The sequence below is a fragment of the Streptomyces sp. NPDC048734 genome (assembly GCF_043198675.1).
In the GTDB taxonomy this organism is placed as follows: domain Bacteria; phylum Actinomycetota; class Actinomycetes; order Streptomycetales; family Streptomycetaceae; genus Streptomyces.
The window spans coordinates 392,569-565,463 of sequence record NZ_JBICUZ010000004.1 but is presented as its reverse complement, the minus strand read 5'-3'; the positions used below and the strand labels follow the sequence as shown (position 1 = coordinate 565,463).

Here is a 172,895-nt window from a genome sequence, read left to right as displayed (position 1 = left end):
CATCTTCATCACCCACAACCCCCACCACGCCTACATGGTCGGCGACCACTTCAGCGTCCTGCGCCTGGGCACCCTCGAACTCTCCGCCTCCCGCAGCCGGGTCGGCCTCGAGGAACTCACCCACCACATGGCCGGCGGCACCGAACTCGCCACCCTCAAACACGAACTGGCCCAGGTCCGCGGCGTCGACGTCGACGAACTCCCCGAGGAGCAGGCCCTCACCCCGCCCGCGGCGGAGGACGGCGGGAAGAAGGTCTGAGGAGGCGTCACCTAGGCTGACGGTCATGGACGCCACGCACGACACCGGCCCGCGAGCCGTACGACTGGAGGCCGGCGCCACCGCGTCGGCGCCCGCACTCCTGCTGCGCCCGTGGCGCGCCGGGGACGCCGCCGGAGTGGCCGAGGCGTACCGGGACCCGGTGCTGCGCCGCTGGGCGGCCGTGACCGTGCGGGACGAGGCGGAGGCGCTGGACTGGCTGCGGGCGCAGCACGAGGGCTGGGAGACGGGGGCGCGCCTCGCCTTCGCCGTCCTGGAGGCCCGGCCCGACGGCGGCGAGGGGCGGCTGGCGGGGCACGTCGTCCTCAAAGCGCCGTACGGTCCGGAGCCGGAGGTGGGCTACTGGACCGCCGCTCCCGCACGCGGCAGGGGCGTGGCCCCGCGCGCGCTGGGCGCGCTCACGCACTGGGCCTTCAGCACCTTCCCCGAGGTGAACCGTCTGCGACTGCTGCACTCCGCTGCCAACACGGCCTCCTGCCGGGTCGCGGAGAAGGCCGGGTACGGCTTCGACGCCGAACTGCCTCCCACGCCACCGGAGTTCCTGGCCGACGGCCACCTCCACGTACGGGTGGTCAAAGGGCCAGCTCCCGCGTGAACACCACCCGTGACTGACCGGGCCCGTTGTACTCCTCCTCCAGCCGGACGGCGAAGCCGAGGCCGCGGTGGAACCCGACGGAATCCTCGTTGCCCGGCGTGGTGACGGCCTTGAGCCGGACGGCTCCCTGGGCGCGGGCCGCCCGCGTGAAGGCGTCGTACAGGGCGCGGCCGAGGCCCGTGCCGCGGGCGTCGTCGCGGGTGGCGACCAGGTGGACGTAGCCGGTGCGGTCCGGGGTGACGAAGCCGATGAGGTGGCCGAGAACGCCGTCCGCGGAACGGGCGGCCAGACACGTCGAGCCGAACTCGTGGACCAGCGGCAGGAGGTGCAGGGCGCGCAGGTCGCGCCCGCCCCAGTAGCGGTGGTGGTCGGCGAGGGCCTCCCGGATGTCGGTGACCCGGGCCGGAGCGATCTGCGCGGACATGCGCCGATCATCGCAGGGACCCGGCGGCCGGCCCCACCGCTGACGGGCGTGCCGGACCCCCGTCTCCGGCACGACCCGCCGGACAGGCTCTGGGGCCGGGTGCGGGCCGCCGCCAGGCGGCGGCCCGCACCCGCTCCTATCCTGGTGACGATGGGCCGCGCGGCCCGTGCCCCTGGTGCGGCTGTGGCCTGCGGCGGAGTCTTCTGGTGGGAGTGAGCCCATGACGCATCCGCATGTCCGTGCGCGCAGGGGGGCCGTGGCCGCCGCCGCGGTGACGGCTCTGGTACTGCCGCTCGCGGGCGGTACGGCGGGGGCGGCGCCCCTCGTCGGGGCCACCGTCGTCGCGGCACCCTCCCCGACCCCCTCCGGCGACGCCGTCCGCGACCTCACGCCCGACGTGAAACAGCAGCTCGACCGGGCCGTCCAGCAGGTCATGAAGCAGGCGGACATACCCGGTGTGTCCGTCGGCGTCTGGACGCCCGACAAGGGCGAGTACGTGAAGTCCTTCGGCGTCGCCGACAAGGGCACCGGCCGGAAGATGTCACCCGACCTCTTCATGCGGATCGGCAGCGAGACCAAGACGTTCACCGTCACGGCCGTGCTGGAGCTGGTCGACGACGGGAAGATCGGCCTGGACGACACCATCGGCACGTACGTCGACGGCGTACCGAACGGCGACGAGATCACCCTTCGGCAACTGGCCGGCATGCGCAGCGGACTGTTCAACTACTCGATGGACGAAGGCTTCTTCAAGGCGCTGACGTCCGACCCGGACCGGCCGTTCACGCCGCGGGAACTGCTCGACTACTCCTTCAAGCACCCGGTGCTGTTCCAGCCCGGCGCGGAGTTCGACTACTCCAACACCAACCTGATCCTGCTGGGCCGGGTCGTCGAGAAGATCAGCGGACAGACCCTCGCGGACTACATCCAGGAAAACGTCCTCGACCCGGCAGGCCTGGACGACACGAGCTTCCCCACCGGCAACGAGTTCCCGCAGCCGCACTCCCAGGGCTACACGAACCAGACCGCGACCGGCAAGGTCGAGGACGCGGCCGACTGGAACCCCTCCTGGGGCTGGGCCGCCGGCGCGATGATCTCCAAGCTGGAGGACCTGCGGGTCTGGGCGCGGACCGTGGCCACCGGCCGGTTCCCCGACGGGGAAAGGATGATCAGCCCCGCCACCCAGAAGCAGCGCCTGATCACGCCGTCCATGCCGGTCCCCGGTTCGGGTTACGGGCTCGGCATCTTCGACGTGCAGGGCTGGATCGGCCACAACGGCTCCCTGCCGGGCTACCAGTCCCTGACCGTCTACCTGCCGTCGGCGCAGGCCACCCTCGTCGTCGTGCTGAACACCGACATCAGCTACAAGAACGAGGAGCCCAGTACCCTCTTCGGCAACGCCATCACGAAGATCATCTCGCCGGACCACGTCTTCAACCTGCCGGCCCAGCCGGCCCCGAGGTGAGGGAGCCGTCCGGCCCCGAGGTGGGGGAGCCGTCCGGCGGCGAGGTGAGGAAGGTGTGCGGCGGCGAGCAGGGTACCCGCCGCCCGTACACCGGTCAGGCGGCGCGCACCTCCGCGATCGTCACCGGCCGGTGCTCGTGCAGCGACAGCGTGCACGCCTCCGCGATCCAGCCGGCCTCCAGGGCGTCCTCGACCGTGCACGGTGAGGGCCGGGTGCCGGCCACCACCTCGGTGAACGCGGTGAGTTCGGCCCGGTAGGCGGCGGTGAAGCGGTCCATGAAGAAGTCGTGCGGGACACCGGCCGGGAAGGTCACGCCCGGCTCCACCGAACGCAGCGGCAACTTGTCCTCCAGACCCACCGCGATGGAGTCCTGGAAGCCGTGGATCTCCATGCGGACGTCGTAACCGCGGGCGTTGTGACGGGAGTTGGAGACCACGGCGATCGTGCCGTCGTCCAGGGTGAGGACCGCGCCCGTGGTGTCGGCGTCGCCCGCCTCCCTGATGAAGTCCGCGCCCCGGTTCCCGCCGACCGCGTACACCTCGCGCACCTCGCGGCCGGTGACCCAGCGGATGATGTCGAAGTCGTGCACCGAGCAGTCCCGGAAGATGCCGCCCGACGCGGCGACGTACGCGGCCGGCGGCGGCGCCGGGTCCAGGGTGGTCGACCGCACGGTGTGCAGGGTGCCCAGCTCACCGGAGCGCACGGCGGCGCGCGCGGCGACGAACCCGGCGTCGAAGCGGCGGTTGTAGCCGATCTGGATCGGCACGTCCCTGCCCCGGACGGCCCGGAGCACCTCGACGCCCTCCCGCATGGTCCTCGCGACGGGCTTCTCGCAGAAGACGGGCACACCCGCGTCGACGGCGGCCAGGATCAGCGCCGGGTGGGCGTCGGTGGCGGCGGCCACGACGATGCCGTCCACCCCGGCCGCCAGCACGGCCTCCGGGGAGTCCGCGACCTCGGCACCGAACCGGTCGGCGGCGGACTTGGCGGCCTCGGCGAACGGGTCGGCGACGACGAGCGACTCGACGGCGTCGAGTCCGGACAGGGTCTCGGCGTGGAAGGCGCCGATGCGGCCGAGGCCGAGAATGCCGATACGCATGGGGGTGCAGCTCCTTGGAGGTCGTACAGGGGAGGTCGTGCAGGGGAGAGGAGAGCGGAGGAGAGGAGAGCGGAGGAGGGGCTAGTCGAGGCCGCCGAGTACGTTCTGGTCCCAGTCGATCACCGAACCGGTGACCACGCCGGACCGGTCGGACAGCAGGAACACCACGAAGTCGGCGATCTCGTCCGGTTGGCCGAGCCTGCCCATCGGCAGCCGGGCGGCCGCCCGCTCGCGCCAGTCGTCCCCGGCGCCGTGGAAGGCCCGCTGGGTCGCGTCCTCGCCCTCGGTCGCCGTCCAGCCGATGTTCAGGCCGTTGACGCGTACCCGGTCGAAGCGGTGGGCGTGCGCCGCATTGCGCGTGAGGCCCATCAGGCCCGCCTTGGCGGCGACGTACGGGGCGAGGAACGGCTGCCCGCCGTGCGCCGACGAGGTGATGATGTTGACGACGGTGCCGGGCGCGCCGCGGCCCACCATGTCCGCGACGGCGGCCTGCATGGCGAAGAACGGCGCCTTGAGGTTGATGGCGATGTGCTGGTCGAACAGCTCGGGCGTGGTGTCCAGCAGCGTGCCCCGTGAGGTGAGCCCGGCGGAGTTCACCAGGCAGTCCACCCGGCCGTACGCCTCGACCGTGCGGGCCACGGCGGCCTTGGCCTGGGCGGCGTCCGCGAGGTCCGCCCGGACGAACACCGCCGTGCCGCCGGCCGCGGCCAGCTCCGCGACCAGCGCCTCGCCCGGCTCCGGACGGCGGCCGGTGACGGCCACCACCGCGCCCTCGCGGACGGCGGCCCGCGCGATCGCGGCGCCCACACCCTGGCTGCCGCCGTTGACGAGCACGACCTTGTCGCGGAGGAGTCCCCCGGAGGGGGAGGGGTCGTCGGAGGGAAGGGGTCCCATGGAGGAAGGGTCCTTTCAGCTCGTGCGCCGCTCGGCGCCCGCCCGCAGCGCGTCCCGCAGGGTTTCGGGGGTCCAGGTCTCGCGCAGTGCCCGCCGCACGGTGTCCGCCTGAGACGGCGGGGCCAGGCCGTCGACCGGCGGGTCGCTGTCGAGGTTGGTGGGGAAGGGGTAGCCCTCGGCGCACACGGCGATCACCCGCTCCAGCCAGGCCGGGTCGGTGCCGTCCGCGGCGCGCTTCAGCAGCACCGGATAGACGGCGTCGGTCACCGCCGCCCGGTCCACCGTCTCCATGGCCCGGCCGAACGCGGAGGACACCTGGAGCAGGTTGGCCGTGCGGCGGACGCCGGCGGAGCGGTTGGTGCCGGCCGCGTGGAACAGCGCCGGGTTGAAGAAGACGGCGTCGCCCTTCGCCAGGGGCAGCTGGACGTGCCGCTCCTCGAAGTACGCGCGGAACTCCGGCAGCCGCCACGCGAGGTAGCCGGGCTCGTACGCCTGGGAGTACGGCAGGTACATCGTCGGGCCGGACTCCACGGGCATGTCGCAGTGGGCGACGGCGCCCTGGAGAGTGAGCACGGGGGAGAGGCGGTGGACGTGCGCCGGGTAGGCGGCCGCGGCCTCGTTCGAGAGGAACCCCAGGTGGTAGTCGCGGTGCGGACTCTGCGCGGCGCCGCCCGGATTGACGACGTTGACCTGCGAGGTGACCTGGTAGCCGGGGCCGAGCCAGGCCCGCGAGACCAGCGCCAGGACGTCGTTGGCGTAGTAGTCGGCGAACGCCTCCGGGTCGTGGCGGGCCGCCTTCTCCAGCGCGTTCCACACGCGGTCGTTGGCGCCGGGCTTCGCGAAGTGGTCGCCGGCTGCCCTGCCCGACGCCCGCTGCCCGGCGATCAGGGCGTCGAACACGTCGGTCAGCCGGTCCACGACGGCCGTCTCGGGGAAGGCGCCTTGGACGACCACGACGCCGGGCCCGTCGGTGAGGGCGCGGACCAGCTCGGCCCCGACGTCCGGGGCGCTGCCCCCGCGCAGCCGGTCGCCGTCGTACACGAGGACGTTCCGCTCCACGCGGGAGGCGTGCGGATGGTCGGCCGCGTCGGTGCCGCGTTCGACCAGCGCGCGGAAGGCGTCGAGGTCGCAGTCCCGCTCGGACAGCCAGGGGGTGAAGGACATCGTCGTCCTCTCGGTGACGAGGGTGGTTCGGGGATGAGAGCGGTTCGGTGACGAGGGGGGTTCGGTGCTGTCATTCTTGTCAGTACAAACCCCTCGAACAACCAGCAGGAAGCCATCAAAAACCCCTCAAGGAGCCGCCGACATGGGACATCCCTTCCCGATCCGCGAGATCGCCCGCCAGGCGGGGCTCAGCGAGGCCACCGTGGACCGGGTCCTGAACGCCAGGGGAGGGGTGCGCGAGAGCACCGCGCGGGAGGTCCGCCGGGCGATCGCCGACCTCGACCGGCAGCGCACCCAGGTCAGGCTGGTCGGCCGCACCTTCATGATCGACATCGTCATGCAGACGCCGGAACGGTTCTCCACCGCCGTGCGGGCCGCCCTGGAGGCCGAGCTGCCGTCGCTGCGCCCGGCGGTCGTCCGTTCCCGCTTCCACTTCCGGGAGACCGGGCCCGTCGCCGAGCTGGTCCGCACCCTGGACCGGATCGCCCGGCGCGGCTCGCAGGGCGTGGTCCTCAAGGCCCCGGACGTCCCCGAGGTCACCGCCGCCGTCGGCCGGCTCACCGAGGCCGGTGTCCCGGTGGTGACGCTCGTGACCGACCTGCCCGCCTCCGCCCGCCTCGCCTACGTCGGCATCGACAACCGGGCCGCCGGAGCCACCGCCGCCTACCTCATGGGCCAGTGGCTGGGCGAGCGGCCCGGCAACGTGCTCACCAGCCTCAGCAGCGGGTTCTTCCGCAACGAGGAGGAGCGCGAGATGGGCTTCCGCAGCGCCATGCGCGCCCGCCACCCGCACCGCGCGCTCGTCGAGATCGCCGAGGGCCAGGGCCTCGACGCCACCCAGTACGACCTGGTGCGCGCCGCCCTCGAACGCGACCCGGAGATCCGCGCCGTCTACTCCATCGGCGGCGGCAACATCGCCACCCTGCGCGCCTTCGCCGACCTCGGCCGCGCGTGCGCCGTGTTCGTCGCCCACGACCTCGACCACGACAACACCCGCCTGCTGCGCGAGCACCGGCTGTCCGCCGTGCTCCACCACGACCTGCGCCAGGACATGCGCGAGGCCTGCCACGCCGTGATGCGCGCCCACGGCGCGCTGCCGCCGGCCGGGCCCGTGCTGCCGTCGGCGATCCAGGTGGTGACGCCGTACAACCTGCCGCCGACCGCCATCGGGTGACGGTATACGGAATGCTGTCCACGGTCGTCGGGTGACGGCGTGCGCGATGCCGCCGACCGTCGTCCGATGGCGGCGTACAGCACGCCGTCGGCCGCCGTCGGACGACTCCGTGCGACCGCGGCCGCCCGCCACGGTGAGCACGGCACCGGCGCGCTATCCCGCGGGGACGTCCACCCAGCTCCCGCTCGCGGCCGAACGGGCCATCGCGTCCAGTACGGCCGCACTGCGCACGGCGTCCGTGAGGGTCGCCCCGTACGGGGTGTCCTCGGCGATCGAGCGGAGGAAGCGGTACGCCTCGATCACCTTCAGGTCGTCGTAGCCCATGGCGTTCGCCGCGCCCGGCTGGAAGGCGCCGAACTCACCCGCGCCGGGACCGACGTACACCGTGCTGACCGGCTGGTCCTGGTACGTGGTGCCGCGGCTGACCGCCAGCTCGTTCATCCGGCGGAAGTCCCAGGACACCGCGCCGCGCGTGCCGTGCACCTCGAAGCCGTAGGAGTTCTGCTCGCCGACCGAGACCCGGCAGGCCTCCAGGACACCGCGGGCTCCGGAGGCGAACCGGAGCAGGCAGCTGACGTAGTCCTCGTTCTCGACCGGCCCCCGTACGCCGCCCGTGGCGAGGGTGTGGCCTGCGGTGGTGCCGGTGGGGCGGGCCCGCTCGGGGACGAAGACGGCCGTGTCGGCGGTCAGCGAGGTGATCTCGCCGAGCAGGAGGCGGGCCAGGTCGGCGCCGTGCGAGGCCAGGTCGCCGAGGACTCCGCTGCCGCCGCGCTCACGCTCGTAGCGCCAGGTCAGGGCGCCGTCGGGGTGGGCGGCGTAGTCGCTGAAGAGACGGATGCGGACATGCGTGACCGCGCCGATGTCGCCGGCGGCGATCAGTTCGCGGGCCGCCTCGACGGCGGGCGCGTTGCGGTAGTTGAAGCCGACCGCACCCTGGACGCCGGCCTTCGTCACCGCGTCCGCGACCGCGCGGGCGTCGGCGGCGGTGAGGCCCACCGGCTTCTCGATCCACAGGTGCTTGCCCGCCTCCGCCATCGCCACACCGATCTCGCGGTGCAGGAAGTTCGGCGCGGTGATGCTGACCGCCGCCACCCGCGGGTCGGCGGCGACCTCCCGCCAGTCGCGCACCGCCGAGGCGAACCCGTACTGCCCGGCGGCCTCCTCGGCCAGGCCCGGCACCTCCTCGGCGACCGCGATCAGCTCGGGCCGCAGGGCGAGCCGTGGAAAATGGTGCGGCACGCGCGCGTACGCCCGCGTGTGCACACGGCCCATCCAGCCGAACCCGACGACGGCGACACCCAGCGGATCACTCACGGCAGCAGCCCCTTTTGGACCGGTCCACACTTTGTCCAGGTCACCCTGATCTCCCGTTTTCCGGGGTGTCAAGGCCTGCTACCACCGGGTGGCCCGTGGAGCGGCCCACCGCACGGTCGGGCGTCCCGCGACGGACGGCGCCGTCAGAGACTGATCGCGTACGCCTTGCGCAGGGTCTCGTGCACGGTCCACGTCGTCAGGTCGCCGGCCCGCAGGACGGCCATGTCGCCTGGCCCGACGCGCAGCGTGGGCCCGCCCTCGACCTCGACGGTGGCCGAGCCGCTGACCACCACGAACAGCTCGTCCGCCTCCGTGTCGGTGACGACGCCGGGCATGATCTGCCAGATCCCGCGGATCTGCCGCCCGTCCGGCGACTCCCACACCACCTTGCCGGTCACCTCGGGAGTCCCGGACACGATCTGCCCCGGGTCGAGCGGCTCGGGTTCGAGATCGGCGTCGGGGACGTGGAGAGCGAAGCTGGGTGTCATGGGGCGACCTTGACGAGGCGGTGCACCGGCGGGGGCCGACACTGTGTGCGGTATCGGACGGCGTCCCGGGACACATCGTCGCGCGGCGGCCTCGGGCCGCGTCTGCACGGCAGGCGTGACGGCAATAGGGCGAACAAAATTGTTGACAATGTTGTTTGGCTAGATTTAGGTTCGACAGGCACTCACTCAGGGAGGGCAACGATGCCGAAAGAAGCCCGTCCGAGCACCGGGGAGCAGGCCAGGCAACATGCGCTCGCGCAGTTGCGGCAGGCGATCCTGCACGGCGAGATGGCACCGGCGCAGCGGCTGGTGGAGAACGAGCTCGCCGAGCAGTTCGGTGTGACGCGGGCCAGCATCCGCGCCGCGCTCATCGATCTGGAGTCCCAGGGGCTCGTCGAACGGATCCGCAACCGCGGCTCGCGGGTGCGGGTGGTGAGCGTGGACGAGGCGGTCGCCATCACCGAGTGCCGGATGGTCCTCGAGGGGCTGTGCGCGGCGAAGGCGGCCGTCGCGGCCAGCGACGACCAACTGGACCGGCTGACCGACCTCGGCACCGCGATGAGCAAGGCCGTGGCCGCCGGCGAGCCGGTGACCTACTCCGAGCTGAACCACGAACTGCACGTCCGCATCCGGGAGTTCTCCGACCAGCGGACCGCGCAGGAACTGCTGGAGCGGCTCAACGCACAACTGGTCCGGCACCGCTTCCAGTTGGCGCTGAGGCCGGGGCGTCCGCAGCAATCCCTGAACGAGCACCTGACCATGATCGAAGCGATCAGGGCCAGGGACCCGCAGGCGGCCGAGGCGGCCGTCCGCGCCCACCTCACCAGCGTGATCGAGGCACTGCGCGACTGATCACGGCTGCGCGGGGCGGGCGCCCACCTGTCACCACGGCGACCGAGCCGAAGGGTGCGCGCCGGTGTCCGGAGCGCGAGCGTGCGTGGGGCCCACGGGGCCGACCGCACGCTCGTGGTCCTCCGCGGACACCGGCGGGAGCGCTCCAAAGGCGAGTCGCCCCACAAGGGAGATTGCAGCATGACCCAGGCCACAGCGCCCGCCCGCCCACCCCGATCGACCCTCGTCGTCACCGCGCACGCCGGTGACTTCGTGTGGCGGGCGGGCGGCGCCATCGCCCTGGCCGCCTCGCGCGGGGAGAAGGTCACCATCGCGTGCCTGACCTTCGGCGAGCGCGGCGAGTCCGCCAAGGCGTGGCGCGAGGGCAAGCAGCTGGACGAGATCAAGGCGATGCGCCGCGACGAGGCCGAACGCGCCGCCGCCACCCTCGGCGCCGAGGTGCGTTTCTTCGACGCGGGTGACTACCCGCTGGTCGCGACCGCGGAACTGACCGACAAACTGGTCGAGGTCTACCGTGAGACCCAGCCCGACGTCGTCCTCACCCACCCCGCCGAGGACCCGTACAACGGCGACCACCCGGCCGCCAACCGGATGGCCCTGGAGGCCCGTGTCCTCGCCCAGGCCATCGGCTATCCGGGCCCCGGCGAGATCATCGGCGCTCCGCCCGTCTTCTGCTTCGAGCCGCACCAGCCCGAGATGAGCGGCTTCCGGCCCGAGGTCCTCCTCGACATCACCGAGGTCTGGGAGACCAAGCGCAAGGCCATGGAGTGCCTCGGCGCCCAGCAGCACCTGTGGGACTACTACACCGACCTCGCCGTCCGCCGCGGCGTCCAGCTCAAGCGCAACGCGGGTCCCAACCTGGGCCTCGCGCACAAAACGATGGCCGAGGCCTACATGCGCCCCTACCCGCAGATCGCGAAGGAACTGGCATGAGCGGCGTGATCGTCACCGGCCCGCCGAAGGCGGATGCGCAGGACGTCGAGGCGCTGGCCGCCTTCGGGGTGGCCACCGTGAGCGAGGCGATGGGGCGAACGGGCCTGCTGGGCCCAAAGATCCGGCCCGTCCAGCAGGACGTACGGGTCGCGGGCACCGCCGTCACGGTGCTCAGCTGGCCCGGCGACAACCTGATGATCCACGCGGCCGTCGAGCAGTGCGGCGAGGGCGACGTCCTGGTCGTCACCACCACCTCGCCGTCCACCGACGGCATGTTCGGCGAACTGTTCGCCACCGCGCTGCGACAGCGGGGCGTGCGCGGCCTGGTCATCAACGCCGGCGTCCGCGACACCCGGGAACTGCGCGAGATGGACTTCCCGGCCTGGTCCCGTGCCGTGTGCGCACAGGGCACGGTGAAGGCCACCGGCGGCTCGGTGAACGTCCCCGTCGCCGTCGACGGCCAGGTGATCCGCCCCGGTGACGTGATCCTCGCCGACGACGACGGTGTCGTGGTCGTCCCGCGCGAACGTGCCCGCGCCGTCGCCGAGGCGTCCGAGGCCCGCGAGGCGAAGGAGGCGAAGTCCCGCGCCGCGTTCCTCGAGGGCGAACTCGGACTGGACCGGTACGGGTTGAGGGACACGCTCAAGCGGCTCGGCGTCGAGTACCGGACGTACGAGGAGTACGTGTCGGACGCGGGGGAGTCCTCGTGAGCGGTGTGCCCGGGGCGGGCGGTGGGCCCGGGGTGGGAGGCGCGCCCGAGGAGGTGCCGTGCCTGCTGATGCGGGGCGGCACGTCCAAGGGCGCCTACTTCCTCGCCGCCGACCTGCCGACCGAACCGGCCCTGCGGGACGACCTGTTGCTGCGGATCATGGGCAGTCCCGACGAGCGCCAGATCGACGGCCTGGGCGGCGCCCACCCGCTCACCAGCAAGGTGGCGGTGGTCTCGCCCTCCACCGGCCCGGACGCCGACGTCGACTACCTGTTCCTCCAGGTCGCGGTCGACCGTGCCGAAGTGACGGATCGTCAGAACTGCGGGAACGTCCTCGCCGGCGTCGGCCCGTTCGCCGTCGAGCGCGGACTGGTCCCGGCGGGCCCGGACGAGACCTCGGTCCGCATCCGCATGGTCAACAGCGGCGACCGGGCCACGGCGACCTTCCCCACCCCCGGTGGCCGGGTGGACTACACCGGCGAAGCGGAGATCTCCGGTGTGCCGGGTGCCGCGGCGCCCGTGCTGATCGAGTTCCCGCCGGGCCCGAACCCGCTCCTGCCCACCGGCAGCGTCCGCGAGGAGATCGACGGCGTCCAGGTGACCTGCGTGGACAACGGCATGCCGACGGTCCTGATCGCCGCGACCTCCCTGAAGGTCACCGGCTACGAGCCGCCCGCCGAGCTGGAGGCCGACCGGGACCTGGCCGACCGGCTGCACCGGATCCGGCTGGCGGCGGGCCGCCGGATGGGGCTCGGGGACGTGACGGACGCCACCGTGCCCAAGCTCACGCTGCTCGCCCCGCCCCGCGACGGCGGCGCCGTCACCACCCGCACCTTCATTCCGGTGCGCTGCCACCCCTCCATCGGAGTGCTCGGCGCGGCGGGTGTCGCGGCGGGCCTTCGCATCGAAGGCGGCGTCGGTGCCGATCTGGCGGACCTCGAGCCCGGCAGTGACCGGATTCGCATAGAACATCCCACCGGATTCCTGGACATCGAAAGTAGCCTCGGCGCCACCCCCGAAGGCCTGCCCTCCGCCCGCCGCACGGCCGTGGTCCGCACGGCCCGCAAGATCTTCGACGGCACCGTCTTCCCGCGGTCCGCCGGGACGGCACCGATCCACCCGCACCCCCTTGGAGGTCCACGATGACTCCGCCGCTCGGCGACATCGCGCACATCGGCCACGCCCAGCTGTTCACCCCGGACCTGGACGCCAGCGTCGGCTTCTTCACCGACTACCTGGGCCTCACCGTCAACGGTCAGGACGGCGACACGGTCTACCTGCGCACCTTCGACGACTACGAGCACCACAGCCTCGTCCTCACCGCCCGTGACACCCCCGGCCTCGGCCGGCTCGCCCTGCGCACCTCCAGCGAGGAGGCGCTCCGGCGCCGGGTCGAGGCGGTCGAGGCGGCGGGCGGCGCCGGCCACTGGGCCGAGGACGAACCCGGCCTCGGCAAGCTGTACGTCACCACCGACCCGGACGGCCACGAGCACGCCCTGTACTGGGAGAGCGAGCACCACCGGGCCCCCGACGAGCTGAAACCGGCGCTGAAGAACCAGCCGCAGGCCAAGCCCAACCGCGGTGTGGGCGTGCGACGGCTGGACCACGTCAACTTCCTCGCCGCCGACGTCCTCGCCAACGCCGAGTTCCAGCACCACGTCCTCGGCGCCCGGCCCACCGAGCAGATCCGGCTCGACAGCGGGAAGATCGCGGCGCGCTGGCTGACGTACACGAACAAGTCGTACGACGTCGTCTACACCTCGGACTGGACCGGCAGCGCCGGGCGGCTGCACCACGTCGCCTTCGCCACCGACACCCGAGAGGACATCCTGCGCGCCGCCGATCTCGCCATCGACAGCGGTGTGTTCATCGAGACGGGGCCGCACAAGCACGCCATCCAGCAGACGTTCTTCCTGTACGTCTACGAGCCCGGCGGCAACCGGATCGAACTGTGCAACCCGCTCACCCGCCTGGTGCTCGCGCCCGACTGGCCGCTGATCACCTGGACCGAGGAGGAGCGCAAGAAGGGCCAGGCCTGGGGCCTGAAGACCATCGAGTCGTTCCACACGCACGGCACCCCGCCGGTCGCGTAACACCCCTTCCGGGCGCCACGGACGACCCTTGGGGACTCCCCTGCCGGCTCTCCGGCGGCCTGTCGACGGCTCTTGCCGGGCCCCGCCGCCCCGACGCGGGACCGATCGCCGATGAGATTGTTGACAAAAGTGTTGACGAAAATCGCCGCAGGTCCTTAGCGTCGGGGCACCCCGCCCGTACGAGAGGAAACAAAGATGTCCTCCTCCCCCTCCCCCCTGTCCGCCCGCGGCAGCAGACTGGCCTTCCTGGCCGTCGGCCTCTGCTGGCTGGCCGTCCTCTTCGACGGCCTGGACATGTTCATCTACGGCTCGGTCCTCCCGCACCTGCTGGAGACCAGGACCTTCGGCCTCACCCCGGACCAGGCCGGCGACCTCGGCAGTTACGCCACCTTCGGCATGCTGATCGGCGCGCTCACCGCGGGCACGGTCGCCGACCGGATCGGCCGCAAGAAGCTGATGGTCGCCTGCGTGACCCTCTTCTCGCTGGCGTCGGGCCTGTGCGCCCTCGCCGACGGCGTCGCCGTCTTCGGCCTCGGCCGGACCCTCGCCGGCATCGGCCTCGGGGGACTGCTGCCGACCGCGATCAGCATGGTCTCCGACTACGCCCCGCGCGGCCGCGCCGCCATCGTCATCGGCCTGCTGATGACCGCCCACCACGCCGGCGGCATCCTCTCCGCCTACGTCGCCAAGTGGCTCATCGACCCCGTCGGCTGGCGCGCGGCGTTCTGGGTGTGCGTGCTGCCGCTGCTGTTCGCCCCGGTCCTCGCCCGGTTCCTGCCCGAGTCGCTGAGCTTCCTCGTCGCCAAGGGACGGACCGAGGAGGCCCGCGCGCTGGCCGCCCGCCACGACGTCGAACTGCCCGCCGCCAAGCCGGCCGAGGCGGGCGCGGGCGACCGCTGGACCAACCTGGTCGGCCTCTTCCGCGGCGGCGAGTGGACCCGGACCCTGCTGTACTGGCTGGCGTCCTTCGGCGGTCTGCTCCTGGTCTACGGCGTCGCCACCTGGCTGCCCACCCTCATGCGCGCCGAGGGGTACGAACTCGGCTCCGCGCTGTCCTTCGTGGTCGTCTTCAACCTCGGCGGCATCGTGGGCATGCTGGTCGCCGGCCGGGCCGCCGACCGTTTCGGCGCCCCGCGCATCTCGGCGATCTGGTTCGCGCTGACCGCCGCCGGCGTGTACCTGCTCAGCATGCACATGCCGATGACGGTCACGATGGTCGTCGTCTTCCTCACCGGCGTCTTCCTCAACAGCGCCCAGACGATGATCTACGCGACGGTCTCCATCCGCTCCGCCCCGGACACCCGCGCCACCGCGGTCGGCTGGACCTCGGGCATGGGCCGCTTCGGCGCCGTCTTCGGCCCGTGGCTAGGCGGTCAGCTCCTCGCCTCGGGCCGGGGCGACTGGGGGTTCACCGCCTTCGCGCTCGCCGGTGTCTCCTCCATGGTCTTCATCGGGATCGCGGCCCTGCGCACCCCGCGGACGGCCGCCCGGGACAGCCCGCGCGAGCAGCCGCTGGCCGCGCACTGACCGGCCGGGCAGCCGGTCAGGGGCTGCCCGGCCGTCGGAGGCGACGACGGACGCCGGCCACCGCACCGCAGAGGTGCCGGTGGCCGGCGTCCGGCGTACCGCAGAGGTGTGAGCCGCGGGGCGAGCCGCCCCCGTCCCTCAGTCGCGCCGCGCCACGATCCGGTAGGCGTTGGACAGGCCCAGCCGGTGCGACAGCGGCCGGACCGCGAACCGGTCGAGGAGGGTGCCCGCGACCAGCGCAGGGACACCGGCGAGGAACAGCGCGGCCCGCAGCGCGCGGCGTGCCCGGCCGGGCGGCTCGGGCAGCCAGGGCGCGTCCTCGCGCGGCGCCGCACGGTCCAGCGCCAGCCAGACGGCCGCCAGCAGGTCCACCGGGTCGTGCGCCTCGGCGTGCTGCTCCGCGACCACCGTGAACCCGAGGTCCGCCAGCCGCTCCCGCAGGTTGGCGACCGGCACGAAGTGCAGGTGCTGCGGCTGGAGCCACGGCAGCCACCACCGCCCGAGGAGGCGCGCGTACCGGCTTTCCGGGTCCGGGACCTCGATCAGCAGGTGCCCGCCGGGCCGGACGGCCTCCCGGGCCGCGCGCAGTTCCCGGTCGGGGTCGGTGCTGTGCTCCAGGTAGTGGAACATGCTCACCACGTCGTAACGGGCGGCCAGCTCGGGCGCGAGGTCGGGGAAGGCGCCCCGGTGGCCGTGCCGCACCCGGCCCTCGCGCTCGGCGATTTCGACGCCGTCGGTGAAGTCCAGTCCGTCGAACACCGTGCCCGGCAGCACCTGGGCGGCGACCGCGCAGAAGTGCCCGTGCCCGGTGCCGACGTCCAGCCACGTCTTCGGCCCGGCGTCGTGCGGCAGCATCGACTCGGCCCGTCCCCGGTACATCCTCGCGCGCCCGCCGAAGGTGTCGCCGAGCTTCTTCTCGCCGAGCCCGTCGTAGAAGTCCCGGTAGTAGAACTCCAGCCCCTCCGGGCCGAGCCGGGGGTTCTGGAAGGTGTGCCCGCAGTCCTCGCAGCGGTCCAGGACGAACCGGCCCGGCTTGTGCTGGAGCAGGTCCGTGGTCCGCAGCCGCGTGGTCAACCGGGCCGAGCCGCACCAGGGGCAGTCGGTGCGGCGCGGCTCGAAGAAGCGTTCCACGCCCGCCGCGAGATCGTCCCGGTAGCCGGGCCGCAGCGCCGCGATCCGCTCGGTCTGGTCGCTCATCGCATCTCCTCGGCGAGTTCCTCGAGACGGTCCGCCGCGGCGGACGCCCCGCCGGCGGCCCGGAAGGCGGCCCCGATCCGCTCGGCCGCCGCCCGGTGGCCGGGCGCGTCCAGTACGGCGTCCAGGGCCGCGCCCAGCCGTTGTGCGCCGACGCGGCCGAACCGCACCCGCACCCCGGCCCCCGCGTCCGCGACCTGCCCGGCCACCACCGGCTGGTCGTCGCGGATGGGGGCCACCACCAGCGGGATGCCGTGCCACAGCGCCTCACACACCGTGTTGTGCCCGGCATGGCAGACGACCGCGGCCACCCCCCGCTCCAACAGGGCGAGTTGGGGAACGGACGGGACGACCAGGACGTCCTTGTCACCGGTCGGCGGCGGCCGCAGGGTGCCGCCGGGATCGACGACCACCCCCTGCACGCGGTCCGCCCGTTCGCGCAGCGCCGCCACGCACACCTCGAGGAAGCGGCCGCCGACGTCGGTGTTGGCCGTGCCGAGCGTCACCAGCACGGCCCTGCGTCCGGCGTCGAGCCACTCCCAGGGGAAACCGGCCGCGGCGGGCCGGGCCGCGATCGAGGGGCCGACCCAGCGGACGCCCTCGGCGGGGCCGGCCAGCTCCGGCGCGCTGAAGGCGAGGACGAGGTGCGGCGAGAACCGCGGATCGGCGCCGCCGGCCGGGTTCCCGACCGAGGCCCGCAGCCGCCCGAGCCGTTCCTCCAACCACGCGCGGACCTTCGGCAGCCCCGCCAGCGGATCGGTGAACTCGGCGGAGGTGGTCGCCGAGGTCGCCCACGGCACGCCCAGGCGTTCCGCGACCAGGGCGCCCGCGAAGGCCTGCTGGTCGGCGACCACCACGTCCGGCCCGAACCGCTCCACGGCCGCCCGCACCCCCGGCGCCATCGCCTCGGCGAGCGGCAGCAGGTACCACTCCCACAGGAACCTCAGCGCCTCGGGTCCGCGCAGCTCGGGCGGCCGGCTCCCGGCCGGCGCCCCGGCACAGGCGAACACCTCGGCGCCCGGCCCCGCCAGCCGCCGGACCAGCGCGGGATCGGGGCACGCCCACGCCACCTCGTGCCCCCGGCCGGCGAGGGCGGCCGCCACGCCCACGGCCGGGTTGACGTGCCCGGTCAGCGGCGGCACCACGAACAGGTACCGGCTCACCGGACCTCGGCCCCCGCCCGCTCGGCCTCCCGCGCGGGGGCGCCTGCGCGGCCGCCCGGCCCCTCGGCCTCCCGCACCAGCGCCAGGACGTGGCCGCCCACCGTCGCGGCCGCCTCCACCAGCACCGAGTGCTCGTGTCCCGGGATCACCACGGTCCGGCAGTCCGGCAGCAACGCCTCGAGCCAGGGCGCCAGTTCGGCGAGATCGGAGTCGCCGCCGTAGACGCCGAGCACCGGGCAGCGCACCGCAGTGATCTGATCCTCCGTCAGTACCCGGCTGGCCGGGATGTCCCTGCCCAGCGTGGTGTCGCGGGCGAGGCGGGCCGCGCCCCTGGCCAGCCGGGCGGTGTTGTGGCCGCGGTGCGCGGTGATCCAGGCGATGGCGTCGGGCTCGTTGTGCGCGAGCTGCGTCATCACCCGGTCGAGGATGCCGCCCAGTTTCACCGCCCAGGCGGCGGTGGCCGGTTCGGACTCGACGAGGGTGACGCTCGCCGCCCGCTCCGGATGCCGGGCCGCGTAGCCGAACGCGACCGTCCCGCCGTAGGAGTTGCCGACCAGGTGCACCGGGCCGCGCACCGCGAGGCGGTCGAGGAGCGCCTCCAGGTCGTCGACGTTGTCGTCCAGGGTGTAGCCGTCGGCGGGGCGTTCGCTGCGGCCGTGGCCGCGCAGGTCGTACATGACCACGTCCAGGCCCGCGGCGGCGAACGCGGGGGCCACGGTGAAGTAGTGGCTGGCCAGGCTGTCGGTGAGCAGGCCGTGCACCAGCACCACGGTGGCGGTGGCCGGCCGGCCGTCGCGGGGGCCGAGCCGCTGCACGTGCAACCGGACGGTGCCGGTGTCGACCATGGCCATCGTCAGCTCGCCTCCGCGGTCTTCAGGCTCGCCACGACGTACTCGACGAGCCGTCCGACGGTCAGCTCGATGATCTCGTCGAACTCCATGCCGGCCAGGAACTCGGCGAAGTTGACCCGGTCGCCGTACCGCTCCTGGAGCAGCCCGGCCAGGGTGACCAGGTCGATGCTCTCCAGTTCCAGGTCCCGGTTGAAGGTGGTGTGCGGGCCGATCTCGACGTCGTCGAGGCCGTACTCGTCCGCCATGAGCCGGCCGAGCATCTCCGTGAGGTCGGCGAGGACGGCCGCCTCGTCGGCGGCGACGGGGGTGTGGGGGGTCATCGGTCGTACTCCTTCGCTTCGGTGGGGCCCGTCGTCCAGGCCACGACGTACGCGCGGTCCGGCAGGCGGGACGGGTTGGCGGCCGGTGCGCAGTGCACGGTGTAGGCGCGCTCCAGGCGGCCCGCGACGGTCAGCCGGTCGCCGGCCGGGGCGGCGTCGAGGACGGCGAAGTCCCGCGGCCGGCCTCGCAGCCCGGTGCCCTCCGCCTTGGCGACGGCCTCCTTCGCCGCCCAGAAACGCGTGAACCACCATGCCTCGGAGCCCTCGGAGCCCTCGGAGCCCTCGGAGCCCTCGGACGCCCCGTCGGACGTCAGCGCGCGCAGCAGCCGCAGCTCGTCCCGGCCGAGGACGGCGGCCAGGGTCTCGGGCGTCCGGTCCGTGACCTCCTCGATGTCGATGCCGGGACCCGGCCACGGCGTGTGGGGCCGCACGATCGCCACGCCCGCCTCCGCGCAGTGCGCCAGCGACACGTCCAGCGGCGGCAGGACCCGGCCGTGCGCACCGGTGACGTACGGCCGGCCCACCTCGTCGTTGTGCACCCGCAGCTCGGCCGGGAAGACCGGCCCCTCGCCCCGGTCCCACAACCACCGCCGTACGGCGTCCTTGACGGCGATCCGGCCCAGCAGCCACTGCCGGCGGCCCCGGGGGGCGTGCTCCGCGTACTGCGCGCGCTCCGGACCGGCCAGCGAGTTGCGCATGATCAGCTCGCGGGACGCCAGATCGGGCCAGCGTTCGTGGAGCAGCGACCAGCCGCCCGGACGGGCCTCGGAGAGCGTGTGGCGCTCCGGGAAGCGCTCGACGGGACGGGTCCTCGGGTCGTTGTCGAAGCGGCGGTCCTGCCAGCCGTGCAGCTGCGCCCACACCGTGCCGCCGACGGTCAGCTGGACGTCGGCCTCCAGGAAGGTGTCGGTGAGCGAGGTGATCCGCACCAGGCATCCCACCGGGGTCCCGGGCGCCGGATGCGGTCCGTGGAAACGCATCTCGCGCATGCCGACCGGGAAGACGACGGTGCGTTCCGTGCGGGTCGCCATGATCCAGTAGCCGAGGATCTGGCCCACGTTGTCCAGCAGGGCGCCGGGCGCGGACGGGGTGGTGATCACGCCCCGGACGTGCCGGTCGCCGATCGCGGTGAGCTCGGTGACGCCCTGGAACGCCGGACCGTGGAACATCCAGCGCTCGGCGTACAGCTGGCCGGCCGTGTGCTCGGGGGCCCGCTCGGCGGCGGTGCCGGCCGGCCAGGGGGCGGGCGGGGCCGGGTGGGCGGCGGCGAGTTCGACGGTGGCGCGGGCCCGCGGACCGAAGGAGACCGCCAACCGGTCGGTGCCCTCGGGGACCGCGGTGACGGGGACGTCGACGGCGGGGGTGGCGGTGAGCCACTCCTCGAACCGCGCCCCGTGCACGGCGACCGGCACCCGGCCGGGCGCGGCTTGCCGTGCCGTGTCCATGATGTGCTGCACGATCGTCGTCGCCGGAACCACCGGCCACCGGTCGGAGACGTCCGGCCAGCCGGGCCGCTGCGGGAAGAAGCAGTGGTCCAGGAGGTACGGCATCGTGTCGGGGGAGACCCGGACGGTCGTGCGGTACGGGGCGAGCGGCGGCGGGGTGAGCGGTCGCCCGGTGAGCGGCGGCCGGGTGAGCGACGGCGGTGCGGCGGGATGCCCGGCGCGGGCCGGTGCGGTCAGGAGGGCGGCCGCGGTGTCCGCCGTGTCCTGGAGCAGCGCGGACAGCTCGGCGGCGACCGGCGAGCCGGGCACGAGGGCGTCGAGGGAGCCGAGGGCGGCGGTCGCGGGGCTCGCCGTCCGCCCCAAACCGGCCCGCAAGGAGCCCAGTCGGTCGGGCGGGAGCGACACCAGGCCGCTGCCCAGGTCCAGTTCGACCGGCTGCTGCCGGGTCCGTACGGTCCCGGTGCGCGCCGCCGGTGCCGGCACCGGTGCCACCTCGGCGCCCGCCGCCCACAGCGCGGTGGCGACCCGGCGGAGCTGGGCGAGGCCGGTGCGGTGCGGGGAGTTGGCGGCGACGACGAGGTGGTCGTGGCCGCCGAGCGTGTCACCGACGAGGGAGCCGAGCTGCCCCGGCCCCACCTGGACGAACACCCGGTGGCCCGCCGTGTGCAGGGCCTCGGCGAGTTGCCGGAAGCGGACCGGTTCCAGCAGGTGCCGGACGAACAGCTCCCGCACCCCCGCCTCGTCCTCGGGGAAGGGCGCGGCGGTCGTCCCCGACCACACGGGGGTGTGCGGCGGGTGCAGCCGGAACCGTCCGGCGGCCTCCCTGATCGGGCCGAGGTGGGGTGCCAGCATCGGCGTGTGGAAACCGGAGCGGAACGGCAGCACCTGGCTCAGCACACCCCGGGCGCGGAAGTCCCGCACGAACTCCCCGACCGCCTCGTCCGGGCCGCACACCATCGACTGGCCGGGCGCGTTGTCGTGCGAGAGCACCAGACCGGCCCCGGCCCACCGCTCCTCCCGCAGCGCGGCCAGCACGCGCTCCGCGGGCGCGCCGACCGCCCCGAAGGCAAGGCCCGGCACGGTGAGGGCCCCGGGGTCGAAGTCCGCCATGAAGGCGTCGACCTCGTCCCCCGCGTACAGCCCGCCCGCCGCCATCGCCGTCCACTCGCCGAGGCTGTGCCCGGCGACCGAGTCCGGCACGATCCCGGCCCGGCGCAGCGCCGTGTCGAGGAGACGGCCGACGGCGACGACGCCCAGCCCGTACCGGCCGAGGTCGCGGGCGCCGTCCTCGGCGACCACGGGCACGGGCAGCCCGAAGTGGTCGGCGATGTCGTCCACCCGGGGGGTGAAGTCGCCCTCCAGGCCGGGGAAGAGGAAGGCCAGTTTGCCACCGCCCGCGCCCAGCAGGGGGCCGGGCCGGAACCAGACGTCGCTGCGGCCGTGCCAGGCACGCCCCTTGGTGACCGCGCGACGCGCCAGGGCGAGCCGCTTGTCCGTCGGGCCGACGATCCCCAGCCGGATCGGCCCGGCCTGCGGACCGGGACGGGCCGGATCGAGTCCGGCGGCGCGCACGGCACCGTCGTCGGCGTCGAGCAGGGCGGCCAGTCCCTCCGGCGAGTCGGCGGCCAGCAGGAGCACCGGCTCGGTTTCGGTGACCTGCGGCACCGGACGGTCGGCGACCGGGCCGCCGCGCCCCGACGCCGGGCGGGCGACTGCCTGGCCGCGGCCCTCCGGCACCGGGCGGGCGGCGACCGGGCCGCGGGCCCCCGGCGGCTCCTCCAGCACCACGTGCGCGTTGATCCCGCCGAACCCGAACGCGTTGACCGCGGCCCGCCGCACCGGCTGGTCCGGGGAGGTCTCCCAGGGGGCGGCCTTCTCCAGCGTGCGGAAGCGGGTGCGGGCCAGCGCCGGGTGCGGGTCCTCGCAGTGCAGGGTCGGCAGCAGCGTCGCGTGGTGGACCGCGAGGGCCGCCTTGACCAGTCCGGCGACGCCGGCGGCCGGCATGGCGTGCCCGATCATCGACTTGACCGAGCCGAGCACCGCCTCGCCGTCACCGGGTCCGAACACATCGGCCAGCGTGGCCAGTTCGGCCCCGTCACCGGCCGGGGTGGCAGTGCCGTGCGCCTCCAGCAGTCCGATCGCGCCGGACGCGGCCGGATCGAGCCCGGCCGCCCGCCACGCCTGCCGCACGGCCTGTGCCTGGCCGCCCGGATCGGGGTTGACGAGTCCGGCCGCCCGGCCGTCGCTCGCCACGCCGGTGCCCCGGACGACGGCGTAGACCCGGTCGCCGTCGCGTTCGGCGTCGGCGAGCCGCTTGAGGACGACCACGCCCGTGCCCTCGCCGATCAGGATGCCGTCGGCGTCCCGGTGGAAGGGCCGGATGCGCTGGCTGGGGGAGAGGGCGCGCAGCTGGGAGAACACGCTCCACAGCGTGATGTCGTGGCAGTGGTGGACGCCTCCCGCCAGCATCAGGTCGCAGCGGCCGCCGGCGAGTTCGCCCACCGCCTGGTCGACGGCGACCAGCGAGGAGGCGCAGGCCGCGTCCACCGTGTAGGCGGGACCGCGCAGGTCGAGCCGGTTGGCGATCCGGGAGGCGGCGAGGTTGGGCACCAGACCGATCGCCGACTCGGGGCTGTCGGACCCCAGCCGGTCCGTGAACGCCTGCCGCACCCGGTCGAGTTGGCCTTGCGACAGGTCCGGCAGCAACTCGCCCAGGGTGCGCACGAGCTGGCCCGCGGTCCGCACCCGCTGGTCCAGCCGGACCAGGCCCGGGGTGAGGTAGCCGCCCCGGCCCAGGACGACACCGGCCCGCCCCCGGTCCGCCAGGCGGTCCGCGCCACCCGCGTCGTCGAGGGCGGCGGCGGCCACGTGCAGCGCGATGAGCTGGTCGGGCTCGGTCCCGGCCACCGAGTTCGGCATGATCCCGAACCGGGTGACCTCGACCTGCGCGAGCCCGTCCACGAACCCGCCCCGCCGCGCGTACACCCGGTCCGCGACCGCCGGTTCGGAGGCGGTGCCGGGACGGTAGTAGTCCGCGTCCCAGCGGCCGTCCGGCACCTCCCCGACGGCGTCCACGCCGTCCCGCAGGTTCCGCCAGTAGGCGTCCAGGTCGGGGGCGCCCGGCAGCAGCACCGCCATCCCGACGATGGCGACCGGTACTTGACGGGTCGTCACGACGGCGGTCACCAGCCCGAGGCGGTGTGGACGACGGCCGTCGCGGACTCCTCGCCCCAGGCCAGCTCCCGCAGCAGCGCCGCGGTGCCCTCCTCCGGGTCGATCAGCCGGATGCCGCGCCGGGCGTACTCGCGGGCCAGCTCCGCGCCCACCATGCCGCCGTGCCCGGCGGCGGGCGCCCAGGGACCCCAGTGCACGGTCAGCGCGCGACGGCCGGTGCGGGCGGCGAAGGCGGTGCCGAGGGACTCCAGGGCGTCGTTGGCCGCCGCGTAGTCGGCCTGGCCGCGGTTGCCGAGGACGGCGGAGATGCTGCCGAACAGCACCGTGAACGCGGGCGCGGCGGGCAGTTCCTCCAACGCCGTGAGCAGTGCCCGGGCACCGCCGGCCTTCGTGCCGTAGACCCGGCGGAAGGACTCGGCGCTCTTCTCGGCGATGAGCCGGTCCTCGATCACCCCGGCCGCGTGGACCACGCCGTCGAGCCGGCCGTGCTCGGCGTGGATCTCCTTCACGGCCTGGCGGACGGCGTCCGGTTCGCGGAAGTCGACCGAGCGGTAGCGGGCCCGGCTGCCGAGCGCGGCGAGTTCCGCCAGGGTCGCCCTGATCTCCCTCTGGGCGAGCAGGAGTTCGGCGGCGCGGTTGATCTCGGCCGGCGTCGCCCCGCCACGCGCGGCGAGCGCGGCGCGCAGCTGCGCCGGGGTGCGGGCGGCCGCCGTGTCCGCGTCCTCCGGCCCGTCCGGCACGGGGGTGCGGCCGAGGAGTTCCAGACGGCAGCGGGCCGCACCGGCGAGCGCCGCGGCGAACTGCGCGGTGATGCCCCGCGCCCCGCCGGCCAGCACCACCACCGAGTCCCGGTCCAGGCCCAGCGCGACGGCCTCCGCCGCGCCGTCCCCGGCCGGTCCGGCGCCCGTGCCGGCGAGGGCGCCGAGCGGGGCCTCCACCAGCTCGAACCCGTGCCGCCCGGCCGCCGACCGCACCACGACCGGCACACGGTCCGGGGCGGCGGCCTCCAGCGCCACGGCCTCGGCGACCGCGGCGGGCGAGACGTCGTCGAGGTCGACGACCCGCGCCACCGTCTCCGGGTACTCCCGGGCCACGGTGCGGAACAGGCCGCGCAGCCCCGCCGACCGCGCGTCGTCGCCGGCCGGCCGGACGGCCAGCAGCCACCTGGGCCCGCCCGCCAGGGCCGCCTTCAGCACCGGGAACGCGTCCGGCAGCACGGACGTGCCGTCGTCCGCGAGCGCGCCGAGGTACAGCACCCCGTCCACCGGCCCGTCCCCGTCACCCGGCAGGTGGTCCCGGCCGCGTACGACGACCTCGGCGCCCGACGCCGCGATCGCGGCCGCCACGCCGGGAGCGTCACCGAGGACGAGCCAGCGGGTGCCGGGGAACAGGGCGTCGGGGTCGGCGCCGCCGGGGCCGTCCAGGAGCACCGGGCGCAGGACGTGCCGGCGGGGCGGCTCACCGGTCACGGCCTCCGCGGGCGCGGGCCCGTCCGCCACGGGAGCCGGCTCGTCCGGGGGCGCCGCCGTCTCCGGCACGGCGGGCGTGCCCAGCCGGGCCGTGAGCCAGCCGGTCACCGCCGCCGCCGTACGCGCCTTCGCCAGCTCCTCCAGTTCCGCGTCGGTCATCGCGGTGAGGTCCGCGCCGCTCCCGGCACCCAGCCGCCTGGCCAGCTCACCGGCGATCTCGGCCCGCTTGATGGAGTCGATGCTGAGGTCCGCCTCCAGATCGAGGTCGGGTTCGATCATGTCGACCGGGTAGCCGGTGCGTTCGCTGATGATCTCCAGGACCACCCGCTGGACGTCCACGGGCCCGGCGGTCTCCGGCGCGGGCTCCTGCAGCAGTTCCGGCTCCGGCTCCGGCGGCGCCGCCGCGGCCGGCAGGCCGGGCGCCTGCGGCACGGTCACCACCGCGGGCAGCGGCGCCTGCGGGGGGACGGGCGCGGCGGCCGGGGCCCCGGTCGCGCCGCCGAAGTAGGTGAGCAGCACGTCCCGTTGGGCGGCGATCATCTCCCGGCTGGTGCGCAGGAACTCGGCGACGAGCGCGTCCCGGTCGGACGGGAGGCCGTGCGGGGGTTCGGTCGTCACAGTCGTCTCCAGGGTGTCCGTGGTGTCCGCGACTCGTCGGGCCGGTGCGAGGGCACCGGGGAGCAGGGCGCCGGCGGCGGTGCGGACGAGCTGCCCGTCCACCGTCCAGCCGGGGACCCGGGGCGCGGGGGCGCGTACCGCGTCGACGGCGTCCCGGCCGCGCAGCAGCCGTCCGGTGCGCACCGGCAGTCCCGCGACGGCCAGCCGGGCGAGGGCGTCGAGCCAGTCGCGCAGGCCGCCGCCGGGGCGGGGCTCGCAGGCGACCGCGGTGTGCGGGCGCTCGCCGAGGATCTGCCCGACCAGCCGGGTCAGCACCGATCCGGGACCGGCCTCGACGAAGACGCGCGCGCCCGCCTCGTACATCGACTCGATCTGCTCGACGAAGGAGACGGGGGCGCCGATCTGCGCGGCGAGCTCGGCCCGGACCGCGTCCGCGCCGGCGGCGTACGGGGCGGCCGTGCGGTTGGACCACACCGGGAACTCGGGGGCGTGCACCGGGTGGGCCGCGAGCACCTCGGCGAAGCGGTCGCCGGCGCCGGCCACCAGCGGGCTGTGGAAGGCGCACGCCACCGGGATCCGCCGGGCGTCGAGACCGGCCTCGCGCAGCAGCCGTACGGCCTCGGCGACCGCGTCGGTCGGACCGGAGACGACCGTCTGACGAGGGGAGTTGCGGTTGGCGACGACGACGGTCTCCGGTGCGCCGGCCGCCTTGAGGGCCTGCTCCACCTCCTCGGCGTCGGCGGCGACCGCGGCCATGGTCCCCGGGTCCTCGCCGGCGGCCCCGAGGATCGCCGCCGCCCGCTCGCCGCTCAGCTCCAGCAGCGTCTCGGGGGCGAGGGCCCCGGCGGCGCACAGGGCGACCAGCTCGCCGTAGCTGTGGCCGGCGGCCATGTCCGGTTCCACGCCGGCGGCCGTGAGCAGCGCGTGCGCGGCGAGCCCGGCGACACCGAGGGCCGGTTGCGCCACCCTCGTGTCGGTGAGCGCGGCCCGCTGCCGGTCCCGGGTGGCGTCGTCGAACGCGGCCGGCGGGTACAGCGCGTCGGCGTGCGCCCGCCCCAGTTCCAGGTGCGGGCGCAACTCGGGCAGGGCGACGAACAGTTCGGCGAGCATGCCGGGGCGCTGGCTGCCCTGCCCGGGGAAGAGGAAGGCGACCTTGCCGCCGTCGGCCTCCCCGGCGCCGGCCAGGTGGATCCCGCGGGCGGCGGGGGCGGTGCCGGCCGGGGCGTCGAGCACGGCCCGCAGCTTCCCGGTCAGGTCGTCCACGTCGTTCGCCACGACCGCGATCCGCACCGGGTCGCTGCTCGCGTCCGAGCGCCGTGCCGCACCGAGCGCCAGGTCGCGCAGGCGCCACGGGCGGCCGTCCGTCCCGGCGGCCCGCAGCACCTCCTCGACCGCGTGCCGGGCCGACTTCTCGTCCCGGCCGCGGAACACGAACAACTCGGCCGGCCAGGCGTCCAGTCCCCGCGCCGGCGGCACTCCGTCGGCATGGGCGGCCAGCACCACATGGAAGTTGGTGCCGCCGAAGCCGAACGCGCTCACCCCGGCCAGGCGTTCGGCGGCGGGAGCGGCCCACGGCCGGGCCTCGGTGTGGAAGGCGAACGGGCTGCGGCCCGCGTCCCAGGCCGCGTTGGGCGCCTCGACGTGCAGCGTCGGCGGCCGGACGCCGGTGTACAGCGCGAGCACCGCCTTGATCAGGCCGGCCAGCCCGGCCGCACACTTGGTGTGCCCGATCTGCGACTTGACCGAGCCGATCACACAGCTGCCGGCCTCGGCGCCCGCCTCGCGGAACACCTCGTCCAGGACGGCGAGTTCGGTGCGGTCGCCGACCACCGTGCCGGTGCCGTGCGCCTCGACGAGACCGACCCGTGCCGCAGAGACGCCCGCGCTCGCGTAGGCCCGCTCCAACGCGGACCGCTGCCCTTCGGGGCGGGGTGCGGTCAGTCCGAGGGAGCGGCCGTCGCTGGAGGAGCCGAGGCCCTTGACGACGCCGTAGATCCGGTCGCCGTCGCGCTCGGCGTCCGCGAGCCGCTTGAGGACCACGCAGGCCACGCCCTCGCCGAGGGCGATGCCGTCGGCGGAGCCGTCGAAGGCACGGGAGCGGCCGGTGGGGGAGAGGGCGTGCACCGAGGAGAACAGGACGTAGTCGTTGATCCCGTTGTGCAGGTCGGCACCGCCGCACAGCACGACGTCACTGGTGCCGGCGAGGAGTTCCTTGCAGGCGGCGTCGACCGCGGCCAGCGAGGAGGCGCAGGCGGCGTCGACGGTGTAGTTGGCGCCGCCGAGGTCGAGCCGGTTGGCGATCCGGCCGGAGATGACGTTGGCGAGCATGCCCGGGAACGAGTCCTCGGTGAGCCGCGGCAGCTGCTCGTCCAGGCCCTGCGGCACCGTCCCGTAGTAGGAGGGCAGTACGGCCCGCAGGGTGGCCGCGTTGGAGAGGTCGCTGCCGGCCTCCGCGCCGAACACCACCGAGGTGCGGGAACGGTCGAACTCCCTTCCCCCGTCGCCGTATCCGGCGTCCTCCAGGGCTCGCCGGGCCGCTTCCAGGGACAGCAGCTGGACCGGCTCGATGTGGCCGAGGGAGGCGGGCGGGATGCCGTAGCGCAGCGGGTCGAAGGGGATCGGGGGCAGGAAGCCGCCCCACTTCGACGGGGTGGACGCGCCGTGGTGCACGGCCGGGTCCCAGCGGTCGGCCGGGACCTCGCCGACCGCGTCCACGCCGCCCACGACGTTCGCCCAGAACGTGGACAGGTCGGGTGCCTGCGGGAACATGCAGGCCATGCCGACGACGGCGATGTCGAGCGGCGCGGGCGCCGGGGGGCGCGGCGCCTCCCTGAAGCCGAGTTCGGCGGCCCGCCGGGACAGGAACGCGGCCGCTCCCGTCGTCACGGACGCGTGCAGCGCGGCGAGCGTCGTGGTCGCCGAGCGCAGTACGGCCACCTCGCCCGCCATGAACATCCCCTCGGCGAGCTGCCGTTGCTCGTCGACGGGCGCGAGGGCGCCGTCCGCCTCCCGCGTCACCCCCTTGCTGGCGAGGCGCAGCCGTCCGACGTTCAGCCGCTCCAGCTCCTCCCAGATCCGCCGGTCGGGGACGCCCTCGGCGCGCAGCCGGGCCTCCTGCGCGCGGTAGCCGGCGGCGAACGGGCTGGGCACGCAGCGCGTGGCGTGCCCAGGCGCCGACTCCAGCAGCGTGGTGCGGTCGGCGGCCAGCACCTGCCGCTGGAACAGCGGCCGGATCGCCCCGTGCGCCACCGCCTCCTCGGTGAACAGGTACGCCGTGCCCATCAGGACGCCGACGGCCGCCCCGCGCGCGGTCAGCGGCGCGGCGAGCGCGGCGACCATCGCGGCGGACCGCTCGTCGTGCACCCCGCCCGCGAAGAACACCTCGAGGTCACCGGCGTCGCCGCCGTCCTCCAAGTAGTCTTCCAAAACGGTGAGTTGAGCCTCCCACAGCGGGAAACTCGCCCGCGGTCCGACATGCCCGCCGCACTCCGAGCCCTCGAACACGAACCGGCGCGCACCGGCCTGGAGGAACTGCCGCAGCAACCCCGGCGACGGCACGTGCAGGAAGGTCCGGATCCCGTCCCGCTCCAGCGCCTGCGCCTGCGCGGGCCGCCCACCCGCGATGATCGCGTGCGTCGGCCGCACCTCGCGCACGGCCTCCAGTTGTGCGGCCCGTACGTCCTCCGGCGCGAAGCCGAGCACGCCGACCCCCCAGGGCCGGCCGGCCACCGCGTCCCGCGTCCCCGTCAGCATCGCCCGCGTCCGCTCACCGTCGGCCAGCGCCAGTGCCAGGAACGGCAGCGCCCCGTCCGCGGCGACCGTCGCCGCGAACCCCGCCTCGTCGCTGACCCGCGTCATCGGTCCCTGGGCGACCGGCAGCCGGGTGCCCAGCGCGCGGCTCATCGCGGACCCCGCCGCCGGTGCCCGCGTGGCCCCCTCGTCGCCCACGGCGTCGCGCACCGCGTCGCCCACGGCGTCGCGCACCGCGTCCCGCAGCGCCCGCACAGTCCGCCGTGCGTCCCCCCATCGGTCGGCGAACCGGGCGGCGAGGAAACCGTCCTGGCCCACCGGCAGCAGCCGGGTGCGCGGGTCCCGCCCGCCGAGCAGGGCCGCGACCTCCTCGGGTCCGGCGTCCCCGGGGAGGGGCGGGACATCGGCGCCGCGGCGCAGCAGCACCCGGTGCCCGGCCACGACTACGGTCTCCGAGCCGTCCAGGGGGCGCAGGGCGGCGGCCGTCGCCTCGGGCAACGAGGATTCGGCGAGCAGCGCGAGCTGTGCGTCGAGGACGACCCCGGCCGCCCCGCCGGCCACCGCGGCGGCGGCCGTGTGCGGGCCGATGCCCCCGCAGGCCCACACCGGCAGGTCCTGCTCCGGGGCGGAGAGCAGCTGTTGGAGCAGCACGAAGGTGCTCAGCGTGCCGGTCCGGCCGCCGCATTCGCCGCCCCGCGCGATCAGACCGTGCGCACCGGCGCGGGCGGCCTCCCGGGCGCCCGGGAGGTCGGTGACCTCGACGAGGACACGGTGCCGGGCGACGAGTTCGCCGAGCGGCCAGGCCGAGTCTGCGGCCAGCACCACCGTGTGCGGACCGTCGGTTCCGAGGTCGGCGGGGGACAGCCGGCAGCGCGTGCCGACCCTGACCCCGAAGCCGCCCGGCGCCGAGCGCCGCAATCGGGCCAGAGCCTCGCGCGATCTTCGGCCACCGTCGCCGAGATCGAGCACACCGAGGCCGCCGGCCCCGGCGATCGCCAGGGCGAGCCCGGCATCGGGTTCGCCGAATGGAGTGATGCCGATGATCATGTCCTCGCAGCGCACAGCGGACGTCATTGATTCTCCGAATCAAGGTGAAACCGCACGGTGGGGGGTTCGGGACAGCAAAGGCGTGCACCGGGATCCCGGCGGGAGAAGATCACCGCGGAATGCCGTGGAAAGCGCTTTTCGGAGCGCGTCGAAAGGTAGTGGGCTTATTACTCGCCAGTCAACGTTTGAACGACCGCTCGGTTTTTTGTCGCATTGATTCGGTCACCTTCGGAGAAAAGGCCACGGTGGAGGAAAACGGATCTATTGCTTTTCTCGTCGGCCCGGTTCATCCGGTCCACACATTGTTGAAACATGCACGAGCGACGGAAATGGGTTCTTTTGGAGTGCATGTCCGGAAAGCGGGGCCGAAAGGTCCGCCCGAACGTGGCCCGCGGGGAAAATCCGCGTGTCGCGTCCGAGTGACCGGGAAGGGACCGGATCCGCCCGTCCCGCGGCGCACCCTGCGGGGGTGCGCCGTTCGGCGCGCGGCGTGCCCCCCGTCCGGCGCGATGGCCGGGACGCGGTCGCGCGGCGCGTCGTCGGTGAAGGTGGTCGCCGTGATGCCGACGACCATGCGCGGCGGGTCGCCGAAGTCCGTGTCCTCGCGGGCCGCCCGGGCCGCCCGGGCCTCCCGGGTGGCGGACCGCCCGCCGGGCCCGGCGCCCCGTCCGGCCGGGAGCACGGCACCGGTACGCGTGCGGTAGTGTTTACCTGTGCGTTCCCACGGTTCACCGGCGCGGGACGCGGCGGGACGTGGCGCAGCTTGGTAGCGCACTTGACTGGGGGTCAAGGGGTCGCAGGTTCAAATCCTGTCGTCCCGACCAGCACGATGTGGTCGGAGGCCGTCTTCTCGGACGAGGAGGCGGCCTTCTCCGTGCCCGGGGTCCGGTCACGGGCCCTCGACGGCGGCTGCCGTCGAGGGCGGCAAACCATTGGACAGCTCCCGGACGCCGGACCATCGTGGAGCCCATGGAGCAGCAGCAGATCTGGGACGCCGACACCGCGGGCCGCTACGACACTCCCGGCACCGGCATGTTCGCCCCCGAGGTCCTCGGACCGGCCGTCGACCGGCTCGCCGAACTCGCTTCCGGTGGAAGGGCGCTGGAGTTCGCGATCGGGACCGGGCGGGTGGCGGTGCCGCTCGCCGCGCGGGGCGTGCCCGTCACCGGCGTGGAGCTGTCCCGCCCGATGGTCGGACAACTGCGCACCAAGGCGGACGAGTCGGCGATCCCGGTGGTCGTCGGAGACATGGCCACGGCCCGCGCACCGGGGGAGTACGCACTGGTCTACCTCGTCTACAACACGATCTCCAACCTCCTCACCCAGGCCGAGCAGGTCGCGTGCTTCCGCAACGCCGCCCGCCACCTGGGACCCGGCGGCCGGTTCGTCGTCGAGCTGTGGGTGCCCGAACTGCGCAGGCTCCCACCGGGACAGGAGGCGACCGTCTGGCACGCCGAGCCCGGTTACATCGGCCTGGACACCTACGACGTCCTGCACCAGCACGTCGTCTCCCACCACTTCAGGTTCGACGGGAGCGGCCGGCAGGCGCGGCTGGACCGCAGCCCGCACCGTTACGTCTGGCCCGCCGAACTCGACCTCATGGCCCAGTTGGCCGGTTTCGGGCTGGAGTCGCGGCACGCGGACTGGACCGGCTCCGAGTTCACCGCCGAGTCCCGGTCCCACGTGTCGGTGTACCGGCTGCCGGGCCCCGCGACCGCGGAGTGAACCGCGGGGCGGGCCCCGGCGCGAACCGCCCTGCGCGCCCCGGAGCCGACCCCGGGGCGGTCTCGGCGCGGTCCCCCTCCGCACGGACTCCCCCCTGAGCCGCCGTCGCGAAGACCGCCGGACGCGCCGGGTCCGACCCGCTGTTCCCCGCCGGAGGACTCCGGCCGGGCGGACAGGCGGCCGCGTCCACGCCCCACGGCCCCGGGGCCGTGCCGGGTGCGGCCGGCGCCCGTCTCCCTCCCCCGAAGGCGACGGACGCCGGCCCTTCCCCCCGGCGCCGGACCGTGGTCCCTGGGCGCGTACGGCGCCGTCCCGTGCCGTCACCAGCACATGACGGCGGTCTCTCCCGCGCCCCAGCCGCAGTACAGCCGGACACGGACGAAGTAGCGTCGGCCCTTGACGAGGCGGGCCCCGACGGTGGCGTTGTGCGGGGTGCCCCCGTCGTCCCGCCCGGCCAGGAAGCGGGGTTCGCCGTCCCGCTCCTCGAAGACCACCAAGACCGCGTCACCGTCCCCGAAGGTGCCGAAGGCGTACTCGCGGGTCTCCGGCGGCTCGATCGTGAAGTCGGCCTGCTCGCCCGCCGCCAGCGACAGCGGCACCGAGCGGAACGGCACCAGCGCGGGCGGCCGCGGCGCGGCCGGCGGCGGATACCAGCGGAGCACGAACTCCTTGTCCATCGGCGACAGCGAACCCGGCGGGTGCACGCCCCCGCGGAACTGCTCCGGCTCCAGGATCAGCCCCGCCGGGAACGGGTACTCCATCACGGACTGCGGGTCCCACACCGAGCCGTTGACCTCGGCCGGGTCCAGCTTGCGCAGCACGTTGAAGTAGGTGCGGTCCCGGCTCCAGTGGTTCGGCGGGCCCGCCAGGTCGGCGTACACGGCCTCGTCGTCCCAGTGGATGCCGGCGAACGGACTCTGGTGCTCGTGCTGCATGCCCAGCGCGTGCCCGATCTCGTGCAGGGCCGTCCCGCGCTCCCCGGGCACGGTCAGGTCCCAGCCGAAGTTCATGGTGCGCTCGTTCAGGCCCGCCCGCAGCGCGTCCCGGCCCACCGCGGACCAGGAGCCGTCGCCCTGCTGGAAGCCGATGCGCAACTCCGCCTCCGAGCGGTCGTCGACCTCGGCGAACGACACTCCGATGCCGAGATCCGCCCACGCGCGGAACGCGTCGCGCACCACCTCCCGCTGGGCCCCGTCCCCGACCCACGACACCCACCGGGTCCCCCCGGACCCCGGCACCGGGATGACCGACCCGTCGCTGTCGCCGTCGAGGAAGCAGTAGTGCAGCACGGTGCCGTTGACCCACATCCGGCGACCGCTCATCAGCGCACCGAGCCGCTCGGCGGCCAGCCCCGGAGCGAACGCGGGGGCCGGCTGCCGCGTGAGCGAGCAGTAACGGGCGGTCATGGTCACCAGATTGCCCCGGAGCGCCGTCCCGGGCCTGAGTCGGGGCCTACTCAAGTCGCCCTGTATCAGGCATGAGTATGTGGACTCCTGTTAGACGTGACGACCTCCGTACATGACACAAGGACCCTTCGGCCGCTCTCCTCGCCGCCGTGGCCGTTCGCCGGCCGCGAGGACGAACTGGAGCTGCTGCGAAGTGCGTTGGGCGCCGGACGGCCGGGCGTCGTGGTGACCGGGCCGCCCGGCGTCGGCCGCAGCCGGCTGGCCGCGGAGGCGGTGCGCGCAACGGAGTGCGTGCGGGTGGCCGGTACGCCCGAGACCCGCGGCACCGCCTTCGCCGCCTTCGCCCACCTCCTGCCCGAGGGCGTCACCCTGCACCGCGCGGTCCACCTGCTGTCCGGTGTGCGGCTGCTGCTGGTCGACGACGCCCAGCTGCTGGACGACGACTCCGCCGCAGTCGTCCACCAGCTGGCCGTGCGGGGACGCACCCGGCTGCTGGTCCTCGTCGCGGACGGCGTACCGGCGCCGGATGCCGTGGCCCGCCTCCGTTCGGGTGACCTCCTGCCGCGGCTGGCGCTGGAGCCCCTGCACCGTGCGGACGTCGCCCAGCTGCTGGCCGCCGTGACCGGAGCCGCTCCGGAGCCGCTCACCGTCAACCGGCTGCACCGGCTGGCCGGGGGTGACCTCGGTCTGCTGCGTGACCTGCTGGACGCGCTGCGGGACCGGGCGCCGCTCGACCGTGGAGCGGACGGTCGGGGCCCGGACGGTCGGGAGTGGAGGTGGCGGGGGCCGGTCCCGGTGACGCCCGCCCTGCGCGAGCGGGCCGCCGCCGTGCTCGGCCGGTCCCGCCCCGAGGAGCGGGAGGTCCTCGACCGGCTCGCCTTCGCGGAGCCGCTGTCACTGGCCGCGGCGGTGGCGGGGCCGGACCTGGACGTTCTCGAACGGCTGGAGGCCGACGGGCTGGTCCGGGCCGACGACGACGCGACGGTTCGACTTGCCCGTCCGCTGCACGGTCCGCTGCTGCGGGCGGCCGCGGGGCGGTTGAAGGCCCGGCGGCTGGCGGCCGGCCGGCCACCGTGCGGGGCGGCGCTGGAGGCGGAGGCGGCGGAGTTGCTGCGGCGCATCGACGCGGCGGACGTGCGGTCGGGGGCGGCGCCGGTGGGGGACTGGCTGGTGGGGGAGGGGGAACCGGTTCCGGCCGGGTACGCGGCTGTGCGGGCGCGGTTCACCCGGCTGCGGGGGGAGCTGCGGGAGGCGGTGGCCTGGGCGCGCGAGGGGTTGGCGGGGACGCCGGGGGACGCGGGGTGCCTGTCCGAACTGGGTTTGGCCGCAGCACAGTCGGGGGAGTCCGCCCCCGCCGTCCCTTCCCGGCCCGACCCTGGGGGCCGCCGCCCCCCGACCCCCGTTTTCGGCCCTGGAAGGGCCTCGTCCTCACACTCCCCCGGAGGGGGGATTCACGGACGGGCCGGATACGGCCCACCGGACCGGACGGGTGGGCAGGGGGCGCCCACCGGAACGCCGGACCGGGCGAGCGCCGGTGACGCCGTACGGCCGGCCGCTCCCGAAGGCGGCGTCTTCGCGCGGCACGCCGAAGTCCTGGCCCGCGGGGACGGGCCCGGACTCGACGGGGTCGCCGCCGAGCTGGAGGAGCGGGGGTTCCTGCTGTTCGCGGCCGAGGCGCACGCACAGGCCGCGCGACTGCACCGGGACCCGCGCGCGGCCCGCACCGCCCGCACCCGCGCCGTCGCCCTGGCCCGCCGGTGCCAGGGCGCCCGTACCCCCGCCCTGGCGGGACTGGTGCTGGGCGAACTCACCGCCCGGCAGCGCCAGATCGTCACGCTCGCGGCGACCGGCCTCAGCAACCGGCAGATCGCCGAGCGGCTGACCCTGTCCGTCCGCACCGTAGGCAACCACCTGTACGGCGCGTACACCCGCCTCGGCGCGAGCGACCGCGCGGCGCTGCCGTGGCTGGTGGACCTGCCCGGCGCCCGGACGGCCTGATCCACCGGGCGGCCGGGGTTCGCTTCCGGCGGGCGGCGGGTGCTCGCATCCGGTGGGTGTCCGGCGTTCGCATCCGCGGGGCCACGGAGGTCCCGTCCGTCGGACCACGGGGGTGCCCGTCCGCCGGGCGGCGGGCGTTCACGCGGCTCCGAAGGCGGTGAACGCCCACCCCGTCGCCTGGTGCAGCGCGTCCCCCGGCAGGGCGGCGCGGGCGTCGCGCAGCGCCTCCGCCAGGGACAGGCCGGCGCTGACCCCCTTGTGCAGGGCCAGCATCAGCGCGACCACCGCCTCGTCGTTGACCGGTGCGCTGCTCGCCACCACCCCGGCCGTGCCGAGCGGCAGCAACGCCGTCACCAGGCCGAGGAGTTCGTCGGCGCCCACCGAGGCGAGGCGGGCGGTGTCGCAGCTGGAGAGGATGATCCGGTACGGACTGCGGGCCAGGCGCTCGAAGTCGTGCACGATCAGCGGGCCGTCGGCCATGCGCAGGGACGAGAACATGGGACTGTCCGCCCGGAAGGTGCCGTGGGCGGCGATGTGCGCCAGCGCGGCCCCGTCCAGTGCCTCCAGCACCCGCGGCACCCGCGCGTCCGCGTGCTCCAGCACCGTCGGTCCGCCGTACCGGCCCGCCACCTCCGGCACCTCGGCACCCCCGGACGCCAGGCCCGGCCCCCGCACCAGCACGTGCCGCCCGTCCGGCACGGGGTCGGTCTCCCGGGCCCGCAGCCAACTGCTCGCCGACGGCGACACGCTGAGCACCCGCTCTCGCAGGGCCGGCAGCAACGCCCACGGCACCTGGTGCAGCCGGGCCGGGGGGACGATCACGACCGGGCCGGGCCCCAACCGCGCGGCGGCCTCGCCCAGCAGCAGGTTCTCCAGTCGCCGGCCGGCCGCCTCCACCACCGGCAGCCGCGCGTCCGCGCCGGGGTGCGCCAGCCGCCGCAGCCCGGCCTGCACGTGCTCGGCCTCCCGCTCCGCCTCGGCCACCGGCCCGCCCGCGAACCTGCGCACCCGTCCGCCCCCGCACAGCAGCACCTGCACCCGTCCGTCCAGTACGGCGATCTCCACCAGCCGCCCGTCGCCGAGCCGTTCCAGCAGCCGGCCCGCGTCGAACCGGTCGCCGTCCCCGGGGGAATCGCCCCGGATGTGCAGGGTGCGGGAGCGGATCTCCCGCTCCAGACGGCGCTGTTCGCGCTCCAGCGTCGGCACCGGGCGGCCGTCCATCCGCGCGCCCTCCGCGCGGGCGGCGATCTCGCGGTAGGCGGTCAGTCCGCTGAGCAGCGCGGGATCGGCGGGCGGCCGGGTGGGCGGCGCCGACAGGACGGTGGCCCGCCAGCGCTCGCTCCACACCAGCAGTCGCCGCGGGCCGCCCCGTTCCAGGCTCACCTGCTGGGCGAGCGCGGCGAGTTCGGCTCCCTGGGCGGTGGCGCGGGCCCGCAGCTCGGAGGCGCCCAGCGTGGTGCGGTGGTCGTCGAGGACGTCGAGGCCGCGCCGGCAGGCCTCCAGGACGCCCCGCCGCGAACCGGTCGCCCGCGCCCACAGCGCCTGCGCCGCCCAGCCCGTCATCCGGGCCAGCGGCGGCCCGCTGCGCCGGCTGCGCGCGGCGACCGCCAGATAGCGTTCGGCGTCCTCGGTCCAGTGCAGGTCCAGCGCGATCCGGCCCGCCAGCAGCCAGCCTTCCGGCGCGGCGGGCGCCCCGAAGGAGGACAGCCGTTCCGCCACCCGCACCGCGTCCGCGACCAGCCGCCCCGAACTCCGCCCGGTCGCCACCCGCGCCTCGATCAGCACGAGTCGGGCGTGCGCCTCCCACCAGGTGCGGCGCTGACCGGCGAACAGCCGCACGGCCAGCGCCGCCCGCGCGGTCGCCGTGCCCGGATCGCCCGCCAGCCGGGCCGCCTTCGCCGCGGCCAGCAGCAGTTCCGCCTTGCGGGTGGACTGCCCGCCGATCCCGTCGAGGACCGTGATCGCCGCGTCCGCCTCGGCCAGCGCCTCGGGCGCCAGCCCGGCCGCCATCAGCACCTCGCAGCGACGGATGTCGAGCATGAAGGTGGGCGTGCCCAGCTTTGCGTACCGCTCCTCGGCCTCGTCCAGCAGCCGCAGTGCCGCCGGGACGTCCCCCGAGCGGAACGCGGCGAGCCCCCTGCTCTCCACCGCGTCGGCCTTGTCGTGCTCCTGGCCGGTGGTGTCCCACAGTGCCTCGGCCGCCGTGAAGTCGGCGTCGGCCCGCTCCACCGCGCCGAGCGCCAGGTGCACGGTGGCGCGCAGGGTGAGGGCGCGCGCCGTCCAGATGACGTCGTCCGCCTGCCGCAGCACGGTGATCGCCCGGCGCAGGTCGTCCAGCGCCTCGCGGTGATGGCCCAGCACCCACCAGGAGTACGCCCGCCGGTACCGCACGCGCGCGCGGGTGTGCCCCGTACCGCGCTCGATGCCCCGCTCGAACGCCGCCAGGCCCTGCCGGGTGCGGCCCGCGTGGACCAGGGCCACGCCGAGGGTGGCCAGGACGTCCGCCTCCCGCTCCGCGGAGTCGGCGCGCGCCGCCAGCGTGCGGGCGCGCCGCAGGTGGTCCAGGGCGAGACGCAGGTCGCCCCAGTCCCGCTGCCAGATGCCGATCACCTGGTGGGCGACCGAGGCGTGCAGGGGCGGGGGATCGGTGCGCAGCACTCCCTCCGCCCCTGCCAGGGCGTCGTTGGGGGCGGCGAACACCAGGGGCAGCAGTTCGAGCACCGTGTCGTTTCCCGCTGTCACCCCACGGATGGTAGTGCTCCGGTCGCATCGCACACAGGGCTGAGGTCATTTCGGGTTGTACTTGTGAGACGCCACGTCAACGGGACGCGCACACCGCCCGTCCCGCGTCCCCCGAAGCGTGGCCGCGCACCGCCCGCCGTGCGCCTCTCGAAGCGTGGCCGCGCACCGCCGGGCGCCGCCGCGTACGCCGAGGGCGTGCGGCCGCAACCGCGCCCCTCCCCGCTGTCGTCGCACCACCTGTATCAGACAGGGGTTCCGCGGGTCTGATAGACGACCATCGGGTTCAGGGGAGGACGGGTCATGGCACCACGGAGATTCCACGAGCAGTTCGGTCAGATCCAACGCGCGCTGCCGGGAGTGCCGTTGGCGATGGGCCCGGACGACTCCGCCGAGTTCATCTACGAGAAGGGCGTCGTCCTCGCGCGCGACGGCGAGGAGGCCCAGGTCGTCGAGGACGCCGTCCGCACCCACTTCACCGCGGTCCCCGACCTCACCCCCGACCACGTGCGCCGGGCCGGACCGCAGGCCAACCGCTCCGGCATCACCCGCATCCAGGTCGCCGACCCCGGCCAGGGCGTGCCCGGCACCGACCGTGCCGTCGCGGGCGCCCTGCGCGCCCTGCGGGGCACCGAGGACCGCGTGGGCCGCCGGCTGGTCAGCCGCAACCACGTGGTGTCCATCGCGGTCAACGCCTGCCCCGGCGACGAGCCGGTGCCCGTCGGCCACGACGCGCCGCCCAACCCGGCCGCGGCCCGGACCGCCCACGACCCGGACGGCGCCGTCGGCGTGCTCGTCGTCGACACCGGCCTGATGCACGACCACCGCTCCTACTCCCTCCTCGCCCACACCGAGGGCGACGCGCAGCTCCGGGAGACCGACGACGACGGCGTCCTCCAGCAGTACGTCGGCCACGGCACGTTCATCGCCGGGCTCGTCGCGGCCGTCGCCCCCAACACCGACATCACCGTGCGCAACACCCTCAACGACGCCGGCGCGATCCTCGAGTACGACTTCGGCGACAAGCTGTTCGAGGCCGTCGAGCAGGGCGGCTGGCCCGACATCCTCAGCCTCTCCGCCGGCACCTCCAACGGCCGCGTCGACGGCCTGCTCGGCGTGGCCGCCTTCATGGAGGAACTCCGCGCACAGCGAACCCTGTTGGTGGCCGCCGCCGGCAACAACGCCAGTGCCACGCCCTTCTGGCCCGCCGCCTACGCCGCCCTGCCCGAGTACGCGGACGCGGTGCTGTCGGTCGGCGCGCTGCGCGGCGACGGGGAGTTCGGCGCCTGCTTCAGCAACCACGGCCCCTGGGTACGGGTCTACGCCCCCGGCGAGCGCCTCACCAGCGCCCTCACCGGATTCGGCAGCCCCGTCCCGTACGTGTACCAGCACTCCACCTACGACGCCTGCCGCTACGGCTTCGCCTACGCCTGCACCTGCCAGTCGCCGCGCCACACCGGGGTGTTGAGCGAGGATCCGGCGGCCGGCGCGGGCAAGCCCGACCAGGTCATGTTCGAAGGACTGGCCTCCTGGAGCGGCACCTCCTTCGCGACGCCCGTCGTCGCCGGCCTCGTCGCCGCGCACATGACGGCCGACGGTCTGACCGACCCGCGCGCCGCCGCCCGCGAACTGCTCGCCGCGCACGCCGAATCGGCCGAGGTGCGCGGAGCCCACGTGCCGGCGCTGCTGCCGGCCACCTGGACACCGGTGCCCGTCGGGCAGCCGGCCGTGCCGGCGTGAGGGCGTCATGAGGTCCGGGCCCGGCCCCGTCACGGCGTACGATGACGTGCCGTACACGAGGGGTGGGACCGTGGACCGTAGTGAAGTCGGCGCGCTCGTCCAGTCCGCCGTCGACGGTGACACGGCGGCCTGGAAGGCGATCGTGGAAGGGCTGAGCCCGCTGGTGTGGTCCGTCGTGCGCGCGCACCGGCTCTCCGACGCCGACGGGCACGAGGTGTACCAGACCGTGTGGTTCCGGTTCGCCCAGCACCTCGGGCGGATCCGCGAACCCGACAAGGCGGGTTCCTGGCTGGCGAGCACCACGCGCAACGAGTGCCTGAAAGTGATCAAGAGTCTGCGCCGGCTCACCCCGACGGACGATCCCCAGCTGCTCGACCGGATCAGCGAGGACCGCACGCCGGAGCAGGCGGTGCTGGACTCGGAGGAGGCGGCCGCGCAGAGTGAGCGCGTCCGCCACCTCTGGCAGGAGTTCGAGGCGCTCGGCGAGCGCTGCCGGCAGTTGCTGCGGGTGCTGATCTCCTCGCCGCCGCCCAGCTACCAGGAGGTCTCGGCCGCCCTGGGCATCGCCGTGGGCAGCATCGGACCGATGCGCCAGCGATGCCTGCGCCGCCTGCGGGCCCGACTCGACGCACGGGGAGCCTTGTGAGCCACATGGACGACGACATGGACGACAACGCCTTCGACGACGCCTTCGACGACACCCGCCACGACGCGCGGTTCGACCACGCGGGCCTGGAGGCGGAACTCCGCGAGGCCGCCGCGATCCTCGACCCGGTACCGGCCGAGCTGCGCCGGCTCGCCGTCGAGGCCTACGCGCTGCACGACATCGACGCGCAGATCGCCGAGCTGACCTTCGACTCGCTGGTCGACGCCATCCCGGTCAGGGGAGCGGTGGACGTCCCGCGGATGCTCACCTTCCACACCGGCGGACTCACCGTCGACATCGAGGTGACCTCCCGGGGCATCATGGGCCAGCTGCTGCCCCCGCAGTCCGCCTCCGTCGAGGTCCTCGACGGCCCCCGCGCCGGAGCGGCCCTGACCGCCGACGACATGGGCCGCTTCACCAGCGAGGCCCGGCCCGCCGGCCCGTTCGCCCTGCGCCTGCGCACCGGCGGCGAGGTGGTGGTCACCGAGTGGATGCGCGCCTGACACCGTCCGCCACGTGACTGCGGCCGTCCCGGCGGGCGGGGCGGGGACCGGCCCGCCACGGAGCGGAGGCGACCCGCCCGCGCCGGGCTCCGCGCCCCGCCCCCCGCCCCGCGCCCCGCGCCCCGCCCCGCGCCCCGCCCCGCGCCCCCCGCCCCGCGCCCCGCGCCCCGCGCCCCGCGCCCCGCGCCGCGCCCCGCGCCCCGCGCCCCGCGCCCCGCGCCGGGCCCCGCGCCCCGTGTCCGCGCCGGGCCCCGCGTCCCCGCCGGGCCCGCGCCCGTCAGCCGGGGACCGCGTCGACCAGTTCCGCCGGTGCCGCGGCGAGCCGGGGCAGCCCCGGACCCGCCGGACCGCCCGGCGTGCGCCTCCGCCCCGACACCTGCGCCCGCCCCTACCCGTGACCGCGCCCGGACGTGCCTCCGCCCCGGCCGGCGGTGTGCCGGTCGGGGCGGAGGTCCGGCGGGCGGGCGTCAGCTCAGGGAGGCGAGCAGCTCGTTCCAGGTGGCCGACGGACGCATGACCGCCGCCGCCTTCGCCGGGTCGGGCTGGTAGTAGCCGCCGATGTCGGCAGGCTCGCCCTGGACGGCGTTCAGCTCCTCGACGATCTTCTGCTCGTTCGCCGCGAGGGTCTCGGCGAGCGGGGCGAAGGCCTTCGCGAGGTCGGCGTCCTCGGTCTGCCGCGCCAGCTCCTGCGCCCAGTACAGGGACAGGTAGAAGTGGCTGCCGCGGTTGTCGATGCCGCCGACGCGACGGGTCGGGGACTTGTCCTCGTTGAGGAAGGTCGCCGTGGCGCGGTCGAGGGCGTCGGCGAGGACCTTCGCGCGGGAGTTGCCGGTGAAGTCGGCGTACTGCTCCAGCGACGGGACCAGCGCGAAGAACTCGCCGAGGGAGTCCCAGCGCAGGTAGTTCTCCTTGACCAGCTGCTGGACGTGCTTCGGCGCGCTGCCGCCGGCGCCCGTCTCGAACAGGCCGCCGCCCGCCATCAGCGGGACCACCGACAGCATCTTGGCGCTGGTGCCCAGCTCCAGGATCGGGAACAGGTCGGTGAGGTAGTCGCGCAGGACGTTGCCCGTGACCGAGATGGTGTCCTCGCCTCGGCGGATGCGCTCCACCGACAGCTTGGTGGCCTCGACCGGGGCGAGGATCCGGATGTCCAGGCCCTCGGTGTCGTGCTCCGCCAGGTAGGCCTGGACCTTGGCGATGAGCTGCGCGTCGTGGGCGCGGGTCTCGTCCAGCCAGAACACGGCCGGGGCGCCGGTGGCGCGGGCACGGGTGACGGCCAGCTTGACCCAGTCGCGGATCGGGGCGTCCTTGGTCTGGCAGGCGCGGAAGATGTCGCCCGCGGCGACCGGCTGCTCCAGGACCACGTTGCCGGCCTGGTCGACCAGGCGGACCGTGCCGGCGGCCTTGACCTCGAAGGTCTTGTCGTGGGAGCCGTACTCCTCGGCCTTCTGCGCCATGAGGCCGACGTTGGGGACCGAGCCCATGGTCGACGGGTCGAAGGCGCCGTGGGCGCGGCAGTCGTCGAGGACGGCCTGGTAGACACCCGAGTAGGAGGAGTCCGGCAGCACCGCGAGGGTGTCGGCCTCCTCGCCGTCCGGGCCCCACATGTGGCCGGAGGTGCGGATCATGGCCGGCATCGAGGCGTCGACGATGACGTCGGACGGCACGTGCAGGTTGGTGATGCCCTTGTCGGAGTCGACCATCGCCAGGGCCGGGCCCTCGGCCAGCTCGGCCTCGAAGGAGGCCTTGATCGCGTCGCCCTCGGACAGGGCCTCCAGGCCCTTGAGGATGCCGCCGAGACCGTCGTTCGGGGTCAGGCCGGCGGCGGCCAGGGCCGCGCCGTACCGCTCGAAGGTCTTCGGGAAGAAGGCGCGCACCACGTGGCCGAAGATGATCGGGTCGGAGACCTTCATCATCGTGGCCTTGAGGTGCACCGAGAACAGCACGTCGTCGGCCTTGGCGCGGGCGATCTGCGCGGTCAGGAACTCGCGCAGCGCGGCCACGTGCAGGACGGAGGCGTCGACGACCTCGCCCTCCAGGACGGGGACGGACTCGCGCAGGACGGTGGTGGTGCCGTCCTCGCCGACCAGCTCGACGCGCAGCGCGCCGGCCTCGGAGATCACGGCGGACTTCTCGGTGGAGCGGAAGTCGTTCTCGCCCATGGTCGCCACGTTGGTCTTGGAATCCGCCGACCAGGCGCCCATGCGGTGCGGGTGGGTCTTGGCGTAGTTCTTGACCGACGCGGGGGCGCGGCGGTCGGAGTTGCCCTCGCGCAGGACCGGGTTCACGGCCGAGCCCTTGACCTTGTCGTAGCGGGCCTGGACGTCCCGCTCCTCGTCGGTCTGCGGGTCGTCCGGGTAGGCCGGCAGCGCGTAGCCCTGCGCCTGGAGCTCTGCGATCGCGGCCTTGAGCTGCGGGATCGACGCCGAGATGTTCGGCAGCTTGATGATGTTCGCCTCGGGCGTCTTCGCCAGCTCGCCCAGTTCGTGCAGGGCGTCCGGGATCCGCTGGTCCTCGGTCAGGTACTCCGGGAACACGGCGATGATGCGTCCGGCCAGCGAGATGTCCCGCGTCTCCACGGAGACACCGGCCTGCGAGGCGTACGCCTGGACCACCGGCAGGAAGGAATACGTCGCCAGGGCCGGGGCCTCGTCAGTGTGCGTATAGATGATGGTCGAGTCAGTCACCGGTGCTCCGCTCCACGTCTGCAACATTGCTCGACATCAAGATATCTCGTGACCGACCCGGACTCGACAGGACCCCACGGCGGCCGGCCCTTTCCGGACCGGCCGCCGCACCCCGGAGCCGTCCGGCCGCCGCACCTTGGAGCCGTCCGGCCGCCGCACCCCGGAGCCGTCCGGCCGCCGCACCTTGGAGCCGTCCGGCCGCCGCGCCCTGGAGCCCTCCGGCCACCGCGCCCCGGAGCCGTCCGGCCACCGGGGCCCGGAGCCGTCCGGGGCGTTCGGGGTGTCCGGGCCCGCCGGGGTGTCCGGCCCGGACGGCCCGGACGGCGGGATCAGTCGTGCAGGGCCGCGGGCGGCACCAGGTCGTCGCCCGTGCGCTGCTGCGGGATGACCACCGTGCCCTGCTGGAGCGCCACGGTACGGGTGGGCGCCGGGATGCGGATGCCCTCGGCGCGGTAGCGGCGGTGCAGGCGCTTGATGAACTCGTGCTTGATCCGGAACTGGTCGCTGAACTCGCCGACGCCGAGGATCACCGTGAAACCGATCCGGGAGTCGCCGAAGGTGTGGAAGCGCACCAGCGGCTCGTGGTCGGGCACCGCGCCGGTGATCTCGGTCATCACCTCGGTGACCACCTCGCAGGTGACCCGCTCGACGTGCTCCAGGTCGCTGTCGTAGGCGACCCCCGCCTGCACCAGGATGGTCAGCTGCTGCTCGGGGCGCATGAAGTTGGTCATGTTCGACTTGGCGAGCTGCCCGTTGGGGATGACCACCAGGTTGTTGGAGAGGGCGCGCACGGTCGTCTGCCGCCAGTTGATGTCCTCGACGTAGCCCTCCTCGCCGCTGCTGAGCCGGATGTAGTCGCCGCGCTGCACGGTCTTGGAGGCGAGGATGTGGATGCCCGCGAAGAGGTTCGCGAGGGTGTCCTGGAGGGCCAGCGCGACGGCCAGGCCGCCGACGCCGAGGGCGGTCAGCATCGGCGCTATCGAGATGCCGAGGCTCTGGAGCGCGACCAGGAAGCCGAGCGCCAGGACCAGCACCCGCGTGATGTTCACGAAGATGGTGGCGGATCCGGCCACACCGGAGCGGGCGTGGGTGACGCTCTGCACCAGCCCGGCGACCACCCGGGCCGCCGACACCGTCACCGCGAAGATCAGCAGGACGGTCAGACTCTGGTTGACGGTGTGCTGGACGGACTTGGTCAGCGGCAGTACGGCCGCCGCGGCCGCCCCGCCGCCCACCAGCGCCGCCCACGGCACGACCGTGCGCAGCGCGTCCACGACGACGTCGTCGCCGCTCCACTTGGTGCGCTTGGCGTGCTTGGCCAGCCAGCGCAGCAGCGTCCGCGACGCGAACGCCACCAACAGGCCCGCGGCCAGGGCTATTCCGGCGAGGACGGCGTCGTCGAGGGTCAGCGCGCGGTTCACCGGTCGCCTCCGGAGGGACGGTTCGCGGCGAAGGGGGTTGCCGACGGCCGGATGTGATGTGTCGTCACTTGGGTCACCTGCTCGGTTCCGGGAAGTGCGAAGTGCGGTCGCGCCCGTCCCGTGCACGGACGCGACCGCTCATCCTGCCGTATGCGCGACGGCGGTTCGTACCCGGTGACCGGCTCGGACGACGGGCTCGGACGACCGGCTCAGACGATGCCTTCGGCCAGCTCCGCCTGCTCCTTGTCCGAGCCGTACGCCGCCGTCGTGGGCGTGCCGTAGGAACGGCGGGCCACGAACCACCACACCGTGGCGAGGGCCAGGACGACGACGAGGGCGAGGGACGCGTAGTTCATGGTGTCCGCCGTCACCGGCGAGGACTGCGGCAGGCAGAACAGCACGGTCACGCAGGCCACCCACACCACGGCGATCCAGCCGATCGGCCTGCTCCAGCGGCCCAGGTTCCAGGGACCCGGCCGGAAACGGTCCCCGGCGCGCAGACGCAGCAGGACGGGAATGGCGTACGCGGGCGTGATGCCGATGACGTTGATCGCGGTGACCGCCCCGTAGGCGGTCGCGGAGTACAGCGACGGCAGGGCCAGGACGCAGGCGACGCCGACCGACAGCCACACCGCGGCGACCGGGGTCTGGGTGCGGGCGCTGACCTTGCGCCACAGGTGCGAGCCCGGCAGGGCGCCGTCCCGGCTGAACGCGAACACCATCCGGCTGGCCGCGGCGACCTCGGCGTTGCCGCAGAACAGCTGGGCGACGATCACCACGAGCAGCAGCGCGCTCGCCCCGTCCGTGCCGAGCCCGTCCAGGAGGATCTGCGCGGGCGGCACGCCGGTCGCGGTGGCGCGCGTGGCGTCGTAGTCCTGGATGGCGAAGGTGAGGCCCGCCAGGAGGGCGAAACCCGCCGCCCAGGACACCCAGATCGAGCGGACGATGCCGCGCGCCGCGGACACCGACGCGTTGGCGGTCTCCTCCGACAGGTGCGCCGAGGCGTCGTAGCCGGAGAACGTGTACTGGGCGAGGAGCAGGCCGATCGCCGCCACGTACACCGGGTTCTCCCAGCCGGTGTCGTTGACGAACTCACCGAAGACGAAGGAGGGGGAGCGGTGGTGGTCGGGGACGACGGCCAGCGCGCCCACGATGAGCGCCACCCCTGCCAGGTGCCACCACACGGAGACCGAGTTCAGGACGCTGACCAGGCGGACCCCGAACAGGTTCAGCACGGCGTGCAGCAGCAGGATCGCCATGAAGATCAGCATCGTCTTCTCCGGCGTCGGCTCGAAGCCCCACTGGAGGTTGGCGAACGCCCCCGCGAACAGGGCGGCGCCGTAGTCGATGCCGGCGATCGCGCCGAGCAGCCCGAGCAGGTTCAGCCAGCCCGTGTACCAGCCCCAGCGGCGCCCGCCGAGCCGGTCCGCCATGTAGTACAGGGCGCCGGACGTGGGATACGCGCTGGTGACCTCGGCCAGCGCGAGCCCCACGCAGAGCACGAACAGCCCCACCCCGGCCCAGCCCCACAGCATCACCGCGGGACCGCCCGCGCCCATGCCGAAGCCGTACAGGGTCATGCAGCCGGAGAGGACCGAGATGACGGAGAAGCTGATAGCGAAGTTGCCGAAGCCGCCCATGCGGCGGGCCAGCACGGGCCGGTAGCCCAGTTCGCGCAACCGCTGCTCCTCGTCGGGCCGCGGGACGGGCGTGGCGAGCGGTGGTTCGGTAGTGCCGGACATGCCAAATCCTCCGAAGGGTGGTCGGACGGGGACGTAAGGGGGGGCGAGCGGGTGCGTGATGACGGTCCGTCAGTCGGACACGGGCGGCGCGGCCCGGTGACTGCGGGTGCGGGCCTGGAGGAACACCTGCGCGGCCCGGCCGTGATCGCCGGGCACCTCGGTGCGGTACGCCCAGGGCAGGGGTGTGCAGTAGGGGCCGATCGCGTCGAACACCCGTGCCGCGTCGGCGAATCGGTGCGCACCCCACAGCGCGTGGGCGAGATGGTTCAGGTCGAGCGGGGAGCGCTCGGCGGCGTTGCTGTGCCCGAACCACGCGGTGTGCGCGTGCAGCGCCTCACGGGCGGCGTCGTCGGCCACCCAGTGCAGGTCGAGGGCGGCCTCCCGCCCGCCGCCGCGCCGGTAGCGCTCGACCCGGACGTACAGCGGCAGGACGTGCAGCGCCGAGCCCGGCGGGGCGCTCCGGGCGGCCAGTTGGGCGAATCCGGCCGCCTCCGCCAGCCGCCCGGACGCCGCACGCGCGTAGAGGAACTGGAGCATGCGGTGGTGGGCCTCCCGGTTGTGCGGGTCGCGCTCGACGGCCGCCTCCAGCAGCCCCCACGGGCCGGGCGGCAGGGTCGGGTCCGGCGGCGGCGCCCGGTGCTCCTCCCACGACTGCTCACGGTCCAGCTGGGCCAGGGCCAGCAGGCACACCCACGGCACCGGGTCGGCCGGCGCGGCACGGGCGGCGCTCTGGCTCACGTCCCAGGCCTCGATCCACAGTTCGTGCGTACGGCGGTGCCGCTCGCGGTGCGCGCGCAGCGCCCGCTCGACGGCGACCCGCGCCGCCATCACGGCGGCCGGCACGCTGTCCGGCTCCTCGGCCAGCCAGGCCCGGACCACATCGGTCCCGGCCGCCCCCGCGGCGAGCACCTGGGTGCGCTGGGTCCACTGCCACCACCGCGTCGTGCGCTCCAGCAGGGTCCGCATCGACAGCCAGCGGCCGGCGCGCACCTCCTGCAGGGCCGCCCGCAGTTCGCCGTCGTGGCCCGCGGGATCGTAGGCGGGGCGTGCTCCGTCTCTGGCCATCAGCCGCTCGCCCCCGGTCGGGGATGGGGCGGGACGGCAGGGTGGAGTAACAACAGCCCTCCTCGGGGCGGCAGATGAGGAGATCGCCTGGGACGGCGGTCACTATAGGGCCCGGCCCGCACCCCTCACACCCGTTTCCGGATCGATCCGACCAGGCTTGGTGATACTGCAACTGAGCGGTGATCAGGCGGCGTTGGAGTGGCCGGATCGATGCAGGTGGGGACGGCCGGCGCCTCTTGACGGGGCGGGCCGCCCGGCGGCAGGCTGAGGCCGCCGATCACCGACGGGGCCAAGGCCGCCGATCACCTGGAAAGGGGCGTGATGACGGGTCCGGTACTCGCCGTCGACCAGGGCACGTCCGGCACCAAGGCCCTGGTCGTCTGCCCCGAACGCGGCGTCCTGGGAACCGGCTTCGCGGCCGTACGCCCCCGCCACCTGCCCGGCGGCCTCGTCGAGGTGGACCCGGCCGAGCTGTACGCCTCGGTGCTGGACGCCGGCCGGCGCGCGCTGGCCGAGGCCGGTGAGCCCGTCATCGCGCTCGGCCTCGCCAACCAGGGCGAGACCGTCCTCGCCTGGGACCCGGCGACGGGCCGCCCGCTCACCGACGCCCTCGTCTGGCAGGACCGCCGCGCGGCCGCACTGTGTGCTGAACTCGCCCCGCACGCAGAAGAGTTACGGCGGCTGACCGGTCTGCCCGTCGACCCGTACTTCGCCGCCCCCAAGATGGCCTGGATCCGCCGCCACCTGACCACCGGGGGAGTCGTCACCACCAGCGACGCCTGGCTCACGCACCGCCTCACCGGCGCCTTCGTCACCGACGCGGCGACCGCCGGCCGCACCCAGCTCCTCGACCTCGACCGGGTCACCTGGTCCCCCCGCGCCCTCGGCCTCCACGGGCTGGACGGGGAGCGGCTACCGGAGATCGTCGACAACGCCCAAGCTGTAGGGACCACCAGCGAGTTCGGGTACGACATCCCGCTCACCGGCCTCGCCGTCGACCAGCAGGCCGCCCTCCTCGCCCAGCGCGTCACCGCACCCGGCACCGCCAAGTGCACCTACGGCACGGGGGCGTTCCTCCTCACCCCGACCGGCGGCACCCCCCGACGAGGCACCTCGGGCCTGGTCAGCTGCGTCGCCTGGCGGCTCGCCGGACGCGCCGACTACTGCCTCGACGGCCAGGTGTACACCGCCGCCTCCGCCGTGCGCTGGCTCACCGACCTCGGCGTCATCGCGGGCGCCGCCGACCTCGACACCGTCGGCGCGGCCGTACCCGACAGCGGCGGCGTCACCTTCGTCCCGGCGCTCGCCGGACTCGCCGCCCCCTGGTGGCGCGGCGACCTGCGCGGCTCCCTGACCGGACTCGGCCTGGACACCACCTCCGGACACCTGGTGCGCGCCCTGTGCGAGGGCCTGGCCGCCCAGGTCGTCGAGCTGGCCGAGGCCGCGGCGGCCGACCTCGGCACCCCCCTGACCCTGCTGCGCGTCGACGGCGGCCTGACCCGTTCCGCGCTGCTCATGCAGACCCAGGCCGACCTGCTGCAACGCCCGGTCGAGGTGTCCGCCCTGCCCGACGCGACCGCCCTCGGCGTGGGCGCCCTGGCCCGCCTCGGAGCCACCGACGGCACGACCCTCGCCGAAGCGCTCCCCGAGACCGAGCCGTCGGCGGTGTACGAGCCCCGTGTCACGGCCGACGAGGCGGCGGACCGCCTGGGCCGCTTCCGCGCTGCGGTGACGGCCCTGCTGGACGGTGCCCCGGCGTGACGATGACTACGGAAGGCCTGCGGGGTGGTGGTCTGGTGGTGATGTCGGCCGCCGAGGGTCCGCGGGGCGGTGCCTCCGGGGTGATATGGGCCGCGGACGGTCCGCGGGGCGGTGCCCCTGAGGTGACGGCGGCTGCCGAAGGTCCGTGGGGCGGTGCCTCCGGCACGGCGGCGGACGCGGACGGTCCGTGGGGCGGTGCCTCCGGGGTGACGGCGGCCGCCGAGGGTCCGCGGGGCGGTGCCTCCGGGGTGATGTGGGCCGCGGACGGTCCGCGGGGCGGTGCCCCTGAGGTGACGGCGGCTGCCGAAGGTCCCTGGGGCGGTGCCTCCGGCACGGCGGCGGACGCGGACGGTCCGTGGGGCGGTGCCTCCGGGGTGACGGCGGCTGCCGAAGGTCCGCGGGGCGGTGCCTCCGGCACGGCGGCGGACGCGGACGCTCTGCCGGACGGTGCCCCGGCGTGACGGTGACCGTCGAAGGACCGCTGCCCACGGACCCGTACGACGTCGTGATCGTCGGCGCCGGGGTCGTCGGCTGCGCCGTCGCCCGCGAACTGGCCCGCCGGCCCCGCCTGAAGGTCGCGCTCGTCGAGGCCCAGGACGACATCGGGCAGGGCACCTCCAAGGCCAACACCGCGATCCTGCACACCGGGTTCGACGCGGTGCCCGGCTCCCTGGAGGCACGGCTCGTCCGCGAGGGCGCGCGCCTGCTCACCGCGTACGCCGCCGAGTCCGGCATCCCCGTCGACCCGGTCGGCGCGCTCCTGGTGGCCTGGGACGACGAACAGCTCGCCGCCCTGCCGCGCCTCGCCGAGAAGGCCGAACGCAACGAGTACCGCGACGCCCGCCTCCTCGGACCGGCCGAACTCCACGCACGCGAACCCCACTTGGGACCCGGCGCGCTCGGCGCCCTGCACGTGCCCGGCGAGAGCGTCGTCTGCCCGTGGACGACCCCGCTGGCGTACGCCACCCAGGCGGTCCGGCACGGAGTGGACCTCCACCTCAACTCACCGGTGACGCACGTGAGCCGACAGGGCGGCGTCCACGCACTCGGCACCGCCCGGGGCACCCTGCGCGCCCGCCGCCTCGTCAACGCGGCCGGGCTGCACGCCGACACCCTGGACACCCTCCTCGGCCACGACGACTTCACCGTCACCCCGCGCCGCGGCCAGCTCATCGTCTTCGACACCCTCGCCCGCGGTCTCGTCCGCCACATCCTGCTGCCCGTCCCCACCGCCCTCGGCAAAGGCGTCCTCGTCGCCCCCACCGTGTACGGCAACGTCCTGCTCGGCCCCACCGCCGAGGACCTCGACGACAAGCGGGCCACCGGATCCACCGCCGAGGGCCTCGCCGCCCTGCGCGCCCAGGGCGCCCGCATCCTGCCCGCCCTCCTCGACGAGGAGGTCACCGCCGTCTACGCCGGCCTGCGCGCCGCCACCGAGCACGAGGACTACCGCATCACCGCCCACCCCGACGCCGGACACGTCACCGTCGGCGGCATCCGCTCCACCGGCCTCACCGCGTCCCTCGCCATCGCCGCCCACGTCACCGCCCTGCTGGCCGACGAGACCGGCCTCGACCTCGGCCCCGCCCGGCCCCTGGAGCCGGTGCGCATGCGCGACCCGCGCCCGGCAGCCGCCCGCATCGCCGCCGACCCTGAGTACGGCACCCTCGTCTGCCACTGCGAGCACGTCTCCCGCGGCGACATCCGCGACGCCCTCGCCGGTCCGATCCCGCCCCGCACCCTCGAGGGCCTGCGCCGCCGCACCCGCGCCCGCGCGGGCCGCTGCCAGGGCACGCACTGCGGCCCCGAGGTCCGCGCCCTCCTGGCGCAGGCGACGGCCCTGGCGGCCCCGCCGGTGAAGACGAGGCCGGCATGACGGCCGCACGCGGGTTCCACGTCGTGGGGCCCGGCGCGGGGTACGGCCGGCTTGGCGTGGGGTACGGCCGGTCTGGTGCGGGGTACGGCCGGCTTGGCGTGGGGTACGGCCGGTCTGGTGCGGGCTACGGCCGGCTTGGCGTGGGGTACGGCCGGTCTGGTGCGGGGTACGGCCGGCTTGGCGCGGGGTACGGCCGGTCTGGTGCGGGGTACGGCCGGCTTGGCGTGGGGTACGGCCGGTCTGGTGCGGGGTACGGCCGGTCCGGCGCGGGCCATGACCGGTCCGGCGCCTCCCGCAGCCCCGGCCGCGGTACCTACGGCGGTGCTTCTGCCCGGTCCCTGCCTGCGCAGGCGCCTGCGGTGCCGCCCCGGCCGGGGGAGGCGAGGCCGGCGTGACGGCCGCACGCGACGTGGACGTCCTGATCGTCGGCGCGGGCCCCGCCGGACTCGCGGCCGCCGCCCGCCTCGCCGCGGCGGGAGCCGGCCGCGTCGAGGTCCTGGACCGCGAACGACGGCCCGGCGGCACACCCCGCCACTGCGCGCACGGCGGCTACGGCACCCTCCTGCACCCCCTGAGCGGCCCGGCGTACGCCCGCCTGCTGGTCACCGCCGCCGGGCGGGCCGGCGCCACCGTCCGCCCCGGCGTCACCGCCCTCGACTGGGCCGGCCCGCTGTCCCTGCACACCGTGAGTCCCGACGGCCCCGAGACGCTCACCGCACGCGCGGTCGTCCTCGCCACCGGCGCCCACGAACGCCCGCGCGCCGCCCGCCTGGTGCCCGGCACCCGCCCGGCAGGCGTCCACACCACGGGTGAACTCCAGCGCGCCGTCCACCTCCACGGGCAGCGCATCGGGACACGGGCCGTGGTCGTCGGCGCCGAGGACGTCTCCTACGCGGCGGCCGACACCGTACGGGCCGCGGGCGCCACCGTGGTGGCGATGCTCACCGAGCACGCCCGCCCGCAGACCGCCGCGGCCCGTGCCGCCGACTCCCGCCTGCGCCACGGCGTCCCCCTCCTCACCCACACCACCGTCGCCGAACTGCTGGGCCACGGCCGCCTGTCGGGCGTGCGCGTCCGGCACCACGACGGCCGGACGGCCGTACTGCCCTGCGACACCGTCGTGTTCACCGGCGACTTCGTCCCCGACCACGAACTGGCCCGCCGTGCGGGCCTGTCGCTCGACCCCGGCACCCGCGGCCCCGCCGTCGACGGCGCCCTGCGCACCTCGCGGCCGGGCGTCTTCGCCGCCGGCAGCCTGCTGCATCCCGTGGAGAGCGCGGCGACCGCGGCCCGCGACGGCGCCCACGCGGCGGGCGCCGTCCTGGACCACCTCACCCTCACCGGTGCCGGTGCCGGTGCCGGTGCCGGTGCCGACACCCGCACCGGACGCCGCCCTGCCGGCACCGGACACCCGTCCGCCGTCCCCCTGACCGTGGCCCCGCCCCTGCGCTGGATCGCCCCGAACCGCGTCACCCCGGCCGACCGGCTCCCGTACGTCCTGCGCACGGCGACGGAACTCACCCGGCCGGTCCTGCACGTCACCCAGAACGGCCGGGTCCTGCACCGCGAACGGCTGCGCACCGCACTGCCGAACCGCACCCTGCGCCTGCCCGCCGACTGGACCCACCGCGTCGACCCCGACGCCGGTCCGGTCCGGGTGACGGTCTCCCCGCACGGTGTCTTCCCGGACGGCGTCTTCCCGGACGGTGTTTCCCCGCCCGGCGTTTCCCTGCCGCCGGGTTGACCTCAACTCCGGTCGAGGTCCTACGGTCCCCCCATGAGCATGGAGACCACCGCCTGGACGCAGCTGTACAGCGTCATGCACGCCCGGCACGAACGCCGCCCCTTCAACCGCGTCACGCTGCGCCGCATCGGCGCCTTCGCCCGCCCGCACCGCCGCCGTATCGCCGCCTTCGTCCTCATCGGGGTGGTGACCGCGCTGTTCGCCGTGGCCACGCCCGTCCTCGCGGGCCGCGTCGTGAACACGATCGTGTCGCACGGCGAGGCCGCGACCGTCGTCCGGCTGGCGCTGCTCATCGCGCTGATCGCCGTGCTGGAGGCGGCGTTCGGCATCCTGGGCCGCAGGCTCTCGGCGGCCCTGGGGGAGGGGCTCATCCTCGATCTGCGCACCACGGTCTTCGACCACGTGCAGCGGATGCCGGTGGCCTTCTTCACCCGCACCCGCACCGGCGCGCTCGTCTCCCGCCTCAACAACGACGTCATCGGCGCCCAGCGGGCCTTCAGCAACACGCTGTCCGGAGTGGTCAGCAACCTGGTCACCCTGGTCCTCACCCTCGTCGTCATGCTCACCCTGTCCTGGCAGGTCACCCTGCTCGCGCTGGTCCTGCTGCCGGTGTTCGTGGTGCCGGCCCGGCGCATGGGCCGCCGGATGGCCGAGATGCAGCGCGAGGCGGCCGCGCTGAACGCGGTGATGGGCACCCGCATGACGGAACGCTTCTCCGCGCCCGGCGCCACCCTCGTGAAACTCTTCGGCCGTCCCGAGCAGGAGTCCGCCGAGTTCGCCGAGCGCGCCGCCCGGGTCCGTGACATCGGCGTCCGCACGGCCACCGCCCAGTCGGTGTTCATCACCGCCCTCACCCTGGTGTCGGCCCTGGCCCTCGCCCTCGTCTACGGCCTCGGCGGCCGGCTCGCGCTGGACGGCACCCTCGACCCCGGCGCCGTCGTCGCCCTCGCCCTGCTGCTGACCCGCCTGTACGCCCCCCTCACCGCGCTCGCCGGGGCACGCGTCGAGGTGATGAGCGCGCTGGTCAGCTTCGAGCGCGTCTTCGAGGTGCTCGACCTGAAGCCGCTCATCGAGGAGAAGCCCGAGGCCCGCGAGGTGCCCGAGGGCCCGGTCGCCGTCGAGTTCGACGACGTCCGCTTCGGCTATCCCTCCGCCGACAAGGTCTCCCTCGCCTCCCTGGAGGAGGTCGCCGCCCTCGACACCCGCGACGGCGCCGAGGTCCTGCACGGCGTCTCCTTCCGCGCCGAACCCGGCCAGACCGTCGCCCTCGTCGGCTCCTCCGGCGCCGGGAAGTCGACGATCGCGCAACTGCTCCCGCGCCTGTACGACGTCGACGAGGGCGCCGTCCGCATCGGCGGGACCGACGTCCGCGACCTGAGCGCCCGTTCCCTGCGGGCGACGCTCGGCATGGTCACCCAGGACGGCCACCTCTTCCACGACACCGTCCGCGCCAACCTCCTCCTCGCCCGGCCCGAGGCCCCCGAGGACGACCTGTGGGACGCCCTGCGCCGCGCCCGCCTCGACGACCTGGTCCGCTCCCTGCCCGACGGCCTGGACACGGTCGTCGGCGAGCGCGGCTACCGCCTCTCCGGCGGCGAACGCCAGCGCATGACCATCGCCCGCCTGCTGCTGGCCCGCCAGCGGGTCGTCATCCTCGACGAGGCCACCGCCCACCTCGACAACACCTCCGAGGCGGCCGTCCAGGAGGCGCTCACCGAAGCCCTCCAGGGCCGTACCGCCGTCGTCATCGCCCACCGCCTGTCCACCGTGCGCTCCGCCGACCTGATCCTGGTCGTGGAGTCCGGCCGGATCGTGGAACGCGGCACGCACGAGGCCCTGCTGGCGGCGGACGGCCGGTACGCCCAGCTGTACCGCACCCAGTTCGAGAAGCCGGGGACGGCGACGGCGGGGACGGCGGTGGCGACGACGGCGTGAGGCGGGCCCACCGGTACGAGGAGGTGCCCGCCGGTACGCGGGTGCCCGCCGGTACGGGACGCCCGGCGCGGTCGACCGGGGCGTGGCCGACGCCGGTCGGTCCCGCCACACCGACGCCGTGCCCGGCCCGTCGGGGCCGGGAGGCCGAGTCCTCCGGCTCAGTCCTCCGGCTCAGTCCTCTGGCTCAGTCCTCCAGCCGGACCGGCATCAGGACCGACAGTGAGCCCTCGTCGTCGGGCCGGCGGATCGTGATCGGCGCCGTGGGAGCGTCGACCTGCAGCACCAGCCGCTCCCGGGCCCCGGCGGTGAGCGCCTCCAGCAGGAACGCACGGTTGACGGCGACCCGGTCCGGGCGCTCGTCACCGTCCGCGCAGACGGTCACGGTGCCGTCGTCCTCCACCCGGAGCAGGCTGAGGTCCGCGCCGGTCTCCTCGGCGGAACGGACGGGGCCGGTCTCCAGCGCCGTACGGAAGGCGGCCACGTCCACGAGGGCCGTGCGCCCGCCGGCCGGGGGGAGGAGCCGGCGGTACTCGGGGAAGTCGTGGTCGAGGCACTGACCGGCCGCCTGCCGGTCCCCCGCCTCCAGCGTCACCCGGCCGCCGTCGACCGAGAGCGTCACCCGGCCGTCGTCGTCCGAGAGCCGTACCGGCCCGTCGTCGAGCAGTGCCCGCATCGCGTCCGCGAGCGGGGCGGGCACGACGGCCTGCACACGGCTCCCCTCGTGGCCGGTGCCGTCGGCCCGGGCGACGGCCAGGCGGTACCGGTCGGTCGCCACGACCTGGAGCCGCCCTGCCTCGATGTCGAACAGGACACCGCCCAGCATCGGCAGCTCCGGGTCGGTACTCACCGCGAAGCGGACGGCGTCCAGCGCGGCGGCCAACTCGGGTGCCGCGACGGACAGTCGGGCGGTGGCGGTACGAACTGAGGTCATGGGGTTCTCCCGGTGATCGAGGACTGCTCGGAGTGCGGAGAACTCGCCGCGGGCGTCGGACAGCCCCTGGGCGAGCCGGCGCAGATGCGCGTCGAGGAGTTTGCTGACGAGGCCGGTGTCCGCGCCGGACCAGCCGGCCAGCACCAGCCGCACGTCGGCCAGCGGCATCCCGGCCCGCCGCAGCCGCGCCAGCAACCGGGCCTCGCCGAGCTGTCCGGACCCGTACCAGCGGTAGCCGCTGACCGGATCCACCCAGGCCGGCACCAGCACCCCGGCCCGGTCGTAGAACCGCAGGGCACTGACCCCGAGCCCACTGTCGCGGGCCATCTCCCCGATACTGCGCATCTCGCTCTCCACACCCGGGACTGTGCTCCCTCGACCAGGTCGAGGGTCAACCCGGCCCCGGCCCCGGCCGTTCCGGCGGCGCTGCGCGAATGCCGAGGAGAAGTCCGGCTTCCGGATCGTTCGGATACACGTCGCACCTTGGGGCCTATTGTTAACGGCGTCAACAAAAGCATGCATTGGACGGCGGGACCCGCCCGTGTACGGTTGCCGGTATGACGGAAACCCCTGCCCCCAAGGCCGGCCCGTTGGTCACCGGTTCGGAGATCGCCAGGCTCGCGGGCGTCACGCGCGCCGCCGTCTCGAACTGGCGGCGACGTTACGAGGACTTCCCCGCACCGTCCGGCGGGGGTGTCAACAGTCCGCTGTTCGACCTGGCCGAGGTGCAGGCCTGGCTGGACCGGCAGCGCAAGGGGCAGGACGTCTCGGTGGAGGTGCAGCTGTGGCAGGCGCTGCGCGGGGTCTACGGCGACGACCTGGTCGGCGGCCTCGTGGATGTCGCCCGCCTGCTCGCCGGGGGAGAAGCTTCCGAACGGCTTCACCCGGACGTCGTCCGGCTCGCGCGCGGCCTGGCCGACAGCGGTGGCGTGGCGGAGGCGGTGAGCGCCCTCGCGGAGCGCTTCATCGACTCCGTGCGCCGTGCCGGATCGGACCAGATCACCTCGCCGCGCGTCGTCCGTGCCATAAGCCACTTCGCCGGTGAGGTCGCGCCGGACGCGACCCTGTTCGACCCGGCCTGCGGCATCGGTTCCCTCCTGCTCGCCGTGGGCCCGGAGCAAGGCCCCAGGCGCTGCGGACAGGAGTCCGAGGCGCGACGGGCCCAGTTCGCGCAGCTGAGGGCCGACCTCACCGGGCGCGTCGACGTCGGCATCGTCCCGGGGGACTCCCTGCGCGGCGACCGGTGGACGGACCTCAAGGCCGACCTGGTCGTCTGCGACCCCCCGGTCGGTGAACCCGACTGGGGCCGCGAGGACCTGCTGCTCGACCCACGCTGGGAGTTCGGCACCCCCTCGCGTGCCGAGGGCGAACTCGCCTGGCTGCAGCACGCCTACGCGCACACCGCGCCCGGCGGCCGGGTCCTCATGGTCCTGCCGGCCTCGGTCGCCTACCGCAAGGCGGGCCGTCGTATCCGCGCGGAGCTCGTACGACGGGGCGTCCTCATCCAGGTGACCGCCCTGCCGTCCGGTACGGCGGCCTCGCACGCTCTTCCGGTCCACCTCTGGCACCTGCGCCGCCCGCGGACCCCGGAGGACGCCGTCACCGCTGTCCGCATGGTCGATCTGACGGCGGTCGATCCGGACGGCTCACTGGAACCGGGCCCCGAACAGGTGGCGGACGTGCCCCTCATCGATCTGCTCGACGACGTCGTCGACCTCACGCCCGGCCGCCACGTCGACGATCTCCGGCGCGACTACGCGGCGGAGTACCGGACGTTGCGAGAAGAGCTGACCGAACAGGTGCGGCTGCTCGCGGAGTTACTGCCGGCACTGATCGAGGGGGACGGCCCCGGCTCTTCGGACGGACCCACCGTGAGCGTCGCGGACCTCGCGCGCGCGGGGCTGGTCGAGTACGGCGATCCGGAACCGGTGTCGATCAGCGACCAGTTGGACACCGACTACCTGCAGGGCTTCCTGCGCAGCACGGCGAACACCCGGCGCTCCACGAGCGCCAGCGGAACGTTCCGCCTCGACGGCAAGGGCGCCCGCATCCCGCAGATGGACATCACCGAGCAGCGGCGGTACGGGGCGGCCTTCCGCGCGCTCCAGGAGTTCGAGGAGCGGGCGCGGAGAGTGATGGAGCTGAGCCGGGACGCGGCGGCCCTGGCGAGGGACGGCCTCGGCAACGGCGCGCTCACCCCGGAAAGGTGACGGGAACCGTCAGACCGCCTGGCCCGTGAGCTGACGCGACCGGGGCACGAACGAGCTGGCCGACCCGCTCCAGGTCACCGCCAGCGCCTCCCGGGCGCGCGTGCACGCGACGAACAGCAGGCACCGCTCCCGCAGCAGATCCGACTCGCGCTGCAGCGCGTCCACGGAGGCCGGGGTCACCTCGCGGGCGAACGGCACCGCGCTCGCCGTCACGCCCAGGACGGCGACACAGCGGAACTCCAGCCCCTTCATGGCGTGCATGGTGGCCAGCCGCACCCCGTCCTGGTCGGGCCCCGGGTTGTCCCTGACCCGGACCACTGGGACCCTGGCCGCGGCCAGCTTGTCGTACGCCTTGTCGAGCAGCACGTTGAACCGCGCGCACACCCCGATCTCCGACGGCCGGATGCCCTGGGCGATCCAGCCCTCGACGCGCTCGACGAGCGCGGCGACCTCCGCCTGCTCGGAGCCGTACCCGTCCACGTGCGGCCTGCGCCCGTGCAGCAGGGAGCGGTAGCCGGCCAGGGTGTCACTGCCCTCGCCGCCCAGGTCGTCGACCGAGACCGGGCTGAGGATGCCCGTCGACCAGATCAGGATCTCCTCCGTCGAGCGGTAGTTGATCCGCAGCCGGTGCGTCCGGCCGGCCACCGAGATGCCCAGGGAACCGAGCGACACCTTCGAGTCGTAGATGCGCTGGTGCGGGTCGCCCGTGATGAACAGGTCGTCGCCGCCGGGCGCCACCGCGCCGCGCAGGACACGCCACTGCGCGGGATGCAGGTCCTGCGCCTCGTCGACCACGACGTGGTCGTGCGTGGGCCCCGAACCGGCCAGGAGGTCGGCCGCACGCGCGCACACCTTGAGATGCGTGGTGGCCCTCTGGACCCGCAGCATCGACTCGAACAGCTCGACGCCCGACCACAGGTGATCGCGTCGCGCCGACGGCAGCGCGCTGCCGCGACCGCGCCGCAGGGCCGCGCGGTAGGCGTCGGCGGTGCGCAGGTCCTGGGCAAGGACGACGTGCCGGTACTCCTGGGCCAGGAACTGCTCCGTCCACGGCAGACCCAGCTGCCTGACGGCCCGCTGCCACAGCTGCCGCTCCTCCCGGTCGTTCACGGGGGAGGGGGACCTGCCGTCGAGCCGGGTCACGACGCCGTGCGCGTAGGCGTCGACCGTGGTCACGTCGACGCGGCCGAGCAGCGCCTCGTCCCCGTCCAGCAGCAGCGACAGGTTCTCGCGCAGTGAGCCCGCCAGGGCGTTCGTGTAGGTGGTCAGCAGGATGCGGGTGCCGGGCGAGCGGGAGAGGAGGTGCTTGACGCGGTGCAGCGCCGCGACCGTCTTGCCCGTGCCGGGACCGCCGGTGATCTGGACCGGGCCGCCGTACGACATCCGGTAGGCGACCCGGCGCTGCGAGGGGTGCAGGAACACCCGCCAGGCCGCGAACGGCTTCTCCAGGATGTCCGCCAGCTCTTCGGGGCCGCTGACCAGGGTGATGCGACTCCTGGTGTTGGCGATGGCGACGGCGAGGCTCTCGTCGGGGTCGGGGCCCGCGTCGACCGGACGGCGGACGGCGACCACGTCCCGGTACACCTCGTCGGGACCGAACCCTTCGGCGAGGTACTGGAGCACCTCGCACTGGTCCTCGGGCAGCAGCGTCTCGAACGCCTTGAGCTGCGCCTTGTCGACGATGGTCCGCACCGCGCGCAGCACCTGGTCGTCGATGCCCAGTTCGCGCAGCACGCCGTCCGAGTACTTCGCGAAGAGCAGGGAGTCGGCGGCGGCGGCCGCCTTCTCCAGCGCCGGGGTCAGCTGTTCGAGCGCGACCACGTTGCGGACCTCGAGCGCGCGCGTCGCGGAGTTCGTCGTGTACAGCCTCTTGGCCGCCCAGGTGTACGCGTCGTCGTGCCGTACGACGTTGACGAGCAGGAACACGTCACTGCCGTCGTCCGGGGCCAGGACGACCCCGCGCCAGAAGTCGTTGACGCGGATGGTCCGCATGCGGGTGTCCTGCGCGTTCTGCACGGACTCCAGGTGGAGCCCCTTGTCCGCGTGCAGCTCGGGCACGGAGAGCAGCTGGAACTTCTGCATCGCCTTGCGCACGCCGGCCTTGACGGGCTTCTCCAGGGAGTCGTAGCTCTCCCAGAAACTGTTGGCGAACGCGAGCTGCGGCACGAGGTGAACTCCCCACCCTGGACGGACACTCCGCAGTCGATCATACGCGCGGGGTGTTCACCAGCCGCTGGGCCACCTCCGCGATGTCCGCGAGCAGTCCGGGGGGATCCTGGTCCAGGTCGAGAGCGTGCTGATGGATGGCGATGCCCGCGTGACGCACCCGGTGGGCGGCGTGCGGGGCATTGCCTCTCGCGTACACGAGGTGACCCTCGCGCAGGCCGAGGGCCGTGCAGTACGCCAGCATCTGGTACAGGTCGGCGTCCGGGTAGCCGTCCCGTTTCTCCGCCTTGTACTTGGCGTCCACGACCGCGCACGGCATGCCGTCCGGCCCGTACAGCACGAGGTCCGGCTTCATGCGGATCGCGGCGGCCTCGTCGAGGTGGTGCGGGTCCTGGAACCGGACGGTGTGCCCCGGACCCACGGCCTGGAAGGCCTCCCGCAGGGCGACCGTCACGAAGTCCTCGAAGAGCCTGTTCATGTCGAACAGGAACCCGTCGATGCGCAACCCGCCGGGAGCGTGCTCGGCGGAGACGCCGTCCAGGACCGCGCGGGCGAGGTGCAGGGCGTGGTGGTACCGGGCGTTGAGGCGGGTGGGCAGCCAGTCGGGGATCGGCTGCCCGCGCACGATCGCGGTCACGTCGGCCAGCCGGGCGCGCTGGTGCGACAGCCTGCGGCGCACGTCGCGCGGCACCCCGGGCAGCCGGAGGAGACGTTCGACGGCCGCACGCAGGACGCGGTTCTCCGCGATGTCGGTGGTGAACTCGTCGTACGCCACCTCCACCGGCGGCATCGCCCCGAAGCGCCGCCGGATCTGTTCGGCCTCCCTGATCCGGCCGCGGACGACGAGCGCGGATTCCTCGGTCGCCCGGTAACCCTGCAAGAGCCCTTGCCGCAGTGCCCGGTCCACCTGCCGCTCCACGGCGTGGGCGAGCGCCGGCAGCAGATCGCGGTGCTCGGCGACCTCGACCTCCCCGTCCCGCCGGCCCTGCCGCGGATCGAGCGTGTAGCCGAACAGGAAGAAGAGCCGGGCGATGGGCACCTTGGGGGTGACACGGACGGTGACCGTGGCCCCGCCGTCCGGTGCCGTGACGGCCACGGCCCCGACCCTGCTCCCGGCCCGCAGGGACCAGAACCCGGGCGTGTACGGGTCGGGGACCGCGTCCACGACGTCGGAAGCGGCGAGGGCCCGGCCGACGGCGTCCGGCAGGGCGAGACGGGTCGCCGGCCCGTGCTCGACGAGTTCGACGGACCGCACGGCCTCCACTGCGTCCACGGCCTCCACGGCGTCCACTGAGGACGTCACCCCAGCGACTCCCGCAGCGCGGCCAGCCCGTACCGCTTCTCGACGTCCACGCCCTCCCCGTAGTGGTGCTCCTCCAGCAGGGGCAGGATCTTCGTCCGCCAGGTCCGCTCCAGGCCGCCCTCCCGGTAGACACCCTTCTTCATCAGGTAGGAGGGCCCGATGCGGAAATCGGCCTCGTCGACGCGCGAGTTGAGCGCGTCGAGCAGGTCGGCGGGCTCCGCGTCCCTGCCCTCCCTGGCCAGCCAGCGGCGCAGCAGACCGCGCGTGGGCTCCGTACGCGGCGACAGCTCGACGAAGGCGAAGCGGCGGCGCATCGCCGCGTCCACGAGGGCGATGGACCGGTCGGCGGTGTTCATCGTGCCGATGACGAACAGGTTCGGCGGCAGCGCGAAGTCGTCACCGGAGTAGGTGAGCCGCACCGACTTGTTGCGGTACTCCAGCAGGAAGTACAGCTCGCCGAACACCTTCGCCAGGTTGGCCCGGTTGATCTCGTCGATGATCAGGAAGTGCGGGACGCGCCGGTTGCCCTCGCGGGAGGCCAGGTCGGCGAGTTCGCGCAGCGGGCCCGCGGTGAGCCGGAAGGCGACCTCCCTGGTCTGCGGGTCCTCCTGGGGCCGGAACCCCTCGAAGAAGTCCTCGTAGGCGTACGACGGGTGGAACTGCACGAGCTTGACCTGCTCGGGCCCGCCGCCGAGGAACTCGGCGAGCTTGAGGGCGAGGTAGGTCTTGCCGGTGCCGGGCGGCCCGTACAGCACCAGCTGACGGTCGTCCCAGAGTAGATCGCGCACCTCGCGCAGCCACCGGGCGTCGTGCACGAGGAGTTCACCGGCCAGTTCGTCGGTCGGCTCGGGCAGTTCGAGCTCGCGGCGGGCGGTGATCGCCGGGATCTCCGTGCTGGGGTCCCGCTCTATGGCCTCCGCCTCCTCGGCCAGTTCCTGGTCGGACCGGCCCAGTCCTTCGATGTGCGCCTGTACGGAGGTGAGGTCGACGACGTCGTGCTGGACGGACAGCTTCTGCTGCAGTTCCTCCGGCAGGTCGTCGTACGGATAGCCGGCAGCCTCCCACTCGACCGGTCGCCGCAGGTTGCTCCGCCCGTCCTCCGACGCGACCTGTTCGACCTCACCCGCGATCTCCCCGGCGTACAGCCGACCGCCGGAGATGGTGCACACGGTGTCTCCGGGTTTCATACGGGAGAGGAAGGCGTGCAGGTCCTCGACGAGCTGCTGCTTCTGGCTGTAGGTGGCGGTGGCCTCGTAGTCCTCCTGGACCAGGGTCCGCAGCTCGTCCTTGCTGACGCCCTGCCCGACGCCCTGCCGGAGACGGGAGGCGGCCAGCGTGACGCGGCCTTCGGGGAGCCACATCCTCTGGACCAGGTCCAGCCCGGTCACGTTCGACCCGCGTACCAGCCAGGGACGGTTCGGTCCGTGCCACACCGCCGCCATGAAGTCGGACAACGGCGCGCCGTCCTCCGTCCGCCATTCCTTCCACCCGTTGCGCGGGGCGCCGACCAGGAGGACGGCGGCGAACGAGGGCGAACCGACGACCACGTCCTCGGTCAGCTCCAGCCAGCCGGGCCACCGGGTCGAGAGTACGAGCACGCCCCGGGCCTTCAGTTCCTCCCGGTGCTTGAACGGGGCTTTGAAGTGTGTGGAGAGCGACGGCGTCACATGATCCCGGGCCGGGGACCCGGCCCGGATCAGGAACCTCCGGCTTCCGTTGGTGCCCGTCTCGTCCAGCAGCGCACCGCGTGCCCGGCCGATGCCGTCGCCGTTGGGCAGACGCAGATGGAACTCCGGATACGTCGCGGACTCGGCCACGGACATCACTCCCCACTCGGACACCGTCTGACGAGAACGATAGGTGCGACCACCGACAGATCGGTCCCGGGCCGGGACGCGGGTGCCGTTTGCGTGGAGCGCCGCAGGGCGGCAGCGCCTCCGTCGCGCGAGTCCCCCGCGCCGAGCCGGACCGTCCGCCGGTCCGGCCGGAACAGGCAGGCCCGGTCGTACGACCGGCACGCGATGTGCCCGGTCAGGAGCCCGCCGTCGGCCTGACCGCGGCCGTGCCGGTTCCGGGCCGCAGGGCCGGCAGAAGGCCGGTGACCTCCAGCAGGCGGGTGCGGATCTCGGCGGGGGAGGGCGGCAGTTCACCGGTGCGGTAGTGACAGGCCGAGCTCAGCGCCGACCAGGTCGTACGGCACCTGCGGGCGGTGTCGTGGCCCGCGTACCACTCCAGGCAGAGCATGCGGTGCTTGCCGACCCGTGTCATCGACGGGGTGACGCCGAGCCAGTAGGCGTCCAGGGCCTGGTCGAGGGCCATGCGGAGCAGGATCGCGGCGGCGCGGGCGCGCAGGCCGGGCGTCAGCGTGCCGGCCGTCCCGGGGCCGGGGGACAGCAGACGGCCCGCGGCGGTCACGAGGGTCTCCGGGGACACGGTCACCGGGCACCTCCGGCACTCTGGACTCCCGCGCCCTGGACTCCCGCGCCCCGTCGGACGGCCGTGACGAGCGCCTTCGTGCGGCGTACGAGATCCCTGCGGCTGTCGAGGGTCGGCAGGGGCGTGTGCGCGCCGGAGTTGAACGCCGTGATCAGTGCCCAGCCGCCGGGGCAGATCCGTTCGACGGCCTCGCGGGCGTGCTGCCGCTCGTCGCCCAGCAGGGCGAGGGCCACGTACGTCTTGGTGCGGTCCAGCGAGCCGATCCGCTCCTCCACCTCGCGGATGCCGAGGCCGTCCTCGTCGCGCAGCCTGCGACGCGCGGTCTCCAGACAGGCCGCCTCCAGGGCCCTGCGGCACATCGCGGGCAGCACGTGATCGGCCACGTCCTGCGGTACGCCCGGGTCCAGGGACACGGCGCGGGCCTCCGTCAGCGCCTGTTCCACGGGGTCGCTCGCGGTCTCGACGCCGACCACCGAGTCGTTCCCGCGGGTGACGTGCAGGACGGTCGCCCGGATGCCGAGGTGGTCGACGGCCTGCGCGAGACGGGTGTCGTGGGTGAACACGATCACCTGCCGGTCCCGGGCGCAGGCGTCGAGGACCCGGGCCAGCCCCTCGACCTTCTCGGGGTCCATCGACTGCACGGGGTCGTCGATGACGAGGAACCCGAACGGGCTGTCCGCGTGCGTCGCGCGCGGCAGGAACAGGGAGAGCGCGAGGGAGTGCAGCTCCCCCTGGCTCATCACGCTGTACGCCGGGGCCGCCATGTCGTCCACGGAGACGTCGAGAACGACCCTGCCGCGCCCGGGAGTTCCCGCGAGGGTGACGGACCCGAGGCTCACGCTGCTGTGCTCGCACAGCCGCTGCCACACCTCCTGGGACCGCAGGGCGAAGGGCCGCAGCCGTTCGTTGCGCAGCTCGTCGATGATCGGCCGCAGCCAGGCGCGGGCCTTGCGCGCGTGCGGGAGGCGGACGCGGGCCGCCTCGGCCGCCTCCGCCACGCCCAGCCACTCGGCGAGCCGCACCGCCACCGGCTGCCACGCCTCGTCGTGGTCGGAGAGCCGCCTGGTGTGGTCCTCCCGCACCTGCCGGCACGCGTCGTCCAGGACCGCCGCCGCGCGCTCGGCCCGGTCCGCCAGCTCCCGCGGATGGGTGATGTCGCGGCACAGCGTCCAGTCCCGCCAGACCGGCACGAGCGGAGTGTCCTCGTCGCGCAGCCACACCGGAACCGGCTGTACGAGGTCGTGGACCGCCCGCAGAGTGGTCGCCACGGCCTTCCGGGCGGCCTCGGCGGCGACCGCCTCCGCCTGGAGCCGCTCCACGTCGGCCCGCGCCTGTTCCGCCCATGCCCGGTCGAGCCGGTTCTCACTGCCGCAGACCGGACAGTCCGTGCTCCCGGAGCGGTGGCGGTGGTCCAGCGCCGCCTCCAGCAGCCGGGCCAGGCGACGGGCGTCCTCGGCGCTGCCGTACCGGGCTTCCTCGGCGTCGGCCGCGGCCTCCCGCAGCCGCGCGACGGCTCCGCCGACCTCCCGCAGGTCCGGCCCGGCGAGGCTCGCGTACCGCCGCAGCCTGGAGAGTTCGGCCTCGGCCGCCGGGGAACGACTCTCCAGCAGGGCCCGCACCCGTACGAGGTCCGGCGTGGTCCCGGACAGCGCCGAGGCGGCCTCACGGGCCTTGGGGCCGTCGATCCGGGAGAGGTCGCCGAGGAGCTTCGCCGTGAGGGCCTTCCCCGCCTTGTCCGCCTTGTCGTACTCGCTTACCGCGTCCTTGACCCGCGTGTCGAACTCGGCGAGCAGTTCGAGCCCGAGGAGCCTGAAGAAGGCGTCGTGCAGGTTGCCGAGCGTGCCGTTGATCATGGAACCGAGTTCGCTGTACGGCAGGAACGGCCTGGCGAGCTCCAGCGCCCCGGTGTCGAGAACCTCCTCCAGCTTCCGCTCCGAGCCGTCCCGCCCCTCGACCCGCGTCCGCGCCTCGTCGACCTTGTCGCCGTGCCAGGTCCGACGCACGGTGACGGCCTCGGCCCCCTCGCCCACGGACAGTTCGACGCAGACCTCGGGGGTGACGTCGGGACTGTGGAGGTTGCGCCAGCCCTTCTGCCAGTCCCCGGCCCGCCGCCCCTCCCAGCGGGAGTTGCGTCCCGTGATCGCGGTTTCGGCGGCCTCGGCGAAGCTCGACTTGCCGGACCCGTTGGGCCCCGCGACGACCACCAGGCCGGGCCCGGGCGGCAGTTCGAGGGTGGCCCGCGGCCCGATACCGCGCCAGCCGGCCGCGGTGATGGACCGGAGCTGGACGGGACCGGCCCGCCCACCGCTGTTCCCGACCTCCTCCTCCGGGAGCAGTTCGATCAGCAGGTCCCGCGCGGCCGGGGTCAGGCCGGGGCCGGCGAGGCGGCCGAGAAGGAGCTCGCGAAGGGAGCCGGAGGCGGCGGGAGGGGGCTCGGGGGGCTGGTGACTCATGTGCGGTTCCTTGGTGCCTGGCACGACGAAGGTGTGCGGCGCGGACTGATGGGGTGTCATGTTGCCGCGAACGAGCATGGCAAGGTCGCGTTAGCAGTGTCAACACAGTTGTGAAACTAGTGGAGTTCGAATTTGTGTACGCCTTTCGAACGTGTGGCCATCGAGGCGTGAGCTGTGCGGAAGGGAGGTCGCCGCGACGTCGGGACCGGCGGCGTTTCACCTCGGTGAGGGGCACTGCACCGGCAACTCTGTCCGTATTCCGCGCTGTTGATGACGTGGCACGGGAGTCGGTGATCGGAACGGGGAGACGATGACGTTCGGCGACTGGTCCCTGGCCGTCGGCAGCGGCATGACGAACACGACGGGTACGGTCACGGTCGTGCCGGGTGAGAACGGCGAACCCAGGATCGGTCTCGACTACCAGGTGAACGTGTGGGACCGGTGCAACTGGGACCCGGGGCGCGACGGGACACGCACCGATCCGGGTCGGAACGGGGACGCCCGATGACGCGGACACCCCACGACTCCCGAGTGAAGCGCGTCGTCCTCGCCGCCGACGCGGTGGCCGCGCTCTGTCTGACCGGCCCGGCCCTCGCCGCCTGCTCGGCCACGGCCGAGTCCCGTGCGGCCGACAGCACCGGCGAAGTGCCCGGCTGGGACGACGAGGCCACCCCTGCGACGGTCAGCCGGCAGATGAACATCGGCCTTCCGTCCAAGGCCGCCGACACACGTGCGGCACGTCAGAACGGATTCCAGGACGACGGGCTGCTGCTGGCCTTCACCCTCCCCACCTCCGGCGTGAACGGCTTCGTGGAACAGCTCCGACCCGAAAGGGAGTTGAGGCAGCGTGACGAGCCCCGCGAGAGCGTCGCGAAGCTCATGACTTCCTTCTCCCACCTCGGACTCCCCGAACCCGAGTCGTTGCCGGACGTACGGGAAGGGCAGGTCTGTGCCCCCTGCGGCGGAGACTTGAACTCCCTGGCGATCGCGGTGCACAGGCTGGACGACAGCGAGAGCCGGATCTACCTCAGGGCAGTCGACTGACGAGAATGTTTCGGCGGTCGGCGGTCGGCGGTCGGCGGTCGGTGGCTCTGCCCGGGACTCCTGCTTCACACCGACCACCCGGTCATTTTCCGGAGGGTGGGGAGAGGACTAAACGTTGAGCCGAGTGACCACCGTAGTTCCGGCACCGAAGGGGAAGCGCCGGCGACGCCGTACCAGGACGCGGGTACCGTTCGCGCGGATCGCCTCCCACGCCTGACCCGGCGTCACCGCCCGGTCGCCATTCGTGGAACGACCGTACGGCGCACCTGGGCCCGAGGGGGGTGCGATCCACGAAGTCGACCCGCCTTGCGCGGTGCCGACACACGTGACGGTGGTGGGGCTAACCGCCCACGGCCCATCGCACTCCCGCGACCACGCCCAGCAGCAGGGCCGGAAGTATCCACCACCACGAAATAGTCCTGCGCACCGAAGGCGCCAGCCACAGCGCCGCCGCGGTTCCGGCGGCCGCGAGGGTGACGACGCACGACAGGACGATTCCGGCGTACGCGTCGTCGTCCCAGGTGCCTGACGGAGTGATGGTCAGTGCCGTCCAGCAGAAGTACGCGGCGATGAGGGTGAGCAGGGTGAGCGGCACGGCTAGGACCGCGCGGAGGCAGCCGCGGTCGTCGTCCACGGGGGAGGGGGCGTTCATCAGCGCAGTGCGTTCCTTGCCTCGTCCAGATTGTTCGCGAACCCACGCCCGTAGGCCTGGGCGTCGTCGGTCTGCCAGTACGGCCCGCCGTTGTACCGCGCGGCGAGTTCCTGGTACTGGGCCGGTGTCATCTCCTCGGCCGGCACGTCGGCGAACTCGCTCTCCGCCTTCAGCTGGGCCAGATACTCCGAGGCGATGAACATGTTCTGCGCGGGGTCCTGCAGGGCTGCTTCCACCGTGCCGCGCTGCTGGTCGGTGAGGTGCTCGGGGTCGTAACCGAGAACCTCGGCACCACGTCGCACCTGGATGGCGATGGGGCCCATGGACGTGTTGTCGGGGTCACCGCCGAGGCGCCACGGCAGGCTCTCGGGAGCGATCGGGCTCAAGGGAGAGTCCGCCTGCTCGCGGATGGTGTCGGTCATGTCGTCCAGGATGCCGGGCTGCCCGCCGATCTCCTGCCACGCGATACCGGCGACCATGTCCGGCGGCAGCCCCGAATTCCGTGCCGCGGCCTTGATGATCTCCTTGTTCGCCGCGATCCAGTCGGCCCGCTCCTGTGCGTTGGACGGCGGGCTCCAGTAACTGTCCGTCGCGCCGGGAAGGTTGGCGATCCGGAGGCGGATGTCCCGCAGGGTCGGGGAGACGATGTCGTCGCCGGCGACGGGATAGTAGTCCTGCTTGGGGCCGCTGCCGGGCAGCCGCGTCAGCGGGTTCGTGCTCGCCTCGGCCGCCTCGCGCCGCAGCTCCGAGATCGCCGAGACGATGTCGACACGTTGGACGAAACCCATCCGGAAGTCCGGCAGCAGGTCGTAGGCCTGCTTGAGCTCGTGCACGCAGATCTCCCGCGCCTCGTGCTCCGTGGTCCTCGCCAGGTGGAAGTCCCCACCGGCGGCGCCGTGCAGCCGGTCCGCGTCCTCGCGGATGTCGTCGACGTCCATGGTCAGCTCGGCGAAGAAGTCCATGACACCGGTGGTGGCCCGCATGTCCTCCCACTGGCGCATCGGCTCCGCCTCCTGGGCCTCACGGGTGATCGCCGTGCCCTTGGTGTGGATCAGTTCCGCGAGGGCCTGCTCGCTGGCCTTGCCGTTGGAGTAGTGGGCCTTGGCGACCTCCAGCGCGAACGCGTAGCCACGCAGAGCGCCGGCGGCCTTGGCATAGCCCTCCGCGAGCTGCGCGATCAGCTTGCGCCCCTCGGTGAGACGGGCTTCGTAGTGCTGACTGCCCTCGCTCTTCCACTGCGTGTGCTTCTCGGCGCGCTCGGCGGAGGGGTCGACCGACACGAGCATGTCGTGCAGGCGCTTGAACTCGTCCGCGTTCCGCTCCACGAGGGGCGGGTTGCAGTCCTCCAGGAACTCGACGTCCTTGCGGTGACTGATGCCGCTGCTCATCGCGCCTCCGGGGCGACGTACTGGCCGTATTCCAGGACGGTGTCCAGGAAGTGCTGGGCAGTGTCGTCCTCGATCTTCACGAAGCCGCTGCCGGTCGTCCTGAGGCGGGTGGACAACGCCGCGAACAGGGCGACCGCGTCCAGGTACTGGTCATCGGCGAATCCGGCGAACCGCGCCACCTGCCTGGCCACGTCCTCGGGCGTCCGGGGTTCCCGGGCCATGGTGGTCAGTTCAGCATCGGGCCTGCCCTCATGGAGGAAGCCCGCGATCTCGATCAGCAGATTCGCGTTCCCGTTGATCGACTCCGCCTTGGCGACCAGGGAACCGGCAGCCGGGGCGACGGCCCCGCCGCCTCCGTCCGCCGGCAACTGGTCGATCTGCATCCCGGTCCGCTGACGCGCCAGTGCGTCGGCCTTCAACTGGGCCCATTCCTCTTCGAAAGACAACCTGTTCCCCCTCCAGCCCGTCACCTCGAACAACCAATCGATCATGCCATTGGAGGGAGGTGCACCGAAACCTCGCCGCTCCGCCCGGGGGTTGGTTCACACACGGTCTTGACCAGCCGCGCACAACGAGGGGTGTCTGCGGGGCGATGGCAGGGCCCCGGCGTTCGCCTCGGATGTCCGGTCGATCATGTGATGCCGTAGAGGGCGAGGACGTGGTGGCGTTCGGTGCGGGCTCGGCGTCCGGCAGTGTCGACGTACCCGGCGGGCGTGAGTGCGCCGCGGACCACGGCGGGTAGGCCGGTGTACTGCGGGCCCTGACCTGGGACTTGTCCTCACCGAAGACGGCATTGTGTACCCAGTGGACGGTGTTCTCCACGGTTCAGTACCCGCGGACCCGGACGGCGATCCCGCCCGCGAGGGTGCGAGGCATGAGCTGGGCAGGGAAAGGACGAAACGTTGAGCCGACCATCCCCTGGGGACCTCACCGTCCATGGCTGCTGTCGCCGAGCGGGCGGCGCGTGTTGGTCAGCGAAGCACTGAGCCGATCCACGTTGCCGCCTGCTCTGGTGTAGCGCGGGTGTCGACACCGAGGACGCGGATGTTGCCCAACGGGCCTTTGGGCCCCCGCACCTTGAGCGTCCGCTGGGTGTTACAGCCTTGCTGGGGGTGGACGATGACGGAGACCGGGACGTCGGCGGGTGCGTAGCCGCCGCTGTAGGTGAGGAGTTGGTGGACGTCGGCCGCGCTCACGCCGTGGCGGTCGTAGCGCTTGTACTTGGCGTCCACGGGCAGCAGCGTGCGATGTGCCGGGTCGGGCCCGGGAAGGCTGAGAAGGAGGTCGGGCCGGAAGGTCGAGGCGTTGCCCAGGTCTCCGCGGACGGTGATGCCGGCGCCGCTTCCGCCGGGTACGGCGTGGCCGCCGCGCGGGCCGGCTGCCTCGGTGCCGAGACGGCGGACGACGGCCTCCCAGAGCGCGGGCATGGCGAGCAGGAGACCGTCCGCCGTGGTGCCGTGGTCGGTGAGCAGATCGGTCACGCCTCCTCCGCGCAGCAGCAGGCGGGCCCACGTGTGGGCGGGGCGGTAGCGGGCGTTCAGGCGGGTGTAGTGGGTGCGGTCCAGAGCGCGGAGCGCCGCGGCCGGGGTCGGCGCCTGGGGGAAGGCGCCGGCGATGTCGTGCAGGGCGCGCCCCAGGCCGGGACCGGTGGTCAGACCGAGCGTCGCCTTCAGTGCGCTCCCCAGAACGCGGTTGTCCCAGATGTCCGCCTCCCGGTCGAAGGTGCGGACATGTAGCTGGTCCAGTTGTCCGTAGCGACGGGTGGCCTGGGCGGCGAAGTCCAGGCGCCCCCGGAGCACCGGCTCGACACTCCGGCGGCGTACGTAGTCCCGGCGCAGTCCCTCCCGCAGCAGCCGCTCGCACTGTTCGAGCAGGGCGGCGGCGACCAGGTCGGCGTAACCGTCGGGGCCGGTGGCCCAGCGCCTCGCCGTCGCCGGGACGGGCGTACCGAGGGCGTAGGCGAGCCAGCTCATGAGCTGCTCTCCCGGAATGGCGAACTTGGGGGTGATGACCACGCGGACACGGTCCAGGACCAGGACCCCGACGGTCGCGTCGGCCTTGAGGCGCCAGCCGGTGCGCTCCCTGGTCAGGGTGAGGCAGCCCCGCGCCTGGAGGGCGTGCAGACGGTCGACGTCCCGCTCGGTGAGTTGACCGGGCTCCAGCGGGGCGGACTCGTACTCACCGAGCTGGACCGGGGTGCGGTCAGGCATCCTGGCCGGTGACGCCGCTGGTGAACTCGGTCGCCAGCGCGTCCGCCAGGTCCTGCGGGGACATGAGGCGCGCACGCCCGGTGTCGGCGTCGACCAGGTCGCCGAGGATGCGGTGCAGCAGTTCCGCCCGGCCGAGGCAGTAGTCCTCCAGGAGCGGGATCACCTCGTGGTGGAAGGCCGCGGCCAGGTCCTCCTCGGTGGCGATGGGCTCACCGTCGCGCAGCAGGTAGGCGTGCCCGATCTGGTGGTCGGCGTCGAGATGGCGGGCGATACGGCTGTTGAGGGACTCGAAGAACGCCGCCAGGTCCAGAGGGCCGACGGTCCCGGAAACCGCGTCCGGGTCCGGGCCCACGGGCAGGAACGCGAAACGGCGGCGGACCGCGGCGTCCAGGTGGCTGATGCTGCGGTCCGCGGTGTTCATCGTGCCGATGACCCGGACGTTCGGCGGGACGGAGAAGCGGCGCTTGCTGACGGGCAGGGCGACCGGCAGATTCCGCTTGTCGAGTTCGAGGAGCGTGATCAACTCGCCGAAGATCCGCGGCAGGTCACCGCGGTTGATCTCGTCGACGATCAGCAGGAACGTCTGGTCGGGATGGGCTGCGGCCCGGCTGCACAGACTGTGGAACAGGCCGTCCGTGAGCGCGAGGGTGAGTCCCGGGCCGGTGGCGCTCAGGTCCGGCTTGAAGCCCTCGACGAAGTCCTCGTATCCGTAGGAGGGATGGAAGGTGACCAGGCGGACCCGGTCGCCGTGCAGCATCTCGGCCTGCGCCGCGGCACGTTGGGCGGCGTCGGCACCGAGCACGTCCGCGCGGCCGTCCAGGGCGAGGGCGACGCCGAGCGCGAGCCGCGTCTTTCCCGTACCGGGCGGCCCGTGCAGGATCACCTGCCCCTTGCGCTCAAGCGCGTCCAGTACGGCCTGTACGTCCTCGGGCAGCACGACCGGCGTGGCCTGCGGTGTGTGGTTCACGTCCCCACCGGAAGCGACCTGGGGCGCGGTGAGCTTCGCGAAAAGAGCCGGGTCGACCTTGGCGAAGGTGGACCGCCACTGCTTCGGTTCCGACAGCCTCCGCGCGTACGACAGGTCCCAGTCCACCGGGACGACGTGCTGGAACTCGGGCCGCTCCACTTCGAACCGGTAACCGCCACTGACCGTGCCGATGGCCAGGACCTCGTCCACTCCCCGGTTGGCCACGATCCGGTCGCCCTCCTCCAGGTCGCGGAAGGCCAGCAGCCGACGGGCGAGCGTCAGGCTGCCCCCGCTCCTGCGGGGCCAGTTCGCGTCCAGGGCCTGCTTGAGATCCGTGTCGCTCTGGTACAGGCCGAGGTCTCCGAGCTGGTCCCACCCGACCCGGATGACTCCGTCCGCCCGGCACTCCTCCCACAGACGGCCGCGCTCGCCCGGGGCGATCTTCCAGATGGTGCGCTGCCTGGGCCGCGGGTCGAAGTGCTCGTACAGGAAGTGCATCACCTCGTGCCGGGTCCAGCCCGCGAACTCCTCACGCGAGCGGACCAGTTCCAGCAGGCGACGATTGCTTCCCCAGGCCGGCGCATCGCCTTGCGTCGAGCCGCCCAGCAGAGTGACGAACCGGCGCAGGTGCTCTCCCGCGTAGATGGGCAGGAAGTGCTGCGGGAAGTAGGTCGCCAGCGACTTCGTCACCAACGTCGTTCCGTACCGCAGCACTTCGAGGTCGTCCAGCGCCTCGAAGTCCCCTGCCCCGACGGCGTCGAAGGCCTGGACGAACTGTCCGCGCAGTTCCGCCCAGGCGTCCTGCGGGTCCATGCCGCGCAGGGGAGCGGCCATTCGCCATTCGCCGGAGTTGTGGTGGTACATGATGTGCTTCGCGGCACTGCCGCCCTTGATGCTGCCCAGGTGGGGAGTGCCGAACTCCATGAGTCGGCAGTACGTCGGCCCCGACCCGGGCGGCGCGCCCTGCCCGAGGGCGTAGCGCTCCAGCGGCAGCTCCGTCCACTCCTCCAGCGGAAACTGGGACAGCACCTGCTTGCGCTCGTCCTCGGCAGCCGACTCGGCGTCCGCCACGGCGGTCCGGTCGAACCCGGCCGCCGCCGTGCGCACATCCACCCCGTTCGTCATGGAGGCCATGATGCCGGAGCGCGGGGTGGTGGTTCCCTGTATGCGGCGAGGTCGGCCGACTTCCTGCGCGCGGGTCGGGCGGCTGGCACGATGCTCAGCACGGCGAGGCAAGTTCCTCTGCGGCGGGCGACACGGTGACGGGAGAGATCGTGCAGGACTGGATCTACATCCTCAATCCGAACAAGGACACTTTCGACGGAGAGCCCTCCGACAAGGAGACCGTGCGTCGCCTCGCTCACGAGGATCCCGAACTCGACCTCTGGCTCAGTCGGCGCAACCGCATGAACTCGGGCGACCGACTGTGGTTCTTCTTCAGCCGTCCGGAGTCGGCGGTGGCGGCGGTGGCCGAGGTCGACGGCGAACCGCGCGAGGACCCCGACGACCCGAAGTTCGGCTATCGGGTCGAGGCGACCTTACTGCCCGAACCCACCGACGCCCTGTACGGCAGCCCGGTGGGCCGGGACGAGCTGGAACTGGGCCAGGTGCGGTCCGTGCAGAAGGTCAAGCCGGGGGCGCTGAAGATCCTGCTGGCGCGGGCCGACCTGTGACGCGGCTGTCGCGAGCAGGACGGCTACCAGGGTTCCAGCCCTTGCTCGGCCGGGTTCGTGTGGGGCAGGAGTGCTTCCTGAGCACGTGAGTTCAGGGCTACGAGTTTGTCCGCTGTGGGGTCGACGAAGAAGACGAACGCCTTGGCGGTGTCGGCGAAGGCCGCTGCTGGGCGGCTGATACCGGATGTCGTGATCACGATGAGCCGCTTGGGCACGTCCTCACCGGCCGCCGCGGCCAGGCCGTTCAGCCGCTGCACCTCGGAAGTGGACAGGTCCCTGGACCGGTTGCGCCACTCGATGTGGAACGCATCGGACCGGATGGGGACTTCGGCGTCCCCTTCCTCGATGTCCCCGAAGCCGAATGCCGTCAGCTGTTCGAGAACCGTGTCGGTGATGTGCCGGGGGCTGGGCGAGCGCCGCGAGGTCCTCGGCCCGGCTTCCTCGTCGAGCTGGTCGATGTCGAGGTCGACGTGCCCCAGCCACTCGGACGGAGCGGCTTCATCTGCGAAGAGGGACTCCTGCCACTCGGACCGGTGCCCGGTGGGAGCCGGTTCCCCACGATCGGCCGGCTCGCACGACACCTCCACGTCCCAAGCCGTCAGACCCTTGCCGAGCACGTCGGCGATGTCCGTCACCGAGGCGTCCGCACGGGGTATCCCCGGCGCGGGCCGCGTGCTGCGCCATAGGTTCCAGGCCAGATCGACACGGCCCCAAGCCCCGCATTCCGCGAGGTACACATCCACCAGCCAGCCGAGAGCGGGTTTGAGTGAGACGCGGACGAACGCGTCGGGGAACTCGGCCTCGACGAAGCTGCCGTCGCGCCCGCCCACGATGTCGAGTTTCGGCGAGTGGCGGGGACCATACGGGAAGTAGCCGTTTCCCGCCGCCACGCGTCGCACTCGGACACCCTGGGCGTCCAGGAGATCGGCCAGCTGGGTCATGTCGGACGGCTCGCTCTCGTTCCAGCGCCACGGTGAGGCAACCGGTACGTCCGCGAGATGCGCCGACGCCACGGCGTGCAGGGCGTCGACGAGCACCTCGTCGGGTGTGTCCAGCGGCCAGAGCGACGGCTCACTGTTGAGTACCGGATCGATCACCGCCCAGACGATCGAGTACCCCATGCGTACCTGCGCCAGCCCGACCGAGCGTCCGCCGGACAGCGTGACCTTCAGATGCATCAGGCGGTTCACGTCGTCGAAGTGCACCCGGTCGGCCAGCTCGGGATGACGTTCGCACAGAGCCTGTTCCAGGCTCTTGAAGTGCAGGTGTCTGCCGAAGGCGGCGACCATGTCACCGGGCGGGAAAGGCAAGGGACACACTCCTGTTGAATAGTGGCGCGGCATGGCCGTGGACGCCGTGATCCGTTGACGGAGCGTAGGTCGGCCGGATGCCGTTGCTCAAAGCGTTCGGCCGTCCTCAATGGCATTGGCCGCGGGATTGACCGGAAATCGCCCTCGGCCCCTCGCCGTGCTGGCCGATCTCCGCCCAGACGGTCTTGCCGGAGGGCGGGCGGGGCTCCGTGCCCCAGCGGTCGGCCAGGGCGTCGACCAGGAGCAGTCCGCGGCCCGACTCGTGGTCCGGGCCCCGCTCCGGGGGGATCGCGGGACGGTACTCGCCCCGCGTGTCGCTCACCGCGATCCGCAGGGTGCCGGCCGCGTCGTCCAGCGTCAGCATCAGCAGGAAGTCGTGCCCCTGGACGCGGCCGTGCAGCACCGCGTTCGCCGCCAGCTCCGCGACGACGTGTTCCGCCCGCTCGATGACTGCGGGTGACATCTCCCAGGCGGTCAGCTGTTCCACCGCCAGCAGCCGGGCGAGCCGGGCACCGCGGCGGGTGGAGGACAGCCGCTGCGCGAACGTGCTTACGGTAGTGCAGATCTGGGGCGTGGAGGCGTGCATGGGGAAACCCTGACGGGCGCGCGGGAGCGCGTTCCAGTAGCGCGGCCCGTACGGTGCGTCAGCGTACGGGCACATTCTGTGGACGGTACGGCGATCTTGCCGTCACGCTGGGTGCTGTCGATCGCGGAGAAACCGCGGAGGACGTACGCACCTGGAGGTGGCCGCGCATGACGGACGGCAGCGACGTGACGGTTTGCGAGGGGGAGCGTGAGCCCGATCCTTCCGACAGTCTGCGGACCTTCGGGGCGGTCGTCCAGGCCCTGCGTGAGCACGCCCAGCTCAGCCGGGTCGAGTTCGCGGCGCTCGTACGGTTCTCCAGGCACACGGTGGAGTCGGTGGAGTTGGGGCGCCGGATGCCCGACGTGTCGTTCGTGGAGCGGGCCGAGGAGGCGCTGGGGAACACGGGCGCGCTGCGGAAGGCGGCCGGGCACCTGACGCGGGGCGAGGCGGGGCTGGCGGCCTGGTTCCGGCGGTGGGCCCGGCTGGAGAAGGTGGCGGTGAGCCTGTGCACGTACGAGTGTCGGCTGGTGCCGGGGTTGTTGCAGTCGGAGGGGTACATGCGCGCCCTCTGTGAAGAGGACATCCCACCCCTGTCGGACGACGCCCTTGAGACCACGGTGCGGGCCCGTATCGAGCGTCAACTGCTTCTGAGGGAGGGGCCCAACACCACCTTCGACTTCATCGTGGAAGAGGCCGTGTTCATGCGTCGTCTGGGAGGGGCGGAGGTTACCCGTGACCTGGTCGACCACGTCTTGGAGGCGATTGCTCCGAGGAACGTCACCCTGCAGATCATGCCGGCGAACTCCGAGCACCACGCATGCATGGCAGGGCCCATCCAGTTACTGGAGACCCCTGAGGGGAGTTGGCGCGGTTACTCGGAAGGGCAGGAGAACGGCCGTTTGATCGCTGACCCGAAACAGGTCAGCCGACTGCACATGCGCTATGCGAGACTGCGCTCGCAGGCCCTCTCCCCGAAGGACTCCGTGGGTCTGCTGGAGCGGATTCGAGGAGCGCTATGAGTACGTCCGAACTCGACTGGTTCAAGTCCAGCTACAGCAGCGCGCAGGGAGACAGCTGTGTTGAGGTCGCCGTCACTGAACAGGTCATCCACGTAAGGGACTCCAAGGAGGTGACGCGCCCACACTTCGCCGTCGGGCGTAAGGGGTGGTCGCAGTTCGTGGGCTTCGCGGCGCGCTCCTGAGCTGAGTCGTCCCGGCAGTGGCGTAGTCACGTTCACCGCCGGGACACCGGCCCGCCGGGTCAGTCGGCGGCAGGCCTGACAAGCTTCTCGGCCTCGTCGCGGAGGCTCTTGATCTCTCCCAACGCTGTCTCACGCTCAGCGCTGATCTCGGCACCCTGCTTCGTGAGACCGCTGAGCGACTGTTCCACCTCGGCGATCCACTCGCTCAGGTGCCGCCCACCGGCGTCAGTGAGACCGGTCCGCTGTCTGTGTGCTTCCTTGTCGAAGTGATCCCTGATCATCTTCCGGTGCTTGTTGATCGCCATCCACTTGCTCTGGTCCTGCGCGACGCTCGTCAGGTCCATCAACGGTCCCATGACCACCAGCGCCATCTGTACCTTGCCGGCCGTACTGGCGACCTTGCTGGCCGCCTTGCCCTTACCCCACGGCTTGAACTTGCCCACGCCGTTGGTGATCTTCCCACTGGCGTCGAGCACCTTCTGGCCCACTTGATGCTTGTTGAGCCAGTTCGCGATGTCGGAGGCCGTGCTTCCCTGCTCGCTACCGCCGGCTGCGACCTTCCCGATCCACTCGTGCATCTTCTTGGCGCCCGTCTTCGCGGCCTTCTCCGCGGCTTCCCTGACCGCACGCGCCAGCGGTGATTCGTCATCCGGGGACGTGTCGATCGTCGGCTCGGGTGAGTCGAGGTCGTTCACCCAGTCTTCAGGCTCAGGCACATCGGTTCCGTACTCGGCGACCAGCGCATCGAACGCTGTCCTCACCGATGAGGAGAAATTGGCGTCGAACTCGGTGCTCGCACGCACCAGTTCCTCACTGACGGCGCGAGCGACGTCGACGGGGACGACGCCGTCCTTCTCCGATATGCCGGCGGCGGCCTTGCCTCCCGCCGTTTTGATCTTGGAAGCGACGACCTCGCTCTCCCTCTCCAGGGCGCTCAGCACACTCTCCTTCGCCTGGGAGATCGACTCCTTGACCTCCTTCGCGGTCTCCGCGGCGCCGAGTTCCTCGCCGTCCAGTTCCCACCTCTGTTCGGCGTCCGCCAGAACCCGGAGGAGTTCGAATGCCTGCGCTCTGGGCCGGACGCCGTCGACACCTGGTGCGATGATGCTCCGCAACTCGGCTGTAAGAGCGTCGACACCGCTCTCCGTGACAAGCATCTCACGCTGAGCGACCGTGAGGTCGGGGTCATTGACTGCGTCGACGTAGTCGCGCGCGTCGGTCGGGACGATCGGGACACGGTCGGCGAAGGGACCGAGTCGCTTGCGAATCTCGTTGAGGATGACGTCGCGATCACTGTTCTCGGCGTTCATCTTGTTGACGACGACCACACTTCGGTCAGCGAACCCGTCGGCATCGAGCGCCTGCAGAATCGCCCTGGTCTCCGCCTCGCCCGGTAGTTCGCTCGTTGTCACGATCATCAGCGCGTCCGCATTACGCACGCCGTGCCGCGCCGCACCGGAATGGCCGTCGTTGCCTGAAAGTGTCCCCGGCAGGTCGACGAGCGTCACGTCGTTCCACGGGTACGGCGTCGGCTCGTGCGTCTTGGGCGCCGCGTCGACGAGTTCATCGACGGCGGCCGGCGGGAGCCGGAGGAGTGCCGCGATGAGCATCGACTTCCCCGCACTGTACGGACCCAGGAGCGCGATCCGCAGCGGGCTCGCGTCGGCATGGGGCAGGCTCGCTGTCAGGCCCCGAGTACGAGGGTGAGTGTTCAGGGTGCTCTCAGCCCGTGCGATCAGCGCGGGTACGAGGGCGTTCAGACCCTCGTTGCTCTCCGACGCGTCAACCGAATTGCCGTCAGTCATCTGCCTTCCCTTCGCTCGCTCCGCGGGTGCCGACGCTCCCGGATTCCGAACAGATCTCGATCCGCTCGGTGAGGACATCGACGAACTGGTCCTTGAAACACGCCCGCACTTTCGCGATGCGGGACGCGTCGGTCCAGACGCGAAGTTCGACGCCCGGCGTACGGCGTGCCCGACGGATTGCCCCCGGGTCCCCGCCCGCAAGGGCCAGGAGCCGGCGCGCCAGGACGAGGTCGATGGCATCAAGGGCGGACCGCACGGACGACCGCAGCCGACGGACCCGCTCGAACCGTTTCCGTGTGCTCCTGATGTCCGCGGACTGTGCTTCGAACTGGTCATCGACTTGCATCTTCGCGTCATGCACGATTCGAGCCAACTGTGCCTCGACACTGTTGAACAGCTCGTCGAGCCCGGCCTCGGCCGCGGCCGTGGTATCGGCCGTCCACTTGTCCTTGGCCTGCCGCAGACGATCAACCTCACTGCTCACCGCTTTTGCCGCTCCGACCAGCGGGTCCAGCGCATAGCTCACTGCCACCACAGCAGGGTTGGCCGTACTGGCACCCGTAGCGAGTTTCTTGGCGATCCCATGGGCGGCGAGTGAATTAAAGAGGGCTGTCGCCGCCCCTTTGGCAGCCGCTGCGCTCAGGTTCCCGATCGATGCGTCAGGAGAGGGTTGTACACGCAGGTGCTTGTCGTCCTGCCGCTCCGCGGTGCTTGCCTGCGCGCGCAGAACCCTCTCCCGTCTCCGCATCTCCTGCTCGAACTCGCTCTCAAGACTCGAGACAAGTTCCTCCAGGTCCAGACCGGTGAGGAAGTCGCTCCATCGCTGCGCGTGATCCACGCCGCCCAGTTCCCGAACCACATCCGGCAACCGTTCTTTGGCACGGTGACGCTCGGCTTCGAGTCGGTCGCGCGTCTTCTGACCCGCGATCCGGAAAGCTTCGAGCAACGCGTCCCGCTGACTCGGCGCCGAGCGTTCGAGTTCGCCGAGCGCGAGGCCGATCTGAGGTAGTTCCTCAACCGCCCGGTCGTGGAACGCGGCGAGCGGCGCCCGCACGCTGTCGGCCAGCCGAACGGCACGAAGCGGAATCGCGCGCTCGGCCAGGAGCCGGGCGAGGGACTGCTCCAGCTCGGGCAGCCTGCTTGCCTGCAGGGCCCTGTCTCCCAGCTCGCGATCTCCCGTGGACAACGCTTCGTGCGCGGCACCGGAGTGGACGGCGAGAACGACGGGCGGTGCGACTCCGACCGCTCGGGAGACCTGCTCGATCCGCACGGCGTGACCCGGCGCCGACGCGAATGCCCTCTCCGGGCGCTGGGCGAAGAGGTGAAGGCGGTCCGGTGAGTTGACGCGTTCCTTCACGTTGACGACAGTGAGCAGAGGCTTTCCCGAGAGGAGGAGTCGTTGGAGTTCGGACGACTCCTCGTCGCGAAGGGTGTCGGCGTAGTTCCATATGACCACGTCGGCGATGTCGCATGCGGCCCGAGCGTGTTGGGCGTCGAAGTCGTCGTCCTTCGCGGCGACGCCGGGCGTATCGAGGTAGGTCACGGAGCCGAGCTCGAACGCGGAGGTCTTCCGTGTGGTGCGGTGCGCACCTCGCCCGATCCCGGTTCGGTCCGCGTCACGGGTGAGGGCTTTGCGGAGCGTGGTCTTCCCGGACTTGGTTCTTCCGGCGATGGCCACGAGAAGCCTGCCTCTCACCGCGGGCATGGTCCGCACGGCATCACGCAGTTCGCGTTCGAGCACCCCGATGTGGCTGATGGCCCCGACGAGATCCTCGCTCTCGATTGCATGCGCTGAGTACGACGTCTGCTGAAGACGTGCCTCGACCTCGGCCCGGAGGGTGGACTGGATATCGCGGTAGGCCGAACGACTCGCGTCCACCGCACCGGACGGAAGCGCGAGCTCGCCGACCAGGGACTCAAGGGCCTCGCGGAGATCTGGTTCGGTTCGCCGCGAGTCCATGGCCGCCGCCACGCGGTCGAACAACTCGATGTTTTTTGTGTACCACGACTCGAACGCTCGTAGCTCGCTGATGTCGGTCCGAGCGACGACCGCCGGCAGTCCCGCCACGAGCCGTGCGGCCGAACTCGTGGCAGGCGCGGCCAGGGACGCGGTCGTGCTCAGGGGCGCCGTCGCGAGCCCGTGCTCGATCACCGCCCGCACGCTGTCGTCCGCGAGCATGTCCAGAGCGCTCCCCGAAACGGCGCCGGTGTCGCGAGCCTTGATCGCCCACACCAGGGCGTCACACCGATCCGATCTGAACCCCGACCGCCCGTCCGGCCCGAGCCAGCGCCACCACTGCGGTCGCACGGACAGGACCGCCTCGTACGACTTCTCCGCGGCGACGAAGTCCCGCACCTTCTCCAGCCGCGCCACCAGATCCCGGTTCCGCAGATCGCGAGCTGCCGAGACACTGTGTCTGAGCACTAGCTCACGCGTGTCTGCCGCCTGCCGGGTTCCTCGGCGACGACTCAGGGCGGTCAACGCGAGTTCGACGTCGATCTCACGGATCGTACGCCAGATCTCCTTGGGCCATTCCTGTTCCGCACGACGACACGGCTCAAGGGCTCCAGGCAGTAGCCGTTCCGCGATCGCCACATCTGCGAGGTCCGCCCGAAGCGCTTCCACCGGCACGCCCTCAAGCGCCTGGAGATGGGACCGTACTCCTTCGAGCCGCATCAACTCCCGGAGGAATCCGGCCCCGTCGGGCGTCAGAGTCCGGCCCAGAGTTGTTGCCAGGCGGACCAGTTCCTGTTCCTCGACGCACGCCGCCGCGGCTTCGGCCACCCGCCGAAGAGTGCTCCCGGAGGGCGGCAGACCGGCACACCCACGCGCTTGGGCGACCGCCTCCACGTCCTTGGCGAGCCTCTCGAGTGAGGCCGGCCCGGCCATGGCGTCGATACCCAACGGCTCCAGCAGGAGGGCCAACACCTCGGCTCTGAGACTCGCCGTGTCATTCACTGCCATGCCATTCACCCCTACTCCTCGTGGGGGCGGTGGTATCTGAACTCGGGAAGGGGACCGGGGCTCGGGGGAATCAAGGCCCGGGACTGCTGAGGTACCTCCGCTCGTACGATCCGGTGGCGAGGCGACGGCACGCAGGTGCGCGGTGTGAAAACCCACCTCCCTTGCGACAAGGTGACCCCGAGCACTCGTTCCTTGTTCCGCAGCCAGGGGTATCTGTTCTGCAACTCGGCATAGTTGTCGTTGGTGACGACGGTTCCGCCGGTGTCCTCCGCGATCGCTGTGACAAGCGCATCGCCCTTGCCCTCGGTTCCGGCCGGAGGCTGGATGAGATCGCCTTTGCTGAGCGCCGAATCCACTGCCGCACGTTCTTCTTCTGCGACCTCGTACCTGAAAGTGGCGTCGACGACCACGTGGAGCACGGCGTCGGGATACCGCGATGTCAGGGCGTCGCGTGCGGACAGCAGTTGGGCGTAGGACGGTCGGTCGTCGCTGCCGTACGTACCGGGTTCCCGCGGCGACCTGCCGATCCACGCCAAGTTGGAACCGTCCACCACGAGCGCCGTAGGCGCCGAACCCGTGGTTCGCTTCTGTACCTGTGTCGGTAGCGGCCTGGTGATCACGTTGCCGGCGAGCAGATCCTCAAGTTCCCTGCGTACTGCCGGCGTCGGGCCACCAGAGCTGAAACTCTTGATCTCCTCGTTCAGCACTTCCTCGCCGGTACGTTCAAGGATCGCCTTGACGTGCAGAAGCCCGTTCGTGTCGTACGTGTACTCCAGCAGGAACCGGGAGTCCTCACGAGCCCGAGGATCCTGATAGGTGAGCCGGAGTTCTGTCAACTGCACATTGTCGGGGTGATCCAGAGGTCGCTCCGGGGCACCCTCCCAGATCTCCACGGGGAGACTGCGGGCGTTGTCCCGGCCCGGCGTGTAGCTCTTGCGCTCCTTCCACGGCAGCGGTGAGTTGCGCGGAATGATCTCACTGAACTTCCGCCGGCCGGTGTCGTCCGTGACGACCGTGCCCAGGGCATGGCTCGTCGCCACCTGGATCACGCCGTCGACCTCCCCCGACAGCACAGCTGCCGCGATGGAGGCACCGCGGGCGACCGCCGTCATGGGATCGCACACTCCGACCTCGACAGGCTGCTGCTGCATGACCTCGGCGACCGCCATCCGGACGCTCGGGATCTGACTGGTGCCGCCGATCATCAGCACCGCGTCCACGTCCAGTGGTGCCATATGCAGGTCGGTGAGGCACTGCTGGACCGGTGCGAGGGCGCGGTCCACGAGGTCGGTGATGGCGTCCTCCAGTTCCTCCTGCCACACCTCGACGGTGTCACCGTCCGGAGTCCTGACGGTGACGGAGTCCTCGGAGGACAGGCGGATCTTGCTGCGTTCCACGTCCAGCCCGAACTGCCGCTCCTGCGCGGGCGTCCACGCCGATCGCGCCGGAGCCCGTTCGAGGACGAGGTCACGCAGACGGCGGTCGATCTCCAGACCGCCCAGCTCGGTCACACCCCGTGATGCGAGCTCCTCGAAGAACCCGTCCTGGTAGTCGAGCACGGTGACGTCGATCGTGCCGCCGCCCCAGTCGAAGACCAGGATGGTGCGGGCCTCTTGCAGCTCGTGCACGTACGAGATCGCGGCTGCCGTCGGTTCGTTGAGCAGCGCCAGGACGTCGATGCCGGCGAACTGCGCGGCGGCGCGGGTGCGATAGCGCGCGGCACCCGTGGCGTTGGCGGGCACGGTGATCACGGCCTGGTCGATGGCGGTGAGATTGTGTTCCGCGCCCTTCCGCATGGCCTGGAAGACACCGGCGGCCACCGTCGTGGCCGCGAACCTGCGGCCGTGGATCGTGACGTACTCGTCGCTCTTGAGAAGTCGCTTGCAGGCCTCGGCCGCCTCCTCGGAGCGGAGCTTGGCCTCCCAGCCGAACAACGCCCCCCGGCGCAGCGAACTCATGCCCACCACCGATGGGAAGAGGTGTTCGAAGCCGGGGTGGCGCCAGTCGGCGTCGATGTGGTGGGCGTCCAGCAGCAGCACGTCGGCATCGTTGCCCAGCCACTGGGCCACCACGGAGTTGGTGGTGCCGAAATCGATCCCGGTGGCGGTCACACGCCCTCCCCGTTCGGCGCCACGTCGTCCGCGGCGGAGTGGTCTCCTCCGTCGGGCCCGGGCAGGCGGCGCAGTTGTCCGGAGAGCACCAGTTTGCCGGTGGCCTGGTCCACGTAGGCCGGGCGCAGCACCTCGAATGCCTCACCATCGCCTTCCACCACCACGAAGAGTTCGCTCTCGCCGTCGGGCGAGTCCACGCATCGCACGCCTTGGTCCAGCAAGGCGGTACGGATGCCCTTCCGAAGCGAACTGGCACTCTGGTTGGGGGCCCCGGCGAGCAGATCGACCTCGACCATCCGGGCCACGTACTCCTCCCTGGAGCGAAACGCCTCCAGTACGGCCTGGCGCAAGGCAGCCGTCACAGCGGCCTGTGTGGGGCGCTCCTCTTCCGGGAGGGCGATCAGGAGGTCGGTCGCCCGCTCGGTGAAACGGGAGAGCAGCATGTGAGGGCTGAGTAGTTCCTCGGGGCGGTAGGTGCGCGGGGAGTCCTTGGGGACATCTGCTGCCGCCTGCCGCTTCTCCCGACGATGTTTGAGGCCGTTGTTCCCCTTGGGGGTAACGCGCTTGAGGGCTCCTGTGGTCTTCCGCTGGCTGCGGGGCACCTTTTTCACTGTGTGTGCATCCTTGCGTTGCGATCGGGGCGCCGGGGGGCGCTGAGCAGGTGGGGCAGCAGATCCGCCACCGCTCGCTGCCGCACGAGCCCGAGGTCTTCGGGAAAGTGAGGGATCGTTCGCCTGGTCAGCGGGGCCAGGGGCGGGACCAGCGTGATCGGCACCTCGTCCGGAAGCTCGAACACGTCCGCGTCGAGCGGTAGTACGAAGAAGCCGGACGAGTCCTCGTCGCGTTCGGCGTCTCTGATGCGTTTCATCGCGCTGTTGAGCCGCGCGCTGATGTCCACGTCGTGCACATGCTCCCGGCGGAGGTCCCGGTACCGGGTCTCCCAGTTCGGTGCGCCGTGCGGCAGCCCGAGGTCCAGGTAGGGGTTGGACGCTGCCGGTCTGTCGTTACGGGGAACGGTCCGACGCTGCTCGATCATTCGGAGATTGGACTCGGCCGACTCGCGCGATCCGCTGATCCCCTTCAGGGCGGCGGCCGCCTCGTCCAGTTCCTCCCGGAGCAACAGCGTGTACGCATGGAAGTTGAGGGCTTCGGCTCGGTAGGCCGGGGCAGCGGTCTCGAACGACACCAGCTTGTCTATCTGAGACGACGCATGGGGCAGGTCGTTCAGGCACAGCAGGTCGTAGGCCTGACGCAGTGCCATGAGCGCGTGCAGGGGCGACCGTGACGGGTTGACGGCAGCCTTGGGCTCCCACAGAGAGAAAATGAGCCGCCACAGCCCCCTGTCCTCCCAGATGTCCCGGTCCCAGTTGCCGACATCGACCCCGCCGAGAAGCCGGCGCAGTCGGATCACCAGATCGCGGGGCAACTCCCTTTCGAGCTCCTTCACCACCGAAGCGTCGCCGTCGGCAACTCGCTCCAAGAGGTCGTAGACGTCGCCGACCGAGGGCAGCGGCTCACCCCCGGCGAGGAACGCGTTCCGCCGCTGCCGGGCCGTCCACTCCAGCGCGGTTGCCTGCTCGGCGGATACCTGATCGGGAACCAGCCGGGCTTTGAGGTAAGCGTGCTCCGGCTCATCGGCCCGGTACTGCCAGGGCTGATGCTCGGGACCGACCGCTCCGGCGTCGATGAGGTCGTCGAGGACGCTCGGTGGTATCCAAGGAAGCACACGCGGCAGCATCCGAGGCGGGAAGGCGGCCGTACCCTCCGTCGCGAACGCGGTGAGGAGGGCGAAGGCTCCGGAGGGATCCTCGCTCGCGGAGACGGCGAGCGTGTCGTCGCCCGCTGTCAGGGCGGTGAGCCGTTGCTCCCCGACCTCGGTCAGCCACAGGAAGCCGCCCGCGTGGACCGCCGTAAGTATCGCGGCGACCGTGGCTGGGTCGGCTCGTTCGAGGACGGTCCGCACGGCAGGCAGCAGCCGGTCGTCCGGTTCGTCGCGCAGGGCATCGGCCAGGGTGTCGTGCGTCGCGTCCTGTGCGAGGGACGCGAGTTGTCGGAGCAGAGCATGGGCCTGCAGTACCGCCGGGGCTCCGAACACCCCCACCTTCCGCCACCTGCGTACGGTGAACCCGTCGACCCCCGTGTCCGCACTCTGGGCGTCCCGGCGCTCCCTGAGCGCCCTCAGCCGCTCCCGCTCCCGTGCGACCGCCTCGGCCCGCGTCCCAGACACCGGCTGCCCCGTCCCGTTGGCCGACGGCGGACTCGTCACTCCCCGGCTCCTTCATGTCGATTGCCGCTCCGCTCATCGTTGCAGAGCGGGAGCACGGTGTCCGCAACCGTACACGAATTGACGTAGGCGCAGGAGATTTTCAGTCTGTTGACATCGTCAACGTGTCGCTATACGTTCTGTGAGGTCATCGGGGAGGGGGTGGGCGGTGTGAGGCATCGGTCTGTCGGAGGGTGTGGCGCGCCAGGTCGCGCGGCGGGACAGGAGTCCGGCGGGGCGGCCGGGGATGCGGCGCAGCGGGCCCGGTCGAGTGGTGAGCCCGGACTGAAGGCCGCGCTGGCAGGGCTGCTCACCCGCCTGCGTGAGGCGGCGGTGGGCGGCGCCGTGCCGGAATCCGTGTTCGTGGAGCAGGTCCGCGCGCTGGGGCTCGGTGAGGTCGAGCGGGAGCGGCTTCGAGCGGAGCTGGCCGGGCTGGGGCTGCCCGTCCTGAGGGCGGTGGCGCATGCAGACGGTGACGGTCCGGATGCGGAAAAGGTTGCACGGATTCGTGAAGAAAATGTGTTCAGGTCTGCCTTTCCTTCAAGTGACGTGGTGCGCGCCCTGCTGAGGCGCTATGCCGACCCCGAGGGGTACGTGACGTCGCGCGCCCTGGACGGTGTGGCCCGGCTGGCCGGACTGAACCCGCGGGACGCGGCAGCCCTGAGGGCCGGGGCGCGGGTGCGGGGAGCGGCCGCCGCGACCGTCGAGGCGGCCGCGGATGCGGCGACCGGTGGTGAGGCGGTTCGGGACGAGGCGGCCGCCCCGGTGGCCGAGGCCGCGGGAACCGGTCCCACCGCTCTCGTCGACACCAAGGAACACGAACTGGAGGACGTGCCGGAGGGCGAGCCCTTTCTGCTTCCGGACGCGGCGACCGCAGGCGACCTCGGCGACCTCGCACCCGCCGTCGCCGCCGCGCTGACCGTCCTGGAGGACGACCGCTTCCGGCGGCGTCCGGAGACGCGCCTGCTGAGCGCCGAGGCCGAAGTCGGACTCGCCGTACTGGTGCGGGGCGGACCGGACCACGTGGCGGAGGAACCCCACGGCGACACCCTGAGCGGCCTGCCCTCCGACGACCTCCGGATCCGCGCCCGCGACTGTCTCGTCCTGCACAACCAGCGACTCGTGCACAAGATGGTGCCCCGGTACCTGGAACAGGGGCTGGACTACGACGACCTGTTCCAGCACGGCGCGTTGGGCCTGATGCGGGCGGCGCGCAAGTTCGACCCCTCCAAGGGCTTCAAGTTCTCGACGTACGCGACCTGGTGGATCCGCCAGTCGATCAGCCGGGGCATCGCGGACGAGGGCGCCGTCATCCGCATCCCGGTCCACATGCACGAACAGGTGCGCAAGGTGGCGCTGGCGGAGCGCAACCTGGCCCTGCAGGGCCGGCCCGCCGGAGTCGCCGACGTGGCCGTGTACTGCGACATGACCCTGCAGAAGGTCGAGGAGGCCCGGAGGCTGAGCCGGCGCACCGACTCCCTCGACCGGGTCGTCGGGGACGGGGTCACCCTCGGCGACTTCATCGGGCGGACGAATCCCCTGCCACCGGTGGACAGGGTCGTCCTCGGCGCGATGCTGCTGGAGCAGATCATGGAGGTGGTCGACACGTTCCCCGAACGTGAGGCCCACATCCTCGTCCGGCGCCTCGGCCTGGACGGCGATGAACCTTCGACACTCGAGGAGTTGGGGCAGCACATCGGCCGGACCCGTGAGCGCGTCCGGCAGATCGAGTCGAAGGCCAAGAAGGAGTTCCGGGACCGGCTGGTGGCGGCCGGGCTCACCGCCGCGTACCAGGACGACGGCGGCCTCGGAGAGGAACCCGACAGGGCAGGGGAGCCGGCCGGCGTACGGCGACCCGGCAGCCGGGCGGGAGCTCCGAAGGAGCTCTCCGGGGCCGGGCGGATGCCCGACACCCCGCCCGGCCCCGCGCCGCAGCAGGCTCAGCCGGAAGTGCCGCCCCGGCCCGCCGGAGCGGGGGAGACGCCGGACGGCGGACATTCCACGGAGACCGGGGCGGCAGTCGCCCCCGGCGACCGCACCGCACGCGGCGAAGCGTCGGCGGGCTCCCCGCAGGACGTGCCGCCGGACGCTCTCGGCGCACCCGCGGCTGAGCCGGAGGAACAGGCCGGCCGTCGGTCCGCGGAGCCCTCGGACGACCTCCGGCCGGTGCCGCGGCAGGAGCCCGGGCACGTGGCCGACACGCCCGGTGCCGGGTCGGGTGCCGGCCCGGTCCCGAAGCCGGGCACGGGGCACATGCCGCAGACCGCGCAGGAGAGCACCCCTTCGGCGCCGGCCGTCGTCCCCGAGGCGGGCGGGCTGCCGGTCTCCGGGCCGGCGGCCCGCGAACCCGCGCGGTTCGCGGCGGACTGGCAGAAGGCGCTGCGCATGCCGACCGATTTCGGCGGGGGAGTGGCCTGGCTCGCCGAGTACGCGCTGCTCGCCGTGGGACATGTGCAGCTCACGGTGCTCCTCGGCCCGTCCTCGGCCGACGCCGTCGTACGCGCCGTGCGGGACAGGGGGATGCTCGACCGGCCTGTGGTCACGGCCCTGGAGGTGCTGCGGCGCGTGTTCGACGCCGTGAAGGAGGCCGGGTTGCGGCCGGAGGACTTCTTCGAAAGGCCGGCCGAGGCACTGCTCGGCGTGACTCCGCGCGCGTATCTCGCGGCCAAGCCCCTGGTGCTGGGTGAGTCGCGCCTCGCGCTGCGTGACTCGTTGCGGGAGTTCGTCGCCGAGCTCCCGCAACGTGCCGGCCGGGCGGCGGCGCGGACCGGCGGTTCGCCGGGCGGTCCCGCGGCAGGGCGGCATGCGGAGGCGATTCCAGGGCCCGAAGACAGCGCGCGGACGCGCGCGGCAGCAGGAGAGGCACCGGGTGGGCGCATGACGGCCTCGGCCGACGGCCCGCGGGGTGAAGCGGACGGCCCCACACCGGAGTCGCCCCCGTCGCCGGGCGAAGTCCGGCCCGACGTGACTCGCGCGGAGGGGGCCACCGACGTCGAACATGACCAGGCGAGCCCGGAGGCCGGCACGGTCCCGGACGGTGAACGGCCCCGGGACGACACGGCCGGGCCCCGGGCCATGCCGCACGGAGCGGGGGACCCGAGGACCGGTCACGGCCGAGCCGACACGTCGACCGTCGCCGGGCAGCCCGCTTCTCCGCTCGGGGACGGGCTCGCGTCCGTGTCGCCCCGTACCTCCGAGGAGGTGTCCCGGGCCGGTGCCGCGGCTCGCGGCACCGGACAGGGCGGGGCCGGGCCCGACGCCGAACGGCGCCTGACCGAGCTGCGCCATGCGCACGAGGCCGAGCTGACGCGCCTGCGGGACGAAGCGCAGCGGCGACTCACCGAGGAACGGCGGGCCGCGGACGACCGGCACAGCGCTGCCCTTGCGGACGCCGAACAGCAGCTCGACGCCTTGGAGGAGACGCTGCTGCGGCGAGCGGACAGGGCCGTGCTCCGCCGGGAGCGGCACCTGCGCGCACAGGCGGACGAGCGGATCGCGCACATCGAGGAGGTGCACCGCGAGGCACGGCAGACCCTGGTCGAGCGCGCCGAACACGCCGAGCAGCGGGAGCGTGCGGCACGGACGGCCCTGGCCGCAGCCGGTGAGCGCGCCGTCCGGGCGGAACGGCGCGCCAAGGATGCCGAGCAGGCCGTCCGTACGGCCGAGGAGCGCGCGAACGACGCGGAACGGAGGGCGAGCACGGCCGAAGAACGGGCAGCGGTGCTCTACCAGCGCGCGAACGACGCGCAGCGGCGGGCGGAGGAAACCGGCCAGCGGTTGCGGCGCCACCACGAGGAAGGGGAGGCCCGCGTCGCGGCCCTGGAGCAGCGGCTGCGGCAGGCAGAAGCCCTGCTCGCCGAACGCGACATGGCTCTGCGGGCTGCCCAGCAGCAGGCCTCGGCCCAGGTGGCGGCGGCCGAACAGCGGGCCGCGGCGCGGATCACCCAGACCGAGCACGACGCCTGGGCCCGTATCACCGAACTGCAGCAACAGCTCGCCGCCGAACGCGAAGCAGCCGCCGAACGCTCCGCACCCCGCAGTCGCTGGCGCTGGTCCTGACGGCGGACTTCCGGCCCCGCGCACTCCACATCCGACACGCACCCGGCACATCACACCCGCCACGCCACACCCGGCACCCGCAGCCCGCACCACCCGTACCGCTTCAGGAGCACGTCCATGGACCCCAGACAGGAACTCGTCTCCTCCCTGCGCCGCCGGCTCGTCGGCCCGGCCTTCGGGGAACACGAGCTGCTCGAAGCGCCGCCCGACCGCGAGTACCTCATGGGCACGCTGTATCCGCAGGAAGCCGACCTGCAAAGGCAGTTGGACCTGGCCGCCGAGGAGCTCGAGGGGACCGGCACGGAGGGCGGCGCCGAGGACACGGCGCCCGCGGCGGACCCCGTGCCCGAGTCCAACTCCTGGCTGCCGTCCTCGCTCGGCCTCAGCTTCTACACCGACGCCACGACCATCGACGTCCGCTGCGCCGGAGCCCGCTACAAGACCCTCGCCGCCACCGGTGAGCAGGGCCGCCGTTGGGAACGCGTCCCCCTGCCCGAGGAGACCCACGCACTCGGACCCGACCGGAACCACGTGCCCGTACTCGACGGACGCGCCGAGATCCGCGTCCGAAGGCGCGCCTTCGGCTCCGGACAGCTCGTCACCGTCGCCCTGGTCAACACCGCCCACCACGAGCAGGCGCTCGGCAAGGCCGCCCAATGGGACCGGATGCTCTTCCAGGTGGAACTGGAGGCGAGGCCCGCGGACGGCGACGTCCTGCCCTACCCGAGCGTGCGGCTGGCCAGCCGCGACCCGGAGGAACAGGAACTGCGTCTTCAGTACCGGCACGTCCGCACCCACGCCGTCGGCCACGGCTGCGCGGTCGAGGAACGGTACGCCGAGCACCGTGGGGCCGACGAGCGCGGCGAGCCGACGGTCGTGGCCCTCAAGGCCGCCGTCATGCCCGAGGCCGAGGTCAGCGGTGTCCGGGCGGCCGGCTTCACCGGATCCCCCGTCCTGAACGTGCTCCACCTCGCCGACCCCGCCGTACCCCATGCCCAACTCCGGGAGGAGCTGGCGGAATTCGCCGCCGACTACCGAGCCTGGTACGTGGGACAGCTGAACGCCGAGGTCCCCGCCTGGGGCCGCGAGGCCGCCGACCGTGTCCTGGAGCGCGTCAGCGCCGCCGTCACCCGGATCGAGTCCGGCGTCCGTACCCTCTGCGACCCGGCACGCCCCGAACTGCTGCACGCCTTCCGCACCGCGAACCGTGCGATGGCCCTCCAGATGCGGCACTCCGCCCGCGATCAGGCAGGGGAACGCCGTGACCGCCGCGACCCGGTGCTCCTCGAGCCGGAACCGAGCCCGGATGCCGTATGGCGGCCCTTCCAACTCGCGTTCTTCCTGCTCGCCCTGGACGGCGTGACGGACCCCCGGCACCGCGACCGCGAGACCACCGACCTCATCTGGTTCCCGACCGGCGGCGGCAAGACGGAGGCCTACCTGCTGCTGGCCGCCTTCTCCATGGTGCTCCGCCGCGGTGAGGAGGGCGGCGGGGGCACGGCGGTCCTCAGCCGCTACACCCTGAGTCTGCTCACCACCCAGCAGTTCCAGCGCGCGGCCACCACCATCTGCGCCCTGGAGACGCTGCGCCGCGCCGACCCGGCCCACTACGGGGACGAGCCCTTCTCCATCGGCCTGTGGGTGGGCGAGGCCACCTCCCCCAACTCGTACGAGAAGGCCCGCGCCGTCTTCGACGACGTGCGCGGCGCCGCCCGGCCCGACGACGTCTTCATCCTCGACCGCTGCCCCTGGTGCGGCACCCGCATCATGCCCGCCCACAAGTCGCCGGACATCGGGGACTACGGCGTACGCGCCACCGCCGGCTCCTTCGCGTTCTTCTGCCCGCGCGACGAGTGCGCCTTCCACGACGAACTGCCCGTCGCCGTCGTCGACGAGCAGCTGTACGACCGGCCGCCCACCTTCGTCCTCGGGACGGTGGACAAGTTCGCCCGGCTCGCGTGGGAACCGCGCTCGGGACGGCTGTTCGGCGCGGGCACCGGGAACCGGCCGCCGTCCCTCGTCATCCAGGACGAGCTGCACCTGCTCACCGGTCCGCTCGGCACCACCGTCGGCCTGTACGAGGCGGCCGTGCTCGGGCTGTGCACCGACCGCGACGGCACCGGACCCAAGGTCGTCGCGTCCACGGCGACGATCCGCCGCTCCGGCGAGCAGATCCGCGCCCTCTACGGCAGCGGCGCCCAGCTCTTCCCACCCGCCGGGCTCGACGCCCGCCACTCCTACTTCGCCGAACCCGACACGTCCCGGCCCGGCCGTCGTTACCTCGGCGTCATGGCCCAGGGACACACCGCGGGCCGCGCCGCCGTCGCCACGGCCGCCGCGATGCTCCAGGGTGCCCACGAACTTCCCGAGGAGCACCGGGACGCCTACTGGACGCTGGTCGCCTACCACCACAGCCTCCGCGAGCTCGGCCGTACGGTCACGGCCGCGGCCGACGACATCCCCGCCCAGCTCACGGGGCTGGAGTCGGGCTCGGGGGTCAGACAACTGCCCGACCACCAGGTGCAGGAGCTCACCAGCAACCTGCCGCGTGCCGAACAGCCCGTTCTCCTCGACCGGCTGGAGAAGCCCTGGAACGACCCGCAGTCGGTGTCGTTCCTGCCCTGCACCAACATGCTGTCCGTCGGCATCGACGTGAAGCGGCTGGCGCTGATGCTCATGCAGGGGCAGCCCAAGACGACGGCCGAGTACATCCAGGCCACCAGCCGGGTCGGCCGGCACACCGTGCCCGGTCTCGTCGTCACCTTCTTCAACGCCACCCGCCCCAGGGACCGTTCGCACTACGAGACCTTCGACGTGTACCACCGCTCCCTCTACCGGCACGTCGAACCCACCAGCGTCACCCCCTGGTCCGTCCCCTCACGCCGGCGCGCCCTGCACGCCGCGCTCGTCATCCTCGTACGTCACCGCCTCGGCCTCGCCGCCGAGAACCGGGCCGGGCACATCCTCGACCGGCTGCCCGAAGCGGAAGCCCTCGTCGAGGAACTGGCGGCACGGGCCGCCGCCGGTGAGCCGTACGCCGCCGACGCCGTACGCGAGGAACTCACCGGACTCCTCGCCGACTGGGAGGACGCCGCGCGCGAGGCCCGCAAGGACGGCCGCGAGCTCTACTACCGCAGCCAGGGCAAGGGACAGTCCAACCTGATCAAGAGCTTCGAACAGCGCTACGGCCTCTGGGAGACACCGAACTCCATGCGCAACGTCGACCGGGAATGCCAGGTGACGGTGAAGGGAGCCGACCTGTGAACCGCACACTCCGCGTACGCCAGTCGCAGACCGTTCTGCCGTTCGGGGTCGGAGCCGTCTTCGACATCCAGGGCGAGTCCTTCGTCGCCACCGGCATCGGCGACTGGCCGCTGAAGGCCAGGCAACGAGTCGAGTCGCCCCGCCTCGCCGGCAGGCTCGGCGTCACCGGCTTCTACGCCGCGCCCCCCACGGCCAACGACCGCTTCGACACTCCCGACGCCCCCGGCGCCCCCTACATCCGCTTCCCCTCCTGGCTGTTCTGCGGCGCCTGCCGCCGCATGAAGCGGTGGCGCATCGCCGACGAGAAGCCGGGACAGCCGCCCCGCTGCCCGTCCTGCTCACCCGGCCGGACCCTCGCCCCCATGCGGTTCGTCCAGATCTGCGCGGCCGGCCACCTGGGCGACGTCGACTGGTGGTTCTGGGCCCACTCGCGTCGAGAGGCCGGCGAACGGCGCCGGTGCGGCGAGCGCGAGAGGCTCCGCTTCCTCGTGTCCGAGCGCGCCTCCGGTCTCGAAGCGCTCTCCGTCACCTGCACGGCCAAGGGATGCGGGGCCTCCCGCGACCTGCTCGACATCCTCGGTACGCACGGCACGCGCTGCACGGGACGCAACCCCTGGCAGCGGGCCGGCGAGGCCACGGAGTGCGTGATGCCCGTCCAGATCGTGCAGCGTACCGCGGGCAACCTGTACTACCCGGTCGTGCACTCGGCGCTCGACATCCCCGAGTCGGACGCCCCCGCGTCGCACGCAGACGAAGAGCTCGCCGGACGCGTACGCGCCCACGACCTGTGGGTGTCGCTCTGCCGGGTCGCCGGCACCCCGCGCGCCGACGTCTTCCGCACGATGATCCAGGAGGACACCGGCGCCGACGACCAACTCCTCGACGCCCTGCTCGCGGAGGAGACCGGGCAGCCGCTGCCCGCCCCTTCGTCCGACCCGGCCGCGGCTTTGGCCCGCCCCGACCTCAGTCGCGAGGAATGGACCGCCTTCACCTCGCCCGCCATGCCCGCCACCCGCGACTTCGCACTGCGCGAGACCACCCTCGGACTCGGGCAGGAGACCGCCGAACCCTGGGCCGGCCTGCACCGCCGCATCGGCCGGGTCGTCCTCGCCGACCGGCTGCGCGAGGTCCGCGCGCTCTCCGGCTTCAGCCGGGTCTCCCCGGACGCGACCGTCGTCCCCGCCGACACCGCCCGGCGCCTCAAATGGCTCCCGGCCGTCGAAGTGTTCGGTGAAGGCGTCCTCCTCACCCTCGACAAGAACGAACTCACCGCATGGGAAGGAGACACGGAGGTGTGCCGGCGCGTCGCGGGCATGCGCGCGGACTTCGACCGGTCCTTCCAGAAGGACCGGCTCCAGGCCCTGACCGGGGAAGAACTCTCCCCGCGCTTCGTCCTCCTGCACACCCTCGCCCACCTGCTGATCCGCCAGCTCTCCTTCGAATCCGGCTACACGACGGCCAGCCTGCGCGAACGCGTCTACGCCCGCCCCGAGCACGACCAGTACGGCATCCTCGTCTACACGGCCGCGGGAGACGCCGAAGGCACTCTCGGCGGGCTCGTGCAGCAGGGCGAACCTCCGCGCCTGGCCGAGACCCTCCTGCGGACCATCGAAGCCGCCGCCTGGTGCTCCGCCGACCCCCTCTGCGCCGAGCACACCGGCCAGGGCTTCGGCAACCTCAACCGCGCGGCCTGCCACGCCTGCGCCCTCCTGCCCGAGACGAGCTGCGAGACCGGCAACACCCTTCTCGACCGCGCTCTCGTCATCGGCGGCGAACAGGTACCCGGCTACCTGGAGTCGATCGTCACGGCCGCCCGGAGTGCCGCGGTGGACGCCCTGGAGGAAATGTGACCCTCACCTACCTCGACCTCGTACCGGAACAGCGCGCCTGCCTCGAGAGCCTTCCCTTCGACGGCAACCACCTGATCAGCGGCCCGCCCGGCAGCGGCAAGAGCCTCCTGGCGGCCCAGCGGGCCGTCATGCTCGCCCTGACCGGAACCCCGGCGGTCCTGCTGACCCGGTCCAACCTGCTCCGCCAGTCACTGGCCGCGACCGTACACGCGCTCGGACCGGCGGACCGCGGCGTGCGCGTGGCGACCGCACACGCGTGGCTCACCGAGTGGTACGGCGGACAGCCCCCTCGCGGCACCGACGGCTGGTTCGACTGGCCCGCCCTCTACGCGCGCGCCGCGGAGACCGGTCCCGTGCCCGGACTCACCCTGGTCGTCGACGAAGGTCAGGACCTGCCACCGGAGTTCTACCGCCTCTGCCGGCTGCTCGGGAGCCGGACGACGGTGTTCGCGGACGAGTGCCAGCGGCTGACCGACACCAACTCCACGCTCGCCGAGATCGCCGAGCGGCTGGATCGCTGCACCCGTCTCGAACTCGACGGCAACCACCGCAACACACGCCAGATCGCGTCCTTCGCCGCCCACTTCCACACGGGCGCCGGTCTGCCCGTCCTCCCCGAACACGACGGGCCGCCCCCGAGACTGCACCGCCTCCCGCACCGCGGCGCGGCAGACCTGCTGATCCTGCTGGCGCAGCGCAACCCGCAGCACAGCATCGGCGTGATCGTGAACTCCACCCACACCCAGTTCTCCCTGCTCGGCAGTCTGGAGCGCAGGGCACCGCGGCTGAAGCCACAGCTGTACACCTCCCAGGCCCGTCCGGGACAAGGCCGTTACCGCACGCTGGACCTCGGTCGTCCCGGAATCGTGCTCGTCCACCGGGCAAGCGCCAAAGGGCTGGGATTCGACACCGTCGTCATCCCCGACACGCACACGGACGCGGCGGTCGATCCCACCTCGGCCGCCCTGCGCATGACGTACTACGTCATGGCGACCCGGGCCCGTCGTGAACTCCACCTCGCGTACGAGGGAGAGACGGAGCCGCCTCTGTGCGCGCAGGTGGGGCCCGGTGATCTGCTGCGCGGCTGACCGAAGCCCTCATCGGCTCCGCCCGCGCGAGGCGCACCGGTGCGGCCCCGCCCGGGTCAGCGGTTCATCCGGTCGACGGCCTCCTTGGCCTCGCGGAGGCCTGCACCGGTGATCTCCCGGTACTTCCGGATCGCGGCGACGTCCTTCCCGGCGCGTGCCAGAGCCACCACTTCGGCCGGTGCGGCATTCCCGGCCTCCAGGTCCCAGTGGTCGAGCAGCACGTCGAGTCTGCGTTCCAGGCCCCGGATCCGCTTGTCGAGCCGACTGGCCCTGCTCTCCACCGTCACGATCGTGGTGACGCCGGTCATGACGACGAGGAGGAGAACGAGAACGTCCACTGGTGCTGTCCGATCGATCGATTACTTGGGGAAGGTGCGACGGCCCGGGGAAGTCCCCTTCCCCGGGCAGGAGTTCGGCGTACTGGTCCAGAATGCCGGGTCGGTGGAGCCGTTTCTGCGGCAGGGCTTTCCGAACGCGTCCGCCCGGCCGCAGGACGGCAGGCCGGGTCGGCGGGTGGACGTCCGGTCGGCCGTCCGGGAGGCGTCGAAGGGCCCCTGGAGCGCGGCCGGGCCGCTGCCGTACAGGTCCGTGACGAGTCGTCGCACGGCGGCGTCGGGCGCGTCCGGCGTCGTCGTGGGCGGTCGGGTGCTTCGTCGCGACGGTGTCCCCGCCGGCGAAGCCGAGCCGCCGCAGGGCCCCGACGGTTGTCGGCCCGGATACCTACCCCTAGCCCTGCCGCTACCCCTGCCGCTGCCCGCGCCTGCGGGGGGCGCGTGGCGCCGGGTGCGCTGTCGGCCCCGGCGCCGGCCCCGGCCCGGTCCGTGGTTCACGGCCTCCCCGCCGTGCCCGGGGTCACGAGCCCGCAGTCGTAGGCGAGGACCACCGCCTGGATCCGGTCGCGCAGACCGTACTTGGCCAGGATGTGCGCCACATGGGTCTTGACGGTCGTGTCCCCGATGCCCAGGGCCTGGGCGATCTCCGCGTTCGACAGACCCCTGCTCAGGGCACGCAGGACGTCGAGCTCCCGGGAGGTCAGCGCGTCCAGGCGCGCCGGCACCGCCGACTCGGCTTCCGGAGACATCGCGGCGAACCGCGTCAGCAGCCGTCGGGTGACCCGGGGGGCGAGCACGGCGTCGCCCACCGCCACCGTACGGATGGCGCCCACCAGCGAATCGGCCGGGCCGTCCTTGACCAGGAAACCGCTCGCGCCCGCCCGCAACGCGTCCACGACGTGCGCGTCGAGGTCGAACGTGGTCAGGACGATGACCCGGCTGGGTGACCCCGACTCCGACAGCAGCCGTGTGGCCTCCACACCGTCCATGTGCGGCATCCGGATGTCCATGAGCACGATGTCGGGGGACAGCCGACGGGCCTCCTCGACGGCGCCGCGGCCGTCGGAGGCCTCTCCGAGGACGGTGATGTCGGGCTCCGCCTCGAGGATGAGCCGGAACCCCGTCCGGATCATGGGCTGGTCGTCGACCAGCAGAACGCTAATGGGCTGCATACCGTGGGCTTTCCTCGTGCTGTGCGGTGGTCTCGTCCGGCTCGGGCAGGGGCAGCGTGGCGTGCACGCAGTAGCCGCCTCCCGGCCGCGCGCCCGTGTACAGGGTGCCGCCGACCGCGGAGACGCGCTCACGCATCCCCAGCAGGCCGTGACCGGTGCCGGTCGGCGCCGTCGGCGGCCGGTGCGGACGGGCGTCGTCGCGGGGGCCGTCGTCGCAGACCCGCACGACGAGCCGGCCACCGTCCCCGTCCCCGTCCCCGTCCCAGGCGAGGCTCACACCGGTGCGGGTGGGGCCGGCGTGCTTGAGGGTGTTGGTCAGCGCCTCCTGGACCACCCGGTACACCGTGAGGTGCGCGCCCGCCGGCAGGGCGACCGGGGTTCCGGTGATGCGGTGGTCGACGTCCAGGCCGGTGGCGCGGACCGAGTCGATCAGCTCGGGAAGGGCGTCGACGGTCGGCTGGGGCGGTTGGCGCGTGGGGTCGTCGTCGGCTTCCTCGTCGGTGCGCAGCACACTCAGCAGCCGGCGCAGCTCGGTGACGGTGTCCCGCCCCGTCTGCTCGATCGTCGCGTGCAGTTCGTGGGCCTTTCCGGGGGAGCGGTCCTGGACCCGGTCGGCCGCGATGGTCTGGACGACCATCAGGCTGACGTTGTGCGCCACGATGTCGTGCATCTCCCTGGCGATGCGGGCCCGTTCCGCCATCACGGCCGCGCGTGCGTTGGCCGTCTGCTCCCGTTCCAGGGCGGCGGCGCGTTCCACCGCCTCGTTGCGCATCGCCGTCCGGGCCCGCACCAGAAGCCCCAGGGCCCACGCCGCCAGCAGGAGCAGGACGTCCGTCAGGAAGGTGGCGACGCGGTTCCCGGCGGAGGCGAGCAGCGCTTCGGCGAACGCGTGCACCGGAATGAGCAGGGCCGCCGGCGTCGTGATCCGCGGCTCGCACCGTACGGAGGTGAGGAAGACGGCCACGGCCACGCCGAGGTAGGCCGGGCCGATCGAGGTGCCTTCCGGTCCGGAGAGGTCGGGAATGTACGACAGTCCCTGAAGGGTGCTGGCGGCGGCCGCCACGACCGGCGGACTCGCCCACGGGAAGCGGTGGTGCAGGGCGATGGGCAGGGTCAGGAGCAGGATGAGCGCGAACCCCCGGGCGTCCGGGCCGTGCAACTCCGGTCCGTCCGGGGGAATCAGGCCGGGCAGGGCCAGACAGCCCGCGGCCACCAGTGCCGCCAGACTCGTGTCGGTCAGGGCGGCAGGCAGGCGGAGCCCCGCGAACGAGTCCATCAGTTTCATGACCCCACCGTAAACGGGCCCTCGTGGGCCGCGGCTCTGCCCCGAGGCGGATGTGCCCCGGCGGACCTCCTCCCCGACGCCTCCTCCGCAAGGAGGAGACCGGCGCGCGGCGGTGCCGTGATGCCGCCGCGCCCGCTCGCCCGCTCGTCCGGACGCAGGACCTCTCCGACCGTCTCGCCCGGGCGGAGGAGCGCGGACTTCGCCGCGGGGGAGGAGGCCACGGGCCCGCCTCTCGGCTGAAGTGGAGTTCCCACACCCCGTCGACCCGCGAGGACTCCATGGTCAGGCTGCACAGCCGCGACGAACCGGCCGCCGTCCCGGTCACCACCACGAGCGCCGTACGACTGACACAGGTCACCAAGTACTACGGGAGCGCGGCCTCCGGCGTGGCGGCTCTGGACCGGGTCAGCGTCGGCATCATGCCCGGGACCTTCACGTCCGTCATGGGGCCGTCCGGCTCGGGCAAGAGCACGTTCCTGCACTGCGCCGCCGGTCTCGACCGGCCCACGTCCGGCACGGTGCACCTGGGCGGGCAGGACCTGACCCGGCTCGACGAGACACGGCTGACGGAACTGCGCCGGACCCGCATCGGGTTCGTCTTCCAGGCGTTCAACCTGCTGCCGTCCCTCACCGCGGCCGAGAACATCACCCTCCCTCTCAGGCTGGCGGGCACGCGCGCGGCCGACGGCTGGGTGCGTGACGTCACCGAGAGGGTGGGGCTGTCCGGGCTGCTCGAGCGCAGGCCCGCGGAACTGTCGGGAGGGCAGCAGCAGCGCGTGGCCGTCGCACGGGCCCTGGTCACCCGGCCGGAGGTGCTGTTCGCGGACGAGCCGACCGGGGCCCTTGACCCCGACACCGCCCTGGAGATCCTGTCGCTCCTGCGGCAGGCGGTCACCGACCTGCACCAGACGGTCGTCATGGTCACCCACGATCCCGTGGCGGCGGAGCACGGCGACCACGTGCTGTTCCTGCGGGAGGGACGTGTCGTGCGGCACCTGGACCGGCCGACCGCGGAGCAGGTCAGGCACATCATGTCCGGACTGCGGAGGACCTCGTGATGCTGCGCCTGGGACTGTCGAGCCTGCGGGCGCGTCGGGGAGCGTTCGCCGCCACCTTCCTCGCCCTGTTCCTGGGCGCCACGGTGATCAGTGCCTGCGGCGTGCTCCTGGAATCCGGACTCCGCTCCACCCCGCCGCCCGAACGGTACGAGAAGGCCGCGGTCGTCGTCTCCGGCGAGCAGAAGGTCGCGCTCGACGTGAGGTCCGCCGACGGATCGACCCACGAGAGCGGGCAGCCGCTGTCCGAGCGAGCCCTGCTGCCCCGGTCGACAGCGGAACGGATAGCCGCCGTCGACGGGGTCGGGTCGGTCGTCGCGGACCGCGGGGCCACGGTCCGCGTGCTCGCCGGCGGACACGCCGTCACGGGCCGCAACGGTCGCGCGCCCCAGGCGCACACCTGGGCCGGCCTCGCGCTGGGCGGCTTCCACCTCACCGAGGGACGCGCGCCGCGAGGCGGCCGGGAGGTCGTGCTGGACACCGACCTCGCCGCCAGAGCCGGCGTCCGGTCCGGCGGCACCGTCAAGCTCATGACCTCCTCCACCCCGCGCACGTACGGCGTCGCCGGGCTGGTCGCGCTCGGCGACGGACGCACCCCCCGCCAGTCGGTGCTGTTCGTCACCGACGCCGCCATGGACCGCCTCGACGGCAGCGCCTCCGACGGTGTCCGCGCCTTCGGGGTCCTGACCTCGCCGGGCGCTTCCCCGGAGCAGGTGGCCTCGGCCGTCGAGAAGGCTCTCGCCGCACAGCCGGCCGTCGTCGAGACCGGCGCGGGGCGCGGCAGGGCGGAGTTCGACGACGTCGCCGTCGGCGCCGCCAACCTCGTCGAACTCGCCATCGCGATCGGCGGCAACGTACTGCTCGTGGCGGTCCTCGTCCTGTACGCCACCATCTCGCTGGCGATCCTGCACCGGCGCCGGGAACTGGCGCTCCTGCGGGCCGTCGGCACCACCCCGCGTCAGCTGCGCCGCATGGTCGTCGCCGAAACGGTCACGGTCGCCCTGGCCGCGGGAGTCGCCGGGTGCCCGGCCGGTGCCGGAGCGGTCCACTGGCTCGGCGCCCGGTTCGCCGGGCACGGCATCGTCCCTCCCGACTTCCGGCCGGCACTGGGGCCGCTGCCGTTCCTCGCGGCGATCGCCGTGACCGTGCTGACCGCGCTGACAGCGGTGTTCTTCGCCTCACGCCGCACCACCCGCATCCGTCCGACGGAAGCCCTCGGCGAGGCCGCGGCCGAGCCCACGCGCCTGGCACGCGGACGCACCGTCACCGGCTGCGCGCTGCTGGCCCTGGCGGCCGCCGTCACCGGCCTCGGTCTCGGCACGCGCACCGACTTCCTCACCCTCGTCGGACTGGCCAACTCCCTGGTCCTCGTGCTCGTGATCGCGGTGGCGGTACTCGGCCCGGCCCTCACCCGCACGGCGATCCGGGTCCTGGCCCCCGCCCTGCGCGGGACCGGTGTCACCGGTTGGCTGGCCACGGCGAACGCGCGCAGTCAGGCCACCCGCACCGCGGGGGCCGTCACCCCTCTCGTGCTGGTCGTCGCCTTCGCGGCCACGGTGGTCTTCACCCAGACCACGCAGCTGAAGGAGTCCGCCGACCAGATCCACGCCGGTACCGTCGCCGACCACGTCCTGACCGCACCGTCCGGCGTTTCACCCGAACTGGCAAAGCGGGCGGGCAACTTGCCGGGCGTGCGCGCGGCCACGGGGATCGTGCGCTCCAAGGTGGTGGGAGTGGGCTCCCTGCTCGGGGAGGAGGAGGCGGTCTCCCTGAGCGCGCAGGGCGTCGAACCGCGGGCCGCGGCCGCCACCATGGACCTGGGCGTGACGCGGGGCGACCTGGCGGAGCTGTCCCCCGGCACGGTGGCCGTCAGCACGACCACCGCCTCCTGGCTGGGCATCGGCGTCGGAGACCGGGCACGGCTGCGTCTCGGGGACGGTACGGCCTTCACCGGCCGGGTGATCGCCGTCTACGAGCGGGGATTCGGCTTCGCGGACGTCACCTTCGACCACGACCTGCTGCTGGCGCACACCACCGACCGCCTCGACCGGTCCGTGCTGGTCCGGTCGGCGTCCGCGGGGCCGGACCCGGCCGGAGCGCTCTCGGCGCTCGCCGCCGACTACCCCGGCACCTCACTGAACGACGGACCGGCGACCGACGCGCAGGTGGCCGAGCAGCGCGCGACGGCCTGGGTCAACTACCTCGTCGTCGCCGTGATCATCGCCTACACCGCGATCACGGTGGTCAACACCCAGGCCATGAACACCGCCACCAGGCGCCGTGAGTTCGCCCTGTTGCGGCTGAGCGGAACCACCCGCCGTCAGGTGATGGCCATGATGCGCCGCGAGAGCCTCACGGTGGCAGTGGTGGGGGTCCTGCTCGGAACCGCTCTGTCGGCCTTCCCCCTGGCGCTGGTCGCGACGGCCGTGAACGGAACGGTGTGGCCGTCCGTCTCCGTGCCCGCATACCTGGCGATCGTCGGCCTGACCGCCGCGCTGGCCGCGGCCGGCGCGATGGTGCCCGCGCGCCTGCTGCTGAGGGCCCGTCCGGTGGAGGCCGTCGGGACGAAGGAGTGACGGCGAGGTCGGCGTGGCCGGCACCGGGGACGCCGAACAACTCCTCGGGCTCGGCTCGGTGGCCCGGCTGCGGGCGCCCTCGCTCCGGAGGCTCCCCGGAAGGTGGCGAACTCGCCCGGCACGACATCGAGCGTGATGGCGTCGAGCACGAGTCGATGTCCGCCGGGCGTGCCCGGCACGGGGAAGGACGTCGGGACGTGCTCGATCCTGACGGCACGGGTCACCGCGGCCGAGTCCCCGGCGGCCATGCCGGGCATGGCCGCCGGGGACGTCACCCTCCGGGACTCATCGGTCCTCCCGCCGTTACCGGGCGCCCAGGCCGGCGTCGTCGACCTCGCTCCCGCCCTCGGCCTTCAGGACCTTGTTGAGCAACGCGAGGTCGTAGATGCCCTTCAGGTCGGGCTTCTCCAGCAGACCGGCCTTCACCGCGTGCTCCGCCTCCGTGTCGAGGGTCGAGGCCAGCGGGTCGTCGAGGAAGGTGATGGACTTCCACGCCGGGTCGATGACGTCGGCGGGCAGCGCCTTTCCGGACAGCTCCGCCAGTGCCGCGTTGGCGGACGCCTTGGCCTTGCCCGGGTTGGCGTTGATCCACTTGTTGGTCTTCACCGAGCCGCGCAGTACGGCCTCGACGACGTCCGGGTGCTGCTCGAGGAACTTCTGCGACACGATGATGTTCGTGATCACGAACTTCTTGTCGGGCCACAGGTCGGACTCGTCCAGCAGCACCTTCGCGCCCTCGGCGACCAGCTTGGACGCGGTCGGCTCGGGCACCCAGGCGCCGTCGATGGAACCGGACTCGTAGGCGTCCGGGGTGACCTTGTTGTCGGTGCGGACGACGGAGACGTCGCCCTTGCCGCTCTCGGCGTCGACCTTCCAGCCTTGCTCGGATATCCAGTTGAGGAACGCGACGTCCTGGGTGTTGCCGAGCTGCGGGGTCGCGATCTTCTTGCCCTTGACGTCCTTCAGGGACTTGATCTTCTTCGGGTCGACGACGAGCTTCACCCCGCCGGAGGCGGAACCGCCGATGATGCGCAGGTTCTTGCCGCCGGACTTGGTGTAGCCGTTGATGGCGGGGGAGGGGCCGATCCAGCCGATGTCGATCGAGCCGGCGTTGAGCGCCTCGATCTCGGAGGGGCCGGCGTTGAAGGTCGAGGCCTTGATCGTGGTGCCGCCGAGCTCCTTCTGGAGCAGCCCCTCCTGGACGCCCACGAGAGCGGTGGCGTGCGTGAGGTTGGGGAAGTAGCCGATCTTCACCTCGTCGGCGGAGAGCTTCTCGGCGTCGGCCGCGACCGCGGTCTTCTTGCCGTCGTCGGTCGACTCGGATCCGTACCCGCAGGCGGTCAGCAGGACGGGGAGCGCCGTCACGACGGCGATGGCGCGCAGGATGGTGAGCGGTCTTGCGGCAGACACGGAGGTGTCCTCTCGGGAAATGGGTGATCAGGGAGGTACGCGAAGGTGAGGGCTGAGGCCCATGGGCGTGCACCGGCACTCCACTCGCCCACCCTCGTCGGCAGGCATGCCGTCTCGGGGAGGAGCGGATCGCGGGCGGAGGAGGAGGGAGGTCGCGCCTCCGGCGTCGTCGTGCCCTGCCTGAAGCGTGGGGGCGGGACGGCGCGAGGGCGCTATCGGACGGGCCGACAGACGGCGCTGTACACGCGGCCGAAGTCGATGTGACGGCGCGAGGTCAGGCGGGGCAGCGACCGGACGCCGCGGTCGAGCGTTCCCATGGCCACACCCCCGCTGTTCCCTAGTTTTCCTACCTGAGTGCTAGGGATCGTGGCAGAAGAAGGCGCCTGCCCCAATAGGGTGTTCGCGATACGGACCGGCCTGTACCGAATGGTGAGACGGGCGAACCGTCGGGAGGGTCAGGGGTTGATCCAGGCGCCCGGGGCCTCCGCCAGTGCGGACACGTCCGCGGGGAGCCGGGCGGACGCGACGTCGGCGAGCGACACGCCGTCGAGGATCTCGCGCACGTTGGACCGCAGCGCGATCCACAGGGGGAGCAGCGACTCGGCGGGGCCGGTGTAGGACAGCTCCGGGGGGCGGACCCCGCGCACGGAGACCAGCGGACCGTCCACCACGCGGATGACGTCGGCGATGCTGATGGACTCGGCGGGCTTGGCCAGGCGGTAGCCGCCGTTGCCGCCGCGCTGGCTGAGCACGAGACCGCCCCGGCGCATGTCGTTCAGGATGCTCTCGAGGAACTTGTGCGGGATGTCCTGGGCGGCGGCGATGGCCTCGGCCTTCAGCGGCCCGTCGTCCCGTGACGCGGCGAGTTGCAGCGCGGCACGTACCGCGTAGTCCGCCCTGGCTGAGATCCGCATGCACCCATTATCCCGTACGGCCGTGGCCGGTATCCGCTGCGGGAGGGCCGCCGGGCGGGGGAGAGGTCCCTCCTCCGCCCGGCGGCCGGTGGGCTCAGGCCGGGGCGCAGGCGTCGTGGCCGGTGGCCGGTGGGCTCAGGCCGCGGCGGAGGCGCGGTGGGAGGCGTCGTCGCGCTCGGGGACGTGGCTGAGGGTGCCGTCGGGACCGGCGGGGACGCGGACGGCCGGGTGGGCGGTGCGGTACCTCCGGGAGGCGAACCTCTTGCGGTGCTCGGCCGACTTCCCGGTCCTGAAGGGGCGGCACAGTCGTGGTCGTCGGTGTGCACCGCCCACAGTTCGTCGGCCGGCTCCCGCGGCGGTCCGGCGGGGCGCGGTACGCGGCTGCCGCGTCGGCGATCAGGGCGCCCGCGGGGCCGCGCTCGTACGGTCAGACGGGCAGGACGAACGGAGGGTGCTCACCGTTGAGGAAGTAGTCGCCGACTTCGCGGATCCGGTGGGTGACCGGCTCGTAGAGGGTGTGGGTCCGGGCGTTGCGCCAGAAGCGGTCGAAGCCCAGCCGTGAGGAGGCGGAGCGGGTGCCGACGATGTCGAGGGCGCGCGCGGCGGACTCCTGCGCGGCCCGGGAGGCGGCGGCCTCGGCCAGAGCCACGAGGACCGAGATCTCCGCGCACTCGTCGAAGGTCAGGTCTTCCCCGCGCGCCAGCCCGTCGTGCACGGCCTGCAGCGCCTGATCGGCGAGCGCGGAGGCCGAGCGCGTGAGGACGGTGAGTTCTCCGTAGACGGACAGCACGTGGGGGTCCCGGGGGGAGCCGGCCGGCCAGGCGGTCTGCCAGGCGGAGTGTGCCGTTCGGCTGTACTCACGGGCCTCGGCGAGCACTCCCTCGGCCATGCCGAGACGGAGCTGGACGGACAGCAACCGTCCGACCGGTGACACCAGAGCGGTCGGGGGTGACAGGACGTCCTCGTCCGCGGACAGGGAACCGAGCACGTCGTCGGCGGCGACGCGTACGGCGTCGAACTCGACACTCCCGCCGGCCGCGAGCCGTTGGCCGAAGGCGTCGGCGCCGCCGTCGATCCCCACGCCGTGCCGGGTCGGGTCGACGACGACGGCGAGCGGTTCGCCGGTGCCGGCCCGCACGGCCCGCACGGCGAGGCGGTCGGCGACCAGGACCCCGGTGGCGTAGCTCTGGCGGCCGTCGAGCACGTGGCCGCCACCTCTCGCGGTCAGCGTCAACGGGTGCTCCTGACGGGCGAGACCGCCGCCCCAGCACCACTGCTCCGCCGCGGACCGCCGCTCGAGCCGGTCGGCGGAGGAGGGCTGGGTGAAGAACCGCGCGCTCCACGACAGGAAGTAGTGACAGCCGAGCAGTTGGCCGATCGCACCGTCGGCCGCGGCGATCTCCCGGATCACGGCGTGGGCCGTGGGCCAGTCCGCGCCGCCTCCTCCGGACCCGGCCGGTACGAGGAGGGCCAGCAGTCCCGCCTCGCGCAGCCGGGACACCTCGTCGAACGGCGCCTTGCCCGCCTGCTCCCGGGCCGCCGCGTCCGTGGCCAGGTCGTCCGCCGTCTCCCGGGCCACGCGCAGCCAGTGCGCCCGGCCGGGCCCGGTCCGGTCGCATTCCGGAGCGGGGTCGGCCGGAGCGGGGGCAATGCCCATGGAAGCGGTCTCCTCTAAGGTCGATGGCACGGTGCGGTGGCGGTGTCGTCCTGCCGGACGGGTACGTACTTGTAACCCACCCGCCGGACGGTGACGACGCGTTGCCGGTGTGCCGCGCCGAGCTTGCGGCGCAGACGCGCGATGTGCACGTCGACGGTGCGCCCGTCGCCGATGTGGTCGTAGCCCCAGATGCCGGCCATCAGCCGCTCGCGCGAGTGCACCTGGTGGGGTTGCTGGACCAGGTGGGCCAGCAGCGCGAACTCCAGGTAGGTGAGGTCGAGTTCGGCTCCGTCCACCGTCGCGACACGACGTGCGGGATCGATGCGGACGGCGTCGTCTCCCGTCTGCCGGACGGTGGGTGGGTCCGGGTGGGCGACCGGTCGGATCTCCGGTCGTGCCACGCCCTCGGCGAAGAGCCGGGCGGGATCGGTGCCTTCGGGGACGAGCAGGAGGTAGCCGACGAGCGGAGCGGAACCGTGTCCCCCGTCGCCGTCCTGCGCGATGCCGCCCACGAGGCGGAGACGACGCGTGTCGGCAAGGGGTGAACCGGACGGGGTGGCCTGGGCCGGAAGTGCCGTGGTCATGGCAGTCGTCCTTCAGGAGGGTGTCGTGTCGTCAGGCGCGGCGGGAGGGACGCGCCTGAGCACCTGGGGTGGGGGAGAAGGAGCGGCGTGGCACGCGCGGAGTGCGGGGCGCGTGCTTCACACGCGACAGCAGGCGGCGCTGACGACGTGACCAAAGTCGACATGCCGACGACGAACGAGTCGTTGCTGCGTGGGGGACATGTGCATCATCCTGCGCACCCGCCGGGTGGTCGGTCAATACTTCCCCAGTAAATCGATAGGAAATGTAGGGAACGCAACGCCGGGTGCGGCCTCACACGCACCGCGGGCGACTGCATGATGCCCTGCGTGTCCCGCTCGCGCTCCGACCGCCTGGTCCTGGACCTCTGAGCGTTCTGAACCGGCAGCCGGCCTCGGCCACGCGCTGCCGGACTTCCGAGCAGACGTGCCTCGAACCCCTTCGCCCGAGCCGCTTTTCGTGGAGCCGCCATGACCGAGACAGCAGCCGTTCCCGCGTCGCCGCCGATCAGTGACGCCGACCCGTTCGCCGCCGGGCACCTGGCACACCCCGAGCCACTGCACCGGCAGTTGCGCGAAGCCGGCCCCGTCGTCCGCCTGTCCCGTTACGGCGTACACGCCCTGGCCCGTCACCGGGAGGTGCACGCCGCGCTCGTCGACTGGCAGACCTTCCAGTCCGGTGCCGGAGTCGGACTGGCCAACTTCCGCCACGAGGAGCCGTGGCGCCCGCCGAGCCTGCTGCTGGAGGCCGACCCGCCCCACCACGACGCGCCGCGCCGCGTGCTGCGCGAGATCCTCGCCCCGCTCGCCCTGCGCAGGCTGCGCGAGACGTGGCAGGCGGTCGCCGAGGAACTCGTCGAGACGGTACTGACCGAGCAGGGGAGGGAGTTCGACGCCTTCGAGGTCCTGGCGAAGGCGTTCCCCCTGCGCGTCTTCCCCGACGCCGTCGGTCTCGGCCCGCACGGGCGGGAGAACCTGCTGCCCTACGGCAACACGGCCTTCAACGCCTTCGGACCGCGCAACGCCCTTGTCGAGGCCGACGCGCACCGCGTCGGGGAGCTGTCGGCGTGGGTGAACGCCCAGTGCGCCCGCGAGGCGCTGAGCGAGGACGGCTTCGGCGCCCGGATCTGGGCCGCCGCCGACCGCGGCGACCTCACCCACGCGCAGGCGCCCCTGGTGGTGCGTTCGCTGCTCACCGCCGGCGTCGACACCACCGTGCACGGCCTGGCCGCCGCGCTGTACGCCTTCGCCACGCATCCGGAGGAATGGCAGCGGCTGCGCGAGCGCCCGGAGCCGGCGCGGGTGGCGTTCGACGAGGCGGTGCGCTGGCAGTCCCCGGTGCAGACGTTCTTCCGCACCGCCACCACCGACGTCGACATCGCCGGTACCCGCATACCCGAGGGCGGCAAGATCCTCATGTTCCTGGGCGCCGCCAACCGGGACCCGGACCGCTGGCCGGACCCCGACCGCTTCGACCTCACCCGTGACCCCTCCGGGCACGTCGGTTTCGGCATGGGCATCCACCAGTGCGTCGGCCAGCACGTCGCCCGCCTGGAGGCCGAAGCCCTGCTCACCGCGCTCGCGCGCCGCGTCGGACACCTCGAACTCGCCGGCGAGCCGAGGCGGCACCTCAACAACACCCTGCGCTCCTGGGCCTCGCTTCCCGTGCGCATCCGGCCGGCGAGTTGACCACCGGTCCCGGTCCCGGTCCTGGTCCCGGTCACCGGTCCCTGCCCCGTCCACACGCGTCACCCCACCGGAAGGACCTGCTTCCATGCCCCAGCACGTACGTACCGGGCACGGCGCGCACACCACCACCGGTGACGATGCGCCACCACCGGTGACGATGCGCCACCACCGGCGACGATGCGCCGCACCTCGCGACATGGATCGCACGAGGCCACTGGGCCGGAAGGCACACCCCCTCGGCTCCCGGCCGGTGCCCGCCCCACCGGCGGGGGCCTCAGGCGCGACGCGCCGGGGCCGCCCTGGTGGACCGGCGGACGACCAGCTCCGGTCGGAGAACGACGTGCGCGTGCTCATGGCCGGTGCCGCGCGGGGCCGTGTCCTCGATGAGCAGACGGCCCGCCTGCCACCCCATCGCGACGGCGGGCCGTCGCACCGAGGTCAACGGCACGACGGCGGACGCCGCGAAGTCGATGTCGTCGTAACCGACGACCGCGATGTCGTCGGGCACGCGCAGTCCGGCCTCGTACAGTGCCTGCAGCACGCCCAGGGCGAGCAGGTCGTTGGCGCAGAAGACGGCGGTGGGGCGGTCGGGCAGGCCGAGGACGCGGTGTCCGGCGTCCCGGCCGGCCTGCGCCGTCATCGCGGGACAGGGCAGTTCCCGCAGTGCCGCCGCCGCGAGGCCCGACTCGCTCAGAGCGCCGAGGGCTCCCCTGCGGCGGTCCCGGACCTGCTGCCGGCCGACGACGTCAGCACCCCGGAGCACCAGAGCCTCGCCCACGAAGCCGCGGTCGCCTCCACGGTGTTGCTCCACAACCGCTCCGCGGCACTGCCGCTGCCCGCGTCGCTGACGTCGCTGGCGGTCATCGGCCCTGCCGGCGCCGACGTCCTTCCCGGCGTGTCCGGATCCACGTACGTCGACCCCGGCGCCTGGACCACTCCGCTGCGGGCGATCCGTGCTCGCGCCGGCGGTTCCGTCGAGGTCACGCACGCGCAGGGCACCAAGGGCGACGTCCCCCTCACCACGGTCCCCTCGGCAGTCCTGCGCACGAGCGCCGGGACGGCCGGTCTGACCGGAACCTATTACGCGGGCGCCGACGCCACCGGCACACCCCTCACCACCCGCACCGACGCGGAGGTCGACTTCACCACCGCCCCCGCCGACGGCCTGCCCGACGTCTGGTCCGCGAAGTGGACCGGCACCCTCACCCCGGCCGCCACGGGCCTGCACCGTTTCTCCCTGCTGCCCGCCGGAACCACCACACTCAAGATCAACGGCACGACGGTCGTCTCCGGCACCCGGCAGATGCGCCGCTTCTTCCTCGGCCCCTACGACTATCCCCTCCAGGGCACCGCCGAACTGACCGCCGGCCGGCCCGTCACCGTGGAACTGACCTACACCAACGCCACCGCCGAACCCGGCACCTGCGGCCTCACCCTCGGCTGGCAGCCCGACTCGCTCATCCCCGCAGCCGTGGCCGCGGCCCGCGCCGCCGACACCGCGGTCGTCTTCGCCAACCGGGTCGCCGGTGAGGCCATGGACCACGAGCGACTCGAACTACCCGGTGACCAGAACCAGTTGATCTCCGCCGTCGCGGCCGCCAACCCCCGCACGATCGTCGTCCTCAACACCGACGGCCCTGTCGCCACCCCCTGGCTGGACGACGTGGAAGCCGTGATCCAGGCGTGGTACGGAGGCCGCGGCATGGGCACCGCCCTCGCCGCCGTCCTCTTCGGCGACAGCGACCCCTCCGGCCGCCTCCCCGTCACCTTCCCCGCACACGCCGGCCAGGGACCGGGCACCACGACCGCCACCTACCCCGGCACGAACGGCACCGTCTCCTACGACGAGGGCATCGCCGTCGGCTACCGCCACTACGACGCCAAGGGCCAGCAGCCCCGCTTCCCCTTCGGCCACGGCCTGTCGTACACCACCTTCGCCCACGGCTCCCTCGAAGCCGCCTGGGACCGGACGGCCAAGCACGTCACCCTCAGCGTCACGGTCACCAACACGGGCCGACGCCAGGGCACCGACGTCGTCCAGGTCTACGCCACCCTGCCGGCGGCGGCGGAGGCCGAACCGCGCCGCCTCGTCGCCTTCCGGAAGGTCGTCCTCCCCGCTGCGGGGTCCAAGCGGCTCACCCTCACCATCCCCGCGCAGGACCTCACCGTGTGGAAGGCGGGCGCCTGGACGCTCGTACCCGGCCCCTACACCTTCGCGACCGCACGCTCGTCCCGCGGCCTGACGGCACAGCGGACCCTGACCGTCAGCTGACCTCGGCTCGATCCCCGCGCTCGTGCCTCCGACCGCCCGGGGGCGTGAGCGCGGCAGTCCCGTACCCCTCGGCTCACGCCGGTGGTGAGCCCCGCCCTCTCTTCCGGAGCCCGTCCGTGGACGGACCGTACCGCCTCGATGCGCTCCAGCCACCGCGGATCGGCGCCACCACCCGCTGCGAAACCCGGCAGCCAGGCAGGCGGTGCACTGCGGATGTCCCCGGAGGCGAGCGTGCTCCCCGAAACGTACTTCCCGGTCAGCAGCCCCATCGCGAGCGGGCTGCGGTTGATGCTCGCGAGGTCGGACGCCTCACACAAGGCGAGCATTTCGGGCGCGTCCTGGAGGACGTTGCAGCGGTGCTGCACGGCCGCGCAGTGCGGGCCCGCGGCGAAGAGGGCCGCGTGCCCCGGGTCGTCAGTGCTCCATGCGTACGCGCGGATGAGCCCTTCCCGTACGAGATCCTCGCAGCCGTCCCGCAGGAGAGCGGCCCGTTCGGGGTCCGCGTCCGACAGGTGAAGCTGGTAAAGGTCCACGTAGTCGGTGCCGAGCCTGCCGAGCGAATCCGTCAGCGCACGTCGTACGTACGCCGGTGAGTCGTCGCTGCCTGTGAGGACTTTGCTCTTCTCGTCGAAGAGGTTGCCCCACTTGGTGGCCACGACGACGTCCGCCCTGTGCCTGCCGAGGGCCTGTCCCAGTACACGCTCGCTGTGCCCGGTCCCATAGACGTCGGCGGTGTCGAAGAAGGTCACACCGAGGTCCAGCACACGGCGCACGGCACGCACGGACTCCTCCGCGGTTCGCTCTCCGCGGGCTTTCATCCGGTGTCTTCGGCCTCACCGGATCCCGGCTCGGCCATCCTCCGGTGCGCCTGGGCCTTGACCGCATCGGGCAGCACCTTGTCGGCCAGCGCCTGTGCCTTGGTGCAACCTGATCTGGATCTCCTCCGCCCGGTCCGGCCGCTCCAGCGAGATCACCACCGCCCGCCACGACAAGATCACCGCGCGTCTCCGCGAGGCCGGCCTCGGCACCCTGGCCGACCTCGGCTTCGTCGGCCTGGACGGCCGGCCCGACGACGACCCCGTGATCATCACCGGCCGCAAGGCCACCCGGAACCACCGACTCACCGATGCCGAGAAGGAAGCGAACCGGCTGATCAGCCGCGAACGCGCCGCCGTCGAGCACGGGTTCGCCCACCTCAAGTCCTGGCGCATCCTGACCAAGGTCCGCATGAACGCCCGCCACGCGACCACCCTCCTGCGGGCCCTCCTCGTCCTCGCGAACACCGGGTCCAGAGGTGACCGACGATCACCCCCGCAGTGATCATGATGCTGACCGGCAGGAGTCCGTCACCCCCGGACCACACCAGCCCCGCGAGCTGCGGAACCAGGATGAAACGATCCCACTGGTCGTTCGCGGTGTTCGCCGTACCTATCCAGTACCTGAGCGGCGAGCGTCGTCCAGGACGTCACGCAGTGCCCAGTAGGCGGGTTTCACCTCGTACGTCGCGTCCCAGGGAAGAGCGTTTCCCGGACTCGGGGGATAGTGTCGCAGGTCAGCCGTGGAACCGTACTTGTCGGTGAAACCCCAGGTCGAGAACGAGGTGCAGTTGGGTTCTTCGCCGCAGACTGCGAGTTTCCCCGCCAACTGGCGGGCCTGGATGTCCTCTTCGTCCTCGTCGACGAGGACGTCCGCCTCCGAGACCCGGGCCTTCAGGCCGAGCCCGGCCAAAGCCCGGACCTTGCGTCGGAAGACCTCGGGGTCGGTACGGTCGCCGACGGCGTATTCGTGGTCCTGGAAACCGACGCCGTCGATCGGAACGCCCCGCTCCTTCAACCGGATCAGCAGCGCGTAGAGGGCATCCCAGCGTGGACCGTCCTCCTCCACCCCGTACTCGTTGAGGTACAGCACCGCGTGCGGGTCGGCCTCGCGGGCAGCGTGGAAGGCGATGTCGATGTACTGCTCACCCATCGCTTCGAACCACAACTGTGGCCGCACGCCCCGGTTGCCGTTGGAGTAGTCCTCATCCTCGTCGGACATGGGCTCGTTCACCACGTCCCATTCCGCCACCTTCCCCCGGAAGTGGCCCGCTACCGCGCGTATGTGCTCCACCATGACGCGCCTGCGTTGCTCGTGCGTCATCTCGGCACGCATCCATGCGGGCAGGGCTTCGAACCAGACGAGGGTGTGGCCGTGCACCTTCATCCTGTTGGCCTCCGCGAAGTCCACCAAGGTATCGCCTTCCGCGAACGCGAACACGCCACGTCGAGGCTGGACGAACTGCGGCTTGAAGTCGTTCTCCGGCGTAAGCATGGAGAACTCCTCACCCGCCGTCCGGCGGTAGGCGCTGTCAGTCAGCAAGGGGCCCGCGGCCAGGGCGGTTCCCATACGGATCGGGCGTGGGAGAACCGCCGCCAGATCACGCATCGCATCGCTGGACCGGGGCACTCGCAGGCCAGGCGCGTCCACGACGGACATCCGGCCCCGTCCCAGTGACCGCGCGTGGAGATCGCTGAGGGTCCAGCCCTTCCCGCGGGCTCCCGCATCCGCGCCGAACCAGATGCGGCCACTGCCGAAGACGTCCCGCGCGGGAACGGTTCCCACGACCCTGCCGTCGGCCTCCAGCACAAGCCTGTTTGCGCGGACTTCGACGGCGAGGCGGACTCCGAGCCCCAGGCCGCTCCCGAAGGTCCGGGTCATCGCAGGTCTGTCGGAGTCTCCGTCCCAGCGGTCGATCCGGAGTCTCCCGCCGACCACGCCGATGCGCACGCCGCGCCGTTCGTAGCGCCATTCGTCGTAGATGACCGGCGTCTCACCGTACAGATGCAGGTAGGCATCCGTGTCATCCGTGCGCCGCAGGCCGGCTTCGATCCGGACGTCCCCTCGGAACACCATGTGGGGACCGCGCAGGTTCACCGGTGGGTTCGGCTGTCCGCCGGTACCGTCCTGGCGTGTGATGCGCCGGTCGAGGGGTGTGACCCGTACTCCTGTGTGCGTGGGCTTCCCGCCGGCGAAGTGAGCCCAGTCCCTGCCGTTCAGGAGGTCCTCCACAGGTCCCCCCGCGGGCGCGGAGGTGCCGGCACGGTCCCCCGAGACACCAGCGACCAAGGCACACACCACCGCGATGACAGCGCTCTTTCGAAACCGCATGAACAGCAGCACTCCGTATCCTCAGCCCGTCTTCCGACGGCATCGCCGCCCTCAGCCACACCGTCGCCGAGCACCGTCCTCCCCGGCCGCGGCAAGAACGGTGCGCAACCGATCGCGCCGCCCCGCTGTGACTGATCGCCATTGTTTCAGGTGCGAGTGAGGGACCGTCGGCCGAGGACCGTTCGGGAACGACAGCCGGAGAGCGGTCGGTACGGTCGGCGGTGGGATCGTTTCATCCTGGTTCCGCAGCTCGCGGGGCTGGTGTGGTCCGGGGGTGACGGACTCCTGCCGGTCAGCATCATGATCACTGCGGGGGTGATCGTCGGTCACCTCTGGACCCGGTGTTCGCGAGGACGAGGAGGGCCCGCAGGCCCGTCACCGACCCACGGGATCACCGTCGGCGCCGTCGTTCCGGACACGCAGTGTCAGGTGGCCGCCGTGGTGCAGCGGTGTGCTCAGCCGCGAACGCGCCGCCTCGTGGCCGGTCTCCGCGTCGACGATGTGCACCTCGCCGTGGCCGCCCCGGGTGACGGCGATCCAGTCGGAGCCCGGTGAGGCGGCCACCGCGCGGCGTTGGACGCCCTCCCAGGGGGTGCCGCCGCGACGTGGAGCACCATCCATACCGGGCAGGGGGAAGCGGCGGGCGGCGCCGTCGGCGCCGAGCAGGATCAGCTCGTCGCCGTCGGGATGGACACGGGTGAAGGCGGTGTGGCGCCGAGCCAGGGCCAGCCGGAAGACGAGCCCGGGACCGAGGTCCGTGAGCAGCGTGCGGCCGGTTCCCAGCTCGTGGTGCCATGCCTGGTTGGTCCACTCCGGCCAGCGCAGCGGGTCCGGGTCGCCGCCGCGCAGCGTGGTCCACAGTGCCTGACACCGGGTGTCGAGCCGGAGGTACCAGCCCCGGGCCGGCGATGCCCACGGAATGACCGCCTCGGCAACGAGGATGTCGCCCTTTCTGCGGGCACGGTGCACTCCCTGGCTCGTGGCCGCGAACACCTGCTCCGAGCCGGGTGCCTGGGCGTCCCCGTGCCCGTCGTCCGGCAGCGGCAGGAGCGCGTGAGGGGTGACCAGGGGGCAACCAGGCGGAGCCTCGAGGAGGTCCGCGAACCGGTGGACTGCCAGCGCACCGGGTTCCCGGTGCCGCAGTACGACCAGAGGGTCGATCCCGCCCAGCACGGTCACGCCCGGTTCGCCGATGCGCGTCCGCACCCGTGCGGCCTCTCCGGTGGCCAGGTCGAGGACCGTCAGCAGGTCCGACCACGGTTCGCTGTTCTTGCCGAGGCCGGTGGTGACGACCAGTCGGCGGCCGGACGGGTCGCAGGCGAGGTGCTCGGCCGGCACGGCGACCGGAACCGCGCGCTCCACGAGTTCCTCGGCGTAGGGGTCGAGCACCAGCAGTTCCCCGCGGCGGTCGTCGACGCAGGCCACCCGCCCGCCCGGCAGCGCCAGGAACCCGGCGTGCTCCGAAAGGTGACGGCCGGTGAGGCGTCCTGCTACGGCACCGTCGGGCACGGTCAACAGGTGTACGGCTCCGGCCACATGGTCGGAGACGAGCAGGACGGGTGTGGCAGCGGGCATGAGTCCTCCAGAGACCGGTCTGGTGAAAACGATTATCATGTATCTTCAGTGCGTTCCCGGTACCTGAAAAGAAGCGAGGGCATCGATGCTGCGCTCACCGTCGAGATTCGTCCGCAGTTGGCTCACCGCAGCGGCGGTGGGTTCGCTCCTGGTCGGCTGCGGCTCGTCCTCCGATGAAGCCACGAACGACAAGGCCAAGCCCGCGGCGAAGACGGAGGTGACGGTCGAACCCATCAAGGCGTCGACGGAGTTGACCGACACCAACGGCGTCAAGATCTCCTTGAAGAAGGAGCCCGCGCGGATCGTCTGCCTGTTCGCCCTGTGTGACGACATCCTGACGGAACTGGGCATCGTGCCGGCGGCCACCAGCAGCGCGTTGCTCGCCCACCCGGACTTCCTGGGGGAGGAGAAGGCCAAGGAGGTGGACATCATCCCCGGCGGATTCATCGCCCCGGAGGTGGAGGCGATCCTCTCCCACAAGCCCGATCTCGTGATCGGCCTCGGGGACACCCACGGCAAGCTCGCCCCGGCGCTCAAGGGAGCGGCCACGTTCTGGGCCATGCAGCCCGAGACGTGGCAGGACAGCGTGGGCTACCTGCGCGACACCGCCGCGCTCACCGGCCGCACCGCCCAGGGGGAGAAGGCGGAGAGGATCTTCCGGACGAAGCTCGCCGCCGCCGAGAAGGCCCCGAGCGACAAGACCGCGCTCATCATCTACGGCAGTGACGAGAACTTCGGCGTCGCGACGCCCGAAGGTGACGTGGCCGCCAGCCTGTTCCCCAAGATCGCCGACTACCCGTGGAAGTCCCGCGGTGTGGAGGGCAGTTACAGTCTCGAAGAGATCCTCGCCAAGGACGTCGACGTGCTGTTCGTCGAGACGCTGAGCTTCGGCGACGCAGAGGGCGAACTGTCCGAGAAGCTTGCCGGGAACCCGCTCTGGGGCAAGATTCCGGCAGTGGGGAACGGCGACGTCCACGAGGTGAACTCAGAGGTGTGGGCCAAGGGGCGCGGCACCCGTTCGCTGGGCATCGTGCTCGACGAGGCCACGGCCGCGCTGCGGTGAGGACGTCCCTTCCAGTGCCCGCCGTAGCCGATCGCGCCGCGGCGGGCGGAGAGCGGCCGTTGCGCGGTGCGCGGAGGTGGCAACCGCTTCTGGTGGTCGTGTTGCTGGCCGTCTTCTCGGTCTGCGCGCTCAGCCTCGGTACCCCCTACGTCCCCCCGTACCGGCTGGTCGCCGCTGTGCTGGAGGGGGACACCACCCTCGCCGGGATCGTCGTGAGTGAACTCCGCGTGCCCCGGCTGCTGCTGGCGTTGGTCGCCGGAGCCTGTCTGGGGGCGGCCGGGCTGGTGCTCCAGGAGGCGCTGCGCAATCCGCTGGCGGTGCCGGAGATGCTGGGTGTGTCGTCCGGGGCCGCGCTGGGGGTGGCCGCGCCGCTGGTGCTGGCCTTCTCGCTGCCCGCCGCCGTCCAGCCTCTGCTGGCCATCGGCGGGGCAGCCCTGGGTGGCGGGCTCACGTTGCTTGTCGCCGGGATCGGCCGCAGTCCGTCCGCCGTGCTGCTGACCGGTGCGGCGGTGGCGGCCGCGTTGCAGGCCGCGCTGCTCGTGCTGATGGTCATGGCCGACCAGTTGGACCTCCAGCTGATCTACCGCTACCTGCTCGGCTCCCTCTCCGCCCGGACGTGGGACGACGTGACGGGCCTGTGGCCGTGGCTGCTCGTCGCGGTGCCCGCACTCGTGCTGTGCGCGCCGGTGCTGTCCGTGCTGCGGCTGGGCGACGAGGACGCGGAGGCGCTTGGTGTGCGAGCTCAGCGCGCCCGGCTGGCAGCGCTGGCCATCGCCGTGGTGCTGATCGCTCCGGTGACGGCCGTGTGCGGGCCCGTCGCCTGGGTGGGTTTCCTCGCCCCGCACCTGAGCCGCTGGTTCGATCCCGCGGCGGGAGCGGTGCGCTGGCTCCCCTGGTCCGCGGCTTGGGGCGCTGTCGTCGTGGTGGTCGCCGATGTCCCGGCCCGGCTGGCGTTGGCACCCGTGGAGACGCCTGCCGGCGCGTGGACGGCCCTGCTGGGGGTGCCGGCCGGCGTCGCGCTGATGCGGTCGGGTGGCCGTCGCCGGGCGGCGGACCGGCGCGGACCGGCCGCTTCGGCCGGGGTGCGCGAGCAGCTGTCCGGGCCGCGGAAGACGGCTTCGGGTGTGGCGGACGAAGTACCTCCCGCCGGGGCATCGCATCACGCTCACCGGGGCGATCCCGGGCCCGGCGGTCCGACCTCGCCGCCTCTCGGGACGATTGGAACGGAGGACGTACGGTGACCCGGCGTTTCACGGCCCTCGCGGCACTGGCCGCCGTGTGCGCCGCAGTGGAGGTGGTGGCCGGGCGCGGCATGTCCCCGGGGGCGGTCTGGGACGTCCTCAACGGTGGCGGTGACGTGACGGAGCGCCATATCTTGTTCCAACTGCGTCTGCCGAGGCTGCTGGTGGCCCTCGGCGCGGGTGCCTGTCTGGCCGTGGCGGGACTGGTCCTGCAGTCCGCCCTGCGTAATCCCCTGGCCGGGCCGGAGGTGACGGGCGTGACCCCGGGGGCGGTCCTCGGCGCCGTCACCGCGACCGCCCTGGGGCTCGCCGGGTGGGATTCGCCCCTGGCCGTGATCCTCGCCGCCTGCGCGGGCGGGTGCGCCGGAGCAGTGCTGCTGTGGCTGCTCGCCGGCCGCGGGCGCGGTGATCCCGCGCAGACCGCCGTGCACGGGGTGCTGGTGTCGGCGGTGCTCGGCGGGCTCACCGCCATGGTGCTGCTCGTGGAACCGGGTGAGCTCGGCAGCGTCGTGCAGTGGCTGGTGGGCACCACGGAGGGCCGGGTGTGGGAGCACTGGCACCTGCTGTGGCCGTGGGCGCTCGTCTGGGGGGGTGCTGCCTGGCTGCTGGCGGGGCCGTTGACCCTGCTGCGCTGCGGGGACGACATCGCCCTCGCCGCCGGTCTCTCCGCCCGCCGGGCCCGGACCCTGGCCCTGATGTGCGCGGTGGCCCTGACCGCCGGCGCCGTGGCCGCCGTCGGCGCGCTGGGCTTCATCGGGTTGCTCGTCCCGCATCTGGCCGTGGCCGTCTTCGGTGCGGACCTGCGCCGGAGCCTTCCCGGCGCCGCACTGACAGGCGCGGTCGTGGTGTGCGGGGCCGACGCAGCCGCGCAGTTGTCCTCGCGGCTGCTGGCGACGGCGCTGGACTCCGGACGGCTCACGCTGCCGGTCGGGGCGCTCACCGCCTGCCTCGGCGCCGCGCTGCTGCTGCTCGTCTTGCGCCGCACGCCGAGCCGTATGTTCTGACGTCGAATTGAGGACAGTGCATGATCGAGTCCGTGGGGATCCACGTCGAGGGGGTCCACTTCGGCTACCCCGGACGGCCCGTGCTGCGGGGCGTCGACCTGACCGTCCGGCCGGGCGAACTGACCGCCCTGATCGGCCTGAACGGCTGCGGCAAGTCGACCCTGCTGCGGCTGGCCGCCGGGCTGCTGCACCCCGACGAAGGGCGCGTGCTGCTCGGCGAGGACGACGTCACGCGGCTTTCAAGACGCGCCACGGCCCGGAGGGTGGCCTTGCTGCACCAGTCGGCTCCGGCCGTGCCGGGCATGTCGGTGCGTCACCTCGTCCGTCAGGGGCGGTACGCGGCACGTGGCCCGCTGGGCATGCTGCGCGAGGGCGACGACCCCGTCGTGCGCCGGGCGCTGCGTGACGTCGGGGTGGAGGACTGGGCCGACCGTGACGTCGACGCCCTGTCCGGCGGCGAGCGGCAACGTGTCCGGCTCGCGATGGCGCTCGCTCAGGACACCCGGGTCCTGCTGCTCGACGAGCCGACCACGTACCTGGATCTGCACCACCAGCTCGACGTACTGCAGACCGTGGTGCGTCTGCGCGAGGAACGCGGGCTCACGGTGGTGATGGTGCTGCATGACCTGGCCCACGCGGCCCGGTTCGCCGAGCGGATCGTCGCCCTGCGGGAGGGCCGTGTGGTGGCCGACGGAGCGCCGAAGCAGGTCGTCACGCCGGGGTTGCTGGCGGAGGTGCTGCAGGTGGCGGGCCGGGTCGGTGAGGATCCGGAAGGGGGGTGGCCTGTGTGTTACCCAGATCACCCCATCGCAGCTCTAGAATATGAAAATCAGATTCATTAGATTGGGGTCACGGTGCTCATCCGAACGCCGTATCTCCCTGCTGATGAAGGAGAGTTCATGGAAAACGAGCAGGTCTTCGCGCCGATCGCCGACCCGGGTCAGCTGGCTCACGACTCGGCCTCCCACTCCAACGCGCTCGTCGAGAACCTCTTCGAGGACACCGAGGAGTAAGCGAGGGCCTAGCCACCCTCGACCGTGGGCCCGCCCGATGCCTTCCGGGCGGGCCCACGCCCGTCCCCGCTCCCGTCGACAGGAGGAACACCGTGTCCCGTAGCCGACTCGTCCCCGGTGTCGAGGTCGTCGCCGTGCCCGGACGAGGGCTTGCCGTCCGCACCCCCGCAGGGGAGTTCTTCAGTGTCAGGACAGGAGACGCCGACGAGGACGCCTTGCTCTCCCTGCTCACCGGGGGGACCACAGCCCCGGTGGACGAGGGGACGGATCGCGTGATCCGGGCGTTCGAAGAAGCCGGATATCTGGCGGAAGGGCCGTGGGGCCCGGAGTGGCCCGCCGCTCGCCAGGATGTCAGGGTCCTCGGCGACCCGGTCCTGACCGAACCGCTCGCCGTACAACTGGCCGCCCTGGGCGCGCGGCCCCGTACGACTCCGGCCGTGACCGCCTCCGGCAGCCCGCCCGTGGGCATCGAGGACCTGCTCGACGGAAACCCCTCCGCGGTCGTCTGGTGCCTCGACGGACCCGTGCCGGACGGCTTGTGGGACGCCGCCGACCGGCTGCCCGAGCACGGTGTCGCGTGGCTGCGCTGCCACCGCGAGGGCTGGCAGGCGTACGTCGAGCCGGTGGCCGCCGCTCCCGGGGACGTCACCTCGGCGCACGTCCGCTCCCGCCGGCTCGCCGCCACACCCGCTCACCGCGAACTGGCCGCGTACTGGAGCGGACCGCGTACCTCCGGCGCGCCGGTCCGGCTCGCCGTGCCCGCCGCCACGCTGCTCGCGGCGCTGCTCGCGGACGATCTCGGCCGGTGGGCCACCGGAGCCTCCGACCCGGGGGGACTCCCGGTGCGGCGCCGACTGCGACGGGTGGACCTGCGCACGCTGACCGTCACCGAGCACCCCGTGCTGCCGGTGCCCGACGTCGCGCCGATGCCGAAGAAGGACGGATGACGGCGTTCAGCACGGCTGTGGGGGAACTCGCCACCGACGTCCTGCTCCCGGCCGGTCACGGCCCCTTCCCGACCGTCCTGGTGCGCACCCCCTACGACCGGACCTGGCACGAGGCCGAGGCGCGTGGCTGGGCCCGCTGCGGGTTCGCCGCCGTCGTCCAGGACGTGCGGGGGCGGTTCGCGTCGCCGGGGGAGTGGCACCCGTACGCGTACGAGACCGCGGACGGAACAGCGGCCGTCCGCTGGATCCGACGGCAGCCGTGGAGCGACGGGCGGCTGGTGGCCGCCGGCGCCTCCTACGCCGCCCACTGCGCCCTCGTCCTCGCCCTCGACGCGCCCGGGGACGCCCGGCCGGACGCCGTCATCGCGGCCGTGCCCGCCCTCGGCCTGGCGGAGACAGCCCGCGAGGCGTCCGGCGTGGAACGGCTGTTCTCCCGCGCCGGATGGTGGGCCGCCCACGGCGACCGGCGCGACTCCGACGAAAGCGCGCTGAACAAGGCCCTCGCCGAGGACCCCGGCCTGCTCGCCCACCTGCCGTTGACCGCCCTGCCCGAGCGGCTGGGACGCGCCCTGCCCTCGTGGGCGGGGTTGTGGCGCCGGCCCGACCGCGGGCACCTCGTGGCGCGGGCGGCGCACGCCGGGCCGCCCCTGCTCGCGGTGGGCGGCCACCACGACCACTTCACCGAGGAGACCGTCGCTCTGTGGCGCGCCTGGGGCGGATCCTCGGCGCGTCTGCTGCTCGGCCCCTGGGGGCACCCGCTGACCGCTGCTCCGGGGCCGGACGCGGGACCCGCCCACCGGCTGAACCTCGGCGAGCTGTACGTGCGCTGGGCCCGCCGCGCCCTGGCCGGCGACCTCGCCCCCGGGCACCACGGCGCACTGGCGCTCGGCGGCGCCGGCCTATGGCTGCCCGCCGACGCCGAGGGAGAACCGCGTGCCCACCGCACGCGCCTGCTGCACGGCTCCGCCTTCACCGCCGACCCCGCCCGACCCGTTCGCTCCGACGACCTGACCGTCCCCGCGGACGGCCCGCCCGACCGCTGCCTGCTGGTCACACCGCCGTCGCCGCGTCCGCTCGACCTCGTCGGCCCCGTCAGTGTGCGGCTGCGGGCCACCGCCCACACACCGTCCGCCGACTGGGCCGCCAGGCTCGTCGCGCTCCCACCGGACGGGACCGCCGAGCGGCTCGCCGTCGGTATCGTCCGGCGTGCCGAACCGGCCGGCCGGGAAGCGGCGTTCACCGTCGGACTCGGCCGGCTCGCACGTCGGCTCCGGGCCGGTACCCGGCTGCGCCTGGAGATCGCCGGACACCACTTCCCGGCCCACGCCCGCAACCCCCACACCGGGGACGACCCGATGACGGCCGCACAGCTGCTCGCCTCCCGGCGGGAGGTCGACCCGGACAGCGTGGTGCTGAACCTGCCCGTCCTCCCGTCCCGTCCCGCCCCCACCGACCCCGCCGAGGAGATCCTGCGATGACGGCTCTGCCGCTGGAAGCGCTCGTCGACCCCGTCTGCGGAATCGTCCGCAAAGTCAAGCCCGTCGAGCACCCCGCGGGCGCCCCGCCCCGCTACACCGCGCTCACGGCCGAGGTGTCCGACGCCCGCAGACACGGCCTGTGGCCCGCCGACCGGGTCTCCCTCGGCACCACCTTCGGCGACCCCGAGCAGGCCCGCGTCGCTGCGATAGCCGAGGGGATGGAGCGCTACTGCGGCAACCGTGTGCCGCCGCCCGGCCACCCGGACGCACCCCTACGCGCCACCGCCGCCGAACTGGCGGACAAGGGCCTGCGCCTGTACGGCCCGGCCGATCTGCCCGCCTACGCACCCTGGCAGCACGCCCGCGCGAAGTTCCCCTACCGCCCGCTCACCGCCGACACCCCCGCGCTGTGGACACGAGGAACCGAACGACTGCCCGACGGGACCGCCGCCGAGGTCTGGGCACCCGTCTCGCTCACCCACCTCAACTGGCGCCAAGGCGGCCTGCGCGAGCTGCCCCGCACCCACCACCTCAACTACGCCGGGATCGCCACCGGACAGGGCCTCGACGACGCTGTCGAGCGCGGCCTGCTGGAGATCGTCGAACGCGACGCCCTGGAACTGTGGTGGCACCTGGACGGCCCGACCCGGGGCATCGACCCGGCGAGCGTGCCCGGCCTCGCCGACGACCTCGCCGGCTCCGCGCTCGACGTCCACATCGTCGAGATGCCCTCGGAGTTCGCCCCCTGCATGGCCGCGCTCATCCACGACCCGCGCCTCGGCCTGTACGCCGCCGGGTTCGCCTGCAAGTACGATCCGGCCGAAGCCGCCCGCAAGGCTGTCCTCGAAGCCGTTCACACCTGGGTCTTCACCCAGGGGCTGACCGGCCCCGACGGCTGGGTGTTCCAGGCCGTCGAGGTCGGGCTGCTCGCCCGCGGGCTCTACCTGGACCACCGGGCCGACGGCCGCTACCTCGACGTGTGCGGCGAGCAGTTCGAGCACGTGCGGGACCTGGGAGCACACGTGCAGGTGTGGCTGGACGAGCGGATGGCGGTCGAGGCCCGGAGGTTCACCGAGCCTGCGCTCGGGACGGTATCCGTCGCAGAGGTCGAGCCGGGCAGCCGGGAGCGGCTGGAGAGCACGCTGCGCGGGGGCAGTCACCGTGTCATGACCTTCGACCTCACCACCGAGGACGTGGCGGAGACCCCGCTGCGCGTCGCCCGGGTCCTCGTCTCCGGACTGCTGCCCAACGCGCCCGCCGCCTTCGGCTACTTCGGCTGCCCGCGCCTTGCCGAGGCCGCCGTCGCGCGCGGATGGCGCGCGACCGCGCCGAGCGCGCCGGAGGATTTCACGCTGGCACCTCCGCCGCACATGTGAGGGCCGCTGTGGAAGACCACCGCGAGGACCCGCCGACGGGCCTCGTCGCCGCCCTCGTCCGGGCCCGCTCTCCGGAGCGCCCCGGCCCCGACACGCCCGCCGGAGCACCCGTCCGGGCCTGGGCGGGCCCGCCACGCCCGATCCCGGAGGCCGGCCCCGCGGACCTCGACCTGCGGACTCTGCTGCGTCTTTCCCTGGCGGCCTCGGACACCTCCGGACGCCTCAGGCCCACCCCCTCCGCCGGTGCACTGCACCCGGTGGACACCGAACTGGTCGTGGGCACCGGCTGCTCCCTGCCGCCCGGCCGCTACGGCTACGACCCGCTGCGCCACCGCGTCCATCACGTCGGCCCGCCCGTCGACGGCACGCCGCCGGGCGTGACCGCCGCACTCTCCGTCACCGCACAGCGCACGGTGTCCCACTACGGCCACCGGGCCTGGCCCCTCCTGCTGCTGGACACCGGGCACGCGGCCGCGGCGTTGCTCCTGGCGGCCCGCGTCCTGGGCGCGGGCGAATCCGACGTACGGATGGACGGACGCACCGAGAACCCCCTGGCCGTCGTACGCATCCCACCGTCCGACGGGCGGAGCCCGAGGCGCCCTGCAGAGACTGAGGACCCGCCCACCCCGGCCGACCTGCTGGCGCGCCGCAGTACCCCGCCACCGTTGCCGGGCCTCCCACCCCGCGATGCGCTGCGGGCAGTCCTGGCCACCGCCGAACGAGCCGGGAGCGGTGGCCTGTTGCGCTGGAGCGCCGCGGTCGGCCCGCCTCGGCCCGGCCTCATGGAACTGGCGCCCGAGGGCACGACCCTGCGGCGCCACGCGTCTGGCGAGGCCCGTCCGACGCTCGCGGCCTGGGCCGCGGGCCAGGCGTGGCTCGCGGACGCCGGCGCCGTACTGCTCGCCCACGGCTGCCCCACGGACGCCGACACCGCGCACATCCGCCGCGCCCACCTGCGAGCCGGCTTCGCCGTCCATCTGGCCCATGTCACAGCCCTGCGCCACGGGCTGGCGGCCCGGCCCGTCGGCTCCTGGCAGCAGGCGGATCTCGGCGCCGCCCTCGGCGCCGCGCCGGGCCGTGACTGGGTCGTGCACGCCCTGGCCCTCGGCACCCGCCACGCCGACGAGGAGAACTCCACATGATCGTCCACCCCGAGCTGCGCCGCGCCGCACGGCGCGCACGGCGTCCCCTGCTCGCGGCCGCCCTCTTGCAGGGAGCCGTCACCCTCACCCACCTGACGCAGGCCGTGCTGCTGGCCCTCGCGCTCGCCGGCCTGGCCCGTGGTGACACCGGCCAACTCCCGTGGCTGCTGGCCGCGGTGCTCGCCGTCGTCACCGCCCGCGCCGGGCTCACCCTGTGGCAGCGGCGCACCGCCACCCGCGCCGGGGCCCGGGTCAGGGTGGCACTGCGCGACGAACTCCTCGCCCACCTGGGCCGGCTGGGGCCCGCGTACCTGACCACAGCGCGGGCGGGAGCCGTCCGCACCACCCTGGTCGAGGGGGTGGAGGGCGTCGACGCCTACGTCTCCCGCTACCTGCCCCAGCTCCTGGTCACCCTCGCGGTACCACCCCTGGTCCTCGCCGTCCTCGCCGTGGTCGAACCCCGCGCCCTCCTCGGCCTCGTCCCCGCCCTGCTCCTGGCCCTGCTGGGCCCGCGCGCCTGGGACCGGCTCCTCGCCACCCGCGGAAAGGAGCACTGGGACACCTACGAAGGACTGGGCGCCGACTACCTGGAGGCCCTCCAGGGCATGCCCACCCTGCGCGCCGCGGGTGCCGTCGGCCGCACCCGCGTACGCCTGGAGGAGCGGTCCGCGGCCCTGCACCGCGCGACCGTCGCCAAACTGCGCGTGTCCCTGGTCGACACCGGCATCACCGACCTCGCCATCCAGGGCGGCACCGCCGCCGCAGCGCTCCTGGCGTGCTGGTCGGCCGTCACCGGATCCACCACCGCGGCCGGCACCTATCTGGTGCTGCTGCTGGCCTCCGAGTGCTTCCGCCCGGTCCGCGACCTCGCCCGGGAATGGCACGCCGGCTACCTGGGGGTGTCGGCCGCCGACGGGCTGGCGGCCCTGCGCACGGCCGAGCCGGCGGTCCCCGACACCGCAACGGCGCCCGCGCACGGGCACACTCCGCCCGAACTCCGTTTTCACAACGTCCGGTTCACCTACGACGGTGCTTCCGCACCCGCCCTGGACGGTGTCTCCTTCACCGCACGAGCGGGACGGACCACCGCGATCGTCGGGCCGTCCGGCGCGGGCAAGTCGACCCTGCTGGCCCTGCTCCTGCGCCATCACGACCCGAAGGAAGGGCGGATCACCCTCGACGGGCGCCCCACGACCGAGTGCGCGCTCGACTCGCTGCGGCAGGGCATCGCCGTGGTCTCGCAGGAGACGTACCTGTTCCATGCCACCATCGCCGACAACCTGCGTCTTGCGCGGCCCAGCGCCACTGACGACGAGCTCACCCGGGCGGCGCGCGCCGCCGGGATCCACGACGAGATCGCCGCCCTCCCGGACGGCTACGCCACAGTCCTCGGCGAACGGGGGGCCACGCTCTCCGGCGGCCAGCGACAGCGGCTCGCCCTCGCCCGGGCCCTGCTGTCCGACGCCCCGGTCCTCGTTCTCGACGAGGCCACCAGCGCGGTCGACGAGCGACGCGAGGCGGACATCGTCCGGGAGCTGCTGAAGGCGGTCGGCGGGCGGACCGTCCTGGTGGTCGCCCACCGGCTCGCGGCCGTCCGGCACGCCGACCAGATCGTCGTCCTCGACGCGGGACAGGTGGACGCCGTCGGCGACCACACCGGCCTGGTCGAGGCCGGCGGCGTCTACACCCGGCTCGTCGAGGCCGGCCGCGCCCACCGAGGGGAACTCGCCGCATGAGCACCGTCACCGGTCCCGCCGCCCCCGGGGCGGACGGCCCCGCGCGGGGCGCGCTGCGGGCCCTCCTGCCCGCCCTCGCGGCACACCGCGCCATGACGGCCCGCACCTGTGCCGCCGCGCTCCTCGAACAGGGATCCCTCGTCGCGCTGGTGACCCTGGCCGCGCACACCGTGGGCACCGCCGTCATCGAAGGGCGCGCACTCACGGCCGGCACCGTCTCCGCGCTCGTCGCCCTCGTTCTCGTACGGGCCCTGACGACCTGGCGGGAGATGGACCTCTCGCACGACCTGGCCTACCGGGTGCTGGCCGCACTGCGGGTCCGTGTTTTCGACGGACTGGCCCGCAGCGCGCCCGCCCGGGTCGCCGGCCGGCGCAGCGGCGACCTCGCCGCCACCGCCATGGCCGACGTGGAGGCGCTGGAGTTCTTCTACGCCCACACCACCGCCCAGCTGCTCGCGGCGGGAACGGTCTTCACCGGCGGATCGGTACTTCTGGCCCTGGTGGAGCCGTGGCTGCTGGTGGCCGTGCTGCCGGTCGCGGCCCTGCTTGCCGCGGCGCCCTTCGCCGACGCCCGCGCACGCACGGTACGCGGCGGCCGCACCCGCACGGCCGTGGCCGCGTTGTCGGCCGACACGGTGGAGACCGTCGACGGGCTGCGCGAACTGCTTGCCTTCGGCGCTCTGGCCGGACGCCGCCGCAAGCTGGCGGAGCGGGGGCGGCAGGTGGGCGACGCCCAGCGCGCAGAGGCCACCTGGGAGGCCGTCGCCGCCGCCGTCCGCGACCTCCTCATCGTGGTCGCGGTCCTCGGCGTGGTCGCCGCGGCGGCACAGTCCGTGACCTCCGGACGGCTGCACGGTGCCTGGGCCCCGGCCGCGATGGCGCTGGCCCTGTCCGTCCTCGGCCCGGTCGCGGAGTCCGCCCGCGCCCTGAGCCAGGCCGTGGCCCTGCGCGCCGCCGCCGCTCGCGTCGACGCGGCCGTCAAGGCCCCCGCCCTCGCACCGCCGCCCACCGCACCACGCCCCCTGCCTCCCGGACCACTGGGCGTCCGGCTGCACCGAGTGAGGTTCGACTACGGCGGCGGGCCCGTGCTGGACGGCGTCGACCTCACCGTCCACCCCGGCCGGACACTCGCCCTCGTCGGCGCTTCCGGCGCCGGCAAGTCCACCTGCGCCCACCTGCTGGCTCGCTTCTGGGACCCGTCCGCCGGTGAGGTCCAGTTGCTGCCCGCCGACGGCGATCCCGTGGACGTGAGGGAGGTGAACGACGCGGAACTGCGGCGGGCGGTGGTGCTGGTGGGACAGGGCACCCCCCTCTTCCACGGTACCCTCGCCGAGAACCTGCGGCTCGCCGCGCCCGAGGCCGACGACCGGACGCTGGCCGAGGCGGCACGACTGTGCGGCGTCGACCGGATCGCCCCCCTGGACACCCTCGTCGGCGAGCGGGGCGCCACGCTCTCCGGCGGTCAGCGGGCCCGCATCGCCCTGGCCCGCGCGCTGCTGGCCGGACCGCGCGTCCTCGTGCTCGACGAGTCCACCGCCCACCTGGACAACACCGGCGACGCCGAACTCGCCACCGTGCTGCGGGAGGAGAGCCGCACGACGATCTTCATCGCCCACCGCCCGGCCACCATCCGCCGCGCCGACCGCATCGCAGTCCTGGAGGACGGCCTCATCACGGAAGAGGGAACCTGGGAGGAACTCACAAGCCGCCCCGGCAGCGCGCTCAACCGCATCCTCAGCACCACCCCCTCCTGAGTACGGGACTTCGCCCCGGGAACCGGAGCAGTGACGCTTAGGGGCGGGTGTACCGGGAAACGACTACTCCCGAACGATCGTCGCGTCGGCGGTCGACCGGTACCGGGAGGGGTCTCACGTGGATGCGCCCTTGTATCTGAGGCCGAGGGTGGATCCGCCGCTCGCCGCACTGCTGACGGACCGGCCCTTCCTGCACTCGCTCGTCGACGCGCTGGGGTCGCCGCTCAACGTGCTGCTCCCCGAGGCCGTGGCCGAGAACGCCGCCCGCTTCCGTGCCGTCTACCGCCGCCACCATCTCACCGGGCGGGTGTACTTCGCGCACAAGGCGAACCGGTCCAGCGCCCTGCTGCGGAGACTGGCGGCGGAGGACCCGGCCACCGTCGGCGTCGACGTCGCCTCCACGGAGGAGCTGAGGCACGCACTGGGTTGTGGGTTCACCGGCGACCGCATCATGGCCACCGGACCCAAGGACGCCGCGTTCCTCTGGCTGGCCGCGCGCGTCGGAGCCACGGTCAACCTGGACTCGCCCGGGGAACTGGAACGTCTCTCCGGACTGGTGCGCGCGCACGGGCTCGGCCGCGTCGCCGTGCTGGTACGCCTGTCGGGGTTCGAGCACGCCACCGGCCACGGGGGAGCGGGCACCCGGCTGCTCTCCCGGCGCAGCCGCTTCGGCACCCCGGTGCGGGACTCGGAGGCGCTGCTGTCGGCGCTCGAACGCAACGCGGACGCCGTGGAGTTCGCTGGCGCCGCCTACCACCTGGACACCACCGGCGTGGAGGAGAAGGCGCGGGCGCTGGAGCAGTGCGTGCTGTTCATGGACGAATGCCGGGCGCGGGGACTCGCGCCGCGCGCCCTCGACATCGGGGGCGGATTCGGTGTCGGCTACGTCGCCGAGGCGGAGGAATGGGAGCGGTGGACCACCGCGCTGACCGAGGCGGTGCTCGGCGTCCGTCCGCCGTTGACCTGGCGCGGTCACGGATACGGGCTGCGCAACGAGGGCGGCACGGTGCGCGGTGCCGCCGCGCTGTACTCCGCGTACCGCCCCACCGCCGGACCCGGTTACCTCGACGAGCTCCTCTCCCTGCCTGCGCCGGTGCTGGGCCACCCGCCCGCCACCCTCCTGCTGGAGCACCTCCACGACCTGTACATCGAACCCGGCCGCTCCCTGGTCGACCAGTGCGGACTGTCGCTCGCCAGCGTGCTGGACGTACGGCCCGCGGACATGGACGCCGGGCAGTACCTGGTGCGTCTCGCCATGAACGCGGGTGACATGAGCCTGGAGGAACACGGGGTCCTGGTGGACCCCGTCCTGCTGCCGCGTGGCGAAGCGGCGTCGGGCGACGGGGAGCCGGTCGGCGTCTACCTCACCGGCAATCTGTGCCTGGAAGGTGATCTCATCACCCGCCGCCTGGTCTTCCTGCCCCGGCTGCCGCGGGCGGGGGATCTGCTGGCCTTCGCCAACACCGCCGGATACGCCATGGACTTCCACGCCCACCACGCGCAGCACCAGCCCGTCGCGCGGACGGTGGCGGTGGAGCGGCGGGGCGACTCCTGGCACTGGTGCCCGGACGAGGACTACTGGCCGATCACACCCATGGGGGGAACAGTCGGATGAGGTACGACAGCATCACCGAGGCCATAGGCAACACACCTCTGGTGCGCATCGATCCCGCCGTACACGGTCTGCGCAACATCGACCTCTATGCCAAGCTGGAGATGCTCAACCCGTTCGGGTCCGTCAAGGACCGGCCCGCCTGGCACATGGCCCGGCCCCACCTGGAGGCTGACACCGACCGTGACGGGACGGTCGTGGAGCTCTCCAGCGGCAACACGGCCAAGGCACTGGCCCTGCTGGCCGGTATGCACGGAGCGAGGTTCAAGAGCGTCACCAACCGCATGCGGGTACCCGAGATCAAGGAACTCCTGCTGCTCATCGGCGCCGAGATCGAGGAACTTCCCGGGCGCAGCGAGTGCCTCGACCCGACCGACACGGACGACCCGCTGACGCACTTCCACCGGGCGCTCTCCGACCCGGGGAGCACGTACCTGCACACCGACCAGTACTTCAACCCACGCAACGTCGAGGCCCACGCGGAGGGTACCGGTCCCGAGATAGTGAAGGACCTGGACGGCCGGGTGCCGGACTGGTTCATCGCCTGCGTGGGCACGGCGGGTTCGTCGACCGGTGTCGCCAGGGTCCTGCGCGAGCACGACCCGCGCGTGAGGGTCCTCGGCCTGGTCGCCCACAAGTCGGACTTCATACCGGGCATCCGCACCATCGACGAGGTCCACCAGGTCGGCCTGTTCGACCCGGCGACGTACGACACCATCGAGTCGGTGACCTCGGACGAGGCCATCGACGGGATGATCACCCTGATCCGCCGCTGCGGAATGCTGAGCGGACCGACCGGCGGCGCCGCCTACCAGGGGGCGGTGCGGCAGCTGCGGTACGCCGACGCCGAGCTGGACGGGACGGGGCAGCGCCGGACGGCGGTGTTCATCGTGTGCGACCGGGCCGAGAGCTACCTCAGCTATGTGCGTCAGCGACGCCCCCAGCTCCTGGGCCGGACCGACCGCGGGCACTCCGCGGCGGCCGTCACCGACGCCGAGGCCCGCGCGGAGGCCCGCGCCATCGACGTGGACGACGCCCGGCGCTGGTCTGCCGAGGGTGACCCCCGGCCCCTCGTCGTCGACCTGCGCAGCCCGCACGCCTACGCCGCCCTGCACATCGAGGGCTCGGTCAACATCGTCGACGAGGTGTTCGAGGACCTGCTCCGCGGCGGGCTCCCCTTCAGCAAACGCACACCCGTGCTGCTGGCCTGTCCCGTCGGCGAGAAGTCACTGCGCTATGCTGCCGCGCTGTCCCGGATGGGCCACCCGGACGTCCGCAGTCTGGCCGGCGGGATCGTCGCCTGGCGGGACGCGGGCGCACCGCTGGTACGCGAATGAGCCCGGCGCGCCCGCTTCCCGCCGTGGAGCCCGAAAACCCGCTCTGGCAGCAGGAGGTGAGGGAACAGTTCCCCATCGTCACCGCGCATCCGGAGCTGGCATACCTCGACAGCGCGGCCACGTCACAGAAGCCACGTGCCGTACTGGAGGCCGTCCGGACGTACCTCACGACGTCGAACGCCAACGCCGGCCGCGGCACCTACCCCTGGGCCAACCGGACCACGGAACTCGTGGAATCGACTCGGGAGCGGGTCAAGGAGTTCCTCCACGACCCCGAACCGGGCCGCTCCGGCGTCCACTTCACCAGCGGCACCACCGAGGGCCTGCGTACCGTCGCCCGTGACTGGCTCGTGTCGTACCTCAGGGACGGGGACGAGATCCTCGTGCCGTACGCCGACCACCGGGCCAATCTCGACCCCTGGCTCGAGGCCCGCCGGCTGCTGGCCGAGCACGGTGTCGAGGTCCGCGTACGGGCGCTGCCGTACCAGGCGGTCTCCGGCGACTACGACCACCGGGCCCTGGCCGAGGCCATCGGCCGGCGGACCCGCTTCGTGGCCGCCACCCACGTCCACCACGTCTACGGCGGCGACATGAACGTGCACCGCATCCGCGAAGCGGTCGGCCCGGACGTACCGATCTGCCTGGACGCGGCACAGAGCGTCGGTCATCTGCCCGTGCACCTCGACGATCCGTCGCTGGACGTGGACTTCGTGGTCTTCTCCGGGCACAAGGCGATGGCCCTGCCCGGATCAGGCGCGGTCTGGGCGCGCAACGCGCGGGGGCCCGTGTTCCGTCCGGGCGGCTGGCAGGGCACGCCCAACACGGTGGGCATCGTGTCGCTGCGGGCCGCGCTCGACTGGCTCGACGCGGTCGGCGTCGAGCGGATCGCGCGCTGGACGACCACGCTCACCACCAGGCTGACGGACCGGCTCGGACAACTCGGCCCGTACGAGGTCCTCGGCTGCCCGGCGAGCCTGGCCGCCGACTCCCCACTGCCCGCGGCCCAGCGCCGCCACGGCATCGTCACCTTCCGCCACCGCGACATCCCGTCCGACGATCTCGGGTTCATCCTCTTCAGCCACGGTTTCATGGTGCGCGCCGACAGCCTCTGCCAGGCCGGCACCGACGAGCGGGACGGATCCGTACGGGTGAGCCTGCATGCCTACAACACGACAGAGGAGATCGACCGCCTGCTGACCGTCCTCGCGTCGTTGACGTGAACGGCAACTGATAACCGTTTCCACCTGTAGATTCGTCCGTGCCCACGGATGGACGAGAGATGGATGAGGTGGCGCGAGCGATGGGCGTGAGCATGGGGACGGCCAGGGCCTGGGTGGAGCGCTGGGAAAGGCAGCAGGAACGGTACGCGGTGGACCGCGAGGAGCGGTTCACCGTGATCGCGGACGTCGTCGAGCACATCACCGCCGGCCGTGCCCACCCTCTCCTGCTCGACCTGGGATGCGGTCCCGGTTCCCTGGCCGCCAGGCTCGCCGCCCGTTTCCCGCACGCGGAGATCATCGCCGCCGACATGGACCCCCTGCTGCTGGAGCTGGGGCGCACCCACCACGCCGACGCCGCCCGCTACGTCGACACCGTCATCGGCGAGGAGGGCTGGACCCGGGCCCTCGGACTGCGACGTCCCCTGGACGCCGTCCTCTCGACGACCGCGCTGCACTACCTGCCCGAGCAGACGCTGCTGCGCACGTACCGCTCCCTCGCGTCCCTGCTCCGCCCCGGCGGCGTCCTCGTCAACGGAGACCACTTCCCGCCGGGCGCGGCACAGTGCGCGGACCTCACCGCCCATGTGGGCCGTCGCAGGTCCGAGCGTACGGGCGGCCGCGCACAGGAGGACTGGCGGTCCTGGTGGGACGCCGCGGCCCGGGACCCCGAACTGGCCGACCTGCTCGACGAACGCAGTCGGCGCCAGGCGGCCCGGGCCGGGAGCGGAGGCGACGAGCAGGTCACGGTGAGCCGCCACACCGAACTGCTGCGCCGGGCCGGCTTCGCCCACGTCACGCCGGTCTGGCAGTTCGGCGACAGCACCGTCCTGGTGGCGATCATGGGCGACACGCGCGGACTCCCCGCTCCCGTCAGGACCTGAGGCCGGCAGCGGGGAAAGCCGCTTGGGACCGTTGCGGGGAACGGATAGGCCAAGGCATTTCACAGAGCCAGACTCATCAGGATCTCGTCCCGGTCGTCACCGGGCGCCACCCGCAACGCGCCCGGCCACCTGCCGACCTCCGTCCAGCCCGCCTTGCGGTAGAACTCTTCCAGCCCCAGACCGGACCGTACGGCGAGCTGCAGCCGTTCCAGCCCCATCTCGGCACGCCCCACGCGCTGGGCGTGCCGCATCAGTGCGATTCCGACACCCATGCCACGGAAGTGCACATGTGTCTGGACGTGGTTCACCACGCCGCAGTGCGCCACGAGAGGATGCGGCTCGCGGCGAAGCAGCAGCCAGCCCGCGAGCGCGCCGTCCATGGTCGCCAGGAGGAGCCTGCTGTGCTCAGGGGACAGTCCACGGGTGATTCTCCCGACCGCCGGACGGAGCGCCGCCTCGGTCACCGGCGGGAGCGGGCAGTCCATGGGGACGACGGCCCCTCCGGCGTTGACGACTGCCGTCCAGCACGCGGTGAGGTCCCGTCGGACGGCTGCGGTGGCGTCATGGGGCCGGCTGAGTTGTGCGATCACGGGAGTAGGTGACACCTCAGGCGCTGTCATACCCGGTAGCTTGCCAGGCGTGCGATTCCGAGTGCGCCGTCCGCTGCCCCTGTCAGCGTTCCTCGTACGGGTCCGACGGCTCCGCGACCCGTACGACGGTCGTGGCGTCCAGCACCGGGGGCCAGGCCGAGGGGGAACCCAGTTCGCCCTCGGGACGCCACGTGCCCGTCGCGGTCACCCATGTGCCGGTCTCCGCGGCGCCCGCGACGGGTACGGCGAGGGCTTGGCTGCGCGGCAACAGCCGGGTGAAGACGCGCTCGGGCACGAAGGCACCGATGGCCGCTGAGACCAGCGTGCCGAGCAGGAGGAACGGGATGCCCTGGACGACGACGGCGGTGAACACCGTCCACCGGGCAGCGACGGGCGGAGTGCAGAGGTCGAGGTCGAGCGCGAGTGCGGGGCCGAGGAGACCGGCGACCGTGACGACGGTGACGAGTGCAGATCCGCCGAGGACGACATGCACGACCGTCCGCGCGACGAGGCGTACGGCACCGGTGAGCCCGCCTCACACCAACGCGTGATTCCTGGTGCTCACACCACTCGACCTCACCGCATGATCACCCGAACGCACCGCCCACAGGAAGTTGCAGGCGGCTACCACGCGGCGCCCGCCCGGAGCAGCTTGGCGAGACACGGGCATGGTGCCGGAGCGGCCTCCGCACGGTGGGGGCTGGGCGAGCGCGATGGACGGGGACCCACGCCGCAGGCCGGACGTGAAACGCCGCTCAGGCGTCCTGCCCGGCCGGGTTCCGCGCGGTCGGGCCGACGCGGCAGCGGTCGCAGACGCCGGTCAGTTCAATGGTGTGTTCCACCTCGGTGAACCCCATGGTCTCGGCCAGGTTGTCCGCCCAGCGTTCCACGGGGGCCGCGTCGACCGCCGTGCTGGAGCCGCAGTCGCGGCAGACGAGGTAGTGACGGTGCCCGTCGGCGGGCCGCGGGCGATAGAGACGTCCCCCGGTCCTGTCCCGCACGACATCGACCTGCCCTGAGCGGTTCAGGGCGTGCAGGGTCCGGTAGACCGTGGTCAGGCCGACGGTGATGCCCTGGGCTTCGAGGGCCTCGTGCAGTTCCTGTGTGGAGGTGAAGCCGGCGCGCTCGTACAGGGCGCTCAGCACGGCCATCCGCTGCCGTGTCGGGCGTCAGGGGGCTGGTGACTGCGTTGCCGGTGCGTCGCGCAGGACGCCCACCTCCCGACGTGGGGGTCGGTCTCGACGACGGAACGTCCTCGCGTGGACCGGGCGTCTCTGGTGGCGCAGCGAGGTACCGCACATGGTAATCATTTCCAATATAGAGTCAAAGAGGTTGCGGTCCTGGGGGGTTGGTGCTGTTCGGCCGCTTCGTCGACCCATGCGCACGGAGAGGACCGCGGCCACGTGGCAGTCCCCCACGGTGATCACGTCGACTACGTGCACGATGGGCATCTGCACCGTGAGCACGACGGCCACGCGGATGAGTGCGAGGCGGGCGGGCACCGTGAGCACGCCGAACACGCCCACGCGCACGGTGAGGGCTGTGGGCACGTGGCGGTCCCCCACGGTGACCACATGGACTACGTGCACGACGGCCACCGTCGCGCGGCTCACGAGGGCCACTGGGACGACCACTGACTGTTTCACGGACACCCCTCCCGGAAATGCAGAATGCACCCCTGCTCCTAGGGGTGCATTCTGTGCGCTTTCGAATTTCCTGCAGAAAGGCTTGCGCAGGGAGCGAGTGGTTGCTTCTCACCGGCTCGAGTACGGAAGGAGCGCCATCTCGCGGGCGTTCTTGATCGCCGCGGCGGTCTGTCGTTGCTGCTGGGCCGTGACGCGGGTGACACGGCGGCTGCGAATCTTGCCGCGGTCGGAGATGAACTTCCGCAGCAGATCGGTGTCCTTGTAGTCGATGTAGGTGACCCCGGCCGCGTCCAGCGGGTTGGGACGGGACTTCAGCGGCTTGCGGGGATTTTGACGGGGCGCCATGGTGCTCCTTCTGCGGTGGGGTGGATGGGGCCCGTTCTACGCAACGGGGTCGAGCAGAGAGTCGAACGCGGCCGGGAGTTGTTTCCACGCTTCGGGTCCCGCGGCGTACTCGGCGTCGGTGAGCAGGCAGGAATCCAGCACCCGTGCGAGTCCGTCACGGTCCAGGCCGGGTGAGGTGAAGACGAGGTGCTGGCAGCGGTCCCCGTGTTCGGGGTGCCAGTCCAGTGCGGCGGCCGCTCGGCGTACGGGCGGGACCATTTCCCAGGCGGCGTCCGGCAGGGAGGCGAGCCACGGGCCGGCGCTCTCCACGCACAGGGCTCCGCCCGCGGCGTCCCAGGCGAGCAGGGTGTCGGGGCGGTCGGCGAGCCAGAACCGACCGCGGCTGCGGGCCGCGGCGCAGCAGAGGTCTTCCAGCGCCTGGTAGAGGCGTTCGGGGTGGAAGGGGCGGTGCCGACGCCAGACGAAGGTGGTGACGCCTGCCTCGTCGGCTTCCTGGGGGAGCAGGGCGCAGGCAGGGTGCTGGGCCGCGGCGGCCGCTTCGGCGTCGAAGCCGGCGAAGGCCAGCCGGGCGAGCTCCGGAGAGTCGGCGCTCACCTGACGGGCGACGGGGTGCAGTTGGCTGAGGAGTGCCCGGTCCTCCTCGTCGGCGTCCTCGCTGTCCACGACGGCGAGGACGGGGGCGTACTCCACTTGCCTGGCCCAGGTGTCGCCGACCGTGCGCTGGTCGCCGGCTGCGACCGCGAGGCCCGCCTCGGCCAGGTCGTCGCCGTTGCCGAGGCAGGGGAGTACGAGAGCCGGGTCCACCGCCGTGATCACGTTGGTGAGCCGGACCGCGTCGGCGCCGTGGTGGACGACGACCTCGGCCATCCCCTTGGGTTCGACGGAGTCCCACAGTTCGACGACGGCGAGCCGGGTGAGGCCGGCGTCGGCGAGCTGTTCCAGCTCGGGGATCAGGTCCTCGCGCAGCGCGCAGCACGCGCAGTCGTTGACCAACGGGGCCTTGTCCCGTGCCAGTTCACCCGAAGCATCGCGCATCTGGCGCAGGACGGTGCCGTCGGCCGCTGTGGACAGGTCGTGATGGAGGGCGACGCTGGCGGGTACGAGCCGCAGCAGGTGGTCCACTACCGTCCGGCGTGCCTCGGAGTGGAGCCCGGCGACGATGACGACGGGCAGTCCGGCCTCGTCCCGCATCAGTTGGCTCCGCGTCGGCCGTACCGGCGCTCGAAGCGCTCGACTCGCCCGGCGGTGTCCAGGACCCGGGCGGTCCCCGTGTAGAAGGGGTGGCTGACGTGCGAGATCTCGACGTCGACCACCGGGTAGGTGTTGCCGTCCTGCCACTCGATCGTCTTGTCACTGGTCATGGTGCAGCGGGTGAGGAACGCGTAGTTCGCGGCCCGGTCGCGGAAGACGACGGGGCCGTAAGCGGGGTGGATTCCGGGCTTCATGGGGCGTCCTTGAGTTCGGCGGGCGGTGGCGGAGTGGCGGGAGGTCACCGTTCCTCGCGGAAGTCGACGTGCCGTCGGGCGATCGGGTCGTACTTGCGCAGCACCATGCGGTCGGGGTCGTTACGGCGGTTCTTGCGAGTGACGTACGTGTAGCCGGTTCCCGCCGTGGAGCGGAGCTTGATGATCGGGCGTACCTCGTTGCGTGCCATGAGGTTAGTATATGGGAATGATTTCCATTACCAAGAACTAGTCGTCCGACGAGAGGCAGGTAAGACCTTGTCCGCCCACTGCCAACTGACCGGCGCCCAGCCGGGCTTCGGCAACACCATCTCCCACTCGCATCGGCGCACCTCGCGCCGCTTCGATCCCAACATCCAGCGCAAGCGCTACTGGCTCCCCAGCGAGGGGCGGTACGTCCGGCTGACGCTCAGCGCGAAGGCGATCAAGACCGTCGACAGCATCGGCATCGAGGCCGCCGTGGCCCGCATCCGCGCCCGAGGGGGGAAGGTCTGATGGCCAAGAAGAGCAAGATCGCGCAGAACGAGAAGCGCAAGGCGACCGTCGAGCGGTACGCGGCCCGCCGTGCGGAGCTGAAGGAGGTCATCCGCCGGCCATCCTCCACCGACGCCGAACGCCGGGCCGCAGTGGAAGAACTACGGCGCCAGCCCCGCAACGCGAGCGCCACCCGGGTGCGCAACCGGGACAGCGTGGACGGGCGGCCGCGCGGTCACCTCCGGAAGTTCGGACTGTCGCGGGTCCGCGTGCGTGAGCAGGCCCACGCCGGCTTCCTGCCCGGGGTCACCAAGTCCTCCTGGTAGCCGCGCCGCTCGCACGACGGGCCCCGCGTCCGGCCATGACTCGGCGGAGTCATGGCCGGACCTCCCGCTGAGCGTGCCTGCGGATATCAGGGCAGGCGCAGGAGGTTGAGCCGGTAGACCTCGGCCTGGGGGAGCCGCTGCGCGGCCATGGCGGACACCATCTGCTGGTAGGGGAGTGGCGACTGGGCTACCAGGTCCTCGGGCAGGCTGGTGAGGGTGTGTGACGCCAGTACTCGTGCCCCCGGCCACCAGTCGGCCAGTTGGGCGGGGGCGGGGCAGTACCAGTGCATGCGGGCCGTGACCTTGCTGAGGACGTCGTGCTGTTCCTGAGTGTCGAAGAAACCGAGGCCGGCGGTGCCCAGGGCCAGCAGGGCGCCCGGGAAGTGGTCGACGAGGAGGTCGATGACCTCGCGCACGTCGGGTTCGTGCAGGCAGGACAGTACGGCCTCCGCGACGAACAGGTACGGCCCGATGGCGTGCGAGGCCACCTCCGCGGCCCACGCCTCGTCCATCATCGAGGCCGCGATCATCGTCCGTCGGGGACTGTCCGTGAAGAAGTTCCGGCGCGGGCCGATCCCATCGGGCAGGTCGAGGTCGAACCACCGGGCGCGGCCGTTGCCGACACGTTCGCGGCGTGTGTTGAGTCCGGTGCCGATCGCGACCACGGTGGCGTCGGGGTGCGCGGACAGGGAGTCCGCCACCCACCAGTCGAAGAGGAGGGTGCGCGGCAGCGCGCCGGTGAGGCTCGGGAGATCGCCGAAGCGTCCGAAGTCGTAGTCGATCGAGGCGACGATCTCTTCGGCCCGTGCGTCCCTCAGAAGTGCGTGTTCCTCGCGGTTCTCACAGCGCGGGCATACAGCGGTGTGAGGAGGGTCTCCTGCACCGTCCCCAGGCGCGGCTTCTTCCTGTCGTCCATGAGCGGCCTCTCCGACACAGGTGTGTACCGGGCCGGACGGTGCCGTGGCTGCGACCACCGCCCGGCCCGGAGTTTCAGTGCCCCGTCACGGTGGTGAGGGGTCGTGCTCGTGCGCGCAGCTCTCGTCGAAGCCGTAGGTGTCCCAGGCGGGGAAGGGGTCGGAAGCGGGCAAAGCTTCGCCGTCCTGCATGAGGCAGCCGGTCAGGGCAGCCCGCAGCGGCTCCGCGTCCAGCTGCGTTCCGATGAAGACGAGTTCCTGCGCGTAAGGGCTGTCGGTGTCACGAGCAGAGGAAGGCTCGAAACGCGCCACCGAACCGGCCTGCGACCACAGCCCTGTCACACGGGGTCGGCTGGCGAGGGTGAAGAAGCCTTTGGACCTGAGGACCTGCCCGTAGGCGCCGCTGTCCAGTGCCTCCGTCACAAACGTCCACAACCGCCCGGAGTGGAAGGGCGTTCCGGAGCGGAAGACGGTCGAGGAGATGCCGTACTCCTCCGTCTCGGGAACGTGGTCGCCGTTGAGTTCTCTGACCCACCCCGGGGCCTGCTGCGCGCGCTCCAGGTCGAAGCGGCCGGTACCCAGGACCTCGCCGACCGGTACGCGGCCACGCACGGCCGGCACCACGCGGGCGGCGGGGTTGAGCCGTGCCAAGGTGGCCCGGAGCCGGTCGGCGGACACGGCATCGACGAGGTCGAGCTTGTTGAGGACGATGACGTCGGCGAACTCGATCTGGTCCATCAGCAGGTCGCTGACCGTGCGTTCGTCGTCCTCGTACTGGTCCAGGCCCCGTTCGGTCAGTTCGTCGCCGCAGGCCAGCTCGGGCAGGAAGTTGGCGGCGTCCACGACCGTGACCATCGTGTCCAGTCGGGCCACATCGCCGAGGATCGCGCCGTCGTCGCGGGCGAAGGCGAAGGTGGCGGCCACCGGCATGGGCTCGGAGATGCCGGAGGACTCGATGAGGAGGTAGTCGAAGCGCCCCTCGCGCGCCAGCCGGTCAACTTCCTCCAGCAGGTCGTCGCGCAGGGTGCAGCAGATGCACCCGTTGGTCATCTCGACCAGGCGTTCCTCGGTGCGGGACAAAGCGGCCTCGCCGCCGCGCACGAGGGCGGCGTCGATGTTGACCTCGCTCATGTCGTTGACGATGACGGCGACACGCAGACCCTCGCGGTTGCCGAGGACATGGTTGAGCAGAGTGGTCTTTCCGGCACCGAGGAATCCCGACAAAACGGTGACGGGAAGGCGCGCCGAGGGGGCGTAGGACATGTTGGGTCAGCCTTCGGGGCGGAGCAGGCCGCGCTCGTACGCCTTGGCCAGCCGCTGGGGAACGAGGTACGGGACCCCGTCCACCGTGACCGGCACCAGCTGCGGCGTCGTGGCCTTCCACTGCGCGCGACGGTGCCGGGTGTTGCTGCGCGACATCTTGCGTTTGGGTACGGCCATGAGGACCTCCGGGTGCGATCGGTGAGCGAGGCAGACGATACATGAAAATGGATGTCATTACGATCTGCGCTGTCGTGATCTGCCCGGACTCACTGGGGTCCTCGGTGTGACGAAGGAGGGTAAATGGTACGGAGGTGGCGGGTCGCGTGAGTCAGGGGTGTGCTGGTCGACCCTGATCCTTCATCTCGCTGCCGCTGCCCGGTTCTCCACTTGCGTCGGAAAGTTCGGTGCATGACGCCACATCAGGTAAGTCAGCATCTGATCAGCATTGAACAGGGACAGTCTTCTGCCCGTACATCCGGTCGACGGCTTGGCGGTAGTCTCCTCGCGCAGATTGCGCAGGTGAGGAGGCTACTCGCCGCGGTGCATGATGTTGTGCGGAGTCTTCGAGTTGCAGGCATGCCGATGTACAGTGAGCAACGCCCCTGACCTGCAGAAAGCAGGCAGGGAGCCGTCTTCCGGGAGTCCAAAGTGCTGCGTACTCTGTTCAAGTCCAAGATCTAGCGTTTGGGTGTTTCCGCAGGTCAGAGCCCTGATCGCGGCCTCCAGGTCAGCAAACGGTCAGCATCGGACCGGACGGTGTCCGGCTTGCTGACCTGCGTCTACGGCAGGGGCCTTCTGCGCCGCCCATCGCCCTGCTCGGAAGGCTTGATGCGTGGCTCGACAGCTCGCTCGTGGGATGGGGTCCTTCTTCAAGGAGTGCGGTTGTTCCAGGCCGACCCGTTGCCCGCACCCGTACACGATTCGATTCAGGGACGCTCTCGGTAAGCAGCGTGAAGAGGCTGGTTTCGGCACGCAGGACGACGCGATCGAGCGACTGACGCAGATCTACGCGGAGAAAAAGAAGACAGCGCCATCCGTTGCTGAGGCCCGCCGTGAACTCGGTCAGCAGACGGTCGCGGAATACGCGAAGCAGTGGCGGCCCCGGCAGCGGAGGATGACGGAGTACTCCACAGGGTGGCACGTGGACAGCTCCATCAACGTGCACATCATCCCCCGTCTCGGATCAAGAAAGCTGAACTCGGTCACGCCGATCGTGGTCGAGCGTTTCCTGGACGAGTTGGAGGCCGAGGGGGTGGGCCGCGGAAACCAGGTGAACATCTTCCGCACTCTGAAGGCCATCCTGCGGGACGCTTATGGCAAGGGGGCCATGGCGGATGATCCTGTGAAGGGGGTCCAGGAGCCGGAGTACGTCCGTCAGAAGGTGGTCATCCCGTCCCTCGCCTACGTGAAGAAGGTGCTGACTGCCGTTGACGAAGATCTCGCGCTGGAGATCGTCATGATGGTGGGCTGCGGTTTGCGAAACGGGGGAGCCCGGGCAGTGAACGTCAACAACGTTGTGGCGGATGACGTCTACCGGGTGCATGAGCAGATCCACTCCAACACGCACAGGCCGGCGAAGCTGAAGCACCGCAAGGCGGGGGAGTTCCGGGAGGTCCCTCTGCCGCGCTCGGTGCGGGAAGCTATCGAGCGGTACGAGGAGAAGTACGGCACCGCGCAGGAGGGCTATCTTCTGCGTGGTCCGAGCGGCTATTACACGGAGCCGATGGAACGCCGCCGTGTGCAGAAGCTCTTCAAGGACCTGCCTGCAAAGGACGGTGTCGGCATGTACGGCTTCCGACACTACTTCGCCTCGAACGCGCTCGGGAACGGGATACCGATCACCGACGTGGCGGAATGGATGGGCCACAAGTCGATCGAGGAGACGTATCGCACCTACCGGCATCTGATGCCGGGCAGCATCACCAAGGCCGCCCGCATCCTGGATGCCGGTCTGTGGGAAGCCGCCTGAAGGGACTACGGCTGACAGCAGGTGGTGGTACACGGCTCGGGTGTAGTTTGACCAGCGAAAACAGCTCCGATGGCCGCAAACTGCGGACGGCTGGTCCGGATATGGTCCGGACCTTGGTTCGAAGTGTTCGTGGTGATGAGCGCTGCTCGCATGTTGCGCTTGTACGACGACGACGGCCTCGACACTGCTTCGAGACGCGACGACGGGCCGCAGAAGACTGTCCTGACCGGGCTGCACCAAGGCTGGATCCGGCGCCGGCGGAGGCCAGCGGCGGGTTGTTTCTTCGACCCGGCCCTACAACCGTGGCGCTGTCCTCGCAGGACCGCGACGACACCGCGTTGAGAATCGTCCCGTGGGGGCTCGGTTGGCCAAGGCGTCGCGGCGGCGGGTTGATCAGTGCCTCCCGGCCCTGCGACGTCCCCGGGCCGTGGTCGCAGAACCACGGTTCGAAGGGGCGGCTCCGGCGCACTATGGTTGTGAGTGCGCTTCCGCTGCTTTTCGCCATTCGTCGGCAGAGATCCGCTTGGCGTGACCGGGGCTGTTTCCGCAGGTGAGAAACGGACGGTCACGTGCCGTGTGAGGGCTGCCATGGTGAACCGATTGGGATCTGAGAAGGGCATTCGCCCAGCTGAGCTGCCTCAGGCTCGCTGCCCGTGAATTGACCTGGCGGTGTGGGCCCTCCTGGCCTGATGGCGACTCGACCAGGACGCAGCGCCGTGATGACCTATCAGCTGCTGATGCCCCTATTGCCTGTCAAGCGGCTTGGAGCCAGTTGCGGTAGGCGTTGGCGAGGTGGTCGTCTCGGCGGATCCCGCGTTCGAGGGTGGAGATGGTGGCGGGCCAGACTCCGAGGTGCTGGGCCGGCGCCGATGTCATGCTGATGGTGCCTTCCTTGCCGGAGGTGGGCACCGGCCGGGTGGCGCAGACAGGACATTGAAGGGGCTTCTGACCAAGCTCCTACCAGGTCATGTTCCGCCCGGCCGGATCCATGAGAACAGGTCCCGGCGGCCGGACAGAACAGCCGCAGGACAGCCCAGCAGAGCGTCAGTCAGTGCCCGAGTCACGACCACCGGAACCTGAGTATCAGCATCAATGTCAGTGCCCATTGCTACACCCTTTTGTTGGGATGAGCAGCGCTCCGCGGCCCACCGACGGGAGGGGGAAAAGGGGCCTTGACCCAAGCCCGGGAAGTTAGCCTGTTTGTGCTGGTGGCAAGGGCGTTGAGGCTCAGGTCGTGGCTGCGTAGAGGCTGGGTCCGACGAGTATGCAAAGGTTCTCGAAGGGCTGGGCCTTCGCCGGTCGAACCGGAATCTGTTTCGATAACACCATGGCGGAATCGTTCTTCGGGGCATTGAAGAACGAACGTGTATCGCGGGTAACGTACTTGATCTGCGAGGCCGCCCGGCATGACATTACCCGGCACATCGAATTCTGGTACAATCGCGAACGCCTTCACTCGGCCGTCGGCTATCGCCCTCCGCGAGAAGTCCACGTCGAACACGTGAAGTTGCGAGCCGTCGCGTGAAATAGACAGTCAGATCCCTATCCGAAGAACGCGAGGCCCCTCACATCGCCGTTTGCCGAGGAGGCCCTGCTCGTAGACCTCTCCGTTCGAACCGATGCCCTCGACCCCGCCGGGCGACGACGACGCCCCGCCGACCCACGACCCTGACGGCCACCTCGCCCGCACTGGTTTCGACGCTCCATTCGAAATCATCGTCACGGTCGGCGGGGCAGCCTTGACGTGGTGAATACGCAGGCGGGGGACAGACCGGAGCTGCCAGGCACAACGGCTCCGCCCCTCGGGAGGGACGGAGCCGTTCACTGGGGGCTCAGCCGATGGTCATCTTGTTGATCCAGCCCCCTCCGCTCTTGCTCACGATCTCCGTGCCGGAGCCGGACAACTCACTTCGGGAGCCGGCGTAGAAGCGAACCGCGCCGTCGGTGCGGACTGTCCAAATGTCCGGGATGTTGTCGCCGTTGGCGTCGGGTGTGCCGAACAGGAAGCGGATGCTACTGCTGCCCCACCCTGAGGCCCCGTACTGGTCGTCCGTCCCGGTCGCGGAGTTGACGGCCGCTGCGAGGGAGTTGAGGTCGACTCCGCCGCCCGAAGCGGCCGGCTTGCCGGTGCGCAGCAAGAGTCGGCCGGAGACGTCCGTGCGGTAGACCATGTCGGTGATCCCATCGCCGGTCACGTCCTGGACGGTGACGATGTCACGCTCGCTCCACGGCGAGCTGGAGAGCCGGACGGCCTGCTCGATGCTGGCGCCGTTGTAGCCGGTGAAGGCCCAGATTGCGTCGCCGACGGTGAGGAAGAAATCGGTCTTCCCGTCCCCGGTGGCGTCTCCGGCCGCCACGATCTGGGTGATCGTGGAGGGCGCGGGCGCATTCGACGGCAGCAGCACCCGCTGGCGTTTGTCGATGTTGACGGCGCCGTAGCCATCGCCCGGATAGGCCCACAGCGCGTTCTCGCGGACGGCCACGAGATCCTGGAGCCCGTCACCACTGTAGAAGTCACCGAGGTGTGTGATCAAAGTGCTTTTCCAGTACCCGGAGGGTGCGGCGGTGTAAGCGGGAAGGCCGTCGTCGCCGTTGGGGTCCTTGGCGGGGTTGCCCCGGTAGGCGCCCGACATGGAGTAGTCGAGGTCGCCGGTGCCCTTGGCCAGGTCCGTCGTGGACTCGGACGGGTAGAGGCGCAGATTGCCGTTGGCGTCGACCACCATCAGGTCGGGCCGCCGGTCACCGGTGAAGTCGCCCGGTGCGTCGGCCTTGTCCCGCGGGGTCACGTAGAAGAAATACTTGAGCGGCTGTGACACGTTCCCGGCGTCGTCCACCGCCCGCACGTACAGCACGTTCGGTCCGGCGAGCGGCGGCTTCACGTTCGACACGGAGGTCGTCGTGCTGGTTGCGGCACCGTTGGTGCGGTTTGCCGAGAAGGGGTACGACGCCTGATTGAAACCGTACTCGTAGCGGACCACGTCCGTCTGCCGGGCCCGGAAGCCGAAGGTGCCTGCCGTGCCGAAGGCGACCGTGCTCCACTTCGAGTCTTCGGGTGCGTTCCCGAATCCGTTGTCGGCCGCGTCGGCGTCCGGGAACTGCGTCGAAGACGCGAGCGGCGGCGACGGCTTGGAGGTGTCGTACACGAAGCGGCACGGGATCTTGCTGTGCGAGTAGGCGGAGGCGGCGCCATATTTGTCGACCGCCTTGGCACGCCACGAGTACGTCGTGCCGTTGACCAACTTCAGGCCGGTGCTGCCCGTCGAGAACGGATCGGTGTGCACGCGCGCGGAACTGTTCTGGCTGCCGACCGACACTTTGCCCTTGCCGCCGAGCAGATTGGCCGTGCTGCCGCCCGTCTGCCACAGCTCGAAGTTCACGGAGGCGAGGTTGCCGTCCTTGTCGGAGCTGTTGGCCCAGAAGGTCAGCGATGACGCCCCGACATTGATGTACGGCGACGTGGTGTCACAGCTTAGGTCCGGGTCGAGGTCAAGGCTGCTCGGGGTGGCAGGCGGCCGGTTGTACGACAGGTCGACGTACGGATCGTTGCCGCCGTTGGCCTGGAACTTCTTCCACGAGTACTGAGAGTTCTCGTCGGAGGCGCGCATTCCGATCGTCATCGTCTTCCAGCCGCCCGCGACGGCCTTCGCCGCGCTCGTCTTGACGTCGAAGACGACGTACTCGTCCGGACACGAACTGGACTTCCAGCCGTGCGCGAAACTGCCTCCGCCGATCTTGTTTCCGCTGTTCATCGCCGGGGCGTTCTTCCAGTTCGTCTTCGAACTGATCGTTCCGGTGAGATGGACGGTCATGGCGCGGGCGCTGCACGACCAGGAGTACGTCTCCAGGGCACGCAGCTTGGCGCTGTGCACCGTGGAGCCCTTGAGGTCTGGGTCCCAGTCGATGCTGAAGAAGGACCGCGAGGTTCCCCACGTGTCCGATTCGAATCCGACACGTGCCTCGTCGGTACCGCCCCGGTTGAAATTCTTGCCGTTGTAGAAGGTGGCGTTGGGGTGGCGGCTGTAGGCGGTCGTCCAGTCATTGGTGTGCTTTTTGATCGACGGATCGACGAAGACGGGGTACACGGTTGTCGGATCGGCGAGAAACGCCTGGTCCGGGCTGAACACCCAGGTGCCAGCCTCCAGGTCGACGTCCACGAGCGAGCCGTGGGAGTCGGGCTGCGGGCCGTTGACGCCGGACAGCGAGAGCGTGGCGGCGGCACCGGTCTGGGAGGGCAGCGGGCTCGGCTCAGGCGGTACGGGCGGTGAGGTGCCCTCCATCTCTGCAACGACCGAGGGATCGGCTGCCTCGTCGGTCGCCGTCGGCAGCGTCTCAGGAGTGAGGTCCTCCTGATCGGTGTCGGCCATCTCGTCGGTCGGCTCGGGCGACTCGGACGGCTCCTCCTCCGGACTGCCGGTGACGTTCGGCTCGGAAGGGATGACCTCGGGGGCGGTCGGTGAGGCGCTGCTGCCCGCCTGGCCGTCGGTGAGGGCCGGGGTGCCGGCACTGTCCCACATCAGCGGTGTCGGCGCTTCCGCTATGTCGGCGCCGTTCGTGTCGGTGGCCGAGACGATGCCGGTGGCCGGGTCGAGCGCGAAGTCCAGGTCGGAGGAGCTGAGACCGTACGCCAGGCGTGCCACGCGCGGGTCGGTCGCGGCCTGACGGTTCTTGACGACGAGGAGCTGTGCGAACCCGCCGTCGGCCGCCGTCAGGACGAGGTCGGCACCGGGCAGGATCTCCGGGTACAGGGCGCGCGGTCCGTCTATGACAGGGGCCGGCACGGCGTCAGGCCAGGTCAGCATGATGTCATGACCGTCCACCGTGAGCGTCACCAGCGGGTTCGCGGCGGCACTGGTGGTGGAAGCGTTCACGGCGCTACCGGGCAGTGGGACCCGGCGGAGAGCGGAGCGGTCAGCGTGCTGGTCGGCGGACCCACTCGCACCGGCGTCCGAGCCCGTGGACCTGTTGGCGTACGAAGCAACCTGGGCGCTCCTTGAGCCCGACGGCTTGCCCGCACCGCCCGAGAAGACCATGCCCACGTTGGTCGCCCTGGGTGCCCAACCGCCGTCCACGCGGCGCAGATCCGTGCTGATGGCCTTCCAGACCCCATCCACTTCCGCCCGAATCGGGCTCGCGTGGATCCGGCGCTGGAGCAGTCCGTCCGGGCGCGCCCAGGTCGTCGCGTATGCGGTGCGCAGCGCGGTTGCCTCGACGGCCTTCCTGGTCTTCTTGGCGCGTGCGGCGGCGCCCGTCTCCGTCAGCGGCGCCGCCTGGTGGGCGTCGGCGGGACGGCGCGGCGGATCCTCCTGGTCAGTCCCGCTCAGCGCGAAGACCGTGAGGCCGGACGCTGTGATGACAGCGGCGGTGACGGCCGCGACCGGTCGGCGCGCGGGCGAGCGGCGCCATCGGCTCCATCGGCTCGGCATGAGAATTCCCTTTCCCCCTGTGAAACAGCTGCGACGACAGCCGACAGATCATGGCTCAGCTCCGGGAGGGCGTCACCTGGCGTTGTGGCGCGTACGGAGTCGGGCGGCGTGCGGAGTCAAGCGCCGTTCACGGCCCGGAAACGGACCGCTCCGCCTGTCCGAGGGGCGCACAGATACCCATTCGGTGCACAACAGGACACGTGCAGAGGGTATTTGGGAAGGACGGTGAGTGAGTACGTGACACGTCCTGAAGGTAAAGAAGATGGTCACAAGGGCGATTAGCGGCATGGGTGGTCTTTGGCATAACTGGCGTTACAGTAGGCCGGTTTACTTCGGTGATGATCATCACGTGATTGCAGGTTGCCTGTTTTTTCTTCACAAGTGCCCCACAGAATCAAGCCGTTCGCTGGCCGCACCTGCGCACTATCAGGGTGCGGCCTTTTGCCGCCCCGGGGGGACCTCGTCCGTGTCTGTTTTCCTGTCCGCGCGCCGCGCTCGCCGTGCTCCCCTGCGCTCCGCGATGGTGCCCGTCGTCGGGGCGGCCCTGCTCGTCGGGCTGATGCCGTTGACGGCCTCGGCCCAGCCGCCAAATCCCGAGTCGGCCGAAGTCGCGCGCGAGGACGTGTCGTTGGAGGAGATCCCGGCCGAGCAGCGGGTCGCTGGCAGCACGCACGACGCCGGACTCGACAGCATCGGGGCCGCCCCGCCCGCCGACCTGGAGCAGGCTCCGGCCGGCACCGTCACCCCGCCCACGGGTGGTACCGACTCGGTCACCTTCGGTGCCGCGGGCACACAACAGGTCAGCGCGCGGGCCGCCACCGGTACCGCCGCCCTCGAACCCGTCGGCACCCTGCCCGTGAAGCTCGGCCAGGCACCCGGCGCCGCTCTGCCCACCGGGACCTGGCAGGTCGGCGTCTCCCCACGCACCGCCCCCGAGGCCGACGGCATCGACGGTGTGCTTGTCACGGTCACCGCCCCCGCCACCGGCTCGGTTCCCGTCTCGGTGCAGCTCGACTACAAGGCGTACCAGAACCTCTACGGCGCCGACTGGGCCTCCCGGCTCGTCTTCGTGCAGTTCCCCGAGTGCTACCGCACGACCCCCGACGTCGAGGAGTGCCGGGCTTACGAGGAGCTGGAGACGGTCAATGACACCAGCGCCAAGATCCTGACCGCCACCGTCGACACCGCCGCCGACGGGACGGTGACGCCCGCCTCGGCGACCGCGTCCCCGGTATCCGGCACCGGCGCCGTCCAGGCCGCTTACCGCACCGGCGCCAGGCAAGCGGCGGCCGGCGGTGACAATGCCGTGATCGGCGCGGTCGACTCCGGCGCAGGCGAGGGCGGCTCCTTCAGGGCGACGCCGCTGGAGTCCAACGGCAAATGGTCGGCGGGCGGCTCGTCCGGTGCCTTCACCTGGTCCTACCCCATCGAGGTTCCGCCCACGCCCGCGGGTCCCGCGCCGGAGATCTCGTTCGACTACAACTCGCAGGGCGTGGACGCGAAGACGTCCACGTCCTCGCCGCAGGCGTCGTGGATCGGCGAGGGCTGGGACTACAATCCGGGTTACATCGAGCGCCGCTACCGCACCTGCAAGGACGACCGCGAGGGCACCACCGCAGGCACCCCTAACAACACGGCGAAGAAGGCCAAGACCTCCGACCTGTGCTGGGTCTCCTACAACGCGGTGATGTCGCTCGGCGGCGCTACGACCGAGCTTGTCCGCATCGGCGAGACCGACCTCTACCGCCCGCAGCACGACGACGGCACCCGCGTCGAGCTGAAGACCGGCGCCACCAACGGCGACAACAACGGAGAGTACTGGGTCGTCACCAAGCGGGACGGCACCGTGTACACCTACGGTCTCAACAAGATCGGCGGCGGTCACGCGGACACGCAGTCCGTCTTCACGGTCCCCGTTTTCGGCAACCACCCCGGCGAGCCCTGCCACGCGGTCGCCTTCGCCGACTCACGCTGCCAGGGCGACACCACCAAGCAGCAGGCATGGCATTGGGGGCTGGACAAGGTCACCGACGTCAACGGCAACGTCATGGTCGTCAACTGGCAGCAGTCGACGAACTACTACGCCGTCAACAAGAAGTTCAAGACGCCTGAGACCTATGTCCGCGGCGGTCTGCCCGACTCCATCGAGTACGGGCTTCGCGAGGGCGCCCTCGGTGCCACCCCGGCCGCAAAGGTCGACTTCCTGCTCCAGCAGCGCTGCCTCCAGGACGCCACCGTCTGCGACTCGGCGAAGTTCGAAGACACCAAGGACCCCGCCTCCTACCGCCCCTGGTGGGACAGCCCCGGCAACCTCAACTGCAAGAGCGACTCCAAGCTGTGCCCAGCCTTTCCGTCCTTCTGGAACCGGTTGCGGCTCGGAGGTATCACCACCTACGCCCAGCGCCCCGGCGTCGCGGGTCTGTCCCAGGTCGACACCTATCTGCTCAACCAGTCCTTCCCGCGCGACTGGTACGACACCTCGCCCGGCCTGTGGCTCAACTCCATCCAGCACTACGGCTTCCGCCCCGGTGACACCAGCGGCACCCTGCTCACCAAATCCGGCGTCAGCTTCCAGCCATACGTGGTCGGCACCGGCTCCGCGCACCCCCTCAGCACGTATCTGAAGGACCAGCAGCTGCCCAACCTGGTAGCCCGCAGTTCCTCCGACCCGCGCCCCGGCTTCACCCGGCCGCGCATCGGCGCCGTCGCCACCGAACACGGCGCCGACATCGAGGTCACGTACAAGGGCGGCTGCCGTGTGCAGCCCGACGTAGTGCCCGAGGACAATCACAGCACCTGCTTCCCCGTCCGCTGGTCGCCCGACGCCGAGGTCGAGAAACCCGCGTTGGCCTGGTTCAACAAGTACGTCGTCCACACTGTGACCGAGACCGACCGGATCACCGGCGTCTCCGCCCGGATGTCGACGCGCTATGACTACTCGGGCGCCGCTTGGGGCAAGAGCGACGACGAATTCAGCAAGCCCGCCCTGCGCACCTACAGCGAGTGGCGCGGTTACCAGCAGGTGGCCACGTCGAAGGGCAACAAGATTTCGGCGGCCCCCGGCCGTCCGCAGACCCAGTCGTACTCGGTCACCCGCTACTTCCGCGGTACGGGCGGCCCGGTCAAGGACTCCACCGGCACCGTCACCCTGGCCGCCGACGACATCGCCCCCTACGCGGGCATGACCGCCGAGACCATCGCGTACACCGGAACCGGCGGCAAGATCGCCAGCCGGGTCCTGAACCGGCCCTGGGCCAAGCAGACCGCCTCCCGCGCGCGCGACGGCGGGCTCGCTCCGCTCACCGCGTACCGCAGCGGCTTCGGACGCAGCGACACCCTGCAGACCCTCGGCAGCAGCTGGCAGGGCGTGCGCACCACCACCGTCGTCGACGACACCTACGGCCTGCCACAACAGGTCGAGTCGGCCATGGTCAAGCCCGACGGCAGCGGCGGTGAAACCCTCAGCGGCCAGAGCTGTGCCAAGACGCTCTACGTGGTCAACGAGGCGGCCAACATCGTCGGCCTGCCCAAGGAGATCCGCACCACCTCCACTTCCTGCGCCGATCACGCCACCGCCGACCCGGCCACTCAGGTGATGAGCGCCGTCCGTACCAGCTACGACGGTGGAGCATGGGGTGCGGCGCCGACCAAGGGCCTGGCCACCACCACGGCGACGCTCAATGACGACGGCTCCGCCTACTCGATCGTCTCCACCACCACCTTCGACCCGCTGGGCCGGGTACGGAAGATCATCGACCCGCTCAAGGGCGTCGCGGAGACCCAGTACACGCCTGGCGACGCCAGCGGCCCGGTCACCGCCATCAAGAAGATCAACCCGAAGGGGCACGCCTCCACCACCACCCTCGATCCCGGCCGCGGCCTGGCCCTGTCGGTGACCGATGTCAACGGGCACGTCTCGCGCATGGAATACGATGCGTTCGGCCGCCTGGTGAAGGGCTGGTCTGCCGACGCCGCGACGCCCGATGTCCTCATCGACTACCAGATGGCGACTGCGACCCCGACCGTCACACAACCCACGGCCGTCACCGTCCGTTCCCTCAAGGACGACGGCGGCTACAGCCGCCAGGTGACCGTCTACGACGGCCTGATGCGCCCCGTGCAGACGCAGGACGAGGCCCACGGTCCCGGCCGGATCGTCCAGGACACCCGTTACGACGACCACGGGCTCGTCTCCGAGCAGACGGGCTCCTATCTCGCCAAGGGCGAGCCGGAGACCGGCCAGTTCAAGCGGGTCAGTGACACCCTGGTGCCCAACCTGGTGCGCAACACGTACGACGGCCTCGGCCGCACGGTGCGCAAGACCACCGTGCACGGCGGCAGCGCCGTCTGGTCCGACACCGTCGAGTACGGCGACAACTGGACCATCTCCCGCCCGGCGGGCGGCGCCTCACCCGCCGTACGCGCCTACTCCGACGCGCACGGCCGGATCACCCGCGTCGACCACTCCACCAACCGCGCCCAGGACGAGTGGCGCACCACCCGCTACTCCTTCGACGCCCGGGGCAACCGCACCCGGATCGAGGACCACGCGGGCAACTTCTGGACGTATACCTACAACACCCGAGGTCTGCTGACCTCCGCCACCGACCCCGACATCGGCAATGCCTCCTTCACCTACGACGCGCTCGGTCGGCAGGCCAGCGCCACCGACTCGCTCCAGCGCACCACGTACACCGAGTACGACGCGATCGGGCGTGTCCTGAACGTCCGTCAGGGCTCCGCGACCGCCGATCCGGTCAAGTCCTTCACGTACGACCTGCCGGGGGCGCTCGGCAAGGCGGCGAGCTCCACCCGGCACGAGGCCGGCGCCGACTGGATCGACCGGATCACTGCCTACGACGACAAATACCGTCCGACCACCCGCGAGATCGTCGTCCCGTCCCAGGCCGGGCCCAAGCTCGCCGGCACCTACACCTACCGCTACGCGTACACCCAAAGCGGCAAGCAGCTCTCGGTCAGCGTGCCCGCGATCGGTGGTCTGGCCGCTGAGAAGGTCATCACCCGCTACAACGAGGACGGTCTGGCCGAGTCCACCTCCGGTTTGAGCTGGTACACCTCCGACGTCACCTACTCCGCATACGGCGAGCCCCTGCGGACCGTGAGCGGGCCGCAGCCCTACCGGGTGTGGACCACCAACTTCATCGACCAGGAGACGGGCCGCCTCCAGCGGACCGTCTGGGATCGTGAGACCGCTTCTTCGCACCGTATCTCCGACTCCTACTACTCCTGGGACCGCGCTGGCAACCTCACATCGGCGGCCCGTAGGCAGACTGACGGCACTACGTCCACCTGGGACAACCAGTGCTTCACCTACGACTACCTCGGTGAGCTGGTCCACGCCTGGACCTCCGGTCTCGCCGTGACCGCCGCCACCGGCTGCAAGTCCGCCTCCGGCACCGCCTGGGGTTACCGCAGCGATGGCCAGAGCAGCTCCGGACCCATCGCCGAGGCACCCGCCGCCGCGCCCGACGCCGAGATGCAGGAGTCCCTCGACGCCGCGGCCCCCGCCACCGGGTCGGTCGCTGGCGCCGCCGGTTCCTACTACCAGTCCTTCACCTTCGACGCCGTCGGCAACCGGACATCTCTCACCGACCACGACCCGGCGAATTCTGCCCTGGACGTCCGTACCGGCTACGGCTACGGCAAGACCGTGGCGGGCAACGGTACGAGCGCCCCCACCCTCACCCAGCCGCACCTGCTCAGCAAGGTCGACCTGCCCACCGGCACCGACCCCGGGTACGTCAACGACGCCACCGGCAACACCACCGAGCGTCACCTCACCGGCGGCGACCAGATCCTGGACTGGAACGCCGAGAACAAGCTCGCCTCGGTCACCGGTACGGGCGATGGCGCCGGACCGATCACCGGCCTGAACGGCAAGTGCATCGACCTCCAGAGCAACGCCCTCACGGACGGCACCCCGCTCCAGCTCCACGGCTGCAACAGCACGTCCGCGCAGGCGTGGCAGACCACCGGTGACACCCTGCGTATCCGCGGCAAGTGCGCCACCGTCAACGGCACCCTCGTCCAGCTCGCCGCCTGCAACGGCAGCACCACCCAGAAGTTCACGCTGCGCACCACCGACAAGGCTTTCGTGCACGCGGCGACCGGCAAGTGCCTGGCCGTGCCCGGCGGAACAGACACCGACGGCACCGACCTCCAGGTCGCCACCTGCGCCACCGGCGCCGCTCAGCAGTGGGCGCTCGCCGACCGCACCACATACGTCTACGACGCGGGCGGCAACCGCATCCTCCAGAAGTCCGCGGCCGGTACCACCCTGTTCCTGGGCGAGACCGAGGTCACCACGGACCCCAAGGGCAATCCGATCAAGGCCAGCCGGATCTACCAGCATCCCGGCGCCCCCTCCGTCGTCCGGGTCAGCAAGAACGGTGGCTCCGACCACGTCCTGAGCGTGCTGCTCAACGACACCGTCGGCACGGCCACCACCTCTGTGGAGCAGAGCACCGGCCAGCCCGTCACCCGCCGCGCCTTCAAGCCGTACGGCGAGGTGCGCGGCACCCGGCCCGAGACCTGGCCCAACGCACGCAGCTACCTCAGCACCGGCATCGACGACACCTACTCCGGACTCACCCACATCGGCGCCCGCGAGTACGACCAGTCGAGCGGACGCTTCCTTTCCGCCGACCCCGTGGTCGACTTCGCGGACCCGCTCCAGATCAACGGCTACGCCTATGCCAACAACAACCCGATCACCAAGAGCGACCCCGACGGGCTCCAGCCCGCCGAGTGCTGGGAAGGCACTGCCGTCTGCCGCGGCGGACGCATCATCAGGCTCAAGAACGACGACGTGAAGCCAGCCAACGCGCTCACGGAGACGACGGTCTCCAAGGGAGGCAAGAGCTATCGCGTCATCTACGACGACCGAGGCGTCCCGCATACGGTCGGCTCACCCGGGAAGATCAAATCGGAGCGCGTCGCGATCGAGTTCATGAACGATGACCTGCGCTCGTCGCTCAACCTGTATGACCCGAAGACCGGTAACGGCAGTGAGTACCTCTGGCAGGACGACAACGGAGTGCTCCCCAAGAAGGGCTTGGTCCACGACGCGAACGGTAACCACCGGGTGGCCGGCACCACTGCCGACTTCATCAAGGTCACCTGGAAGAACGGCAAGATCGTGGACGTGGAGACTTGGGACTCTAACGAGTCCACGCGCGCCGTCAGCGCGGAGTCCGTCGACTCCATCCAGAAAACCATCAACAACAAGCTCGACATCGAAGGCAAGAAACAGAGCCAGAAAGTCGTCTTCGTCGCCCACAGCATGGAACAGGCCAGGGCCGTCGCGGACAAGTTCGTCGGCAACGCCAATGTCCGAGTGATCTTCGCTGGTGACGGCAAGCCGGGGTCTACGATGTTCGACACCCATATGTCGGGCGGTCTGCGCGGCGGGAACATCTCGGGGACCCCTAAGTCGGGAGGCGGGGGCGAGAGCGGCGGGGGCAAGCGAGGCGGCGGTCTCGGCGGCAAGCTGATGAACGGTGCCGGCATCCTCGGCGACCTGACGTTCATCTGGGAGGGCTTGAAGACACTGGAACGCGGCTGCGACGACGTCGTCGTCTCCTGCGGCCCCCCGCCGACCGCCTGACCGGCGTGGCCTGTCAAGGTGGGCCGAGCAACGCATCACCTGCACCGAGCACGGACTGCACCACAGGAGGGAACACCATGGGCAAACAGCGCATCACCGTCTGTCTGCCGCCTGTCGGCCCTGACGGGCTGAAAGAGGCGATCGGGCAGGCCATGGCCCCCTTCTGGTACGACCGTGAGGACCGTCCCCATCCGGACTGGGTGGGGGAGTGGAGCTACTGGTTCGTCTCCGGGGCGGGCTGTCTCTTCGACGTGCTGCCCGGCCATGAGGACGACCCCCGGCTCGTGCGGTACGACGACTGGACCGACCCCCCCGAGGACCTGCCACCCTCCCGCTGCCACGGCGGCCCGCGCGGCATACTCGACCTCGACACGCCCCGCGCTGCCGAGACCCGTCGCGCCGGTGACACCTGGACGGCGTACCACGCCTTTGCCGACCGTTACCCGCCCGCGCTGCCCTTCCACCACTTCGCCGAGCGGGCCGCCACTTCCCAGGCGCCCGAACAGGCCAGGGAGGCGGCCGTGGCCGCCTTCCGCGAACAGCCTCTGATCAGGGCGATCGAGGCTGACCCCGCCCTGGAGGAGCGGTTCACCTCGGACCCCGCCCTCCACTTCGACGAGGACCTAGAGACGTACGTGGCCTGCCATGTAGCTGCCGTGCTACCCACCCCCGCCTTGCTCACCCTCGACGGGCGGTGGGTGGAAGGCGGCGGACCCGACTACAAACGGATGTTCAACGCCTACCTGGACGGCCTGCCCGCCGACACAATGGTCGTGCGGGTGCTCTACCACTCGTGACCGAGCAAGGTCATGGGCGGTACGGCGCGAGTCGGCATGGCGGGCAGGGGGGAGTACCGGCTCCTCCGTGCCCTGCGGCTCCTGTGCCTGCCCGATCCGTGTAATTTACCCGTGGGCGGGGGCAGGCCATCTTCGCACCGGAGTACGGGCTGGTTGGCGTCGATCGAATGGCCGCAGGCCGCGGGCAGGTTCTTCGTCTGCTGGTGGTACACCTGCCCACACGACTCTGACCGGCACGAACAGGTGGTTGAAAGTCCAGACTCAGAGCCACTGGCCCGTGTATGGTCCGGATCTTGGTCTTGGGGCGCCCTCCGCGAGCTGCGCTAGTAGGACTCCGTTAGGTCTGTCTCGGTCTTGATGTCGTGTGTGGCCTGCTGGGCAGGGGCTGGTGGCAGGTGGTGCAGATGCCGGTCCAGCACCTCAGGATGCCCTGGAGGGCGTCGAGGGTCTGGTAGAGGGTGAGTCCGGTGTGGGTGCTTTTGGGGCCAGCCGCTGTTCGGTGAGAAATGCGTGGGCGGCGGTCACGAGGGTGACGTGGTGGTGCCAGCCGGGCCAGGAGCGGCCTTCGAAGTGGTCCAGGCCCAGGCCGTGTTTGAGTTCGCGGTAGTCGTGCTCGATGCGCCAGCGGACCTTGGCCAGGCGGACCAGGTCCGTGATCGGGGTGTCGGCGGGCAGGTTGGACAGCCAGTAGTCGGTGGGCGCCTCGGCGTCCTCGGGCCACTCGATCAGCAGCCAGCATTCGGGCAGCACCCCGTCCCACGAGCCCTGTGCGGCCGAGGCGGCGGCCCGGATGGGACGCTCGACGGCCTTGCCGGCCGGGCGGACGCGCACGGCGGCGAAGCGGGACCGTAACTCTCCTCGCGAGCCCTGCCGCCAGGTGAGGGAGGTGAACGCTTCCTGTCCGAGTTCGGCGGCCAGGGCCGCCACCGAGGGGGCCCGGTGGCGGTAGCGGGGCTGGGGCCGGCAGCCGACCGGGCCCTTGCGCTCCGGGGCCGCGGGCTTCACGTCGAACGGATGGGCGCTCACGTCCGCGCGGACGGCCAGCACATAGTCGATCCCCCGCTCTGCGAGGCCGGCCCGCAGGTTGGCATTGGCGCCGTAGGCGGCATCGGCCACCACGGCCGGCGGGCGCATGCCCCAGTCCGCCAGTGTGTCGAGCATGTCCAGAGCCAGCCGCCACTTCTCGCGGTGCCCGACCTCGGACGGAACCCGGGCAAGGGCTCGGCGGTCGGTGTCCGCGGCCCACTCCTTGGGCAGGAACAGTCGCCACTGCAGCGGGCAGGAGGCGGTGTCGCTGGCGGCGTGGACGCTGACCGCGACCTGACAGTTGGCGCGTTTGCCCAGGGCCCCGCAGTACTGCGGGGCCACCCCGGCCGACATCCGGCCGTCCTTGGGCACCGACACGTCGTCGATCACCCAGGCCGTCGAACTGATCAGCGCCAGCATGCGCTCGCAGATTCGCCGCTGCACCGGCACCGGATCCCAGGTGGACTGGTTCACGAACTGCTGCAGGTTCTGTTCGTTGCCGTCCGCCATCCTCGAGGCCATCGCCTGGATCGACTTGCGGCGGCCGTCCAGCATCAGTCCCCGCAGGTAGCAGTCGCCCTTGGCCCGCTGGTCCTTGCGCGGCACCGAGGCGAACACATCAGCCACGTACAACGCCAACTTCGCCCGGACACGGTTCACTTCATGTGCGTCCATCCATCCAACATGCCTGAGAACAGGCCGAACCCGAAGACCTAACGGAGTCCTAGTAGGCGAGGTTGCGCTAAGCGCCCACTGGGTGAGATTTCCGAGAAGGGCGGGTGGCCGCCCGACCCGTATGTACGGCAGGGGACCCGTATCCGCCATGCCGCCGCCTCCCAGCAGCGATACTGGATGCATGGACTCGACGATCACCGCCCCCCGCGCCGAAGTACTGCGGGACCGCTACCGCAGCCGACTGCCCGAGCGCTTGCAGGAGCTGGCCGGCCCCGTCGAGGGCGACGTGGACCTGCCGCTCCACATCGTCTGGTCCGGGCGGACCAGCTACAGCCTGGACCGTCCGAAGTCCCGCATGACGCTCTACCGGACCGTCCTCGCCGAAGGACTCCGTGAGGACCTGGTGGCACTCCTGCACCACCGGCTGCTCATCGACCAGTGGCCCGTGCTGCGGCGCTTGATCAGCCCCTACATCCGCGAGGTCTGGGAGGACGCCTTCCCCGAGCTGCTCCGCACCGCTCCGGCCGACACGACCGCCGCGTGAAGCTCACTCCGCTCCACGAGCGTCTCCTCGCCGACATCCTCGACATCGGCTCCCCCTACCCTCTGGTCCTCACCGGCGGATACGCCGTGCAGGCCCACGGTCTGGTCGAACGCTTCAGCCGCGACCTCGACGTCGCCACCGAGAACCCCGCTCCGATGCAGGAGATCGTCGCCTCCCTCACAGCAGGCCTCAGCGCGCGCGGATGGCGGACCACGCACGTCCAGACCGATCCGCTCAGCGGCCGTTTCCTCGTCACCGATCCGGACACCGGCGAGGAGTGCGAGGTCGACGTCCTCAAGGAGGCGTTCTGGGCCCCTCCCGCTCAGACCCCCTACGGCCCTGTTCTTTCCCTCGATGACGTGATCGGCACCAAGGTCCGTGCCCTCGCCGACCGCGGCACCGTCCGCGACCTCATCGACGTCCAGGCTGCCTCCCGCCACCGCTCCACCGCCGACCTCGAAACTCTGGGCCGCCGTCGCGCCCACGACGAGTTCAGCCTTGAAGACCTCCGGGACAGGCTCATCGGCGCGGAGTGGTACGAGGATGAGGACTACACCGCGTACGGGCTCACCTCCCGCCAGATCGACGAACTCAAGGCGTGGGCACTGGAGTGGGCGGAGGATCTGGGTGCGCGGATCCATGACGAGAACGCCTGATAGACGGTCATTGAGTCCGACCCTGCTACTGCCCTTGGAACGGATGTGGTGTAGGCCATCAGGTTCCAACCCGTAGCCGTCCACGGTGGGCGGCTGCCCTACACGGCGGATGTGCAGGGCAGCCGCACGATACCCCGCAGTGGGGACTCACGGCGAAGCCGGGATGCGGTAACGGCGGCTGGATCCACTGACTACCGGCGCTGAATCGGCACGGGACCGGTGCTGTTCCGTCGGTAGACATCTGCCAGCAGAAGCGACGCCATCCGGCCGTGGTGGTGCAGCAACCCGGGGGTGAGCCCTGGGAAGTGGCGTACGGGTTCCCGCCTGACCCGGGCGTCTGGCCCGGCGTCGGAGTGAGTGTCTGGATGTGAGAACGGCCACCGGTTGATCTCTGAGACGCCGAAACCAGCGCTGCCGCACCCACTGAAGTCGTAAGGAATCAACCTGTTGCTTCAGCGGCGATGGCTCGTTGATCTGGTATGGCGATCACCGAGGCAACGCTGTCCCGACTCCCCTGCTTTTTCTCGGTGTTGTTGCCTCATCTGGACGAGCGGCAACGGCGTCTGGCGGTGGCGGCCGAGGCGAGGCTGCTTGGTCACGGCGGGGTGCGAGCCGCCGCCAGGGCGGCCGGGATGAGCGAGACCACCGTGCGCCGGGGTGTCGGGGAACTGGAGTCCGGCGCCGGACCGCTGCCCGGCGGGCGGACTCGCGTCGCGGGCGGAGGCCGCAAGCAGGCCGAAACGGTCGCTCCGGGCCTGATTGATGCGCTGATGACTCTGGTCGAGCCTGATGAACGCGGCGATCCGGAATCCCCGCTGCGTTGGACGACGAAGTCGCTGCGGCACTTGGCCGAGGAACTGGGCAGGCAGGGCTATCCGGTCTCCGCGCCGACGGTGGGGCGACTGCTGAAGGGCCGCAGTGGACGACTGCGCGTCAACTACCGCTCCACCGAGGAGATCCTGCGCTGGTCCCGCTCCCTCCTCGACAGCGAACCCGTTGCCGACCTGACCGGTGACGGCCACGACACCCTCACCGGCTACCGCTCCCTGCTGCATAGCGCCCACCCGGTGTGCGAGGGGCACGGGACGGAGAACGAGGAGGCCGACGCCGTCGTCCGGCAGGTGCGCGACGGCGAACCCGACAGCGCGGTCGGGGTGCGGGTGTCGACCCTGCACAGCATGAAGGGACTGGAATACCAGTGCGTCGCCGTCGCCGGGGCCACCGCGAGTGCCTTCCCGTTCCCTCCGGCCGTCACCCCCGCTGACGTGGACGGCCTCCAGAACGCCACCGACCTGGCGGCCGAACGCTGCCTGCTCTTCGTGGCCTGCACCCGGGCCCGGGAGGCGCTGTACGTGTCGTCCAGCGGGCGGCCCAGTGAATTCCTGCCGAGGTGAGGGTGCGACGCGGAATTCGAGGCGGCTCAGCGCGGGTTGCCGTGGTACTTGTCGGCCTCGATCCGGTGACGCCGAGGCGTGGCCGCGATCTCACGGCCTTCGTGCAGGACCCGGAACCACCTGTCTTCCAGCAGGACGGTGACGATCTTCCCGGAGAACTCCGCGAGGGTACCGATCGTCTGCCCGTCCACCCTGATCTGCCCCATGAAGTTGACTTTTCGGTGCGTATGAGGGGGGTCGGAGCAGAGCGCGGATGGACACGCCAGAATGTCGGCCGACGGTGGCGAAGCCTTGACGGGGGCAGTCGGAAAGCGGAACCGGGCTGTTGCGGGCTTGGGCGTCGGAGGCGCGGCGGATGCGGTCTCCGGGCGTAGTGCTCGTATCGTCAGGGCTGCCAGGTCCAGTCGACTGTCCGGGGTCAGCGCGATGCTGAAGCGCGGACCGGGCGTTTTCTGGACCGGTACGGCGGTGAGTGGCCCCACGACGGTGGGTGCCTCGCTCGGACGCGGTGCGGGAGTCGGATGGTCCGGCCGGGACGGTGCCACCGGACCACCGGCCGGGATACCGAACAAGGCTTCCACGGAGGCGGGGAGCGCGACCCCCTCCCGAGCGGCCCGGCCCAGCACCTCGACGAGCGCGTCCCTGTCCGCACCGACCAGCAGTCGACGCAGGGCAACCAGCGTCAGGGTCCTCTCAGGCCCCGCCGCCGTCAGAAGTTCGGTGTACAGCGCGGCGGACGCTCCGGCCTTGACGTCTGGCGTCATCGACGTACCCCCATGGGCTGAACAGCAGTGCAACGAACACTCTCGTATTGGACCACTCGCCACTGACAACGTGACAGCCGGAGCCGCACGCGGAGTCTGTGCGGCTTTGACGTGAAGGAATGGTAAAAAGATAAACATCAGCTGGTCCAGACTGCGAGGAAGTACGGCCCGGTCGGGGAGGGAAACATGCTGGTGGATCCCGCGCAGCTGCTGGACGACTGCGAACGGGCGTGGCGCGAGGCTGGGGAGCCGTCGGCCGTCGGCCCCGCCGAATCCGTCGTGTGGCGGACCACGCTTGTCCTGGAGGCGCTCGTGGCTTACACGCTGTTCGCCCAGCGGTCCGGTCGGCGAAGGACAACCGTGTTCGCGCGCTGGCCGGCCTGTACGGTCCACGCCGTGGCACTCGGCGCGTGGAGGGAAGTCCCCGATCTTGCGCAACTGTTGTCCGAAGCGCGGGAGCGTGTCATCGAGGCCCGTCCCGAACTGGGCCGCCGTCGCGCCGACCCGAAAGCAGCGACGACCACCGAGGTCTGGATCACGGCAGCCCAGGAGGCGGCTCGTTCACTGGGCTGGACGTGGCGCCCGCCAGCCACCGCGCACCTTGCGGACATTCCTCCGCCCGCCCTCGCCGCCCGGGGAGCCACGGTCCCTCCGGAACTCCGCCTCGGCCCCGGCGCGGGCAGCGTCCTGCTGACCCTGCCCGGCAGCCCGGATACGGCCACCTGGCAGCTGGCTGCCGACGGTGAGTCGTTCGCCGTGTCACCGCCACACTGGGTTCTGCCCGGCCCCGTGCGCCGCGTCGAGGCCACCGACCCGGCCGGCACCGTCCACGCGTCGGCCGTCGTCGACCCGGACACCGTCCTGCTGGCCTTCGCCGCCGACGGTCATCGCATCCCCCTCGACGAGCCGCTGCCCGCCACCGAGGTCCACCTGCTGCACGTGGGCACCCTGGAGACGGAGGGCACGCAGGCCGCGGTCGTCGAACTGCCCACCCCGTACGGCTGGAGCGGGTGGACCCTGAGCCAGGTGTCCCTGGCCGACGTGACCCGGCTCCGTACCTCCGAAGCCGCGCCGGGCAGGTGGCTGGAGGTGGCCGTCGGGCGGTCGTTCGGCTGGGAAGGGGGCGCGATGCTGCCCTGGCTCGCCGGTGAGGACGGAGCGCCGGTGTGGAACCGGCCGCCCGTGCTGCGGCTCCGGCGCCGGCCGGGGGAGCCGGGGGCACAGCACTGGCAGGTGGAGGTGCGCCGCCTCGGCCACGAGGCGATCCTGGCCTGCCGCACCGGTGCGCCCGGCGCCCTCCTCGACCCCTGGGAGCACGTTCCCGGCCCACTGCTCGGCCCGTACGAGATCCTCGTTCACCGCCCTGGGCGGCAGCGGGGCCGACGCCGTCTCACCGCTTTCCTGGCTGAAGGCGTCGAGGCCACGCCCTCGGCCGAGTGGCGCCTGTTGGCCCCACAGGGCGGACTGGTGCCGACGCGACTGGACCTCCGTAGCGGTGGACCGGTCGCCGTCTCCAGGAGCGCGGTCGAGTTCGCCCCGTACGAGACCACCAGGGACCTCGTCCTGCGCGACGGTACAAGCGGGTTCCGAGTCCAGGCGCTCGTCCCGTACTCCGAGGTCCGCCTGGAACTCGACGGCAGTCCTCTTCCCTGGTCGATCCGGCCGCTCGACATCGACGCGGCCGACCTGGTGCGGGACAGCGCCCTGACCGTGCGCCTGCCCGAGCAGGCGGTGGCCGTGACCCCCGAACTGGTGCTTGTGGTCGAGGGAACGACCCTGGTCAGCCTGCGGCCGGAACGGCGCACCCGGACCCGCAAGGGCGACCTGCGCTACTCCCTGGCCGCCCTGACGGACACCGTCCGCGACTGCACAAAGGCCGAACTGCGGCTGCTGGTCGCGGGGCAGGACGTCCACGTCGGCACCGTCCGCACCCAGCCCATCGCGGAGGACGTCGTACCGGACGGCACCGGACTGCTGCTGCGCGGGCTGCGCCACACCGGCGAGCTGACCGCTCGGCTCTACCAGGTCCTTGCCCCGTGGCAGCAGCCGCTGAGCGTGCCGGTCGACGGCAGCGGTCGTATCCCGCTGTCCGCCGCCTGGCGGTCGGCCGGCCCGCTCGTCGTCGGCCTGCATGCTGGGGCCCACATGGCCGACGCCGCACCGGCCTGGCCCCACCTGCGTGACCGCGACACCCTGGTGCTGCGCCGTTCCCCCTGGACGTCCTCGGTCGTCGACGGCACGGCCGCGGCCCGGACCACGGAGTACCTGGGCGGGCGGGGAACACTGCCGCGAGGCACCGACGCCGTTCCGTACCAGTGGATCGTGGCCGCTCGCGGCCGGGACCTGCAGGCATGTGGGGCGAGGGAGACCGCACCGGCAGAGTGCCTGCTGGCGCTGGGGGAGGCCGGGCCCGATGCCCTCCTGGGAGCGGCCGACAGCTCCCTGCGCTCCGGCGAGCTGGCCGCCGCGCTGGTGGGCAGTGGCCTGGCCGCCCTGCGCATCCGGGAGGTGACGGATCCGGCCGCGGTCCGCCCCGTCTGGCGGCGAGCGCCCCTGTGCGCGCTGCTGCTCACGGCACCGCTGCTGCCCTACCTGTCCGGCGACCCGGCCTACGGGATCGACGAGCTGTATCCGGAGGAGAAGGAACTCCTGGACGAGGTGGGAGAGTTCCTGGGAAGCGCCGGTACGGCAATCCTGTCCGGGCAGGGCGACCCCAGCCGCGCGGTGGGTCGGTTCGACGCCCACGCACGAGCCCTGAACGAGCTTTCCGAGATCCAGCAGCAGGCCGTGTGGCGCACGGCGGGTGTCGTACCGCGCGGACTTCTGGACATCGACACCCGGACCGCAGCCGCCTGGCAGGCGTTCCGTGACCGGCGCACCCTTCAGTACCACGCCGTGCGTGAGGAGTGCGGGGAATGGCTGACGGCCGTCGAGAACTTCCTCGGCGACGGACACCCCCTCCTGGTCACGGCGTTCCGCGACCGGGGGCCGGGTTCGCTGCGCGACCCCGGTGAAGCGTGGATGCGGGTGCCCCAGTTCTCGCTGGGATGCACGCTGATCGCCCGACTCGCCGCAGCGGGAAACCCTCGGGCCGTCAAACTGGAGCGGGGGCTGCGGTCGTTGTGGGCGTCCGTGGCCGTCCACACGCCCGACCTCACCGCCGTCGACCTGGCCCTCGCGGAGTGCCTGGTCACCGCAGAGACCGTGCAGGCCACCGGCTGAGCCCGGCCGGAGACAGCCGTACCGGCTTTCATCCTTCGGTCACCGCCCCGTCACACCCGCCCCGCCCGCAGCAGACCCGGAGTCAGCCCGTGCACAGTCTCGACCCGCTCGCCACGTCCGCACTGATCAGCGACACCTACCGCCGCTATCTGCGGTCGCTGCTGCCCCTGCGGGAACCCCGCCTGGCCGAGGCTCTCGCCCAGGCCATCGACACCAGCCCGCTGCTCACCAAGGGCCCCCTGCTGGAGGTCACCCCCGCCTACGCGCCGGGCGCCACCCTGAACGAACTCATCGGCGAAGGCGTACTGGACCCGGCGTTCCGGCAGCTGACGGGGCCTGCCCTGCCCGCCGACCGCCCCCTGTACCGGCACCAGGAGCAGGCACTGCGCAAGGCCGCGGCCGGACGCAACCTGGTCGTCGCCACCGGCACGGGTTCCGGCAAGACCGAGAGCTTCCTGCTGCCCATTCTCAACGCGCTCGCCGCCGAACACGCGCGCGGCACCCTCAGCCCCGGCGTCCGCGCTCTCCTGCTGTACCCCATGAACGCGCTGGCCAACGACCAGATGAAGCGCCTGCGCCGACTGCTCGCCGCAGCCCCCCACATCACCTTCGGCCGCTACACGGGTGACACCAAGGACGACCCGCGCAGGGCCGCCGACACCTTCGAGCAGCTCAATCCCGGCGAACCACGCCTGCCCAACGAACTGCTCAGCCGCCGCGAGATGCGCGCCGCCCCGCCCCACCTCCTGCTCACCAACTACGCCATGCTGGAGTACCTGCTGCTCCGCCCCCAGGACATGGACCTCTTCGAAGGGGACCACGCGGGCGGCTGGAAGTTCATCGTCGTCGACGAGGCCCACGTCTACGACGGGGCACGCGGCGCCGAACTGGCCATGCTGCTGCGCCGGCTGAAGGACCGGGTGGGCCAAGGGCGCGACACCCAGGCCATCGCCACCAGCGCCACCGTCGGCGCGGAGGAGAACCCCGCCGCCGTCACCGCCTTCGCCCAGGCCCTCTTCGACGTCCCCTTCCACTGGGACGCCGACGACCCCGCCGCACAGGACCTCGTCACCGCGACACGGGTGGCCACGCCCGACGGCCCGCACTGGGGACCGCTGCCGACCACCGAGTACCTGCGTCTGGCCGCCGCAGCCGACCCCGGCCCCGAGATCGTCTCGGCCGCACGCATGCACGGGCTGCCCGCCGCCACCACCCCGGCCGCCGCCCTCGCCGCCGAAGCCGGCACCGCCGCTCTGCGCCGAGCCCTCGCCGAGGGACCCCGGCCCGTGCGTGACATCGCACAGGCCGTCTTCCCCGGCGATCCTGTGGGACCGACCGCCCTCACCGCGCTCATCCAGCTCGCGAGTCAAGTGACGGACACCGACGGTGCCCCCGTTCTCTCCGCCCGCTACCACCTCTTCGCACGGGCCACAGAAGGCGCGTTCACCTGCCTCGCCCCGGACGGTCCCCACCTCGACCTGGCCCGCCACGAAGTCTGCCCGCACTGCGCACGGCCCTCTTTTGAGCTGGGTGCCTGCCGTCGCTGCGGTGCCGTGCACCTGCACGGCACCGTGGACGGCCATGGAGCGCGAACCCGCCTGGTCCACCGCAAGTCTCCTGACAGACCGCACACTTGGCTGCTCCTGGACGGGGGAGACTCGGGCGTCGGTGTCGACGAGGACGACGAAACCCTCGGCGAGAGCGCCAAGGGCGGACTCAGCGAACGCAGGCTGTGCACCCGTTGCGCCGCCGTGCACCCCGCCGGAACGGCGACCTGCACGGCGGACGACTGTCAGGGGACCGAACTGCGCCGCGTCCACCAGCTCGACACCCACGAGGGAACCCCGGCCTCCTGCCTCTCCTGCGGCGCCCGCGGCCACGGCATGATCCGTCTCTTCGAGACGGGCAACGAGGCCGCTGCTTCGGTCCTCGGCACCGCCCTCTACCAGGCCCTGCCCCCGGCGACCGACGGACCCGCCGCCGCGTTGCCCGGACGTGGCCGCAAGCTGCTGTTCTTCAGCGACAGCCGCCAGGCCGCCGCCTACTTCGCCCCCTACTTCGAGGGGTCCTACACCCGTATCCAGCACCGGCGCCTGATGACCCAGGCCGCTCTGAAGGGCTGCCCCGATCCCGACGAGCCGCTGCACATCGACGACCTCGTCGCCCACACCATTCGCGCCGCCGACCGCGCCGGCGTCTTCCGCCGCAACGACTCCCGTCAGGCCAAGCAGCGCGAGGTCGCCCTGTGGGTGATGCAGGAGGTGCTCAGCGTCGACGACCGCCAGTCGCTCGAAGGCCTCGGACTGCTCCGGGTCGACCTCGACCGCGAGCCCTTCTGGCAGCCGCCCGCCGCGCTCACCTCCCTCGGCCTGACCGACGACGAGGCCTGGTGGCTGGTGCAGGAGCTGCTGCGCACCGTGCGTAACCAGGGCGCGCTCACCATGCCCGAGGAGGTCGACGCGGGCGACGAGGCGTTCGCCCCGCGCCGCGGGCCCGTCTGGGTCCGCTCCAAGGGGTCCGACGCCAAACGCAAGGTGATCAGCTGGCTGCCCAGTGTCGCGGGCGTCTCCAACCGGCGCGTCGACTACCTGGAGCGGGTGCTCGACGCCCTCGGGCACCAGGGTGATCGGCGCGGGACCGCCCTGGAGATCCTGGGTCGGCTGTGGACCGACCTCACCACCGGACACCTCCTCGACTGGATGAAGGGGGAGAACCAGTCCGGCATCGGCGCGGTCCGCCGGCTCGACCACACCTGGCTGCGTCTGCGACCCGTCACCAAGGACGGCGAGCCGCTCCACGCCTGCGACCGCTGCCGCCGTGTCGTCGCCGTGTCCGTACGTGAGGTGTGTCCCACCCTGCGCTGCACCGGCCGCCTCGAGGAGTACAAGCCGGCCACCGAGACGGACGGCCACCTCCGCCGCCTCTACCGCACCTTCGACCCCGTTCCGCTGCGCGCCCAGGAACACACGGCCCAGTGGACCGGTGAGAAGGCGGCCGAGATCCAGGGCGAGTTCGTCCGCGGGCAGGTCAACGCCCTCTCCTGCTCAACCACGTTCGAGCTCGGCGTCGACGTGGGCGAACTGCAGGCCGTCGTCCTGCGGAACATGCCGCCCTCCACCGCCAACTACGTGCAGCGGGCCGGACGCGCAGGCCGGCGCGCGGACTCCGCCGCGCTCGTCCTCACCTACGCCCAACGACGCCCCCACGACCTCGCACGGTTCGCGGAACCCCACCAGATGATCGCCGGAGAGGTCCGGGCCCCGATCGTCCCCGTCGACAACGTCCGGATCGACCGCCGCCACGCCCACTCGATCGCCCTCGCCGCGTTCTTCCGTGCCATGAAGGAGGAACGGGGCCGCATCTGGCGTAAGGCGGGAGAGTTCTTCCTCCCCGACGACACCACCGGCGAGACCGCGGCCCACATCGTGCGCGACTGGCTCACGCCCGTCCCGGAGAGCGTGGCGGCCTCGATCCGCCGTGTGCTTCCCGCAAGCGTCCAGGACGAGATCGATGTGGAGTCGGGCTCCTGGGTCGGTGAACTGGACCGGTTGCTGCGGGCGGCGGGGCAGATCCTCGACCAGGACGTCACCGCTTACAGTGAACGACGCGACCAGGCGGTGGCCGCCCGCAAGTACCGGCTGGCGGACATGTACGAGAAGGTCATCCGCAACCTGACGCACCGTGACCTGCTCGGTGTCCTGGCCAACCGCAACGTCCTGCCCAAGTACGGCTTCCCCGTGGACACCGTCGAACTGCGCATCCCGCAGGACAGCGGCGCCGTATCGGGGCAGCTCGAACTCACCCGCGACCTCAGTGCCGCCGTCCACGAGTACGCGCCGGGAGCCGAGATCGTGGCGGGCGGCCGTCTGTGGGCGTCCGCGGGCGTCTACCGCCTGCCCGACCGTGAACTGGTCAGCCGTTACTACACCGTGTGCGACGCCTGTGGCCGTTACGGTGAGGCCACCGAGCCCGTCGATCCCACCTGCACCGCCTGCGGCACGCTGTCCACCTCCGCGCCGCGCCGCTACGTCGAGCCGGTCTACGGCTTCGTCGCCGCACGCGGACCCCAGCGCAGCCCGGGACAGACACCGCCGCGCCGCTCCTGGTACGGCGACGTCCACATGTCCACCGACACCGCGGACGTCCACGAGGGAACCACCGTCTTCACCTCCGGACACACCACGGCCTGGTCGGCGGGTGCCCGGGGTGAGATGGTCGTCGTCTCGGAAGGGCCGGGCGGCGCCGGGTACGAGATCTGCGACTGGTGCGGCTGGGGCCGTCCGCACGCGCGAGCGGCATCCCGGGGCGCGGCACACCCCCATCTGCTGAAGGACGCGCAGTGCACCGGACCGCTCCGGGTCGTCTCCCTCGCGCACCGGTACCAGACGGACTTCCTGCAGATCCACCTCGATGCGCTCACCGCCCTCAGCGCGACGCAGGAAACCCTCCGTTCCGGTCTCTACGCACTGCTGGAAGGCGCGGCCACCCACCTGGAGATCAGCAGGGACGACATCGACGGCACGGTCCACACCGGAACCGACGGCATGCCGTCGCTGCTGCTCTTCGACACCACGCCGGGCGGCGCGGGCAACACGATCCGTATCGGCGAGCATCTCGTAGCCGTCGTCGAAGCGGCGGCTGCCCGGATGGGCGGCTGTGAATGCGGTCCCGAGAGCAGCTGCTACGCATGCCTGCGGACCTTCCGCAACGAGCGCTTCCATGAGTTGCTGAGTCGCGGTGAAGCCGTCGTACTACTGGATGCCCTGGCTGGCAGAAGCATGAACTGAATGGTAAGCAGGCGCTTGCCTTGCGCACTCTTATTGTAATCGGAACCGAGTGAGTGGAGCGGTCCCCTCCTGGCCTGATCATTCATCATGAAGTCAGCAACGGGTCAGTGTGAATCCCGGAACACCTGGCGACAGCTGACCGAACATGCGAATGGTTGTACGCTGCGGAGACCGCCCTTGACCTGCAGAAGCAGGCAGGGAGCAGACAAGTCGGGAGTTTTTCCGTGTTGCGTACAATGTTCAAGTCCAAGATCTACTATCTGGACATTTGCGCAGGTCAGAGGCATGATGAGACCGCTCAGGTCAGCAAATGGTCAGCATCGGACGCGGGGGCGTCCTGACTCGCTGACCTGACGGCCGCCATGGCGGGGCCTGGGCGCGAATGTCCGGTTCTCGTTTGGAGGTTGCGTCTCTTGGCTCGTCAGCTCGCCCGGGGAATGGGGTCGTTCTTCAAGGACTGCGGCTGTGCCCGGCCGTCCCGGTGTCCGCATCCGTACACGATCCGTTTCCGGAACGGGCTGGGAAAGCAGTCCGAGGAGAGCGGCTTCGGCACGCAGGACGATGCGATCGAGCGCCTGACGCAGATCTACACGGAGAAAAAGCGTACGGCGCCATCTGTGGCAGAGGCGCGTCGCGAGCTGGGGCAGAAGACGGTGACGGAATATGCGAAGGAGTGGCGGTCCCGGCAGCGAAAGATGACCGAGTACTCCACGGGCGAGCACGTTGACAGCTCCCTCAACGTGCACATCTTTCCGCGCCTGGGTTCCCGGAAGCTGAATACCGTCACGCCGCTCGTGGTGGAGCGTTTCCTGGAAACATTGGAGGCGGACGGTGTCGGCCGAGGGAACCAGGTCAATATATTTCGCATCCTGAAGACGATTCTGCGGGACGCCTTTGACAAGGGGGCGATGGCGGACGACCCGGTGAAGGGGGTACAGGAGCCGGAGTACGTTCGGGAGAAGGTGGTCATTCCGTCCTTGGAGTATGTGAAGCAGGCGCTGGCGGTCGCGGGTGACGATCTCGCCATGGAGATCGTCATGATGGCGGGGTGCGGGCTGCGCAATGGTGAGGCCCGGGCGGTAAACATCAACAACGTGGTGGCCGACGATGTGTACCGGGTGCACGAGCAGATCCACTCCAACACGCACCGGCCGGCAAAGCTCAAGCACCGCAAGGTAGGGGACTTCCGGGAGGTTCCGCTGCCCCGCTCGGTACGGGAGGCGATCGAACGATACAAGGAGAAGCACGGCACTACGCGGGAAGGCTATCTGCTGCGAGGGCCGAGCGGATACTACACAGAACCGATGGAACGCCGGCGCGTTCACGCGCTCTTCGACAAACTGCCGGAGATGGACAGGATGGGGATGTACGGCTTTCGGCACTACTTCGCGTCCAACGCACTCGGCAACGGCATACCGATCACGGACGTGGCGGAGTGGATGGGGCACAAGTCGATCGAGGAGACGTATCGCACCTACCGGCACCTGATGCCGGGCAGTATCACCAAGGCCGCGCGCATCCTTGACGCCGGTCTCTGGGAAACGGCGTGACAGTCGCTGGCGGAGTGGGCCCCATTCGGTTGTTCCGGAACTGGATCTGCCGGTCTCAGGAGGGGTCGTGCAGGCTCGCCGGAACTGGATGGTAGAGGAGGCGAGGACGCAGTCCCAGCGTGCTGACTTGCTGGACATTGCTCCGGGGCGCGGTGTGGAGTCGGGTGAACTCTTTAATCATATCTCGCGGGAAGGAAGTAGAAAATCCGGATATTCTGAGAGCTCGACCGAGCCCGCGCGTGTCAGGGCTGTGCAATCAATGGGTGGGCCTATTCGTGCCAGCGCCGTCGGTGATGGCGGATGAACCGGACGTCTATCCGATGCCAGCGGTGCACGTTTAGCTGGCCCAGGTGTGTCCCGGTCACAGTGTCGATGATTCGCAGGTCATCGGTCAGGGCGCGCGCCCCGAAGTCGAAGAGAACGTGACAGTTCGGGCACAGACAGAGAAGGTTCTCCACCGTGTCGGGACCGCCGTCGCCCCGGGCTCGGATGTGTGCTCCCTCGCTGTACCGGTTGAGGGGCGCGGGCAGTACAAGTACCTCTCCGCACATCTGGCATCGGTCCTCATACCACTGTTTGAGTAGCTTGGTGGAGCTGACGTTGCGTCGGGAAGCCGGGAGAATCGGGTTTTCGGAACCGGAGGCGGAGCGATACGGCGACGCGCCGTCCGGGTAAAACGGCGGCGCAGTGCCCTCAGGACCCGTGACCCCGAACACTGCACCATTCAGGCGCGTGACAACAGGCAGGACTTTCTCCAGGCGCACCGCGTTCAGTTGCAACGTGTCAAGGATAGAACGGCGGACAAGCGACCATGCGGCGTCGATGTGCCTGCCATGGATCGCCGTGCACTCGGTCGCAGCAAGAGTGCCGGCAATGCGTGATACGTGATCGCCCGTCCGCACGAAGAAGCCGGCCTCGTGCTCGGGGAGCACAGCGAACCAGACGTTTTCTGCTTCTCGGATAGCGTCCCACTTCGCTCCCGCACGAGGCGTACAGGTCAAGACGAACT

119 protein-coding genes, 1 tRNA gene and 8 pseudogenes (1 of these 128 running past the window's edge) are annotated in these 172,895 nt (G+C 72.0%); 64 read left to right on the top strand and 64 right to left on the bottom strand.

The annotated features are described in order from the left end of the window. Positions 1-259: pseudogene (locus tag ACGFQC_RS14870) on the top strand (sugar ABC transporter ATP-binding protein); the annotation flags it as partial. Between the two features lie 25 nt (positions 260-284). After that, positions 285-872, top strand: a complete 588-nt coding sequence (locus tag ACGFQC_RS14865; RefSeq protein ID WP_363092153.1) for a GNAT family N-acetyltransferase — start codon at positions 285-287, stop codon at positions 870-872. Here ACGFQC_RS14865 and ACGFQC_RS14860 read toward each other — a convergent pair. Continuing rightward, on the bottom strand, positions 850-1,296 hold the full coding sequence (locus tag ACGFQC_RS14860; RefSeq protein WP_363092154.1) for a GNAT family N-acetyltransferase: 447 nt from the start codon (positions 1,294-1,296) through the stop codon (positions 850-852). The genes ACGFQC_RS14865 and ACGFQC_RS14860 overlap by 23 nt on opposite strands. A gap of 220 nt (positions 1,297-1,516) precedes the next feature. On the opposite strand from ACGFQC_RS14860, the gene ACGFQC_RS14855 reads away from it, so the two are divergent. Continuing rightward, positions 1,517-2,761 (top strand): serine hydrolase domain-containing protein, encoded by a 1,245-nt coding sequence (locus ACGFQC_RS14855; RefSeq protein WP_363092155.1) that lies wholly within the window; start codon positions 1,517-1,519, stop codon positions 2,759-2,761. A gap of 94 nt (positions 2,762-2,855) precedes the next feature. Here ACGFQC_RS14855 and ACGFQC_RS14850 read toward each other — a convergent pair whose 3' ends face one another. The 3 genes from ACGFQC_RS14850 to ACGFQC_RS14840 all read right to left on the bottom strand — a co-directional run bounded on the left by ACGFQC_RS14850 (position 2,856) and on the right by ACGFQC_RS14840 (position 5,918). After that, positions 2,856-3,860, bottom strand: a complete 1,005-nt coding sequence (locus tag ACGFQC_RS14850) for a Gfo/Idh/MocA family oxidoreductase (RefSeq protein ID WP_363092156.1) — start codon at positions 3,858-3,860, stop codon at positions 2,856-2,858. A gap of 81 nt (positions 3,861-3,941) precedes the next feature. Next, positions 3,942-4,754 carry an SDR family oxidoreductase gene (locus ACGFQC_RS14845; protein ID WP_363092157.1) on the bottom strand — a complete coding sequence of 271 codons (813 nt, stop codon included), beginning with the start codon at positions 4,752-4,754 and terminating at the stop codon, positions 3,942-3,944. A gap of 15 nt (positions 4,755-4,769) precedes the next feature. Beyond that, positions 4,770-5,918, bottom strand: a complete 1,149-nt coding sequence (locus ACGFQC_RS14840; protein WP_363092158.1) for a phytanoyl-CoA dioxygenase family protein — start codon at positions 5,916-5,918, stop codon at positions 4,770-4,772. 142 nt (positions 5,919-6,060) lie between these two features. On the opposite strand from ACGFQC_RS14840, the gene ACGFQC_RS14835 reads away from it, so the two are divergent. Next, the gene (locus tag ACGFQC_RS14835) at positions 6,061-7,092 is read left to right on the top strand and encodes a LacI family DNA-binding transcriptional regulator (RefSeq protein WP_363092159.1); all 1,032 of its coding nucleotides are present in this window, start codon (positions 6,061-6,063) and stop codon (positions 7,090-7,092) included. Positions 7,093-7,245: 153 nt separating this feature from the next. Here ACGFQC_RS14835 and ACGFQC_RS14830 read toward each other — a convergent pair whose 3' ends face one another. Then, positions 7,246-8,406, bottom strand: coding sequence for a Gfo/Idh/MocA family oxidoreductase (locus tag ACGFQC_RS14830; RefSeq protein ID WP_363092160.1), 1,161 nt, complete (start codon positions 8,404-8,406; stop codon positions 7,246-7,248). Between the two features lie 143 nt (positions 8,407-8,549). Beyond that, positions 8,550-8,894 (bottom strand): cupin domain-containing protein, encoded by a 345-nt coding sequence (locus ACGFQC_RS14825; RefSeq protein WP_363092161.1) that lies wholly within the window; start codon positions 8,892-8,894, stop codon positions 8,550-8,552. A 201-nt stretch (positions 8,895-9,095) separates the two neighbouring features. Here ACGFQC_RS14825 and ACGFQC_RS14820 point away from each other — a divergent pair, with 201 nt between their 5' ends. From ACGFQC_RS14820 to ACGFQC_RS14795, 6 genes are all read left to right on the top strand, one after another. After that, positions 9,096-9,746: a GntR family transcriptional regulator gene (locus ACGFQC_RS14820; protein WP_363092162.1), complete on the top strand. Its 651-nt coding sequence runs from the start codon at positions 9,096-9,098 to the stop codon at positions 9,744-9,746. A 180-nt stretch (positions 9,747-9,926) separates the two neighbouring features. Continuing rightward, on the top strand, positions 9,927-10,679 hold the full coding sequence (locus ACGFQC_RS14815; RefSeq protein ID WP_363092163.1) for a PIG-L deacetylase family protein: 753 nt from the start codon (positions 9,927-9,929) through the stop codon (positions 10,677-10,679). Continuing rightward, complete coding sequence (locus ACGFQC_RS14810) at positions 10,676-11,389, top strand: 4-carboxy-4-hydroxy-2-oxoadipate aldolase/oxaloacetate decarboxylase (RefSeq protein ID WP_363092164.1); 714 nt, start codon at positions 10,676-10,678, stop codon at positions 11,387-11,389. The genes ACGFQC_RS14815 and ACGFQC_RS14810 overlap by 4 nt, the downstream gene beginning before the upstream one ends. A gap of 68 nt (positions 11,390-11,457) precedes the next feature. Then, positions 11,458-12,534, top strand: coding sequence for a 4-oxalomesaconate tautomerase (locus ACGFQC_RS14805; RefSeq protein ID WP_363092211.1), 1,077 nt, complete (start codon positions 11,458-11,460; stop codon positions 12,532-12,534). After that, positions 12,531-13,481, top strand: coding sequence for a catechol 2,3-dioxygenase (locus tag ACGFQC_RS14800; protein WP_363092165.1), 951 nt, complete (start codon positions 12,531-12,533; stop codon positions 13,479-13,481). Before ACGFQC_RS14805 ends, ACGFQC_RS14800 begins: the two co-directional genes overlap by 4 nt. A 195-nt stretch (positions 13,482-13,676) precedes the next feature. Continuing rightward, the gene (locus tag ACGFQC_RS14795) at positions 13,677-15,008 is read left to right on the top strand and encodes an aromatic acid/H+ symport family MFS transporter (RefSeq protein WP_363092166.1); all 1,332 of its coding nucleotides are present in this window, start codon (positions 13,677-13,679) and stop codon (positions 15,006-15,008) included. Positions 15,009-15,146: 138 nt separating this feature from the next. Here the strand turns inward: ACGFQC_RS14795 and ACGFQC_RS14790 are convergent, their stop codons facing one another. From ACGFQC_RS14790 to ACGFQC_RS14765, 6 genes are read right to left on the bottom strand one after another with little or no spacing between them, the layout of a single operon-like run. Then, entirely contained in the window at positions 15,147-16,205 is a 1,059-nt protein-coding gene (locus tag ACGFQC_RS14790; protein ID WP_363092167.1) for a class I SAM-dependent methyltransferase, read from the bottom strand. Beyond that, positions 16,202-17,365, bottom strand: coding sequence for a glycosyltransferase (locus tag ACGFQC_RS14785; RefSeq protein ID WP_363092168.1), 1,164 nt, complete (start codon positions 17,363-17,365; stop codon positions 16,202-16,204). Before ACGFQC_RS14785 ends, ACGFQC_RS14790 begins: the two co-directional genes overlap by 4 nt. Then, positions 17,362-18,216, bottom strand: coding sequence for an alpha/beta hydrolase (locus tag ACGFQC_RS14780; protein ID WP_363092169.1), 855 nt, complete (start codon positions 18,214-18,216; stop codon positions 17,362-17,364). The genes ACGFQC_RS14785 and ACGFQC_RS14780 overlap by 4 nt, the downstream gene beginning before the upstream one ends. A 2-nt stretch (positions 18,217-18,218) precedes the next feature. Continuing rightward, a complete protein-coding gene (locus ACGFQC_RS14775; RefSeq protein WP_363092170.1) occupies positions 18,219-18,536 on the bottom strand; it encodes an acyl carrier protein in 318 nt (105 codons plus the stop codon). Next, entirely contained in the window at positions 18,533-23,155 is a 4,623-nt protein-coding gene (locus ACGFQC_RS14770; protein ID WP_363092171.1) for a beta-ketoacyl synthase N-terminal-like domain-containing protein, read from the bottom strand. The genes ACGFQC_RS14775 and ACGFQC_RS14770 overlap by 4 nt, the downstream gene beginning before the upstream one ends. 8 nt (positions 23,156-23,163) lie before the next feature. Continuing rightward, positions 23,164-30,066 carry an SDR family oxidoreductase gene (locus tag ACGFQC_RS14765; protein ID WP_363092172.1) on the bottom strand — a complete coding sequence of 2,301 codons (6,903 nt, stop codon included), beginning with the start codon at positions 30,064-30,066 and terminating at the stop codon, positions 23,164-23,166. A 720-nt stretch (positions 30,067-30,786) separates the two neighbouring features. Here ACGFQC_RS14765 and ACGFQC_RS14760 point away from each other — a divergent pair. Together ACGFQC_RS14760 and ACGFQC_RS14755 are read left to right on the top strand one after the other, a co-directional pair. Next, positions 30,787-30,863 (top strand) — tRNA-Pro (locus tag ACGFQC_RS14760). A gap of 145 nt (positions 30,864-31,008) precedes the next feature. Beyond that, positions 31,009-31,764, top strand: a complete 756-nt coding sequence (locus ACGFQC_RS14755; protein ID WP_363092173.1) for a class I SAM-dependent methyltransferase — start codon at positions 31,009-31,011, stop codon at positions 31,762-31,764. A 320-nt stretch (positions 31,765-32,084) separates the two neighbouring features. Here ACGFQC_RS14755 and ACGFQC_RS14750 read toward each other — a convergent pair whose 3' ends face one another. Then, complete coding sequence (locus ACGFQC_RS14750; RefSeq protein ID WP_363092174.1) at positions 32,085-33,170, bottom strand: M12 family metallopeptidase; 1,086 nt, start codon at positions 33,168-33,170, stop codon at positions 32,085-32,087. 96 nt (positions 33,171-33,266) lie between these two features. On the opposite strand from ACGFQC_RS14750, the gene ACGFQC_RS14745 reads away from it, so the two are divergent. Continuing rightward, positions 33,267-35,168, top strand: coding sequence for a LuxR family transcriptional regulator (locus tag ACGFQC_RS14745; RefSeq protein ID WP_363092175.1), 1,902 nt, complete (start codon positions 33,267-33,269; stop codon positions 35,166-35,168). 138 nt (positions 35,169-35,306) lie between these two features. On the opposite strand, the gene ACGFQC_RS14740 is transcribed toward ACGFQC_RS14745, so the two are convergent. Further along, positions 35,307-37,910 carry a CHAT domain-containing tetratricopeptide repeat protein gene (locus ACGFQC_RS14740; RefSeq protein WP_363092176.1) on the bottom strand — a complete coding sequence of 868 codons (2,604 nt, stop codon included), beginning with the start codon at positions 37,908-37,910 and terminating at the stop codon, positions 35,307-35,309. A gap of 300 nt (positions 37,911-38,210) precedes the next feature. Here ACGFQC_RS14740 and ACGFQC_RS14735 point away from each other — a divergent pair, with 300 nt between their 5' ends. Genes ACGFQC_RS14735 through ACGFQC_RS14725 form a run of 3 tightly spaced genes read left to right on the top strand, consistent with a single transcriptional unit; the run spans position 38,211 to position 40,796 of the window. Next, a complete protein-coding gene (locus ACGFQC_RS14735) occupies positions 38,211-39,647 on the top strand; it encodes a S8/S53 family peptidase (RefSeq protein WP_363092177.1) in 1,437 nt (478 codons plus the stop codon). 7 nt (positions 39,648-39,654) lie between these two features. Continuing rightward, the gene (locus ACGFQC_RS14730) at positions 39,655-40,293 is read left to right on the top strand and encodes a sigma-70 family RNA polymerase sigma factor (RefSeq protein ID WP_363092178.1); all 639 of its coding nucleotides are present in this window, start codon (positions 39,655-39,657) and stop codon (positions 40,291-40,293) included. Between the two features lie 5 nt (positions 40,294-40,298). Next, positions 40,299-40,796 carry a hypothetical protein gene (locus ACGFQC_RS14725; RefSeq protein WP_363092179.1) on the top strand — a complete coding sequence of 166 codons (498 nt, stop codon included), beginning with the start codon at positions 40,299-40,301 and terminating at the stop codon, positions 40,794-40,796. A 467-nt stretch (positions 40,797-41,263) separates the two neighbouring features. On the opposite strand, the gene ACGFQC_RS14720 is transcribed toward ACGFQC_RS14725, so the two are convergent. The 4 genes from ACGFQC_RS14720 to ACGFQC_RS14705 form a co-directional block, all read right to left on the bottom strand. Further along, positions 41,264-43,483: an NADP-dependent isocitrate dehydrogenase gene (locus tag ACGFQC_RS14720; RefSeq protein ID WP_363092180.1), complete on the bottom strand. Its 2,220-nt coding sequence runs from the start codon at positions 43,481-43,483 to the stop codon at positions 41,264-41,266. 329 nt (positions 43,484-43,812) lie between these two features. Further along, the gene (locus ACGFQC_RS14715) at positions 43,813-44,904 is read right to left on the bottom strand and encodes a mechanosensitive ion channel family protein (RefSeq protein WP_363092181.1); all 1,092 of its coding nucleotides are present in this window, start codon (positions 44,902-44,904) and stop codon (positions 43,813-43,815) included. A 209-nt stretch (positions 44,905-45,113) separates the two neighbouring features. Continuing rightward, positions 45,114-46,646, bottom strand: coding sequence for an amino acid permease (locus tag ACGFQC_RS14710; RefSeq protein ID WP_363092182.1), 1,533 nt, complete (start codon positions 46,644-46,646; stop codon positions 45,114-45,116). A 69-nt stretch (positions 46,647-46,715) separates the two neighbouring features. Beyond that, the gene (locus tag ACGFQC_RS14705; protein WP_363092183.1) at positions 46,716-47,711 is read right to left on the bottom strand and encodes a hypothetical protein; all 996 of its coding nucleotides are present in this window, start codon (positions 47,709-47,711) and stop codon (positions 46,716-46,718) included. Between the two features lie 321 nt (positions 47,712-48,032). On the opposite strand from ACGFQC_RS14705, the gene ACGFQC_RS14700 reads away from it, so the two are divergent. The 4 genes from ACGFQC_RS14700 to ACGFQC_RS14685 all read left to right on the top strand — a co-directional run bounded on the left by ACGFQC_RS14700 (position 48,033) and on the right by ACGFQC_RS14685 (position 55,027). After that, positions 48,033-49,472 carry an FGGY family carbohydrate kinase gene (locus ACGFQC_RS14700; RefSeq protein WP_363092184.1) on the top strand — a complete coding sequence of 480 codons (1,440 nt, stop codon included), beginning with the start codon at positions 48,033-48,035 and terminating at the stop codon, positions 49,470-49,472. A gap of 457 nt (positions 49,473-49,929) precedes the next feature. Then, positions 49,930-51,348 carry an FAD-dependent oxidoreductase gene (locus ACGFQC_RS14695; protein WP_363092185.1) on the top strand — a complete coding sequence of 473 codons (1,419 nt, stop codon included), beginning with the start codon at positions 49,930-49,932 and terminating at the stop codon, positions 51,346-51,348. 391 nt (positions 51,349-51,739) lie between these two features. Further along, positions 51,740-53,092, top strand: a complete 1,353-nt coding sequence (locus tag ACGFQC_RS14690; protein WP_363092186.1) for an FAD-dependent oxidoreductase — start codon at positions 51,740-51,742, stop codon at positions 53,090-53,092. 39 nt (positions 53,093-53,131) lie between these two features. Further along, a complete protein-coding gene (locus ACGFQC_RS14685) occupies positions 53,132-55,027 on the top strand; it encodes an ABC transporter ATP-binding protein (RefSeq protein ID WP_363092212.1) in 1,896 nt (631 codons plus the stop codon). Positions 55,028-55,211: 184 nt separating this feature from the next. On the opposite strand, the gene ACGFQC_RS14680 is transcribed toward ACGFQC_RS14685, so the two are convergent. Further along, positions 55,212-56,303: a MerR family transcriptional regulator gene (locus ACGFQC_RS14680; protein ID WP_363092187.1), complete on the bottom strand. Its 1,092-nt coding sequence runs from the start codon at positions 56,301-56,303 to the stop codon at positions 55,212-55,214. Positions 56,304-56,515: 212 nt separating this feature from the next. Between ACGFQC_RS14680 and ACGFQC_RS14675 the strand changes: the two genes are divergently transcribed. Then, complete coding sequence (locus tag ACGFQC_RS14675; protein WP_363092188.1) at positions 56,516-58,168, top strand: N-6 DNA methylase; 1,653 nt, start codon at positions 56,516-56,518, stop codon at positions 58,166-58,168. Between the two features lie 9 nt (positions 58,169-58,177). Here the strand turns inward: ACGFQC_RS14675 and ACGFQC_RS14670 are convergent, their stop codons facing one another. The 5 genes from ACGFQC_RS14670 to ACGFQC_RS14650 all read right to left on the bottom strand — a co-directional run bounded on the left by ACGFQC_RS14670 (position 58,178) and on the right by ACGFQC_RS14650 (position 66,526). Next, positions 58,178-60,334 (bottom strand): UvrD-helicase domain-containing protein, encoded by a 2,157-nt coding sequence (locus ACGFQC_RS14670; protein ID WP_363092189.1) that lies wholly within the window; start codon positions 60,332-60,334, stop codon positions 58,178-58,180. Between the two features lie 40 nt (positions 60,335-60,374). After that, positions 60,375-61,637: a restriction endonuclease gene (locus ACGFQC_RS14665; protein WP_363092190.1), complete on the bottom strand. Its 1,263-nt coding sequence runs from the start codon at positions 61,635-61,637 to the stop codon at positions 60,375-60,377. After that, positions 61,634-63,460, bottom strand: a complete 1,827-nt coding sequence (locus ACGFQC_RS14660) for a DUF4357 domain-containing protein (RefSeq protein WP_363092213.1) — start codon at positions 63,458-63,460, stop codon at positions 61,634-61,636. Before ACGFQC_RS14660 ends, ACGFQC_RS14665 begins: the two co-directional genes overlap by 4 nt. Before the next feature lie 208 nt (positions 63,461-63,668). Further along, positions 63,669-64,076, bottom strand: coding sequence for a hypothetical protein (locus ACGFQC_RS14655; protein WP_363092191.1), 408 nt, complete (start codon positions 64,074-64,076; stop codon positions 63,669-63,671). Continuing rightward, a complete protein-coding gene (locus ACGFQC_RS14650; RefSeq protein WP_363092192.1) occupies positions 64,073-66,526 on the bottom strand; it encodes an AAA family ATPase in 2,454 nt (817 codons plus the stop codon). Before ACGFQC_RS14650 ends, ACGFQC_RS14655 begins: the two co-directional genes overlap by 4 nt. A gap of 310 nt (positions 66,527-66,836) precedes the next feature. Between ACGFQC_RS14650 and ACGFQC_RS14645 the strand changes: the two genes are divergently transcribed. Together ACGFQC_RS14645 and ACGFQC_RS14640 are read left to right on the top strand one after the other, a co-directional pair. Next, a complete protein-coding gene (locus ACGFQC_RS14645; RefSeq protein WP_363092193.1) occupies positions 66,837-67,034 on the top strand; it encodes a hypothetical protein in 198 nt (65 codons plus the stop codon). Beyond that, entirely contained in the window at positions 67,031-67,570 is a 540-nt protein-coding gene (locus ACGFQC_RS14640) for a hypothetical protein (RefSeq protein ID WP_363092194.1), read from the top strand. Before ACGFQC_RS14645 ends, ACGFQC_RS14640 begins: the two co-directional genes overlap by 4 nt. A 340-nt stretch (positions 67,571-67,910) precedes the next feature. On the opposite strand, the gene ACGFQC_RS14635 is transcribed toward ACGFQC_RS14640, so the two are convergent. The 6 genes and pseudogenes from ACGFQC_RS14635 to ACGFQC_RS14610 all read right to left on the bottom strand — a co-directional run bounded on the left by ACGFQC_RS14635 (position 67,911) and on the right by ACGFQC_RS14610 (position 73,912). After that, complete coding sequence (locus tag ACGFQC_RS14635) at positions 67,911-68,222, bottom strand: hypothetical protein (RefSeq protein ID WP_363092195.1); 312 nt, start codon at positions 68,220-68,222, stop codon at positions 67,911-67,913. Further along, complete coding sequence (locus tag ACGFQC_RS14630; protein ID WP_363092196.1) at positions 68,222-69,610, bottom strand: hypothetical protein; 1,389 nt, start codon at positions 69,608-69,610, stop codon at positions 68,222-68,224. The genes ACGFQC_RS14635 and ACGFQC_RS14630 overlap by 1 nt, the downstream gene beginning before the upstream one ends. Next, on the bottom strand, positions 69,607-70,056 hold the full coding sequence (locus tag ACGFQC_RS14625) for a hypothetical protein (RefSeq protein ID WP_363092198.1): 450 nt from the start codon (positions 70,054-70,056) through the stop codon (positions 69,607-69,609). Before ACGFQC_RS14625 ends, ACGFQC_RS14630 begins: the two co-directional genes overlap by 4 nt. A gap of 185 nt (positions 70,057-70,241) precedes the next feature. Further along, positions 70,242-70,435 (bottom strand): annotated as a pseudogene (locus ACGFQC_RS14620) (ISAs1 family transposase); the annotation flags it as partial. A gap of 146 nt (positions 70,436-70,581) precedes the next feature. After that, positions 70,582-71,820, bottom strand: coding sequence for a PE-PGRS family protein (locus tag ACGFQC_RS14615; RefSeq protein WP_363092199.1), 1,239 nt, complete (start codon positions 71,818-71,820; stop codon positions 70,582-70,584). Beyond that, positions 71,813-73,912 carry an AAA family ATPase gene (locus ACGFQC_RS14610; RefSeq protein WP_363092200.1) on the bottom strand — a complete coding sequence of 700 codons (2,100 nt, stop codon included), beginning with the start codon at positions 73,910-73,912 and terminating at the stop codon, positions 71,813-71,815. Before ACGFQC_RS14610 ends, ACGFQC_RS14615 begins: the two co-directional genes overlap by 8 nt. 149 nt (positions 73,913-74,061) lie before the next feature. On the opposite strand from ACGFQC_RS14610, the gene ACGFQC_RS14605 reads away from it, so the two are divergent. Further along, positions 74,062-74,460 (top strand): hypothetical protein, encoded by a 399-nt coding sequence (locus ACGFQC_RS14605; RefSeq protein ID WP_363092201.1) that lies wholly within the window; start codon positions 74,062-74,064, stop codon positions 74,458-74,460. A gap of 23 nt (positions 74,461-74,483) precedes the next feature. Here ACGFQC_RS14605 and ACGFQC_RS14600 read toward each other — a convergent pair whose 3' ends face one another. Both ACGFQC_RS14600 and ACGFQC_RS14595 read right to left on the bottom strand, forming a co-directional pair. Continuing rightward, on the bottom strand, positions 74,484-75,779 hold the full coding sequence (locus ACGFQC_RS14600) for a hypothetical protein (protein ID WP_393288208.1): 1,296 nt from the start codon (positions 75,777-75,779) through the stop codon (positions 74,484-74,486). A 97-nt stretch (positions 75,780-75,876) separates the two neighbouring features. Beyond that, a complete protein-coding gene (locus ACGFQC_RS14595) occupies positions 75,877-76,356 on the bottom strand; it encodes an ATP-binding protein (protein WP_363092214.1) in 480 nt (159 codons plus the stop codon). 167 nt (positions 76,357-76,523) lie between these two features. On the opposite strand from ACGFQC_RS14595, the gene ACGFQC_RS14590 reads away from it, so the two are divergent. Both ACGFQC_RS14590 and ACGFQC_RS14585 read left to right on the top strand, forming a co-directional pair. Next, positions 76,524-77,375 carry a helix-turn-helix transcriptional regulator gene (locus ACGFQC_RS14590; RefSeq protein WP_363092203.1) on the top strand — a complete coding sequence of 284 codons (852 nt, stop codon included), beginning with the start codon at positions 76,524-76,526 and terminating at the stop codon, positions 77,373-77,375. Continuing rightward, positions 77,372-77,557 carry a DUF397 domain-containing protein gene (locus tag ACGFQC_RS14585; RefSeq protein ID WP_363092204.1) on the top strand — a complete coding sequence of 62 codons (186 nt, stop codon included), beginning with the start codon at positions 77,372-77,374 and terminating at the stop codon, positions 77,555-77,557. Before ACGFQC_RS14590 ends, ACGFQC_RS14585 begins: the two co-directional genes overlap by 4 nt. Positions 77,558-77,616: 59 nt before the next feature. Here the strand turns inward: ACGFQC_RS14585 and ACGFQC_RS14580 are convergent, their stop codons facing one another. Genes ACGFQC_RS14580 through ACGFQC_RS14560 form a run of 5 tightly spaced genes read right to left on the bottom strand, consistent with a single transcriptional unit; the run spans position 77,617 to position 86,704 of the window. Beyond that, entirely contained in the window at positions 77,617-79,362 is a 1,746-nt protein-coding gene (locus ACGFQC_RS14580) for a GTPase (protein WP_363092205.1), read from the bottom strand. Then, positions 79,355-82,327 carry a GTPase gene (locus ACGFQC_RS14575; RefSeq protein WP_363092206.1) on the bottom strand — a complete coding sequence of 991 codons (2,973 nt, stop codon included), beginning with the start codon at positions 82,325-82,327 and terminating at the stop codon, positions 79,355-79,357. Before ACGFQC_RS14575 ends, ACGFQC_RS14580 begins: the two co-directional genes overlap by 8 nt. A gap of 11 nt (positions 82,328-82,338) precedes the next feature. Beyond that, entirely contained in the window at positions 82,339-84,438 is a 2,100-nt protein-coding gene (locus ACGFQC_RS14570; protein ID WP_363092207.1) for an Hsp70 family protein, read from the bottom strand. Then, positions 84,435-85,049 (bottom strand): hypothetical protein, encoded by a 615-nt coding sequence (locus tag ACGFQC_RS14565; protein WP_363092208.1) that lies wholly within the window; start codon positions 85,047-85,049, stop codon positions 84,435-84,437. The genes ACGFQC_RS14570 and ACGFQC_RS14565 overlap by 4 nt, the downstream gene beginning before the upstream one ends. Beyond that, positions 85,046-86,704, bottom strand: coding sequence for a hypothetical protein (locus tag ACGFQC_RS14560; protein ID WP_363092209.1), 1,659 nt, complete (start codon positions 86,702-86,704; stop codon positions 85,046-85,048). The genes ACGFQC_RS14565 and ACGFQC_RS14560 overlap by 4 nt, the downstream gene beginning before the upstream one ends. A gap of 549 nt (positions 86,705-87,253) precedes the next feature. Between ACGFQC_RS14560 and ACGFQC_RS14555 the strand changes: the two genes are divergently transcribed. The 4 genes from ACGFQC_RS14555 to ACGFQC_RS14540 all read left to right on the top strand — a co-directional run bounded on the left by ACGFQC_RS14555 (position 87,254) and on the right by ACGFQC_RS14540 (position 96,962). Further along, positions 87,254-90,760: a sigma-70 family RNA polymerase sigma factor gene (locus tag ACGFQC_RS14555; protein WP_363092210.1), complete on the top strand. Its 3,507-nt coding sequence runs from the start codon at positions 87,254-87,256 to the stop codon at positions 90,758-90,760. 117 nt (positions 90,761-90,877) lie between these two features. Further along, positions 90,878-94,024 (top strand): helicase-related protein, encoded by a 3,147-nt coding sequence (locus tag ACGFQC_RS14550; protein WP_393288205.1) that lies wholly within the window; start codon positions 90,878-90,880, stop codon positions 94,022-94,024. After that, positions 94,021-95,874 (top strand): DUF1998 domain-containing protein, encoded by a 1,854-nt coding sequence (locus tag ACGFQC_RS14545; RefSeq protein WP_363087724.1) that lies wholly within the window; start codon positions 94,021-94,023, stop codon positions 95,872-95,874. The genes ACGFQC_RS14550 and ACGFQC_RS14545 overlap by 4 nt, the downstream gene beginning before the upstream one ends. Then, on the top strand, positions 95,871-96,962 hold the full coding sequence (locus ACGFQC_RS14540; protein WP_363087725.1) for a DNA helicase: 1,092 nt from the start codon (positions 95,871-95,873) through the stop codon (positions 96,960-96,962). Before ACGFQC_RS14545 ends, ACGFQC_RS14540 begins: the two co-directional genes overlap by 4 nt. A gap of 56 nt (positions 96,963-97,018) precedes the next feature. Here ACGFQC_RS14540 and ACGFQC_RS14535 read toward each other — a convergent pair whose 3' ends face one another. The 3 genes from ACGFQC_RS14535 to ACGFQC_RS14525 form a co-directional block, all read right to left on the bottom strand. Beyond that, positions 97,019-97,300 (bottom strand): hypothetical protein, encoded by a 282-nt coding sequence (locus tag ACGFQC_RS14535; RefSeq protein ID WP_363087726.1) that lies wholly within the window; start codon positions 97,298-97,300, stop codon positions 97,019-97,021. Between the two features lie 488 nt (positions 97,301-97,788). Then, a complete protein-coding gene (locus ACGFQC_RS14530; RefSeq protein WP_363087727.1) occupies positions 97,789-98,466 on the bottom strand; it encodes a response regulator transcription factor in 678 nt (225 codons plus the stop codon). After that, positions 98,453-99,751, bottom strand: coding sequence for a sensor histidine kinase (locus ACGFQC_RS14525; protein ID WP_363087728.1), 1,299 nt, complete (start codon positions 99,749-99,751; stop codon positions 98,453-98,455). Before ACGFQC_RS14525 ends, ACGFQC_RS14530 begins: the two co-directional genes overlap by 14 nt. A 278-nt stretch (positions 99,752-100,029) precedes the next feature. Between ACGFQC_RS14525 and ACGFQC_RS14520 the strand changes: the two genes are divergently transcribed. Beyond that, complete coding sequence (locus ACGFQC_RS14520; protein ID WP_363087729.1) at positions 100,030-100,809, top strand: ABC transporter ATP-binding protein; 780 nt, start codon at positions 100,030-100,032, stop codon at positions 100,807-100,809. Next, positions 100,809-103,382, top strand: a complete 2,574-nt coding sequence (locus ACGFQC_RS14515) for an FtsX-like permease family protein (RefSeq protein WP_363087730.1) — start codon at positions 100,809-100,811, stop codon at positions 103,380-103,382. Before ACGFQC_RS14520 ends, ACGFQC_RS14515 begins: the two co-directional genes overlap by 1 nt. A gap of 303 nt (positions 103,383-103,685) precedes the next feature. Here ACGFQC_RS14515 and ACGFQC_RS14510 read toward each other — a convergent pair whose 3' ends face one another. The 5 genes from ACGFQC_RS14510 to ACGFQC_RS14490 all read right to left on the bottom strand — a co-directional run bounded on the left by ACGFQC_RS14510 (position 103,686) and on the right by ACGFQC_RS14490 (position 107,947). Next, entirely contained in the window at positions 103,686-104,792 is a 1,107-nt protein-coding gene (locus ACGFQC_RS14510; protein ID WP_363087731.1) for an aliphatic sulfonate ABC transporter substrate-binding protein, read from the bottom strand. 455 nt (positions 104,793-105,247) lie between these two features. Beyond that, on the bottom strand, positions 105,248-105,706 hold the full coding sequence (locus ACGFQC_RS14505; RefSeq protein WP_363087732.1) for an Rrf2 family transcriptional regulator: 459 nt from the start codon (positions 105,704-105,706) through the stop codon (positions 105,248-105,250). A gap of 135 nt (positions 105,707-105,841) precedes the next feature. After that, the gene (locus ACGFQC_RS14500) at positions 105,842-106,039 is read right to left on the bottom strand and encodes a hypothetical protein (protein WP_393288202.1); all 198 of its coding nucleotides are present in this window, start codon (positions 106,037-106,039) and stop codon (positions 105,842-105,844) included. A 94-nt stretch (positions 106,040-106,133) separates the two neighbouring features. Then, complete coding sequence (locus tag ACGFQC_RS14495) at positions 106,134-107,363, bottom strand: acyl-CoA dehydrogenase family protein (protein ID WP_363087733.1); 1,230 nt, start codon at positions 107,361-107,363, stop codon at positions 106,134-106,136. A 14-nt stretch (positions 107,364-107,377) separates the two neighbouring features. Continuing rightward, positions 107,378-107,947: a winged helix-turn-helix domain-containing protein gene (locus ACGFQC_RS14490; RefSeq protein ID WP_363087734.1), complete on the bottom strand. Its 570-nt coding sequence runs from the start codon at positions 107,945-107,947 to the stop codon at positions 107,378-107,380. 468 nt (positions 107,948-108,415) lie between these two features. On the opposite strand from ACGFQC_RS14490, the gene ACGFQC_RS14485 reads away from it, so the two are divergent. Next, positions 108,416-109,633 carry a cytochrome P450 gene (locus tag ACGFQC_RS14485; RefSeq protein ID WP_363087735.1) on the top strand — a complete coding sequence of 406 codons (1,218 nt, stop codon included), beginning with the start codon at positions 108,416-108,418 and terminating at the stop codon, positions 109,631-109,633. A gap of 274 nt (positions 109,634-109,907) precedes the next feature. Here ACGFQC_RS14485 and ACGFQC_RS14480 read toward each other — a convergent pair. Beyond that, a pseudogene (locus ACGFQC_RS14480) lies at positions 109,908-110,372 on the bottom strand (substrate-binding domain-containing protein); the annotation flags it as partial. Positions 110,373-110,432: 60 nt separating this feature from the next. Between ACGFQC_RS14480 and ACGFQC_RS14475 the strand changes: the two are divergent. After that, a complete protein-coding gene (locus ACGFQC_RS14475) occupies positions 110,433-111,905 on the top strand; it encodes a glycoside hydrolase family 3 C-terminal domain-containing protein (protein WP_393288199.1) in 1,473 nt (490 codons plus the stop codon). 119 nt (positions 111,906-112,024) lie between these two features. Here ACGFQC_RS14475 and ACGFQC_RS14470 read toward each other — a convergent pair. Continuing rightward, positions 112,025-112,711, bottom strand: a pseudogene (locus ACGFQC_RS14470) (aldo/keto reductase); the annotation flags it as partial. Between the two features lie 106 nt (positions 112,712-112,817). Here ACGFQC_RS14470 and ACGFQC_RS14465 point away from each other — a divergent pair. Continuing rightward, complete coding sequence (locus ACGFQC_RS14465) at positions 112,818-113,225, top strand: transposase family protein (protein WP_363087736.1); 408 nt, start codon at positions 112,818-112,820, stop codon at positions 113,223-113,225. 108 nt (positions 113,226-113,333) lie between these two features. Here the strand turns inward: ACGFQC_RS14465 and ACGFQC_RS14460 are convergent, their stop codons facing one another. Continuing rightward, complete coding sequence (locus ACGFQC_RS14460; RefSeq protein WP_363087737.1) at positions 113,334-115,064, bottom strand: endo-1,4-beta-xylanase; 1,731 nt, start codon at positions 115,062-115,064, stop codon at positions 113,334-113,336. 363 nt (positions 115,065-115,427) lie between these two features. Further along, entirely contained in the window at positions 115,428-116,627 is a 1,200-nt protein-coding gene (locus ACGFQC_RS14455; RefSeq protein WP_363087738.1) for a hypothetical protein, read from the bottom strand. Positions 116,628-116,712: 85 nt separating this feature from the next. Between ACGFQC_RS14455 and ACGFQC_RS14450 the strand changes: the two genes are divergently transcribed. The 15 genes from ACGFQC_RS14450 (at position 116,713) to ACGFQC_RS14380 (ending at position 134,431) form a co-directional block, all read left to right on the top strand. After that, complete coding sequence (locus tag ACGFQC_RS14450; RefSeq protein WP_363087739.1) at positions 116,713-117,690, top strand: ABC transporter substrate-binding protein; 978 nt, start codon at positions 116,713-116,715, stop codon at positions 117,688-117,690. Positions 117,691-117,782: 92 nt separating this feature from the next. Then, positions 117,783-118,931, top strand: coding sequence for an iron ABC transporter permease (locus ACGFQC_RS14445; protein ID WP_363087740.1), 1,149 nt, complete (start codon positions 117,783-117,785; stop codon positions 118,929-118,931). Continuing rightward, entirely contained in the window at positions 118,928-119,935 is a 1,008-nt protein-coding gene (locus ACGFQC_RS14440) for an iron ABC transporter permease (protein WP_363087741.1), read from the top strand. The genes ACGFQC_RS14445 and ACGFQC_RS14440 overlap by 4 nt, the downstream gene beginning before the upstream one ends. Positions 119,936-119,955: 20 nt before the next feature. Next, on the top strand, positions 119,956-120,777 hold the full coding sequence (locus tag ACGFQC_RS14435) for an ABC transporter ATP-binding protein (RefSeq protein WP_363087742.1): 822 nt from the start codon (positions 119,956-119,958) through the stop codon (positions 120,775-120,777). Positions 120,778-120,834: 57 nt separating this feature from the next. Further along, on the top strand, positions 120,835-120,948 hold the full coding sequence (gene amiA, locus ACGFQC_RS14430; protein WP_363087743.1) for a streptamidine family RiPP: 114 nt from the start codon (positions 120,835-120,837) through the stop codon (positions 120,946-120,948). A gap of 92 nt (positions 120,949-121,040) precedes the next feature. Next, complete coding sequence (locus ACGFQC_RS14425) at positions 121,041-121,895, top strand: hypothetical protein (RefSeq protein ID WP_363087744.1); 855 nt, start codon at positions 121,041-121,043, stop codon at positions 121,893-121,895. Next, positions 121,892-123,373 carry a CocE/NonD family hydrolase gene (locus ACGFQC_RS14420; protein ID WP_363087745.1) on the top strand — a complete coding sequence of 494 codons (1,482 nt, stop codon included), beginning with the start codon at positions 121,892-121,894 and terminating at the stop codon, positions 123,371-123,373. The genes ACGFQC_RS14425 and ACGFQC_RS14420 overlap by 4 nt, the downstream gene beginning before the upstream one ends. After that, positions 123,370-124,749: a YcaO-like family protein gene (locus ACGFQC_RS14415; protein ID WP_363087746.1), complete on the top strand. Its 1,380-nt coding sequence runs from the start codon at positions 123,370-123,372 to the stop codon at positions 124,747-124,749. The genes ACGFQC_RS14420 and ACGFQC_RS14415 overlap by 4 nt, the downstream gene beginning before the upstream one ends. An 8-nt stretch (positions 124,750-124,757) precedes the next feature. Further along, positions 124,758-125,891 carry a SagB/ThcOx family dehydrogenase gene (locus ACGFQC_RS14410; RefSeq protein WP_363087747.1) on the top strand — a complete coding sequence of 378 codons (1,134 nt, stop codon included), beginning with the start codon at positions 124,758-124,760 and terminating at the stop codon, positions 125,889-125,891. Then, a complete protein-coding gene (locus tag ACGFQC_RS14405) occupies positions 125,888-127,627 on the top strand; it encodes an ABC transporter ATP-binding protein (RefSeq protein WP_363087748.1) in 1,740 nt (579 codons plus the stop codon). Before ACGFQC_RS14410 ends, ACGFQC_RS14405 begins: the two co-directional genes overlap by 4 nt. After that, complete coding sequence (locus ACGFQC_RS14400) at positions 127,624-129,381, top strand: ABC transporter ATP-binding protein (RefSeq protein ID WP_363087749.1); 1,758 nt, start codon at positions 127,624-127,626, stop codon at positions 129,379-129,381. The genes ACGFQC_RS14405 and ACGFQC_RS14400 overlap by 4 nt, the downstream gene beginning before the upstream one ends. A 118-nt stretch (positions 129,382-129,499) precedes the next feature. Then, positions 129,500-130,996 (top strand): Y4yA family PLP-dependent enzyme, encoded by a 1,497-nt coding sequence (locus tag ACGFQC_RS14395; RefSeq protein ID WP_393288196.1) that lies wholly within the window; start codon positions 129,500-129,502, stop codon positions 130,994-130,996. After that, positions 130,993-132,330: a pyridoxal-phosphate dependent enzyme gene (locus ACGFQC_RS14390; RefSeq protein WP_363087751.1), complete on the top strand. Its 1,338-nt coding sequence runs from the start codon at positions 130,993-130,995 to the stop codon at positions 132,328-132,330. Before ACGFQC_RS14395 ends, ACGFQC_RS14390 begins: the two co-directional genes overlap by 4 nt. Then, positions 132,327-133,550: an aminotransferase class V-fold PLP-dependent enzyme gene (locus ACGFQC_RS14385; protein WP_363087752.1), complete on the top strand. Its 1,224-nt coding sequence runs from the start codon at positions 132,327-132,329 to the stop codon at positions 133,548-133,550. Before ACGFQC_RS14390 ends, ACGFQC_RS14385 begins: the two co-directional genes overlap by 4 nt. Before the next feature lie 80 nt (positions 133,551-133,630). Continuing rightward, positions 133,631-134,431, top strand: coding sequence for a class I SAM-dependent methyltransferase (locus ACGFQC_RS14380; protein WP_363087753.1), 801 nt, complete (start codon positions 133,631-133,633; stop codon positions 134,429-134,431). 59 nt (positions 134,432-134,490) lie between these two features. On the opposite strand, the gene ACGFQC_RS14375 is transcribed toward ACGFQC_RS14380, so the two are convergent. The 3 genes and pseudogenes from ACGFQC_RS14375 to ACGFQC_RS14365 all read right to left on the bottom strand — a co-directional run. Continuing rightward, complete coding sequence (locus ACGFQC_RS14375; RefSeq protein ID WP_363087754.1) at positions 134,491-135,051, bottom strand: GNAT family N-acetyltransferase; 561 nt, start codon at positions 135,049-135,051, stop codon at positions 134,491-134,493. Between the two features lie 193 nt (positions 135,052-135,244). Further along, positions 135,245-135,514, bottom strand: a pseudogene (locus ACGFQC_RS14370) (hypothetical protein); the annotation flags it as partial. Positions 135,515-135,776: 262 nt separating this feature from the next. After that, a pseudogene (locus tag ACGFQC_RS14365) lies at positions 135,777-136,178 on the bottom strand (Fur family transcriptional regulator); the annotation flags it as partial. Between the two features lie 183 nt (positions 136,179-136,361). On the opposite strand from ACGFQC_RS14365, the gene ACGFQC_RS14360 reads away from it, so the two are divergent. Continuing rightward, positions 136,362-136,658: a hypothetical protein gene (locus ACGFQC_RS14360; protein WP_363088053.1), complete on the top strand. Its 297-nt coding sequence runs from the start codon at positions 136,362-136,364 to the stop codon at positions 136,656-136,658. 117 nt (positions 136,659-136,775) lie between these two features. On the opposite strand, the gene rpsR is transcribed toward ACGFQC_RS14360, so the two are convergent. The 4 genes from rpsR to rpmG are packed head-to-tail and all read right to left on the bottom strand — an operon-like array spanning position 136,776 to position 138,666. Further along, on the bottom strand, positions 136,776-137,012 hold the full coding sequence (rpsR, locus tag ACGFQC_RS14355) for a 30S ribosomal protein S18 (protein WP_363087756.1): 237 nt from the start codon (positions 137,010-137,012) through the stop codon (positions 136,776-136,778). Between the two features lie 36 nt (positions 137,013-137,048). After that, positions 137,049-138,203: a GTP-binding protein gene (locus ACGFQC_RS14350; protein WP_363087757.1), complete on the bottom strand. Its 1,155-nt coding sequence runs from the start codon at positions 138,201-138,203 to the stop codon at positions 137,049-137,051. Then, entirely contained in the window at positions 138,203-138,457 is a 255-nt protein-coding gene (locus tag ACGFQC_RS14345) for a type B 50S ribosomal protein L31 (protein ID WP_363087758.1), read from the bottom strand. Before ACGFQC_RS14345 ends, ACGFQC_RS14350 begins: the two co-directional genes overlap by 1 nt. Positions 138,458-138,501: 44 nt before the next feature. Further along, positions 138,502-138,666 (bottom strand): 50S ribosomal protein L33, encoded by a 165-nt coding sequence (gene rpmG, locus ACGFQC_RS14340; protein WP_129802794.1) that lies wholly within the window; start codon positions 138,664-138,666, stop codon positions 138,502-138,504. A 67-nt stretch (positions 138,667-138,733) separates the two neighbouring features. Here rpmG and rpmB point away from each other — a divergent pair, with 67 nt between their 5' ends. Then, on the top strand, positions 138,734-138,970 hold the full coding sequence (gene rpmB, locus ACGFQC_RS14335) for a 50S ribosomal protein L28 (RefSeq protein ID WP_030833456.1): 237 nt from the start codon (positions 138,734-138,736) through the stop codon (positions 138,968-138,970). Continuing rightward, complete coding sequence (rpsN, locus tag ACGFQC_RS14330) at positions 138,970-139,275, top strand: 30S ribosomal protein S14 (protein WP_363087759.1); 306 nt, start codon at positions 138,970-138,972, stop codon at positions 139,273-139,275. Before rpmB ends, rpsN begins: the two co-directional genes overlap by 1 nt. Before the next feature lie 86 nt (positions 139,276-139,361). Here rpsN and ACGFQC_RS14325 read toward each other — a convergent pair whose 3' ends face one another. From ACGFQC_RS14325 to rpmF, 3 genes are read right to left on the bottom strand one after another with little or no spacing between them, the layout of a single operon-like run. Further along, positions 139,362-140,249: a class I SAM-dependent methyltransferase gene (locus ACGFQC_RS14325; RefSeq protein ID WP_363087760.1), complete on the bottom strand. Its 888-nt coding sequence runs from the start codon at positions 140,247-140,249 to the stop codon at positions 139,362-139,364. A gap of 27 nt (positions 140,250-140,276) precedes the next feature. Continuing rightward, positions 140,277-141,452 (bottom strand): GTP-binding protein, encoded by a 1,176-nt coding sequence (locus ACGFQC_RS14320; protein ID WP_363087761.1) that lies wholly within the window; start codon positions 141,450-141,452, stop codon positions 140,277-140,279. A 6-nt stretch (positions 141,453-141,458) separates the two neighbouring features. Beyond that, complete coding sequence (gene rpmF / locus ACGFQC_RS14315) at positions 141,459-141,629, bottom strand: 50S ribosomal protein L32 (RefSeq protein WP_181658604.1); 171 nt, start codon at positions 141,627-141,629, stop codon at positions 141,459-141,461. A gap of 655 nt (positions 141,630-142,284) precedes the next feature. Here rpmF and ACGFQC_RS14310 point away from each other — a divergent pair. Beyond that, positions 142,285-143,421, top strand: coding sequence for a tyrosine-type recombinase/integrase (locus ACGFQC_RS14310; protein ID WP_363087762.1), 1,137 nt, complete (start codon positions 142,285-142,287; stop codon positions 143,419-143,421). Between the two features lie 753 nt (positions 143,422-144,174). Here the strand turns inward: ACGFQC_RS14310 and ACGFQC_RS14305 are convergent. Then, positions 144,175-144,297: a hypothetical protein gene (locus ACGFQC_RS14305; RefSeq protein WP_363087763.1), complete on the bottom strand. Its 123-nt coding sequence runs from the start codon at positions 144,295-144,297 to the stop codon at positions 144,175-144,177. Positions 144,298-144,718: 421 nt separating this feature from the next. Between ACGFQC_RS14305 and ACGFQC_RS14300 the strand changes: the two are divergent. After that, a pseudogene (locus tag ACGFQC_RS14300) lies at positions 144,719-144,946 on the top strand (integrase core domain-containing protein); the annotation flags it as partial. A gap of 307 nt (positions 144,947-145,253) precedes the next feature. Here the strand turns inward: ACGFQC_RS14300 and ACGFQC_RS14295 are convergent. Further along, a complete protein-coding gene (locus ACGFQC_RS14295) occupies positions 145,254-148,844 on the bottom strand; it encodes a DNRLRE domain-containing protein (RefSeq protein WP_363087764.1) in 3,591 nt (1,196 codons plus the stop codon). A gap of 466 nt (positions 148,845-149,310) precedes the next feature. Here ACGFQC_RS14295 and ACGFQC_RS14290 point away from each other — a divergent pair, with 466 nt between their 5' ends. Both ACGFQC_RS14290 and ACGFQC_RS14285 read left to right on the top strand, forming a co-directional pair. After that, positions 149,311-156,471 (top strand): ricin-type beta-trefoil lectin domain protein, encoded by a 7,161-nt coding sequence (locus ACGFQC_RS14290; RefSeq protein ID WP_363087765.1) that lies wholly within the window; start codon positions 149,311-149,313, stop codon positions 156,469-156,471. A 77-nt stretch (positions 156,472-156,548) separates the two neighbouring features. After that, positions 156,549-157,268, top strand: a complete 720-nt coding sequence (locus tag ACGFQC_RS14285) for a hypothetical protein (protein WP_363087766.1) — start codon at positions 156,549-156,551, stop codon at positions 157,266-157,268. Between the two features lie 420 nt (positions 157,269-157,688). Here the strand turns inward: ACGFQC_RS14285 and ACGFQC_RS14280 are convergent, their stop codons facing one another. Beyond that, positions 157,689-158,969, bottom strand: a complete 1,281-nt coding sequence (locus tag ACGFQC_RS14280; RefSeq protein ID WP_363087767.1) for an IS701 family transposase — start codon at positions 158,967-158,969, stop codon at positions 157,689-157,691. Positions 158,970-159,150: 181 nt separating this feature from the next. Here ACGFQC_RS14280 and ACGFQC_RS14275 point away from each other — a divergent pair, with 181 nt between their 5' ends. The 4 genes and pseudogenes from ACGFQC_RS14275 (at position 159,151) to ACGFQC_RS14260 (ending at position 161,563) form a co-directional block, all read left to right on the top strand. Beyond that, entirely contained in the window at positions 159,151-159,513 is a 363-nt protein-coding gene (locus ACGFQC_RS14275; RefSeq protein WP_363087768.1) for a hypothetical protein, read from the top strand. Beyond that, positions 159,510-160,169, top strand: a complete 660-nt coding sequence (locus ACGFQC_RS14270; protein ID WP_363087769.1) for a nucleotidyl transferase AbiEii/AbiGii toxin family protein — start codon at positions 159,510-159,512, stop codon at positions 160,167-160,169. Before ACGFQC_RS14275 ends, ACGFQC_RS14270 begins: the two co-directional genes overlap by 4 nt. Positions 160,170-160,648: 479 nt before the next feature. After that, positions 160,649-161,122, top strand: a pseudogene (locus tag ACGFQC_RS14265) (ISAzo13 family transposase); the annotation flags it as partial. 114 nt (positions 161,123-161,236) lie between these two features. After that, positions 161,237-161,563 carry a 3'-5' exonuclease gene (locus ACGFQC_RS14260; RefSeq protein WP_393288223.1) on the top strand — a complete coding sequence of 109 codons (327 nt, stop codon included), beginning with the start codon at positions 161,237-161,239 and terminating at the stop codon, positions 161,561-161,563. A gap of 26 nt (positions 161,564-161,589) precedes the next feature. On the opposite strand, the gene ACGFQC_RS14255 is transcribed toward ACGFQC_RS14260, so the two are convergent. Continuing rightward, a complete protein-coding gene (locus ACGFQC_RS14255; protein WP_363087770.1) occupies positions 161,590-162,327 on the bottom strand; it encodes a hypothetical protein in 738 nt (245 codons plus the stop codon). A gap of 186 nt (positions 162,328-162,513) precedes the next feature. Between ACGFQC_RS14255 and ACGFQC_RS14250 the strand changes: the two genes are divergently transcribed. The 3 genes from ACGFQC_RS14250 to ACGFQC_RS14240 all read left to right on the top strand — a co-directional run bounded on the left by ACGFQC_RS14250 (position 162,514) and on the right by ACGFQC_RS14240 (position 171,886). Next, on the top strand, positions 162,514-165,549 hold the full coding sequence (locus ACGFQC_RS14250) for a hypothetical protein (protein WP_363087771.1): 3,036 nt from the start codon (positions 162,514-162,516) through the stop codon (positions 165,547-165,549). An 89-nt stretch (positions 165,550-165,638) separates the two neighbouring features. Then, positions 165,639-170,336 (top strand): DEAD/DEAH box helicase, encoded by a 4,698-nt coding sequence (locus ACGFQC_RS14245; RefSeq protein WP_363087772.1) that lies wholly within the window; start codon positions 165,639-165,641, stop codon positions 170,334-170,336. A 437-nt stretch (positions 170,337-170,773) separates the two neighbouring features. Next, positions 170,774-171,886, top strand: coding sequence for a tyrosine-type recombinase/integrase (locus ACGFQC_RS14240; RefSeq protein WP_363088054.1), 1,113 nt, complete (start codon positions 170,774-170,776; stop codon positions 171,884-171,886). 269 nt (positions 171,887-172,155) lie between these two features. Here the strand turns inward: ACGFQC_RS14240 and ACGFQC_RS14235 are convergent, their stop codons facing one another. Next, positions 172,156-172,895 carry the 3' portion of an HNH endonuclease gene (locus tag ACGFQC_RS14235; RefSeq protein ID WP_363087773.1) on the bottom strand. The gene runs 700 nt beyond the window's last position, so 740 of the gene's 1,440 nt are visible here — the last part of the coding sequence; the start codon falls outside the window, past its right edge; the stop codon is at positions 172,156-172,158.

Bases quoted from the DNA above. Each gene is read 5' to 3' on its own strand.
- ACGFQC_RS14865 (WP_363092153.1), top strand. From the start codon at position 285: ATGGACGCCACGCACGACACCGGCCCGCGAGCCGTACGACTGGAGGCC.
- ACGFQC_RS14860 (WP_363092154.1), bottom strand. From the start codon at position 1,296: ATGTCCGCGCAGATCGCTCCGGCCCGGGTCACCGACATCCGGGAGGCC.
- ACGFQC_RS14855 (WP_363092155.1), top strand. From the start codon at position 1,517: ATGACGCATCCGCATGTCCGTGCGCGCAGGGGGGCCGTGGCCGCCGCC.
- ACGFQC_RS14850 (WP_363092156.1), bottom strand. From the start codon at position 3,860: ATGCGTATCGGCATTCTCGGCCTCGGCCGCATCGGCGCCTTCCACGCC.
- ACGFQC_RS14845 (WP_363092157.1), bottom strand. From the start codon at position 4,754: ATGGGACCCCTTCCCTCCGACGACCCCTCCCCCTCCGGGGGACTCCTC.
- ACGFQC_RS14840 (WP_363092158.1), bottom strand. From the start codon at position 5,918: ATGTCCTTCACCCCCTGGCTGTCCGAGCGGGACTGCGACCTCGACGCC.
- ACGFQC_RS14835 (WP_363092159.1), top strand. From the start codon at position 6,061: ATGGGACATCCCTTCCCGATCCGCGAGATCGCCCGCCAGGCGGGGCTC.
- ACGFQC_RS14825 (WP_363092161.1), bottom strand. From the start codon at position 8,894: ATGACACCCAGCTTCGCTCTCCACGTCCCCGACGCCGATCTCGAACCC.
- ACGFQC_RS14820 (WP_363092162.1), top strand. From the start codon at position 9,096: ATGCCGAAAGAAGCCCGTCCGAGCACCGGGGAGCAGGCCAGGCAACAT.
- ACGFQC_RS14815 (WP_363092163.1), top strand. From the start codon at position 9,927: ATGACCCAGGCCACAGCGCCCGCCCGCCCACCCCGATCGACCCTCGTC.
- ACGFQC_RS14810 (WP_363092164.1), top strand. From the start codon at position 10,676: ATGAGCGGCGTGATCGTCACCGGCCCGCCGAAGGCGGATGCGCAGGAC.
- ACGFQC_RS14805 (WP_363092211.1), top strand. From the start codon at position 11,458: ATGCGGGGCGGCACGTCCAAGGGCGCCTACTTCCTCGCCGCCGACCTG.
- ACGFQC_RS14800 (WP_363092165.1), top strand. From the start codon at position 12,531: ATGACTCCGCCGCTCGGCGACATCGCGCACATCGGCCACGCCCAGCTG.
- ACGFQC_RS14795 (WP_363092166.1), top strand. From the start codon at position 13,677: ATGTCCTCCTCCCCCTCCCCCCTGTCCGCCCGCGGCAGCAGACTGGCC.
- ACGFQC_RS14790 (WP_363092167.1), bottom strand. From the start codon at position 16,205: ATGAGCGACCAGACCGAGCGGATCGCGGCGCTGCGGCCCGGCTACCGG.
- ACGFQC_RS14780 (WP_363092169.1), bottom strand. From the start codon at position 18,216: ATGGCCATGGTCGACACCGGCACCGTCCGGTTGCACGTGCAGCGGCTC.
- ACGFQC_RS14775 (WP_363092170.1), bottom strand. From the start codon at position 18,536: ATGACCCCCCACACCCCCGTCGCCGCCGACGAGGCGGCCGTCCTCGCC.
- ACGFQC_RS14765 (WP_363092172.1), bottom strand. From the start codon at position 30,066: ATGACGTCCGCTGTGCGCTGCGAGGACATGATCATCGGCATCACTCCA.
- ACGFQC_RS14755 (WP_363092173.1), top strand. From the start codon at position 31,009: ATGGAGCAGCAGCAGATCTGGGACGCCGACACCGCGGGCCGCTACGAC.
- ACGFQC_RS14750 (WP_363092174.1), bottom strand. From the start codon at position 33,170: ATGACCGCCCGTTACTGCTCGCTCACGCGGCAGCCGGCCCCCGCGTTC.
- ACGFQC_RS14735 (WP_363092177.1), top strand. From the start codon at position 38,211: ATGGCACCACGGAGATTCCACGAGCAGTTCGGTCAGATCCAACGCGCG.
- ACGFQC_RS14730 (WP_363092178.1), top strand. From the start codon at position 39,655: ATGAGGTCCGGGCCCGGCCCCGTCACGGCGTACGATGACGTGCCGTAC.
- ACGFQC_RS14725 (WP_363092179.1), top strand. From the start codon at position 40,299: ATGGACGACGACATGGACGACAACGCCTTCGACGACGCCTTCGACGAC.
- ACGFQC_RS14710 (WP_363092182.1), bottom strand. From the start codon at position 46,646: ATGTCCGGCACTACCGAACCACCGCTCGCCACGCCCGTCCCGCGGCCC.
- ACGFQC_RS14705 (WP_363092183.1), bottom strand. From the start codon at position 47,711: ATGGCCAGAGACGGAGCACGCCCCGCCTACGATCCCGCGGGCCACGAC.
- ACGFQC_RS14700 (WP_363092184.1), top strand. From the start codon at position 48,033: ATGACGGGTCCGGTACTCGCCGTCGACCAGGGCACGTCCGGCACCAAG.
- ACGFQC_RS14685 (WP_363092212.1), top strand. From the start codon at position 53,132: ATGGAGACCACCGCCTGGACGCAGCTGTACAGCGTCATGCACGCCCGG.
- ACGFQC_RS14680 (WP_363092187.1), bottom strand. From the start codon at position 56,303: ATGCGCAGTATCGGGGAGATGGCCCGCGACAGTGGGCTCGGGGTCAGT.
- ACGFQC_RS14675 (WP_363092188.1), top strand. From the start codon at position 56,516: ATGACGGAAACCCCTGCCCCCAAGGCCGGCCCGTTGGTCACCGGTTCG.
- ACGFQC_RS14660 (WP_363092213.1), bottom strand. From the start codon at position 63,460: ATGTCCGTGGCCGAGTCCGCGACGTATCCGGAGTTCCATCTGCGTCTG.
- ACGFQC_RS14650 (WP_363092192.1), bottom strand. From the start codon at position 66,526: ATGAGTCACCAGCCCCCCGAGCCCCCTCCCGCCGCCTCCGGCTCCCTT.
- ACGFQC_RS14645 (WP_363092193.1), top strand. From the start codon at position 66,837: ATGACGTTCGGCGACTGGTCCCTGGCCGTCGGCAGCGGCATGACGAAC.
- ACGFQC_RS14640 (WP_363092194.1), top strand. From the start codon at position 67,031: ATGACGCGGACACCCCACGACTCCCGAGTGAAGCGCGTCGTCCTCGCC.
- ACGFQC_RS14635 (WP_363092195.1), bottom strand. From the start codon at position 68,222: ATGAACGCCCCCTCCCCCGTGGACGACGACCGCGGCTGCCTCCGCGCG.
- ACGFQC_RS14630 (WP_363092196.1), bottom strand. From the start codon at position 69,610: ATGAGCAGCGGCATCAGTCACCGCAAGGACGTCGAGTTCCTGGAGGAC.
- ACGFQC_RS14615 (WP_363092199.1), bottom strand. From the start codon at position 71,820: ATGCCTGACCGCACCCCGGTCCAGCTCGGTGAGTACGAGTCCGCCCCG.
- ACGFQC_RS14610 (WP_363092200.1), bottom strand. From the start codon at position 73,912: ATGACGAACGGGGTGGATGTGCGCACGGCGGCGGCCGGGTTCGACCGG.
- ACGFQC_RS14595 (WP_363092214.1), bottom strand. From the start codon at position 76,356: ATGCACGCCTCCACGCCCCAGATCTGCACTACCGTAAGCACGTTCGCG.
- ACGFQC_RS14590 (WP_363092203.1), top strand. From the start codon at position 76,524: ATGACGGACGGCAGCGACGTGACGGTTTGCGAGGGGGAGCGTGAGCCC.
- ACGFQC_RS14585 (WP_363092204.1), top strand. From the start codon at position 77,372: ATGAGTACGTCCGAACTCGACTGGTTCAAGTCCAGCTACAGCAGCGCG.
- ACGFQC_RS14580 (WP_363092205.1), bottom strand. From the start codon at position 79,362: ATGACTGACGGCAATTCGGTTGACGCGTCGGAGAGCAACGAGGGTCTG.
- ACGFQC_RS14575 (WP_363092206.1), bottom strand. From the start codon at position 82,327: ATGGCAGTGAATGACACGGCGAGTCTCAGAGCCGAGGTGTTGGCCCTC.
- ACGFQC_RS14550 (WP_393288205.1), top strand. From the start codon at position 90,878: ATGGACCCCAGACAGGAACTCGTCTCCTCCCTGCGCCGCCGGCTCGTC.
- ACGFQC_RS14530 (WP_363087727.1), bottom strand. From the start codon at position 98,466: ATGCAGCCCATTAGCGTTCTGCTGGTCGACGACCAGCCCATGATCCGG.
- ACGFQC_RS14525 (WP_363087728.1), bottom strand. From the start codon at position 99,751: ATGAAACTGATGGACTCGTTCGCGGGGCTCCGCCTGCCTGCCGCCCTG.
- ACGFQC_RS14520 (WP_363087729.1), top strand. From the start codon at position 100,030: ATGGTCAGGCTGCACAGCCGCGACGAACCGGCCGCCGTCCCGGTCACC.
- ACGFQC_RS14515 (WP_363087730.1), top strand. From the start codon at position 100,809: ATGCTGCGCCTGGGACTGTCGAGCCTGCGGGCGCGTCGGGGAGCGTTC.
- ACGFQC_RS14505 (WP_363087732.1), bottom strand. From the start codon at position 105,706: ATGCGGATCTCAGCCAGGGCGGACTACGCGGTACGTGCCGCGCTGCAA.
- ACGFQC_RS14495 (WP_363087733.1), bottom strand. From the start codon at position 107,363: ATGGGCATTGCCCCCGCTCCGGCCGACCCCGCTCCGGAATGCGACCGG.
- ACGFQC_RS14490 (WP_363087734.1), bottom strand. From the start codon at position 107,947: ATGACCACGGCACTTCCGGCCCAGGCCACCCCGTCCGGTTCACCCCTT.
- ACGFQC_RS14485 (WP_363087735.1), top strand. From the start codon at position 108,416: ATGACCGAGACAGCAGCCGTTCCCGCGTCGCCGCCGATCAGTGACGCC.
- ACGFQC_RS14455 (WP_363087738.1), bottom strand. From the start codon at position 116,627: ATGCCCGCTGCCACACCCGTCCTGCTCGTCTCCGACCATGTGGCCGGA.
- ACGFQC_RS14450 (WP_363087739.1), top strand. From the start codon at position 116,713: ATGCTGCGCTCACCGTCGAGATTCGTCCGCAGTTGGCTCACCGCAGCG.
- ACGFQC_RS14435 (WP_363087742.1), top strand. From the start codon at position 119,956: ATGATCGAGTCCGTGGGGATCCACGTCGAGGGGGTCCACTTCGGCTAC.
- amiA (WP_363087743.1), top strand. From the start codon at position 120,835: ATGGAAAACGAGCAGGTCTTCGCGCCGATCGCCGACCCGGGTCAGCTG.
- ACGFQC_RS14420 (WP_363087745.1), top strand. From the start codon at position 121,892: ATGACGGCGTTCAGCACGGCTGTGGGGGAACTCGCCACCGACGTCCTG.
- ACGFQC_RS14415 (WP_363087746.1), top strand. From the start codon at position 123,370: ATGACGGCTCTGCCGCTGGAAGCGCTCGTCGACCCCGTCTGCGGAATC.
- ACGFQC_RS14405 (WP_363087748.1), top strand. From the start codon at position 125,888: ATGATCGTCCACCCCGAGCTGCGCCGCGCCGCACGGCGCGCACGGCGT.
- ACGFQC_RS14400 (WP_363087749.1), top strand. From the start codon at position 127,624: ATGAGCACCGTCACCGGTCCCGCCGCCCCCGGGGCGGACGGCCCCGCG.
- ACGFQC_RS14390 (WP_363087751.1), top strand. From the start codon at position 130,993: ATGAGGTACGACAGCATCACCGAGGCCATAGGCAACACACCTCTGGTG.
- ACGFQC_RS14385 (WP_363087752.1), top strand. From the start codon at position 132,327: ATGAGCCCGGCGCGCCCGCTTCCCGCCGTGGAGCCCGAAAACCCGCTC.
- ACGFQC_RS14380 (WP_363087753.1), top strand. From the start codon at position 133,631: ATGGGCGTGAGCATGGGGACGGCCAGGGCCTGGGTGGAGCGCTGGGAA.
- ACGFQC_RS14375 (WP_363087754.1), bottom strand. From the start codon at position 135,051: ATGACAGCGCCTGAGGTGTCACCTACTCCCGTGATCGCACAACTCAGC.
- rpsR (WP_363087756.1), bottom strand. From the start codon at position 137,012: ATGGCGCCCCGTCAAAATCCCCGCAAGCCGCTGAAGTCCCGTCCCAAC.
- ACGFQC_RS14350 (WP_363087757.1), bottom strand. From the start codon at position 138,203: ATGCGGGACGAGGCCGGACTGCCCGTCGTCATCGTCGCCGGGCTCCAC.
- ACGFQC_RS14345 (WP_363087758.1), bottom strand. From the start codon at position 138,457: ATGAAGCCCGGAATCCACCCCGCTTACGGCCCCGTCGTCTTCCGCGAC.
- rpmG (WP_129802794.1), bottom strand. From the start codon at position 138,666: ATGGCACGCAACGAGGTACGCCCGATCATCAAGCTCCGCTCCACGGCG.
- rpsN (WP_363087759.1), top strand. From the start codon at position 138,970: ATGGCCAAGAAGAGCAAGATCGCGCAGAACGAGAAGCGCAAGGCGACC.
- ACGFQC_RS14320 (WP_363087761.1), bottom strand. From the start codon at position 141,452: ATGTCCTACGCCCCCTCGGCGCGCCTTCCCGTCACCGTTTTGTCGGGA.
- rpmF (WP_181658604.1), bottom strand. From the start codon at position 141,629: ATGGCCGTACCCAAACGCAAGATGTCGCGCAGCAACACCCGGCACCGT.
- ACGFQC_RS14305 (WP_363087763.1), bottom strand. From the start codon at position 144,297: ATGACATCGGCGCCGGCCCAGCACCTCGGAGTCTGGCCCGCCACCATC.
- ACGFQC_RS14295 (WP_363087764.1), bottom strand. From the start codon at position 148,844: ATGCCGAGCCGATGGAGCCGATGGCGCCGCTCGCCCGCGCGCCGACCG.
- ACGFQC_RS14285 (WP_363087766.1), top strand. From the start codon at position 156,549: ATGGGCAAACAGCGCATCACCGTCTGTCTGCCGCCTGTCGGCCCTGAC.
- ACGFQC_RS14280 (WP_363087767.1), bottom strand. From the start codon at position 158,969: ATGGACGCACATGAAGTGAACCGTGTCCGGGCGAAGTTGGCGTTGTAC.
- ACGFQC_RS14275 (WP_363087768.1), top strand. From the start codon at position 159,151: ATGGACTCGACGATCACCGCCCCCCGCGCCGAAGTACTGCGGGACCGC.
- ACGFQC_RS14255 (WP_363087770.1), bottom strand. From the start codon at position 162,327: ATGACGCCAGACGTCAAGGCCGGAGCGTCCGCCGCGCTGTACACCGAA.
- ACGFQC_RS14250 (WP_363087771.1), top strand. From the start codon at position 162,514: ATGCTGGTGGATCCCGCGCAGCTGCTGGACGACTGCGAACGGGCGTGG.
- ACGFQC_RS14240 (WP_363088054.1), top strand. From the start codon at position 170,774: ATGGGGTCGTTCTTCAAGGACTGCGGCTGTGCCCGGCCGTCCCGGTGT.